The sequence below is a fragment of the Nocardia sp. NPDC059228 genome (genome assembly GCF_042754245.1).
Taxonomy (GTDB): Bacteria; Actinomycetota; Actinomycetes; order Mycobacteriales; family Mycobacteriaceae; genus Nocardia.
This window is the reverse complement of sequence record NZ_JBHZAL010000001.1, coordinates 112,999-342,186: the sequence shown is the minus strand read 5'-3', so window position 1 is coordinate 342,186 and position 229,188 is coordinate 112,999. Positions and strand designations below refer to the sequence as shown.

Here is a 229,188-nt window from a genome sequence, read left to right as displayed (position 1 = left end):
GTCTACGCGCTCTGGTCGGGCCGCCGGTCCCGCTGACCGTCCGGGTCAGGATCGGGACTCCGCCGACACGCGGGCGACGACACGGAGATTGCCCAGTTCGTTACCCGAGCATGCATGTGATCTTCGTCACATAACAAGAAGGTCACAGAGCGATGACAGACCCCTATCGGCGGGGACTCGCCGTGACCACCTGCACAGAAGCCATCCGGAACCGCTTGCGCCGGTTAGTGACCCGGACAGACACGTCGGTTACCAAATGGTGATTTTTGGCGGCGGTCGTCGTAGTGTCTTCCTCGCCGGGTCAGCCCGGCGCCACCGGCCCGCCGCACCGAACTTCGCCCCGCGGGTACCGGACCCCCAACTGGAGAAAAGGGGCGAAGACGAGGAACAGCGCACATCCAGTGCGCCGGGCCGGACGACCTCTCAGTTCGACCCCGGTAGTCGGCCTCGCAGGCGCGTACGAGAGGAAAGACCCGAAAATGAGTGGACGCCATCGCAAGCCGACCAACACTGGCCGCACTGTCGCCAAGGTTGCCCTGACGGGCATCGCTCTCGGCGGCGCCGGAGTGGCCATGGCGGGTAACGCCAGCGCGGCACCCGACTCCGACTGGGATCGCCTCGCACAGTGCGAAGCCGGCGGTAACTGGGGCATCAACACCGGCAACGGTTTCCAGGGTGGGCTGCAGTTCTCGCCCGGCACCTGGAACGCAGCGGGCGGCGGCGAATACGCCCCCACCGCCAACCAGGCCACCCGCGAGCAGCAGATCGCGGTCGCCGAGAAGGTGCTCGCCACGCAGGGCTGGGGCGCCTGGCCCACCTGCTCCTCGAGCCTCGGCCTGACCAGTGGATCCACGCCGCGGACCGCTCCCGCGCCCGCGACCTCGGACACCCCGCAGTGGAACCCGCAGCAGGCGGGCCCCGGCGCTGGCAGCGACGGCACCCAGGAAGTCTTCCAGGCCGTGGACCGCGCCATCGCGGTCGCCCAGTCGCAGGGCGTCCAGATCCCGCAGCCCGCACTGGATTTCCTCAATGCCACCAAGGCCAACGGCACCAAGCTGGACCCCAGCATCGTGAACTTCTTCGAGGCGAACAAGGGCCTGCTGCCGCAGTAGCACCCGTTCCCTCTTCGGAATGCCCCGCATCAATGCCGATGCGGGGCATTCGCGATTTCCGGGGTTGCCGGCGGAACGCCGTGGCGGGGGCAAACTTCGGGGTGCCGGAGGGGGCGGTCCCGATGGCCGCATGCCAGAATGAGCGCGTGGTGAACAAATCGAACAAACCCTATGTCGACAATGGCTGGCCGGAGATGGCCAATGGCGATCACGCGGTCACCGAACTCTCCTCGACCCGCTCCGGTGGCCTGTCCCCGTACGGTGAGGACACCGAGTTCCCGCTGCCGGCCGATCAGCTGCCCTACGTGCACCCGCACACCATCGTCAACCGCTGATCCGACGTACGACCGACAACCATGCGGTTAACGGCGCTCGTTCCCGGGCGGCCGCCGCGCATACGACCCCAGGCCCGCGGGGCGGGCACCGTGCCAGCAGCCCCACCTACCGCCTGGTCGCCGCGGCGGCCGCTGAACCGCGTCCGCACCGTGCCCGATGAACCGCGCCCGGCCCGACATGCCGGCTGCCCGATGGATCGGGTGAAGTGACCGACCTCCCCACCTCAGCCACGACCGCCGACGCGGCCGCCCGTCCCGCCGAGTCCGCGAAATCCGCCGCCCGCGCGGATATGACTCTGGCTGAATGGCTTTCCAAGCGCAGCGACGCGGATCTCGTGACGCTGCTGCAGTTGCGGCCCGATCTGGCTGTCCCCCTGCCCGGTTCGATGGCCGTGCTGGCCGCGCGGACCGAACAGCGCGCCTCGGTGCTGCGCGCGGGCGACGAGCTGGACACCCTCGATTTCGCCGTCATCGAAACCCTGGTGGTGCAAGGGGCCGGAGACGGCGGCCGCGCCGTGCCGCTGCCCGCCAAGACCCTGCGCAAGCTGCTGTCGGACCGGGTTCCGGCGGCCACCGTCAATGCCGCGCTGCAGAAGCTGCGCGCCCGCGCCCTGGTCTGGGGCCCGGATACCGCTCTGCGCGTGACACCCGCCGCCCAGGAGGCGCTGCCGTGGCCGCTGGGTAGCACCACCGAACTGCCGGACGCGCTCACCGAACCCGAGATCACCGCGGCTCTGGCCGCGTCCACCCCGCAGGAGCGGGCCCTGCTGGAGAAGCTGGCCGGCACCGGACCGCGCGGGCGCACCCGCGATGCCGCGCCCGGCACCCCCTCCGAGCGCCCGGTGCAGCGACTGCTGGCGCACCGGCTGCTGAACTGGATCGACGAGGAGACCGTGGAGCTGCCGGTCTCGGTCGGGCAGGTGCTGCGCAACGAGCCGGTCAGTGATCCGCATGCGCTGGTGCCGCCGCACCCGGATTCGACCAAGCACGCCCCCGCCGACATCAATGCGGTGGCCGCGGGCGAGGTGGGAGAACTGCTGCGGCACAGCGCGGCCGTGCTGGAGGCGCTGGGCGGGTCGCCCGCCCCGGTGCTGCGCTCCGGCGGTCTCGGCATCCGCGAGCTGCGCCGCGTCGCCAAGCAGACCGGCATCGACGAGAACCGGGTCGGCCTGCTGGCCGAGGTGCTCACCGCGGCCCGGCTGATCGACAAGGGCACTCCCGAGCCCGCGCCCGACGGCGACGGCGCCGAAGACTACTGGGCGCCCACCACCACCGCCGACGCCTGGCTCGCGGTGGTGCCGCCGCGGCGCTGGACGGTGCTGGCACAGGCCTGGCTGGACCTGGACCGGTTCCCGTGGATGATCGGCCTGCGCGACGCCAATGACAAGCCCCTGGCCGCGCTGTCGACGGAGCTGCGGTATGTGCACGCCGTCCGCGACCGGCACGCCGTGCTCGGCGCGCTGGCCGAATTCCCGCCCGGCACCGAGGTCTCCGCCGCCGACCTGGGCCGGATCCTGGCCTGGCGGCAACCGCGCCGGCGACGGCACTACCGGCTGGAGGCGGTGGCGAACACGCTGGCCGAGGCCGAGGCGCTCGGGCTGGTGGCGCGCGGGGCCCTCAGCTCGGCGGGCTGGGCCCTGCTGCACGGCAGTCCGGAGGACGCCGAATCGGAGATGGCGATCGCGCTGCCGGAGCCGGTGGACCACGTCCTGGTGCAGGCGGATCTGACGGTCATCGCGCCCGGTCCGCTCACCCCGGAACTCCAGGACCGGGTCGCCATGGTCGCCGATGTCGAATCCGCGGGCGCCGCAACGGTTTACCGCATCAGCGACACCTCGGTGCGCCGGGCGCTGGACGCGGGCGCGACGGCCGCGGAACTGCACAATCTGTTCACCACGCGCTCCCGCACCCCGGTCCCCCAGTCGCTGACCTATCTCATCGACGATGTGGCCCGCCGCCACGGGCGCCTGCGCGCGGGCATGGCGCAGAGCTTCGTGCGCAGTGAGGACCCGACGCTGCTCGCGGAGGTGCTGGCCGCACCCGTGGCCGGCGAACTCGCGCTGCGTGCCGTGGCCCCGACCGTCGCCATCTCGCAGGCGCCGCTGGCCGAGGTGCTGGAGCGGCTGCGCGCCGCCGGTTTCAGCCCGGCGGGCGAGGATTCGTCCGGCGCCATCGTCGACCTGCGACCCCGCGGGGCCCGTCTGTCCGCGCGGGGCCGGCAGCGCCCGAACTGGCGGCCCAACCCGCCGAGCACCGAACAGCTCGAATCCCTGGTCGCCGAACTCCGCGCGGGCGAACGCGCCGCCAATGTCCGCCCCGGCCAGGCGGTGCGCTCCGACGGCACCCGCACCAGCACCGCCGCCACCCTCAATCTGCTGCAGCTGGCCGCCCGCACCCGCCGCCCCGTCCACATCGGTTACGTGGACGCCCAGGGCGTCGCCACCCAGCGCGTGGTCGAACCCCTCAAGGTCGGCGGCGGCCAGCTCGATGCCCTGGATCCGGTCACCGGCGCGGTCCGCCACTTCACGCTGCACCGCATCGCGTCGGTCGCCCTGGTCGAATAGCGGCCTCGGTCGCCCTGGAACAGGAAAAACCCGGTACCCGAACGACATTCGTCATGTCGTCCGCGTACCGGGCCGCAGGTCCCGAGCGCCGGGCTACCCCTTCGGGTTACCTAGGCAGAACGTGGTCTTCGGGTCGTGAATGATGCGGAAGCTGGTGGCGGTGTTGGCGTCACAGGCGAATTCGTCGTCCTGGCCTTCGATCCGCTTGAGCACCTTGAAGGACGCCTCGGGAGCCGTGCACGCCACGTACTTGTAGCCGGTGGACGGGCTCTCGTTGTAGCAGGCGCCCTCCTTGAAGTTCGGGCTCAGGCACAGGAACGCGGTGGTGCCGCCATTGAGGGTCTCCTCGTAGGAGGTCTCCTCTTCCTTGCAGTCGGTCTTCTTGTCGTAGACCGCCGCGACCTTGTACACCGCCTTCTGGTCGGAGCAGTCGACCGGCGCCGTCTTCGAGTCGGTGGCCGAGCCTTCGATGACGTTGATGCAGTCACCCACCTTGGACTTGGCGGTGTCGGACTTACTGGCGTCCTTCAGCATCGAACAGCCGGAAACGGCCAGTACGGCCACGGCCACCGCCACGAGGGCGAGTACGAGGCGCACCAGCGTCCTCGTTCCTGCGAACTTCACTAGCGAAAACCTTTCTCACCGAACAATTCACGGCTGTGAACGCGGTGAGAATACCTGTGTGCGGCCCGCACGCGCATCCGACATGGGGGTTATATCAGAATCGCATGATTTTCTCAGTGCAGCATGGACAGCCCGCGCATGCCCAGCCACGAGAGGTTCACGAGGATGGTCGGGAGGGCACTGAGCAATTGCAGGCTGAAGGCGTTCACGGTCTATACCTCTCGATCGGATCAAACTGGGCGCAGGTCCAACGTTGTCCCTGCGCCCTGTGTCGCTCCCCACCCTCGACTCGTTACACAAGCGCATCAACGGGTTTCGCGCATCAGCGTGCCGAACCGGTCCCCGATCCGGTGCCCACCGAGCCACTGGCCGAACCACTGTCGGCCGAGCCGCTCGCGGAACCGCTGTCGGCCGAGCCGCTCGCCGAACCACTGTCCGCCGAACCCGTCCCGATCGGACCACTGGGCACGGTCGCACCCTTCGACCCCGGCCGGTTGACATAGACGGTCACCGGCGTCGACGCGTCGGCCTCCACCGTCACCACCCGGGCACCCGCCGCGGAGGTGACATGGCCGCCGTCGACCCGTACCGCGTACCCGTCCGGATAGTGCAGATCCGACACATAGATCTCGGTCGGTCCACTCGCCGGGCGCGGGGTGTACCGGTAGGCGAAGTCGCCGGTGGCGGGATCGAAGATCATCCGCCCCGGCGTGCCGGCGGTGGCCTGCGGATAGGTCCGCACCAACTGCTTACCGACATCCCCGAGGAACGGGTCCGGCTTCGGCCCGCCCGCGCCGAACCGCGAGGTGTAGGTCCAGTACTGCCAGCTGACGAAGCGCTCGTCGGCGCGGCCGAGGGTATTGCTCAGCACGGACGCGTCGCCGTCACCGAATTCGGTGACCAGGGTGGGCAACTGGGTGCGGGCGGTGAAGGCGTCGATATTGCTCCAGGTCTTGGCCTGCTGCACCGGGCACAGACCGCGCAGGAAGGCGGGCAGCCCCGAATAGATGGCGAGCTGACTCGGGATGCAGTAGTCGTGTGGCGCGAAGGCGATGTCGGGCGCGCTGATCGGCGGATTCTTCCCCAGATTCGTGGGCATGGTCTCGTTCCAGGTGACATTGGGTTCCCACAGCACCATGAGGTCGCCGTTACGGCCACGCACGGCATCGGTCAGCTTCTGCATGGCCGCCTGGTATTTGGCGTCGAAGCCCGGACAGCCGTTCGGGAAACAGGACAGGAAGGCCGAACCCGGCCACGGCTCGTTCAGCAATTCGATGCCGAGCGCGCCCGGGTGTCCGCTCACCCGCGCCGCGAGCGCCCCGAGCGCGTCACCCAGGTAGTCGAGCACTCCGTAGGTGTTGTTCCAGACCTCGTCCCAGCCGGAGTTCATGCTGGGCATCAGATAGTAGAACGGGAAGCCGACATTGGGCTCCAGGCCGCTGGGCCGCGCGTGGATGGCCCATTCGGGAAAGCCGTTGCCGCCCCAGATGCTCGAGAGTCCGTCCTGGTGGTTGTCGAGCAGAGTGTGAATCCCATACTGCGCCAACGTGTCCACTACGCCGGCGACGCGATCGAGGTAGGCGGTGTCGACCACGCCCTTGGTCGGCATGAGCGCGTCGAAGGAGACGCCGAGGCGCACGGTGTTGAAGCCGTGCCGCGCGAGCAGCGCCGCATCGTCGGCGGTGACGGTGAGGCCGTCGCCGGGTTCGAGGAAGGGCGGCTCCTTGTCGACATTGTTGACGCCGTGCAGCAGGACGACGCGGCCGCTGTCGTCGACGAACCGCACGCCGTCGGTGTGGAGCCGCGCGAGCGCGGAGCCCGCGGGCGCGGCCTGGGCGACGGCGGCGGGCGCGATCAGCGCACCCGCCAGTGCCGCGGTGAGCAGTCCGCGGATCCAGCGCCCGGCGCGCCCGATCCGGGCCGTGGTGGTCCTGTGTCTCGGCATCGCTGTTCAGTTCTTTCAGGTCAATCGTCCAAATGGACATTCGTCCAAGTTTGGAGTGATCGTAGCCACCGAAACTCGGGTCTTGACCGTTTTCGCGAGATAGATCGGCCGCTTCCCGGCCGGTCAGGTGCGCCATGAGCGAAAAGGACGCAGGTCACGTGGCATTGTCGGTGACTTCCTGGAGAATGGACCAGGCCCATTCGGGCTCGGACAAAGCCAGGAGGTGTCGTGACCGACGGTCCACTCATCGTGCAGAGCGACAAGACGCTGCTGCTGGAGGTCGACCACGAGTCGGCCGATGCGGCGCGGCAGGCCATCGCGCCGTTCGCGGAACTGGAGCGCGCGCCCGAGCATGTCCACACCTATCGGGTGACACCGCTCGCGCTGTGGAACGCCCGCGCGGCCGGGCACGACGCCGAGCAGGTGGTGGACGCGCTGGTCAGCCACAGCCGGTACGCGGTGCCGCAGCCGCTGCTGGTGGACATCGTCGACACCATGGCCCGCTACGGGCGGCTGCAGCTGGTCAAGCATCCCGCGCACGGGCTGGTACTGGTCAGCCTGGATCGCGCGGTGCTGGAAGAAGTGCTGCGGCACAAGAAGATTCAGCCCATGCTGGGCGCGCGCCTCGACGACGACACGGTGGTCGTGCATCCGTCCGAGCGCGGGCGCATCAAGCAGATGCTGCTCAAGATCGGCTGGCCCGCCGAGGATCTCGCCGGATACGTGGACGGCGAGGCCCACGAGATCAACCTGGACTACGAGTCCAGCGCCTGGCATCTGCGCGACTACCAGGAGATGGCCGCGGACTCCTTCTGGGCGGGCGGGTCCGGCGTGGTCGTGCTGCCCTGTGGCGCGGGCAAGACCATGGTGGGCGCGGCGGCCATGGCCAAGGCCAAGGCGACCACGCTGATCCTGGTCACCAATACCGTGGCCGGGCGGCAGTGGCGGCGCGAGCTGCTGGCCCGCACCTCACTGACCGAGGACGAGATCGGCGAATACTCCGGTGAGCGCAAGGAGATCCGCCCGGTCACCATTGCCACGTACCAGGTCATCACCCGCAAGACCAAGGGCGAATACCGGCACCTCGAGCTCTTCGACAGCCGGGACTGGGGCCTGGTCATCTACGACGAGGTGCATCTGCTGCCCGCCCCCGTCTTCCGCATGACCGCGGACCTGCAGTCGCGCCGCCGGCTCGGGCTGACCGCCACCCTGGTCCGCGAGGACGGCCGCGAGGGCGATGTGTTCTCGCTGATCGGCCCCAAGCGCTACGACGCGCCGTGGAAGGACATCGAGTCGCAGGGCTGGATCGCGCCCGCGGACTGCATCGAGGTGCGGGTCACCCTGACCGACGCCGAGCGCATGGCCTACGCGACCGCCGAGCCGGAGGAGCGCTACCGGCTGTGCTCCACCGCGCGCACGAAACTGCCTGTGGTGGAATCGATTCTGGCCCGGCACCAGGATGCGCCGAGCCTGGTGATCGGGGCTTACCTGGATCAGCTGGACGAGCTGGGCGAGCATCTGAACGCCCCGGTCATCCAGGGTTCCACCCGCACCAGGGAGCGCGAGGAGCTCTTCGACGCCTTCCGCCGCGGCGAGATCCCGGTGCTCGTGGTGTCGAAGGTGGCCAATTTCTCCATCGACCTACCGGAAGCCTCGGTGGCGGTGCAGGTTTCGGGCACGTTCGGGTCGCGGCAGGAGGAGGCGCAGCGGCTCGGGCGGCTGTTGCGCCCCAAACACGATGGCGGCCAGGCTCACTTCTATTCCGTGGTCGCACGTGACACGCTGGACGCCGAGTATGCCGCGCACCGGCAGCGTTTCCTGGCGGAGCAGGGGTATGCCTATCGCATCACCGATGCGGACGACCTGCTGGGGCCGACGATAGGATAAGTGGAGGAAGAGCCTCCATAAGGCGGGAGGGACGCACGTGCGGCGCTTCGAATTCGCGGTGGATCGCGACCATGCCCGGGCGGTCAACGAGGTCGTCGCGTACCTGCGGCGGCTTCGCATCTGGGCGTACAGCGCGGCCATCGGGCTGGGACTGGGCACGGCATTCCTGATCTGGGTGAACCACCCCTGGTCCTGGCTGCTGGCGGTGGCGTTCCTGCTCGCCGCGGTGACCGCGCTGTTCATCGGGTACTGGACGCCGCATCGGGGCCGGGTGGACAAGCTGTACGCCGCCGGCGATCTGGTGCCCGCCGTGGTGTCGGAGACCCACGGGAACGGGGCCACCCTGCTGGCCCTGGTCGATCTGGCCAAGCCGAATACCGCGGGGCCGCGCTACGCGCTGGTGACCCGCACGGTCCGCTCGCTACCCGGGCATCGGGCCCGCGCCGGGGAGCGCGTGCCCGCGGTGACCGTGCGGGTGGATCGCGCGCCCGGCCCGGTCGGGGATCTGTGGCAGTCGGTGAGCGCCATGCCGATCGCCTGGGGCACCCGGGATCTGAACATCATCGAGCGCGCACGCGGGGCCATCAACGAGGTGGAGTGGAAACTGCTCACCGACAATCTGGACCTGGCCACCAAGGTGCGCGGCGCGGACGCCAAGCGCCTGCTGCTGGACCCGCAGCAGCTGCCGGAAGAACTGCGCGGCTGAACAATCCGGGCGCGACAGGCAACAATAAGGGCGACAGGCGCGGCCGCCGAAAATAGAATGATCGGATGATTCCCGCCGCGAATATGCTGGCGTTTCTCGTCGCATCCATTGTCATTGTCATAATCCCCGGTCCCGGTGTGCTTTTCGTGATCGGCCGGGCGCTGACCTACGGGCGGCGCGCGGCGCTGCTGTCGGTGCTGGGCCATTCGGCCGGCGTCATGGTGATCCTGGGCCTGGTGGCCGCCGGGCTCGGCGCCATTCTCGCCGCCTCTGCCATCGCGCTCTCGATCGTGAAGCTGGCCGGCGCGCTGTACCTGATCTACCTGGGCATCCAGGCCGTCCGGGAACGGCGTTCGCTGCGCGAGGCCTTCGAGGCGAAGGTCGAGCCCATGGAGAACGGCCGGGTGCTGCGCCAGGCGGTGCTGGTCGGGCTGACCAATCCGAAGGCCATCATCTTCTTCTCCGCGGTGCTGCCGCAGTTCGTGGCGCCGCGGGCGGGCGCGGTCCCGGTGCAGATGCTGATCCTGGGCGGGCTGTTCCTGGTGGTCGCGCTGATCTCGGACTCGGTCTACGCCCTGCTGGCGGGTACCGCGCGGAACTGGTTCGCCCGGTCACCCAAGCGGCTGGAGGTGGTCGGCGGCGCGGGCGGCGTGATGATCATCGGACTGGGCGCGAGCGTCGCCGTGTCGGGCAGCGCCAACTGAGGGGTGCGCCGATTAGCATCGGGCTGGTCGGCGGTCGATCACGGAAAGGGGTCGGTGCAGCGCATGAGGCGGAACTGGCGGTACCTGGCGGTGGGGGCGGTACTGCTGGCGGGCGCGAATGCGGCTCCCGCGCAGGCGGATTCGGGTGACCCGCTCGCCGGCTCGCCCGGGCTGGGCGATCCCTACTATCCGATGGACGGCAATGGCGGCTATCACGCCGGCCATTACGACGTCACCATCTCCTACGATCCGCCGTCCCATCAGCTGACCGGGTCGACCCGGATCGACGCGGTGGCCACGCAGGCGCTGCGCACGTTCAACCTGGATTACAGCGGGCCGGAGATCTCCAAGGTGACGGTCAACGGGCTGCCGGCCTGGTTCGACCGCACCGATGAGCACGAACTGGTCGTCACGCCGCTGATCCCGCTGCTGCCCGGCCTGCCGTTCACCGCGCAGGTGCAGTATGCGGGCGCGGCCACCGGCACCGATGGCGACGGGTGGTGGTTCTCGCCCAGTGGCGGGGCTTTCGTTGCGGGCGAACCGCATTCGGCGAGCGCCTGGTACCCGCTCAACGACACGCCCTTGGACAAGGCGACTTTCACGCTGCACGCCACCGTGCCGCAGGAGTGGGAGGTGATGTCCAACGGCGACAAGGTGTCCGACACCGTGCAGGGCGCGGACCGCACCGTCTCCTGGGAGATGCGCCAGCCGGTGGTCGGCTACCTGACCACCATCGCCATCGACCGGTTCCAGTTCCTGGAACAGCGGCGCGCCAATGGAACTCCGCTGCTCAGCGCGTTCGCGCCGGACGCGTCGAAGGCCAGGGAGGTGGAGTCGCGGCTGCCGGAGATCCTGGACTTCCAGGAACAGCTGTACGGGCCGTACCCGTTCGACACCGGTGGCGGCATCTACGTCGACACCGATCTGCAGTTCTCGCTGGAGACCCAGACCCGGCCCATCTACGCGCCCTGGACCGATCTGGACACCGTGGTGCACGAGATCACCCACCAGTGGTGGGGCGACTCCGTGTCGGTGAAGCAGTGGTCGGACGTCTGCCTGAACGAGTGCTTCGCCAGCTACACCGCCGACTACCTGTGGCCGGAACGCAAGGACGGCAAGGACGTCGACGCCGAGTACCGGGAGACCATCGCGAAATACCATGACGATCCGAAGTTCTGGGAGATCCCGCTCCAGAACCCCGGCAAGGGTAGCGAATTCACCTCGGTCTACTACCGCGGCCCGCTGTTCCTGCACGCGCTGCGCCGCACCATGGGTGATGACGCCTTCTTCCCGGCGGTCCGCGACTTCGTCATCGGACACGAGTACGGGAATGCCTCCATGCCCGAGTTCCGCGCGTTCATGCAGACCCGCACACCCCGCGATCTGAAGGGCTTCTTCACCGCCTGGCTCGACCGCACCGACCGTCCCGCCGACGAGTTCCTCTACCCCGGCAGCCTGCGCGCGTGAAACGTTGCCCGCCGCGAAATGCGCGGCGGGCCACCGCAGCGGCGACCGTGATCCGGTCAGGCCGGAAGCGGGCGGGTACGGTCCGACAGCACCAGCGCGGCCATGGCGCCGAGCACCGAGCCGGTGACGAACCGCTGGGCCCGCAGCCAGAGCGGCCGCCGCGCCAGGAAGGTCGCGATGGCGCCCGCGCTGAGCACGATCAATCCGTTCACGGTGATGGCGATGCTGATCTGCACCGCGCCCAGGCAGAGGCTCTGCAGCCATACCCGCCCGTGCGCGGGCACCACGAACTGCGGAATGAGCGCCATGTACAGGATGGCGATCTTCGGATTCAGCAGATTGGTGACGAGCCCCATGGTGAACAGCCGCCGCGTCGGATCCGCGGGCAGCTCGGTCGGCGTGAACAGCGAAACCCCGCCGGGCCGGAACGTCTTCCACGCCAGATGGAGCAGGTACACCGCGCCCGCCACCTTCAGCGTCAGATACAGCGCCGGCACCGTGGCGAACACCGCGGTGATCCCCGCGGTCGCGGCCGCCAGATACACCCCGAACCCGACCGCTACCCCCGCCAGCGACACCAGCCCGGCCCGCCGCCCCTGCGACACGGTCCGCGACACCAGATACATCATGTTCGGCCCCGGCGTGAGCACCAGCCCCAGCGCCGCCACGGCCACCCCCAGCACCGCACTCGTCTCGATCACCCGGCCAATTCTCCGAGCCCTACCCACCCGCTGTCGCGGTCCACTCGCCACCATCTGGACCCCGAACCCAGAGCCATCACGCACAGCCGGATCGGCGGCGTCAGTTGCCGACTGTGAGGACGGCTTTCCGAAGTCCCGCGCTAGCGGACGATGTCGGCGGTGTGGCCCGCGCGCAGGCGGCGGACACCCTCGGCGATGGTCTCTTCCTTCTTGCAGAAGGTGAAGCGCACCAGGTGGTTCCAGGCGGCCTTGTCGTCAGCGAAGACGCTCACCGGCACCGCGGCCACGCCGAGGCGTTCGGGCAGCTCCTTGCAGAAGGCGTAGGCGTCGCTCGCGCCCAGCGGCGTGATGTCGGCGCACACGAAATAGGTGCCGTCACTGCGCTTCACCCCGAACCCGGCGTCGGCGAGCGCGGCCGAGAGCCGAAGTCGCTTCTCCGACAGCGTGTCCCGCAGCGCGGCCACCCACTGCTGCTCAGTGTTCAGCGCGTGCGCGACCGCGGGCTGGAACGGCCCGCCGCCGACGAAGGTGAGGAACTGCTTGGCGGCGAGCACCGCGTCCAGCAGCGGCGCGGGCGCGCAGGCCCAGCCGATCTTCCAGCCGGTGACGCTGAATGTCTTGGCGGCGCTGGAGATCACGATGGTGCGCTCGAACATGCCGGGCAGGGTGGACAGGCTGATGTGCTCGTGCCCGTCGTAGTAGAGATGCTCGTACGCCTCGTCCGACATGACGTACAGGTCGTGTTCGATGGCGATGTCCGCGATGGCGGTGAGGTCGGCGCGCGAGAGCACGGTCCCGGTGGGGTTGTGCGGCGAATTCAGCAGCAGCAGACGGGTTTTCGGGGTGATGGCGGCGCGCAGGCTGTCCAGGTCGAGGGCGAAGCCGTCGCCGTCGGGCACCAGCCGCGCGGTGCGGCGCCGCGCCCCGGCCAGCGCGATGTCGGCGGCGTAGGAGTCGTAGTAGGGCTCGATGAGCACCACGTCCTCGCCGGGTTCGACCAGTCCGAGCACGGTGGCCGCGATGGCCTCGGTGGCGCCGACGGTGACCAGCACCTGGGTGTCCGGGTCGTAGTGGGTGCCGTAGCGGCGGGCGCGGTCGGCGGCGATGGCCTGCCGCAGGACCGGCACGCCGCGGCCGGGCGGGTACTGGTTGAACCCGTCGGCGATGGCCTGCCGCGCCACCTCGAGCATGCCCGCGGGGCCGTCGCTGTCCGGGAAACCCTGACCGAGGTTGACCGCGCCGTGGCGCACGGCGAGCTCGGTCATCTCGGCGAAGATCGTCGACGCGAAGGGCTGCAGTCGGGCGACGGTGGGAATGCGCGGCATGTCCGGAGCCTAATCCATCGGCGAAAACGGCCCGCGACGGTGAGCTACCTCACAGCGACGGCCCGCGGTTCACTGCGGCAGCCGGATGCCCGTCAGTTTGGCGGGGTTCACCACGTCGTAGACGCCCCACACCCGGCCCTCGCGCACGGTGAAGGCGTACACGCGCTGCGGGTTCCCGGCGGACCCGTTCTCGGCCGGGATCGCGTGCGCGAGGATTCCCCACTGCCCGTTGACCAGCACCGGTTCGAGCTGCCGGGCGGGTCCGATGTGCTCGGCGTCGAAGAGCCCGAATCGGCGCCACAGGCCCAGCCAGAGGCGGACGTTCTTGTCCACGCCCGCAACCACATTGATGGCGGTGGACACGGCGCCGCCGCCGTCGCCCACGGTACGCACGTCCGGGTGCAGCGCGGCCACGATGGCGGCGACGTCGCCGCTGCCCAGCGCGGCGAGCAGTCGCCGCACCGTGGCATTGTGCTCGTCGTCGGTGACCGGGGCGGGCGCGGCCGCCACCGCCTTGCGGGCCCGGGTGGCCAGCTGTCGCGCGGAGTCCACGGAAATGCCCAGGATGTCGGCGATTTCGCTGAACGGCACCGAGAAGGCGTCGTGCAGAACGAATGCCACGCGCTGCGGCGGGGTCAGCGTGTCCAGCACCACGAGGGCGGCGAAGCGGAATTCCTGTTTGCGCACCACGGCCGCCAGCGGGTCCGGGGTGCTGGAGGGCGTCACCGCGCTGACCACCGGCTCCGGGAGCCATTGCCCCACATACTTTTCCCGCCGGACCGCGGCGCTGCGCAGCCGGTCCAGGCAGATGCGGCCGACCACCGTGGTGAGCCAGGCGCGCAGATCCTCGATCTCGGATTGGCGGGCCACCGCGAGCCGCAGCCAACTCTCCTGCACCGCGTCCTCGGCGTCGCTGACGCTGCCGGTGAGCCGGTAGGCCACCGAGAGCAGATGCGGCCGATGCGTTTCGAACAAGTCGGCAAGGAGAGCGGCAACCATCGGATCGATCCTACGGCCGGGCTCCGACAACCTCGTCACCGCCCCGGTGGCCAGAACCCGCTGTGCCCGCGCACGTTTCCGTGACAGCATGACCGCATGGACGCGGAATTCCTCTCCGACGGCGTGGTCCGGCTGTCGCCGCCCGCAGTTTCCGACATCGACGCCATCACGGCGCTGTGTCAGGAACCGTCCATCGGCGCCTGGACCACCATGCCGGTCCCCTATCACCGCGCCGACGCCGAGAAGTTCATCTACGACATCGTCGGCCCGGGCTGGGCCACCCGCAGCCCCACCTGGGCGCTGCGCCGCGCCACGGACGGGCCGGTGGTCGGCATGATCGGCCTGACCGTGCCCAATCGCCGCCGGGACGAGGACACCGCCGAGATCGGTTTCTGGCTCACCCCCGCCGCCCGCGGCGAGGGCCTGATGACCCGCGCCGCGCTCCTGGTCACCGCGGTGGGACTGGATCCCGCCGGGCTGGCCTTCGAGCGGCTGGAGTGGCGCGCCTTCGTCGGCAATCACGCCTCCGCGGCGGTGGCCCGCCGCGCCGGCTACCACTATGAGGGGCTGCTGCGCGGCGGCTCGCTCCAGCGCGGCGTCCGCCGCGACACCTGGGTGGCGGGCCGCCTGCGCGACGACCCCGCGACGCCCAGCCCACACTGGCCCGAGGGTGTCTGACACACCCGGAAGTAGGTTCGGCACACCCGGAAACAGGTTCGGCGCACACCCGCCGGACTGGGTGTGCGCCGAACATAGTGTGCACGCCGGACTCGTTTCGTGCGAGGTGAACTCGCGACGAGCGGGTGCTGGTCAGATGGCCGGGCCGGCTAGCCGCGGGCCTCGCGGCGGCGGGTGACGGCGTCGGCGAGCCGATCGAGCTGGGCCGCGGTGGTGTCCCAGTCGATGCACGCGTCGGTGATGGACTGCCCGTAGGTGAGCGCCTCCGGGTGGCCGAGGGTGAGGTCCTGGCGGCCCGCCACGATGAAGGACTCCATCATGAGACCGACCACGGTGTCCTCGCCCGCCGCGATCCGCTCGGCGAGATCGGTGACGACGTCGATCTGCTTGTTGTGGTCCTTGTTGGAGTTGCCGTGCGAGGCGTCCACGACCAGCCGCTGCGGCAGCGACGACTTCTCCAGGCGCAGCAGGGCTTCCGCGCAGGAGGCGGCGTCGAAGTTGGGGCCGTTGCTGCCGCCGCGCAGGATGACGTGGCAGTCCGGGTTGCCCGCGGTGCGGATGAGCGCGGAACGCCCGTCCAGGTCGGTGCCGGGGAAGACGTGCGAGGCGGCCGCGGCGCGCACGCCGTCCACCGCGACCTGCACGTCGCCGTCGGTGCCGTTCTTGATGCCGACCGGCATGGACAGCGCCGAGGACAGCTGCCGGTGCACCTGGCTGGCCGCGGTCCGCGCGCCGATCGCGCCGTAGGCGACCAGGTCCGCGATGTACTGCGGGGTGATCGGGTCCAGGAACTCGCACGCCACCGGCAGCCCCAGCGCGGTGATGTCGACCAGCAGGCGACGGCCCAGGTCCAGGCCGGTGTTGATGTCGAAGCTGCCGTCCAGGTGCGGGTCGTTGATGAGACCCTTCCAGCCCAGCGTGGTGCGCGGCTTCTCGAAGTAGACGCGCATCACCACGTGCAGCCGGTCGTCCAGCTCGGCGGCCTTGGCGGCGAGCCGGCGGGCGTAGTCCATGGCGGCGTCGGGGTCGTGCACCGAGCACGGGCCGACGATCACCATCAGGCGGTCGTCGGAGCCGTTGAGCACGTCGACGGTGGCCTTGCGGCCGGCGCGCACGGTGTCGGCGAGGGTGTCGTCGATCGGGTGGGCGGCACGGATCTCACGGGGCGACCGCAGCGGGCTCACGCTGAGCGTGCGCTGATCGTCCAGATCGGCATGCCGTTTGTCGAGATCGGCGGTGGTGGTCATGGGTGGGTTTCCTGTCCCAGGCCGACCCACGGAGAGTTCTTCGAAACCCCTTCGAGCCGGTCTGTTTTCGTCCGGCTCGGGGTGGAGGATGTCAGCGCAGGTTCACGCCGCGCGACCCACCCGGGGCCGGCTGGCTAAACCAGAAATACACACGCTGCATGCACCGGACTGTACCAGAGATCCCGAATCGTGCCTGTGGCGTGGAACACTATCGATGGGACACGCATCTCGCATACTGGGACGAACCAGGTCAGCGCAGGATGTAGTGCAGGATCACATCGTGCACGTGGCGGGTCTTCTCGTCGCCCCGGAACTCCACCTCGTAGGTGTGGTGCCCGGTGCTGATGGCGATGTGCCCGGAGGAGAAGAACTGTCCCGCGAACGACTTGTTGGTCAGGATGCTGACGCTCGAGATCCGCGCGTACGGGATGCTCGTGATGGCGATCTTCTTCCCGACGAACGAGTTGTCCTGGATGACGACCCGCCGGTCGGTGATCCCCAGGAATCCGGTGCCCACCCCGATGGCGTCGTACACGGCCAGGATCTGTTCACCCGGCAGCAGTCCCTGCTGGATCTTGTCGAGCTGATCCCGCCGGTCGAATGGAATGCTCATCGGTTCTCCGGCCTCCGGGTCAGCGGCGAACGAACGGATAGGTGACCTTGGTCAGTTGCTCGGACAGCTCCCACAGCCGCCGCGCCATCACCTCGTCCTTGGAGGCCGCGGTGGAGGTGCTGGGCCCGGGGTAGCCGCGCATGCCGCGCAGCCCGGTCGGGCCGTAGAAGCCACCCGGCTCGACCTCCGAGGTGGCGGCGAACAGCGTTGGCAGCGAGCCCATTTCGGCGCTCTGCGCGAACAGCCGGTTGCCGATGGACATGAGCGTGTCGTACAGGGATTCGGTGTGCCCCTGCAGCTCGGTGGCGGCGTAGCCGGGATGTGCGGCCACCGACACCTTGGTGGATCCGGCGGCCGTCAGGCGGCGCTGCAGTTCCCGCGCGAACATGAGATTGGCCAGCTTGGACTGCCCGTAGGCGGCCCAGCGCTGATAGGAGCGCCGCTCCCAGTTGAGATCCTCGAGGTCGATGCGGCCGATGGCGTGCATGCCGCTGGAGAGCGTGACCACCCGGTCGCGAATCTTGTCCAGCAGCAGCCCGGTCAGCGCGAAATGACCGAGATGGTTTGTGCCGATCTGCATTTCGAAGCCATCGGTGGTGCGCTTGAACGGCACCGCCATCACGCCCGCATTGTTGATCAGCACGTCGGCGCCGTCGACGGAGTCGGCGAACTCGTGGATCGAGGTCAGGTCCGCCAGATCCAGCCGGCGCACCTGGGCATTGGGGCCGATCTCGTCGGCGACGGCCCGCGCCTTGACCTCATTGCGGCACGCCATGATCACGCGCGCCCCGGCGCCGGCGAGCGCACGCGCGGTGACCGCGCCCAGCCCGCTGTTGGCGCCGGTCACGATGACCGTCCGGCCCGCCTGATCGGGGATGTCGGAGATGTCCCAACCACTCACGGGGTCGAGTCTAGGGGCGCGGCGGCGTGCTCGTCTGATCTCGGCGCGAACCGCTCCGGATTCGGAATTTGCCGACGCCTGCCGAGGGTGCTCCGGCGCGTCGTGCCCGTCCCGCCGTCGACCCCCGCGACCTGCCCGGGCGGTAGCGTCCGCGACCATGGACACCCTGCTGCTCCCGGGTTTGCTGGGCGTTCTGGTGCTGATCTGACGTTCTGGTGCTGATCTGACATTGTGACCGCCACGGACATCGAGACCACCCTCACCGAGAGGGATCGGGCTTTTCAGGACAGGGCGAGGACCTCGTCGTCGGACATCGCGGCCACCTCCAGGTAGAGGCGGGCCACCTCGTCCAGCCGGCCGGCCGCGCCGGCCCGCTCCTCACGATCCAGCAGGCGGCGGGCCAGTCCCGCGACCGTGCGGGCCGCGAAGAAGTCGGCGACCACGGTGTCCGGGGAATCCAGCCAATCCCGCACGCGCGCGACGACCGCGGTCGCCAGCACCGAATCGCCGCCGAGGGCGAAGAAGTCGTCGGTCACGCCGACCCGCTCGCGCCCCAGCACCGTAGCGACGATGTCGGCCACGGCGCGCTCGATACCGGTTCGGGGAGCGACGAATTCGCCGTCCCGATCACCTTCGGCCAGCAGGGTCGCGATGGCCTTGCGGTCCGGTTTGCCGTTCGAGGTGAAGGGCAGCTCGGCCAGCAGTTCGACCCGGGACGGAATCATGTAGGCGGGCAGCAGGTCCGCGGCGGCCGCCAGCAGGGCCGGGACCTCGAGGGTGACGCCCTCGCCCGCCACCACGATCGCCGCGAGTTTCGGTGCGGCCGTGCCGATCACCGCCGCGATGGCGTGCCGCACGCCCGGCAGGGCGCGCAGGGCGCTCTCCACCTCGCCGAGTTCCACGCGATACCCGCGGATCTTGATCTGATGGTCGGCGCGGCCCAGGAACTCCAGGCAGCCGTCCGGCAGGTACCGCGCCAGATCACCGGTGCGGTACCAGTTCAGGCCCTCGTGGGTGACGAACCGGTCGGCGGTCCGCTCGGCGTCACCACGGTATCCGGCGGCCACGCCCGCCCCGCCGATCCACAGCTCGCCGGTGACCCAGTCCGGGCAGTCGTGCCCCGAGGGCCCGACCACCCGGCAGCGCACATTGCGGAGCGGAGTGCCGTACGGGACGGCCGACCATTCCTGCGGCACTTCGGCATTCACCACTTCACAGATGGTGGAGTGGATGGCGGTCTCGGTGGCCCCGCCCAATCCGGCGAACCGGCAGTCCGGGGCCACTGCGGCCAGCCGTCCGGGCAGCGCCACATCCACCCAGTCGCCGCCGAGAATGACCATGCGCACACTGTCCACCGGCTTCCCAGCGGCCGCCTCGAGCAGCATGTCCAGCAGGCTGGGGACGCAGTTGACCACCGAAACCCGATGCCGCCGAATCATTTCGGCCCACCGCCCCGGCTCGCCGCGCTGTCCCTCATCCAGCGCGACGACCGCACCCCCGGCACTGAGCAGGCCGAAGATGTCGTAGACGGACAGGTCGAACTCCAGCGCCGACAGGGCGAGCGCCCGATCGTCAGCGCCGATCCCGAACCGCTCATTGAGGTCGTCGATGGTGTTCATCGCCGCCCGATGCGGCACCTCCACGCCCTTCGGCTGTCCCGTCGACCCCGACGTGAACAGCACATACGCGATGGCCTCGGTATCCGGAATCACGGCCTCGGCCAACGGTTCCGGATACCACCGCGCCTCGGTCAGCGCCAGCGTCGGCACCCCGGTGACCTCCGCCCCGGCCGTCACCGCCGCCACCACGGCGCCGATCCGCACGATCTCGTCCCGGCGCGCCGCGGGCTGATCGAATCCCATCGGCACATACACGCCGCCGGCCGCGAGCACACCCGCGCTGGCCAGGATCTGACCGGGCCCCTTCGGCAACTGCACCGCGACCGCATCACCCGGCCGCACCCCTGCCGCACGCAACGCACCCGCCACCGCGAGTGCCTGCCCGGCCAGCTCGCCATAGGTCAGCACCCGTACTGCGGAGGCGGACGTATCCACGAGGTCGTCCTCCCAGATGACCGCGGGCGCATCCGGATTCGCGGCGGCGAACTCGAACAGCCCACCGTGCAGCGCCCGCCCGCTCACCGGACCATCGGTGGCATTCACCCGGGTGCGAACCACCGCCTGCTCCACCGGAATTCGCACCGCCGCCTCGGCATCCCAGCCCGCGTCGCGGACCTCTACGTCCGGCTCGTCACTGCCCGCCAGGCGCAGGACGGCGTCGATGTAGCGGGTGAACATGGTCTCGACCATGGCGGGCGGGAAGGCGTCGGCGCGGACGTCCCAGTTCAGCAGGAGGCCGCCGCGGACCTCGGTGACCTGAGCATCGAGCAGCACCTGCGGGCCCTGGGAGATGATCCAGACCGGCTCGCCGAAAGTAGCGGTGACCTGGTCGGCGAAGAGTTCGCCGAGATTGATGGCGCTGGTGTAGACGATCGGGGCCAGCACCGGTTCGCCGCGCAGCCGGCCCAGGTCGCGCAGCACCTCGAGGCCGGTGTAGCCGGAATGCGCTCCGGCGGCATGCAATTCACGCTGCAGGGCGCGGGCCCGGTCGGTGACGGTAGCCGGCTCGGTCACATCGACCTCCAGCAACACCGAGGAGGTGAAGTCGCCCACCACCCCGTCCACCTGCGGATGCACCGGTTCCCGATGGAACAGCGGCAGATTCAGCAGGAACCGCCGCTGCGCCGACCACCCGCCGATGGTCTCGGCGAACACCGACGCCAACGCCATCGCGGGGGTGATCCCCCGCGCATGCGCCGCCGCGAACATCCGCGCCTTGGCCTCCGGCGACAGCCACCGATGCAGCCGCACGGTGCGCGCCCGCTCCTGGACCTCGGAGGCGCCCGGCAGTTCCGGCGCGCCCGGCAGATCCGCGAGCCGCTGCTGCCACCACTCACGATCGGCGGCGTGTTCCGGTGCGGGACCGGCATGTTCGGCCAGGTACTGCCGGAACGTGTAGTGCTGCGGCGGCAGCTGCTCGCCGTGATAGAGGCGCGCCAGGTCGGCCACCAGGATCCGGTAGCTCATGGCGTCGGCCGCGAGCATGTCCACATCCAGGTGCAGCCGGGTGCGCCCGTCCGGCAGCAGGGTCAGCGCTATATCGACGACCTGGCCGTCCTCCACCGCCATCAGCTGATGAGTCCGGCGCTCCCGCAACGCCTCCAGCGTCCGCTCCACGGATTCGGGGTCGGCCGCGCGCAGATCGGTGACACTCCAGACATCCCGGCCCGGCCGCTCCAGCGTCTGCTGGGTCCCATCGGGCAGGAACCGCGTCCGCAACATCGGATGCCGCCGCACCAGCGCCTCGACCGCCGCCCGGAGCCGCTCCGGATCCACCCCGGCCCCGTCGAATTCGACATAGAGATGTGCCGCGACCGCCCCGAGTTCCTGGCCCTCGCCCCGCCCGACCCAGTACGCGTGCTGCATCGGCGCCAGCCCGAACGGACTTCCGTCATCCGCCTGCTCGCTCGCGGCCGCAAGCACATCGTCCGCCGGGTCATTCGATTCCGCCCCGCCGAGGAGGCGGTGCCAGGCGGCGACCGTGGGTTCGGCGGCGAGTTGGGCGAAGTTGACGGCCAGGCCGCGTTTGCGCCAGGAACCCGCGAGTTTCATGGTGCGGATGGAGTCGAGGCCGAGCTCGATGAGGTCGGCGTGGTCGGGGACGGCGGCCGGATCGAGGCCGAGGTGGCCGGCGACGGCGGTGCGGATCTCGTCCCGGGCGATGCTCGCCGCTGACCCCTGGGGTGACTCCATTTCCGCTGGTACTCCTTGCTCGAGGGGAGGGGATGGCCGCTGCCGATCCGGAATTCGGCTGTCGTTCGACAGCAGCGTAACCCATTGAGATAGGGTTGCCTAACCTATGCAAGGCCACCCTTACTAGTCAGAGGTCAGAGCTGTGACATCGAGCGCATCCGCGGAGACATCGACCGCAAAACCCGCCACGGACCACCGCGACGGCTTCGTCCCGTTCCCCGACGACCTGGCCGAGCAGTACCGGCGGGCCGGATATTGGGCGGGCCGGCCGCTGGGCGAACTCCTGCGCGACGCGGCCCGGCAGTGGCCCGGCCGACCGGCGCTGCTGGGCGGCACCGAGATCTCCTACGCGGCGCTCGATCTGGCGGCCGACCGGATGGCGCACGGCTTCCTCGCCCTGGGCATCCGGCCGGGCGACCGGGTCGTGCTGCAGCTGCCCAATGTCCCCGAGTTCGTTCCGGTGCTGTTCGGCCTGCTGCGCGCCGGGATCATTCCCGCGCTCACCCTGCCCGCCCACCGGCGCGCCGAGATCGAGCATCTGACAAGGCTCTCCGGCGCGGTCGCCTACGTGACGGCGGACCGGCTCGCCGACTTCGACTACCGCACCCTCGCCGCCGAGGTGAGCGCGCACGTCCCGGCCCTGCGGCACGTCCTGGTGCTCGGCGACCCGGGCCCGTTCACCGACCTGAATTCCATTCCCGCCGACGGCGATTCGCTGCCCGAGGTCGACGCCTCCGATATCGCGCTCATGCTGGTCTCCGGCGGCACCACCGGCCTGCCCAAGCTCATCGCCCGCACCCACGACGACTACGCCTACAACGCGAAGGCCAGCGCCGAGGTCTGCGAGCTCGGCCCGGACGACGTCTATCTCGCGACCCTCCCGATCGCCCACAACTTCCCGCTGGCCTGCCCCGGCGTGCTCGGCACGGTGGCCACCGGCGGCGCCATGGCCTTCGTGACCGACCCCAGCCCGGAGAGCGCCTTCGCCGCCATCGAACGCCACCGCGTCACCGTCACCGCGGTGGTACCGCCGCTTGCCCAGCTCTGGTGCGCGGCAGTGGAGTGGGAGGACGCCGACCTGTCCTCGCTGCGCCTGCTCCAGGTCGGCGGCGCGAAGCTGGCCGAGGTGAACGCCCGCGATGTCGTCCCCGCCCTGGGCGTGCGGCTGCAACAGGTGTTCGGCATGGCGGAGGGCCTGCTCAACTACACCCGCGCCGAGGACTCCGACGAACTGGTCTGCACCACCCAGGGCCGTCCCCTCTCCCCCGCCGACGAGGTCCGCGTGGTGGACGAGCAGGGCAACGACGTCGAAGACGGCCAGGAGGGCGAGCTGCTCACCCGCGGCCCCTACACCCTGCGCGGCTACTACCGTGCCCCCGAACACAATTCGCGCGCCTTCACCCCGGACGGCTACTACCGCAGCGGCGATCTGGTGCGCCGCCTGCCCAGCGGCCACCTGATCGTGTCGGGCCGCATCAAGGACGTCATCAATCGCGGCGGCGAGAACATCTCCTGTGACGAGCTCGAGGAACACCTGCTCGCCTATCCGGGCGTCCGGCACGCGGCCGCCGTGGGCCTGCCCGATCCGGCGCTCGGCGAGAAGGTCTGCGTGGTCCTGGTGACCGCGGGCGACCTGCCGTCACCGGCCGCCGTCAAGGCCTTCCTGACCGAGCGCGGCCTGGCCACCTACAAGCTCCCGGATGTATTGCGGCAGGCCGACGTCCTGCCCGTCACCGCGGTGGGCAAAATCGACAAGAAGGCCCTCGCCGCGCGCTACTGAGCCACACGCCCTAGGGTTCAGCCATGGGTGGGTGGAACACATCGGACATTCCTGACCAGACCGGTCGCATCGTGATCGTCACCGGCGCGACCAGCGGCCTGGGCGAGGCCACCACGCGGGCCCTGGCCGCCGCCGGCGCCCAGGTGATCATGGCCTGCCGCAATGAGATCAAGGCGCAGGCCGTGGCCCGGACCATGCCCGGGACCGTGCAGATCCGCCAGCTCGATCTGGCCGACCTGGCCTCGGTGCGCGCGTTCGCCGCGAGCGTCGAGCGCGCCGATGTCCTCATCAACAACGCCGGGGTGATGGCGGTGCCGAAACAGCGCACCACCGACGGCTTCGAATTGCAGATCGGCACCAACTATCTGGGCCACTTCGCGCTGACCGGCCTACTGCTGGGCCGGATTTCGGAGCGGGTCGTGAACACCTCCAGCATCACCCACTTCATCGGCCGTATCGATCTGGAGGACCTGAACTGGGAGCGGCGCGCCTACTCCCGCTTCGGCGCGTACGCGCAGTCCAAGCTGGCACTGCTGCTGTTCACCTACGAGCTGCAGCGGCGCCTGACGCTCACCGGCTCGCCCACGCTGTCGGTGGCCGCGCACCCGGGCTATGCCGCCACCGAGATCAGCTCGGAGACCCAGAACCTGCTGGAGCAGATCGTCGGGCTCGGCAATCGGCTGGTGGCGCAGAGCGCCGAGATGGGCGCTCTCCCAACGCTGTACGCCGCCACCGCCGCGGTCGAACCGGGTGGCTACTACGGGCCGGACCGGTTCAACTGGCGCGGTCACCCCGCCAAGGTCGGCTCCAATGCCGCCTCCCACGACGAGAAGACCGCCCGGGAGCTCTGGGAGCTGTCCGAGCGGTTGACCGGGGTCGAGTTCGGCGTCTGACGCTCAGGCGCGCACCACGTACGGCGCGACGCTGCCGAGTTTCTCGCAGGTCTCCTCGAATTCGCGTTCCGGCCGGGACTGCCCGACCACGCCCGCGCCCGCACGCAGCCACGCGCCCGCGCCGGTCTGATAGACCGCGCGCAGCACCAGCGTCGCCTCCAGCGCGCCGTCGGGCGAAACCGTCACCACCGCACCGGAATACAGGCCACGTGGATCGTGGTCGAGGCGGAACACCGCATCGACGCCCGCGGCCTTGGGAATCCCGGAGGCGGTGACCGACGGGAACAGCATCTCCAGCGCGTCCCACGGGCTGCGGCCGGCCGCCAGCCGCCCGCGCACCGTGGAGGCCAGGTGCTGCACGCTGCCGCGCTCACGCACGGCCATGAAGTCCGAGACCGCGGTGGTGTCCGGCTCCGCCACGGCCGCGATCTCGGCGAACGAGGTCTGCACCGAAATGGCGTGCTCGACAATCTCCTTCGGATCCCGCACCAGGTCGGCGCGGGCGGCCAGATCGACCTCGTCGCCGCGCCCGAAGGCCCGGGTCCCGGCCAGCGGCTCGGTGGTGACCACCCGGTCCCCGTCCACGGCCGCGACCAGTTCCGGGCTGAAGCCCGCGGCCTCCAGCCCGCCCAGCCGCAGCAGGAACGAGCGCGCCGGGGTGTTGTGCACGCGGCCCAGCCGGTAGGTGTCCGGAATGTTCACCGCGAAGGGCAGTTCCACCTTGCGCGACAGAATCACCTTCTGGTACTTGCCGTCCCGGATCTCGGCGACGCCGGTGGCCACCCGGTCCCGGTAGCCCGTGGGATCCACCGTGACGTCGATGGGGTGCGCGACCGGCAGCGGCGTGTCCTGCGCGGCCGCGATCAGCGCGTGGATGTCGCCGGTCTCGGACGGCGTCGCACCCGACACCCGTACCCCCGAGCTGTCGATGCGCACCTCGATGCGCGGAATCATCAGGTGCGCCAGCGTCGCTCGCGGGTGCACGTGCGCGGTCGCGCCCAGCGACCAGGCGCAGAACTCGAATCCGATCCACCCGAGCGCATTCCGGCCGTCCAGCGGCAGTGCGGCCAGCGCGCCGTCGACAGCCTGCGCCGGATTCCCCGTCCACGGCCCGGCGGTGGTGCGCCCGTCCCAGCTCACCCGCAGTTCGTTCGCGTCCAGCTCGACGCCGCCCAGCGGGTCGGCCGCGAACACCCATTCGCCGGGCCGCTCGTACACCACGTATTCGCCGAAGCGATCCGCCGCCGCCAGCGCGGTGACCGCCGCGACCGGATCGGTGACGTGTTCGCCCCACCGCTGCTCCCCCTCGAGCCGTACCCGTTCGTCAGCGACCGACACCAGACCTCCAAGGTTATGCTTACCTAACTTGAAGAGTGAGGTTAGCATTGCCTTTCCCAGAGTGGGGAAGGGTCGATCGCGACCTGCGTCACGGCGCCCCGCGCCGCCCCGAAACCCACGCTCCGACCGGGGAATTGCCCGACCTACCGACCGACGCCGCACGTTTGGGCTTCAATGGATCGCAGCGGCTCATGCGGAGGTAACCAGAATGCTCGATCATGACAGCCGGCTCCCCGAAGCCGCGCTCACCGCTCCGCAGTCCGTGGTCGCCCTGGTCGACGCCGCCTCCCCGGTGGAGCGCGCCCTCGTCGGACACTGGCTGGCCGAGGGCGGCATCACCCAGGAGTTCGGCACCGCCGCCCCCGTCACCCAGCTCGACCTCGACCCCGCCGCCGTCACCGCCCGGCTGGTCGGGCGCAGCGACGATCCGCTGGTGGTGCCGGTCCGGGTGCTGTGGCTGCCGCCCGAGCGAGACGGCGTGCGCCGCACCACCTTCAGCGATCTGCTCACCCTGACCAACCCGCGCAAACCCAACCGGCTCATGCAGCGGCGGCTGCTCAGCAAGGCCCCCGACCGGCATCTGGTGCTGACCGGGCAGCCCGCCCGGCTCAGCGAGCTGCGCGCCAACAATCCCGGATCCGCCGGTGCGCCCGACGCTTTCGGGCGGGCCATCGTGCGCGCCGGCATCGTCGCCCTGGAACGCGCCGAACGCGCCGTCATCGGCGACCGGTACAAGGTGCCGCGGCTGGTGGTCGAGGAAATCCTGGACTCGCCCGAATTCCTGCGGCGGCTCGACGCCATCGCCGAGGAGACCGGTGTGCCCCCGCGCGAGGTGTACCGGCGGGCCGAGAAGGGCCTGCGCGAACTCGTCGCGGCACAGAGCCGGCTGGTGTCGGACCTGTTCACCCAGGCCATGCGGCCCGTGCACGCCTCCACCTGGAAGGTCGACGCCGACGAGTCCGGGCTGGACCGGCTGCGCTCGCTCAACCGGCGCTACCCGCTGGTCTTCCTGCCCTCGCACCGGTCCTACGTGGACGCCTTCGTGCTCGGGGACATCCTGGCGCGCAACGACTTTCCGCCCAACCACGTGGTCGGCGGAGCCAACCTCAAGTTCTGGCCGATCGGGCCCATCGCGCGACGCACCGGAACCGTGTTCATCCGCCGCAGTTTCGGCGACGACGAGGTGTACAAGGCGGTCGTCGAGGAGTACATCGCCTACCTGCTCACCAAACGCTTCAATCTGGAGTGGTACTTCGAGGGCGGGCGCACCCGCACCGGCAAACTCCGGCCGCCCCGCTACGGACTGCTGAATTACCTCGCGGCCGCGCTGCGTTCGAAACGCATCGACGACGTCATGCTGGTGCCGGTATCCATCACCTACGAACGGCTCAACGAGATCGGGGCCATCGCCCTCGAACAGACCGGCGGCCGTAAACAACCCGAGGGCCTGACCTGGCTGGCCCGCTACGTGCGCAACCAGCAGCACTCGGCCGGGCGCGTGTACGTGCGCTTCGGGACCCCGCTCTCGGCCCGCGACCGGCTGGCCGTGAACGGCGATCCGCTGACGGTCCACCCGAATCCGCCCTCCGAGCGGACCCTCGAACTCGAGCACCTGGCCGTGCAGCGGCTGGCCTTCGAGGTCGCCGTCGGCATCAACGACGTCACCCCGATCACCGTCAACGCCCTCACCACCCTGGTGCTGCTGGGCGTGCACGAGCGCGCCCTCACCCGCGGCGAACTGCGCGCCGCCATCGCGCCCGTGCTCGGCTACATCCAGCGCCGGAACCTGCCCAGCGGCGAACTCGACGCGCTGCGCGACGATCACGGGCTGGCCGTGGTGCTCGAACAGCTGACCGTCGCCACCGTGGTCACCGTCTACCGCGGCGGGCTGGAACCGGTGTACGCCATCAATGCCGGGGCACACTTGGAGGCCGCGTTCTATCGCAACAGCGCCGTGCACTGGTTCGTCAACCGCGCCATCCTCGAACTGTCCATCCTCACCGCCGTCGAGGCGCCCGATGGCGATCAGCTCCGGGTCGGCTGGGAGGCCGCCTTCCGGCTGCGCGACCTGCTCAAGTTCGAGTTCTTCTTCCCGGAGCGGGCCGAATTCACCAGCCAGCTCACCGCCGAAATGCTGCTGGTGGACCACGACTGGCATCAGCGCACCGCCGCGGGCACCGTCGGCTCCGACATCCTGGCCCGGCTGGCCGAATCCGGGTTCATGATGGCGCACCGGGTGCTGCGCTCCTTCTTCGACGCGCAACTGGTGGTGGCCGAACGGCTGGCCGCCCGCGACCCGGTCGCCGAGGTCGACAAGAAGGCCCTCATCGACGAATGCCTGCAGGTCGGCAAGCAGATGCTGCTGCAGCAGCGGCTGCACAGCCCCGAATCGGTGTCCTCCGAATTGTTCGGCAGCGCGATCAAACTCGCCGACAACCACGGCCTGCTCACCCCCTCCGACGATCCCGCCGACCTGGCCGCCCGCCGCAGCAGCTTCGCCGCCGAACTGCGCGCCATCGGCCAGCGCATCTCCCGGGCCGCCACCCTCGACCCGTCCAACCGCCTGGAAGCGCTATGACACACCGGGTCCGGGGGATCGGCGCGGGCCGGCCCGCACTGCCGCTCCGGCCCGGCGTCGGCGTCACCCAGCGCCCGGTCGGCGCACAGGATCTCGGCGCGGCCCTCGAAGCCGTGCGCACCGGACCGCAAGGACCACGCGTCGCAGCGATTTTCGACTTCGGCGGCACCGTCGTCCACGGGTTCAACCCGCCGCCGCTGCCCCGGCGACTGCTGCGGCGCAGCAGCACCCAGGGCGCGCTCACCGCCACCCTGCTCGGCAGTATTCGCGGGGCGCGCAGCGAGGGCGAGTACGAGCGCTTCCTGCAATCGGTGATGTACAGCTGGGCCGGGACAGCCGAGGACGAGCTGGCCCGGCTCGGGCGACAGGCGTTCGCGCGCAGCGTGTACGGGCACATCTACCCGGAGGCCTGGCGGCTGGTGCGCGAACACGAGGCGGCCGGGCACACGCTGGTGCTGATCAGCTCGGTCACCTGCTACCAGGTGCGGCCGGTGGCCGAGGAACTCGGCGTCCCGCACGTGCTGTGCACCGCCATGGCCGTCCAGGACGGCGTGCTCACCGGGCACGTTGAGGGAAAGCCGCTGTGGCGCAACGGCAAAGCCGACGCCGTGCGCCGCTTCGCCATCACCCACGATATCGACCTCACCCAGAGCTGGGCCTACGCCGACAGCGCCGCCGACCTGCCGCTGCTGCAGACCGCCGGGCACCCGGTGGCGGTGAACCCGGATCCGCGCGTCGTGCTGGAGGCGGCCGAAAAGGATTGGCCGGTGCTGCATTTCCGGCCCCGGCAAGCGCCCGGGGCCACCGACTACGCCCGCACCCTGGCCGGATTCACCGGTCTGCTGGGCGGGGCCCTGTTCGGCGTGGCCGCCAAGGCGCACACGAAACAGCGCCGCCAGATGGCGGATTCGATGATGACCTACGCCGCGGACACCACCCTGCGCGGCACCGGAGTGAAGCTCCGCGTGGTGGGTGCCGGGAACGCCCGCGCCCCGCGCCCGGCCGTGTTCATCTTCAACCACCAGAGCCAGTTCGACATCGTGGTGCTGGCCGAGGTACTGGGCACCGGATTCACCGGCATCGCCAAGCGGGAGATCACCAAGAACCCGATCTTCGGTCCCCTCATGCGCTTCGTCGAGGTGACCTTCATCGACCGCGCCGACACCGCGGCCGCCAAGGCCGCGCTGCAACCCGTCGTCGACACCCTGCGCGGCGGACTGTCGGTCGTGATCGCGCCCGAGGGCACCCGATCCCTGACCCCGCGCATCGGGCCGTTCAAGAAGGGCGCGTTCCACATTGCCCGGCAGGCGGGCGTGCCGGTGATTCCGGTGGTGATCCGGAATGCCGGCGAAATAGCGTGGCGCAATTCGGCCGTGGTGCGCAAAGGCGTCGTGGACGTCGCCGTCCTACCGCCGATCGATGTCAGCGGCTGGGATCCGGCCGATATGGACGCCGAGGTGGAGCAGGTCCGGCAGCTGTTCGTGGACACGCTGCTCCACTGGCCCGAAAGCCGCCCCGGCAGTTAGTCAGACAGCGCGACCGAACAGCAGCTTCCACGGCATGGCCGCGGACTCCAGCTGCACCTTCAGGCTCATCTTGGACGCGCCCTTGGTGCGCTCCTCGAAACGGATCGGCACCTCGGCGATCGAAATGCCCTTCTTGACCGTCCGGTAGTTCATCTCGACCTGGAACGAATAGCCGTTGGACTTGATCGAGGCCACGTCGATGGCGCGCAGCGTGTCCGCCTTCCACGCCTTGAAACCGGCGGTCGCGTCCTTCACGCCCAGGCGCAGAATCATATTCACGTAGAAGTTGGCCCAGGCCGACAGCGCCTTGCGATACCACTTCCACTCCGCCGCGGTGGAACCCCCGGGAACATAACGGGATCCGAGCACCACACCGGCATCGGTGGACTCCAGCTTGTCCAGCATGGCCGGGATGACCTCGGCCGGGTGCGACAGGTCGGCGTCCATCTGAATGACCACGTCGGCGCCCTCGTCGAGCGCCCGGGTGATGCCGGCGATGTATGCCCGGCCCAGACCGTCCTTCTCGGTGCGGTGCAGCACGCCCACCACGTTCGGCAGGTCGGCGGCCAGCTTGTCGGCCACCTCACCCGTACCGTCGGGCGAATTGTCGTCCACCACCAGCACATGCAGGTCGGCCACCGGTAGCGCGGTCAGCCGCTCCACCGCCACCGGCAGGTTCTCCCGCTCGTTGTAGGTCGGCACCACCACGGTGACCTTCAAGGTTTACCCTCCCGCTCGGTCGTTTTCTGGCTACGAAACCGTACCTGGTCAACCTGAGTGCCTCGTGAGCGCACCGAACAGCGCGTCACCCCCGTCACTCCGGCGTCAGTCGTCCTCTTGGTCCGCGCGCCGATTTCGCTCCCGCACAATATCCAACGCCCGCTCCGCTGTCGCCTTATCCGGATAGGGCCCGATCCGATCGCCGACCCAGCAGGTCTTCCCCTGCTCCGCCTTCTGATGGGAGATGCAGTAATACCACTGGTTATCCTCAGCCATGAGGTCCAGCATTCCACCAAGATCAGACCCACAGGTCGAAAAACACGCGGACAACCCGGGAACGCGGAAAGACCCCGTCCGAGGGACGGGGTCTTCCAGATCCGGTGGCCAAGGCCGGGATCGAACCGGCGACCTTCCGCTTTTCAGGCGGACGCTCGTACCAACTGAGCTACCTGGCCGTAGGCACCCGATTCGAATGCCACGCTGTACCACTTCTTGCCATGCAAGGAGTCTTGCGACCCTGACGGGACTCGAACCCGCGACCTCCGCCGTGACAGGGCGGCGCGCTAACCAACTGCGCCACAGGGCCTTGCTCTTGCTCCGACAACGATGTTGCCATCGTTGTACCCCCTACGGGATTCGAACCCGCGCTACCGCCTTGAAAGGGCGGCGTCCTAGGCCGCTAGACGAAGGGGGCCCGCCGGATCTCTCCGGACCGTTTGCTCAACGGCTTCCGTTGGGAGCGGAGATAGCTTATGACAGGCTCCGCATGATTCCCAAATCAGCTGGTCAGAGTCCCAAGTTGAGATCTTCGAGCCGGGCGGACACCCGCCAGCCGGTGCGGCGGAACTCCTCGGTCCACTCCGGCGTCGCGGTGGCTTCCACGATCACCTCGAGCGCCTCGGCGAACCGGGCCCGCAGATCCACCGGGCCCGCCAGCACATCGGAGATATAGCGCTGGCCCGCCAGCGCCGCCGCCAAGGTGCGGGTGAACCGGTCCGGATCCGAATCCGGGCGCAGTTGTTTGTGCTCGGTCGCTTTCACCGCGAGCTGCCGGATGGCGCGCCCGAGAATGCGGCCGCCGCCGGCCTGGATGTCGCGGTAGAACTCCGGCTCGATGATGAGCCGGAACTCCGCCTGGATGATGATGTCGTTCTCCAGCCGCAGCGCGATCTCGTCGATCATGCCGTGCAGCACATCCAGCGGACCGAGATCGGTTCTGGCGAGCCACCTTTCGGTCGATGCCCGATAGCGGTCGACCGCCGCCTCGAGCACCGCACGAGCCAGGTCCTCCTTGGAGTCGAAGTGAAAGTACATGGCCCCCTTGGTCGCCCGGGAACCTTCCAATATGCGGTTGAGCGAAGCAGCGGCATAGCCGCTCTTCCCGAACTCAACGGCGGCGGACCTGATGATCGCCGCGCGTGTCCGGCGGGCCCGCTCTTGCTGCCGTGCCATGCTCGAAACGCCTCCGAAGCTAGCTAACCGTCGCCGACCGCCGCGCGGCCTCGACGCAAAGTTACGTGTCTTTCAAATACTTCAAAACGGGCTTCGCCCGGAATTACCAAACTTTCGGTACGAAAAAGCGCGAGAAACTTGAAACACACCAACAGGTATAGGTTTTTCCCGCCTGGGTGCACCACAGCGGGTGCGCGCCCGGGCGTTCACGTCGTCCTGGTCCGCCTCCCCGCAGCTTCATCGTATTGGAGCCGCGATCGGCCAGACCGGTCGCGACACGTTCGGGCACATCAACGATAAGCCGAATCCCGTGCCGCCGGGGCAATCCCGGTCCCTCGGGAATTCACCAGTCGGTCACCGTACCCGGAAAGCGCACCCAGCGTGAGGTGTACCGGAAAGTCAGTTAGCCAGCACACCCCCTATCGAATGCCGCAATTCCCCAGCAATCGTAAGGATGATTGGTTCGAATCGACGAATTCGCCCATATCCCACCGATGTTCGGCCGGCCGATCGCCGCCGCGCGCGCTGTCCACACCGACACCGCATCGCCGCCGAGCCGCCGCCCCCACACCCGCGCCGACTCCGACCGGTTTCCACCCCCCGCGCCAAATAGCTTGCCACACATCACCATTGGATGATATTCACACTCCAGCGCAACGAAACAAACTGAGTGGCAAGGCGATTGCCGGACCCCTCGGCACCGGCAATCAGCGCCCGCTTACCGGGCCGTCCGGAACCCATCGGGCCATGGACACGGCGAAACCACACCGCCACCCCACCCCGCCCACACTCCGCGCCGACCCCGGCCCACCCCCGGGTCCACCTTCTCGCGGTGCCGCACCGACCGGTCCGCACCCTCACAGGGCCACATCGTCCCCCCAACCGACCGCCCCGGCTCCCCGAGCCCCGCCGATCGGCACGGCCCGTCACCCCAACGGCACACCGCGTCATTCCCCACCCGGACGCCACCAGTCCCCGCGGTTCCCCGCCGCGCGCCCGCACCGCACCGGCCCGGCCCCCGACGGCGCATCGTGACCTGCGCAAATATCGTCTGCCAGAGCGCAATCGGATACTCGTTTAACACTTATGGGGTCGGCCCATTAAACTGACGTCCCGCACGCCCCTATAGCTCAGTTGGTAGAGCTACGGACTTTTAATCCGCAGGTCCCAGGTTCGAGCCCTGGTGGGGGCACCCCATGGGAGGGGCCCGGAACGATACCTCCGGGCCCTTCGCATATCCGCGAATCTGTAGCAATCCGCCCCGACTTCACCTACCGTGGCCGGAGCAGAGCCTTTCCCGGGAACCATCAGCACAGGCGGAGTTCATGACTTCCTTCGATGACCTGCTCTCCAATGTCCCGGTCGCCCAGATCGCCGAGCGGCTCGGCGTCGACGAGGCGACCGCGAAGACGGCGATCGATGCGGCCGTCCCCGTCCTACTCGGCGGCTTCCAGACACAGGCCGGCAACCCCGAGGTCGGACTGAATCTGGAGCACGAAGTCGCCGGCCAGCCGCACGGCCTGCTCGACGGCGGTGTCGACATGAGCCAGGTGGACATCGCCAACGGCAGCCAGATCGTCGATCAGACCTTCGGCGCCGAGAAGAACACGGTGATCAGCGCTCTCGGTAATGTCGGCGGCAACAGCATCAGCCAGGACCTGATGAGCAAGCTGCTCCCCATGCTCGCGCCGATCGTGCTGGCCTACCTCGGCAAGAAGGCCCTGGGCGGGGGCGACGGCGCGGCCGGCCGGTCCGGCGGCGGGATCGGCGATCTGCTCGGCAGTCTGCTCAGCGGCGCCACCGGTGGAAACAGTGGCGGCGGTCTGGGCGACATACTCGGCAAGGCGGTCGGCCAGAACGCGGGCAGTGTGCTCGGCAACGTGCTGGGCGGGCTACTGGGTAAGAAGTAATCGGGCATCTCGACCGGATGCGGGGGCTAACGAACCACAGCCCATGGCGATACACCCGTCGCTGTGGGCCGCTTGTCATATGACATCTCTCACCTACGCCGCAATGGCGCACATGTGAGTTTCACATCACCCTACGGTCACGTAAGGTATGGGCGCGGCGGCAGGCCGGCGAGGGTACGACAGCACGACGCACGACACGAAGGGCACACGTATGGCAAAGGATCTGACTCAACTCGAGCTGCTGACGGAGTTGGAGCCGGTTGCCGAGGAGAACGTCAATCGCCACCTCTCCCTGGCCAAGGAATGGCACCCGCACGACTACGTGCCGTGGGACGAAGGTCGAAACTTCGCCGCCATGGGTGGTGTCGACTGGGATCCGGAACAGTCGAAACTGAGTGAGGTCGCCAAGGCGGCCATGATCACCAACCTGCTCACCGAGGACAATCTGCCCTCGTACCACCGTGAGATCGCCGAGAACTTCTCGCAGGACGGGGCCTGGGGCACGTGGGTCGGCCGCTGGACCGCCGAGGAGAACCGGCACGGCATCGTCATGCGCGACTACCTGGTCGTGACCCGCGGTGTCGACCCGGTCGCCCTCGAGCAGGCCCGCATGATCCACATGACCAACGGGTTCGCCTCGCCCACCGAAGAACTCGAGCAGCTGTCGAACAACGCCGGATTCCTCTACTCGGTCGCGTACGTGACCTTCCAGGAGCTGGCCACCCGCGTCTCGCACCGCAACACCGGCCGCGTCTGCGACGACCCGATCGCCGACCGCATGCTGCAGCGCATCGCCGCCGACGAGAACCTGCACATGATCTTCTACCGCAACATGTGCGGTGCTGCCCTCGACCTGTCGCCCGACCAGACCCTCGAGGCCATCACCCTCATCCTGGAGAACTTCCAGATGCCCGGCGCCGGTATGCCCAACTTCCGCCGCAATGGCGTGCTGATGGCCAAGCACGGCATCTACGACCTGCGCCAGCACCTCGAAGAGGTGGTGAACCCGGTGCTCAAGAAGTGGCGGATCTTCGAGCGCGACGACTTCACCGCGCGCGGCGAGGAGATCCGGGAGCGCCTGGGCACCTTCCTCGAGAAGCTGGGCAAGGACGTCGTGAAGTTCGAGGAGCAGCGCGACCGCATGCTGGCGCGTGAGGCCGCCAAGCGCGAGAAGGAGCTGGCCGCCACCGGCAGCTAGCGACTGCGGCTGCGAATAAGCCATGGCCCCTCCGGATTTCGATCCGGAGGGGCCGTTTCGCGTCCTGCCCGCGACTCACAGCAAGCTCACCGGGATTCCGCAGCCGATCCGGGCCCGCGGGCCCGATCATGACTGCATGAGCCTCGACACCCGGGTCCGCACGGCGAATGTGGTGCTGCTGCACGGGCAACCGGGCGATCGGTCCGACTGGGACGCGGTGACCGCCCGGCTGCCCGGATCGCTCACCGCGCTGGCCTTGGACCGCCCCGGATACGGTGACAATCCGGAACCGGCTGGGTCCATCGAGGACAATGCCCGCTGGCTGCTCGACCGGCTGGACCACGAGGGCATCGACAGTGCCGTCCTGGCCGGACATTCGTACGGCGGGGCGGTCGCGCTGGCGGCCGCGACGCTCGCGCCACGCCGGGTGCGCGGACTGGTACTGGTCTCCAGTGTGGGGCCGGGGTGCCTGACCGCCTGGGACGAACTGCTGGCCGCGCCGTACGCCGGCACCGCACTGGCATTGACCGCATGGTCGGTACTGCCGTGGCTGGCGCGCAAGGGCCTCGACCACAGACCCGCCGGGACCGCCGCCGGGACCGCGCTCGCGCTGCTCGCCGGAGTGCACCACCGGCACGGTCCGGTGTGGCGCAGTTTCCTGACCGAGCAGCGCGAAATGTTCGACACGCTGGACCGGTGGACGGCGCGGCTCGCGGACATCCGCGTGCCGGCCTTGATCCTCGCCGACCCCGCCGATAAAGTCGTGCCGATCTCCACCTCCCACGCACTGCGCGAGCAGTTGCCCTGTGCCCGAATGGATCTGATCAGTGGGGGTGGCCACCATCTGCCACGACGGCTGCCCGGCGCCGTGGCCGCCCGGATAGGCGACTTTGCCGACTCGTTGGACTGAACCGATGCGCGGCACCCTGCTGGCCGTGCGGGAACGCGCGCTCACCCAGTTCCACACCGAGCGCCGCCATCCCGCCCCCAGCCCGATCCAGCCCGGACGGCCGCTGTGGCGGCAGGTCGCGGGCGAGGTGCGCTGGTCGTTCACCCCGCCCGCGCTGTGGCTCGAGGGCGTCGGCGCGAATGTGGTGCTGTCGGGGCTGTTTCTGCTGATCTCGCCGCTCACCCTGCACAAGCACGGCTGGGTGGTGCTGGTCGGCGTCTACTTCGCGACCTTCGTGCTCGCCGACGTCACCACCACGAATGTGCTCGGCGTGGACGCCGACCGGACCCGGCTGAGCCTGGCCGCCGGGGTGCCGGTGCAGCGCATCCTGGTGGTCAAGAACCTCGCGCTGCTGATCATCGTGGGACTGCCGACGCTGCTGGCCACGGCCGTGCTCACCGCCAAGACCAGCGCGCATCCGATGCAGCGGGCCGGGGTTTCGGTGACCGACGTGGCGCTGCCGATCCTGGCCTGGCTCGGGGTGGGCAATACCGTGTCGGCGCTGCTCGCGGTGCCGCCCCGCGCGCTGGGGCAGCGCTGGGCGGCGCGCCGGGACAGGCGCAGCACGCTGCCCTGGCTGACCCACCTGGTCCTGCCGTACGGGCTCTACTACTTCGTCGCGCCGATCGACGGCGAGCAACGCGCCATCCTCGGCTACCACCTGGGCCGCTCGATGCCGGGCGAACTGCGCAGTGCGATCCACCTCGGGGTCGGGCTCGCGGTGTGGCTGGCCGGCACGGTGCTCGCGGTCGCCGTGGTGCGCCGCCGCGGCCTGCGCATGTGGTGACCCATGTGACCGGGGGCACTGCGGGCGGTACGCGGCTCTGGCCGCGAGCACGCGGATGAGAGACTGGACGATGTGACTGCCTCGCTCGAAGCCCCCAAGACCGAGCTGCGGATCGGGCCCTACCCGCTCGATCCGCCGGTCGTGCTGGCCCCGATGGCGGGCATCACCAATGTCGCCTTCCGCACCCTGTGCCGCGAATTCGGAAGCGCCACTTCGCTGTACGTGTGCGAGATGATCACCGCCCGCGCCATCGTGGAGCGCAACGAGAAGACGCTGAACATGATGGCCTTCGGGCCGGACGAGTCGCCGCGGTCCATGCAGCTCTACGGCGTCGACCCCAAGACCCTCGGCGAGGCGGTGCGCATCGTCGTCGGCGAAGGCTGGGCCGACCACATCGACATGAACCTGGGCTGCCCGGTGCGCAAGGTCACCCGCCTCGGCGGCGGGTCGGCGCTGCCCTACAAGCGGCGGCTGTTCCGCGAGATCGTGCGCGAAATGGTCGCGGCCGCAGGCGATGTGCCGGTCACCTTCAAGTTCCGGATCGGCATCGACGACGAGCACCACACCTACCTCGACACCGGCCGCATCGCCGAATCCGAAGGCGCCGCGGCGGTTTCGCTGCACGCCCGCACGGCAGCGCAGCTGTACTCCGGGCAGGCGGACTGGTCCGCCATCGCCCGGCTCAAGGAGACCGTGACCAGCATCCCGGTGCTGGGCAATGGCGATATCTTCACCGCCGACGACGCCCTGCGCATGATGGCCGAGACCGGCTGCGACGGCGTGGTCGTGGGCCGCGGCTGTCTGGGCCGGCCCTGGCTGTTCGCGGAGCTGAGCGCCGCCCTGCGCGGCGAGCCCATTCCGGAGGGCCCCACCCTGGGCAAGGTCGGCGAGATCCTCTACCGGCACGCCGCGCTGCTCGTCGAGCACGACGGCGAGGACAAGGCCATGCGCGATATCCGCAAGCACATGGCCTGGTACCTGATGGGCTTCCCGGTAGGGTCGGCGCTGCGCCGGCAGTTCGCCACCGTGACCAGCCTGGCGCAGATCGCGGATCTGGTCGGGCAGCTGGAGCCGGACGTACCGTTCCCGGCCGACGCGCTCGGCCCGCGCGGACGCCAGGGTTCCCCGCAGACCAAGGTGGCCCTCCCCGACGGCTGGCTCGACGATCCCGAGGACGCGACCGTGCCCACCGCGGCCGACGTCATGCACAGCGGCGGCTGAGTCGTGCATCGCGGCGGCTGCGTCATCGACAACGCCGGCTGATCGCTCCCCGTCTCGAGTTCGATCCGATCACCGCCCGGCGCAGCTCCCGGGCGTTGTGGCGACGCCCTGGCACACTTTGCGAAGCGTGCCCAACCGGGTGTGCGACATACCCGACAAACCGGAAAAACCGTCCCCGCCTGCGGTGGACATACGTTCGAGTGGTCCGTCGTGGCGAAATCGTTATCATGGCCCTCGGCATCAGAAGCAAAGTGAGGTTCGTTGGTGGGTGACGATCGGTACGGGCGTACGCCACGACCCGGAGGTCGCGCCCCCTGGGAGCGCTACCCCGCGGACGGGGACGATCCGGCGCGCACCGGCCGCCGCTCCCGGCACAACGACGACGCCGAACCCGCTGCCGCCGCATCCATTTCGGTCCAGGACCTGGTCGAGCGCGTGGACAGCGAACGCCAGACCCGCCGCCGGCGCCGCGCCGAAACGGAAACCCCGAACGAACCCGCGGCCGAGGCGAGCCGCGAAACCCCCGGGCCGAACGGCTCGGCGCCCATGCCGCCGCAACCGGCAGCACCACCGGCTCCCGTGCCCGCCACCGGATCACAGCCGGCGGCCTCGACCGGCGCGCAGCCCGCGGCGAACAGCGGGTCCCAGCGCACCGTGCGCGACACCAGCCACCTCCGCCGGGTCGCGAACGCACCCGGCAATCGCGGCGCGCGCCCGGCCGACCCGACCGCGGATCCGGTCACCGTGGAACTACCCCCGGTCACCGATACCGCGCCGCCCCCGGCCGCAACCGGCGCGGCCGCCCGCACCCGGGCGCTGCTCGCGCGAAAGGTCAAGTCGCCCGCCGACTATCCGACCACCGCGCTCCCGGCGGCCGTGGGACCCGCACCGGCCAAATGGATTTCGAGCACGCGACGCCGCCGCAACCGGCGGCTGCGGCTGGCCGGCCGCGCCACGCTCGCCGTCGTCGCCGTCATCGCGCTCATCGTGACCGGCACCGGCTGGAGCTACCTGCGCGCCAAGGACAACAATTTCCAGCAGGTTTCCGCACTCGACGACAACTCACCCGACGTGGTCGACGCCGACGGCCAGACCGGTGACGAGAACTTCCTCATCGTCGGCACCGACACCCGCGCGGGCGCCAACGGCGGCCTCGGCGCGGGCAGCGTGGACGACGCCGAGGGCGCGCGCTCCGACACCGTCATGCTGGTCAACATCCCGGCCAACCGGTCCCGCGTGGTCGCCGTCTCCTTCCCCCGCGACCTGGACGTCTCCCGCCCGGTCTGCGAGGGCTGGGACAACGACAAGGCCGCCTACAGCAGCGAGAAGTTCCCCGCCGCCGACGGCGACAAGCTCAACGCCACCTACGCCCTCGGCGGGCCCAAGTGCCTGACCAAGGTGATCACCAAACTGTCCGGCCTGAAGATCAACCACTTCGTCGGCATCGACTTCTCCGGCTTCGAATCCATGGTCAACGTGGTCGGCGGCGTCGAGGTGTGCACCACCAAGCCGCTGGTCGACGAGATCCTCGGCACCGTGCTCACCACGCCGGGCAGGCAGGTCGTGAACGGTTCCACCGCACTGGACTACGTGCGCGCCCGGCACGTGTACGGCGAGGAGCGCAGCGACTACGACCGCATCAACCGGCAGCAGCGGTTCCTGTCCTCGCTGCTGCGCAGTGCGCTGTCGAGCAAGGTGCTCTTCGATCCGGGCAAGCTCAACGGCTTCATCGATGCCTTCGCCAAGCACTCCTTCATGGACAACGTCAGCACCAAAGACCTGCTGACACTGGGCCGTTCGATGCAGAAGATGCAGGCCGGGGCCATCACCTTCCTGACCGTCCCCACCGCGGGCACCACCTCCTACGGCAACGAGATCCCGCGCGAATCGGATATCAAGGCCATCTTCCGCGCCGTCATCGACGACCAGCCGCTGCCCGGCGAGAAGAAGACCGACCCCCCGCCCAGTGCCGGCGCCGCGCCCGTCGCCAAGCCCAAGCTGGCTGCGGTGGATCCGAGCACCTTCTCGGTGCAGGTGTCCAACGGCTCCGGCCAGGCGGGCATCGCGAGCACCACGGCGACCAAGCTGGCCGCGCAGGGCTTCCAGATCTACAGCACCGGCAACTATGCCGACGGCACCTCGCCCCGGACCAAGGTCCGCTACTCCAGCGGCCACGAGGCCGAGGCCGGGACGGTGGCCAGCGCCATTCCGGGCGCCATCCTGGAACCGGCGGGCGGGCTGGGCAGCATTGTCGAAGTGGTCGCCGGTTCCGATTTCACCGGCACCGTGAAGGCGCCCACCGCCTTCGGGCAGCCGCTGCCCGACACGCCGACCGACTCCGGCGGACCCAGTGCGGCTCCGGTCACACTTCCGTCCGATCTCGAGCACGTCAACGCCGCCGACGACCTGTGTAAGTGACCGCGCGTCCCACTGGCCGGAACTGCGGCATCGGCGCTGGAGCCGACCGGCACCGACGGTTAACCCGCAGTTGGTGACTTGGTCAGCGGTCCGCACTAATGTCTTGAATCATGCGTGTCATCTACAACGAACAAATGGCCGAGCTCGCCGATCTGCTCGGCGGCATGGCCGGGCTCGCCGGATCGGCGATGGAGCGGGCCACCCAGTCCCTGCTCACCGCCGATCTCGAGCTCGCGGAGCAGGTGATCACCGAATACGACCGCATCGCCGAGATGATCCAGCTGGCCGAGGAGAAGGCCTTCGCGCTGCTGGCCCTGCAGGCCCCCGTCGCCGGCGATCTGCGGCAGGTGGTCAGCGCGATTCAGATCGTCGCCGATGTGAACCGGATGGGCGTGCTGGCGCTGCACGTGGCCAAGATGACCCGGCGGCGCTTCCCGGCGCACGCCGTGCCGGAGGCCGTCAACAGCTATTTCGCGGAGATGGGCCGGGTCGCGGTCAAGATGGGCGCCACCGCCAAGGAGGTGCTGGAGTCCCGCGATCCCGAGCGGGCCGCCAAGCTCACCGACGACGACGAGGCGATGGACGACCTGCGCAAGCACCTGTTCACGCTGATCATGGACCGCGACTGGCAGTTCGGCGTGGCGGCGGCCGTGGACGTGGCGCTGCTGGGCCGCTACTACGAGCGCTTCGCCGACCACGCCGTCGAGATCGGGCGGCGCGTGGTGTTCCTGGTCACCGGTGTGCTGCCGCCCGACCCGGATTCCGAGAAGGAAAGCATCTAGGACGACGAGCGAGGGAGTTCCGGGGCGCACCCCGGAACTCCCTCGATTCGGTGCGGGTCAGTCCTCGCCGGACTCGCGCCAGCCCATCAGGATCGATCGACCCCGTTCGGGGCGCCAGGGGAGCGTCGCGGCCACGATGACCGCGCACACCACCAGGGTGCCGACCGCGACATAGGACGCGGCCTCGGCGCCCTGCATGGCCGCGACCTTCATGGCGTGGATCAGCTCCGCCTTCGCCTGCGCCAGTAGCGGATTCACCGGCGCCTTCACGATCCCGATGATGCTGATGGGCGTATTGCCCGCCAGTTCCTTCTGCTGGGCGTTCATGATCTGCGCGGGAATCGCGTCGATCCGGCCGCCGATCTTCCCGGCGTAGATCGAGGTCATGATCGAGCCCAGCAGGGCCACCCCGAGCGCGCCGCCCACCTCACGCGTGGTGTCGTTGACCGCCGAGCCCGCCCCCGCCTCCTCGATCGGCACCGCGCCCATGATGGATTCGGTCGCCGGCCCCTGCACCACCGCGAAGCCCAGGCCCATCAGGATCATGGACACCACAACCGGTCCCAGATAAGGGGTTTCGACGGTGGTCCGGCCCGCGATGTACATGGCCACCGCCAGGATCAGCAGCCCGGACACCAGCATGGCCGTGGTGCCCACCCGCTGCGCCAGCATGGTCGCGAGGGGTGCGCCGAAGCCCACCGCCACCGCGAAAGGCAGTGAGTGGATGCCGAATTCGAGCGGCGAGAGCTCCTTCACGCCCTGGAAGTACTGGGTGATCAGGAACAGGAAGCCGAACGCCGAGAAGTAGGACACCGTGATGGCCAGCGACGGCAGTGCGAAGCGGCGATTGCGGAACAGCCGCATGTTCAGCACCGGCGCGGGCACCCGCAGCTCCCAGCCCACGAACGCGGCCAGCAGGGCGATCGAAAGCAGGTAGCCCGCAAGGCTTTCGGTCGCGAACCAGCCGTGCTTGGGGGCCTCGATGATGGACCACACCAGCGCGGTCACCCCGGCCAGGGACAGCAGGATGCCGATGCGGTCGAGCCGATCCACCTGGTCGGCACGGGATTCCGGCACGGTGGCCAGCACCGCCCCGATGCCCACCAGCGCCACGGGGACGTTGATCCAGAACACCGAGTGCCAGGAGAAGTACTCGAGCAGCCAGCCGCCGACGGTCGGGCCGATGGCGACGGCGATGCCGGCCATGGCCGTCCACAGCGCGATGGCGGCGGCGCGTTCGCGGGCCGCGGTGAAGATATTGGTGATGAGCGCCAGCGTGGCCGGGAAGACCACGGCCGCGAACACGCCCATGCCGGCGCGGGCCGCGATGACCTGTCCGAGGCCGGAGGAGAGTGCGCCGGCGGCGGACATGACCGCGACGCCGCTCAGTCCGATGATCATGAACAGCCGTCGCCCGAACCGGTCGCCGAGGTGTCCCATGGCGAGCAGCAGACCGGAGAAGGCCAGGGTGAACGCGTCCACGATCCATTGCAGGCCGCTCATGTCGGCCTGCAGCTGCACGGCCATGGACGGCAGGGCCACATTGACCAGCGTGTTGTCCAGGACCACCAGCAATTCCGCGAGACAGATGGCGATCAGGGCCGCCACTTTGGCCCGCTGCGGCAGTTCCGCCGCGGCCTGTCCGGATCCCGGGCTCGCCGTTGAGACGGTCATCCGACACCTCCTTACTAAACCAATCGGTTTACCAACGAGGCCAGATTAACTGTTACCGACAGTTGCACACAATGGCACGCTCAGGAGATATGACCTACGCCACGTTCCGGCCTGAGCCACGACCAAAAAGAAGAAGCGGCCCAGCCTGCGAGAGCCGGACCGCTTCCTGACGCCGAATGGTTCGTGACAACTGATTTCATGCCGACCGGGGTAACTCCCCGGGTACCCCCGAAATTGGTTCGGCTACCAACCGGCGGCACGCGTACACGATCGCCCACGGCTCTCAGCCGTGCTGAAGGCACGGAGAGGCGGGCGAGTCTGTTCTTACCCGAAGCGACCCGAGATGTAGTCCTCGGTCTGCTTCTGCGACGGGTTGGAGAAGATCTTCTCCGTCTCGTCGATCTCGATGAGCTTGCCCGGCTTGCCCTGCGCCTCCAGATTGAAGAAGGCGGTCTGGTCACTCACACGCGCGGCCTGCTGCATGTTGTGGGTGACGATGACGATGGTGAACTCCTTCTTCAGCTCGGTGATCAGATCCTCGATCGCGAGCGTGGAGATGGGGTCCAGCGCCGAACACGGCTCGTCCATGAGCAGCACGTCCGGCGACACCGCGATGGCGCGGGCGATGCACAGACGCTGCTGCTGACCACCGGATAGACCGCCGCCCGGCTTGTCCAGGCGGTCCTTGACCTCGTTCCAGAGGTTCGCACCGCGCAGCGACTGCTCGGCCACCTCGTCCAGCTGGGACTTGTTGCGAATGCCCTGCAGCTTCAGGCCCGCCACCACATTGTCGCGAATCGACATGGTGGGGAACGGGTTCGGCCGCTGGAACACCATGCCGATGGTGCGGCGCACGCCGACCGGATCGACCTGGGCGCCGTAGATGTCCTCGCCGTCGAGCAGCACCGCGCCCTCGACGCGGGCCTCCGGGGTCACCTCGTGCATGCGGTTGAGCGCGCGCAGCACGGTCGACTTGCCACAACCGGACGGACCGATGAACGCGGTCACGCTGCGCGGCAGCACCGTCAGCCCGACATTGGCGACCGCATGGAACTTGCCGTAGTAGATATTGAGGTCTTTGACGTCAATTCGCTTGGCCATCAGTCTTTCCTTCTATCGGTTCCGCGTCAGCAGCTTGTTGACCGCCGCGGCGGCGAGGTACAGCAGCGCGATGATCAGGATCAGGGTCAGCGCCGCACCCCATATGCGCTCGCGGCCGGCGGGCTCCGGATTCGACAGCTCCTGGTACATCAGCAGCGGAAGCGAGGCCATATTGCCGTTGAAGACATCGAAGTTGATGGCCTTCGAGTAACCCACCAGCACCAGCACCGGCGCGGTCTCACCCATGACGCGGGCGACGGCCAGCAGCATGCCCGAGATCATGCCCGGCGCGGCGGTCGGAATCACGATCCGCACAATGGTTTTCCACTTCGGAATGCCGAGAGCGTAAGAGGCTTCCCGCAATTCGTCCGGAACCAGCTTGAGCATCTCCTCGGTGCTGCGCACCACCACCGGCAGCATGAGCAGCACCAGGGCCAGCGACACCGCGAAGGCGCTCTGCGGGTTGCCGAAGGTGGCGATCCACAGCGCGAAGATGAACAGCGCGGCCACGATCGAGGGCACACCGGCCAGGATGTCCACCATGAAGGTGGTGGTCTTGGCCAGCCAGCCCCGGCCGTACTCGACCAGGAAGACGGCGGCCATGATGCCGAGCGGCACCGCGATGATCGCGGCGATGCCCGACTGCACGATGGTGCCGTAGATGGCGTGGTAGACACCGCCGGCGTGCTGATCGGGCAGCACACCGTTCTGCGACTTGGTCCACCAGTCGATATTGGCGACGGCCTTCGCGCCCTTCTGGATCACCACATACAGCACCCAGAGCAGCGGCACCAGGGCCAGGCCGAAGCACAGCCAGACCAGGCCGGTGGCGACATTGTTCTTGAGCCGGCGGGCGACGCTGACATGCCGGAAGGTCGGCGCCTTGATCGGCTTGTCGAGTGTGGTGGTCATCCGTTGACCTTCCCGCCGGCCGCCAGCCGAGCCAGTGCGTTGACGACGAACGTCAGAGCGAACAACACGAAACCGGCGGCGATGTAGGCGCCGGTCGGCAGCTTCGAGCTGAATTCCGAAGCGGCCGAGGCGATCTTGGAGGCGAAGGTGTAGCCGCCGTCGAACAGCGACCAGTGGCCGGCCTTGGTCGAGGTGCGCAGCACGATCAGGACCGCGATGGTCTCACCGAGCGCGCGGCCCAGGCCGAGCATGGAACCGGCGATCACGCCCGAGCGGCCGAACGGCAGCACGGTCAGGCGCACCACTTCCCACTTGGTGGCGCCCAGCGCCTGCGCGGCCTCGATCTGCGAGCGCGGGGTGAGGCCGAAGACCTCACGGCTGACGGAGGTGATGATCGGCAGGATCATCACCGCCAGCACCACACCGGCGGTGAAGATGGTGCCGCCACCGGCGATGCTGACATTGCCGTCGGAGAACAGGAACAACCAGCTCAGATTCCTGTTCAGGAAGTCCTGGAAGGGCCCCAGCTTGGGGGCCACGACCAGGAGACCCCAGAGACCGAACACGATCGACGGCACGGCCGCCAGCAGATCCACGATGATCGAGAACGGCCGCGCGAGCGCCTTCGGCGAATACTGCGTCAGGAACAGCGCGATGCCCACACCGATCGGCACGGCGATCGCCAGCGCGAACACCGAGCTCAGCACTGTGACCATGAACAGGTCCTTGATGCCGAAGCGCAGGTTGCTCTCGTCCTTGACGTTGAACTCGGTGGTGGTGAAGAAGTTCGCCTTGTTCGCCATGATCGAAGGCCACGCCCGGATCAGCAGGAACAGTGCGATCAGGGCGATGGCGGCGACGATGATCCCGCCGGCGGCCGTGGCCGCCGAGCGGAACGCGAACTCCGCGCCGAACTTCGTGGGTGCGCCGCGCCCCGCGGCCGGTTTGGTGCTGGGTTCGGTCGGCATCAGCGCAGTATCCCCCGGCAGTTGGGCACGGTCATCCCTCGGGTCCGTCGAAACGGACAGACCCGAGGATGCAGCTTCGTCGTGCACGGTCATCGTGGTTTTTCGATCAGGCGATCACTGAATGGCGTTGATCGCGGTCGTCAGCTTGGTCTTGAACGCGTCCGGCAGCGGCACGTAGCCGGCGTCGGCGAGACCGGTCTGGCCGTTGCCGACCGCCGAGGTCAGGAACGCCTTGACGGCCTTGGAGGTGTCGGCGTCGCTGTACTTCGAGCAGACGATCTCGTAGGTGGCCAGCATGATCGGGTACGCGCCCGCGGTGGTGGGTTTGTAGATCGAGCTGTTGTCCAGCTTCAGGTCGTTGCCCTCACCGGCGACCTTGGCCGCGTCGACGGCCTTGCCCGCGGACTCGGTGGTCAGCTCGACCGGCTTCGGGTCGTTGGAGGTGGCGGTGGTCAGCACGCGCACGGTGGACAGCTTCTGCGCCTTGGCGAAGGACCACTCGGTGTAGGTGATGGTGAACTTGGTGTTCGCGACCGCGCCCGAGGTGCCGTCCGAACCCTTGGCGCCCTCACCGACGCCACCGTTGAAGGCCTTGCCCGCGCCCTTGGTGTAGCCACCGGCGGCGGTCAGGTACTTCTGGAAGTTGTCGGTGGTGCCCGACTCGTCGGAGCGGAAGATCACGCCGATCTTGTCCGACGGCAGCTTGTCGGCCTTGTTGGTGTTCAGGGCCTTGATCTGCGGGTCGTTCCAGGTGGTGATGTCACCGGAGAAGATCTTGGCGAGGGTCGGCGGGTCCAGGACCAGGTCGTCCATGCCGGGGATGTTGTAGGCGACGGCGATCGGGCCGAAGACGGCCGGCAGGTTCCAGGCCGGGCTGCCGCAGCGGGCGGCGGCCTTGTCGGTCTCGCCCTTCTCGGCGGACAGCGGCGAGTCCGAACCGGCGAAATCGGTCTGGTTGCCGATGAATTCGTTCACGCCGGCGCCGGAGCCCGAGCCGGTGTAGTCCAGCTTGGCGCCGCTGCAGTTCGCCTGGTAGGCGGCGACGAAGCGGTCCATCGCGTTCTTCTGGGCGGTCGAGCCGCTGGCCTTCAGCGACGACTTGCCGCCACACGCGACGTCGATCTTGGCGGCGCCGTTGGTGGTGCTGTTGTTGTCACTGCCACACGCGGACAGAGTCAGGGCACCGGCCGCGGCCAACACACCGAGCAGGGCGCTGCTGCGCTTGAGATTCACCTATTCCTCCGGGAATCACGATTGCACGTCCAACCCCTCAACGGTCGGACGGGCGCGATCTGGCGGCTGTTCGCTGCGAACTAGCGCACCGGGCAGCGGTCTGCGGCCCACTTGCAACGTAAGGGCACCTGGTTGACAGTTGGACCAGCACAGGTGAACGAGAGATGAACAACCCACCCTCTTTGCGGCACACCGGATGTGACATTAGCCGCACTGTTGCCGAACGGATTTCAGGTCGCGCTCGAGTAGGCGACGTCGATGTGGAATCGGGTGAAACCGAGCCGGGTGTAGGTGTGGACGGCCGCGGTGTTGTCGCCCTCGGTGTAGAGCAGCACCGCGCCGAGACCGCGGTCCCGCAGATAGTGCAGACCCGCCAGGGTCAGCAGCCGGCCGAGGCCGCGCCCCTGCGCATCCGGGTCGATGCCGACCACGTAGACCTCACCGATCGGCGGGGTCTCGTCGGAATGCACCTTGGTCCAGTGGAATCCGAGAACACGGTCCGGCCGCGCCGGATCCACGGCGATGAACAGGCCCTTGGGATCGAACCAGGATTCGGCGCGGCGGGCGTCGATATCGCGCTCGGTCCAGCCGCCCTGTTCGGGATGCCAGGAGAAGGCGGCGCTGTTCACACGCAGCAGTTCGGCATCGTCGGAAGGCCCTGTGTAGGTGCGCAGTTCGAGTCCGCCGGGCACCGTCAATTCTGGTAGCTCCGAATTAGCCAACTCTCTTCGCATTTGCCACAATTCACGCGAAACGGACAAGCCCAACCGGGCCGCCACCGCCCGCGCGGGCGGCAGGTCACCGTGCGCCCAGACCCGCGCACCCGGCCCGCCCGCGGCCAGTGCGGCGGACACCAGACCTGCGCCGATCCCGTTCCCGCGGGCCGCCGGATCCACGGCGACCTCCGCCATGGCGGGATGCTCGTCATGGGCCGGAACCAGATTCGCGTACCCGGCGACCGCGCCATCGCGGATGTCCACCAGATGTCGTGCGGGCGAATCATTTCCGAGCGAGAGCACCGCTTGTTCGGATACCGGTGCCACACCGTCGGCGGCGGTGGCGCGCTCCAGGACCGCCCGCACCTGCGCGGCGGTCTCGGCGGGCAGGCGGTCGGTCCAGGAGGTCATCAGAGAGCGCCGTTCGCCGTGGTCAATTCGGAGTCGTCGGTACCGTCGGAGTCCGGGAAGGTGACCGCGTCGCCCTTGCCGGCCGTGCGCGCCGGGCGCACCGCCTTGTAGCCGACATTGCGGACCGTGCCGATCAGCGACTCGTATTCACTGCCCAGCTTGGCGCGCAGGCGCCGCACATGCACGTCCACGGTGCGGGTGCCGCCGAAGAAGTCGTAGCCCCAGACCTCCTGCAGCAGCTGGGCACGGGTGAACACCCGGCCGGCATGCTGCGCCAGGTACTTGAGGAGTTCGAACTCCTTGTAGGTCAGATCGAGCGGGCGGCCGCGCAGCCGGGCGGTGTAGGTGCCCTCGTCGATCACCAACTCGCCGAGGGTGATCTTGCCGGTGTTCTCCGGGCTGGCGACCCCGCCGTTGCGGGCCACCAGCAGACGCAGCCGGGCGTCGAGTTCGGCGGGCCCGGTGCCGGGGAGCAGGATGTCGTCGAGTCCCCAGTCCGCGTTCACCGCGACCAGACCGCCCTCGGTCAGCACGGCCACCACCGGCACCGACGATCCGGTGCTGCCCAGCAAACGGCACAGTCCGCGCGCGGCGGCCAGATCGGTGCGGGCATCGACCAGCGCCACGTCAGCGGAACCCGCCTCGAGCAGCGATGCCACCTCGGTCGGCGCGGGTCGCACGTGGTGCGGCAGCAACGCCAGCGACGGCAACACCGACTCGGGGTTGGGGTCGGAGGTCAGCAGGAGCAGCTCCATGGGGGCCCTCCATCCCATCTGGCATGTGTGTGGCTACCGCACTGTCCGCCACTACCTCATGCAGGTCATCACAGGTAATCGCTGCCTACATTAGCGTGTCTCGGCCGACACCCTCGTATTCCGCCCGGCCGTCGCAACCGTTCGGTCCGGTCCGGTTCCGATTCACCTGTCATTCACCGGGCCGCGACCGGCCCGAGTCGGACGTCGGCGGGTGGTAACGACACTCCTCCCTACTAGGGTGCAGTTATGCGTTTCCGGAGGCTGCTCATCGGACTGCTCTGCCTGGCAGGGCTGGCCGTCCTACTCGATTTCGGGGTAGCGGCGTATTCCGAGTACCAGGTCTCGCGATTGCTGCGGACCGGTTCGGACCTGAGCGCCGATCCGGAGATCACCATCCACGAGTCGCTGCGGCACCCGTTCGTCGCCCAGGCGCTGGACGGCCAGTACGGAAACATCGATGTCCGCGCCCGCGCCATGCGCCCGGACATTCCCGGCCGGATCACGGTCGAGGCCAATCTGACCGGCGTGCATCTGTCGATGCGCAATCTCGTCGACGGCAATGTGGGCCAGGTTCCGGTGGACGAGGTGCAGGCCCGCATGCGCATCGAGCCGACCGAGCTGGGCCGGCTGTTCAAGATTCCGGACCTGCAGGTCTTCGGCCCGCCCACCGACAAGTCGGACGGCTCCGGTGGTTCCGGCAGTGTCCCCACGACCAATGGGGGAACCATCATCCTGGAGGGCACCGTGCCGGTCGGCCCCGACGCCGACACCGTCGCGGTCACCGATCCGCGCGGCGACGGCGGCGAGAAGGTGACGAAGAAGAAGGTGCACGTGCTGGCCGATCTGCGGCTGGTGGGCGACGAGGTGCGGATCACCGCCACCGCCATCGCGGGCCGGGATCTGCAGGCCGACACCGATTCGGTGCTGCCCGACCAGGACCGGATCGTCATCCCCGAGCAGGACCGGCCCGCGGTGCTGGCCCGCTTCACCCGTACCCTCGACACCAAGAACATGCCGTTCGGCATCGTCCCGACCCGGGTCCAGGCCAGCGGCGGGCAGATCGTGGTGGAGGGCGACGGCCGCAATGCGATCGTCGACCTGGACAGGTTGCAGAAACAATGATCGCGATCGAAATCCTGGTGGTCATGCTGGTCCTGGCGACCGGCGTGGGAATCCTGGTGCGCCGCAACGAGGGTCGCGTGCGCGCCGCGGCCGCGGCGAATCCGCCTGAGCCCGAATCGAATCGGGCCGCACTGCTGGCCGCGGCCGGCGTGATCCCGGGACGGCCCACCGTGCTGCACTTCTCGGCCGACTGGTGCGGCCCGTGCGCGGCGGTGCGCCGGGTGGTCGCCTCGGTGGTCGGCGAGCTGGAGTCGGCCGAGCTGCCGCCGCTGGATCTCGAGGTCGACATCGACGCGTATCCGGAGCTGGCACGCGAGCTGAACGTGCTCTCGCTGCCCACCACTTTCGGATTGGATTCTCGAGGATTGGAACGCTTCCGTATCTCCGGCGTTCCGAAAGCGGCGGATCTGCGCACGTCATTGGCCCCTTTAACGGTCGCCGGCTCCGCTGAGTGATCAGCATTACGGACCCCGGGTCCAATTTCCCCCGAAAATTGGGTAAACTCCCTCTCGTGCAATCCAACCGCGAGCTGATGCTCACCCGACGCCGCACGGTAGACCTGTGCCGGCTCGGTGGTTGTTGCTGCCTGTGCCGCTAGCCGGTCGGCCTTTCGTATTCCTCTGTCGCCGACCGGATTTGTCCCGCTGTCGAGAGATCGTTTCGATCCTCCGGCGATCTGGCCAATACATCTTCAGCGCAGGAGTACTCCCATGTCGAACCCTCATCCGAGCACATCACCCGCAGGGCAGGTGGATGTTCGCGGCCCCCGCTTCGCCGCCTGGATCACCACCGCGGTGCTCGCCCTCGTTCTGATCCTCGCCGCCGTCTCGGTTCCCGCCGCCGCCGTGCTGCTGGCGCTGCAGGCCATCGTGTTCGGCCTGGGTGCGGCCTACGGTCCGCGCCGGAGCCCGTACGGCCGGGTCTACGCCGCCGTGGTCGCCCCGCGCGTCGGTGCGCCGACCGAGCTGGAACCCGTTGCGCCGCTGCGGTTCGCGCAGCTGGTCGGCCTGGCCTTCGCGGTGCTGGGCGTGCTGGGCTTCGCGGCCGGCAGCCCCGTGGCGGGCGCGATCTTCACCGGATTCGCGCTGTTCGCGGCCTTCCTCAACGCGGCCTTCGGAATCTGCCTGGGCTGCAAGATCTATCCGCTGGTCGGGCGGTTCCGCTCGGCCCCGGGCAGCACCGTCCCGACCTCGACCAGCTCCGTGAACTCCTCCGTCTGACCCCCGACCGTCCATCCCTCAACCACACGAACGCAACGCCTGTACCGGCACCGCATCGAAAGGAACAACATGGCTCGCTCCGATGTCCTGGTCTCCGCAGACTGGGTCGAAGAGAACCTCAACACCCCGGGCGTGGTCCTCGTCGAGGTCGACGAAGACACCTCGGCCTACGACCTGGGACACATCGAGGGCGCCGTGCGTCTCGACTGGAAGAAGGACCTGCAGGACCAGGTTCGCCGCGACTTCGTGAACCAGGAGCAGTTCTCTGCCCTGCTGTCCGAGCGTGGCATCGCCAACGACGACACCGTGGTGCTGTACGGCGGCAACAACAACTGGTTCGCGGCCTACGCCTACTGGTACTTCAAGCTGTACGGCCACCAGGACGTCAAGCTGCTCGACGGCGGTCGCAAGAAGTGGGAGCTGGACGGCCGTGAGCTGACCAAGGAGATCAAGGACCGCGCTGCCACCGAGTACAAGGCCGCCGCGCAGGACCTGTCCATCCGCGCCTTCCGCGACGAGGTCATCGAGGCCATCGGCGTCAAGAACCTGGTCGACGTGCGCTCCCCCGACGAGTTCTCGGGCAAGATCCTGGCTCCCGCGCACCTGCCGCAGGAGCAGTCGCAGCGTCCGGGCCACATCCCGACCGCCATCAACGTGCCGTGGTCCAAGGCCGCGAACGAGGACGGCACCTTCAAGAGCGACGCCGAGCTGGCGGAGATCTACAAGGAGGCCGGGCTGGACGGCGACAAGCTGACCATCGCCTACTGCCGCATCGGTGAGCGCTCCTCGCACACCTGGTTCGTGCTGCAGGAGCTGCTGGGCCACCAGAACGTCAAGAACTACGACGGGTCCTGGACCGAGTACGGGTCCCTCGTCGGTGCACCGATCGAGTTGGGAGCGTAATTACCTATGTGTGCAGCACCTACCCAGGGCCAGGCCCTGCCCGCCAATGTCGACGTCGAGAAGGAGACGGTCATCACGGGCCGCGTCCTGACCGCTGACGGCCAGACCGTCGGTGGCGCGTTCGTCCGCCTGCTGGACGGCAACGGCGACTTCACCGCCGAGGTCGTGGCCTCGGGCACCGGCGACTTCCGCTTCTTCGCGGCGCCGGGCACGTGGACCCTGCGCGCGCTGTCCGCGTCCGGCAACGGCACCGTCGAGGTGTCGCCGGAGGGCGCCGGCATCCACAACGTGGACGTCAGCGTCGCCAAGTAGGCGAAACATCAAGAACGGCCCCGGGATTCGTGATCCCGGGGCCGTTCTCGTGCGTGCCGGAGTTTTTCCCGGGGTCGTTTTCACGTGATCCCGGCGGTGCGATTAGACTCCCAGACGTGGTGCTTACCTTCGAGATTCTGCTGGTTCTCGTCTCCGTGCTGATCGCCTGGTTCGGTCTGTACGTCCTCTACCGCCTGTTCACCGAGTCGTGACAGATCCGGCCCACGAGAACATCGAAAACGGAGTGGCCAACGGTTCGTCGTCGTCGACGCCGATCGTTCGCGACGACGAGGGCGCGAAGCCCGCTGATGCTGCCGCCTCCCGGCGCAGCGGCGACCAGGCGGTCGCGGACGCGGCCGAGCGTGCCAAGTCGACCGGGTCGCTGAACGTTCCGACGCTCCCCGATCTGCCGTTGCCCGTCGATACCGCGAACCTGCGGCTGGGCCCGGATCTGAGTTCCTCCATGCTCGCGCTGCTGCCGCTGGTCGGCGTCTGGCGCGGTGAGGGCGAGGGCAATGATTTCGAGACCGGCGACTACCGCTTCGGTCAGCAGATCGTCGTCTCGCACGACGGCGGCGACTACCTGACCTGGGAAGCGCGCTCCTGGAAGCTGGACGCCCAGGGCGAGTACGCGGGCCCGGATCTGCGGGAGAGCGGTTTCTGGCGGGTCGGCATCGACGGTGACGACGAGGTGCTGGAGCTGCTGCTCACCCACTCCACCGGCATTGTCGAGCTGTTCTACGGCCAGGCGCTCACCCAGTCCTCCTGGGAGCTGGCCACCGACGTGGTGATCCGCAGCCAGTCCGGCATCGTGGTGGGCGGCGCGAAGCGGCTCTACGGCATTGTCGAGGGCGGCGACCTGGGCTACGTCGAGGAGCGCATCGCCGCCGACGGCGCACTGGAGCCGCGGCTCTCGGCGCGCTTGCAGCGGTACATCGGCTAGCGGTCGATTCTCGAAGCGACAACTGATTTCGCAGCGATGGGGGTACCTCCTGAGGTACCCCCAAACTTGTTTCGGCACCCGACGCAGGCACGGAATGCCGACCGGGACGGCTCTCAGCCGCCCGCTGAAGTCGCGGGGAGGAGGAACAGTACGGCCCCCGAGTTGTACCCACGGATGCAACGTTCACGTGGGTCCGGTCGGACGGACCGTAACTCGGGGGCCGGGTGACTGCCTTGGATTCGCGAGGGCTCGCGCGATCGGAATCCGATTGCAGCGGTAGCGCCTAGCTGGCAGCCACCTCACGCGTCCTAGAAATCATTCTCGAACCACCTCCTTCCTGTGTACCGACGAAATTAGTCGGATGGGACAGTGGCGGCAACGTATTTTCTCGGATTGCGAAATCGCAGGTCAGGCCGGCGTTGTGGGAATAGATCGAGCGATGGCTACGGTTCCGCCCGGCTCGACGCGAACGATGGTGTCCGCCTTCGTGTCCGGCGGCAGCTGGTGGGTGACGACGACCACGGTGCGGTCGCGCTCCACCAGGCCGCTGGACTCGTCGAGCAGGCGGCGCAGCAGCTCGGCGCCGGCTTCGGCCTCCAGGTGCTCGGTGGGCTCGTCGAGCAGCAGTACGCGGGCCGGGGCGAGCAGGGCGCGGGCCAGCAGCAGGCGCCGGCGCTGACCGCCCGAGACCGCGGCCGCGCCGCCGACCAGATCGGTCTCGACACCGTCGGGGAGGGAGTCCAGCCAGTCGCCGGCTCCGACCGCGCGCAGGGCGGATTCGGCCTCGCCCGGGGTGAGGTCGCCGCGGGCCACGCGCAGGTTCTCCAGCACCGTGGTGCCGAACAGGTGCGCGTCCTCGGCGAAGAAGGTGACGCCCGGGCGCGGCGTCTCGAAGAGCCCGGCCCAGGACATCAGCAGCGTGGTCTTGCCCACGCCGCTGGGGCCGACCACGGCGATCCGGCGGCCCGGCGGCAGCGCGGGGAGATGCGGTGCGGGCGCCTCGGATTCGCCGTGCTCGAGCCGATCCAGGCGGTGCAGGGCGGCGCGGCCGGTGGTGAGGGCCTGCGCGGCGGCCGGGAGCACCGCCACGGCCTCGAAGGCGGACAGCGGCACCAGGACCAGCACTGTGAACGCCATCGGAGTGATGCCGCCCGGCGGCACGGTCTGGAAGCCCGCGGTCGGGATCGGAGAACCGCTGCCGTACAGCACGATTCCGATGAGCAGCGCGCCCAGCACGCTCGCCCCGATGGACAGCGGCAGCACCGCCGCGGCCCACGCGCTGCGCGCCGCCGCCCGATCCTCCGCCGCGACCGCCCGCTGCCCCGCCGCGGCGGCCGCGCCCACCGCCTCGGAAAGCCGGCCCGCCACCCGCAATTCGGGCGCGTGGTCCAGCACGGTCAGCGCCTCGGCGGTGAACTCGGTGCGATCGGTCCGCACCGCGAGCTCCGCCTCCCGGGCCGCGCGCGCCGACAGCCACGGCGCGATGATGCCCGAAACGGCCAGCGCCACCGCCAGAATCACCGCCGCGAGCACCGAGATACTCGCCAGCAGTCCGACGGCCAGCAGCGACAGGATCAGCGCCACCGCGATCGGGACGAACGCGCGCACCACCACGGCCCCGAGATCGTCGATATCGCTGATGACCCGGCCGAGCAGCTCACCGCGCCGCAGATTCGTCGGATCCCCCTGCCGGGCTTCGTCTTCCGCGTCCGCCGGTCCGGTGGCATCGCCGTCCACCGACCCGGTTCGCCGCAACCGCCAGATGTCCGCACCCGCCAGCGTCCGATAGGTCGTGGTCCGCGCTGTGCTCATGGACCGCAGCGCCACATCGTGAGTGGCCAGCCGCTCCAGATACCGGCACAGCCCGCGCGAAATACCCAGCGCCCGAACGGTCACCACCGCAATGCTCAGATCCAGCACCGGCGGCATCTGCCACGCCCGCGCAATCAGCCACGCCGCCAACGCCGCCAGCCCGAGCCCGCTCCCGAGCGCCAGCACCCCCCACCCCACCGACAGCGCCATCCGTCCCCGCGACAGCTCGAGCAGCTCCCGAATCCGCCGAAAATCGGCCAGTACCGCCCTCATCGCGTCGACACCTCCATCGAGCTCACCACGCCCGCGCTCCCGGTCGCGCCGCTCCCGGCTCGGCCGAGTGCGCCCCCGCCCGCTCGACGGGGACTGGGATCCGCCCGCGGACCCGATAACGACACGGCGGCAGCGGTTTCCGGCGCGGGTCCGCCGGCGCCCGGATCCGGAGCGCGGGCTGACCCTTCGATCCCTGTTCCGGCGGATGCGCCGGAAGACCCTGGCGAGGCGTTGCCGCCGAGCTCGGCAGCCGAGTTCGTCGCCGCCTGTGATTGCCGCTGAGCGGCGGCCGTCGTATCCGACTGTGGTTCATGCTCGGACCGCACCGTGGTTGTGGCCCGGACTTCGACCACGTGGTCCGCGATGGCGAGAACGGAGGGGCGGTGGGCGACCACGACGACGGTGGCTCCGGCGCGAGCGCGGGCGGTCAGGGCCGCGAGAACCGTGGTCTCGGAGGCGTCGTCGAGGTGGGCGGTGGGTTCGTCCAGGAGCAGGATCGAGCGTGGAGCGGCGAGGGTGCGGGTGAGGGCGAGGCGCTGGCGCTGGCCCAGGGAGAGGCCGATGCCGCCGGCGCCGAGCACGGTGTCCCAGCGGGACGGGAGGGTGGCCAGGACGGCATCGAAACCGGTTGCGGCGCAGGCGGCGTCGACCTGGTCGGGGCCGGACGGGGGGCCCAGGAGTTCGAGGTTGGCGCGGAGGGTGCCGGGGACGAGGACAGGGCGCTGGGGCAGCCAGGCGATGTGAGACCACCACTGGTCGGGGTCCAGGTCGGAGACGGGTATGCCGTCGACGAGAACGCTTCCGGCGTCCGGGGTGAGCAGGCCCAGGACGGCTTGCAGCGCGGTCGATTTGCCGCACCCGTTCGGGCCGGTCAGGACGGTGACCGTGCCCGGTCGGAGGGCCGCGGACAGCCCCTCGGGCGCGTATCCGTCGCGGGACCGCACGGCGAGTTCGCGGATGTCGATGTGGCCGTGCACGTTCCGTTGCTCGGTTCCGGCCGGCACGGGCGTCGGCGCCGCGGATGCCGCATCGGTGTTCGCGTCGGCGGTGCGCGCGGTGTCCGGCTCGAGGATGGCGAAAGCCTTGTCGGCGGCGGCCATTCCGTCCTGGGCGGCGTGGAAACGTTCGCCGACGGCGCGCAGCGGAAGGTAGACCTCGGGGGCGAGGATGAGGGCCAGCAGGCCCGCGTACAGGCCCATGTGGCCGAACACCAGGCGCATGCCGATGGAGACCGCGACCAGGGCCACACACAGGGTGGCGAGCATTTCCAGGACCATCGAGGACAGGAACGCCAGGCGCAGCGCCGACATGGTCCGGCGGTGCAGCACATCGCCGAGCTCGCGGACCCGGCCCGCCATGCCGCGCGGCGAATCGCCGTCTCCCCCACCGCTGTCCGCGCGTCCCGTCTCGCGGCCGAGCGCGCGCAGGGTCGGCATGCCCGCGAAGAGGTCGAGGAGCTGGTCGGAGAGCCGGGTGGTGGCGGCCAGGGTGCCGGCGGATTTCCCCTGGGTGAGCAGGCCGATGAGGATCATGAAGATCGGGATCAGCGGCAGGGTGACGAAGATGATCAGGCCCGAGACCCAGTCGTGCATCGCGATCACGGCCAGCACCACCGGTGGGACGAGCAGCGCCAGCAGCAGGGCGGGCAGGTAGCCCGCGAGGTAGGCGCGCAGCCCGCTCAATCCGGAGCCGACCACGACCGCGAGTTCGGTGCGGCGGCGCTCCAATTCCCGCGGCGGGAGCTGGGCCCCGGCTGCCAGTGCGGCGGTCTCGAGTTCGGCGACCACCTGCGCCCCGGCCCGGTGCGCGAGCCGTGACTGCCACCAGGTGGCGGCCGCCCGGCACCCGATCGCGACCGCGAAAATCACCAGTTCGGCGGTCCAGGAGCCGATACGGCGCTGGTCCGGTTCGGTGATGACCCCCGCGAGCACCCGCGCCAGCGCGAGCGCCGCGACCACGATGCACCCCGTGGTGACCAGCGACAGCGCCACGCTCAGCCCGAGATACCTGCGGGCGGAGCGCGCGTGCCGCCACAGTCGCGGGTCCACCGGTCGTGCCATGGTCGATCTCCTCTGCGAACGGGCGCGCCGGGCCTGTGGACATCACGTCCGGCGCGCCCGCTCCGTTCAGCTCTTCGCGGGTTCCATGGGCAGCCCGATCGAGGCCGGGATCTGCTCCACGGTGAGCCGCTTGCGGAACACCCAGTACGTCCAAGCCTGGTAGATCAGCACGATCGGGACCAGGGCCACCGCGACCCAGCTCATCACCACCAGCGTGTAGTGGGTCGAGGACGCCGCCACGGTGCCGCCGCGGCCGTCGACGGTGAGGCTGTACGCGTCATTGATGGTGGACGGCAGCACATTCGGGAACAGCGACCCGAACAGCAGCACGGTGGCCGCCGCGATGGTGACCGCGGTGCCGGTGAAGGCCCAGCCGTCCCGGCCCCGGAGGGCCGCGAGACCCGCCATCACCAGCCCGGCCACGGCCAGCGCCAGCGGAATCCAGGTCCAGCCCTTGCCGTGGGCGAGCTGGGTCCAGATGCCGAAGCACGCCACCACCACCGCGGTGGGCGCGAAGATCAGCCGGATGATGCGATGGGCGTCGTCGCGCACCTCGCTGCCGGTCTTCAGGGCGATGAACACCGCGCCGTGCAGCAGGAACAGCAGCAGCGTGGCCAGCCCGCCGAGAATGCCGTACGGGTTGAGCAGGTCGAGCAGCGTGCCCTGGATGTGCCTGTGCTCGTTGAGCTGCACGCCGCGCACGATGTTCGCGAAGGCCAGACCCCAGGCCAGCGCGGGAATCCACGACCCGAGCGCGATGCCCACGTCACACCAGGTGCGCCAGCGCGGATCGTTGATCTTGCCGCGCCACTCGATGGCGCAGGCCCGCGTGATCAGCCCGACCAGGATGAGCAGCAGCGCCAGGTAGAACCCGGAGAACAGGCTGGCGTACCACTCCGGGAAGGCGGCGAACATGGCGCCGCCGCCGGTGAGCAGCCACACCTCGTTGCCGTCCCACACCGGGCCGATGGTGTTGAGCACGGTCCGTTTCTTCTGCTCGTCGCCGCGACCGATGATCGGCATCAGCATGCCGACGCCGAAGTCGAAGCCCTCCAGCACGAAATAGCCGGTGAACAGCACCGCGATCAGGAGAAACCAGAATTCTGGGAGACTCATCCTCGGCTCCTAGTAGGCGAAGGAAAGCTTCTCGACGGGCTCCCCGGTCATCTTCGGGGTGCCCGCACCGGTGGACGCCTTCTCGGGTCCGGCTTTCACGTAGCGGCGCATCAGGTAGAACCACGCGATGGCCAGCAGTCCGTAGAGCGCCGTGAAGACGATCAGCGAGGTGAGCACCGTGCCCGCCGATATCCCGGAGACGCCCTGCTGCACCGTCATCCGGATGTGCTGGTCGCCGGTCGGGTTGGGTGCGACCACCCAGGGCTGACGGCCCATCTCGGTGAACACCCAGCCGGAGATATTGCCCAGGTAGGGGGTTGCGATGGCGAGCAGCGAAAGCCACTTGTACCAGGTCTGATCCGGTACCCGGCCGCGGCGGGTGACCCAGAATCCGGCCAGCGCCAACAGGATCGGGCCGGCCATGAAGCCGATCATGGCGCGGAAGGACCAGTAGGTCACGAACAGGTTGGGCCGGTAGTCGCCGACGCCGTATTTCTGGTTGTACTCGACCTGCAGGTCCTTGACGCCCTCGAGGGTGACGCCGGTGAAGTCGCCGCTGGCCAGCCACGGCAGCACGTAGGGCACCTCGATGAGGTGGTCGACGCTGTCGCAGTTGTTGTGGGTGCCGACCGTCAGGACCGAGAAGTCGGGGTCGGTCTCGGTGTGGCACAGCGATTCGGCCGAGGCCATCTTCATGGGCTGCTGCTTGAACATGAGCTTGCCCTGGATGTCACCGGTGAAGATGAGGGCGACCGAGGCGACCAGGATCACGTACAGGCCCAGGCGCGCGCTCGGCCGCCACATGGTGCGGGCCTCCTCGATCGGCGCGTCGCTGCTCTCGGCCTTGCCCTTGCGCGCATTGCGCACCATCCACCATCCGGCGATGCCCGCGACGAAAGTGCCTGCGGTGAGGAAGGATCCGGCCACCACGTGCGGGAAGGCGGCGACGGTGGTGTTGTTGGTCAGCACCTCCCAGATGCTGTGCAGTTCGGCACGGCCGGTCTCCGGGTTGTACTTCGCGCCGACCGGGTGCTGCATGAACGAGTTGGCCGCGATGATGAAGTACGCGGAGGCGTTGGTGCCGATGGCGACCAGCCAGATGCAGGCCAGGTGCACTTTCTGCGGCAGCCGGGTCCAGCCGAAGATCCACAGGCCCAGGAAGGTCGATTCCATGAAGAAGGCGACCAGCGCCTCCATGGCCAGCGGGGCGCCGAACACGTCGCCGACGAAGCGGGAGTATTCGCTCCAGCCCATGCCGAACTGGAATTCCTGCACGATGCCGGTGGCGACGCCGAGGGCGAAGTTGATCAGGAACAGCTTGCCGAAAAACTTTGTGAGCCTGAGCCAATGCTCCTTACCGGTGATCACCCAGGCGGTCTGCATGCCCGCGACGAGCGGAGCGAGGCCGATGGTGAGCGGCACCAGGATGAAGTGATAGACGGTGGTAATTCCAAATTGCCAGCGCGCCAGATCTACGACGCTCATCCGACCTCCCTGCCGATCTACGACATGACGTAGTACAAGACATTACGCCCATGGGAGCTCAGATCAACGTATGCCTCACCACAGCGTGCCAGATATTTGCCGGAATGTGACGGACACGCCGCGGCGAATCCCACCGATCACCGCCGGAACCTGGTGACCGTCAGGGAAACCCGGGCCGATCACCAGTCGGCGAGGCTCCCGGGCAGTGCGATGCCGCGATTGACCATCTCGACGATCTCGTCCGCGTTCTCCGGCGCCGACATGCGCAGTCCGTCCAGGGAATTGACCCGCGCCGCCAGGGTGATCGAGGACAGCATCCAGATCGCGTCGGCGGTGATCAGGTCGGCGGTGAACAGCGGCTCGTACAGGCACTCCCAGCCCGCCTTCTCCGCCTGCGCGAACAATGCGCGCTGGGTGGTGCCGGGCAGCACGCCATTGCGCGCGGGCGGGGTGATGAGCTTGTTGTCGCGCTGCACAACGACTGTCGAGCGCGGACCCTCCAGCACCCGATGCTCGGTACTGGTGAAGATGACGTCGTCGGCGCCCATCCGCTGGGCGAACCGCAGCGCGGACATATTGGTGGCGTAGGAAAGGCTTTTCGCACCCAGCAGCAGCCACGGCGCGTTCTGCGCCAGGTCGATGGAGATGCCCTTCGAGAGGGTGATCACCGAAACACCCTCGGTGCGAGCCTTTTCCACGCGGTCCGGGACCGGCACCACGAAAACGTAACCGGTGGTTGCCGGTTCGGCGCCGGCCAGGTCCCCGCCCTTGTTCGCCATTCGTTCGCCGGCGGCTCCGTGATCGCTGTCACGCCCCCGGGTGAGCACCATGCGCAGCGTCCCCTCACGCTCGCTCCCCCACTGCTCGGTGGCCAGCTCCACCGCGAACCGCCACGCCTCCAGATCCGGCGCGGGCAAATCGAGCGCCTCCGCCGAGCGGCGTAGCCGGGCCAGATGCAACTCCAGCGCACAGGGCACGCCCCCGCGCACCAGCACCGTCTCGAAGATGCCGTCCCCCCGCAGCACCCCGATGTCGTCCGCATACAACAACGGCGCGTCCGGATCCCGGATCGCGCCGTCGAGTGTCACCAAAACCCGTTCCACCATGGACTCGACCCTATGACAGATGACGGACCCCGGCGGCCATACCGCGCCACCCGGCCGGTCAACCCGCCAGCCGCCACGCCGTAAACCTCTGCCCGCGACCCATTGGCGACAATCGCCGAGGCCGCGGCACACAGCCCGGTGGCACCATCACGCCACCCGGCCCGGCGGCGACAACAGGCCCGCACGCTGCGGCTATTCCCAGCGCCCCGGCAAGGGTTGCGTAGAGCCCGGCGAGGCCCGCGGGCGGGTTGGCATAGGGTATGTGTGTGTCCTCCTTGGTTGCACCCAGTCCGATTCTGCAGGTTCCAGGGGCTGTCGCGGGGCTGCCGGAGTCACCGGATGCCGCGGTCGCGTGGCATTACGGCGATCCCTTCGGCGAGCAGCGTGCGGCGGTACAGAGGGTCGCGGTGGTCGATCGCTCCCACCGATTCGTGCTGTCGATCACGGGCAAGGAACGGCTGAGCTGGCTGCACACCATCTCCAGTCAGGCGGTCGCCGATCTGGGCGACGGGGAATCCGCCGAGAATCTGGACCTGGATCTGAACGGCCGAGTGCTCAACCACTTCGTGCTCACCGACCTGGACGGCACGGTGTGGATCGACACCGAGGGCGCGCGCGGCCCCGAGCTGCTGAGCTTCCTGCAGAAGATGGTGTTCTGGGCCGACGCGAAACCTGTCGACGCGAACGACCGTGCGGTGCTGAGCCTGCTGGGCCCGGGTGTGGCCGAGCTCACCGAAACCCTCGGCGTCCCAGCCCTTCCCGGCACCTATCGCGCGGTGCCCCTGCCCGGCGGCGGTTTCCTGCGCCGCATGCCCTGGCCCACCGCCGACTCCTTCGACCTGATCGTCCCGCGCGACCAGCTGGTCACCTGGTGGACGCGGCTGCGCGACGCGGGTGCGGCGGCCGCGGGCCTGTGGGCGTTCGAGGCGCTGCGGGTGGCCGCGCTGCGCCCGCGCCTGGGTGTCGACACCGACGACCGCACCATCCCGCACGAAGTGAACTGGATCGGCGGCCCCGCCGAACACGGTGCGGTGCATCTGAACAAGGGCTGCTACCGCGGCCAGGAGACGGTGGCCCGGGTGCACAACCTCGGCAAGCCGCCCCGGCACCTGGTGCTGCTGCACCTGGACGGTTCCGCGGATTCCCGCCCCGCGACCGGCGACCCGGTGACCGCGGGCGGCCGGGCCGTCGGCGTCCTGGGCACCGTGATCGACCACTACGAACTCGGCCCGATCGCCCTCGCCCTGATCAAACGCACCATCCCGGCCGACACCGCGCTGGTGGCGGGCCCGTGTGCGGCGGCCATCGACCCGGATTCGATACCCGCCCACGACGAGCCGCAGGCCGGCCGGCTCGCCGTCGAGAAGCTGCGCGGCCGGTGAACGCCGTCGTTCCGGCCGGCCGGGTGCTGGCCGTCTGCGTCGTGCACGCCGAGCTGGAGGTGCCCGCCCGGTCCTCCAAGGTGGGTCGCACCGCCATCGACAAACGCCCGGTGCCGCACCGGGTTCCGGTCCGGGCGCTGGGGCTGGACGGCGACCACGTGTGCGACACCAAACATCACGGCGGCGTGGACCAGGCCGTCTACGCCTATGCCGAGGAGGACGCACGGCGCTGGGCCACCGAGCTCGGCCGGGACCTCGGCGCGGGCTGGTTCGGCGAGAACCTGCGCCTGACCGGCCTGCCCGTGAGCGACGCGGTCATCGGCGAACGCTGGGCCATCGGCGATACCCTGCTCGAGGTGTCCGCCCCGCGCGTCCCGTGCTCCACCTTCCAGTGGCACTCCGGCGAACCGCAGTGGGTGAAACGCTTCACCGCACAGGCGAATACGGGCGCCTATCTGCGCGTGCTCACCGAGGGCACGATCGGCGCGGGCGACGAGGTGCGGGTGGTGTACGTACCCGAGCACCGGATCACCGTCCGCGACCTGTTCACGGGCGCCGACCCGGCCCGCCTGGACCTGCTGGCCGAGGCGGAACCCACCATCTCCGGCGACGTCCGCATGCAGATCGATCGTCACCGCCGCCGTCACGCCGGGGCGGCCGCCCGATGACACCGACTTCCGACCCGATGACACCGACTTCCGAGGGGAGCCCCGCCATGAGCGTCGATCTGGTCGAGGTGGTGCGGTCCGGGTTCCGGGAGTGCGTGCACCGCGGCTCGGCGGTGGTGCTGCGCCCGGACGGCGAGCCGCTGGTCGCCGTCGGCGCGGTGCACGGCCCGATCTTCCCGCGCTCCACCAACAAGCCGATGCAGGCACTCACCCTGCTGCGCAACGGTTTCGAACCGGCGGACGACGCCGAGCTGGCCATCGCCACCGCCTCGCACTTCGGCGAGGCCGATCATGTGGCGCTCGTCCAGCGTCTGCTGGACCGCTTCGGCTTCACCGAGGACGATCTCGAGTGCCCGCCCGATCTGCCGTTCGAGGAGCACGCCCGGGCCCAGGCGCTGGCCGGGCGCGACCGCGCCGAGGCGTCCCGCCGCGTCTACATGAACTGCTCCGGCAAACATGCCGCCATGCTCGCGACCTGCCGGATCAACGACTGGCCCACCCGCGGCTATCTCGAGGTCGGGCACCCGCTGCAGCGGGCCGTCCTGGAGACGGTCGCCGAGCTGACCGGTGAACCGGAGACCGATCTGGGCATCGACGGCTGCGGCCTGCCGATCGTGCCGGTGTCGCTGGTGAATCTGGCGCGCGCCTACGCGACCTTCGCCACCGCGCCCGAGGACAGCCCGGAACGCCGTGTCGCGGACGCGATTCGCACGCATCCGCGAGTGATTTCCGGCACGGACGGTCCCGATTTCCGGGTGATGACCGCGACCCCCGGCCTGGTGTGCAAGATCGGCGCGGACGGGGTGCACGCCGGCGCGCTGCCGGATGGTTCGGCCTTCGCCTACAAGATCGATGACGGCGCCGATCGCGCGCGACTTCCCCTGACGCTGGCCATTCTCCAGCGTATGGGGGTGCCGTGGACCGGCGAGCATGCTGAGCTGGCGGCCCCCGCGGTGCTCGGCGGCGGAACCCGGGTGGGCATCGTCCGAGCGATTCCCGGGGTGCTGTAGCCCCCGGTCGGCAACCTTTTCGCACGGGCCCGGAGAGCGCCCGGCCCGGCCCCGGGACGTTTATCCCCCACTCCTGGAAGCGCGACCGCCGGACACACGCTAAAGTGTTCGTCAGGAAGAGTATTAATTCGAACGGGGCCGCCAAACCCACCCCAGGCCGCCCCGCAGTGACGCGAGGGGGTCAGCCATGGGCCGTGGCCGGGCTAAGGCAAAGCAGACCAAGGTTGCACGGGAGCTCAAGTACAGCTCGCCGTCGACCGACTTCACGAGCCTTCAGCGCGAGCTGTCGGGGAGTGCCTCCGACGCACAGCGGAGTGGTGTGCTTTCCGACGAGCATGACGCGAGCGAATCGCGGTCGAGCTGGGAAGAAGAAGACAGCTACGACGACTGGCGTCGCTGACTCGGATATTTCGACGTACTGCAGGGGGAAGCCGATGGGCTTCCCCCTTTAGCACGTCGTTTTGAGCCGAGAAGCACGTCGCGCTGAGGGTTTGCCAGCAGCACCAACGGCTCCCCCGCCTCTCCGCGCCCTTGGCGCATGGCTGGGGAGCCGTCGCTGATTCCGCACGCGTGCCGCCGGTTGTGTGCCGACCCGATTCTCGATGTACCCGGCGAGTTGCCCTCGCCGGAACGAAATCAGTTGTCGCGTTGGGAGACGGGCGATTTGGCTCGCCCCGGATATGGCGAAGGCCCCGGCCACTCTCCAGAGTGGCCGGGGCCTTCGCTCGTCGCTGTCCGGCGCTCAGAAGCGCGGGTGGTCTCCCACCAGGACGGCGCGGGCGGCGTCGGCGTCCTTGGCCTTCTTCACCGTGCCGAGGGTCCAGCAATCGATGTGGCGGGCGGTGAGGACGGCGAGGGCGCGGTCCGCGTCCTCGGGGGCGACGACGGCGACCATGCCGACGCCCATGTTGAAGGTCTTCTCCATCTCGGCCCGCTCGACGCGGCCGCGCTGGGCGATCATCTTGAAGACCGGGGCCGGGTTCCAGGTGCCGCGATCCAGCTCGGCGACCAGGCCGGCGGGGAGCACGCGGGCCAGATTGGCAGCCAGGCCGCCACCCGTCACGTGGCAGAAGGTGCGGACGTCGGTCTCGGCGATCAGGGCCAGGCAGTCCTTGGCGTAGATCTTGGTCGGCTCGAGCAGTTCCTCGCCGAGGGTGCGGCCGAATTCCTCCACGTGCCCGGTGAGGGACATGCGGTCGATGTCGAGCAGCACCTTGCGGGCCAGCGAGTAGCCGTTGGAGTGCAGGCCGGAGGAGCCCATGCCGATCACCACGTCGCCGGGGCGGACGCGGTCCGGGCCGAGCACGGCGTCGGCCTCGACCACGCCGACGCCGGTGGCCGACAGGTCGTAGTCGTCGACACCCATCAGACCCGGGTGCTCGGCGGTCTCGCCGCCCAGCAGGGCGCAGCCGGCGATGACGCAGCCCTCGGCGATGCCGGAGACGATCTGCGCGACGCGTTCCGGGACCACCTTGCCGACGGCGATGTAGTCCTGCAGGAACAGCGGTTCGGCTCCGCAGACCACCAGGTCGTCGACGACCATGGCGACCAGGTCCAGGCCGACGGTGTCGTGCTTGTCGAGGGCCTGGGCGACCGCGATCTTGGTGCCGACGCCGTCGGTGGAGGCGGCGAGCAGGGGCTCCTTGTAGCCGCCCTTCAGTGCGAACAGTCCTGCGAAGCCGCCGAGTCCGCCCTGCACTTCGGGGCGGCTGGCCTTCTTGGCCAGGGGAGCGAACAGCTCGACTGCACGGTCACCGGCTTCGATGTCGACGCCGGCCGCCGCGTACGAGGCACCGGCACCGCTGGGGATCTGTTCAGTCATTGTCGGAGAGAGCTCCAAGCCGAATCGATGGATAGATGCCTGCTCACGCTAGCTCACGCGGCTCCCCGAGAACTCAGCGGGCTCGCCCGCCTCCCCGAGAATTCAGCGGATGGCATAGAGCCGCCGGACTCCGGCACCTGTGCCGGCGGCGGGGTGCCACATCTATTTTGGATGTACCCGGTGAGTTACCCCAAGCGCTACGAAATCTGTTGTCACGTTTCGTAACGATGCCGACGCCGTTGCTCCACCGGGTCGGGGACCGGGACGGCGGCGACCAGTCGGCGGGTGTACTCCTCGCGCGGGTTGCGCAGGATGTCGTCGTTGCTGCCCTGTTCGATGACGGTCCCGCTGCGCAGCACCACGATCCGGTCGGCCAGCTGATCCACCACGGCGAGGTCGTGGCTGATGAACAGGCAGGCCCAGCCGAACTCGCGCTGGAGGCCCGCGAACAGTTCGAGCACCCGGGCCTGCACCGAGACGTCCAGGGCGCTGGTGGGTTCGTCGGCGACCAGCAGGTCGGGATTGAGTACCAGGGCCCGGGCCAGGCTGACCCGCTGGCGCTGGCCGCCGGAAAGTTCGTGCGGGTAGCGCTTTTCCACCCCGGCCGGGAGTTGCACGTCGTCGAGGAGGCGGCGGACGCGGTCACGGGCGGCCGCGCCCTTGGCCTGTTTGTGCACCAGCAGGGGTTCGGCCACGCAGTCGCCGATGGTGAGGCGCGGGTTGAGGGAGGTGGCGGGGTCCTGGAAGACGAAGCCGAAGCGGCGGCGGATGGGCCGCAGCCGGCGTTCGGAGAGGCCCGCGATATCGGTGCCGAGTACCCGGACGCTGCCCGCGGTGGGCCGCTGCAGACCGGCCACGCAGCGGCCGATGGTGGACTTGCCGGAGCCGGATTCGCCTACCAGGCCGAGGGTTTCGCCGCGGCGCAGGGTGAGGCCGACCTCGTTCACGGCCCGGAAGGACGGGCGGCCGAGCGGGGCCGGGAACTCCACCACCAGGCCGGAGACCTCCAGCACGGTGGCGGCGTCGGCCGGGATAGGTTCGCGGACAATCGTTCTCGCAAGTGCCGCCCCGGCCACGGGCGCGGAGTCGGGTCGGGCCTCTACCCCAGCGGCCGGTGCACTGTCACCGGGATGCTCCGCGGCTTCCCAGTTATCGGGCAGCACATGTAGTTTCGGCACCGCGGCCAGGAGGGCACGGGTGTATTCGTGCTCGGGTTCGGCGAAGAGCTTTTCCACCGGCGCCTCTTCGACGATGCGCCCCTCACGCATCACCACGACGCGGTCGGCGAGGTCCGCCACGACGCCCATATTGTGGGTGATGAGCACGATGGCCGCGCCGATGCGGTCGCGCAGATCCCGGAGTAGTGCCAGGATTTCGGCCTGCACGGTGACGTCGAGGGCGGTGGTGGGTTCGTCGGCGATGATCACCCTGGGTTCGCAGGCGATGGCGATGGCGATCACCACGCGCTGTTTCTGGCCGCCGGAGAGCTGATGCGGGTAGTAGTCCACTCTCGCCTCGGGGTCGGGCAGCCCGACGGCGCGCAGCAGTTCGATGGCTTTGGCGCGGGCCGGTTTCCGCTTCATGCCCGAGTGCGCCCGCAATGCCTCGCCGATCTGGAAGCCGACGGTGAACAGTGGGTCCAGAGCGGCGCCGGGCTCCTGGAAGATCATGGAGACGGCTCCGCCGCGCACCGCGGTGAGTTCCTTCTCGCTCATCCTGGTGATCGCTTTCGCACCCAGCAGGACGTGCCCGCGGACGTCGGCGGTCGGCGGGAGCAGTCCCATGGCGGTGCGCGAGCTGACCGATTTGCCGGAGCCGGATTCGCCGACCACGGCCAGCACCTCGCCCGGATACACCTGGTAGGACACGTTTTTCACGGCGGTGACGGCCCCGGCGTCGGTGGCGAAGGTGACGGTGAGGGAGTCGAAGGACAGGACGGGTTCAGGCATCGGCCGCCTCCTGCGCGGGTTCGGATTCGGTGGCCGCGGGCTCGGTCTCGGTGGCGGTCTCGGTGGCGGCGCGGCGGGTGCGCAGCAGCGGGTTGAGCACCTCGTTGAGGCTCTCGCCGACCAAGGTCATGCCGAGCACCACGATCACGATGGCGGCGCCGGGGAAGACGCCGGTCCACCAGATGCCGTTGGAGACGTCGGCCAGCGCCTTGTTGAGGTCGTAGCCCCATTCCGCGGCCTGGGTGGGTTCGATGCCGAAGCCGAGGAAGCCCAGCCCGGCCAGCGTGAGGATGGCCTCCGCGCCATTGAGGGTGACGAGTACCGGCAGCGACTGGGTGACGTTGGCGAGGATGTGCCGGAACAGGATTCGCAGCGTGGACGCGCCGGTGACGCGCGCCGCGTCCACGTACGGTTCCTGTTTCACCGAGATGGTGGCGTTGCGCACCACCCGGAAGTACTGCGGCACGAAGATGACGGTGATGGCGATGGCCGCCGACAGGATGCCGCCGAAGCTGCTGGACTGCCCGCCGGACACCACGATCGACACCACGATGGCCAGCAGCAGCGACGGGAACGCGTACATGGCGTCCATGAACAGCACCAGCACGCGGTCCACCCAGCGCCCGAGGTAGCCGGACACCAGGCCGAGCGGCACGCCGACGATGAGCGACAGCACCAGCGACACCGCGATCACCGACAGCGCGGTGCGCGCCCCGAAGAGGACGCGGGAGAGCACGTCCTCCCCGCGCACCGAGGTGCCGAACCAGTGTGCGGCCGACGGCGCCTGCTGCCGCGCGAAGTCGACGCCGCCGGAGGCGTTCTGCGCGAATCCGTAGGGCGCCAGCAGGGGCGCGAAGACGGCCACCAGGATGAACCCCGCGACCAGGGCGAGCCCGAGCAGCAGCGTGGCCCGCTGCAGCCCGGAGGTCATGCGCACCAGGGCCGTTCCGGGGATCCGCAGCCGGGAGCGGGTCGGCGGGACCGGCGCTCGCACGCCGGTTTCGATGACGGTCATCAGAACCTCACCCTCGGGTCGATCAGCGCCACGATCAGGTCCACCAGGAAGCTCATGACGGCCACCACGATGGCGATGAACGCGACGATGCCCTGCACCGCCACGAAGTCGCGCGCCTGCAGGTAGGTGGCGAGCTGGTAGCCCAATCCCTTCCATTCGAAGGTGGTTTCGGTGAGCACCGCGCCGCCGAGCAGCATGGCGATCTGCATGCCCATGACGGTGACCACCGGGATGAGGGCATTGCGGAAGGCGTGCCGTCCGGTGACGACGCGGTCGGACAGGCCGCGGGCCCGGGCGGCCTCCACGTAGCCCGAGCGCAGGGTCTGGATCACATTGATCCGCACCAGTCGCAGGAACACGCCCGCGGTGAGCAGGCCCAGCGCGATCGCCGGCAGCACAGCGTGTTTCAGCACGTCGACGATGTTCCCGGTGTCGCCGTAGAGGATCGCGTCGACGATCATGATGTTGGTTTTCGGCGACACGTGCTGCAGCTGCAGCTCCACGGTCGTGCCGGCCCGCCCGGCCACGGGCAGCCAGCCCAGTTTGACCGCGAAGATCAGCTTCAGTAGCAGCCCCACGAAGAACACCGGGGCCGCGTACACCAGGATCGCGAACAATCGCAGGCTCACGTCGGCGGCCGAATCCCGTTTGGTGGCGGCGTATCTGCCCAGTGGCACACCCAACGCGAAGGCCACGAGGAGCGCCCAGAACACCAGTTCCAGCGTGGCCGCACCGTAGGTGACGATGACGTCGCTGATGGCCCGATTGTCCTGGGAGCGGCCGAAATCCCCGCGCAGCAGGCCGGACAGGTAGTCGCGGTACTGGGTGAGGATGGGGCGGGTGAGTCCGGCGGCCTCCTTGCGCCGCTGCAACTCCTCGGGGGTGAGCCGCCCGCCCTGCGCGGCGGTGATGGGATCGCCGATCACCCGCATCAGGAAGAAGACCAGGGTCACCAGGATCCAGGTGGTGGGGATGATGAGCAGGGCTCGCACCCCGAGGTACCGTGCCAGCGCGCCGTAGCGGGTGTCGCCGCGGCGGGCCGGGAAGAACCTGCGGTGCGTTCGTGTACCCGCCGGGCGGGCCGGGATCGCCGGCCCGCCCTCGGGTTCGGTGGTCGTCACCATCCGACTACTTGCTCAGTACGCCGAAGCGGAACTTGGACGACGGGTCCAGGGTGTTCTCCACGCCCTGGATGTTCTTGCCCGCCACCGCGATCTGGTTGCCGGTGAGCAGCGGCACGATGGGCAGGAAGTCGGCCATCAGGTCGTGCTGCACGGTGGCGAGCGCGGCGGTCCGCTTGGCCGGATCCGGTTCGGTCAGTTCGGCGTTCAGCTCCGCGGTGATCTTCGGATCGCCGAAGTGGTTGCGCAGGAAGTTGTCCTCGGTGAAGAAGGGGCGCAGGTAGTCGTCGGCGTCCGGGTAGTCCGGGAACCAGCCGAACTGGAACACCGGGTAGCCGTCGGTGGAGCGGGCCTTCTGGTAGGCGACCCATTCGGTGGACTGCAGATTCACCTTGAACAGCCCGGTGGCCTCGAGCTGGCTCTTGACGGCGGCGTACTCCTCGGAGCTGACGGTCCCGTAGTGCTCGGTGGTGTACTGCAGGTTCAGTTCGACCGGCGTGGCCACGCCCGCGTCGGCGAGGAACTTGGCGGCCGCGTCCTTGTTCGGCAGTGCGCCGTAGATGTCCTTCAGGGCCTCGGTGCCGCCCGGAACACCCTTGGGCACCGGCGAATACAGCGGGGCCCAGGTGCCCTTGAAGACGCTGTTGGCCAGCGCCTCGCGGTCGACGGCGACGGCGACGGCCTTGCGCACGGCCAGCTTCTGGGCGGGATTGCCGCCGGGCTGGGTGTTGAGGTTGAACACGATGTAGCGGGTGTCGCCGCCGGGCGACTGGTGCACGGTCACCTTGTCGCTGGTCTTCAGCGAGTCCAGGTCGGTCGGGGTGAGGGTGTGCCAGGCGACGTCGATATTGCCCTGCTGCACATCGAGTTTCAGGTTGGCCGCCTCGGCGTAGTACTTCACCGTGACGGCGTCGGTCTTGGGTTTGCCGAACAGCCCGTTGTAGTCCGGGTTGGACTTGTACTCGACCAGCTTGTTCTTGTCGTAGCTGGTGATGGTGTAGGGACCGGAGAACGGCTTGGCCTTCACGATGTCCTCGTCGGCGAGCACCTTGTCGGCCGGGAAGACCTTCTCGTCCACGATGGCCGCCGCCTGGGTGGGCAGGATGGCCGGGAAGGTCTGGTCGTTGCCCTTCTTGAGGGTGAAGGCGACGGTCTTGTCGTCGGGGGCATCGGTGTGATCGAGGTTGTCCAGCAGCGCCTTCGGGCCCTGCGGGTCGTCGATCTTCACCATGCGGTCGAAGGAGAACTTCACGCTCTGCGCGGTGAGGGGATCACCGTTGGCGAATTTCAATCCGGGTTTGAGCGTGCAGGTGTAGACGGTCGGCGAGGTGAACTCGCACTTGTCGGCGGCGTCGGGTTTCGGCACCGCCTCGCCCGCCGGGAAATTCATCAGGAACTGGTAGACCTGGGTTTCCGCCAGCAGTGAGCCGTTGTCGTAGGCCCGGGCCGGATCCAGTGAGGTGACCTTGTCGGTGGTGCCGACCAGGATTCCCGCTCCCCCACCACTGTCCGATGTCTTTCCCGAACCGCAGCCGGCGACCGCCAGCACCGCTAGTCCCGCAAAACCTACTGCCGCAACTCTTCTCGCGCGCATACTGCCCTGCTCTCGAAGCGCAGCGCAGCGGCCGGGTCACGGTCCCGCCGCGCCGCGGTGGACATCCTTTGGCTGGGCACAGTATCGACCGGTTATAACCGGCGTGTTGCGTTTCGGAACAATCGGTACACAAATCGAGCCATCCGCCCCGAGACGCCCATGTCGCAACTGCGCCACCGAATTTCCCTGTTCGGAGCGGGAAAAGCACGGTGCCCGTCCGCGATTACGCGAACGGGCACCGTGAGTGCTTGTGCTTATGGGCGACTCAGCGCCGAGGCATTGACATTGTCCGCCAGCAGCTCGGTCTCGGTCGCGCCGGACAGCATGCCCTCGAGCACGTTCTTGCCGATGGCGTTCTCCGCCGGCAGCGCGATCGGGTAGTCGCCGTCGAAGCAGGCGCAGCACAGCCGCGAGCGCGGCTGCTCGGTGGCGGCGACCATGCCCTCCAGCGAGATGTAGCCGAGACTGTCCGCGCCGATGGAGCGGCGCACGCCCTCCACCATGTCGTCGAGGCTCTCGCCCTCGATGCCGTCGGGGCCCGCGCCATTGGCGATCAGCTCCGCGCGCGAGGCGAAGTCGATGCCGTAGAAGCAGGGCCACTTGACCGGCGGGGAGGCGATGCGCACGTGGATCTCCAACGCGCCCGCCTCGCGGAGCATGCGGATCAGGGCCCGCTGGGTGTTGCCACGCACGATGGAGTCGTCCACCACGATGAGCCGCTTACCGCGGATCACCTCGCGTAGTGGATTGAGCTTCAACCGGATGCCGAGCTGTCGGATGGTCTGGCTGGGCTGAATGAAGGTGCGGCCCACGTAGGCGTTCTTCATCAGGCCCTGGCCGTAGGGCACACCGGAACCCTGTGCGTAGCCGACGGCGGCCGGGGTGCCGGACTCCGGCACCGGGATGACCAGGTCGGCCTCGATCGGGTGCTCGGCGGCCAGGCGGCGGCCGATCTCCACCCGGGTGGCGTGCACCGAACGGCCGGAGATGGTGGAGTCGGGCCGGGCCAGGTAGACGAATTCGAAGACGCAGCCCTTGGGCGTCGGATTGGCGAAGCGCAGCGAGCGGACGCCGTCGGCGTCGATGGCGAGCAGCTCGCCCGGCTCGATCTCGCGCACGAAGGACGCGCCGACGATGTCGAGGGCGGCGGTCTCACTGGCAACGACCCAGCCACGGTCCAGCCGGCCCAGGCACAGCGGCCGGACCCCGTGCGGGTCGCGGGCGGCGTAGAGGGTGTGCTCGTCCATGAAGGTCAGACAGAAGGCGCCCTGCAGGGTCGGCAGCAACTCCATGGCGGCCTGCTCGATGCTCTTGTCGGCGGCCGCGTGCGCCAGCAGCGCGGTCATCACATCGGAGTCGGAGGTGGCGGCCACGGTGCCCGCCAGCCGGCCGGTGACCAGTCCGAGTTCCCGTGCCCGCGTACTCAATTCGGCGGTGTTGACCAGATTTCCATTGTGGCCCAGCGCGATTCCGGTACCGACCGCGGTGGTGCGGAAGATGGGCTGCGCGTTCTCCCAGGTGGTGGAACCCGTGGTGGAGTAGCGGCAGTGGCCGACCGCCACGTGGCCGGGCATGGCGGCCAGGGTCTGTTCGTCGAAGACCTGGCTGACCAGGCCGAGATCCTTGAAGACCAGCACCTGCGAGCCGTCGGCGACGGCAATGCCCGCCGCCTCCTGACCGCGGTGCTGCAATGCGTAAAGTCCGTAATACGTGAGCTTTGCCACATCTTCGCCCGGTGCCCAGACACCGAAAACACCGCACTCTTCGCGCGGTTCGTTCTCGTCCTGGTCGGAGGTGGTGGCGGCGGAGGGGAGAGTCACCGTTTGCTCCCTGTTCGGCGGGCTGGGGGCGTTCGCCATTCTACGGGTAACCCCAAGGCAACCCACCGTTGGGATAACCGGGATGGCAGGCGGTTTCCTGTTAGCGTTCGACCGTGGCGAGCACCGAAAGCACCGGCAGTACGGAAACCGCTCCACGACCCAGGCATCTGAGCCCGTTCAGGTGGGTGTTTCCGATTGTGGTGGTCACCCTGCTCGCCTCGCTGCTGGGCGTCATGTACCTCGATTACGTGGTCGATCCGGAGAAGAATCTGCACGACTTTCCGATCGCCCTGGTGAATCAGGATGTCGGCGACGATATCGGCGGCAAGCACGTCAACTTCGGCGATCAGATCTCCGACGGTCTACAGCAGGCAGTGCCGTCGGACCAGATCGATCTGCGGGTGCTCGGCATCAACGAGGCGCAGCTGCAGATGCAGTCCGCTCGGGTGTACGGCACGATCATCATTCCGTCCGACTTCTCCAAGCGGCTCGGCATTCTGGGTGTCGGCAGTGTGGTGCCCGGCGACATCACCAAGCCGATCATCACGCTGCAGACCAATCCGCGGGCCGGCGCGTTCGCCACCGCCGTGGTGCAGAAATTCGGTGAGCGAGCTCTCACCCAGGTGAACGCTCAGGTCGGGCAGCAGCTGACCGACCAGGTGAAGGCGCAGCTGACGCCGGCCCCGGGCGCACCCCCGACGGAACTCACCGCGGCCACCCGGCTGGTGCTGGCGCAACCCCTGAATATCGTCGTCGACCAATTCTGGCCGCTGCCCGGCGGTTCCGGCGAAGGCCTGACCGCGTTCTTCTACAGCCTGCTGCTCCTGCTGGTCGGCATGGTCGGGGCGATGATCATCCATCAGCTCATCGATTCGGCCCTCGGGTTCCTGCCGACCGAGTGGGGACCGTGGTACGTGCACTATCCGCGCGCATCGATCTCGCGGGTGAAGACGCTGCTCATCAAATGGTCGGCGGTGGTGGTGATGGCGCTGGCGGTCTCGGGCGCACTGATGGGCATCGCGGCCGCGCTCGGTATGCCGATCGACAGACCGCTGCTGCTGTTCATCTTCGGCACCCTGGTGATCGTGGCGGTCGGCGTCACCTGCACCTCGATGCTGGCCGCGGTCGGCACCGCGGGCCTGATCATCAACCTGATCATCTTCATCATCCTGGGCCTGCCCTCCTCCGGCGGCACCATTCCGATCGAGGCGACACCCAAGTACTTCGGCTGGCTGGCCAAGTTCGAGCCCATGCACCAGGTCTTCCTGGGCACCCGCTCGATCCTGTACTTCTACGGCAATGGCCGGGCCGGGCTCACCCGCGGCGTGTGGATGGCGGTGCTCGGCCTGATCATCGGCGTCGTCGGCGGACTGTTCATCACCCGCGTCTACGATCGAAAGGGCTTGGAGCGCAAACCCGTCGAGACCCCGGGCACCGGCGGCGGCAAGCACGCCAAGCCCGCCGGCGCCTAGCGCCGCGGCGTCAGACCGGCACCACCGGCAGCCACCTCGCGACCTCGCCCGCCCGGCTGCCGGAGGCGGACAGTGCACCGGATTCGCGCGCCGCGTCGAAGCCGAGCAGCCCGGTGGCCAGCAGCAGCCAGGTGCGGGAGTCGGTTTCGACCACATTCGGCGGCGTCCCCCGGGTGTGTCTGGGGCCCTCGATGCACTGCACCGCCACGAACGGCGGTACTCGCACCTCCACCGAATGCCCGGGCGCATCCGCCGCCAATGCCCGCGCGGTCCCGCGCACGGCGGCCGCGAGCTCGGTGCGCGAGGGCGGCACCGTGGTCTCGTCGCGCAGCCACTCCCGCACCGCCGCTACCGCCGCCCGCACCTCCGCCGGATCCACCGCACCTCGTCGCGCCATGCCGCCGAGGCTACTGCGGCGCCCCGGCGTCCCGCTTTCGCGGGCTGAGGCTCACCCGGGCAAGGCGACGGGCGATCCGCGGGGCCAGGGCTCCGCCCGCATTGAGGGCCAGGTGCAGCAGGGCCGGGGCGGTGGCGCTGCCGGTGTGGCGGCGCAGCCCGTCGAAGAGCAGCCCCGCGGCGGTGGTGAGGGCCACCGTTGCCCGGACGGGATCGGCTGCGGCGCGGGCAGGTTGGATGTGAGACAGACCGAAGACGAACGCGCCCAGCGCGTTTCCCGGACGCCCGGCGGCCCGATCCAGCAGCGGCGTCAGCGTCGAGCGGTAGACGAGCTCTTCGGTGAGGACGGTGCCGCCGGGGATGTGCAGGGCAGTCCATTCGACGGTGGAGACGCCCGGGCCGCGATCGGCGAGTCCGGCGAGGTGACGGCGGGTGGGCGGCAGGGCCAGGGCGACAGCGTAACCGGAGAGCACCATCCCCGCCGCCGCCGCGCCGGTGCGCAGCCCATGCGGTGACAACCAGTTCGGCGTGCCTCGGAAGAACAGGGTGTACGCGGCGGCGAAGGCTGTGCTGACGGCGGTGCGGCCGCGCACGTCCAGGTCCAGTGCGGGCAGTATGCGGTTGCTCCACAGCAGCGGGAGCGCTACCGCGGCAAGTGGTTTCGGGCGCAGCAGGGCGCGGGCCGTGGCGAGCACGGCTATTTCACCGCCCGCTCGTACGCCTCCGCGAGTTCGATCTGGGTGCGGATGCGTTCGCCGAGGTCCTGGTCCCAGTCGGGTGGGGCGGCGATGGCGGCCCAGCCGTCCAGCACCAGGGAACCGTAGTTGTGGCCGTGACCGTCGCTCACGCCCTGGGCATTGGTGAGGTCGGCGACGACCTGCCAGAAGGTGACCAGAGGCCACCAGCGCATCTGCGGCGAGACATCCGCGCCGGGCGGCTCCGAGAGCCAATCCGGTTGGGAGAAGATGAGATCCGAGGACCACCAGACGATGGGGTCGGAGGGGTGCTGGAGATAGGCGATGCGCGGCTTGCGCCAGTCCGCCGAGGGTTTGCCCAGATCGGCTGCGGTGGCGGCGAATCGGACCACCAGGCCGTCGGCGTAGATGGGTTCCACCTCGCGGGTGCCCGGATCGCGGCGCTGAACGAACTGCTGCCACAGGCGATTCGAGTTGGGCGGGCCCACCCACAGCGCGCCGTCCACCTTGGAGCGCAGGTCGGCCAGGCCGTCGAAGGCGGATTCGGAGCCCTGCGAGCCGAGGCTCTCCCCGTACACCAGCAGCTTGGGCCGATGCTCGGGCGGCCGCTGCGACCAGCGCTGGTAGACCGCGTCGAATATCTTCCGCCCGTTGGTCGCGACCTTCTGCCGGTCCGCCAGGAACGACAGCACGCTCGGCAGATACGAGTACTGCGAGGCCACGATGGCGGTGTCGCCGCCCCACATGTACTCGATGGCGGCCGCGGCCTCCCCGTTCACCCAGCCGGTGCCGGTGGTGGTGGCCAGCACCAGGACCTTGCGGTCGAAGGCCCCGGTGCGCTCGAGTTCGGCGACCGCCAGGTCCTCCTCGGTGCTGTCCTTGCCCGCCGACTGCAGCCCGACGTACACCCGGATCGGTTCGCGCGCGGGCTTTCCCGTGACGGCGCTGATCAGCATGGGGTCGGGTCCGTGCGAGACGAACCAGCGGCCCTCCGATCCCAGCGTCTCCCACTTGGCCAGCGAGGCCGGACTGCCCGAACGCTCGGGTTGGGCCGGCTGCACCGCGTATTCGGTCACCTTGTCGTTGCGGACACTGAACGCCGAGTTGGCGACCGCGAAGAAGGCGCGGGTGGCGACGCCGTTGAACAGCGTCACGATGAGTACGGTGAGCAGCAGCGCGCCGGTCGCGGGCGCGAGCGCGGGCGGCACCCGCACCCAGTGGCTGAGCAGCCGCGCCAGGAACCGCACGATCTCGCGCAGCGTGCGGTAGGCCGCCACCACCAGCGCGCCGACCGCGAAACTCAGCCCGCCCGTACGCAGATACGCGGCCCGGGTGGTGCCCTCCATGCCCATGAGGGTGGTGATCTCGCGCTGCCAGTCGGCGGACAGCACCAGCATGTAGCCCGCCACCAGAATGCAGACGACCACCACGACGACCTTGATCACGTAGCGCGCCCACTCGGGCGGAGTCGCGATCTTGATCCGCGGCCGGATCCACTTGCGGAACAACCACTGCAGCACACAGCCCACGCCGTAACCGATGGCGGCATTGAGGCCGGAGATCAAGCCCTGGAACAGCCAGTCGCGCGGCACCAGCGACGGCGTCACCGACCACGCGAAGAAGATGGTCGCCACCACCAGTCCGGTGTGGTTGAGGTCGATGGCGTCCTCGACCTTCCGCGCGGCCACCGTGCCACGCCGATACACCATCGCGCCACGTGTGCGCAGCCGGTTCAGGGCGTCGGCGGAGTCCAGCACCCGTCAAGTATGGACGCAACCGGCCGGAATCCGGGGACCGCAGCATGTGAGAGGGACCATCCCACCGGCGTGTCGCCCGCGGCCTCTACTCGGTGCACTCGAGTAGATGTACTCGGTCGATTCGGCGGCGGGGCCGCCAGACTCACCAACCATGAGCACTCCGAGCGCACACACCAAGAGCACCACGGCGTTTCTGGCTCAGGCCACGATCGCCTTCGGGATCAGCTTCTGCGCCTTGATCATCGGCATCGTCTATCTCCCGCTGGACATCTGGCAGCGCGGATTCCTGCTGATGGCAATGCTGTTCCTGGTGAGCAGCAGTTTCACCCTCGCGAAAGTGATTCGCGATCAACACGAATCCTCGAAGGTGCATCACCGCATCGACGAGGCCCGGATGGAGAAGCTGATGGCCGAGCACGACCCGTTCAAGATCAATTGAGCTTGTCCCGCACCGCAGGCATGGCGAGAGCCCGCCGGATCGAGGGGGAACCGGCGGGCTCTCGGAATGTCCACGGCCCTCGGGCCGGGTCGGTTCAGTGGTCGGAGGTACCGAACAGCGCGGGGAGAGTGCCCTCGTGGGCGGCGCGCAGATCGTCGAGCTTCACACTGAACTGGCCCTGGACCTCCACCGAGTCCGAGCCGTCGTCGACCACGCCGATGCGGGCCCACGGCAGGCCGCGGGCGTCGCACATCTTGGTGAAGCGGGTCTCCTCCGAGCGCGGCACGGCCACCAGGACCCGGCCCGCGGACTCGGAGAAGAGGGTCACGAACGGGTCGGCGCCCTCGGGAATGATGATGCGGCAGGCGGTTTCACCGGCCAGCGCGGCCTCCACCACGGTCTGGATCAGGCCGCCCTCGGAGACATCGTGGGCGGCGGAGACCATGCCGTCGCGGGACCCCGAGACCAGGATCTCGGAGATCAGCTGCTCGCGGGCCAGGTCGACCTGGGGCGGCAGACCGCCGAGGTGGTCGTGCTCGACCTGCGCCCAGATGGAGCCGTCCAGCTCGTCGCGGGTCTCGCCGAGCAGGATGAGGGTCTCGCCCGGCTCGGTGCCCAGGCCGGTCGGGATGCGGCGGTGCACGTCGTCGATGACGCCGAGCACGCCCACCACCGGGGTCGGCAGGATGGCGGTCTGGCCGGTCTGGTTGTAGAAGGACACATTGCCGCCGGTGACCGGAATGCCCAGGGCCGCACAGCCGTCCGCGAGGCCGCGCACGGCCTGCTGGAACTGCCACATGACACCCGGGTCCTCCGGGGAGCCGAAGTTGAGGCAGTTGGTGACGGCCTTGGGGGTGGCGCCGGTGACGGCGACATTGCGGAAGGCCTCGGCCAGCGCCAGCTGCGCGCCGGCGTACGGGTCCAGCTTGGTGTAGCGGCCCGAGGCGTCGGTGGCCAGCGCGATGCCGCGACCGGTCTCCTCGTCGATGCGAATGACACCGGCGTCGGCGTGCTCGGCCAGCACGGTATTGCCGCGCACGTAGCGGTCGTACTGCTCGGTGATCCACTTGCGCGAGCACAGCTGCGGGCTGGCCAGCATCTTCAGCAGGGTGGCGCGCAGCTCGTCACCGGTCTTGGGCCGGTTCAGGCGCGCGACCGTATCCGCGTTCAGCGCATCCTGATCCGCGGGACGCTCGACCGGGCGCTCGTAGACCGGGCCCTGGTGGGCGACGGTGCGCGGCGGCACATCCACCACGGTCTCGCCGTGCCAGGTGATGATCAGGCGCTCGCCGTCGGTGACCTCACCGATGACGGTGGCGGTGACGTCCCACTTCTTGCAGACGGCCATGAAGGCGTTCACATTCTCGGGGGTGACGACCGCGCACATGCGCTCCTGCGACTCGCTCGAAAGGATCTCGGCGGGAGTCATATTGGCGGCGCGCAGCGGCACCTGGTCCAGTTCGATGTGCATGCCGCCGTCACCGGCCGCCGCGAGTTCCGAGGTGGCACAGGACAGTCCGGCGCCGCCGAGGTCCTGGATGCCGACCACCAGTCCGGCGTGGTACAGCTCGAGGCAGCACTCGATGAGGACCTTCTCGGCGAACGGGTCGCCGACCTGGACGCTCGGGAGCTTCTTACGGCCGGAACCGGATTCGTCGCCGGAGAAGGTGTCCGAGGCCAGCACGGACACGCCGCCGATGCCGTCCAGACCGGTCCGCGCGCCGAACAGGATGATCTTGTTGCCCTGGCCGGAGGCGAAGGCCAGGTGCAGGTCCTCGACCCGCATGACGCCCGCGCACAGCGCGTTCACCAGCGGATTGCCCTGGTAGGACGAGTCGAACACGGTCTCGCCGCCCACATTCGGCAGGCCCAGCGAGTTGCCGTAGCCGCCGACGCCGCGCACCACGCCGTCGACCACGCGCCGGGTGTCCGGGTGATCGGCCGCACCGAAGCGCAGCTGGTCCATCACCGCGATCGGGCGGGCGCCCATGGCCATGATGTCGCGCACGATGCCGCCGACGCCGGTGGCCGCGCCCTGGTAGGGCTCCACATACGAGGGGTGGTTGTGCGACTCGACCTTGAAGGTCACCGCCCAACCGCCGCCGATGTCCACCACACCCGCGTTCTCGCCGATGCCCGCGAGCATCGACTTCTTCATCTCTTCGGTGGTGGTCTCACCGAAGTAGCGCAGGTGCACCTTGGAAGACTTGTAGGAGCAGTGCTCCGACCACATCACCGAGTACATGGCGAGCTCGGCGTCGGTGGGACGCCGGCCCAGGATCTCCTTGATCCGGGCGTACTCGTCTTCCTTGAGGCCGAGTTCCTTGTAGGGCTGCGGGTGGTCCGAGGTGGCCGCGGCGTTGCTGACGGTATCGACGTGGCTGGTCACGGGAATACCAGAGTCCTTTCGGCCGGGCAGGTCGGAAGCGAAAGCCGGCGTTGCTGGATGTCGGCGAGATACGATCGCGAGTCTAATTGCCTGCATTCCAGCCCTTTACCCCGCCCGCCAGTGTGGCAGCGGCCACTGTCTTCGTAATGCCGGGGCGACAACTGATTTGTCGCCGACCGGGGCAACTCCCCGGGTACGCCCACAATGGTTTCGGCTCCCAACCGCCGGCACGCACGCAGGTCAGATAGCGGCACGCGAGCCGGGCGCCGAAGGCCCGGGGAGGCGGGGGAGTGACCGTTGCCCGCTACTCTGTCCGGGTGAACGATCGATCCGGGGTCGCGGATCCGACCGAGAAGCCCGTGACCACGCCCGGAGGGCTGACAGGGCGGCAGGGGCAACTGCTGGCGATCGCGGTCGCGCTGTTCGCGATATCCGCGGTGATCAGTTTCGTGACTCTGTGGCACGGGTTCATCGACCTGCAGGTGTATCGGAACGGCGCGCGGGCCTGGCTCGACGGCAAGGATCTGTACGGACCGATGCCGGCGGTGTACGGGATCGGGTTGCCGTTCACCTATCCCCCGCTCGCCGCGCTGTTCTTCGCGCCGCTGGCCATCATGCCGCTGGCCGTCGCGGAGTGGGCGGTGCTCGCGGTCTCCATCGCCTCGCTGGGTGTGACGCTGTGGGTGGTGCTGGACCGGATCCGGCCGAGCCTGGCGTGGCAGACCCGGCTGGCCGTCGTCATCGGCGCGGTCGGGTTGCTGCAGCTGCTGGAGCCGATCCGCGAGACCTACGGGTTCGGTCAGATCAACCTGGTACTGATGGCCGCGGTGACGCTGGATTGCCTGGTGCGCAAGCCCTTCTGGCCGCGCGGCATGCTGATCGGCATCGCGGTGTCGGTGAAGCTGACCCCGGGCGGCTATCTCCTCTACTTCCTGCTGCGCAAGGACTGGAAGGGCGCGATCACCCTGGTGCTGTCCGCCATCGGCGCGATTGCGGTGGGATTCGTGCTGTTCCCGAAGGATTCGCCGCAGTACTGGTTCCACACCCTGTCCGACACCGGCCGCATCGGCCCGCCCTGGTACGCGGGCAACCAGTCGATCAAGGGCTTCGTGTTCCGGCTCGGCTACTCGACCTCGATCTCGACGCTGATCTGGCTGGTGCTGTCGGTGGCCGCGGTGGCGCTGGCCGCCCTGTGGATGAAGCGCCTGCTCGACGCCGGCGCGACGGTCGCGGCCCTGATGGTGAATGCCGCTGCGGTGCTACTGGTTTCCCCGGTCTCCTGGTCGCACCACTGGGTGTGGATCGCGCCCGCGCTGATCGTGGCCGCCGATGCCGTCGCCCGCGGCCGCCGCAACCGGTGGTTCCTCGGCGCGGCCGGCCTGGCGGCGGTCATGTTCGCCATCGGGCCGATGTGGCTGCTCCCCCACAACCACGACCGCGAACTCACCTGGAACTGGTGGCAGCAGATCGTCGGCAACAGCTACGTCATCGTCACCTTCGCCGTCTTCGTCGTGGCGGCGCTGAGCTATCGCCCGACCCCGGACCCGGAAAAGGCCGCGCTGCTCACGGCGTAGGGGTCAAGAAGGCCGCGAGGGCCGCCGCGTAGGCGGGAACGTCTGCGGCGCCCATCATTTCGCGCGCCGAGTGCATGGCCAGCTGGGCCGCGCCGACATCCACGGTGGACATGCCGGTGCGGGCCGCGGTCATCGGCCCGATGGTGGAGCCGCAGGGCAGATCCGCCCGGTGCACGTAGCGCTGCAACGGGACGTTCGCCTGCGCGCAGGCCAGGGCGAAGGCGCCCGCGCCGGTGGCGTCGGTGGCGTAGCGCAGGTTCTGATTGACCTTGAGCACCGGCCCGCCGTTCACCTCGATGCGGTGCGAGGGCTCGTGCCGGTCCGGATAGTTGGGGTGTGTCGCGTGCGCCATGTCGCCGGAGGCGCACACCGAATCGGCCAGGGCCGCCAGGTATTCCGCGCGTCCGCCGCCGCGGGCGAGCACGATGCGCTCCAGCACCGTGGGCAGCAGCCCGGATTGGGCGCCGCGGTCGGACTGGCTGCCGACCTCCTCGTGGTCGAACATGGCCAGCACCGGCGTCGCCGCGCCGGGTTCGGCGACGGCGGCCAGGAAGGCCCGCAGCCCGGCGTAGCAGGTGCCCTGATTGTCCAGCCGGGGCGCGCTGATCAGATCCAGGTCGCGCCCGATCAGCCTGGAGGGCACCAGATCATGGGTCATCAGCTCCCAGCCCAGCACCGCGCCCGGGTCGATGCCGGAGCGTTCGGCGACGAACGCCAGGAACGAGCGTGGCTCGCCGCCGATCCCCCACACCGCGTTCACGTGCCGTTGCGGATCCAACTGCACGCCGCGCCGGTCGTCGGAGAGGTGGATGGCCAGCTGCGGCACGCGCAGAATCGGCTCGTCGATGCGAATCAGCCGCTCCCGCACCGCATTTCCGTCACGTACCGACAATCGCCCGGAGATGCCGAGATCGCGGTCCAGCCACGAGTTCAGCCAGGCGCCGCCGTAGGGCTCCAACCCGGCCATCTGCCAGCCCGCCACGGCGGTGTCCGGATGCTGCTTGACCCGCAGATTGGGGCTGTCGGTGTGGGCGCCGACCACCCGGAAGGGGCCGGCCTGCCCGGAGCCGGGGGCCGCGTCCGGGCCGCCGTCGGCCCAGGCCACCAGGGAACCGGCGCGCACCACGTAGTAGCGGCCCGCGCCACCCGCGGGCCAGGGCGCCGATTCGGACAGCCGGGTGAAGCCGTGCTCGTCGAGTTCGGCTGCGACAGTTCGGCAGACGTGGAACGGCGACGGGGAGGCATCGATGAATGCGCACAGGCCTGCGGCGGTCGCGGTGGTCTCGGCAACTGGCATGGGCTCGAGCTTATCCGCCTCCCCGAGACTTCAGCGGGCAGCTGAGAGCCGTTGACGGTTTGGCATTCCGTGCCTGCGTCGAGTGCCAAACCGATCTTGGGGGTACTCGGGGGTTACCACGATCCTTGCGAGATCAGTTGTCCCGTTCGGACTGCGCCAGGCGTCGGCTACCCGGGCAGCGGCGCTTCGGCGACGCGGCCCAGCAACCGCACCAGCTCCAGATAGTCGTCACTTCCGAGACTGCGGCGCATTTCGGCCTCGGCGCGCGCCTCCTCGGCGCGCACCTCCTCGACCAATTCCTCACCGCGGCGGCTCAGTCCGATCAGGATGCGCCGGCGGTCGTCGGCCGCCGCGACCCGGAAGATGAGCCCGCGCTCGGCGAGCTGGTCGGCGTGCCGGGTGGCCGAGGACGGCGGTAGCTGTGCCCGCGACGCCAGCTCACTCATGGTGATGCCGATATCAGCGGACAGATTGGTGAGCATGCACCACTGGTCGGCGGTGAGCCGCCTGGCACACAATGCGGCGTCCAGGTGACGAAGCCAACTCCGCTCGGCCGCTCGGAGGGCTCCATGCAAGGTGGAAAATCCACCTAGAATTGTCGCCATATTTCCCGCCCGTCAGAAAACCGCTTGAACGAGGGGAAGGGTAGCCCATGTCCCCGTTCGGCGGGAATCCCGAGAACGCCATCGAGATCATCAACATAGTTCCGCAGCAGGGACCCGGCGGTATCTTCGCGCCATCCTGTGAGGCGGCTATTTCTCTCGCGTTGGAAGAAATCAACTCCGGTTCCGGAATTCTGGGACGGGAATTGCGCGTCACCCACATTGACGGCGGGCGCGAACCCCACCTGGTGGCCGGAGAGGTGACGGCACTGCTGGCCACCGGCATGGTGCACGCGGTCACCGGCTGGCACACCTCGGCGGTGCGCCGCGCGGTGGAGCGGGTGACGGCCGGGCGGGTGCCGTACCTGTTCGCCACCGATCACGAGGGCGTGGAGTCGGTTCCGGACGGGCTGTTCATGATCGGGGCGGATCCCGGGCACCAGATCGTGCCCGCGCTGGACTGGCTGCGGCGCTCCTTCGAGGCCCGGCGCTGGGCGATCATCGGCAACGACTACGTGTGGCCGCGGCGCACCGCGCAGGCCGTGCGCGCGGCACTGCAGGATCCGGAGCTGATTCCGCTGGAGCTGTTCGTGCCCATGCGCACCCGGGATTTCGGCCGGTTCCTCGACGATCCCCGGCTCGACCTGGCCGACGGGATCATCGTGCTGCTGGTGGGCGCCGATGTCGCCCGCTTCAACCTGCAGTTCTCCCGGACCGGGCGGTCCGATCAGCAGGTGCGGGTGAGCCCGGCCGTGGACGAGAACGTGCTGCTGGCCGCGGGCGGCGGCGCGAACCACAATCTGTTCGTGCCGTCGGGCTTCTTCGTGAACGGACCGCGCGATCGGGAGCGGCTGGACCGCTATCACCGGCTGCACGGCTGGTTCGCGCCCACGCTCACCAATTTCAGCAACACCAGCTATGAGGCCATCCACACTCTGCGCGGCATGGCCGAGCTGGCCGGATCGCTCGAGGTGCGGCGCATCCAGGCCGCGGTGGCGGACCGGCGGGTCGTCGAAACCCCGTGGGGCGAAGTCGGTTTCGAGGGGATACAAGCAGTCCGCCCGACCTGGCTGGCCAGGGCGGGCGGAGTCGACTTCGAGATTCTGGACGGGATCTAGTCCCGCCGCATGTGGGGCTACGCCTTGACGAGGCTGTCCAGCACCGAGAGGAACAGGCCCAGGCCGTCGTCGCTGGGTCCGGTGAGCGGCTCGGTGGCGTGCTCGGGGTGCGGCATCAGGCCGACGACCCGGCGATTGGCCGAGGTGATGCCGGCGATGTCGCGCTGCGAGCCGTTGGGGTTGCCGCCCGCGTAGCGGAACACCACGCGGCCCTCGCCCTCCAGCTGGTCGAGCACGGCGGTGGACGCCTGGTAGCGGCCCTCGGCGTTCTTGACCGGGATGAGGATCTGGGCGCCCGGCTCGTAGCGGGTGGTCCAGGCGGTATCGGTCTGCTCGACGGTCAGCCACTGGTCGCGGCAGACGAAGTGCAGGCCCTCGTTGCGGGTCAGCGCACCCGGCAGCAGGCCCGCCTCACAGAGGATCTGGAAGCCGTTGCAGATGCCCAGGATCGGCATGCCCTGCTCGGCGGCCTTGATGACCTCGCCCATGACCGGGGCCATGGAGGCGATGGCGCCGGCGCGCAGGTAGTCGCCGTAGGAGAAGCCGCCGGGGACGACGACCGCGTCGACCTGCTTGAGGTCGGCATCGGCGTGCCACAGCGAAACGGGCTCGGAACCGGCCAGTTTCACCGCCCGGGCGGCGTCGACGTCGTCGAGCGTGCCCGGGAAGGTGATGACACCGATGCGGGCGCTCACAGCCGGACGACCTTCCAGTCCTCGATCACGACATTGGCCAGCAGCGATTCGGCGATCTGCTCCAGGTCGGCGTCGGTGACATTGTCATCGACATCGAGTTCGAATCGCTTGCCCTGCCGCACATCCGAGATGCCGGGGTGCCCGAGACGCCCCAGAGCGCCGACAATGGCTTGTCCCTGCGGATCCAGGATCTCGGCCTTCGGCATCACCTCGACCACGACACGTGCCACGCGTTGCTCCTCAGCTGGTGGGGCGGCGCCCGGCATGCATGCCTGCCGGGCGGGGGGTATCGCTGATCAGCGTAGTTGGCGGGGGCGGCGGACATACCGCCGGGTCGTGCCGTCCGTGGTCCACACCACACCCCCGCGGGCTACCGTTGAATCATGCACATAGCCCATTTCGGACATTCCTGCATTCTCGTGGAGCTCAACGGCAGCAAGATCCTGTTCGATCCGGGCAATTTCTCGCACGGATTCGAAGGTCTCACCGGATTGGATGCCATTGCGGTGACGCATCAGCATCCCGATCACATCTGCCCGCACCGGATCGATGCGCTGATCGAGGCGAATCCGCAGGCCAGGCTGCTGTCCGATCCGCAGACCGCGCTGCTGCGGGGCGAGCCGTGGGAGCCGGTGCATGCCGGAAATATTCTCGAAGTCGGTGATGTCCAAATTACCGGCGGCGGTGGCCGGCACGCGGTCATCCATCCGGAGATCCCCGTTATCGACAACACCGTCTTCCAACTCGGTACTCCGGACGATCCCGCACAACTCGTCCATCCCGGTGATTCACTCTGGGTTCCGCCGACTCCGGTCGGCGTTCTCGCCATTCCCGCGGTCGCCCCGTGGATGCGCATCAGTGAGGCCGTGGATTACCTGCGTGCGGTAAATCCGCGGGTCGCGTTCCCCATCCACTACGGCATCATCGCCCCCGAAGCACAGGGCATCTATTTCGGTCGGCTGAATGAAATGAGTCCGGCCAATACCGAATTCAAGATCATCGAACCCGAGGATCACGCGGAATTCTGATGTCGCACCGCCGGGCGGGAGCGGCCACCGCCCGGCGGCGCGAGCTGTGTAACCCACTGCGGCCGAGGCGGATTCGTGGCGAATCCGCCTCGCCCCGGGTCAGCGGTAGGAGGCCAGGAACAGCGCCTCGGCCAGGGCCATGTGCTCGATCTCCGTCGGATCGACGCTCTCATTGGGCGCGTGGATCAGGCACTTCGGTTCCTCCACGCCCATGAGCATGATCTCCGCCTGCGGATAGGTGTCGGCGAAGACATTGCACAGCGGGATCGACCCGCCCTGTCCCTCGGTGGTGGCGGGACGCCCGTAGGCCGCCTGCATGGCCGCGGACATGGCCCGCCGCGCCGGGCCGTCCGTGCTGCCGACGAACGGCGAGCCGGTGGCCTCGGTCTCGACCGTCACCTTCGCGTGCCACGGCGCGTGCGACTTCAGGTGCGCGGTCAGGGCTTTCAGCGCGTCCTCCGGATTGGTGCCCGGCGGAATGCGCAGGTTGAGGCGGGCCCGGGTCCTGGGCTGGATGGCCGCCGAGGAGCCGACCACGGGCGGGACGTCCATACCGAGCACCGTGAGCGCCGGACGGACCCAGAGCATATCGGCGACCTCGCCAGTGCCCAGCAGATGGACGCCGTCGAGAACGCCCGCGTCGGAACGGAATCGGCCCACCGGATACTCATGACCCTGCCAGACCTGGTCATTGCGCAGCCCGTCGATGGTGGTGTTGCCGTCGACGTCGCGCAGGGTGCCGAGCAGGTGGATCATGGCGGCCAGCGCATCGGGCGCGGGACCGCCGAACATGCCGGAATGCAAGGGGCCGGAGAGGGTTTCGACGGTGACGACCACATTCACAGTGCCGCGCAGGGTCTGGGTGAAGGTGGGCACGCCGACCGCGAAATTGCCGCAGTCGCCGATGATCAGAGTGTCGGCGCGCAGCAGGTCGGCATTGCCGGGCACGAACTCCTCCAGTCCGCCGGTGCCCTGCTCCTCGGAGCCCTCCGAGACCAGTACCAGCCCGACCGGATACTCGTCGCCGTACACCTTGCGCAGCGCCCGCAGCGCGGTCAGATGCATGACGATATTGCCCTTGCAGTCGGCCGCACCGCGCCCGTACCAGCGGCCATCCTTTTCGGTGAGCTGCCAGACCGGCGTCTGCCACGCGGCGTCGTCGAGCGGCGGCTGCACGTCGTAGTGGCAGTAGAGCATGACGGTCGGCGCGCCCTGCGGCCCCCGGCTCCGGGCCACGACGGCATTGCTGCCGTCCGGGGTCTCGTGCAGTCCCACCTCGGCGAGCCCCTCCGCCTCGAACGCATCCGCCACCCACTGCGCGGCCTTCTCGCACTCCTCGATCGGGAACTGCCGGGCGTCGTACACCGATTTGAACGAGACGAGCTGCGCGAGATCGCTTTTCGCACGCGGCATGAGTTCCTTGACGGCCGCGCGCAACGCGGCCACCTTCGAATCCTCCTGCACCCCTGCGGTCGTGGTCATCACATCCTCCTGATCACTTGGCGGTATCGGATTTCACGGTCTCACCCTTCTTCAGGTGACCGATTGTTTCCAGGGTGCGCAGGTTTCCGAAGCTAGATATCGGATACGAGAGGGCGCGATTGCGGTCGACGGTGTCGGTCAGCAGCTGATCGGCTACCGCACCCGCCCCGAGGTGCGGCTGCGTGGCGGACATCGCCTGCGCTATGACATGCTGATAGTCCATAGTGCTGAATAGTAACCGTTCAGCAACTTTCTCTTGATTACGAAACGGTAGCTGGCCGAACCAGTTTCGATCATGGCCGGCTGGCTACCATGATCTCGGCAAACCCATGCCGAATCTCGATCGGAGGCCATATGACCGGCACCACGGAACCCGACGACGTCTACGCGATGCCCGGCATCAGACGCGCGGCTCCGCACCGCGGCTTCCCGGAGCACGAGATCTTCCCGCAGGTCGCCTACCAGATCGTCCACGACGAACTGATGCTCGACGGCGTCTCCCGGATGAACCTGGCCACCTTCTGCACCACCTGGGTCGACGACCAGGCCCGACGGCTGATGAACGAATGCCTCGACAAGAACATCGTCGACAAGGACGAGTACCCGCAGACCGCCGAACTCGAGCAGCGCGGCGTGCACATGCTCGCCGACCTGTGGAACTCCCCCGATCCGCGGGGCACGCTGGGCACCTCCACCACCGGGTCCAGCGAGGCCGCCATGCTGGGCGGCCTGGCCGCCAAATTCCGCTGGCGCAAGCGCGGTGGCACCGGCACCCCCAACTTCGTGTGCGGCCCGGTCCAGGTGTGCTGGGAGAAGTTCGCGCGCTACTTCGACGTGGAGATCCGCCAGATCCCGCTGCGCGGCGAGCGCTACACCATGCATCCCGACGACATCGCGGCCTACTGCGACGAGAACACCATCATGGTGGTGCCCACCTTCGGCCAGACCTTCACCGGCCTGTTCGAGGATGTCGAGGGCATCAGCAAGGCGCTCGACGCGCTGCAGGCCACAACCGGACTCGACATTCCCATCCACGTCGACGCGGCCAGCGGCGGCTTCCTCGCCCCGTTCTGCGCACCCGAAATCTGTTGGGATTTCCGGCTTCCGCGGGTCAAGTCCATCAACGCCTCCGGCCACAAGACCGGTCTCGCACCGCTGGGCGCGGGCTGGGCCATCTGGCGGACCAAGGAGGATCTGCCCGAAGAGCTCATCTTCAATGTCGACTATCTCGGCGGCAACATGCCCACCTTCAACCTGAACTTCTCCCGGCCCGGCGGGCAGGCCGTCACCCAGTACTACGAGTTCATCCGGCTGGGCCGCACCGGTTACCGCAATGTGCAGACCGCCATCTACACCGCAAGCCAGCACCTGGCCAAGGGCATTGCCGAGGCCGGGCCGTTCGAGCTCATCCACGATGCCGACCCGCGCCGCGGCATCACCGCCGTCTCGTGGAAACTGGCCGGCGGCGCCGACTACAACCTCTACGACCTGTCCGATCGGCTGCGCACCCGCGGCTGGCTCATCGCCGCCTACCCGCTGCCCGCCGACCGCGGGGACGAGATCATCATGCGCGCGGTGCTGCGCCACGGCTTCACCATCGACATGGCCGACCTGCTGCTCGCCGACCTGCACCGCAGCCTGCAGGTGCTCGGCAAGCATCCGATGACGACCTCGCTCACCCGCGAGGAGGCGGGCGGCTTCCCGCACAACGCGCGCGCGGTCGTCCCCACCCCCAAGGCGAAACCGGTGCGGTCCAAGGCCGAGGGCAAGGCCACGATCAACGGCAAGAAGACCGCCGAGACCCCGGCCGAAACCAAGCCCGCCAAAACCAAGCCCGCCAAAACCAAGCCCGCCAAAACCAAGCACGCCAAGTCCAAGGCCGGCAAGAAGTGAGCGCGGCCGAGAGTCCGGCCGCCACCGGATAACCACGGCGGCAAGCGAATACCGCGAAGCGGCGGCGGGAATCCCGCCACCGCTTCATGTTCCGGACTCGGAGCCTAAGCGCCGGCCAGGCCCACGGTGTCGAGGAGCCAGGCGAGCTCGAAGGCCGCCTCCTTCCACTTCTCGTAGCGGCCGCTCACTCCGCCGTGGCCCGCGCTCATCTCCGTCTTCAGCAGCAGCTGCGCATCGCCGGTCTTGGTGGCGCGGAGTTTGGCCACCCACTTGGCCGGCTCCACGTACAGCACGCGGGTGTCGTTGAGCCCGGTGATGGCCAGGATCGCCGGATAGTCCTTCGCCTCGACGTTCTCGTAGGGCGCGTAGGACTTCATATACTCGTAGACTTCCTTGTCCGCCAGGGGATTACCCCACTCGTCCCACTCGGTGACGGTCAGCGGCAGCGACTCGTCCAGGATGGACGTCAGCGGGTCCACGAAGGGCACATTGGTCAGGATGCCCGCGAACAGCTCGGGCGCGAGGTTCGCCACCGCCCCCATCAGCAGCCCGCCCGCGCTGCCGCCCTCGGCGAGCATGCGGTCCGGCGCGGTGACACCGGAATCCACCAGATGCCGTGCGCAGGCGACGAAGTCGGTGAAGGTGTTCTTCTTCTCGAGCTTCTTGCCCTCCTCGTACCAGCGCCGGCCCATCTCGCCGCCACCGCGGACATGCGCGACCGCGTAGACCATGCCACGATCCAGCAGCGACAACCGCCCCACCGAGAAGTACGGATCCATCGGCGCCTCGTAGGAGCCATAGCCGTAGAGCAGCAACGGCTTCGGACCGGCCGGGAGATCCTTGCGCATGACCACCGAGATCGGCACCCGGGTACCGTCCGCGGCCACCGCCCAATCCCGGTGCTGCACATAGTCGTCGGGGTTGTAGTCGCCGAGCACCACCTGCTCCTTGCGCAGCAGCAGCTCGTCGGTGTCGGGCACGTAGTCGAAGATCCTCATCGGGGTGATGTAGGAGGTGACCCCGACCCGCAGCATCGGCTGCTCCCACTCCGGGTTGGCGCCGAACCCGGAGTCGAACAGCTCGAGACCGAAATCGATCTCCTGCAGTTCGCCGTACCCGGTGTCGGTCAGCGGCCAGACCGCGGCCCGCTGCATCGCGTCGCGCCGATAGCTGACCGCCAGCTTGTCGGAGAAGGACTCCAGGCCGTTGAGGCGGACATCGTCGCGGTGCGGAATCAGGATGGTCTGGTTGGTCGGATCGTGCAGCGGCGCCTCGGCGAGCACGAAGTTCTCGGCCTTGACCCCGTCGACCACGTCGTTGTGCAGGATGAGCAGTTTGTCCTCGCCGCCCACCACCGCATGATCGACCGAGTACTCGACGCCCTCGCGCCGGGGCATGATGAGCCGGAATTCGCCCTCGGGGTTGTCGGCCTCCAGGATCCAGTTCTCGGTGGTGATCTTGGATTCGACGTAGAGCAGCAGGTACTTCTCCGAATTGGTCGCCGTCACGCCCACCGAGTAGTGGGCATCCGGCTCATGGAGAACCTGGACATCGGCCGACATCGGCGTGCCCAGCTTGTGCCGCCACACGGTGTCGGACCGCCACGCGTCGTCGTAGGTCGAGTAGAAGACGTACGCGCCGTCGAGCGACCAGGTCGCGCCCTGGGTGACGCCGGTGATCTCGTCGGACAGCAGCTCACCGGTGGTCAGGTTCTTGAAGCGCAGGACATAGCGCTCGTCACCGGAGGTGTCCTCCGAGTAGGCCAGCATGTCACCGGCGTGGCTGATGGAGAACGCGCCGAGCGCGAAGTAGTCGTGGCCCTCGGCCAGCTCATTGGAGTCCAGCAGGACCACCTCGCCGGGCATGGTGGCCGACGCCTCCAGCTTGGGCGGGGTCCAGTCGTCCGGACCGGCGATCGGGCAGCGGCAGTGCACGCCGTGCTGTTTGCCCTCGAAGGTGCGCGAGTAGTACCAGAACTCGCCCATCCGGGTCGGGAGCGACAGATCGGTCTCCTGGATCCGCGACTTGATCTCCTCGAAGATCTTTTCCCGCAGCGGGCCCAGCTTCGCGGTCTGCGCGTCGGTATAGGCGTTCTCCGCCTCCAGATACGCGATGACCTCGGGATCCGTCTTCTCCCGCAGCCACTCGTACTCGTCGATGAAGACATCCCCGTGGTGCACGCGCTCCATCGGAGCCCGCTTGGCGATCGGCGCCACCACCGCGCCGTCTACTGAGATCGCGCTACCACTGTCCAAAGCCATGGGCACCACGTTAGTAGCGATCCCCCACCGCGGGCCCTCGACCCGGCGGTACCGGGCGTGGTGCGGCTCCCGCGCCGGTCGAGCGCGGGAGTCGCACGGTAGCCGTCACCGTATCCGTCGCTGCCGCGCCCCGTTGGCGTGCTGATGCTGCTCGTAGAGGTAGAAGACGGCGGCCTTGCGACGAGCGCATTGGTCGGTCGGGCAACTCCGGTGGATCCGAAGAATGCTGTGGGCCAATTCCGCTGTGAAGCGCTCCGGAACCACCGCACAGCTGTCGGAGACCGGGGCGGCTCGTTGCGGGGACCATGGCGTGCGCACCACATACCTCCTTCCACTGACAGAAGATGGAATATCCGATCCGAAGCACTCACAAACCCTGGCATCATGAGTGCGATCTACATCACCGACCAGTACTGCTGGTGCGCACAGGGGAGGCCGACAGTGGAAGCGAAGAACCGCGTCATCGAGGCCGATGCGGTGTGGCGGCGCGGAGACGACACCGCCGACGGCGTCGAGATCGCCTTTCTGGCCAGTGGAAACATCGGATTACGGGACTCCCGCAATCCGGACGGGCCAGTACTGATCTTCACCCCCGGCGAATGGGAAGCCTTCGTGGCCGGGGCCAAGGACGGCGAATTCAACCGGCCCGGAGCCTGATTCGGGCGTGCCCGGCTCGAAACGAGCCGGGCACAACACTGTTCAGGCCCCTATCGCCGCGCCGATGGTCGACCACGACTCGTGCAGGGTGTCCTGCCAGTACGACCACGAGTGCGTGCCCACCGGCGAGTGCTCCACCCGCGCCGGAATGTTCATGGCACGCAGCCGCTGCTCGAAGGCGGTGACACAGGCGTCCACCCCGAATTCGATGGGGCCGCCGAAGAAGATGTTCTCCGGCAGCTGCGGCTTGATCTCCAGCTCGTGCGGGCCGGGCAGGCCGGTACCGGTGGACAGGAAGATGGTCTTGCCACGCAGCGCCTCGGCCAGCACCGCCGGATTGTGCTCCGCCCAGGCCGGACCGCCCGGCGCGCCCCACATATTGAGCGGGTTGCCACCGCGATTGGCCACCGAGAACATCATGGCGCCCTGCGCGATCGTGGTGTCCGGGCAGGCGCTGTAGCCCGCCACCGCCCGGTACAGCTCCGGATGCCGCACCGCCAGCACGAAGGCCGCGATGCCGCCCATCGACAGACCACCGATGGCGTTCACCCCGCTACCGGCGAAGTATCCGTCGATGATGGGCGGAAGCTCCTGTGTCAGAAAGGTTTCCCACCTGTAGCGGCCGAAGCGCGGGTCGTCGGACACCCAGTCGGTGTAGTAGCTGGCCTGGCCGCCCATGGGCAGCACCACGTTCACGTCCTTGCCCTGGAAGAAGGGTTCGGCGTCGGTGGCATTGGTCCAGGTGCTCTGCGTCGCACCGGGATCCAGGCCGTCGAGGAGGTAGTAGGTGGGGCGGTCGCCGCCGCCGGCCGGATGCAGCACCTGCACCTGGATGGTGCGGCCCATGGCCGCGGAGTCGATGAAGATCGCCGAGCGGGTGGCGCTCAGCTGGTCGACGCGGACGACCTGGCCCGCGTGCGCGATTGTCGGCGGGGCGGCCACCGGATAAAGCAAACCTGCAGCGATCGCCAAAACAGCTGCGGCAACGACTCTTCGACGCATGTCCCCACCTTCATCAGCCCACCACAATCACCATCAAACGTAACTCGAGTGGCTATTGCGACGCGCGGGAATGAGGTTATGGCGTGTCGTTGGCTAACCACGCGGTCCGGATATGGTAATGCGAATCGGCTATCAGTCGGCGGCAATTCGGGACAATGCGCCCCTAATGGATCCCGCCAGGTAATCCAGGTCCGCGCGCGCCGGACTGGTCGGCCGCGCCCGCAGCCCGAACCCGTCGCCCGGAGTGCGGGGAATCACGTGCAGATGCACGTGGAAAACCTCCTGGCCCGCCGTGACCCCGTCGGCCAGGAAGAAATTCACTCCGTCGCAGTGCACCTCGGACTCCCGCAGGCCCGCCGCGATGCGCTGCCCCACCTGAAACAGCTTGCCGCCCAACGCCGGATCCAGCTCCGCCAGGCTCCGGACAGGCGTCTTCGGAATCACCAGCACATGCCCGGGCGTCACCGGCCGAATATCCATGAACGCCAGGCAATCCTCGTCCTCGTACACCTTGGACGACGGTGCCCGCCCGGCAACGATGTCGGAGAAGATCGTGTAAGGGTTCATGCCCGCAGAGCCTAGAGCCCCCTACCCCACGCCCGCCCGACACGGCCCAGTGGCCGGGCGAGCGTCGCCGCAATACTTCGCCTGCAACTCGTTCGCCCCCGGCTCCGTTCCGGAGCCGGGGGCGAGATTCGAGAGTCGTTGTATCCCTAGAGGATCGGTGACGGCGTGTAGCGGGCGGCCTCCGGATTCGCGTCGACCAGCTTCTGGACCTGCGCGATCACATCGGCGGTCTGCGCCTCGGCCGCGCCGATGAAGGCGGAACGGTCCGCCAGGGCCGCATCCAGGGCGGCCCGGTCCAGCGGCATGCGGTCATCGGCGGCCAGGCGGTCCAGCAGATCGGGTTCGCGGCCCTGCTCACGCATGGCCAGCGCCACCGCGACCGCGTGCTCCTTGATGACCTCGTGGGCGGTCTCGCGGCCCACGCCCGCGCGCACCGCCGCCATCAGGATGCGGGTGGTGGCCAGGAACGGCAGGTAGCGGTTGAGCTCACGGTCGACCACAGCCGGGTACGCGCCGAATTCGGCCAGCACGGTCAGGAAGGTCTCCATCATGCCGTCGATGGCGAAGAAGGCGTCCGGCAGCGCGACCCGGCGCACCACCGAGCAGAACACGTCGCCCTCGTTCCACTGCGCGCCCGCCAGCTCGGCCGCCATCGAGCCGTAGCCGCGCAGCACCACCTGCAGGCCGTTGACGCGCTCACACGAGCGGGTGTTCATCTTGTGCGGCATGGCCGAGGAGCCCACCTGGCCGGGCTGGAAGCCCTCGGTGACCAGCTCGTGGCCCGCCATCAGGCGAATGGTGTGCGCGAACGAGGACGGGCCCGCGCCCACCTGCACCAGCGCGGAGAGCACATCGTGGTCCAGCGAACGCGGGTAGATCTGGCCCACGCTGGTGAACACGTTCGCGAAACCCAGGTGGCCGGCCACCTTCTGCTCCAGCTGCGCCAGCTTGGCCGCGTCGCCGCCGAGCAGATCCAGCATGTCCTGCGCGGTGCCCATCGGACCCTTGATGCCGCGCAACGGGTATCGGTCGATCAGCTCCCGCAGCCGGGTCAGCGCGATGAGCAATTCGTCTGCGGCAGAAGCGAATCGCTTGCCGAGGGTGGTGGCCTGCGCCGCCACATTGTGCGAGCGGCCCGCCATCACCAGCGTCCGATACTGGGCGGCCCGCTCCGCCAGCCGGGCCGCGATGGCCACGCCGTGGCCGTACACGTGCTCGAGCGACAGCCGGATCTGCAGCTGCTCCACGTTCTCGGTGAGATCCCGCGAGGTCATGCCCTTGTGCACGTGCTCGTGCCCCGCGAGCGCGTTGAACTCCTCGATCCGGGCCTTCACGTCGTGCCGGGTGACCCGCTCGCGTTCCGCGATCGACCGCAGATCCACCCGATCGATGACCCGCTCGTAGTCCTCGACGACCCCTGCCGGAACATCCACCCCCAACTCGGCCTGTGCCCGCAACACCTCCAGCCACAACCGCCGCTCGAGCACGATCTTGTTCTCGGGCGACCACAGATGAACCAGCTCGGGGCTGGCGTAGCGGGTGGCAAGGACGTTCGGCACAAGACTCACGTTGTCCCAGTTTACCGGTGGGTTTCCCACCGGTTTGCCCCGCCATCACCGCGGCGGAAATTCGCTCCGGCCGGAGCTTCCCGAGAGTTCCCGGGAGTCGGGCCGAGTTATGCCGGTGGGGCGACGATGTCGATGATCTCGAGCAGCGCGCCCCGCGCCATGCGCCGGGGCTGCGGGTCGAGTTCACCGAGCGCGGTCACCACCGCCCCATCGACGACCGCCACCAGGCGGCGGGTCTGTTCGGTGCGCACCACGCGGTCGGAGCGGCGCAGCACGTCGGTCAGCAGCTCGTCCAGCTGGGCGCGTAGTCGCAGCTGGACCTCTCGTAGTTCCGGGTGCCGGGCGGACGCGACCGAGCGCTCGTAGCGGGCGATCAGCTGGCCCCGCGCGTCCAGGTCCTGAATCTCCGGGCCCACCAACAGGTCCAGCACCAATTCCACGGTGGCCTCCGCCCCGCGCCGGCGGTGCGTGACCTCGCCGACGCGGCGGCGCATGGCCTCCAGTTCGGCATTGCCGGAGAACTCGACCGCGCGCGCGATCAGATCCTCGAGCGATTCGAAGTAGTAGGTGGTCGACGCGAGCGGCAGCTCCGCCCGGGTTGCCACCGAGCGGTGCCGGACCGCTTCGAAGCCACCTTCGAGCAGGAGCTCGGCGGCGGCACAAACCAGCGCTTGGCGACGCCGTTCGCCTTTCGGAGTCGTCGCAGTGGTCACGGTGCAATCGTGCCAGTCATCACCGGCGCTGTGTTCATTTTGCCCACTGCGCTCAATCTCCTTGGCAGATCAGGCCAAATACCGTTCCAACCGGTCCAGTGCCGCTTCGATGTCGGCGCCGGCTCCGGCGAACGAGAAGCGAACCGTGTGGTGGCCGTTGCGGGTGTCGAAGTCGATGCCGGGCGCCAGCGCCACACCGGTGGCGTCGAGCACCTCGGTGCACCAGCGCATCGAATCATCGGTCAGGTGAGCGATATCCGCGTAGGCATAGAACGCGCCGTCGGCGGGGGCGAGGTCGGTGATGCCGAGCTTGGGCAGCCCCGACAGCAGCAGCTGGCGATTCGCCGCATAGCGCCGCACATGACCGTCCAGTTCGGCTTTGGCCTCCGCGCCGAACGCGTGCACCGCCGCGAACTGAGAAATAGCCGGGGGGCACACGGTCATATTGGACGCCAGTCGCTGCAGCGCCGGGCGCAGCGATTCCGGCACCAGCATCCAGCCCAGCCGCCAACCGGTCATGGAGAAGTACTTGGACACCGAGCCGATGACCACCGACTCCCGGGAGGTCTCCCAGGCCGAGGAGGTCGGCTCGGTGCCGGCGTAGACGATGCCGTGGTAGATCTCGTCGGAGATGAGCAGCGTCCCGTGCTCGTCGCACCAGCGGGCCAGCGCCGCCAGCTCCTCCGGCGCGATCATGGTCCCGGTCGGATTGGCCGGGCTCGCCACGATCAGCCCCGCGGGCGGCTCCGGCAGCGCCTCCAGCATGGCCACCGTCGGCTGGAATCGGGTCTCCGGCCCGCAGTCCAGTTCGACCACGTCGCAGCCCAGCGCGGTCAGCGTGTTCCGGTAGGCCGGATAGCCCGGCCGGGCCACCACCACGGTGTCGCCGGGATCGAAGGCCGCCAGGAAGATGAGGGTGAACGCGCCGGAGGAACCGGTGGTCACCACGACATCGTCCGCGTCCACGCGCACCCCGTAGGTGCTGCGATGATGCTCCGCGATGGCCTCCCGCAGCGCCAGCGTCCCGAATGTCTCGGTATAGCCCAGCAATTCGGAATCCATGGCCGCCTTGGTGGCGCGCAAAACCGCCGCCGGAGCGGGCGTGGACGGCTGCCCCGCGGCCAGCACCAGCACATCTCCGTGTGTCCGGGCCCGTTCAGCTGCTGCTTTCCAGACGTCCATCACGTAAAAAGGTGGAATGGTCGACCGGCGAGATTCGATACGCACTCGACAGACGGTAGAGCACCGACTCCCCCGCCTGTCCGGGAACTGCCACCCGAATGCCTGAGGAGGCGGCTGTGCAGGGGGGACCAGCAACCACCGGAACCACCCCGGAGGCCGACCCGAACCCACCCGAATCCGCACCACCGCGGACAGCCGGCGCGACGGACAGCTATACGCCGGGTGTGCGGTCGCAGCTGGCATTCCAGGACGAGCCGTCGCGGGGTCAGGAGGCGCTGGAACGGGTCCGGCGGTCGGTCGTCCGGTTCGCGGGGCAGGCGATCGCCTGGCTGCGGTGGTACGCGCCGATCGCGCGAGCCCGTGCGATCGAGCTGTGGGGCCGGCGGCCGCGCTCGTGGGCCGAGACCGTCGAGCTGGTGCGGCGGCGCCGGGCCGCAGCGCGGCGGCAGTGGCCGGTGGTGCGCGCGTGGGGCATTCGGCACCGGGTGCTGATCGGCGGTGTGGTCGCGGTGCTGGTGTTCGCGAGCGCGGACGGCGCGCTGGGCCTGCTGCCCACCGACGCCGAGGTGGGTCCCGGTGTGGCGCTGCGGGTTCCGGTGCAGTATCCGCTGCAGGTGCAGGCCGCCCCGGAGACGTCGAAGCGGTATCTGGACGCCATCAGCAACGGTGAGCATCTGCGCGAGCAGGCGGTGGTCTCGGCGGCCGCGGCGGCCACGCTGGAGCGGGCCAAGGCGGAGGCCGCGGCGGCCGTCGCCGGGCAGCCGCAGCCGTGGATGACGCCGTCACCGGACAGTTCGCTGCCGCCCGGCTTCGTGATCCCCGGCGCCGGCGGGTTCGCGCTGCCCGCGAAGGGCGTGTTCACCTCCGGATTCGGGTCGCGCTGGGGCACCTTCCACGCGGGCATCGACATCGCCGCGCCGCTCGGCTCACCGATCTACGCGGTGGCGGCGGGCACCGTCATCGACGCGGGCCCGGCCCAGGGCTTCGGGCTGTGGGTGCGCATCCGCCACGACGACGGCACCATCTCCGTCTACGGGCACATGTACGACTTCTCGGTGTCGGTCGGCGAGCGCGTCCCGGCGGGCCTGCAGATCGCGCGCATCGGCAACCGCGGCGACTCGACAGGACCGCACCTGCACTTCGAGATCATCATCAACGGCCAGCACGTCGACCCACAGCCCTGGCTCGCCCAGCACGGCATCATCGTCTGACCCGCCTCCGCTCCCCCGCCTCCGCTCCCCCGCCTCCCCGGAACTTCAGCGCACCGCTCGGAGCCGTTGACCGCTGGCGACGCGTGCCGGCGGTTCAGGGCCGAAACAATTTCGGGGGTACCCGGCGAGTTACCCCGATCGGCGCGAAATCAGTTGTCGCGCTGGCATTCGAAGTTCAGGCGCGGATTCGGACTTCTGGTCGTCGGGCTTCAGGCGGAGGCCGGGACGGTGATGCGGCCCTCGGTGGCGGCCAGGGCGATGTCGGTACGGAAGTGGCCGCCCGGCAGCTTGATTCCGGCGAGGCGTTCGTAGGCGTTCTTGCGGGCCTCGGCGAGATCCGCGCCCTGGCCGACGATGGCGAGCACGCGGCCGCCCGCGGAGACCAGCGCGCCGTCCTCACGCTGCGCGGTGCCGGCGTGCAGCACCTCGGATTCGGTTCCGGTGCCGGTGGATTCGGCTCCGGTGATGACGTCGCCGCTGCGCGGGCGGGCCGGGTAGTTCTCGGCGGCCAGCACCACGGTGACAGCGGCGCCGTCCTTCCAGCGCGGCGCGGGCACCTGGTCCAGGGTGCCGGTCGCGGTGGCGTACAGCAGCTCGCCCAGCGGGCTGTCCAGCATGGCCAGCACGGCCTGGGTCTCGGGATCGCCGAAGCGGCAGTTGAATTCGACCACGGCCGGCCCGGCCTGCCCGACGGCGAGACCGGCGTACAGCAGGCCGCTGAACGGCACGCCGCGGCGAACCATCTCGGCCGCAACGGGTTTCACCACATCGTCGACAATGGCCTGCAGCGTCTGCTCCGGCAGCCACGGCAGCGGCGTGTACGCGCCCATGCCGCCGGTGTTCGGCCCGGTGTCGCCGTCGCCGACCCGCTTGTGGTCCTGGGCGGGGAGCAGCGGCACCACGGTCTCGCCGTCGACCAGGCAGAACAGCGACACCTCGGGGCCGTCGAGGAACGACTCCAGCAGCACCGGGTGGCCCTGCTCGAGCAGCTCGGCGCCGTGCTCACGGGCCACCGACCGGTCCGGGGTCACCACGACGCCCTTGCCGGCGGCCAGGCCGTCGTCCTTGACCACCCAGGTCGGCCCGAAACGATCCAGCGCCGCATCCAATTCACCCGGATGGTCGACGATCTCGCTGTGCGCGGTGCGCACCCCGGCCGCGTTCATGACGTCCTTGGCGAAGGCCTTCGAGCCCTCGATCCGCGCGGCCGCGGCGGACGGGCCGAATGCCGGGATCCCGGCGGCCCGCACCGCGTCGGCCACGCCGAGCACCAGCGGCACCTCGGGTCCGACCACGACCAGATCGACGCCCAGCTCCTGGGCGAGCTCGGTCACCTCCGCCCCGGAGGTGGCGTCCACCGCACGCACCTCGGCGTGCTGGGCGATGCCGGCATTGCCGGGCGCCGCATACACGGCGGACACCGCCGGGTCCTTGCGCAGCGCCAGGACGAGGGCATGTTCACGGGCTCCGGAACCGATGACGAGTACGCGCACGGCAGACAGCTTAAAGGGCTGGGCAGACGCAACCGGTAGCGGTCTGTTGTGCGTTCGCGCGGGGGTGTCCTTCCCCGCGTAAGGTCCGGGGCATGGCTTCTGTTTTCTCCGCAATCATCGACGGTCAGCTGCCGGGCCGGTTCGTCTGGGAGGACGACGAATTCGTCGGCTTCCTCACGATCGCCCCGGTGACGCAGGGGCACACGCTTGTCGTGCCGCGCAAGGAGATCGACCAGTGGCAGGACGTCGATCCGGGCACCTTCGCGCGCCTGACCGCGGTCGCCCAGAAGATCGGCCAGGCCGTGCGGGCCGCCTGGGACGCCCCGCGGGCGGGCCTGCTCATCGCGGGTCTCGAGGTGCCGCACCTGCACATGCACGTCTTCCCGGCCTTCCACCTGGGTGACTTCGACATCAGCGGGGCGGACCCGGAACCCAGCAAGGAATCCCTCGACGAGGCGCAGGCCATGATCAAGCAGGCCCTGCGCGACCTCGGCTACGGCGCGAACGTCCCCGCGTAGTGAACCCGGGTGCCCACGTCCCGCGCGGGCACCCCGCTCAGCGCGGTTCGCGCGGCAGCCGGACGGTGAACGTGGTGCCCTCCCCCGGCTCGCTGGTCACCGACACCTTGCCGCCGTGCGCGTCGACCAGCGCATGCACGATCGACAGTCCCAGTCCCGTACCGCCGCTGTCCCGGCTGCGGGACGCATCGGTGCGATAGAAACGTTCGAAGACCCGCTCGGCCTGTTCGGCATCCAGTCCCGGCCCGGTGTCGGCGACCTCGATGAGCACCTCGTCGGCGGCCGGGGTGAGCCGCACCGTCACCTCCGCCTCGGGCGGGGTGTGCACCAGCGCGTTGTTGATCAGGTTGGCCAGCACCTGCCGCAGTCGCGGCTCGTCGCCGAGCATCTCCAGAGTGCCGGGCCCGGGCCGGATTTCGAGGTCGATCTTGCGTTCCGGACCCTCCGGGTGCTGGGCCGCCGCCAGGGCGCGCGCACTGTGCACGGCATCGCTGGCCATCATGAGCAGGTCCATCGGCCGCCGTTCGATCGGTCGCTGCGCGTCCAGCCGGGCCAGCATGAGCAGGTCCTCGACCAGCAGCCCCATCCGCTTGGACTCGCGTTCGATGCGGTCCATCAGCATGTCCGGATCGGTGATCGCGCCCTGCCGGTACAGCTCGGAGAAGCCCTTGATGGTGGTGAGCGGGGTGCGCAGTTCGTGGCTGGCGTCGGCGACGAAGCGCCGCATCTTGGCCTCGGAGCGCCGCGCCGCCTCCTCGGAGGCCTCGGTGGCGGCGAAGGCCTGCTGGATCTGGGTCAGCATGGTGTTCAGCGACTGTGAGAGGTGGTCGACCTCGGTGTCGGTGCCGCGCACCGGAACTCGCTGATGCAGGTCACCGCCCGCAATGGCGGCCGCGGTGCGCTCGACCTCCCGCAGCGGCCGCAGACTGCGCCGGATCACGATGCGTGCCACCGCCGCCAGCGCCGCCAGCACCAGTGCGCCGATCACCAGTTGCAGCACGATCAGCTTGTCCAGCAGCGAGTTCGTCTCGTCCATGCGCAGCGCGATGGTGCTGGTGCCGTACTCGTTGACGGTCCGCAGCACCCGCCACTCCTCGGTGGACGCGCCCACCGAGCCGACGGTCTCCGGCCGATTACCCAGGTCCGCGGGCACTTCGGGCTGCTGCACGCCCGCCGACAGGCTCAGCGTGATCTGGCCCGTCGCATCCTGCACCTGCACCCAGTACAGGTGCGGCGGCCGTTCCCGCCCGCGCACGGTGGGCAGCGGTTCCGGGCGTTGCGCGCCGGGCGCGGCCCAGCTGTGAGCGGCGTCGTAGAGCTGCCGGTCGATGCGTTCGACCAGCACATTGCGCATCAGCGAGGTGACCGCGATACCCGAGACCAGCAGCCCGAATCCGACCAGGGACACCAGCGCGAGCACCAGGGTGGTGCGCAGCGGCACCGCGGCGAGCCGGTCGGCGAGCTTGCCCCGGAGACTGCGAGCCGTGCCTTTGCCATCGACCGGGGCAGCGTTCACGCGTTGGCCGTCTTACCGCGAGGCTCCCGCATGACGTAGCCGACCCCGCGCAGGGTGTGGATGAGCCGGTCCGGTCCGGTGTCGACCTTCTTGCGCAGGTAGGACACATAGGTTTCGACCACGCCGACCTCGCCGCCGAAGTCGTAGCGCCACACGTGGTCCAGGATCCGCGGCTTGCTCAGCACCGTGCCGGCATTGACCAGGAAGTACCGCAGCAGCGTGAACTCGGTGGGCGACAGGGCGACCGGTTCGCCGGCCTTCCATACCTCGTGGGTGTCGTCGTCGAGTTCGATATCGGCGAACCGCAGCCGCGACGTCTTGGTCTCCGGCGCCGAGCGCCCGGACCGCCGCAGAATCACCCGCAACCGCGCGACCACCTCTTCGAGGCTGAACGGCTTGGTGACGTAGTCGTCGGCCCCGAGCGTCAGTCCGGTGATCTTGTCGTCCACGTCGTCGCGCGCGGTCAGGAACAGCACCGGTGCGTCGATCCCGTCGGCCCGGAGCCGCCGCAACAGCCCGAATCCGTCCATCCCGGGCATCATCACATCGATGATCAGTGCATCCGGCCGGAAGGTCTTGGCCTTGTCCAGCCCCTCGGTGCCGCTCGCGGCACTCGCGACCTCGAACCCTTGATATCGCAGGCTCACCGACAGTAGCTCGACGATCATGGGCTCGTCGTCAACGACGAGCACCCTCGCCTCGGGTTCGCGCGGCTGAACGGGCACACCTGTCATAAGGCCATATTCTGCGCTTCCCCCGCGAAGAACCTGACCCTTCCCTGGGAGTTTCCTGCGAGGAGTGAAGGCGCGGCCGATGGGTGCGCCCGCGTGAGCGAGCGAAGGTGAGGTGTTGCTGATCTACCCCCTTCGTAGATCAGCAACATCGACAGCGGTGCGGGTCAGCCCTGTTCGCGTTCGATTTCGTCGAGCAGCGTTGCGAGCGACTCACTTAGTCAAAGGCTAAGTGCGCGTATAGATTCGGGTCGACCGGATTTGCGACGAACCTTTTCCGGGATTGCGACAACGCTGACGAGGGACGCAGGTGTCTGAGCTGGAATTGTCAAGCGACACCACCTCCGAGGTGCCGAAGGACGACAGACCGGCGTACTGGCGCGAGCAGGTTTCCATCAATCAGGGCGGAGCACGGGTCGACTTCAGCGATTGGCCGAACTTCGATGGCGCGCTGCGGGTTCAGCGCCTGGCGGGCTACAGGTTGGGCGACTTCCAGAATGTGCAGTTCGAATCCACCGAGATTTCCTACGAACGCACGCCGGCCGAGGTCGAGGCGGACGGCGACCGCAGCGCCCGATTGCTGATCCCGCGCAGCGGAACCGTCGGCATCGAGCAACACGGCACGCGAGTGCTGCTGCGGCCGGGCCAGATGGGCGTCGTCGATTGGGGCCGGCGCATGGTGCTCTCCCACGGCGACCATGTGCGGAGCTGGATTCTGAACGTTCCCGCCGACATACTGCGCTTGTCTCCCGATGGGCCGCCGCATCTGGCATTGGACGCCCACGACCCGCTGCTCGGGTCCGTGCTCGCACTCACCGAACAGCTCGACCGCCACGGCGACACGATGACGGCGGCCCAATTCTTGAAGATCAGCACGCACTGGACCGGGCTGCTGGCTGCTGCTCTGGACGAACGCTGGGCCCCGGAGAACACGAAACTGGCCGCGATATCCCGAGATGCGCGCCTGCATATCCGCAGATGCTCCGATGATCCGCGGGTCACGGTGGAAACCGTCGCAGAAGATCTCGGCATCACGCGCCGCCAGCTCGAACGCGCCATGCGACTGGCGGGCACTACTCCCCATAGCTACCTGCTCACCGCCCGTCTCGAACGGGCGGTGGCACGCCTCTCCGATCCACGGAATCAACGCCGAACCATCGCCGATATCGCCTACGACAGCGGTTTTTCGGCTCTGTCGGTCTTCAACAAGGCCTGCCGGGACAGATACCACGCTTCTCCTGGCCAGCTACGGCAACGAAGCGTCTAGCCAGAGCCACACCATCTACGACTTCACATCGTCGGTCCCCACCTGGGACCAATCGGTGTGATTGGTCTCACACCGCAGATGCGGCGCCGCGATGCGGTCATGCAACGACGGCAGCGGAGTTCAGCGCTATCCACGGGTTGTTCTCACTCAAAAGAAGCAGGCCCCGACCTGCTTTCGCAGGTCAGAGCCTCTTTGAGCCCCCTGTCAGGATTGAACTGACGACCTTCGCTTTACAAGAGCGGTGCTCTACCACTGAGCTAAGGAGGCGGAAAGCGGTGCCATCATAACCGGGGCGGCCGGCTGCGCGGAAAAGCCGGCGTCCCAGTCGGAACGATGCTGCGTGGAAGACCGGAGCGCAGCCGGGCGACGCTCGTGGCATCGACCGGCCGCGTTCGGAAGCCGTTCGCGCAGTATCGGACTAACCGCAGGGTGTCAGGACTGAGCCGCCTGACGAGCCGCGTCGTCCGCCGCCATGGCGTCACGCAGGCTCTTCGGACGCATATCCGTCCAGTTCTTCTCGACGTACTCGACGCACGCGGCGCGGCTGTCCTCGCCGAAAACGACTCGCCAACCCGCCGGAACCTCGGCGAAGGCGGGCCACAGGGAGTGCTGTTCCTCATCGTTGACCAGGACGAAGAACCGGCCGTCTTCGTCATCGAAGGGATTGGTGCTCATTTCACCTCACTGGATACTGGCGCTGTGTACGGGAACGTAGACGGATCGTCCAGTCACCGCAGTGATGGAACGAGCCCCCGACGTTGATTCGACCCTAGCAAGGCAGGCGTTACCGCTGGGCGGTTACCTGCACTTCGTTCAGGCCGCGAAGAATTCGAGCAGGATCTTGTTGACGGCATCTGGTTGTTCCAGGTAGCCGAAGTGTCCGGCGTCGGGAACCTCCTGGTAACGGGCTCCCGGAATGATATCGGCGACTTCGCGGGAAAGGTAGGGCGGGATCATCCGATCGTCCGCGAAGCCCATGGACAGGCAGGGCACGGTGATGGCCCGATAGGCCTGGGTGCGGTCGAAGTCGTGGTCCATGCGCCGCTGGGCGCGCACGCCCGGCGCGGCCGGGCCGCCGGTGAATTCGAACAGGTCGAGCCAGTCGCGAGCGGCGTGCGGGTCGGCCATGGTGGCCGGCGAGAGGTTCATGATGGCGGTCATGGCGGCCTCGTATTTGGCGGGCAGCCGCAAGCCGGAGGCGTCCAGTTCGTGCTCGCCGAACGAGAGCGTCTTCTGGAACTGGTCGAGCCGGGCGTGTCCGGCCATGAAGATGGCCTTGCGGACCAGGTCGGGCCGGGCCAGCGCGAGTTCCTGCGCGACCCGTGCGCCCATGGACTGACCGACCACGAGGACCGGTCCCTCGTCGAGGAATTCGATGAGGGCGGCGGTATCGCGCACCAGGTCCTCGATGGTGATCCCGGCGGGCGATTCGAAGGACGGTGCGATGCCGCGGTTGTCGAAGGTGCAGACCCGGAATCCGGCGGCGACCAGCGCGGGCACCTGGTGCAGTTCCCACACCCGGCCGCCGCTGCCGGTGCCCATGATCATGACGACCAGCGGCGCGGACCCCTTGACGTCGGTGCCCTTGGACCGGTCTCCCTTGACCTGGTAGTTCAGCGAGATTCCGTTCACCGTCGCCAACGGCATACTTCCGACCCCTTCGCCACGTTTCCGATTTCCACGTTCCGTAGACCGTATAGGCATCGGGGCCCGGAACGTTTCGCCCGGTGCCACCGACCGTGCGGTCTGGTCGGCAGGTCTCGTGACCACGACCATTGCGGTTAGGGCTCGCAATGTACGCAGCGCACGGTCCCGACTTTCCTGGCAGATACGATGGACTCCTCGCACCGAGCAGACTTCCCCGAGAGGACATGAGATGGCCGCGAAGACCGGCGCAAACGACATCGCGGACGACGATCTGGAACCGCTCGCCGACGAAACCGCTCGACAGGCCCAGCGCGTGGTGGCCGCCTACGCCACCGATGCCGACGAGTGCCGCATGCTGCTGTCCATGCTGGGCATCGGTCCGACGCGAGGCGAATGACCCGTGCACCCGGATAGCTCCGGCTCCGGTTTCGTCGTCGTCGCCAACCGGCTTCCGGTCGACCTGGAGCGACTACCCGATGGAACCACTCGCTGGAAGCGCAGCCCCGGCGGCCTGGTGACCGCGCTGGAACCGGTACTGCGCAACAACAAGGGCGCCTGGGTCGGCTGGGCCGGCGTCCCGGATGTGGATCTGGATCCGATCGTCGAGGACGGTCTGGAACTGCATCCGGTGCCACTGTCGGGCGACGAGGTCGCCGATTACTACGAGGGCTTCTCCAACGCGACGCTGTGGCCGCTGTATCACGACGTGATCGTGCGGCCGGTCTACGACCGCCAGTGGTGGCAGGCGTACGTCCAGGTGAACCGCCGTTTCGCCGAGTACACCGCCAAGGTGGCCGCCGAGGGCGCGACGGTGTGGGTGCAGGACTACCAGTTGCAGCTGGTGCCGAAGATGCTGCGCATGCTGCGGCCCGATCTGACCATCGGCTTCTTCCTGCACATTCCGTTCCCACCGGTGGAACTGTTCATGCAGATGCCGTGGCGCACCGAGATCGTCGAGGGCCTGCTGGGCGCCGACCTGATCGGATTCCATCTGCCGGGCGGCGCGCAGAACTTCCTGTATCTGGCCAGAAGGCTGGCCGGCCAGCCCACGTCGCGCGGCAATGTGGGCGTGCGCTCGAAACTCGGTGTGGTGCAGGTCGGTTTCCGCACCGTGCGGGTGGGCGCGTTCCCGATCTCCATCACCTCCACCGAGCTGGACGAGTATTCGCGCCGCCGCGGAGTGCGGGAGCGGGCCGCGAAAATCCGTGCGGAGCTGGGCAATCCGAAGACGATCCTGTTGGGTGTGGACCGCCTGGACTACACCAAGGGCATCGACATCCGGCTGGCCGCGCTGGAGGAGTTGCTGCACGACGGCCGGATCGATCCGGCGGACACGGTGATGGTGCAGCTGGCCACGCCGAGCCGGGAGCGGGTCGAGTCCTACAAGCAGATGCGTGGCGATATCGAGCGCCAGGTGGGCCGGATCAACGGCGAGTTCTCCCGGGTGGGTTATCCGGTGGTGCACTACCTGCACCGCCCGATCCCGCGCGACGAGCTGATCGCGTTCTTCGTGGCCGCCGATGTCATGGTGGTGACGCCGCTGCGCGATGGCATGAACCTGGTCGCCAAGGAGTACGTGGCGTGTCAGGGCAGCCTCAACGGTGCGCTGGTACTGAGCGAATTCACCGGTGCGGCAGCGGAATTGCGGCAGGCCTACCTGTGCAATCCGCACGATCTCGACAGTGTCAAGGACGCCCTGATCGGCGCGATCGACGACGACCGCGACACCCGTCGCCGCCGGATGCGCTCGATGCGGCGCCAGGTCCTCACCCATGACGTCGACCGGTGGGCGCGCGCCTTCCTCGACGCCCTGGCCACCGATCGCGTCGCCGGCAGCGCCCTGCTGACCGACGACGACGTGGATCCGGACCTGAGCCGCTGACCCGGTCGTAAGGTGAACGCCCCCTGAGGATTTCAGGGGGCGTTCGGCGTATCGGGCCTAGTCCGCCTCGCCGTCGAGTTGGTCGAACCGGTAGGTCACTCCGGTGAGCCGTTCGGATTCGGTCCACAGCTGGGCCGCCAGCTCGGGATCGCGGGTGCGTTCCCCCGCCGCGTTCGGCACCGGGTAGCCCTTGGTCGAGCCGGTGGGGCCGTAGAAGTCACCGCCGCGCACGCCGGGGTCGGTGGCGGCGCGCAGGCTCGGCAGCGCACCCATCTCGACGGTCTGCATGACGATCCGGAACACCCAGCGCAGCGAGGGCCGGGACAGGAAGGCGACTGCGGGACCGAAGTTCTGGGCGAAGTCGGATTCGGCGGCGCCCGGGTGGGCCAGCACCGAGATCAGCCGGCTGCCGGTGCCGTTGAGCTGCCGCTGCAGTTCGAATGCGAAGCTGGCGTTGGCCTGCTTGGACTGCGCGTAGGCGGGGTAGGCCTTGTAGGCGCGCCGCTCGTAGGCGAGGTCGTCGAGGTCGAGCCAGGTGCCCTTCTGCGCGGGGACCCCGCTGGTCACTGTGACGACGCGGGCCTGCGGCGCCGCGTGCAGCAGATCGAGCAGGAGCCCGGTGAATGCGAACGGGCCCAGATGGTTTGTGCCGAAGGTGGTTTCGAACCCGTCCTCGGTGACGGTCCGCTCTCGGCTGAGCGTGCCCGCATTGTTCACCAGCAGGTCGATCTGCCCGAAGTCGTCATGCAGCCGTGCCGCGGCCCGGTGGACCGATTTCAGCGACGTCAGATCCAGTTCCACGAGCGGCAGGTCGGCGTCCGGCACGGTCCGGCGGATGGTTTCCGCCGCGGCAGCGGCCTTGTCGGCATTGCGGCATGCCAGGACCACCCGGGCGCCGTGTTCGGCGAGCCGCAGCGCGGTCTCCAACCCCAGCCCGGCACTGGCCCCCGTCACAATGGCGGTGCGCCCCTGCAGATTCGGGATGTCGGCGGCGGTCCACGGCGCCTTCTTGTTCTCCACGTGCTGCATCCTGACCGGTCGGGTTTCGCTCAACTCTGTGACCTTAACCCGGTCACCGGTGGGCCGCAGCCGCGCCGGGCCGCAGCCCCTACGCGAAGGTGAGCCGCGCGATCAGATGGCGGTGGTTCCGGACCAGCGGCAGCCTGCGCTGCAGGCCGAGCATCACCGGTGCACACCAGCCGCGTCCAGGCACCATCGGAAGCTCCTGGTAGCCGGAGACGCCCGGGATCCGCTGCGGCAGCGCCCGGGTCTGGGCGGCGGTCAGGCCGAAGGGCATGGGCGGCAATACATAGTCCGATCCGCGGGCCAGCTTGGTCCCGTTCAGCGTGCGCTCGGTCAGGCCGGGCGGCAGGACGTCGAAGATGACGCTCGCGCCCGGAAACCGCTGTGCCATATCGCCGATCAGCGCGTAGACCTCGTCCGGCTGCAGGTACATGAACAGGCCCTCGGCCGTGATGAGCACGTCCCCGGCGCCGACCAGGTCGAACCAGGACCGGTCCAGCGCCGACCCGGCGATCGTGCGGACCCGTGTCTCCGCCGGCAGCAGCTGCTCACGCAGGGCGATCATCTCCGGCAGGTCCACCGAGATCCAGTTCAGGTCCGGCGTGCCGAGCCGCCAGTAGGTCGTCTGTAGTCCCTCGCCGAGGGCGACCACGGTGCCGCCGGGCGAGTTCCGGTGGAAGCGTTCGATTTCCGCGTCGATGGTGCGGGCGCGCAGCACCTGGGTCTGGGCGGGCCTGCCGAAGCTCCGGTAATCGAAGTAGATCGACCGGCACAGCTCCTCGGCACGGAAATCGCGGAAGTCCGAATCGGTCCGGGCGGATTCGGACGCCCGGCTCCACAGTGTCCACAGCGCGGTCACCGGAACACCCTGCAGCGCCGCCGCATTCGCCTCGCTCACAGTTCGCGCAATCGGACCAGCGGTATCCGGCGTTCGGTCCGGGACTGATAGTCGCGGTAGAACTCGCGGTCGGTCGTCAAGGCGTCCCAAACCTCCTGGTACTCGGGATCTTCGAGGATCTGGGGACGCGCCCGGAGGTCAGCCGCGCGCAGCTTCACCCGCACCTCGGCATTGGCCGCGGTATCGGTGAGGTTCCAGTACCAGGCCGGATGCTGCGGCGCCCCGATGAAGGAGGCGACGACGATGCGGTGTCCCGCCGCGTCGACCCAGAACGGCAGCGCCACCTTGTGGGTCTTCCCGCTCCGCCGTCCGACGGTCTGCAGCAGCAGATGCTCCATGCCCGAGCTGATCCAGACCTCCTCGGCATCGGTGTATTCCATGCCCATCACGTGCTTGCGCCCGAGCTCCACCAGCTCGGCCTGCTCGGGTTCGCTGAACGGATTGTTGCGCTGGTCGGTCAGGCCCACATCAAACCTCCGTTGACATCGAGAATCGCCCCGTTGACGTAGGAGGCGTCGTCGGAGGCGAGGAAGACGGCCGCCTGCGCGGCCTCCTCGACCCGCCCGGCCCGGCCCAGGGCGAACCGCTTGCGGTAGGCGGCCCAGACCCGGTCGTTGTCGGCCAGCCGGCCGCCCATGCCGGCGTCGAGAATGCCGGGCGAGAGGGCGTTGACCCGGATTCCGTACTGCCCCAGTTCGATTGCGCTGGTGCGGGTGAACATTTCGATGGCGGCCTTGGTGGCGCTGTAGCCGGCCGCTCCGACCGCTATCCGGCTCGCCATGGACGAGGACATATTGATGATCACGCCGCCGCGTTCCCGCAGGTGCGGCACGGCCGCACGGGTGCACAGGAAGGTGCCGGTCAGGTTGGTGGCGACCATGGCGTCCCAGTCGTGCGGGGCGAGCTGTTCGATCCGCCCGTCCCGGCTCACCCCGGCATTGGCCACCACCACGTCCAGCCCGGACAGCGATTCCGCGGCCGCGGCCATCAGCTGCTCGACGGCCGCCGGATCGGCGACATCGGCCGGATGGAACAGGCAGCGGTCCGGATATTCCTCCTTGAGGAGCTGGTAGTCCCCGGCCGTGCGCGCCGAGCACATGACCGACGCGCCTTCCGCGAGAAACGCTTTCGCGATCGCGAAGCCGAGCCCCCGGGTGCCGCCGGTGACGACGGCGGCCTTTCCTTCGAGCCGCATCAGGAGTCCTCCGATTTCGTTCGGGTCAATACCACGTCAGCACCGCCGCTCCGGCGCTCATGCCGCCGCCGACGCCGGCCAGCAGAATGCGTTCACCGCGTTGCAGCGGGCGTTCGAGATGGGTGCTGTGCAGGGTGATGGGAATGGAGGCCGCGCCGGTGTTCCCGTAGCGGGGAGCGGTCAGCGGCACCCGGGCGGGATCCATGCCGAGTTCCCGGATACAGGTCTCCAGCAGCCGGGTGTTGGCCTGGTGCAGGATGATCCGGTCCATGTCGGCGAGCGTGAAGCCGGATTCCGCCAGCGCCTCCGCGATGAGTTTGGGCAGCATGGTCAGCACGTAGTCGCGGACCGCGCGGCCCTCCATCCGGAACAGCCGCTCCCCTGCGGGAACCTCTACGAGAGAACGTAATTCACCATTGGTGACCAGACGGCTCGCGTGCAGCCCGTAGCCCGGCGGCACCGGTCCGACCAGGGTCGCGCCCGCACCGTCACCGAACAGGCTCACGGTCTTGCGGTCGGCGCGGTTCATGATCCGGGAGTAGATGTCGGCCCCGACCACCAGCGCCTGGTCCGCCCGTTCCCCCTCGCGTTCCAGCAGTCCGGCGGCGACGGTCAGGGCGAAGAGGTAGCCGACGCACACCGAGTTCAGGTCGAAGGCGGGTATGCCGCTGAGCCCCAATTTGTGTTGCAGCGCAGCGGCTGTCGCGGGCTGCGGCTGATCCCCGGTCGACGTGGCGACGATGACGCTGCCGATCCGCGGCCACGTCTCCCGCGACCCGAGCAGATCGAGGGCGGCCCGGTGGGCCAGATCGGAGGTGGCCGTGTCCGGGCCGGCGTAGCGGCGGGTGTCGATGCCGGTGCGTTCACCCACCCACTCCGGTGTGGTGTTCGCCCAGGCCGCGATGGTGGCATTGCCGATCTCGGCGGGCGGGACGTAGGCGCCGGTGCGCAGGATTCCGACCGCCATCACAGGCACACCGGTAGTTCGGCCAGCTGCCAGACCGCCGACCCGCTGTGCCAGCGCACCTGCTCGGGTGCGACCGCGAGCCGGGCGCCGGGGTAGTCCCGCAGTAGCGTGCCGATGCCGACCTCGAGTTCCATGCGGGCGATCTGGGAGCCCAGGCAGTAGCGGGTGCCGTAACCGAAGGCCAGGTGGGGCTTGGCCGATCGTGCCGGGTCGATGCGTTCGGGATCGGTGTAGACGGCCGGGTCCAGATTGGCGGCGCCGATGGCCGGGACGACGTAGTCGCCGGGCACCAGGTCCACCCCGCCGAGCCGGATGGGCTCGCGGACCCGCCAGGGCAGTCCCTCACCACCGGCCAGGGCGATGGTGCGCAGCAGCTCGTCGACCGCACCCGGGATCCGGTCCGGATGCGCCCGCAGCTCGGAACACAGGTCCGGGCTGAGCAGCAGGCGCAGCACGAGCTTGCTCAGCATGTGGGCCGAGGATTCATAACCACCCACGATGAGGGCGAAGACGACGGTCACCAGCTCCCATTTCGCCAGATCGTCGCCGTGGCGGACCAGATCGGAGACGAAATCCCCGGTGGGCGCGGCCTTCCGGTCGGCGATGAGCCGCAGCACGTATTTGCCGAGATCCTGCAGCGCGGCGTCGGCGCCGCGTGCGCCGGCGTCGGCCACGGAGGCGTCGGTGAGCAGCGCACTCACCCAGTCGGCCACCTCGGGTTGCTCGGCTTCGGGAATGCCGACCAGCTCACCGAGCACATTCAGCGAAAACGGTTTGGCGACAGCGGATACGTAGTCGGTGGCCGCCGACCGCTCGAGCTCGGCCAGCCGCCGGGTCATGAGGGTCTCGGCGGTGGCGCGCAGCGCGGTCATCCGCCCAGCGGTCAGTTCCCGCCCGATGACGCGGCGCAGTTTGGTGTGGATACTGTCGTCGAGACTGCCGATGCCGCCCTGCAGCAGCAGTCCGGCGGTGAGCCGCGGCGCGGTGTCCTGGGACATTCCGGTGCGGCTGAACGCCTTCTGCGAATAGACGGTTCGCACATCCTCGTAGCCGGTGACCAGCCAGGCCGCATCGCCGTACGGGTACTGCACCCGCGCGATGCCGCCGGATCCGCGGACCTCGTCCATGACCGGGTCCAGGCCCAGTGATCTCGTTGTCTCCGACGGGTATCTGTGTACGGGACACCGCAGCATATCCATAGAACCCCTCCCATCGGCGGATCGCACGACTGTGCTTCTCCGCCAATCCGTTTCACGGCCGACTGTTTCCGATTGCCGCGCGACCATGCGCAGATCTATTGCGTCTCAGTGACTTTCAACGTCCATGAACCCACCCCATCGACTCCTTCGCACTGTAACTTGTTCTAGAACTCGATGCAGGGCTTCGGTCGGCAAATCCGCTGTGACCAAACGCATATGGACTCGCGGCGAACCTTTGACTAGAGCACGTTTCATTTCTGGGGAGTGCAATGGAATTCATCGGGAGTACACCCGATCCCGTCACCAGCCCGTTCGCCGTGGTCGAAGGCCGGCCCACGTACCGGTTGCGGCGCTACTTTCCGGAGCAACCGGCGGCGGGCCCGGCCGCCCTGCTGGTACCGCCGCTCATGATGACCGCCGAGGTCTTCGACCTGGACACCGAGACCGGGGCGGTGACGCTGCTGCATCGGGCCGGAATCGATCCGTGGGTCCTCGACTTCGGCTCTCCGGCAACGGAAGAGAACGGCTGGGAACGGACCCTGGACGATCACGTCCTGGCGGTGGCCGCCGCCGTCGACACCATGCGTGACCACACCGGCGACGCGGTGCACCTGGTCGGCTACTGCCAGGGCGGCATGTTCGGCTACCTGGCCGCGGCACACCGGCGCGGTGAGGGGATCGCGAGCATGGTCGGGATCGGCAGCATGGTGGACTGGACGGCCGCCGGGCTCCCGTTCGGCCCGCGCATCGCGAACTTCCTCGCCGAAACGGTGCGCGAGGGCAGCAATATCACCGACTCCATCCTGAAGACCTGGTGGGATCTGGTCGATCCGGTGAACGCGGTGCGCAATCGCGTGCACACCCTGCGCCACCGCTCCGCACCGCGCCTGTCCCCCGCCGAGGAACGCCGCCGCCGGTTCATGGCGGGCGAGGGCCGCATCGGCTACCCGGGTCCGGCGGCCTCGGATCTGCTGCGGCAGTTCGCGATCGGGAACCGCCTGCACTCCGGCGGGTTCGTGGTCGGCGAGCGGGTGCACAGCCTGGGCGAGCTGACCTGCCCGATTCTCGGGATCGTCGGGTCGAAGGATCAGCTCGCGCCCGCCGCCTCGGTGCGCGGAATCCGGCACGCGGCGCGCAGTGCGCCCGTGTACGAGGTCGGTGTCGATGCCGGGCACTACAAGATGGTCGCGGGCGGTGTCGCGGTACGGACGACCTGGCCGGCCATCGCTGACTGGCTGCACTGGCACGGTGGCGACGGGCCGCGCCCCGAGCAGATCGTCGACATGCCCGAGGTCACATCGCCGCCGCCCCGGCCGCGGAGCCGGGCCCAGCGGGCGCTGTTCGCCCCGCCCCGGCCCGCGCGCCCCGGAAAGCTGCTGCCGGGCACCAGGATTTCGCCGGGATCGGCCTGGGGTACGCGCACCTCCTCGCGCGACTGCCTGCTCTATGCGGGCCGGATGCGCACCGAGGCCGCGGTGAACGCCCGTATCGACACGGTGGCGCGGGCCCTCATCGCGGTGGGTGTGGAACCCGCCGATCGGGTGGGCGTGGTGTTGGGGATGCGACCGGGTGCCCTGATCGCGACGGCGGCCCTGTCGCGGCTCGGCGCGGTGGCGGTGCTGCTTCCCGCGGACGAGAATCTGGCCGCGGCCGTAGCGGCCACCGGCATCAGCACCGTCATCGCCGGCCAGTCGGACATCGACCGCGTCGGAGAGCACGACCATCGACTACTGGTGGTCGGCGATGACGGCGTGCGCGCCGGCCGGAAAGCTGTGGCGGACAAGTACACCGATCTGGACGCCATCGACCTCCGGACCGTGCGCCTACCCGATTGGTACACCCCGAATCCCGGGACCGCCGACGACCTCGCCTTCCTCGCGGTCGACTTCGCGACCCCCACGCCGACGGTCGACCAGATCACCAATCGTCAGTGGGCCCTCAGCGCGTACGGCATGGTGCCCGCCATCGGCATCGACTACCGCGACACGCTGTATTGCGTTGGTGCACTGTCGGATCCGCAGGTATTCGCCGCGACGGGCGCGGCGCTGGTGAGCGGGGCCCGAATCGCGCTGGCCCGCTCGGGGACTCCCCGCCAGATCGAGAACGAGACCCGGCGCTACGGTGCGAGCATCATCGCACGAACCGGCACTCCGGCTGTGCGACAGTGACATCGGCGGCAAACGGACCGGCGTGATCACGGAGTTCCGGGATCACGCCGGTCTCCCCCGCTAGAGGGCGGCTGCCATCGCCGCACCCAGTGCGCGCAGGTGGTCGGTCGCGCCGCCGAGGGCGAACTCGTTGTGCTTGGCGGCGGTGAAGTACTGGTTCACGATGTGGTCGCGGTCGATACCGACACCACCGTGCACGTGCACCACGGTGTGTGCGACGCGGTGACCCGCCTCGGCGGCCCAGAACTTGGCGGTGTGCACCTCGGCCCCGGCGGGCAGGCCCTCGGCCAGCCGCCACGCCGCCTGCGTCACCGCCAGCCGGACGCCCTGGACGTCGATGTAGGCGTCGGCCAGGCGCTGGGCCACGGCCTGGAAGCTGCCGATCTTGCGATTGAACTGCTCGCGCTCCCGGGCGTACGCCGCCACCAGCTCCAGCCCCTGTTCGAGGGTGCCCAGCTGCTGCGCGGCCAGCCCCAGCCAGGCCCGGTCCAGCAGCCGGTTCAGGATCTCGGCTCCGCCCGCCACCGTGCCCACCGGTTCCGCCGGTGCGGAATCGAATTCGACCGCGTATTCGGGACTACGATCGGTGGTGATCTGCTCGGTGACCGTGACGCCGGCCGCCGACGGATCGACCAGGAACAGGGCGACCGTCCCGGATACGCTGGCGGGCACCAGGATACGATCGGCCTGGCGCGCGAACGGCACGGTGGTCTTGGCGCCGTTCAGCGTCCAGCCCGCATCCTCGGCCGCCGTGGTGACCGGTGCGGTGGGCTCCCAGTTCCGGGCTTCGCTGAGGGCCACGGTCAGGATGATCTCGCCGGTGGCCGCCCGCGCGGCGAGGTCCCGCTGGTTCGCGGTACCGAATTCGGCGAGGGCGGCCGCGCTCAGCACGATGGACCACAGGTAGGGCACGGGGGCCAGGGCCTTGCCCAGCTCGTGCAGGACGGCGGTCTGTTCCAGGACGCCGAAGTCGCTGCCGCCCACGGACTCCGGCAGCGCGGCGGCCAGCACGCCGGTCTCGGCGAGTGCGTTCCATAGCTGCCGGTCGAAACGCACCGTGCGGTCACCGGCGGCGTCGAGCTGCTTGTCGAGTTCGCGCAGCCGGTCCGGGGTGACCAGCTTCGCGCACACCTCACCGGTCAGGCGGGCGAGATCCCGCTGGGCCTCGGTCGGAGTGAAATCCATGATGATTACCGGCCTTTCGGGCATGGTCAGCGGGTGGCGGGCGGCAGGCGCAGGGCGAACATGGCGATGATGTCGCGCTGGATCTCATTGGTGCCGCCGCCGAAGGTCATGATGAGGCCGGCGCGATGCAGCCGTTCGAGCACGCCGAACAGCTCCACGCCCGCCGAGTCCTGGCAGAGGTGCGCGTTGGGGCCGAGCACCTCCATGAGCAGCCGGTAGGCCTCGGTGGCGAACTCGGTGCCGTACACCTTCAGGCCGGAGGCGTCCCACGGGCGCGGCGCTGCGTCACCGCCGGCGTCGGCGCGCGAGGCGATCTCCAGGTTCAGCAGCTTCATGTACTCGACCTTGGCGTGCACCCGCGCCAGGTTCAGCTGCACCCATTCGTGGTCGATGACACGAATACCATTGGCCGCCTTGGTGTTCTTCGCCCATTCGATGGTTTCGCGGAGCGCCATCGTCAGGTGCCCGGCCCCGCTCAGCGCGACGCGCTCATGGTTGAGCTGGTTGGTGATCAGCCCCCAGCCGCCGTTCTCCGGGCCCACCATCGCCGACTGCCCGACTCGGACGTCCTGGTAGTAGGTGGCGCTGGTGTCGGGCCCGGCCATAGTGTGCACCGGCGTCCACGAGAAGCCCTCGGCGGTGGTCGGCACGATGAACATCGACATGCCGCTGTGCTTCTCGGCATCCGGGTCGGTGCGCGCCGCCAGCCAGACGTAGTCGGCGTAGCTGATCAGGGAGGTCCACATCTTCTGGCCGTTGATCACCCAGTCGTCGCCGTCGCGGACCGCGGAGGTGCGCAGCGAGGCCAGGTCGGTGCCCGCGCCGGGCTCGGAATAGCCGATGGAGAAGTGCAATTCACCGGCGGCGATCCGGGGCAGGAAGAACTGCTTCTGCTCGTCGGTGCCGTAGTACATGATGGTCGGCGCGACCGTATTGATGGTCAGGAACGGCACCGGGACGGTGGCCACGGCGGCCTCGTCGGTGAAGATCAGCTGATCCATGACCGAGCCGCCCCGGCCGCCGTACTCCTGCGGCCAGCCCAGCGCGAGCCACCCGTCGCGGCCCATCTCCGCGATGACCTCACGGTAGACGTCGCCCTCGCCGTATTCGCCGGTCGGCGCGGCCAGCGCGGTGCGCCGCTCGTCGGTCATCAGGCGGGCGAAGTAGTCCCGCAGCTCGGCACGTAGTTCCTCTTGTTGCGGCGTGTACGCAATCCGCATGACGGTTCCTCCCCGGGGTTCACTGTGGGTGCGGCGCCGAGAATGCCTCGGCCGCGAAGGCGGCCGGATCCACCGCCCGGCGCACATTCGAGATGGTGGTGGCGACGGAGACGCCCAGCGGGCCGGTCCGGTCGTAGAGGGTGGCCGCGGCGATCGCGACGCCGTCGCCGGTGACCTGGTCCTGCGCCTGCAATCCCACCTCCGGCCCCACGGGCAGGCGCGAGAGTGCCAGGGTCACATCGCAATTGATGTAGCCGATGCCCGCGGTACCCCAGTTGCACACCATATTGGTGGTGTCGGCGACATAGGCGGCCAGCTGGAACGGCGAATTGGGCTCGCCCTCGACCAGCGGCGCCATGTCGTGCCACATGCATTTGCGCTCGCTGTTCTGGCCGGTGAGGAAGTCGCCGGTCCAGTCGAGCGCACCCGACTTGAACCGCAGCGGGTGCCACTCGGCGCTCGGCTCGGGTACCGGCAACTGCCGCACCGGCTGCCAGACCTCTCCCGGCGCCGATGCTCCGGCGGCCAGATACATGAGCGTCGCGCGCACCCGCACCTGGTCCTGCTGCACGGCCGAGACGTCGACCACCCGCACGCGGCGGCCGTCGCGGACCACCTCGCTGCGCAGTTCGATCGGTTCGGCGAGGACGGGCCGGAACAGATCCACGGTGAACCGCCCGGGCAGGAATGCGCCGCCGGGACTGTGTGTTTCGGCCTCGCGCGCGAGGAGTCCGGACACCGCGGTCCCGCTCACCTGGTTCGGCGCCCACGGGCTGACCGCGATCTCGGTCGGGGCGTAGCGACCGCCGACCATGTCGAAGAATGCCACCACTGTGCATTACCCCCAAAGAGTCTCGAATTATGGTGAGTAGAACCGTGTTTCAGCTCCGTGCAGGAGGGGCCGCACCGAGGAATGCCGGGACGCAGGGTCCGCGGTTCCATGCGGGCCGGGGGATGTCGCCGCCCGGCGGGAACGCGGCGGTGGTCTCCGGCGCGGGTCCGACGATCGCGTGCGCATTGGTGCCGATCGCACCGAACGAACTCACCCCGGCGAGCGGGCCGGACTCCGCGAGCGCCCAGTCGGTGCTGTGGCCCGAGATCCGAACGTCGGTGCCCTCCAGGTCGATTCGCGGATTCAAGGTCTGGAAGTGGGCCAGCGGCGGCACAGTGCGCTCACGAATACACAGCAGCGCCTTGACGAGCCCGACCACACCGGCGGCGGCCTCCAGGTGACCGACATTGGTCTTCGCCGCACCCACGTGCAGCGGTCTGCCGCCATTGCGGGAGCCCAGCGCGGCGACAATGGCACTGACCTCGATGGGATCGCCGAGTGAGGTGCCGGTGCCGTGCGCTTCGACCAACCCGATCTCCTCGGGCTTGCACCCGGCGTCGGCCAGGGCCGCCTCGATCACGCGGCGCTGGGCGACCGCGTTGGGTGCGGTGAAACCGGAGGAGCGGCCGTCCTGGTTGACGGCGGTGCCGTGGATGACCCCGAGCACCCGGTCATTGTCGCGTTCCGCGTCGGCCAGGCGCTTCAGCACGAGCATGGCGCAGCCTTCGCCTCGCACATAGCCGTTGGCACGGGCGTCGAAGGTCTTGCACAACCCGTCTGGTGCGAGGGCTCCGGTCTGCTGGATAACCGCGGTGGACCCGGGGGCCAGCATCAGGCTCACCCCGCCCGCCAGCGCGATCTCGGACTCGCCGCGCCGCAGAGCGGCGACCGCGTGATGGACGGCGACCAGCGAAGAAGAGCACGCGCTGTCGAAAGCTGTTGCGGCACCGGTGAATCCGAAGTGGTAGGCGATACGTCCCGCCGCGAAGGCGTTGCCGATGCCCAGCGCCCAGTGTGGATCGACCTGCGGCGGCTCCCAGGCGGCGTAGTCCTGGCGGCCGGCGATGCCCACGAAGGTGCCCACCGACTCCGGCAGCTCCCGGTCGGGCCGCAGTCCGGCGTGCGCCAGCGCTTCCCAGGTCACCTCCAGCAGTATGCGGTGCTGCGGGTCCATCGCCTGGGCCGCGCGCGGGCTGAGCCCGAAGAAGTCGGGATCGAAGTCGAGGGCGTCGTCGATGAAACTGCCTCGCGTGGGCAGGAAGTCCCATTCGTCCTCGAAGGGCCAGCGCCGATGCGCGGGCATCTCGGTGATCAGGCTGCGCCCTTCCCGCAGTGCCGCCCAGTAGCGGTCGAGATCGGTGATGCCGCCGGCCAGCCGCAGGCCCACGCCGACGACTGCGATGGGCCCGCCGGGGCTCTGCCCCGCCGATTGCTCGCGCAGCTGCTTGATGGTCCGGGTGGCACGGCGCAGGGCCGCGGTCAGTGCCTCGCTCGAATTCGGATTGTCCATGGGAATGCCTCCTGAGGGGTCAGCCGGTGGTCACGCCGGCCGTGGACAGCGAGGTGGCGAGCCGTTCGCCGATCGCGCCCGCCAGGGTCTCGGCGGTGCCGTAGGTCCACAGCAGCGTGGGTGAAAGCCGCAGCGCGAATGCGGATTCCAGCCGGTTCCGCATTTCCAGGCTCATGAGCGAGTCGAGTCCGAGCGCCTTGAAGGGTGTCCGGGCGTCGAGGTCGGCCGGTTGCATGCGGAGCACGCGCGCGGCCACCTCGGTGATCTTGTCCCGCACCAGCACGTGCCGGTCCGCGGGAGCCGAATCCGCCAGCGCGGTGTGGAATTCACCGGCGGCCCGCCCCGCCGACTCGACGGCGGCGCGCTGCCGCAGCAGTTGCCAGCTGGGCTGGGCGGCGGCATCGGGGTACGCGTCGAACCACTGCCGTTGATCGAAGGTCATGTAGCCCACGACAGTGCGTTCCTCGGTGAGGAACGCGGCCATGGCGGTCCACGCCTCATCGGTGGGGTAGCTGCTGATGCCGTGTTCGGTGAGCCGGACGTGGCGATTGTGTTCTGCCGCGGCGAGACCGACCTCCGCGAAGTATCCCCACTCGATGCTCAGTCCGGGCCGCCCCGCATACCGGCGGGCCGCGGCCAGCGCGTCGAGATAGGCATTGGCCGCCGCGTACGCGCACTGCCCGGGGTTGCCGATCAGCGCGGCGGCCGAGGAGAACAGCACGAACAGATCCAGGGGGTCATCGGCGGTGAGCGCGTCCAGGTGCCGGGCGCCGTCGATCTTCGGCCGCAGCACCCGCTCCATCCGGTCCGCGTCGACACCGAGGATGGTGGCGTCGTCGAGGACGCCCGCGGCGTGGAAGACCCCGCGCAGCGGCGGCAGCTCCGCCCGGATCGAATCCAGCACGGCGGCGAGGGCTTCCGCGTCCGCGACATCGGCCCGATAGCTGCGCACCGACGCCGTGTCCATGGTGTCCGGCGCACTGCGGCCGACCAGTGCCACCGCGCCGGCACCGTTCGCGAGCAGATGGTCGGCCAGGCTGCGCCCCAGGGCGCCGTGGCCACCGGTGACGAGATAGGTGCCGTTCGCGCGGAAACGCCCCTCCGGCAACGGCTCCGGCACGATGTCGGTCACCGTGTCCGGGCTCGCGAGCACCAGCTTGCCGATGTACTCATCCCGGGTCAGGTCCCGCAGCACGGTGGCGGCATCGGCGAAGTCGTGCACCGTGACGGGTCCCGGAACGATCCGGCCCGTGCCGATCTGCTCCCACGTCTCGGCCAGCGCGGCGGCGAAGCGCTCGGGACGGCGTGCCATCAATCCGGTGAGATCGACGGCCGCGAAGCTGATTCCCTTCGCGAACGGCCGCAGGCCGACCCGGCGATCGGCGTGAATGTCCCGCTTGCCGACCTCGATGAACCGGCCGTCCTCGGCGAGCACGTCGATGCCGAGATCGATCGCGCGGCCGGAGAGCGAGTTGAGCACCACGTCGACGCCGTGCCCGCCGGTCACCGCCCGCACCTCGTCCGCCCAGCCCAGCGTCCGGGAATCGAAGACGTGCTCGAGCCCGTGTGCGCGGCGCAGGTATTCCCGCCGCTCCGCGCTGCCCGCGGTGGCGATGATCCGCGCCCCGAGACCACGGGCGACGCCGATGGCGACCAGTCCCAGTCCGCCTGCGGCGGAGTGGATCAGCACGGTCTCCCCCGGTGCGAGCCGGGCCAGTGTGACGAGCGCGTACCAGGCCGTGGTGGACACCATGGGCAGGGCCGCCGCGATGGTGGCGGGCAGGGCATCCGGTATCGGTTGCGTGTGATCGGCGCGCACCGTCAGATGCGAGGCCAGCGCACCGAATCCACAGCCCACCACGCGATCGCCCACAGCGCGTCCGGTCACCTCGGGGCCGACCGCGCGAACCACGCCCGCGCATTCGAGGCCGAGCGGGTCGTGGCCCGCCGAGTCGTCGGGATAGGCGCCCGCCGCCTTCAGGGCATCGATGAAATCGAGTGCGGCCGCTTCGATTTCGATCAGCACCTCTCCCGGCCCGGGTGGCCGGGTTTCCAGGGGCCGGTAACACAGACCCTGCCAAGAGCGGCCGGGAGTCACCGCGAGCCGGAAGGGCTGTGCCGTGGTTCGCCAGGGCCGCCCTGCCGCAGTGCTTTCCGCTTGCTCGCCCTGTTCGATGCGTCCGGCGTAGCGCCGCCGGGGGCGCAGAGCGAGCTGGTCCTCACCGGTGCGGGCCAGGAGTTCGGCGGCGCAGTCGTCGAACAGCTCCCCGCGCTCGGTGTCGGGCGGCGCGGCGAGATCGATGATCTCGGCGGACAATTCAGGGTGCTCGCGACGCAGGACCCGGACGAATCCCCAGTACAGCGCGCCGCCCGGATCAGGACGCTCACCGTTCCCGACCGCCTGGGCGGCCGTGGTCACCACGACCAGACGCGGTGTCGCCGAAGTCGATCGGACACACGAGCCGACGAGTTCGGCGAGCTCGAGCAGGCCCCGGCGCTGTGCGTCCAGGCCGTCCCGGGCCGTGGGCGCGGCGAAGACCACCGTGCTGGCCCGATCGGCGGCGGCGCCGACCTCGGCGTCCCTCCGCTGCAGAGCCTCCGTCAGCTCGCCGACTGTTCCGGCGGACCCCGTGATGGCGAATGAGTCCGGGGCGCTGGTCGTTTCGCCGCGCGCGAGCGCGTGCCAGGTGAAGGCGAGCTCCCGATCGTAGGACCTGGCGTCGGCACGGTCGTCGTCGATCGAGAGGAGCTCGAGGCCCAGGATGCGGGCCAGTGGCGCGCGCTGCTCGTCGTAGAGATGGATGTCGGCCGTGGTGTCCGAGCGCCGGATGGCATACGCCCAGGCGGCGTCGACATGTCCGGCCGGTTCGGCGTCCAGGATCAGTTCTTCGATACCGCCGGGCAGGATCGTGTTCTCGCCGTCGAACAGGGCCAGTCCGGCCTGCATGGCGCAGTCCACGAGCGTGGCGTGCAGCTCACCGGGGTGCGACATCGCCCGGGCGTGTTCGCTCAGAGCGATCCTGGCCAGTGTGAACAAGGTCGTGCCGTCCCGCCAGCGCCGGAGTTCCCGCACGCCTTGAAAGTCCGGGCCGAGCTCCACCCCGCGGCGGGCGCAGGCCGCGTAGAAGTCGGCGACCGGGATCGGCTCGCCGATTGTCGGCTCACCGGGACCGAAGGGGAACGGCAGCGGCGCGGCCGCGGACTCGAGCGTGTGCAGGGCACAGCCCCGCGCGTGTACCGTCCAGCTGTGCGTGCCGACGTTCAGCGCCGCGATCTCGAAGCTGATCCCGGCCGGGACGTCCTCACGCAGGGTGACCTCGACCCGGACCGGAGCGTCACCGACGGTGAGCATTTCGACGAACCGCAATCCCGACAGGCCCGCCGGGCCGGTGCCCAGGTGGGTGCGAGTGACCGCCATGGCCAGCACCGCCAGCATGGCCCCCGGCACCACCACCGCGTCGCCGACCACGTGATCGGCCAGCCACGGCAGCGTTTCCAGATCGATCGGCACGGTCGCCTGCCAGGCCCCCGGCTCGAGCCGGCTGGGGTACACCGGAGCTCGCGGCGTGCCGGCTGCCGTGTCACTCGGAGCACCCGGACCGGCGTCCGGCAGCCAATGCGATTGCGGCCGCAGCGGATACGGTGGCAGCGCGATCGCCGGCGCGGCGGCCGTCGCGAAGGGCCGCAGTCCGGCGACGAAGGCGCGGGCGCGGCTGCGGCGCAGCTCGCTGCGGGGGTCGCAGTCCCGGTAGAACGACGGCAGTACCATCGGCGGGTGGGTGCGCTCGGCGGCCAGCTGATCCACGGCGGGCAGCAGCACCGGGTGCGGGCTGATCTCGATCACGTGCGTGACACCGTCGTCGAACACCGCGGTCATCGCCTCGGCGAAAAATACCGGGCTGCACAGGTTTTCCACCCAATAGTCGCCGACGAGATCGGTGGCGGTCACGGCCTTCAGCCGGACCGTCGACATCATCTCCACGGCATCCGGCAGCGCCGCCGTGCCATCCAGCGGTGACTCCGTGCCGCCCGGCAGCGATACGACACCGGCGAGCGCGGCCTGCAGCGGTACCCGCACCCCGGCCATCTGCGGGCTGTGCGAGGCGTAGTCGACATTCACCATCCGGCAGAACACGCCGTCGGCCGCCAGGATCTCATCGAGCGCCTCGATGGCGTCGGTATCGCCGGAGAGCACGCACGAGGTCGGCCCGTTGTGCACGGCCAGCGCCACCAGATCCTCGAATCCGGCGATGGCAGCGGGAACCTCGGCCACGGGCAGCTCGACGGCCAGCATGCGGCCGGTGCCCGCGACCGAGCGCAGCAGCGCGCTGCGCCGGGACACGATGAGCGCAGCGTCATCGAGGCTGAGCAGCCCCGCAACGGTGGCCGCCGCGATTTCGCCCTGGCTGTGGCCGATGACGACATCGGGCACGATGCCCGCGCGCCGCCACCCGGCCGCGATACCCAGCGACAGCGCCCACAGCACCGGCTGCACCTGATCGACGTGGTCGAGCCAGCCCGGTCCGGCGGCGCCGGACAGCACCGCGGCCGGATCCCAGTCGACATACGGCCGCAGTGCCGCGGCGCATGCGTCGATCGTCTCGGTGAAGGCCGGATCCTGTCCGTAGAGTGCGGCACTCAGCCCGTGCCATTGGCTGCCCTGGCCGGGGAAGACGAAGGCGGTGCGGCCGACCTCGTGAGCCCGGCCGGTCAGCACGGACGGGAGCTCAGCGGCCGGGTCATCGGCGTGGTGGCGCAGGGCCGCCGCCACTTCCGGTGGCGATGCGCCCAAAACCGCGCTCCGCAGCGGCAGGGCCGGTGCCCGCCCGGCCAGCGCCGCGGTGATCGCGTCCAGCCGGTCGGGTTCGGCGTCGACCAGATCCGCGATATCGCGGCAACGCTGCTGCAGCGCGGCGCTGGTGTGCGCGGACACCGGCACGAAACCCATTGGCTCGGATTCGGTTTCGCGCGCAACCTCGCTGATCACCCGCGCGGCCGATGCCGCGCCACGCAGCACCACATGCGCATTGGTGCCGCCCCACCCGAACGAGTTCACGCCGATGTGGACATCGTCGTGTGCCGGAAGCACCGTGCGCTCCCGCACTATTCGCAGGTTCAGATCGTCGAAGGCGATATCCGGATTCGGCACCTCGGAGTGCAGACTCGGTGGCACCGTGCCGTGTTCGAGACACAGCACGGCCTTGACCAGTCCCGCGATGCCCGCGGCCGCCTCCAGGTGACCGATATTGGTCTTGACCGACCCGATCAGCAGCGGTCCGCTGCCGGCGCTGCGCGCGGTTCCCAGGATCTCCCCGAGCGCCTCCGCTTCGATGGGATCGCCGCGCCGCGTTCCGGTTCCGTGCGCCTCCACATAGGCGAGCCGATCGATGTCCAGGTCATGGTCCAGGTACACGCGCCGCAGCAGGTCGCGCTGGCCCGCGCCACTGGGCGTCACCAGACTCTCGCCGCCACCGTCGTTGTTCACGACGGACGCCACGATGACGGCCCGCACCCGGTCGCCGTCCCGCACCGCGTCCCGCAGCGGTTTGAGGTAGAGCGCGGCCACGCCCTCACCGCGGACGAATCCGTCCGCGCCGGCGCTGAAGGCCGCGCACCGCCCGTTCTCGGACAGCCCGCCGAAGTGGGTGAGCCCAATCGAGACGTCCGGTGCGAGCATCAGATTCACGCCGCCGACCAGCGCCGCGTCGATGTCTCCCGAGCGGATCGCCCGGACCGCCAGGTCGAGACCGACGAGCGCGGACGAGCACCCGGTCTCGACGGTCATGCTGGGCCCGGTCAGGCCCAGGGCGTAGGAGACCCGCGAGGCGATCACATCCAGGGCATTGCCGACCGAACTGTGCTGGCTCGCCCCGACACCTCGCTGCCTGCGCAGGATCTCATAGTCGTGCCAGGAGGCCCCGACATAGACCCCGGTGCGCGTGCCGCGCAGCGCTTGCGGTGGTACGCGGCCGTCTTCCAGAGCGCGCCAGGCCATTTCGAGCATGAGACGCTGCTGTGGGTCGATGTCGGCGGCCTCACGCGGGGAGACGCCGAAGAACGCCGCGTCGAAACCGTCGACACCATCGACGAATCCGCCGACGGCCTGGATCCGCTTCTCGCGGTCCAGCGGTGCGCTCGCGTCCCAGCGCTGCGCGGGTACCGGGCGAATGGCGTCGCCACCCGCGTCGAGCAGCTCCCACAGTGCGTCGATGTCCGCGGCGCCGGGAAAGCGGCCCGCCATGCCGATGATGGCGACGGGCTCGCCGGAAGCGATGGTCATGCGGGTGTCCTCATCGACTGGGCGTCGATCACGCCGGTCAGGCGGGCCAGGAGCGCGTCGGGTATCGGACCGCCCTCGTAGATCTCGGACAGGCGCTCGAGCAGCAGCTCGACCTCGGCGACGATCGGGGCGGCGAGTTCAGCGGCTCGCGGGGTGACCTGGTCCAGCACGTGCTTGGCCAGCAGCCTGACCGTCGGGTGCTGATAGATCACCGCATTGCCCAGCTTCACCCCGGTCATCGCCCGCAGCCGGGCCCCGAGTTCGATGGAGCTGAGCGAGTCAAGGCCCATCTCGGCGAACGGCCGATCCGGTTGCACCGCATCGGGTGTGGCGTAACCGAGCACGATGGACACCGGCGCTTTGAGCAGGTCGGTCATCGCCTGGTGCCGCTCCGCGGGGCCGAGCCCCGCCATGCGCGCGGCCAGTTCCGTCGAATCACCCGCCTGCTGGGCGGCCTGCGGCCGGGCGGGCGCCAGCGCCCGGAACAGCGGGGCGGGGTCGCCGGTCGGCTCGGCCGCGGTCAGCCGCGTCAGGTCGAGCCCGATCGGCAGCACGTACGGCTGTCCGGTACCCAGGGCGGCGTCGAAGAGCTCCATGGCCGCGGCGGTCGGCATCGGGGTCAGACCCATGCGGCCGAGCCGCGCCCGGCCCTTGTCGTCGAGCCCACCGGTATTGGAGGTGTCCTCGGCCCACCAGCCCCACGCCATGGCGGTGGCGGGCAGCCCGCGGCGATGCCGGTACCGGGCGAGGCTGTCGAGGAAGACATTGGCCGCCGTGTAGTTGGCCTGGCCGGCCCAGCCGAAAGCGCCCGCGGACGACGAGAACAGCACGAACATCGACAGATCGAGATGCTGGGTGAGCTCGTGCAGGTGCCAGGCGCCATTGGCCTTGGCGGGCAGCACGGCGTCGAGCTGTGCCTCGGTGAGGGCGGCGAAGGTCGCGTCGGCCAGCGTGGCCGCCAGATGGACGACCGCTCCGACCGGATGCGCGGCCGGGACGCCGTCGATCGCCTCGGCCAGCGCGTCGCGGTCGCCCGCGTCGCAGACCGCGACCGTCACCTCGGCGCCCTGCGCACCCAATTCCGCTGTCAGTTCGGCGATTCCGTCGGCATTGCCGCCGCTGCGACTGGTGAGCAGCAGGTGCCGGGCGCCGTAGGCGGAGACCAGGTGCCGGGCGATGATGCCGCCGATCTTGCCGGTGCCACCGGTGATCAGCACGGTGCGGTCGGGATCGAAGGCGGACGGACCGGATCCGGTGAACCCGGGATCTGGGGTGGCCACCGGGTCGACGCCGGAGCGCAGTCGCCGGGCGAGGAATTCGCCGCGCCGCAGCGCCAGTTCGGGCTCGTCGAGGCGCAGCACCGTCGCTATCTGATCCAGGCTGACGCCGGCCTCGTCGAGATCGACCTGCACGATGCGGTGCGGATGCTCCCACTGCGCCGTACGCACCAGCGCCCACACGCTCGCGCCCACCAGATCCGAGACGTCCTCGTCGGCCTCGGCCGCCTGCACGCCGCGGGTGAGGATGAGCAGCTTGGTGTCGGCGAATCGTGGTGCGGCCAGCCAGGTTTGGAGCTGACGCAGCATCAGCGCGAGTTCGCCGCGCAGGGCCCGGGCCTGATTCGTCCCCGGTTCGACGACGGCGGCGGAGGCCACCCGCGACCACACCACGACCGACGGCGTCTCGGCTCCGGAATCCACTGCGGTGTAGAGAGCTTCGAGATCGGTATAGCGAGCCGGACCGGCCTCGCCGCGCACTCCGAGCGGCGTCTTTCCGACGATGGCCCACTCGCCCTGACGGGTGGCGTAACGCCCCCGCCACGCCTGCACAGTCAGCCAGTCGACGCTGTAGAGCGCATTCTGCCGCGCAGATCCGCCGGCGGCGCGCTCGGTCGGTGCGACGACACCCATTCCCACGGTGCCCTCGGCGATGATCCGGCCGGTGCCGTCGCCGAGCGCCCAGCGGAAACGGTCCGTCCCCGCTGAGGTCAGCCGCACCCGGAGCGTCTTCGCGCCCACCGCATGCAGTTCCACGTCTTCCCACACCACGGGGAGCCGGATCCCGTCCGCCTGCAAGGGCGTAGCGGCCGCGAAGACCGGTTGCAGGGCAGCGTCCAATAGTGCCGGATGCAGTCCGTAGTTGTCCGCGTCGGCCACGGAATCGGGCAGGGCGACCTCGGCGAATATTTCGTCGCCCCGGTGCCAGATACGCCGCACGCCTTGGAAAGCCGGGCCGTACCGGTACCCGAGCGCGGTGAGGGTCTCATATACCGGACCGGGCTCCAACCCTGGCGTCGCGCCGACCGGGGGCCAGACGGTCAGCCCGTGGGTATCGGTATCCGCGGTCCTGGCGCCGGAAGTGAGCACGCCGTCCGCGTGCCGGGTCCAATGGCGCTGCCCGAGTGGGGCATCCGCGTCCTCCGGGCTCGAGAAGACGGCCACCGTGCGCTGACCGGATTCCCCCAGTTCGCCCACCACGACCTGCAGGTCCACTGCGCCCGCGGTGGGCAGTGTGACCGGTTCGTGCATGGTCAGCTTCCGGACACGCGGGACGCCGAGCCGGCCGCCCACGTGAAAAGCCAGCTCCACCAGCGCCGCAGCGGGCAGCGCCGCGGTGCCGCGGAGGGCGTGATCGGCGATCCAGCCCCGGGTCGCCCGGGAGATGCGGGTGACGAATTGGAAGCGGTCCGCGCCGGGAACCTCGGCCACCGCGCCGAGCAGCGGATGCCCGGCCGCGGCCAGACCGAGGTCGCCGGGCTCCTCGCCGCCCGTCTCCGCCACGCCGGCCGTCGAGAACGTCCGGTGTTGGAAGGCATAGGTGGGCAACTGAATCGGTCGTGCGGAGCCGACCGGGTAGATGGTCGACCACTGTGGCGACACCCCTCCGACATGGGCCTCGGACACGGAGGCCAGCAGGCGCCGGATACCGGCGTCGTCGCGCCGGAGCGAGCCGGTGACGAGACAGGAATCGGCTGCGGCGCCGAGGGATTCGTGCATGGCGGCGGTCAGCACCGGGTTCGCGCTCATCTCGAGGAAGGCGTTGTATCCGGACTCGGCCGCGGCCTGGAAGCCTGCCTCGAAACTCACTGCCGCGCGCAGGTTGCGGAACCAGTAGTCCGGGCCCAGCTGTTCGCCGCCCAGCACCCCGCCGGTGACGGTGGAGAAGAAGGTGATGCCGGTGGCCCGCGCGGTGATCGGTGCCACGGCGGCGTCGAGCCGCTCCCGCAGGACATCGACATGAGCGGTGTGCCCGGCGCAGTCGGCAGGAATCCGCCGCGCCCGCACGGCCGCCCGCTCACAGACCTCGAGCATGCGGGCCACGCCGTCCACCCCGCCCGCCACGACGGTGGCGGTCGGGGAGTTGACGGCGGCGACGTGCAGATCGTCGATGCCCGCCATGAGTTCGCGCACCCGCGCCACCGGGGCATTGACCGACGCCATTCCGCCGGTGCCGTCCAATTCGCGCAGCAGTCTGCTGCGCAGTGCCACGATCCGGGCGGCGTCGGACAGCGACAACGCGCCCGCGACATGCGCGGCCGCCACCTCGCCCTGCGAGTGACCGAGCACCGCGGCGGGCTCGATACCGAACGAACGCCACAGTGCCGCAAGCGAAACCATCGTCGCGAACAGGGCGGGCTGCACGACGTCGACGTGCTCGAGCGACGGCGCGCCCTCGGCCTCGGTGAGTACATCGGTCAGCGACCAGTCGACGAACTCCGACAGCGCCGCCTCGCACGCGGCGATCTCGGCGGCGAAAACCGGGGACTCGGCCAGCAACTGGGCCGCCATGCCCTGGTACTGCTGGCCCTGCCCGGGGAAGACGAAGACCACCCGGCGATCGGCGGCCAGCCCGCGAATCGGCCCGACCGGCTTACCCTCCGCGACGGCCGCCAGCCCGGCCAGCAGGTCGATACGGTTGCGGCCCAATACCGCCGCGCGATGGTCGAACACGGTGCGGGTCGTGCTCAGGGCGTGACCGACCTCGCGGGCAGTGAATTCCGGATGCGCCCGGACATGGTCGGCCAGGCGCGCGGCCTGCTCGGCCAGCGCCTCCGGAGTCCGGGCGGAAAACGGCCACACGGTCAGGGGCACCCGCCGGGTGGGATCGACCGGCGTGAGCGGGGGTCCGGGCGGGGCCTGCTCGAGGATGACATGGGCATTGGTGCCGCTTCCACCGAATACCGACACCGCGGCCCGGCGCGGGCGGTCGTGTTCCGGCCACGGGACGGCCGGGGCGGCGGCGGTGGGTGGCATGAGCCCGTGCCGGATAGCCTGAATCATCGTGAGGACGCCCGCGAGTCCTGCTGCCGCAGACCCGGTTTCGGGCCCCGCGACGACATCGATGTCGGCGGCCGCGAGTTCAGCATTGGCCAGGGCGGCCCGGATCGAACCCTCCTGCGCACCGGGCCCGGCGGCACCATCGTGCTTGACCGCGGAGCCGCGCAGCACGGCGAGCACCTGGTAACCACGGCGGTGGGCCTCGGACAGTCGCGCCAGGACCAGGACCGCCACACCCTCGTGCGGCCCGTCGGCCCCGCCGATCAGGGCGAGCGAACAGTCGCCGGCCGCGATCGCCCGCGCCGCGAGATGCACGGCGACCAGTGCGGCCGAGCCCGCCGTGTCGATGCTCAGCGCGGGGCCACGGAAGCCCAGGATGGTAGCGACGCGGGCGTAGTCGCCGCCAGGGGCGCCGAGGTAGACGCCGGTGTCGCTGTCCCGCAGCGTTGCCGGGTCGATCCCGGCGTACTCCAGTGCCTGCCAGCCTGTTTCGAGCGCCAGCCGCAGGCGCGGGTCCATGGCTTCGGCGTCGGGCAGGCTGATGCCGAAGAACTCCGGATCGAATCCATCCGGTTCGCCGACGACGACCCCCGCGGCGGCATCTCTTGTTTCGATCAGACTGCGCCACAACGATTCCGGCGAATCGATGCCACCGGGCAGTCGGCACGCCATTCCGACCACGGCGATCGAGTCTTCGGCAAGAACATGATCTGTCACGACGGCCCCCCGTTGACCAGCACCGCCATGTTTCCGGGCGGCTGCTCGTTGTCACACATCAACTGATGCATCTTTCCGATGTCGGCGAACGCGCCGACCTGCGACAGACACGGATCGATATCGCCGGTCGACACCAGCTCGGTGATGGCTCGGCACTGCTGCAGGTTCGCGAAATGCGATCCCTGCAAACGTTTCTGGCGCATCCACAGGTATCTCAGGTCGATATCCGCGTTGTATCCGGTGGTCCCGCCGCAGATGACGACCATGCCGGCGTTGTCGCACAGGTAGATCGACGTCGGGATGGTGTCCTGCCCCGAATGCTCGAGAACTATCCGCGGCGCGCGCTTCGCACCGAGCGCTTCCCAATACCTGGCACCGAAGCGCCGCACTTCCGCGAACCAGGCCGCCATCGCGGCCTCGTCGCCGATGTCGGGAAGCCTTCCCCAATGGGAGAATTCGCGCCGGTCGACCGCACCGACGGCCCCCAGTTTCGCGCAGTACTTCGCACGCTCCGCGTTGGAGACGACCGCGACCGGCCGCCCGCCGTAGGCCCGGGCGATCTGGATGGCCATGGAACCCAGCCCGCCCGCGCCGCCCCAGATCAGCACCGGATCGCCGGGCCGCACCACATTCGGATGCCATCCCAGCAACTGGCGATACGCGGTCGCGCCCGTCAATATGAAGGCCGCGGCTTCGGCCCAGGACAACCGCGCCGGTTTGGGATGGCACTGATAGTCCTGCACCACCGTGAATTGGGCGAAGGAACCGAAATTCTCCTCGTATCCCCAGACACTTTGACTCGACGATGTCATCGGGTCCGCGCCCATCCGGATATCGTGTGCCGATTCATCCCAGAGGCACGAGGACAGGACGACCGAATCACCGACGGCGACATGGTCCACCCGATCGCCGACCGCCCAGACGATTCCGGAGCCTTCCGAACCGCCGATGTGGAAGTCCTCGGCCGCACCGCGCTTCCGCCGTGCCGCGATCACATCGAGCGGTTTACCCCGGGCCGCCCAGACATTGTTGAAATTGATCCCGGCGGCCATGACGTAGACGAGCACTTCGTTCGGCCCGATCCCCGGGACGTCGACGACTTCCTCGCGAAACGCGTCGATCGGTTCGCCGTAGCGATCGGGGCGGATGACCGAGGCCAGCATCTTCCGCGGGACGTACCCGACCGGTGGCAGCTCGCCGAGCTCGTACAGCGACTTCTTCACCGGTCACCTCAGCGCTTCCGCGGCCTCATCCAGTTCGCCGGGCGTGAGTATCAATGTCATCGCCAGCGGCTCCACCACGAGACTCTGCGGCAGCCCCGGCCCGAGTCCGACCACCGCGGTGGTGCCGATCCGCTCGACCTCCGTCATCAGCGGTTTGACGCCCACCGGCCGGACATGGTTGTACAGGAAGAAGTCTCGAACCTCGTCGGCCGTGGTCACCGCGCCGGCGACGTGCGGCGAGAACAGGGTGATCTTGGGATCCCGGAAGGTCATCCCAGCGATGTGCGGCGCCATGAAGTCGGTCGCATACTGTGCGAGCGGACTGTGGAAGGCGCCGGGATACTCGTCCAGCATCTGCATCCGGCGCGGGTGCTGGGCCACCAGCTCCTCGAGCGCGTCGACATACCCCGACAGCACGATGACGTGCACATCCCCGCCGTAGGCAGCGTCGTAGTCCGCGGCCAGGTACACCCCGGGCCGCCGCTCGCCGTAGTAGTCCTCGGGGTCGTCGCCGAATCGCAAGGCGGCCACGGCCATTCCCTGCGCCCGGGTGCCGGCCGGCTGCGGCGGGACCAGCCGGTGATAGTGCAGCATCTCGAAGAGCTCACGCCGATCGACAGCGCCCGCCAGGCAGGCACTGAGCAGTCCGCCCAGACTGATCCCGCCGACCGCGTCCGGATGGACGCCGCGCGCCGCCAGCGCATCGTGCAGCCCCAGGACCAGCGCCGCCTGACGCAATCCATCGAAGGCGTGCAGCAATTCGCGTTCGGTGTGCCGGCCGCCCTCCAGCAGTTCCGGGACGGAAACGCCGGTCCACTCGGCGGTCTCCTCGTACGAGCGGCGAATTTCCGGGTACCGGTCATAGAATTCCCGGACCGAGGAATCGGTCAGTGGGATATGTCCCCCGAGCAGATAAGAAGTAGTCACACCGCGGACCCTTTCCAGTCGACGAAGGGTCGCGAAATCCCCCCTTTGCCAACCGTAGAAATTCGGTTGCGTAACAGTTCCCGCCTATGCGCGCGAGCCTCTCGAAGGAAGCAGCATCGAAAAGAACACGAAAGAAATATCTTTCGTGATTCCTACCGTGAAACCCCCGATACCCCCATTGCGCATCAGCGCTGTGCCGCGCCCCGCCCGTGTGGGACGCACTTCCAAATCTAGAACCGGTTCCAGAAGGTGTCAAGGCGAAGAATTCCGAAAGTTGCTGTCACTCAACGCACTTCGAGAAGTCGCCTGCACATGCTGCCAAAAAACGCGCAGCCCCGGGCAATGCCCGGGGCTGCGCGCCTTGGGGTGGCTCGAGCGGAGACTCGGTATCCGCTCGAGTCCGGAGACTCAGATCGGTTTGATGTCGGAGACGAGCCAATGATCGCTCTGTTTGGTGAGTTCCACCTGCAGTCGATCGCTCATGAGCGTGTCCTGCGGCGAATCCTGGCTGGAGAAGCGCTGATTCGCGACAACGAGGAGGGTCGCATGATCACGGGATGTCGCAATCACGCCGGTGGCCTGAACCGTGGTCTGGACGGAGAGCTTCTTCTCCTTGGCCGCGGGGATGGCCTGGTCCTGGATCACCTTCATATAGGAGTCCCGGTAACTGCTGGTCAGTTTGTCGGCGGCCTTCGGCAGTTCCTTCTCTGCGGAATTGAAGTCGTAGGAGAACAATTCCTCGACGGTGTCCTGCGCAACCGCGACGGCGGAGGTGCGGTTCTGCTCGGCCTGGCGGTCGGACCAGAAGCGATAACCGGTCAGCGAGGCGACCACGGCGGCCGCGACGAACAGGACCGCGGCGGTGGCGACGAGTAGGTAGCGCTTGTCGAATTTCACGGCACGAACTCCACGGACGAGGCGGACACGGTATCGCCGGTCCGGGTCAGGTACACACGGACGCGGTAGTCCCGCTGCATCGGACCGTTGGTGGCGGTATTGGACACCGTCTGCTGCGCCAGCAGCAATACGCTGGCCGAATCGGCGTCGTCGCTTTCGATCGCGGCGGCGATGACCTTGCCCGAGGACTGGACCTTCAGCTGTTCGAAGATCTTCTTGTACGTGTCCTTGTTCTGCGCGTACTCGTCCTTGAGACTGCCGCCCGCGACCGACAGCAGCCGGTCGATGTCCTGGCCGGCGGTCGCGTCATTGACCGTCGCCATATTGATGTAGGCCTGCTTGGCGACCTGGATGTATTCGGCGCGCCGCTGGTTCAGGGCGTCCGCCCGGTGCTGGTGATAGAAGAAGACACCGCCCGAGCCGATCAGAACCAGCGTGGAGATCAGCGCGACCACCGCGGCGATGGTGCCCATGCGCCCGAGCGCACCGGTCATCCGCCGCACCCTCGACTTGGCCTTGTCCTCGCCGTCCGACTCGGAATCCGTGTCCGCGACCTCGTCCTTGTCCAGATCGACGACCGTGATGACGACGGGGGTTTCGGCCGAATTGTCTTCGACCGCAGATTCGTCCGCGACCTGCGCGGCGGCGGCGTCCGAATCCTCCGGGGCCGGTACCGCATTCGCGTCACCGTCGACCGCGCCGGACTCGGAATCGACGACCGTAGCGGCCGAGCTCGGCTCGACGACCGCGGCGGACGTCGGCTCCTGGCTCACGGCCCCGGTGGTCGGCACCTGGACTTCGATGCCCGTGCTCTCACCCTCGACCGGCGGGCCCGCCTGTCTGACGACACGCCGCCGAGCGCGGTTTCGATTTGCTGTGTTTTCGCTCATCGCGCTGGCTCCTGAAGCAAGTCCTGCCAACTCGACGGCACCTTGGTGGAACCATCTGCGTTGACGCCCCCCTGACGGTACACGTGCCCATCAGGTCCGACGAATGTGCCGCTCTCGGGATCCGAATGCCCGATGAATGGAGCCTTCTGGTTACCGAGCAGCTTATCGGTGGGGTTGCCGTTGGTGTCCACGGGCCGGGGCGGTCCGATGGGCGGGTTGTCGCCTTCCGGCACATAGCCTTCGGGGTCGCGGCACAGCTCGGGAGTCGGCGCGCGCTTGCCCGGCACCTCCGCACACGGGGTGTTGCGGATACCGCGGACGGTCTCCTTCGCGTTCTGCGCCACCTTGCAGTACAGGTTGTCGGGCGTGTCCATCGGGCTGAGGTCGGCCGGCGAGCGTCGCTGGTCGGCCGGCAGGAAACCGGTGGTACAACCCGGCGGGTCGTTCAGGCCGAGCATGAAGTCGACCATGGCACCGTACTGCACTGGTCCGCGGATCGAGGTGAGCAGCGCCGCCAGCAACGGCGGGTAGATCACCAGGATCTGTTCGAGCCCAGCGTGATACGTGACACCGACCTGGCCGACGCTGATCAGATTGGCGAGCATGATCGGCAGCGTCGGCTTCAGATCCTGGAAGGTCTTGTTCACCCGATCGATCGTGGACGGCGTGTGCTGCAGGACCGCCCGCAGCGACGGATCGTGCTCGCGCAGTTGATCGGTGACCGTGGCCAGATCCTTGGTCCAGCCGCGAATCGAGTCCTCGGACTGATTCTGGGTATCGAGCAGCGGGCCGAGCTTGTCCAGCAGATCTTTGGTCGGCTCGGTGTTGTCCTTGGCCTCCTGCACGAGCAGCGAGGCGGAGTCCAGGAACCGCTGCAGATCCGGGCCGGCGCCGTTGAACGCCACGAACGCGGAGTTGATGACCTCGGCCAGTTTGGTGTCGGCGACCGTGGACAGCAGCCGGTCCGCCTGATCGAGCATGTCGCCGACGTCCTGCGGCAGCTTGGTGCGCTCCACCGGAATCACCGAACCGTCGTGCAGATTCCCGCCTTTCGGCGCATCCGCGGGCACCAGGTCGACGTACTGCTCACCGATCGCCGAGACGCTCTTGACGTAGGCCTCGACATCGCTCGGGATCTTGAAATCACTGTCGATCGACAGCTTGGCGTCGACCCCGGCGGGAGTGAGCTTGACCTCCTCCACCTTGCCGACATTGGTGCCCCGGTAGGCCACATTCGCGGACTGATAGAGACCGCCGGTCGCCGCCAATTGCACTGTGACGCCGTACCGTCCGATGCCGAACATGGCGGGCAGCTTCACATAGTCGCCGCCCATGACCGTCAGCCCGATCACGGTCAGCACGGTGAAGATCGCCAGTTGGACCTTGACGAATTTCGTGAGCTTCATCGGCCGCCCCCCTGGTGCGTATCAGGCACGGTGAGTCCGGGAATCGCGGGCAGACCCGGAATCGGAGGCAGCCCGGCGATGGTCGGCGTCGGCGCCGCGGACTCGGCCGGCGGCTTGAGCGGATCGGACAGCGGATCGCCCTTGCCCATCGCCGACGGCGGAATCCCGTATCCGAGGGTGGCCTGGGCGCCGCCCAGCGAACCGCCCAGCGGCGTACCGGTGAGGAAGTTCGAATCCAGGCGGGAGCCGGTGAGATCCACCGTCATCCACAGGTTCATGTAGTCGCCCTTGATGACCTTGTCGATGTTCTTGATCGGGAACGGGAAGGTCAGCAGCCACTGCAGCGAATCGGCCAGTTTCCCACCGGTATCGGCCAGGGACTTGAGCGCCGGCTCGAGATTGGCGAGGTCGGCCTTCAGGTTGCCGCCGCCCTGATCGATGATCCGCTGCACCGTATCGCTCAGATCACCCAGGGAGGTAATGGCTTTGGTGATGTTCTCGCGGCGGTCGGCGAGCACGGTCAGCGCCGGGTGGATGGTCGTGATGGCGGCCGTGACGTCATCCTTCTGCTGCGACAGCACACCGGCGAACCGGTCCAGCCCGCTCATGGCGGCGATGATGTCGCCGGTCTGCTGATCGAGTGTGGAGGTCAGCTGGTTCAGCTGCGGCAGCAGATCGCGAATCGCGTCGGTGCGGCCCTTGAAGGTGGCGTCCAGCTCCCGGGTGATGGTCTCCACCTGGGAGATACCACCGCCATTGAGCACCACCGACAATGACGAAAGCGTCTGCTCGGTCGTCGGGTACGCGCCCGCCCGTTCCAGCGGGATCAGGTCGCCGTTCTTCAGCTCACCCTGTGCCGGAATATCTTTCGGCGCGGCGAGCTCCAAGTGATTGCTGCCCAGCAGACTGGTCTGCCCGATGCGCGCGACGGCGTTGGCGGGCAGCACGACATCCTTGGCCAGACCGACTGTGACCAGCGCGTGCCAGCCCTCCACCTGGATGCCGGTGACGGTGCCGACTGTCACGTCGTTCACCTTCACCGGTGAATTGCGGGTCAGCATAGTGACATTCGGCATCTCGATGCGGACCTGCCAAGAGCCTTCCCCGGTGCCGATCGCACCGGGCATCGGGACCGAGTTGAGCCCGTCCCATTCACAGCCGCTCACGCCGAGCAGGGCGACCAGGCCGATCGCCATGCCCGCGACGCGAATTCGCCGGCGGCTCATCATCGCCCACCTCCAGGAACGAGCAGGTCGGACAGGGACTGCGGGGACGGCGCGGACACCGGTCCCGCCGCGGGGGCCTGATTCGCCAGCTCGGGCGTGCTGTAGACGAGCTGCTGCGGGAAGGCGTTCTGCTGGGTCAGCGGATTCACCAGCAGCGGTGGGTAATTCATCATGAGCGAGTTGAGGACCGGTCCCAGGTACTGCTTGCACAGAGCGGCGCTCTTGTCGGAATCGTTGGCTCCGACGGCCTCGACCGCGCCACAGAGGAAGGCGATCGGGTTGGCGAAGTTCGGGAACGACAGCGAACCGGTCAGCGTGCCCTGGGCGGGCTTGTAGAGCTGATAGAAGTTGCCCAGCGCCGTGGGGCCGGAGTGCATGATCCGTTCCAGCTCCGGTTTCTTGTCGGCCAGGATCTGGGTCGCGTCGGCCAGCCGCTGCACACCCTCGGTGAGGGCACCGCTGCGTTCGTCCAGGAACCGCTTCACATCCGTGATGGCGGTATCGAGGTTGTCGAGCCCGGCGCCCAGATCGGTGGACACATTCGCGAGCACCGACGACACCGAGGCCAAGCGACCGCCGAACTGCACGATCTGATCATTGGACTTGGACAGCACGTCGACGAACTGCTGCAGATTGCGAATGGTCCCGAAGAGATCGGTCCGGCCGTCGGAGAGCGTGGTCAACGTGCTGGACAGCTCCCGCAGGGTGTCTCGGAAGGCCTGCGCATTGCCGTCGCCGAGATTGGCCGCGGCGGTGTCGATGGCGCGGCCGAACGAGCCCTGCTTGTCCTCGCCGATCGGGCCCAGTGCCTTGGACAGCTTGGTCAGCTCCGCCTTGATGTCATCCCATTCCACCGGAATCGCGGTGTGCTCCACCGGAATCGAGGCGCCGTCGCTCATCTTCGCCCCACCGGTGTAGGCGGGCGCGAGCTGGATGAAACGCGCCGAAACCAGCGACGGGGAGATGATGACGGCCTTGGCGTCGGCGGGCAGATCGATGCCGCGGTCGACGGTGAGCTTCACCGTCACCCGATCCTTGCCGGGCTCGATCGAATCGATCTTGCCGACCCGCACGCCCAGCACCCGCACCTCGTCACCGGCATACAGGCCGGTGGTCGATGGGAAGTACGCGGTGATGTGCTTCTTGCCGATATCGGAGACCAGACCGTAGACCAGCCAGCCCGCGACCACCACCACGAGCGCCGCGGCGACCAGGCGTGCCCAGCGGGGCACCCTGCGAATTGCGTTCATCGCACCGGCTCCTGTCCCGCGGGCTGAATCGACGGCGGCGGATTCAGATAGTTGTTGAGGGCGTCGGGCAGATGCTGCGGCCAGACCATCGCGTCGACCAGCACCTGCAGCATCGGCGAATCGATATTGGACAGGTAGGCCTGGAAGTACGGCCCGCTGCCGACCTGCTCGCCCAGCGCGGCCTCGAAGGGACCGAGCTCGTCGAGCGCCTTGCTCAGGTTGTCCTTGTTGTCGGTGAGCAGCTTCAGGACCGAATTTAGCTTGTCCAGAGTCGGTTTCAGCTGGGCCTCGTTGTCGTTCACGAAACCGGACAGCTGCTTGGCCAACCCGTTGATGTACACGATGAGCTGACTCAACGCGGCCCGGCGCGCATCGAGCTCACCGAGCAGCGAATTGCCGTCCAGGAGTAGCGCATTGATCTGCGTCGCACGATCGCCCAGCACCTTCGTGACGTTCTGGGCATGCGAGAGCAGGTCGGTGAGCGCCTTGTCCCGCTTGTTCAGACTGCGCGAGAGCTGGGTGACACCGTCCAGCGCCGACCGCAGCGGACCGGGGGTGTCGGTGAACGCCTCCGACAACGTGTCCAGGGTCTTGTTGACCTGATCGGTGTCGAGACCCTTGACCGTGGTGGCCAGATCGCCGAGCGCGTCATTGAGCGAGTACGGCGAGGTGGTGCGGTCCAGCGGAATCACATCGTCGCGGTGCAGCGCGCCGTCCCCGGCAGGGAGCACCTCGAGGGACTTGCGACCCAGCAGAGTGTTGGTCTTGATGGCGGCGGAGGTCCGGCCGCCCAGCACGATCGACTCGTCCAGGGTGAAACGCACCTTCACCTTGGCGCCGTCGAGCTTCACATCCTCGACGCGGCCGGAGCGGACGCCGGCCACCTGCACAGGATCACCGGGAAGCAGTCCGCCGGCGTCCGCGAAGAAGGCGCTGAACTCGGCGCCGGACCGCACGAACGGTAGCCGGTCGAACTGGAGCGCGGACAGGCAGACGGTCACGGCCAGCACGATGCCGATCACGCCGACATTGATCAGCGGGGAGCGTTGTTCACTCATTGGGCGGAGCACCTCCCGGTGTGCTGCGCACCCACGAAGTTGATCTGCTGCGTCTTGCCGTCGGGTCCATCGACGAGGAAGTTCGCACCACAGACGAACATGTTCAGGAACGAACCGTACGAACCGATGCGGATCAGTTTCTTGTAGGTCTCGGGCAGCAGATTCAGCACGTACTGCACATCGTCCTTCTTGTCGTCCAGGTTCCCCGACAGACGACCGAGCTGTTCGACGTTCGCCTTCAGATCGGGGCGCACCTGCTGCAACAGCGAGGTGAGATCACCAGTGGCGCCGGCCAATCGGGGAAGAGCATCGCCGATCGGATCCTTGTCCGCGGCCAGACCGCTGACGAGGCGCTGCAATTCATTGAGCGTCGTCGCGAACTCCGCATTGTGATCGTCGATGGTGGCCAGCACCGTCTTCAGGTTCTCGATCACGCTGCCGATCAACGCATCCCGGTCCGCGAGGGTCTTGCTGAAGGAGCCGGAGCTGTTCAGCAGCGCGACGAGGGTTCCGCCCTGACCCTGGAAGACCTGCAGCAGCGCACCGGTCAGATCGTTGACCTGCTCCGGGTTCAATCCCCGCAGCAGCGGCTTGAAGCCGCCCAGCAGCATGTCGAGATCGAGCGCGGGCTTGGTCTGCTCGACGTGGATCGTCGCGCCCTTGCCCAGCGGCTGCGCATTGCCCGGTCCGTCCATCAGCTCCAAATAGCGGTCGCCGACCAGATTCTCGTAGCGCACCGCGGCCTGGGTGCTGGCGTAGATCCGGTACTGGTGGTCGATATCGAAATCGACGTGGGCCAGCCGATCCTTGCCCACGTACACCCGCGAGACCGAACCCACCGGCACACCGGCGATCCGCACTTTCGAACCCGGCAGCATCCCAGACGAACTCGTGAAGATCGCGTGATAGCCGGTCGAACGGGAGAAGCGCATCTGGCTGAAGATGATCCCGAGCGCGGCGAGGACCAGCACCATGACCAGCGTGAATATCGCCAGTTTCACCGTGGTGGCGTGCGGTTTGATCCTCATGGGTTGGGCACCCCCGGCAATCCGGCGAACAGCATCTGGAACACCTTGGGGCCGTTGAGGTGCGTCGACGTCGACGGTGTCCACACCTCGCCCTCGGTGATATCGGTGACGAGATAGTTGGCATGGCTACCCGGCACGCGGTCGAGAATGTTCTCGCAGTGCGGGCCACCGGTGGCGTTCACCTTCGGCAGATCCTTCGGGTACTCGTACGGCGTGCCGCCGCCCATGAAGCTGGCGTTCAGCGCCACCCACGGGTTGTCACCACCGAAGATGCGGTTACCGACCGGGAGCGCATCGGCCGAGCCGACCACCAGGCAGTACAGCGCCGGGTTGTACTCGTTGAGCAGTTCGGCGGTGGGCCGCAACAGTTCCAGTGCGGTGACCAGCGGCTTCTCATTGTCTTTCAGCACGCCGCCGGTATCGTCGGCCAGCCCGACGAGGTTCAGCAGCACCCGGTCGAAATTGGCCTTCTCATCGACGATGGTGCGGGAGGTTACGCCCGCGTTCCCGGTGGTGCGCAACAGATCCGGCGCGGTGTCGGCGTACAGGTTGGTCACGCCGACCGACGTCTGCAGATCGCGCTTCAGATCCGGCAGGCTCGGGTTGATGCTCTTCAGGTACTCGTCGCTGTTGACCAGCAACTGCCCGATCTTGTCGCCGCGTCCGTCCAGGGCCTGGCCCAGTGCGGTCAGCGTCGCGTTCAGCTTCTCGGGCTGGACCTTGGCGAGCACGTCGTTGAGATGCTGGAAGAGCGTATTGAATTCGACCGTCACCGAACTCGCCGCCACGACCGATCCCGGCGCGAGCGAGTCGGCCGACGGGTTCTGCGGTTCGAGGAAGTTGATGTACTTCGCGCCGAAGACCGTGGTCGAGTTGATGTCGACACCGGCGTTGGCCGGCACCATCTTCAGCTTGTCCGGATCGATGGCCAGCTCGATCTTGGCGCCGTCGGTGGTGTCGACGATGTCGCTTACGCGGCCGATCTCGACCCCGCGGATCTTGACCTTGGCGTCCTTGTCCATGACCAGACCCGCGCGCGACGAAGCCACGGTCACTTTGACCGTGTCCTCGAATCCGCCCGCGAAGCTCACCAGACAGATCACCACCACCGCGACCACACCGAGCACCAGCCCGGCGCCGGCCAGGCGAATCACCCACCCCTGTTCGAGGTATCGCTTGGGCTTCGGTTTTTCGACGAACTGCGAGCCGATCGGGCTCGTCGGACCGCCCTGTTGTTGCACCATGTCCCGCCCTACCCGGAGAGATGGAAATTGCCGGAGGTGCCGTAGATGGCCAGCGAGATCAGCAGCGTCACCATGACGACCGCGATCAGCGAGGCCCGCACCGCATTACCTACCGCCACGCCGACGCCGACCGGGCCACCTGCGGCGTTGTAGCCGTAATAGGTGTGGATCAGCATGACCGCCATGGCCATGAAGATCGCCTGGGCGAAGGACCAGAGGATGTCGCTCGGGATCAGGAAGGTATCGAAGTAGTGGTCGTACACACCGGCCGACTGCCCGTAGATCACCACGGTCGCGAAGCGCGAGGCGATGAAGGAGGCGATCACCGCCAGCGAGTACAGCGGGATGATGGCGATGATGCCCGCCAGCATCCGGGTGCCCACGAGGAAGGGGACCGGCCGGATGGCCATCACCTCGAGAGCGTCGATCTCTTCGGAGACGCGCATGGCGCCCAATTGTGCTGTGGTCCCGGCGCCGAGCGTCGCCGCCAGGCCGATACCCGAAATGACCGGGGCCGCAATGCGAACATTGATGAACGCGGAGAAGAAGCCGGTCAGGGCCTCGACGCCGATGTTGCCGAGCGAGCTGTAGCCCTGCACGGCGATGGTGCCACCGGCCGCCAGCGTCAGGAACCCGACGATCACGACGGTGCCGCCGATGACCGCCAAAGCGCCTGTGCCCATCGAGATCTCGGCGATCAGGCGGATGGTCTCGGTGCGGTAGTGCACCAGCGCCTTGGGCACCGAGGCGATCGACTGCGCGTAGAACACCGCGTGCTTGCCGACCGAGTCGAGGGACTCGGAGAAACGCCGAAAACGCTTGGTCACCTTCGGAAAACGAGACTGGATCACGAACGCCATCTGATCACCGCGCCGTGAACTTGATGCCAACGGCGGTTACCACGACGTTGATGACGAACAGCGCCATGAAGGCGAAGACGACGGTCTGATTGACGGCGTCACCGACACTCTTGGGACCGCCCTTCACGTTCAGGCCCAGATAACAGGCGACCAGTCCGGCGACGAGTCCGAACAACGTTGCCTTCACCTCGGAGATGACGAGCTCGGGCAGATGGGTCAGCAGGGTGAGGCCGTTGACGAAAGCGCCCGGGTTCACGCCCTGCAGGAAGACGGAGAAGAGGAAGCCGCCCAGGATGCCGATGGTCGACACCAGGCCGTTGAGCAGGAAGGCCACGAACATCGAGGCCAGCACACGCGGAACCACCAGGCGCTGGATCGGATCGATGCCGAGCACCTTCATGGCGTCGATCTCTTCGCGAATGGTGCGCGCGCCCAGGTCCGCGCAAATGGCCGTCGCGCCTGCGCCGGCCACGATGAGCACCGTGACCATCGGGCCGACCTGGGTGATCGTGCCGAAGGCGGCACCCGCACCGGAAAGGTCGGCGGCGCCGATCTCACGCAGCAGGATGTTGAGGGTGAAGCTCACCAGGACGGTGAACGGAATGGCGACCAATAGGGTCGGGATGATGGATACCCGGGCTACGAACCAGGACTGATCGATGAATTCCCGTCGCTGGAACGGGGGCCGTACCGCGGCGCGAGCGACCGCACCGGCGAGTTCGAAGAACCCTCCGACCGCCCGCAGCGGTACGGCAAGGACTTCATTCATTCCCGCTATTCCTCCTGCCCCTGCCTAGCTATAGCAACCGAGATCTGAATGTGATCTCGGTCCCGCTCGAAGATTAGAACACGTTCTCATACGGTTCGGGAAGGTTTCGACGGTTTTGAACAGGTCATCTTTCTGAACTGGCGTCCAGTTTTGAGAACAGGTTCACGTCAGCCTAACCATCACAGGTATGCCGCATTGTGAGGCGACACACATAGTTGTCCCTTTTCTTACCAACGATCGATCTCGTGATCAACCGCAGACGCCGGGGGCCGGGCCGTGTCTTCAGGAACCCACGACCCCCGGACGGGACACCGAGGCCGGTCTCAGCCCAGATCCTTCAGCGAGGAGGCGGAAAACGTAGCGTCCGAACCGCGTTCGGAGAAATAGCCGCCCAGGGTCGCGGCCAGGCCCTCGCGGGTCCACTCGCCTTCGGCGTCGAAGCGCTGCTCCACCACCGGAGCCGCCATCAGGGCCACCATCGGGCCGTAGACGACGAACAGCTGACCGCTGATCGCCTCGGCCGCCGGCGAGGCCAGGTAGGCCACCAGCCGCGCGACGTGATCGGGCGAGAGCGGGTCCGGACCCTGGTCGGGAGCCGCGGAGAAGACCTTCTCGGTCATGGCCGTCCGCGCCCGCGGCGCGATGGCGTTGGCGCGCACGCCGACCGACTCCAGCGCCCGCGCGGCCGACAGGGTCAGCGCGGTGATGCCGGCCTTGGCCGCACCGTAATTCGCCTGCCCGGCCGGGCCGAGCAGACCGGCCTCCGAGGAGGTGTTGATGATGCGCCCATAAACGGGAGCACCCGTCTCCTTGTACTTGCCACGCCAGAAGGCGGCCGCATTACGGGTCAAAAGGAAATGCCCGCGCAGATGGACCGCGACGACCGCGTCGAAATCCTCGTCGGACATGTTGAACAACATCTTGTCCCGGGTGATCCCGGCATTGTTCACCACGATGTCCAGCCCGCCGAAGGTCTCCTCGGCGGTGCGGATCAATGCGTCGGCCGTCGCGCGCTCGGCGATACTGCCGCCCACGAACTCCGCCTTGACGCCCAGCGCCCGGATGTCGGCGAGGGTTGCGCTCACCGCGTCGTTCTCGGCAAGGTCGTTGACGATGACCGACGCGCCGGCCCGGGCCAGCTCGAGGGCTTCGGCCCGGCCCAGCCCGGCGCCCGCGCCGGTGACGATGGCAACCCGGCCCGAAAGACTTACATCAGAATCGCTCACCGGGCCGACTCTAGAACGTGTTCCACCCGACGGGCAAGCGTGCGCTCAGACCAGCTTCAATGCCGCCTTGGGGCACTGGGCCACGGCGGACTCGATATCGCGACGGTTGGCCTCGGTGACCTCGGCCTCGTTGACGTGCAGGTTGTCGTCGTCATCGAGATCGAAGACGTCAGGGGCGATTCCGACACAGATTCCGTTGGCTTCGCACTGATCGAAATCGACGATCACCTTCATAGTTCTCTCCTTAACCACAGGTTCTTCCCGAGCCTAACAAGCGGACCCGTGGTCAGAACAGCAAAGTAGCCCTAACCGGAACGAATACTGGAACATGTTTCACTTGCGTGCGATGATCGGCTGAACCGAGAAACGAAGGCTAGAGGTACAGCTATGCGTATCGCCTACACGCCGCAACAGGAACAGCTGCGTGCCGAGCTGCGTGACTATTTCACCCGCCTCATCACTCCCGAACGGCGGCAAGCGCTTTCGGCGCAGACCGGAGAGTACGGCGAGGGCAATGTCTACCGCGAGGTGGTCGAGGAGATGGGCCGCGACGGCTGGCTCGCCCTCGGCTGGCCCAAGGAGTACGGCGGCCAGGACCGCTCCACCATGGATCAGCTGATCTTCACCGACGAGGCCGCCATCGCCGGCGCCCCGGTGCCGTTCCTGACCATCAACTCGGTGGCACCGACGATCATGCACTACGGCACCGAGGAGCAGAAGAAGTTCTTCCTGCCCAAGATCGCCGCCGGCCAGCTGCACTTCGCCATCGGCTACTCCGAGCCGGGCGCCGGCACCGACCTGGCCTCGCTGCGCACCTCCGCGGTCCGCGACGGCGACGACTGGATCATCAACGGCCAGAAGATGTGGACCTCCCTCATCGCCTACGCCGACTACGTGTGGCTCGCCGCGCGCACCGACCCGAACGCCAAGAAGCACAAGGGCATCTCGATGTTCATCATGCCGACCACGGCAGAGGGCTTCTCCTGGACGCCGGTGCACACCATGGCCGGGCCCGACACCAGCGCCACCTACTACCAGGACGTGCGGGTCAAGCACTCCGACATGGTGGGCCCGGAGAACGGCGGCTGGGCGCTGGTCACCAACCAGCTCAACCACGAGCGCGTCGCGCTGACCTCGTCCGCGCCGCTGGCCCTGGCCGTCGCACAGGTGACCGAGTGGGCGCGCAACACCAAGACCGCCAATGGCGCCCGGGTCATCGACCAGGAATGGGTGCAGATCAGCCTGGCCCGCATCCACGCCAAGGTCGAGTATCTGAAGCTGACCAACTGGGAGATCGCCTCGCGCGCCGACGCCGGCGGCGATGCCGCCCCGCGCCCGTGGGACGCCTCCGCCACCAAGGTGTACGGCACCGAGCTGGCCACCGAGTCCTACCGCGCGCTGATGGAGATCCTCGGCCCGCAGGCCTACCTGCGCCAGGACTCGGCGGGCTCGCAGCTGCGGGGTCGCCTGGAGCGCATGCACCGCGCCTGCCTGATCCTCACCTTCGGCGGCGGCACCAACGAGGTGCAGCGCGACATCATCGCCATGACCGCCCTCAAGCAGCCCGCCGCCGCGCGCTAATCGAAACCGAGGTAAACCATCATGGATTTCACCCTCACCGAGGCGCAGCAGGATCTCGCCCGCCTCACCGCCGAGGTCACCGGCAAGCTGGTCACCGCCGACCGGCTGCGTGAGCTCGACCGCAACACCGACGCGTCGGGCAACCCGACCGTGCGCTTCGACGAGTCGCTGTGGAGCTCGCTCGCCGAGACCGGCGTGCTGGCCGCGGCCCTGCCGGAGACGGTGGGCGGCAGCGACTTCGGCGTGCTGGAGCAGACCGCCATCCTGCGCGAGATCGGCAAGTCCGTCGCGCCCGTGCCGTACCTGTGGTCGATCGTGCTCGGCGCCGGCGCGCTCGCGCAGTTCGGCTCCGGGTCCCAGCGCGAGCTGGCCGCCCAGGCCGCGCGCGGCGAGGTCATCCTCACCGCCGCGCTGAGCGAGGAGCGCAACTGGGAGCTCACCAGCCCGGTCACCACCGCGATGGCGGGCGACGGCTGGCAGCTGACCGGTCTGAAGACCACGGTCCCCTTCGCCCGCCAGGCCGCGCGAATCCTGGTGTCCGCCAGCGTCGACGGCTCCCCCGCCGTCTTCCTGGTCGACCCGTCGCACGCCTCCGTGCGCGTCGAGGACCAGATCGTCACCGACCGCTCCCCCGAGGCCGAGGTCGAATTCGCCGGCACCCCCGCCGAACTGGTCGGCACCGTCGACCAGGGCGCCGAGATCCTGACCTGGCTGCTGGAGCGCGCCTGGCTCGGCCTGGCCGCCACCCAGCTCGGCGTGGTCGAGAAGGGCCTGGAACTCGTCGCCGACTACGCCCGCGAGCGCGAGCAGTTCAATCGCAAGATCGGCAGCTTCCAGGCCGTGGCCCAGCGCCTGGCCGACGCCTACATCGACGTCCAAGGCGTGCGCCTGGCCGTACAGCAGGCGGCCTGGCGGCTCGCCGAGGGCCTGCCCGCCGCGGCCGAGGTCCACACCGCCAAATTCTGGGCCGCCGAAGCGGGCCACCGCGTCGCACACACCGTGGTCCACGTACACGGCGGCGTCGGCATCGACCGCGACCACATCGTGAACCAGTACTTCACCGCCGCCAAGCACAACGAGTTCGCCCTCGGCGGCGCCACCGACCACCTGCGCGCACTCGGGTCGCTGCTGACCGACGCTGCGCAGTAACAACTCTCGGAGACTCGGTACCAACTCCCGGAGACTCGGCCGAACCCTGCACTGCGGCCGACGGCGAGGCGGTGGCTCCCATACCGGCCACCACCTCGCCGTTTTTCTTTGTCCGGGAACGATTTACGGCACCAGCGGACCGGCGAGCACCCGCTCCCCCGCCGATCGGTTGTCCCGCCAGGTCAGCGCCGCGTCCTCGGCGGGCTTGCGCTGCCACAGCGCCAGCAGCAGATCCGAAGCGGTGCCGGAGATTTCGGCGACCGGGGTACCCGGGCCGTAGGTCCAGCTCGCACCGGTATCGGTGGCGCGGACCCTGATCGCCACCTCGGGCTCGCTCGCCAGCCCACGCTGAATCATGCGCGGCGCGAACAGTTCGAAGACCTCCGCGATGCCGTCGGCGGCCTGCGCCGGATCGAATTCCTCCGCGATGCCGAGCGCGTTCTTGCCGTCCCACACGTGCATGAGGGTCTCATGGGCGCGGCGGCGCTGCCAGAACCCGACCGTGCGCGGCAGCAGCTTGGTGAAGGTCCAGGCCGGGGTCTCCGGGGCGACCGCCACCGCCTCGAGCAGGGCCTGCACGGTCTCGTCGTACCAGGCCCGCAGCTCGACGGGATCCTTCGGAGCGGGTGCGCCCTGATAGTCGCCGCGGCCCTCCCGGATACCGGTGACCACCCACAGATTGCCCTGGCCGACATGGTCGACCAGGTCGTAGAAGGTCCAATCCCCGCAGCTGGGAACTGGTGCGGCCAGATCGACCCCCGGCGTGATCAGCTCTCCGAGCTCGCTCAATTTGTCGCGCAAAATGGCCACGAAATCCATGCGGCCCACGCTAACCAGCGAAAACCCGGCCTGCCAGCCATATGCGGACGGTCGAACGCGAAATCCGGCCGAACATCAGGATTCGAATCCACGGACGGAGGAGATGCGCTCACCCACCGGATCGTGATGATCCGTCGACGGCTCCAGTTCGTACAGCAGGGCCTCGCCGCGCGCGTCGTGGCGGATGGCGCGGCCCAGTTCGGCCGCGGCCCGGTAGTGGGCCGGGGTGCGCAGGACGTGGCGGATCGCGCGGGCGATGCGCTGCGGGGTCGCGGTGCGCGGCACCGTGATTCCGGCATGGTGGGCGCGGACGCGCGCGGCATTGTCGGCATTGTCGCGGCCGTGCGGCAGGACCACGACCGGGAGGTCGGCGGCGAAGGACTTCATCAGGGTGCCGTGGCCGCCGTGGGTGACGACCAGGCTGGCATGCCGCATGATTTCCCGGTGCCCGGCGGCGCGCAGGACCGTCACGTTCGGCGGGGCGCGCAGCTCGTCCGGGTCGACGGCGGGGCCGGTGGTGATGACGCCGCGCACCGGGAGCTGGCCCAGGGCGTCGGAAATGCGCTGCAGGCAATCGGTTTGGCGTTGAAAGGTGGTGGACAGCGCGACCAGGACCAGCGGGTCGCCGCCGTCGGTCTGCGTCCATGTGGCGCCCTCGACCCAATCCGGCTCGTCGAGGATCGGGCCGACCCAGCGCACCCTGTCGGGCCCCTGCCCCGGGAAGTCGAACGCCGCACTGGACAGCACCAGCTGCCGGCGCGCCAGCTGCGCCTGATCCTGATAGTGGGCCAGCCGCTCCAGCCCGAAATCCGCGCGCAGGATATTGAGCTTCGGGAGCAGTTCCTCGTCCCAGCGCCGCTGCACCAGCGAGCCCACCACCCGGTCGCGCAACCTGCCCAGTGGCCCGTGCGCCTTGCCGAAGCCGGAACCCGGCGGCGGGCCACCCTCCACCGGCAGCGGGTAGATGCCGGGAATGAGCACCGAGAAGGGCACCTCACAGGCCTGCGCCGCGACCATGGCCCCGAAGGCGAAGAAGGAGGCCAGCACCAGATCGGGTCGCTCGGCATCGATTTCGTCGGCGGTGTCACGGGCGAATCCGGCCCCCGCGCGCGGGCGCAGCCGCGCGCCCGTGGCCGTCACCGGGCCGGTGAGCGATTCCTCCGCCAGCACGGTCACCCGATGGCCACGCCGCACCAGACGCCGCACCACACCCAGCTCCGGTGGAACCGTTCCGCCGCTCCCGGTGAGGGCGACCAGGTAGCTGTGAGTCATCGGGCACCTCCCCCAGTCACTCTTGCACGACCGATGAGTTTTCCGCACCCGCTTCGTCCCCATCAGTACATCGAATGAGAGGGATCGACCCGCCATGCCGAGCAAGATGATCTTCATCAATCTGCCCGTCGCCGACCTGGACCGGTCCAAGCGCTTCTACGAGGCCGTGGGCTGGAAGGTGAACCAGGACTTCACCGACGGCAATGCCGCCTGCATCGTGGTCGACGACAACATCTGCGTCATGCTGCTGACCCGCGACTTCTTCACCACCTTCGGCACCCGCCCCCTCGGCGACACCCGCGGCACCGTCAACGGCATCTACGCCCTGGCCCTGTCCAGCCCCCACGAAGTGGACAGCCTCGTCGAAGCGGCCCTCCAGGCCGGCGGCACCGAAGAACTCAACCCCGACCGCCGCGCCCAGGAAGCCCAGGTGGGCATGTACAGCCGCACCTTCCTCGACCTCGACGGCCACCAGTGGGAGCCCTTCCACATGACCTACCCCGCCTGACCGCCGATCGGCAGCTTCCTGCCATCCGATGAAGTGTCGGTTCACCCGGGTGCCAACCAGGGTGAACCCATGGCTTTCAACGTTGCAGACCTGTTCGAGCACGCCGTCGACGCGGTTCCGGACCGGATCGCCCTGATCTGCGCCGACCGGCAATTCACCTATCGCGAACTGGACGAGCGGGCCAACCGGCTCGCGCACCACCTGGCCGCCTGCGGCATCGGCGCGGGCGATCACGTCGGCGTGTACGCACGCAATTCGGCCGAGGCCCTGGAAACGATGCTCGCGACCTACAAACTGCGGGCGGTGTCGGTGTGCGTCAACTACCGCTATGTGGCCGACGAGGTGCGCTACATCGTCGAGAACGCGGATCTGAAGGCCCTTGTCCACCAGGCGCAGTACGGTGCCATCGTCGCCGAGGTCCAGGCTGCGGTGCCGTCCATGACCGAGGTGCTCGCAATCGGACCCGACTACGACGCGGCGCTGGCCGCGCAGTCGCCGGACCGCGATTTCGGTCCCCGCAGCGGCGAGGACCTGTACATCCTCTACACCGGCGGCACCACCGGCATGCCCAAGGGCGTCATGTGGCGGCACGAGGACGTCTGGCGGGCGCTCGGCGGCGGCATCAATCATGTGACCGGCGAGTATGTCTCGGACGAATGGGAATTGGCCGCCTCCGCGAAATCCGCGCCGACCGGAATCGTCATGGCCCCGCTCTCGCCCCTCATCCACGGCGCCGCGCAGTGGGCGGCATTCATCGCCCTGAACTCCGGTGGCACCGTGGTCTTCGTGCCACAGTTCGATGCGCACGAGGTGTGGCGGGTAGTCGAGCGGCACAGGGTCAATGTGCTCACCGTGGTCGGTGATGCCATGGCCAAACCGCTGCTGGAGGCGTATCACGAAGGGCACTACGAGGTTTCGTCCCTGTGGGCGTTCAGCAGCCACGCCGCGCTGTTCTCACACTCGCTCAAACAGCAGTACCTCGACACCTTCCCGAACCTCTTCATCACCGACGTGATCGGCTCCTCGGAGAGTGGCAGCACCGGATTGTCCGTGGTCACCAAGGATTCCGACCACACGCAGGGCCCGCGGATGAAGTTCGGTGCGCAGGCCGTCCTGCTCGACGACGACGGCAACCTGGTCGAACCCCGGCCGGGCGCGGTGGGCCGGATGGCGCGGACCGGGCACGTGCCGCTCGGGTATTACAAGGATCCCGAGAAGACGCGGTCGATCTTCGCCGAGGTGGACGGCAAACGCTATGTGGCGCCGGGCGATTACGCGCGCTACGAGGCCGACGGCACCGTCACCCTGCTCGGGCGCGGCTCGGAGTGCATCAACACCGGCGGCGAGAAGGTGTTCCCGGAAGAGGTCGAGACCGCTCTCAAATCCCATCCGGAGGTCTTCGACGCCCTGGTGATCGGCATTCCGCACGATCGCTTCGGACAGGCCGTGGCAGCGGTGGTGCAGCCGCGGCCGGGAGCCGCGCTCGCGCTCGGTGAGCTCGACGCGCACCTGCGCACCAGGATCGCGGGATACAAAGCGCCCCGGGGGTATTGGCTGGTCGACGAGGTCATGCGGCAGCCCAGCGGCAAGGCGAATTATCCCGCCGCCAAGCGGTATGCGGCAGAGCACGCCGAAGGGATGCGCAGTCCCCGCTGACCGGGTGTGCGGTCAGCTGCTCAACAGCCCGAGGTCACGCACCCGTACCCCGAGCTGGAATCGGGTGCTGACCTCGAAGCGGGCCATCAGCTGCGCGACATAGCGGCGGTAGGTGCGCAAGGACACCCCCAGCGCCCGCGCCGCCGTCTCGTCCTTCGCTCCGGCGTATAGCTGCTCGACCACCGCGAGTGCCACCGCGTCCAGCCCGCGCTCCCCCAGATCCAGATGATCACGGAGCTGACGCGCGGAATGCCAGGTGCGGACGGCGAATTGGTGCACCACGCCCAGCAGCGCCGGTTCGGCCACCAGCAGGCCGCGCGGTTGCTGCCCGGGCGCGGCCGACCACAGCGCCGCCCGCTCGCGATCGACGATCAGCACATTGCAGAAGTCGGTGTCGGTGACCCGGATCCGCGAGCCGACCGCGAACTGCCGTAGCACCGACTGCCGTCCGCGCGCGCCCACATAGGCGGCCGACAACAGCAGTCGGACCTGCTTGCCGGCGGCGTGCAGCTGCCGGAAAACCGTATCCTCCGAACCGTATTCGGTCTCCGGGCGGACGGGGCGGGCGATGGCCATGACGGCCTCGTGACGCACCCCCACCAGCATGCGGCGCAGATTCTCCGCCCACAGCTCGTCCGCGTGCAGCTCTACCGTCATCACGCACCTCTCGTGAGCACCTGTGGGAGAGCATATTTCGATTCCCGGTCGGCGGGTTCAGCGAACACACCGCCGTGGTCCGCGACCCGGGCACCGGCGAGGTATCAGTGTTCCGGATGGACTGCATGCGCTGGGTGTCACCCAAAACGGGTGAGTCGCCGATCTTGACCGGTGGTGGCGCCGACCGTGAGGGTAGGGGAACCGGCTAGTTCGTGCGGAGCCTCCGATCAACGGCGATCAGCGACGGCCACCGATGTCCTCCGTCTTTCGACGGAGGTTGCGCGCCAAGCCGGTCCGCGGGCCGGAGTCCACCGCCGTCCGAGATGTGGACGGAGGGTGACCGGCCCGCGGAACACCACCGGAGCGCGGCGACGGCCGTGACGAGCCCGCCCTAGTTCGAGCCCAGCTCCATGGGCAGGCCGAACAGCGGGAAGAGCTTCTCGGTGTCGAGGAAGAAGGTGAGACCGGAGATGCGGTCACCGTCGAGTTCGAGAGTGGTGATGGACCACGGGATCCAGCGGCCGGGCTCGTCACTCGGCTTGTAGTGGCCGAAGGCGGGTAGCCCGTTGGCGCCGGCCAGCGGGACCAGGCGGGAGTCGCGGCACGCGTGGCCGGTGCCGAGCATGAAGGCGGCCACGTTCTCGGGACCGGAGATCCACAGCGAGAACGGCGGCATGGACAGGGCCACATCGGCTTTCAGCAGGTCGGTGAGCGCGTCCATGTCGTAGGCCTCGAAGGCCTTGACGAAATCGTCGACGAGTTTGCGCTGCTGCTCGTTGCTCTCGTCGAAGGGGTCCGACACCGTGGCCGTCTCCTGCACCTTCGACATGGTGGCGCGGGCCCGCTGCAGGGCGCTGTTCACCGAGGCCGGGGAGACATTGAGCATGTCGGCGGTCTCGCCCGCCGAGAAGCGCAGCACCTCGCGCATGATCAGGATGGCGCGCTGACTGGCAGGCAGATGCTGGACCGCCGCCACGAAGGCCAGGCGCAGCGTGTCTTTCGCGCTGGCGGCCTCGGCCGGATCGGCGCCGAAGGCGAGGGCGTTCGGAATCGGTTCCACCCACACGTAATCCGGCTCCGGCGGGGGCAGCTGCGAATCGGGGGTCGAGGGACCATTGAGATCCATGGGTCTGGCGCGGCGCTGCGGACCGTCCAGCATGTCCAGACAGACATTGGTGGTGATCTTGTACAGCCAGGACCGCAGACTGGACCGGCCCTCGAAGGAGTCGTAGGACTTCCACGCCCGCGTGAAGGTCTCCTGCACCGCGTCCTCGGCTTCGAACGAGGACCCGAGCATTCGATACGCGTAGGCGCACAGCTCCCGCCGATGCCCCTCGAAAGACCGCAGTACATCGTCGGAAACGGTGCCGCCCACCTTCTCGCTCATGCCAGACAGCGTCGCACAGCCCACCGACAAGAAACACCCGTGAAAAGGCTGGTGCCCGTCTGCGATCGCAGACGGGCACCGGCACACACCACGAGCTGAGCCGCGTTACTTGGTGTTCGAGGCCTGGGCGTGGTGGTCGGCCTCGCGGGCCTCGGTCTGCGCCTTGGCCCACTTGTAGTCCGGCTTGCCCGCGGGCGAGCGTTTGATCTCGTCCACGAACCACAGGCTGCGCGGCATCTTGTAGGACGAGATCTCCTTGACCAGGGTCGGGCGCAGCTCCTCCAGCGTCGGGCGGGCATCGCCGCGGCACTGCACGACCGCGACCACCCGCTGGCCCCACCGTTCATCCGGCACGCCGACCACGAGCGCGTCGAAGATCTCGGGGTGCGCCTTGAGCGCGCCCTCGACCTCTTCGGGGTAGATCTTCTCGCCACCGGAGTTGATCGACACCGAGCCGCGGCCCAGCATGGTGACGGTGCCGTCCTCCTCCACGCGGGCGAAGTCGCCGGGGATGGAGTAGCGAACGCCGTTGAACACCTTGAAGGTTTCGGCGGTCTTGACCGGGTCGTTGTAGTAGCCGAGCGGGATGTTGCCGGTCCGCGCCAGCATGCCGACCTGGCCGGAGCCGGGCGCGACCTCGTTGCCCTCCTCGTCGATCACCTTGGTGGAGCCGTCGATCTTCACCCGCGGGCCGCCCGTGTGCGTGGTGCCCTTGGCCGCCACGGCCAGACCGCCGAAGCCGGTCTCCGAGGAGCCGATGGAGTCGGTGATGAGCGCGTTCGGGAAGTTTTCGATGAACTGGTCCTTCAGCGCGGGCGAGAACAGCGCCGCGCTGCTGGCCAGCACCCACAGGCTCGAATGCTGGTACGCCTCACCGGTTTCCGCATTGCCCTCGGCCAGCGCGTCCAGCATCGGGCGGGCCATGGCGTCGCCGGTAATGAAGATCATGTTGACGCCGTGCCGCTGAATCGCCTGCCACACACCGTGTCCGCTGAACTCCGGCAGCATGACGGCCTTGCCGCCGTCGAACAGGCTGTGCAGGGTCGCGGTGAACGCGCCGCCGTGGATCAGCGGCGGAATCGGGTAGCGCACCATCGGCGAGTTGCCGCTCGCGCCGCCCTTGGACTGCTCCCACTCGTCCTGGATGAATTCACCGGTGTAGAAGTTGATGCCGCCGCCGAGGACGCGCCACCAGTCCTCCTGCCGCCACATGACGCCCTTGGGCATACCGGTGGTGCCGCCGGTGTAGATCATCATGATGTCGTCGGAGGAACGCTCGCCGAAATCGCGCTCGCCGCGCGAGCCGGCCAGCGCCGCTTCGTATTCCACCGCGGTCGGGGGCAGCGGCAGGTCGGTGCCGTCCTCGACGGTGACGACCGCCTTGATCTTCGGCACGTTCGGCAGCACATTGGCCACCTTGTCGCTGTACCGCCGCTCGTGAATGAGCGCGACCATATCCGAGTTCTCGAAGATGTACTGCAACTCGTTCTCGACGTAGCGGTAGTTCACGTTGATCATGACTGCCCGCGCCTTGAAGATGGCCACCATGGCCTCCACGGCCTCAATGGTGTTGCGCGAGTACACGCCGACCTTGTCACCCGGCTGCACACCCTGATCCTGCAGGTAGTGCGCCAGCCGGTTGGCTCGGTCCTCGAGTTCGGCGTAGGTCACCGAACGAGCGTCGTCAACCAGCGCGACACGTTCCGGCATGAGGTCGATGGTGTGCTCGACAAGGTCCGCAATGTTGTAGCTCACTGCTTCAAAATAGAACGTGTTCTTGTGTGTGACAAGCCACAGATTCGGCTTTGGTCCAGTGACCGGATGTGCCCCCCGTCACACCCTACGGCGACTTACGCTGAATTGGAACAGATGCGAAAGGGCGCGACCCACTCACCGGTGCGCGCCCTTTCCAACCGGCCGCGAAGCGCTTCTTCGAGGCCGGATTTCTGAAACTAGTTCTACGACCGAATCAGTGCCCCTGCGACCAACTCAGTGCCCCTGCGACCAACTCAGTGTCACTGCGACCAACTCAGCGCCCCTGCGAGCGACTCAGTGCCCCTGCGACTCGATCAGCGGGCGCAGTGCCTCGAACTGCGCCACGTCGCGGACACCCACGAGCATCATCGTGACGCCGGCCTGCTCCCACACCTTCAGCTGCTCACGCACCTGCGCCTCGTTGCCGATGATGGTGGTGTCGAGAATCAGCTCGTCGGGCACGACCGCCGCGGCCTCCTCCTTGCGGCCGGTGCGGAACAGCCGGGTGATCTCGTCCACCTGCTCGCCATAGCCCATGCGCCGGTACACCTCGGCGTGGAAGTTGAGTTCCTCGGCGCCCATGCCGCCGATGTAGAGCGCCATGAATGGGCGCAGCCGATCCAGTTCGGCCTTGGGGTCGTCGGTCAGGATCACCTGCGCGGTGGCGGCGATCTCGAAGTCCTCGCGCGAGCGCCGCGCGCCCGGGCGCGAGAAGCCCTCGTCGAGCCACTCGTTGTACATGTCGGCCAGCCGCGGCGTGTAGTAGATGGCCAGCCAGCCGTCCGCGATCTCCGCGGTCAGCGCGACGTTCTTGGGGCCCTCCGCGCCGAGCCAGATCGGCAGGTCGGCACGCAGCGGGTGGGTGATGGGCTTGAGCGGCTTGCCGAATCCCGTTGCGCCCGATCCGGAGTAGGGCAGCGGGTAGTGCGGGCCCGCACTGGTCACCTTGCCCTCGCGGGCCAGCACCTGCCGCACGATCGAGACGTACTCACGGGTGCGGGCCAGCGGCTTGGCGAACGGCTGCCCGTACCAGCCCTCCACCACCTGCGGACCGGAGACGCCGAGCCCGAGGACGTGCCGGCCGCCGCTGAGGTGGTCGAGGGTCAGCGCGGCCATGGCGGTGGCGGTCGGGGTGCGCGCCGACATCTGCACGACGGAGGTGCCCAGCCGGACCCGGCTGGTGTCCGAGCCGTACCACGCCAGGGGCGTGAAGGCGTCCGATCCCCAGGACTCCGCGGTGAAGATGGCGTCGAAGCCGGTCTGCTCCGCGGCCAGCACCAGTTCCCGGTGATTGGCGGGCGGCTGTGCGCCCCAATATCCCAGTTGCAAACCAAAGCGCATTTCCATGTCCTTCCTAGAACATCCGGGGCCGGTCGTCAGGGCCGCAGCCCGTACTCTTGCCACCGTCACTAGAACCTGTTCTACTCGATCTCGTGACTCTGGGGAACACCGAAATACTGTCCGCACCGCTGCGGATGCAATTCGACTACACCCGCTCCACCGGTCCGATCATCGGTCGCTTCCTGACGGAACTGCGATCCGGCAAGGTCGTCGGGGTGCGGGGTTCCGATGGGCGCGTGATCGTGCCGCCCGCGGAATTCGATCCGGCCACCGGCGAGGCGCTGTCGGAGTTCGTCGGCGTGTCCGACGTCGGCACCGTCCAGACCTGGTCGTGGGTGGCCGAGCCGCTGCCCGGCCAGCCCTTCGACCGGCCCTTCGCCTACGCGCTGATCAAGCTGGACGGCGCGGACACCGCCATCCTGCACGCGGTGGATGTGGCCTCCCCGGCCGACATCGCCACCGGGATGCGGGTGCGGGCGCGCTGGGCCGCCGAGCGCACCGGCGACATCCACGACATCGCGGCCTTCGAACCGGGTGAGACCTCCACGGCCCCGGCCGATTCCGCGAGTGACCTCGAACCGGTGACCGGCATCGTGACCCCGGTCGACTTCTCCATCAAGCACACCGCCGCCCCGCAGGAGGCCGTCTTCCTGAAGGCGCTCATGGAGGGCCGCCTGCTGGGCGCCCGCGCCCGGATGGACGGCAAGGTGTACTTCCCGCCGCGCGGCGCCGACCCGCGCGACGGCTCGCCGACCGACGACTACGTCGAGGTGTCCGACAAGGGCATCGTGACCACCTTCTGCATCGTGAACGTGCCGTTCATGGGCCAGCGCCTCAAGCCCCCGTACGTGGCGGCCTACGTGCTGCTCGACGGCGCCGACATCCCCTTCCTGCACCTGGTGCTCGGCGTCGAGGCGAGCGAGGTCCGGATGGGTATGCGGGTGGAGGCGGTGTGGAAGCCGCGCGAGGAGTGGGGCCTGTCCATGGCCAATATCGACCACTTCCGGCCCACCGGCGAACCCGACGCCGACTACGACAGCTTCGCGCACCACCTGTAGAGAGGCGCTGAACCACCTTGAACCACAAGGCAACTGACATCGCGGTCGTGGGCTTCGCGCACGCGCCGCACGTGCCGGAGACCTTCGGCACCACCAATGGCGTCGAGATGCTCGCGCCCTGCTTCCAGGAGCTCTACGCCAAGCTCGGCATCGGGGTCTCCGACATCGGCTTCTGGTGCTCCGGTTCCTCGGATTACCTTGCCGGACGCGCCTTCTCGTTCATCTCGGCCATCGACTCCATCGGCGCGGTGCCGCCGATCAACGAGTCGCACGTGGAGATGGACGCGGCCTGGGCGCTGTACGAGGCGTGGGTGAAACTGCGCTCCGGACAGGCCGAGACGGCCCTGGTGTACGGCTTCGGCAAGGCCTCGGCCGGTACCCTGCGCCAGATCCTCACCCTGCAGACCGACCCGTACCTGGTCGCGCCGCTGTGGCCGGACTCGGTGTCCATCGCCGGCCTGCAGGCCCGCGCGGGCCTGGACGCGGGCCACTGGACCGAGTCGGACATGGCCGCGGTGGCCGCGCGCAGCACCGGATCCGACGCCGAGAAGCTGCTGGCCGCACCGAAGGTCGCCGATCCTTTCCGCGCCCATGACATCGCGCCCATCACCGACGGCGCGGCCGCCATCGTGCTGGCCGTGGGCGATCGCGCCCGCGAGCTGTGCGAGCGTCCGGCCTGGCTGACCGGAATGGCCCACTACATCGACACGCCGGTGCTGGGTGCGCGCGACCTGACGGTCTCGGCCTCGGCCAAGAAGGCGGCCGACGCCGTCACCGGCGGCGACGCGAGCGGCTTCGACATCGCCGAGCTGCACGCGCAGTTCAGCCACGAGGAGCTGATCCTGAAGCAGGCCATCGGCCTGAACGGCGCCACCCGGATCAATCCGTCCGGCGGTCCGCTGTCGGGCAATCCGATGTTCGCCGCGGGCCTGGAGCGCATCGGCTTCGCCGCCACCGAAATCATCAACGGCACCGCGAATCGCGCACTGGCCCACGCCAGTTCGGGCCCCGCGCTGCAGCAGAACCTGGTTGCCACCCTGGAGGCACGATGACTTTCCCCGCCGCGGTGCTCGGCACCGGACAGACCCATCACGTGACCAAACGGTCGGATGTATCCATGGGGGGCATGGTCCGCGAGGCCATCGACCGCGCCCTGGTGGACTCCGGCCTGACCATGGCCGATATCGACGCCGTGGTGGTCGGCAAGGCCCCCGACTTCTTCGAGGGCTCCATGATGCCGGAGCTGTTCCTCGCGGATGCCCTGGGCGCCACCGGAAAACCGCTGCTCCGGGTGCACACCGCCGGTTCGGTGGGCGGCTCGACCGCGATCGTCGCGGCCAACCAGGTGCAGGCCGGCGTGTACGGCAAGGTGCTGGCCATCGCATGGGAGAAGCAGTCGGAGTCCAACGCCATGTGGGCGCTGTCGAATCCGGTGCCGTTCACCATGCCGGTCGGCGCGGGCGCGGGCGGCTACTTCGCCCCGCACGTGCGCGCCTACATCCGCCGCTCCAATGCTCCGCTGCACGTGGGCGCCATGGTCGCGGTGAAGGACCGCCGCAACGGCGCGCGCAATCCGTTCGCGCACCTGCACCAGCCCGACATCACCCTGGAATCGGTGATGTCCTCCCAAATGCTGTGGGACCCCATTCGTTTCGACGAGACCTGCCCGTCCTCGGACGGCGCCTGCGCCATCGTGATCGGTGACGAGGCGTCCGGCAAGGCCGTGGAGGCGCAGGGCAAGAAGGTGGCCTGGGTGCACGGCACCGCCATGCGCACCGAGCCGCTCGCCTACGCCGGCCGCGACCAGGTCAACCCCAAGGCCGGTCAGGAAGCCGCCAAGGCGCTGTGGAAGCAGGCCGGGATCACCAACCCGCTCGAGGAGATCGACGCGGCCGAGATCTATGTCCCCTTCTCGTGGTTCGAGCCCATGTGGCTGGAGAACCTGGGCTTCATGCCCGAGGGCGAGGGCTGGAAGCTCACGGACGCCGGGGAGACCGCCATCGGCGGGAAGCTGCCGGTCAACCCCTCCGGGGGCGTGCTCTCCTCCAACCCGATCGGCGCCTCCGGCATGATCCGCTTCGCCGAGGCCGCCAAGCAGGTCATGGGCCGGGCCGGCGACTACCAGGTGGAGAACGCCCGCAAGGCCTACGGCCACGCGTACGGCGGTGGCTCGCAGTACTTCTCGATGTGGGTCGTCGGGAGTGAGCAGCCGTGACCACCACGACCGAACACCCGGCCCGGGTAGCGGGCACGGCGTCGCAGGCCGCGGTGCGGGCGAAGAACAAGGAGGCCTGGGTGGCGCTGTTCGCCGCCGACGGGATCGTGGAGGACCCCATCGGGCCGTCCTTCTTCGATCCCGAGGGCGTCGGGCATCGCGGCGCGGAGGCCATCGCGGCCTTCTGGGACACGGCGATTGCCCCCACCGAGTCCATCGAGTTCCTCTTCGACGACTCCTTCGCCTGCGGTCGTGAGGTGGCCTACACGGGCCGCATCCGCACCACCATGGGCGGTCATATCGTCGACGCGGAAGGGGTCTTCACCTACAAGGTCGACGAGGACGGGAAAATTCTTGCCCTGCGCGCCTTTTGGGAGACCGAGCGCGCCATGTCGACGATGAAGAAGGCCTAGGCCCTCGGTCCGGCATACGAAAGACGAAGCGGGCGACTGGATTCAACCAGTCGCCCGCTTCTTTTTTCTCCGCCCCGAGGAGTGAGAGGGGGAACGGGGCGGATCAAATCATCTGCGGCTCAGTGCTTCACGGGGCAGGTCTTGTAGTCGACCTGGAATTCCTTGATGCCGTTGAGCCAGCCGGACTGCAGCCGTCGCGGATCCCCGAGCTTGGAGATGTCGGGCATGTGGTCGGCGATGGCATTGAAGATGATCTCGATCTCGAGCCGGGCCAGGTTCGCGCCGATGCAGAAGTGCGCGCCGGTGCCTCCGAAGGACAGGTGCGGGTTCGGATCACGCAGGATATTGAAGGTGTACGGATCCTCGAACACCTCCTCGTCGAAGTTGGCCGAGCGGTAGGACAGCACGACCCGCTGACCCTTCTTGATCTGCACGCCACTGACTTCAACGTCCTCGAGCGCGGTGCGCTGGAACGAGCTGACCGGGGTGGCCCAGCGGATGATCTCGTCGGCGGCGGTCTTGGGCCGCTCCTTCTTGAAGAGCTCCCACTGGTCCGGGTTCTCCATGAACGCGATCATGCCGTGCGTGGTGGCATTGCGGGTGGTCTCGTTGCCCGCGACGGCCAGCATCATCACGAAGAAGCCGAATTCCTCCGGCAGCAGCGCCTCGCCGTCCATGTCGGCATTGATGAGCTGGGTGACGATGTCGTCGGCCGGGCAGGCCCGGCGGGCCTCGGCCATTTGGTACGAGTAGCCGAGGATCTCGGTGGAGGCGGTCACCGGGTCGGCGTCGCTGTCCGGATCGTCGTAGCTGGTCATGTCGTTGGACCACTTGAACAACTTCATGCGGTCTTCCTGCGGCACGCCGATCAGTTCGGCGATGGCCTGCAGCGGCAGCTCGGCGGCCACCTGCTCCACGAAGTCACCGGTGCCGGAGTCGGCGGCGGCCTTCACGATGGCCTCGGCCCGGGCGGTCAGCTCGGCCCGCAGGCCGTTGATGACCCGCGGGGTGAAACCCTTGGAGATGATCTTGCGGAGCTTGGTGTGCTCCGGGGCGTCCTTGTTCAGCAGGACGAAGCGCTGCAGATCGATCTGCTCGCGCGTGATGTCGTCCTGGAACCGAGGGATGGCGGTGTTCTCATAGGTGGAGAACACGTCGTCGCGCCGCGAGACGGTCTTGACGTCGGCGTGCTTGCTGAGCACCCAGAAGCCGTCGTCGGTGAAGCCACCGACCTCCGGCGACTTGGGGTTCCACCAGATGGGGGCGGTGCGGCGCAGTTCGGCGAGTTCTTCGACCGGGACCCGGTGCGCCCACATTTCCGGGTCGGTGACATCGAATCCATCCGGCACATCGGGCCGGGCTGCAGTGTCGACCACCAGCAGTCTCCTTTGACCAACTGAAACACGTTCTACCGCTATTGAAGCACAGGAGGTAAAACAAGAGAAGGGACTAGGTATTGGTCCGGAACAGGCTTACGTTACTGGTTGTGAACTCGTTGCAGTTCTAATCCGGAAGGAAAGACATGGGTACTCCCGTCATCGTCGAGGCCGCCCGCACGCCCATCGGCAAGCGCAATGGCTGGCTGGCCGGCCTGCACGCCGCCGAGCTGCTGGGCGCGGCACAGCAGGGCGTGCTCGAGCGCGCGGAACTGAATCCAGCGCTGGTCGAACAGGTCATCGGCGGCTGCGTCATGCAGGTCGGCGAGCAGGGCAACAACGTCACCCGCACCGCCTGGCTGCACGCCGGGCTGCCGTGGCAGACCGGCGCGGTCACCATCGACAACCAGTGCGGTTCGGCGCAGCAGGCCGCGGGCCTGGTGGCCGGGCTCATCTCCACCGGCGCCATCGAGGTCGGCATGGCCTGCGGCATCGAGTCCATGAGCCATGTTCCGTTGGGCGCCAACGTCGGAACGCATGCCGGCCCGCGCCGGCCCGCGTCCTGGAATATCGATATGCCCAACCAGTTCGAGGCCGCCGAGCGAATCGCCAAGCGGCGCGGCATCACTCGCGACGATGTCGAGGAGCTGGGTGAGCGCTCACAGCGACTGGCCGCGCAGGCGTGGGCGGAGGGCCGTTTCGACCGCGAGGTGCTGACCATCAAGAACGCGCCGCAGGTCGACAAGGAGGGCAACCTCACCGGCGAGTTCGCCGACATCAGCCGCGACCAGGGTCTGCGCGAGACCACCCGCGAGGGCCTGGCGAAGCTGAAGCCGGTGCTGGAGGGCGGAATTCACACCGCCGGCACCTCCTCGCAGATCTCCGACGGCGCGGCCGCGGTGCTGCTCATGGACGAAAAGGCCGCGCAGCGTGAGGGATTGCGCCCGCGCGCCCGCATCGTGGCGCAGTGCCTGGTGGGCGGCGAGCCCGAATTCCACCTGGATGGTCCGGTGCAGGCGTGCGAGCGACTGCTCGAGCGCAGCGGCATGAGCATCTCCGACATCGACTTGTTCGAGATCAACGAGGCTTTCGCGTCCGTGGTGCTGTCGTGGGCCTCGGTGCACAAGCCGGATTTCGATCGCGTCAACGTCAATGGCGGCGCCATCGCGCTCGGCCACCCGGTCGGCAGCACCGGATCCCGCTTGATCACAACGGCTTTGCACGAGCTGGAGCGCTCGGACAAGACCACCGCCATGGTCCTGATGTGCTGTGGCGGCGCCCTCGCGACGGGCACGATCATCGAACGGATCTAGTCCCTCAATGATTTTCGGCCAGGTTGAACGTTCATCCTGCTGGCCGCAAAACGTGGCGTACGCCACACGCTCAGCGGCAGTGACAGGAAGATGAGACGTCAGCTATCTTATGGCTACCCTTGGCCCGTCCGGGAAGAGCCTCGCGACGGGCCAGAACCGGGGCTCTTAAGCGCTCGGCAAGAACCGTAGGGTTAGCCCGCAAACGCCCAAGCCACAGCGGGTCAAGCGGATGACCGCCTAGAAGCTTCAAGGAAATCGCGAATCAGGCGTAGGTTTTCAGTTACTGAGCCGCTAATATCAATGATACGTATCCGAGATAACGACTGTTAGTACAGCGAAGGGAATTGGGCGGCTCACAATGGCTGATTTCGCGGCGCGGCTGAACAAGCTGTTCGAAACCGTGCATCCCCCGGGGCGTAAGCCGCACACGAACGCAGAGGTGGCGGCCGCCTTGACGGCATCCGGCCATCCGATCTCGAAACCGTATCTGTCGCAGTTGCGGTCGGGACAGCGCACGAACCCGTCGGATGAGACGGTGGCAGCGTTGGCAAAGTTCTTCAAGGTCAAGCCGGACTACTTCTTCAACGACATCTACGCGGCGAAGATCGATCACGATCTCGAGCTGCTGTCCCAGCTGCAGGGCTACGGACTCCGTCGTCTGTCGAGTAGGGCGTTCGACCTGTCCGAAGAATCTCAGAACCTCCTCACCTCCATGGCGGAGAAGTTGCGGGCAAGCGAAGGACTGCCCGAAATCCCTCCGGACGGCACGGAATAGGCACTGCCACAGAGCAACACAGTGCGGCTAGCTCGGAGGCCGCACTGTGTTGGTTTGTTACAGGGCTTGCTCCGGACTGGACATGAACGGGTCACCGGCACTGCTTGCAGGGCAGTGCCGGTGACCCGCCGGACCATTCGGTTCGAGTGAAGGATGTTGCACCGGTCTCAGCGTGCTGAGTCCATGTGGCGTAGACCCCTGCGCTGGTGCAGTATGCACAAACCTGGCATAACGCCAACTGGACGAGTCCGGTCGGTCTAATGAGTTGTTTTGTGCACTATGTCGTTTTGTGCACTGTGGATGTTTCGGCCCCCAATGCATCATCTGCGACAAGCAAGAGTGACAACATCTACTGACAAGCAAAGTCCCGTACTGCGCACGACGGGTTCGATGAGACGAAACCTCGGATACGAAGTCTCATCATGCAGGGCCCGCCGGAATGCCACGCCCTTGGCAATCGCGCGCGGTACGGGACTTGCGCATTTGCGACAAGATCGCAATTGAGTCGGTGATCTCCGCGTGATCAAGTTCGGAGTCCACCGAGGGGTAATGCGCAGATCCGGCCGAATAGTAATGGAAAAGTAATGACTACCGTTGCGCAGAGCCCTGAATCGTGCTCGGCGACGCGGCCGTCATCGCGTCGTAGGCGCGGGCGATGGCCTGCACCCAGCCACGCGGACTGACCCCCGCCGGCGGCGAGATCCAGCGACCGTCGATCACCACCTCGCCGAACGGATTCCGCGACCACTCGGCCACCCGCTGCGCGCGCTCGGCCGCCGAGACCGGTGGCGCCCCCGCCGCGGCCAGCTCCACTCCGCCACCGGACTGCAGATAGAGCGCGTCCATGATCTGCGCGACCTGATCGGAAGCTTTGAGCTGCGTGCCCGATCCGGTCTGCTCATGCGCCACCACCTCCGGGAAGCGCGCGATCAACACGCGGTGCAGGGTGTGAATCTGCTTGAGCAGCACCCGGGCTCGCCACCACAGCTCGATCACGATCCACACCGCGCCGATGGCGATGAGCATGGCCGCGATCTGCCACATCGGCCAGAACCAGCCCTCGTCGCCGGGCTTCGGCAGCGGCTCGTCGCGCATCTCGCGGCGAATCGACATCGCCGCCAGCACGCCGACCACCGCGGTACCGCTGGTGTAGAGCGCGATGCCGCGGCCCAGCGTGGTCCAATCCAGGTTGCGCACACCGGTAATCACGATGAACACACACTCCAGCAGCACGATCACCCAGCCGAGGGTCAGCGACCAGAGCAGCGTGAGCATCATCGCGACCGCGCCGCCGGTGTAGATCATCATGCCGATCTGTCGCAGATTGCGACGCGACACCACCGGCCACGCCGCGGCCGCCACCACCGAGGTGGCGGTCGCGAACATGATCCACGCCGCGGTGACCACCCGGTCGCCCAGCCACTGGCCGTGCACGCCACCCGGCGCCAAATGGTCAACGGCCAGAGCGATTTCCGGCACGCCGACGGTCACCGCCAGCGCCACCGCGGCCACCGCGATCACGATCGCGACCCGCGCGGTGGTCGCCGGTTTCACCAGCACGCGCCCGACGCGTGCACCCGAGGCCATCCACACCAGCATGGCCGTCACCCAGAAGGTCATGCCACATCCCCTGACTCGGTCATCCCAACGCCTCATCGAATCGAAGGACCGAGACGCCCGCGCCCCGGCTGTTGAAAACGCGCAGGCGAGTCATGAGCATGCTCGCGAAAGTCTCCGCCTCCCACTCGCATTGCTCGTCGTCGCCCAGATCGATGGCCTTCTGATGCGCGCGCTGGCTGAGCATGTAGGCGATGAGATCGTCGCTGGCCTCCAGCACCACCTCGGTCGCCGCCTCGCCCGGATGGTCGAAGACGATGTGCCCCAGCTCGTGCGCCAGGGTGTGCTCACGACTGGGCAGCGACTGCGCCAGCACGATCACATCCCGGTCCGGATAACTGCGGCGCTGGCCGCACACGCCCGGACCCAGTTGGGCACTGGCGATCTCGATGATCCGCCGCCGCTCCGCCGAGATGGCGAGCACCACCTCGTCCAGGTCGGTGGCGTCGAAATCGGCGGCCACCGCGCACACCGCGTCCACCGCGGCGGCCACCCGGCGGTAGGACCCGATGCTATGAGCCTTGCTCCTGGTCATCGCGGTCCCCTCATACCCTCGGTCCGAAGAAAGCAGCGCGCGCGGCATCGACGCGCGCCTGGGCCGCGGACGCGCTCTGGAAGCTCACCGCGCCCGAGCCGGTGCCCCCCAGCGCCATGGCGATCAGCCCGCCGAGCACCGACAGTGGCTTCCACGGCGGCAGCGGGGTGGTGTTCGAGGTCGGCTTCACATCCGGATTCGGCTGGGCCGGAACGGGAACGGGAACGGGAGCGGGCGCCGGCGCGGGGGGCGGCGGGGGCGGTGGCGCGGCAGGTGCGACCTCCGGCTCGGGCAACGCGGCCGCCGGCGCCACGACGGCGGGCAACTGCGGCACGGCCGGGGGCTGCGGAATCTCCAGCGGCACCGGCGGCACCGCAGGTGCGACGGGCGGCGGGATCAGCAACAGCAGCAGTGGAGAGGCGCAGACCGCGGCGGAACCGAGCCCCGCCGAACCGAGCCCCGCCGAACCCACCACGGCCGATCCGAGATCGGCCGAACCCGCGGCGGAACCCGCCCCGGCCGAACCGACACCCGAGCCCGTCGCGGTGAGTGCACCGCCCGCGGAACCCACACCGGCGGAACCGACCGCGGCCGAACCGGTGCACAACGCGGCCAGCCCGGCCGAACCCGTTGCGGCCGAGCCCACCGCGGCCGAACCGGTTGCCACCGAACCCGTGCCGAGCAGCACACTCAGCAGTGCGGAACCGGTGCCCACGCCCGCCGAGCCGACGCCCGCCGAACCCAGGCCGAGCACGCCCGCGGTCCCGAGACCGGCGGAACCGACTGCGGCGGAACCGGTTCCGAGCGCGGCCGAACCGGTGGCCGCCCCGGCCGAGCCGGTACCGCCGACGGCCGAACCCAATCCCGCACCGGCGGAACCCGTTACGGCGGACCCGGCGCCCAGGGCCGCGGAGCCGGTACCGCCCAGCACGGTGCCCAGTCCGGCCGAACCGACCGCGGCCGAGCCGACACCGGCGGAACCGACACCGGCCGAGCCGGTTCCGAGCGCGAGCAGCATGGACAGCAGATCCTGCGGCCCGGCCACCGGGGTGACGGGCTGCGGACGAGTGGCACCGATTGCCTGAGGCTGCGTGATGGCGGGCGCCTGCGGCTGCGAACCGACTGGCGCGGGCAGGGTCGGATCCTGGCCCGCGGGTACGGGATCGAGCGGGATGCCCCCGGGCTGCGCATCGGCAACCGCGGGCGCGAGCAGCGCCGAACCGGTGACAGCTGCGATCACTGCCACCAGGCGCATTGCACGATCGACGATCATGCGACAGCCATCCCCTCATCAGATACCGCGCGCTTGGCTTGCTCCGCACCAGGGGTACGGAATCCCGATCCGCACCAGGCAGATCGGGACAGGTCTCGAGCTCACACTGTCGCCCCGATTGCCGGACCGTTGCGGAACGCGGCCATCGTACCGGTCACGACGGCAATCCGCGCAAGTCCCCGATTGCATTAGGGGGGCTCACAAACCGTACGCCTGCGCGACACCCCATGTACCCAATATCACCAGCGGCCCAGGCCAATTGGCCTGGACCAGGCGTTTCGGGCCAGACCTCACCGTCGAAACTGAACAACTGTGAGGTCTGAAACCCCGTACGAAAGCTGATAAATCAGGCAAAAGGCAGCTAACTCGCGGGTGCCCCGACGACCCGACATGGATTCCGCACAAAGGCGCCCCACCGTTGCGTCATGAGTCGATAAACGCGCGAAGCCGCCCCCGGGCGAGAGGTTCCGGGGACGGCTCGGCGCGCGCCGGATGGGCGCGCGCAAGGATCCGAGGGTTGGCCGGATCCGGGTGCGCGGTCGGGCTGTGGTGGCCGCGCACGTTCGGGGACGCGTCAGGCGGTGGTGGTGACGCGGTAGGTGTTGAGGCTGTCGATGCGCTCGATGGCCTCGGTGATGATGCGGTCGATGAGGTCCTGCACCGTGGGCAGGTCGTCGATGATGCCCGCGACCTGGCCGGAGGCGAGCACGCCCGCGTGGGTGTTGCCCTCCACCAGACCGGCTTTCAGCAGCATCGGGGTGTTGGCGGCCATGATGACCTGGGACCAGGTGAGGCCCTTCTGCTTCCGCATGCCGATGCCGTCCTTGATCATGGTCGACCACTTCATGCCGGTCATGCTCTTGAACTTGACGGCGTTCGAGACGGCGGCGGTGAGTCCGCGCAGGCCGCTGGAATGCTCCAGCTTGTCCACCAGTTCGGTGTTCAGCACGCGGTGCGGCATGCCGTCGACCTTCTTGGAGACGACGGTGTCCTGCAGTCCGCGCTTGAGGTACTCCTGCTTGACCGAGTCCGGGACGCTCGAGTCCTGGGTGAGCAGGAAGCGGGTGCCCATGGCGACACCGGCCGCGCCGTAGGACAGCGCGGCGGCCAGACCGCGGCCGTCGAAGAAACCACCGCCGGCGACCACCGGGATGTCGACCGCGTCGAGCACGGACGGCAGCAGCAGCGTGGTCGCGACGGAACCGGTGTGGCCACCGCCCTCACCGCCCTGCACGATCACCGCGTCCGCGCCCCAGGAGGCGACCTTGACCGCGTGCTTGGCCGCGCCGATGGACGGCATGACGACCACGCCGTTGTCCTTGAGCTTGGCGATGAGCTCCTTCTTGGGAGCCAGCGCGAAGGAGGCCACCTTCACGCCGTCGCGGATCATCATGTCGATGCGGTCGGGCGCGTCGGACAGGTCGGCGCGGATGTTCACGCCGAAGGGCTTGTCGGTCTTGGCCTTCGTCTTGGCGATGGCCACCTCGAGTTCGTCGAGGGTCATGGTCGCCGAGGCGAGGATGCCGAGACCGCCCGCGTTGGCGGTGGCCGCGACCAGGCCCGGACCGGCGACCCAGCCCATGCCGGTCTGCACGATCGGGTGCTCGATGCCGACCAGTTCGGTCAGCGGCGTCTTCAGCCGTTGCGCGGTCATGCCGTCACTTCCTTCTCACGGAAGCCCTTGGGGTCCAGCACGGTCCGGATGATGGTGAGCTCTTCCTCGGTGGGCAAACGGGTCTCGCCCGCCTCGGCCAGCCCGGCGATCTCGAAGGAGGTGTTCTCCGCGACCTCGCCGGCGGTCACACCCGGGTGCAGCGACAGCGCACGCAGGGTGTGGTCCGGGCCGTTGAAGTCGAACACGCCCAGGTTCGAGACCACCCGGTGCAGGTGGTGGAAGCGGTAGGCCGGGTTCTCGGAATCGACCTTGTCGTAACCGATTCCGGACACGATGTCGACCTGGTCGACGAACACCCGCTTGTTGTGCTTGGGCACGAAGTAGCTGGTGGCGTGGTTGATGGTGTTGCCCGGCGCGCCGCGCACACCGAACATCTGCCGGGTCGGCTGCTGCAGCGGACCGAACGCGGACAGGTTCTGGTTGCCGTACCTGTCGATCTGATTGGCGCCCATGACCACATGGCGGCGACCGGAATTCACCACATCGAAGACCTTCGAGAACGGAATCCAGCCCTCGATGGGCGCCTTGCCGCCGATCGGCGGGATCTCGGCGAAGAACAGCGCCTCACCGTCGGACAGCAGCAGGTCCGGCTCGAAGGTGAGCCGCGCCAGCCGCGCGCCGATGGTGGTGACGGTGGACATGGGCGAGGCCATGATCTCGCCCGCGCCCCGGAAGATCTCGGCGGCGGCGACGACGCAGATCTCGGCCCGAGTGATCGTGGTGGTGTCTGTCATTACTTCTGCTCCTCGGCGAAAGCCTTGACGGCGGCCTGGTATTCGGCCTCGGACACGTCCAGGTAGCGAGCCTTGAACTCGGCCCACGACTCGGGCGTCTTGGCGGCCTCGACATAGTGGCGCTGGAACTTCTCGTCGCGGCCGTAGCTGCCGGAGAAGGTGAAGTGCGCGCCGCCGGGGGCCTCGACCACCCCGTCGACCATCATGCGGTTGAGGATGAGGGCCTGCGTCGGAACGGCTTTCACCAGTTCCTCGGTCTCGACGAGACGGTCCACCGACAGGTAGCGCTTCTCGGCGGAGAGCAGGTACAGGTCGTCCATGTACGGATCGACGCCGGTGTAGGCGGCATTGCCGTGCTTGTCACCCAGGTCCAGGTGCACGAAGGCGGCGTCCAGGTTCAGAGCGGGCATGGCGACGAGGGTTTCGCGGCGGCCGTCGGCATCGACGTACGGGGACTGGACGGTCTCGAGCTCGCCCTCCCAGAAATCGATGACGGCAGAACCCAATCCGGCACGGATCGGCAGGAACGGCAGGCGGGCCGCGGCGGCCTGCAGACCGCACTTGACCATGCCCTCGTCCATCTCGCGCACGGTGATCGCGCCCTCGGTGCGGGCCTTGGCGAACCACGGGTCATAGAACGGCGCGGAGTCCAGGGACACGAAGCCGTAGTAGGCCTTGCGCACCTTGCCCGCCGAGCACAGCAGGCCCAGATCCGGGCCGCCGTAGGTGACGACGGTCAGATCGGTGATGTCCGAACGCAGCAGGGCGCGCACGAACGCCATCGGCTTGCGCCGGGAACCCCAGCCGCCGATGCCGATGGTCATGCCGCTGCGGAGCTCGCCGACGACCTCGTCGAGGCTCATTCGCTTGTCGCGCATAGTGTTTCGCCCCTTCTACTTTGCTTTTTTCTGAGCGGCCAGGTCGTCGTCGAAGCGCGCCCGGATCTCGTCGGCCACGCCCGCGAGATTCAGCTCCATGGTGAAGCCCTGCTCGAAGCGGTAGGAGCGGTGCACGTCCTGCACATCGATGCCGTTGAGCGCCTTCTTGGCGGCCCGGATGACGCGGCCGTCCTTGTTGGCGATGTTCTTGGCGACCTCCATGGCGGCGGCGTCGAGTTCGGCGCGCGGCACCACCTTGAAGACCGAGCCGTAGTGGTGCAGCTGCTGCGCGGTGAGGGTGCCCGCGGTGTAGAACATGGTCCGCATCAGGTGCTGGGGGACCAGTCGCGCCAAGTGGGTGGCCGCACCGAGCGCGCCGCGGTCGACCTCGGGGAGGCCGAAGGTCGCGTCGTCGGAGGCGACGATGACGTCGGAGTTGCCGACCAGGCCGATGCCGCCGCCGAGGCAGAAGCCGTTCACGGCGGTGACGACCGGAACCTCGCAGTCGTAGATCGCGGCGAAGGCGGCGAAGCAGCCGTGGTTGGCGCGAATCAGGGCGGTGTGCCCGGTGTCCGCGTTCATCTCCTTGATATCCACGCCCGCGTTGAAGCCGCGGCCCTCGGCGCGCAGCACGACGACCCGGGTCTCCGGGTTGCGGCCGGCCTGGGTGACGGCGTCGGCCAGGGCGAACCAGCCGTCGGAAGGCAGCGCGTTGACCGGCGGGTAGTCGACAGTGACGACTTCGACGCCCTCGGTTTCGGTGTGACGGTTGATCCCCATCGAATGTCCCATCGTTGGCAAAACAAGCAAGTGCTTGGTAGGTTATCACGGTGGGAATCGAAGTAAACCTGTCCGGCTCGGTCGTCTTGGTCACCGGCGGCGTGCGCGGCGTCGGCGCCGGCATCAGCCGGGTCTTCCTGGACGCGGGCGCGACCGTGGTGGCCTGCGCGCGACGGCCCGGCGACACCCCCGTCGAGAGCAATGGCCGCGGCATCGACTTCCTGCCGTGCGATGTGCGCGACCCGGACTCGGTGCGCGGGCTGATCGAGGCCATCGTCGCGAAGTACGGGCGGCTCGACACCGTGGTGAACAATGCCGGTGGCGCGCCCTTCGCCCTGGCCGCCGACGCCAGCGCCAACTTCCACGCCAAGATCGTGCAGCTGAATCTGCTGGCGCCGCTGCTGGTTTCGCAGGTGGCCAACGAGGTCATGCAGAAGCAGGAGACGGGCGGATCGATCGTGATGATCTCCAGCGTCTCCGGGCATCGGCCCTCCCCGGGCACCGCGGCCTACGGTGCGGCCAAAGCCGGTGTGGACAGCCTGGTTTCGTCGCTCGCCGTGGAGTGGGCTCCGAAGGTGCGGATGAACTCCGTCATCTGCGGCCTGGTCAACACCGAGTCCTCGCACCTGCACTACGGCGACGAGGAGGGCATCGCCTCGGTGAGCCGAACGGTTCCCATGCAGCGCATGGCGACGCCCGAGGACATCGGTCGCACCGCCGCGTTCCTGGCCTCGCCCCTGGCCGCGTACGTCACCGGCAGCGCGCTGCTGGTGCACGGCGGCGGCGAGAAGCCCGCCTTCCTCGAAGCATCCACCGCAGACGTCCCCGCCGTCTCGGGCCACTAGACCGATCGAACACGAAGAGGTAATCGATATGACCGACAACAAGATCTGCGACGGCCGCGTCGTCATCGTGACCGGCGCCGGTCGTGGCATCGGCCGTGCTCACGCCCTCGCCTTCGCCGCCGCCGGCGCGAAGGTGGTCGTGAACGACCTCGGCGCCGAGCTCGACGGCGCACCCAGCCCGGACTCCCCGGCCGCGCAGGTCGTCGAGGAGATCAAGGCCCTCGGCGGCGAGGCCATCGTGAACGGCGACGACATCTCCGACTGGGAGGGCGCGCGCCGGCTGATCCAGACCGCCGTCGACACCTTCGGCCGCCTGGACGTGCTGGTCAACAATGCCGGCATCGTGCGCGACCGGATGCTGGTCAACCTCGGCGAGGACGAGTGGGACGCGGTCATCAAGGTGCACCTCAAGGGCCACTTCGCGCCCATGCGGCACGCCGCCGAGTACTGGCGCAACGAGGCCAAGGCCGGGCGCACCCCCGAGGCCCGCATCATCAACACCAGCTCCGGCGCGGGCCTGCTCGGCTCGGTCGGCCAGGGCAACTACTCCGCCGCCAAGTCCGGCATCGCGGGCCTGACCCTCACCGCGTCGGCCGAATTCGCGCGCTATGGCGTCACCGTCAACGCCATCGCCCCGGCGGCCCGCACCCGCATGACCGAGACGGTCTTCGCCGACATGATGGCCGCCCCCGAGGACGGCTTCGACGCCATGGCCCCGGAAAACGTCTCGCCGCTGGTGGTCTGGCTGGGCAGCGCCGATTCCGCCGGTGTCACCGGCCGCATGTTCGAGGTCGAGGGCGGCAAGGTGACCGTCGCCGACGGCTGGCGCCACGGCGTCTCCATCGACCGCGGCGCCCGCTGGGAGCCGGCCGAGCTGGGCCCGGTCGTGCGCGACCTGCTGTCCAAGGCCACCACCCCGGAGCCGGTCTACGGCGCGTAATCTCCCCCGCCTCTCCGGGCCTTCAGCGGACGGCAGAGAGCCCCTACCGTTGGCATTCCGTGCCGGCGGTAGGGTGCCCCGACAGTTCCGGATGTACCCGGCGAGTAACCCGATCTCGCGAAATCGGTTGTCCCGTATCCGATTACCGATCTGCTCCGACCCTGCGCTGTGCCCGCTACTTCTTGCGAATGCCGGAGACCAGGGCGAAGAGTGCGTCCAGGATCGGGGTCGGGGTGAGGGAGGTGGCCACCACCTGGATCTTTCCGGCGAGGCCCGGAATGTAGCGGGCCCTGGGGCGCTTCGCGGTGAGAGCCTTTTCCACCTCGTTGACGACCGAGTCGACGGGGGCGGCGATCTTCGGGACCTGCTGGGACATCTTGCGCAGGCCCGCGAGGTGGGCGCTGTAGAGCTCGCGCTGGGCATCGGTGAGGTGGGCGGTGGTGGTGTCGACCATGTCGGTCGCGCCGAACCAGAGGTCGGTGGCGATCGGGCCCGGCTCGATCAGGGACGTGTGGATTCCCCACGGGCGCAGCTCCACCCTGAGGGCGTCGACCAGGCCCTCGAGGGCGAACTTGGAGGAGTTGTAGGCGCCGGTCCCGGGGGTGGAGATGCGGCCGGACAGCGAGGAGATGAAGACCACGCGGCCCCGGGTGGCGCGCAGGCGCGGGAGAACGGCCTGGGTGACCGCGACCGCACCGAAGACATTGACCTCGAACTGGTTTCGGAGGGTGTCCAGATCGAGGAGCTCGACCGGGCCGTCGGCGACGATGCCCGCATTGTTGACCACGGCCGTCAGGTCCGCGGGCAGCACCTCGTCGAGGGCGGCGATGTGGTCCGGATTCGTGACATCGAGGACGACCGGAGTGATGCGGGAATCCGCCGCGGCCAGCGCCTCACCATCGGAGAGCTTGCGGACGCCGGCGTAGACCTGCCAGTTCTGCTGCGCCAGACGCAGGCAGACGGCCTTGCCGATGCCGCGCGCCGCGCCGGTAACCAACACAGAGTTCATGGAGGTCAGCCTAATTCGGGCCGGCCGAAAGCGGCGTCCGGGCATTGCGGATGCCGTCCGGGGACGGGGGTGCCACCATGTGGCGATGGGGAATGTCCTGATCGTCGGAGACCTGCACGGGAACACCGCGCATGCGCTGGCATTGATACGGGTCGCGGCGCGGAATGACTGCGAGCGGGTGTTCGCGGTGGGGGACTTCGGGGCGTGGGAGCACATGCACTCGGGACGGCGGTACTTCGACGTGGTGAACAGGGCGGCCAAGCGCGCCGGGGTCACCGTGTACTTCCTGGACGGGAATCACGACAAGAGCTCGCTGCTGCACGAGCTCTACGACGAGCATCCGGACCACGAGGGATTCCTGGTGTGCCGCAAGCACCTCAGGTACGCCCCACGCGGGCACCGCTGGACCTGGGAGGGCACCAGCTTCGCCGCCTTCGGCGGGGCCCGCTCCACCGACAAGGGCTGGCGGCTGGCCCGGGAGGCCCGCAAGGCCGAGCAGATCGCCAAGCGGCGCGGCTACGGCTCCTCGAAACGGCCCGAGACCGCGGGCATGCTGTGGTTTCCGGAGGAGGAGATGACCGACGCCGAGCTGACCGGCCTGCTCGATGCCGACAACTCACCGGTGGACGTGCTGCTCACCCACGACAAACCGCGGGCCTCGCAGCCGAAGTGGAATCGCAAGGACAAGGACGAGTGCTATCCCAACCAGGACCGCATCCAGCGGGTGGTGCGGACGCTGCGGCCCAGCGTGCTGTTCCACGGCCACCTGCACGTCCGCTACACCGACACCATCGCCGCCGGTGACGGGCAGTGGACCCGGATCGAAGGGCTGGCCTGCGACCCGGAAGCCGCGCGGTACCTCGAGTATTCGTCCGAACACTCCTGGTACGTACTGCGGCTGCCCTACGCCGGAGAGCAGGCGGACGGACCGGCCGCGGCCGAACCCCGTTCGCTACCTGCCTGATTCGTCGTAGGAGGAGGTGCCCTCGTCGAGCAGCGGCTCCTCCCCCTTGAAGTGCGCGGGCGCGAAGACGCGCAGCACGTGGTAGCCGGTGATGACGACCAGGGTGCCCAGGGCGATGCCACTCAGGGTGAAGTTGCTGGTGAACTTCATGCTCACATTGCCGATGCCGATGATCAGGCCCGCGGCGGCGGGCACCAGGTTCAGCGGATTGCGGAGATCGACCCGGGCATTGGTCCAGATCTGCGCGCCCAGCAGGCCGATCATGCCGTACAGGATGACGGTGATCCCGCCCAGCACCCCGCCCGGAATGGCCGCGACGATGGCCCCGAACTTGGGGCACAGACCGAACAGCAGCGCGAAGAACGCGGCGGCCCAGTAGGCGGCCGTGGAGTACACCCGGGTGGCGGCCATGACGCCGATGTTCTCCGAGTAGGTGGTGTTGGGCGGGCCGCCGACCGCGGTGGACAGCATGGAGGCCGCGCCGTCGGCGGCGATGGCGGTGCCGAGCCTGTCGTCCAGGTTGGCGCCGGTCATCTCGCCGACCGCCTTCACGTGCCCGGCGTTCTCGGCGACCAGCGCGATCACCACCGGCAGCGCCACCAGCACCGCCGACCACTGGAAGGACGGGGCGTGGAAGCTGGGCAGGCCGAGCCAATCCGCCTTGGCCACACCGGACAGATCCAGCCGCCAGTGATCGGTGACCTTGCCGCTGCCGTCGGCGGAATGGATCTGCCCGAACACCCGGTCCAGCACCCACGAGAGCCCGTACCCGAACACCAGGCCCAGGAAGATCGCGATGCGTGCGAAGAATCCGCGCAGGCCCACCACGGCCAGCCCGGTGAACAGCATGACCAGCAGCGCGGTCCACTGATCCTGCGGCCAGTAGGTCGAGGCGGTGACCGGGGCCAGGTTGAAGCCGATGAGCATGACCACCGCGCCGGTCACCACCGGTGGCATGGCGGCGTGAATGATGCGCGCCCCGAACCGCTGTACGGCCAGGCCGATCAGGAAGAGCGCGGCGCCCACCACCAGGCAGGCGCCGGTAACCGTCGCGCTACTGCCGCCCTGTGCCCGGATCACCGCGGCCACACCCACGAACGACAGCGAGCAGCCCAGATAGCTGGGTACCCGGCCGCGCGTCGCGAGCAGGAACAGCACGGTCGCGACGCCCGACATCATGACGGCGAGGTTGGGATCGAGCCCCATCAGCACGGGCGCAACGAAACTCGCGCCGAACATGGCCACCACGTGTTGCGCGCCCAGCCCGAAGGTGCGCGGCCACGACAGCCGCTCGTCCGGCCGCACCACCGCCCCCGGCGCGGGCGAGCGCCCGTCGCCGTGCACCTTCCAGCGGACACCCAGATCCATGAACCGCCCGCTTTCTCCCTGACGCCCGAAACAAGTCCGCGGCCATCCTAATCCGAGCAAATCCCCAGCTCGCGGCGCGCTCCCCACCGGGCCCGTAGAGCCCGGCCGGTGCGGTACGAGCCCACCGGGCCGGTCCGGTGGGCCGTCTTCACACCGCTGGGCAATGTCCCGCAACCCCTCCCGGCGCGCGGGGACGCCGACCGGTTCAGGGCAGGCCGTATCGGTGCCGGACGGCGGCGGGCAGGGCGTACGGGTTCGGGGCATCCACTTGCGACGCGGCCGAATTATCCTGCGGTGCGGCAGTTTTCGACGACTCCGGGGCCGGTCGCATCAACAGACGCCAAGCGGTCGCCACCGCGGGATCGGCGGTGAGTTCACCTCGCAGGCGATCGGCGCATTCGAGCGCGTGCGCAAGCGCCTGTTGGTGGGCATGCGAAATCGCCTGTGCCATCCGCGAATCCGGTAGCTCCAGGGCGGTGATGCGGCCGTCCGGTGCGACCACGATCCGCACTCCGTCCACGTCGGCGCGAGCCCGCACCCCGTCGACGGCGTCCTGTACCCGCCGGGCCTTGCGGGCTATCTCCTCGAACCGGCCCTCCACCGATCTCGACATGCACGCAGTGTAGGAATCCCGGCCGAAATGCCGTGGCATCCCGGTAACTTCGCGCACCCTGCGGAGTCAGGGCTGGACGCGGATCTGCTGCATCATGTCGTGGTCGGCATGGTCGAGGTTGTGGCAGTGCCACACATAGCCGTGGATCTCCGGGGTGTCCGCCATCCCGCCCGCCATGCCGGCACCGGTGGGCGCCATGGCCTCCGCGCCGGGCGGCACCGGGACCACCGCATCGGGATCGAAGCCGAGCTCCTCGACCGATGGCCACCTCACCAGGATCCGGGTGATGGTGTCGGTCGGGCACTCGATGGTGTCCTTCCACCCGGCCTCCCAGAGCGGCGGCCCCTGCTGGGGCCCGATGGCGAACCCGTCGGCCGAGGGCGCCCAGCGGGTACCGAACGCCGGCGGGTAGTTGGCGAGGAAGTAGGCCGAGGTGAGCATGGGCTGGCGGCCGATCACCCGCATCCGGGCCAGGTGCAGGTGGATGGGGTGATCGAACGGGGTGGTGTTGACGATGTTCCACTGTTCCACCGCCCCGGCCCGCGCGGTATCTATGTCCGCGCTCAGGAAGGGCAGATTGTTCAGCGACATCATGGTCGGGAAGACCGCCGCGGCCCGGGAATCGTCATTGAGGCCGAGTAGCGTCACCGTGCGCACCGAGCCCGGCCGGTGGGTGGGTTCCAGTGGGTCCGGCAGGCCGGGGCCGCCCCGGAGCAGTCGCGGGATGTCGTGGGCCGGACCGTCGCCCGCGCCGGCGAAGCGCATGATGGGACGCAGCTCGGGGGCCATGAACACGGCATTGCCGAAATCGTTTTCGGCGGTATTGATCAGGTCGACGGTCTCGTCGTCCCCGAGGCTACTGAAATCGACGAGCAGGTCCACCCGTTCACCGGGGCTCACCCGGATCGACGGTGTCGGCACCGGCCGGTCCAGCAGGCCCAGATCCCCGCCGATCGCGAAGAACGGCATGCCGTTGGAGAACTCGAAGATGTAGGGCCGCGAGTTGGAGCCGTTGAGCAGCCGGAACCGGTAGACGGTGCGCCGCACCTCGAGCCGCGGCCACACCACCCCGTTCACGCAGCACACGTCCCCCAGCTGCCCGGATTGGTTGTAGCCCTGGGGAATATAGGTGGCCACCATGGGTTGCAGGCTGCCGTCGGCATTGAAGGTCCGGTCCTGCACGATGAGCGGGATCTCGAACTCGCCGCTGGGCAGGCCGATCGGGTTGTCGTCGCCCCCGGTGTCGAATTCGTCCCGCAGGTAATACATTCCGGCCAGCCCGGCCTGGATGTTCAACCTGGTGATCCCCATGGCGTGGTCGTGGTACCAGAGGGTGGCGGCCTCCTGGCGGTTGCCGTACGCGAAGCTGGGGCCGCCGCCATTGCGCCAGCCGATGAGCGGATGTCCGTCGGAGTCGGGGGAATTCGCGCCGCCGTGCAGGTGCACGGTGAAGCGCGGATCGGTGCGATCCAGCTCGGTGACGCCGTGCATGGTCAGGTCCACATGCTGGGCCAGCACATGGGTGCCCAGCTCATTGCGAAAGCCGATACGCGCCACCTGATCCCGATGCGCCTCCAGGCTCGGCCCGAGCACCGGCTGCCCGAAGCCCCAGCTGCGGGTCTCCGGCAGTTCCCGGTGATAGCGATGGGTTCCCGAGATGGCCGCCAATTCCCCTGCCGCCCGCCGTGTTTCGGGAATGGGCAGGTCGTCGACGAACGGCTGTAGCGCGGGCGAATGGTAGTTGAACGGCGTGAACGTCGGCGGGGGCAGCGGGGGCAGCGGCACGGGCGGCGGGGGCAGGGGAACCGGATCGGCGGCCGCAGCAGCCATGTAGCCCATGCCCGCTAAACCGAAGGCCCCCAGCAGGAAACCCCTTCTCGGCAGGTACTCCTCCATCACGGTCCCCACCCCGGACAACTACGCCTTCAACCGGTCTGCCGTTCGACGATAGCGGACATTGCCGGGCCCCGGACGCGAAAGCGGCGCGGCTCCGCCTCTCCGCGCCGCGAAAATCGGTGTGCCGCTTCCGAAACGCCTTATCTGGATCAGCCCAGGCGCTCGATGATGGTGACGTTGGCGGTGCCGCCGCCCTCACAGATGGTGAGCAGACCGTAGCGGCCGTTCACCCGCTCCAGCTCGTTGAGCAGGGAGGCGAACAGCTTGGCGCCGGTCGCGCCCAGCGGGTGGCCCAGCGCGATGGCACCGCCGTTGACATTGACCTTGTCGGGGTTGGCGCCGGTCTCCTTGATCCAGGCCAGCACCACCGAGGCGAAGGCCTCGTTGATCTCGATGACGTCCATGTCGTCGATGGTCAGACCGGTCTTCTCCAGGGCCCACCTGGTGGCCGGGATGGGCGCGGTCAGCATGTAGATCGGGTCCGCGCCGCGCGCGCTCACGTGGTGAATGCGCGCCCGCGGGGTGAGCCCGTACTCCTGGACCGCCCAGTCCGAGGCCAGCAGGGTGGCGCTGGAGCCGTCGGAGATCTGACTGGCCAGGGCCGCGGTGATGCGGCTGCCCTCGGCGAGCGGCTGCAGCCCGGCCATCTTCTCCAGGGTGGTCTCGCGCGGGCACTCGTCGATCCAGAAGTCGCCCACCGGCACGATCTCGCGATCGAACTTGCCGTCCACGATGGCCTTGCGGGCGCGCTCGTTGCTGCGCAGCGCCCACTCCTCCATGTCGCGGCGGGAGATGTCCCACTTCTCGGCGATCATGGTGGCCGAATTGAACTGCGACACTTCACCGGTGCCGTAGCGGTGATCCCAGCCCTGCGCGCCGACGAACGGCGAGTCGAAGCCGTAGGCCTGCCCGGCCAGCATGGCCGCGGAGATCGGGATGGCGCTCATGTTCTGCACGCCGCCGGCCACGATCACCTCGGCGGTGCCGGACATGATGGCCTGGGCGCCGAAGGTGATGGCCTGCTGCGAGGAACCGCACTGCCGGTCCACCGTCACGCCCGGCACCGACTCGGGGTAGCCCGCGGCCAGCCACGAGGTGCGCGCGATGTTTCCGGCCTGCGGGCCGATGGTGTCGCAGCAGCCGAACACCACGTCGTCCACCGCGGCCGGGTCCAGGTTGGTGCGCTCGATGAGCCCCTTGATGGCGGCGGCGCCCAGATCGGCCGGATGCACGGCGGCCAGTGAGCCGCCCCGCTTGCCGACCGGCGTGCGCACGGCGTCGATCACATACGCCTCACGCATCGGCGAATACTGACGGCGGGACGGTGCTGACATGGGAACTCCTACTGACTGCTGCTGGTGAAGTTGTAGCTCTGGAGAGTTGGTCATGTGCGCTTTTCGGGGCTGGTGAGCCCGTCGAGCACGATGGTCAGGTACTGCTTGGCGAGGTTGTCGACGGTGATCCGGCCGCCGGGCTGGTACCAGCGCACCGATACCCAGACGGTGTCGCGCAGGAACCGGTAGGCCAGCTCGATGTCCATCTCGGGCCGGAAGCTGCCGTCGGCGACGCCGTTGGTCAGCACCTGGTGCCAGAGCTCACGGAACTCGCTGTTGTATTTCGCGATGTAGTCGAATCGCGGTGTCCCGCTGAGTCGTTTGGCCTCGGCCTGGTAGATGGCGACGGCCGCGTGGAACCGGTCGAAGGATTCGTAGGAAGCGATGACCAGGGCTTCCAGCGTGTCGCGGGCGGGGAGGCCGGCCGCCACGATTTCGCGGTAGCGACCGAAGAGGTCGTCGAGGAACCCGCGCAGGATTTCGTCCACCATGGCTTCTTTGGAATCGAAGTGGTGGTACAGACTCCCGGATAGAATCCCCGCCGCGTCGGCAATGTCGCGAACCGTGGTGGCGCGCAGGCCCCGTTCCGCGAACAGATTCGCGGCCAGGCCGAGCAGCTCGGTGCGACGTGCCGATTTGGAGGGGTCAGGTTGGGTCACCCCGTCAATATACAACCAAGCATTTGCTTGGTCCACCTGCCTCCCGTTCAGCGCATCGAGTACCGCAGCGGCGACGAGACCGACAGGTCGGCCAGCAGGCGATCGCAGATGACCACGGGTGACACCCCCGCCCGCGCCATCCGCGCCACCAGCGCCAACCGCCGTTCGGGACTGTCCCACTCGACGGTCAGCGGCTCCCGGCCCGGCCCGGCGTCCACGGTGGCCATGACCCGCGGCGGTATGCCGTCGCGACCGGGTTCCTCGATGAGCTTGAGGACCATCCCCCGCTGCCAGGCCCGATAGGTCTCCATATCGGCGCCCACCACCAATTTGTCTGTGGCAGCGCATAATCCCTGTGCGATACCGTCGGTGAAGGCGGCATGGTCGTAGCGCAGGCGGCGGCAGTTGCGTACCACCTCCAGCAGATCGGCCCGGACCTCGCAGAGCAGAGCCGTCCTTTTCCGGCGGCGCCGATCCGCCTCGCTGTCCGAAAACCCGATCCGGGACAGGCCGATGCGGCGGGCGCGCTCACGATCACGAACCATGTCCCGGCGCAACGCGCCGCGCGGGTCGCGTGTCACGTCGGTTTCGTCCACGGCGTGTTGTTCCAGGATCTGCGCCGCCCGCATGGCGGTGGCGCACTCGGAGTCGTGATCCAGTAATTCCGCACCCAAAGTCAGTGCGGCCAGAACGACATTGTCGAGCCTTCGGCGCGCTAGAACGACCTCACGCACCAGCTCGAGTTCCAATTCCTCGTGGGCCTGTGCTGGGGCTGCTTGTTGTCGGCGATCCGGACCCATGGGTCGTGCCCTTCGACTAGCGGTACCGGCCTAAACCAGGATTGCACAACCGCACCCCCGACGCGCCAGCCATTTTCGGCCGCCGATAAAACGCGCACTGCCGCGCCCCGGAAGGGGACACGGCAGTCAGAAAAGCTGCGACCACACGGCACAGCATTTCGCGTCGGCCGAACGCACTAATTCGGCCGCGCCGGCGCGCAATTCGAATTACGCGCGCTGGCTGGAAATGGAGACCACCTCGCCGGTCAGGTAGGTGGTGTAGTCGCTGGCGAGCATGGCGATGGTGGCGGCCACCTCCCACGGCTCGGCGGCGCGGCCGAAGGCCTCGCCCGCGGCCAGGCGGTCGAGCAGGTCGGCCGAGGTGACCTTGTCCAGGAAGGCGTGGCGGGCGATGGAGGGTGCCACCGCGTTGATACGCACGCCGAACTCGGCGGCCTCGACCGCGCTGCAGCGGGTCAGCGCCATGACGCCGGCCTTGGCGGCGGCGTAGTGGGCCTGGCCGTGCTGGGCGCGCCAGCCCAGAACCGAGGCATTGTTGACGATGACGCCGCCGTGGCCGGCCTCGCGGAAGTACTTGAGCATCGCCCGAGTTGCACGGAAAGTCCCGTTCAGCGTGATGTCGAGGACCTTGTCCCACTGCTCGTCGGTCATGTCCACGACCGGCACCTCACCACCGAGGCCCGCATTGTTGACCATGATGTCGATCCGGCCCAGCGCCGCGACGGCACCGGCGACCAGCGCGTCCACCTGCTCGGTCGAGCTGACGTCACAGGGCACGGAAGCGATTCGGCGGTCCGGGAATTCGGCCTGCAGCGCCTGCTCGGTCTCCTTCAGGCGACGCTCGTGCCAGTCGGAGATCACCACGTCCGCGCCCTCGGAGAGCAGGCGGCGCGCGGTGGCCGAACCGATGCCGGTGCCCGCGGCGGCGGTCACCACCGCGATCTTGCCCGCGAGCAGGTTGTGGCCGGGGGTGATTTCGGGGGCGGTGGACAGGTCACTCACGGTCGAGCCTCTCGGGGAAGTCCGAGCACGCGCTCGGAGATGATATTGCGCTGCACTTCGTTCGAACCGCCGTAGATGGTGTCCGCACGGGTGAAGAGGAACATGCGCTGCCAGGCATTGAGGTCATCGCCCGGGCCGTCGGCGATCAGGCCGGGCGCGCCGAGCACGTCCATGGCCAGTTCGCCCAGGCCACGATGCCAATTGGCCCACAGCAGCTTGGTCACCGAGGCCTGCCCGGCGGCGGTGCGGGCATCCACGGAGGCTCCGTCGTGGCCGGACTCCAGGGTGCGCAGCACGTGCGCGCGCAGCACCCGCAGGCCGACCCACGCCTTGTCGAAACGGTCTGCGAGGACCGGGTTCTCGAGCGCCCCGTTCTCCCGGGCCACGGCCTCGAGGTCGGCGAGTTCGCGCGCGTAGCGGATCTGCTGGCCGACGGTGGAGATGCCGCGCTCGAAGGTGAGCGTGCCCATGGCGACCTTCCAGCCGTCGCCGGGCTGCCCGACCACCAGATCGGCGGCGGTGCGGGCATTGTCGAAGAAGACCTCGTTGAATTCCGCGGTCCCGGTGAGCTGGATGATGGGCCGCACCTCGACGCCCGGCTGCTTCATGGGGACGAGCAGGTAGGACAGGCCGTGGTGGCGGGTCGAGCCCTTCTCGGTGCGGGCGACCACGAAGCACCAGTCGGACAGGTGCGCCAGCGAGGTCCAGATCTTCTGGCCGTTGATCACCCATTCGTCGCCCTCGAGCTGGGCGGAGGTGGTGACGGCGGCCAGGTCCGAGCCCGCGCCCGGCTCCGAATAGCCCTGGCACCACAGCTCGGTGACATTGCGGATGCCCGGCAGGAAGCGTTTCTTCTGCGCCTCGGTGCCGAAGGCGATGACCGTGGGTCCGAGCAGTTCCTCGCCGAGGTGCGAAACCCGGCTCGGGGCATCGGCTTTGGCGTATTCCTCGTGGAAGATGACCTGCTGGCGCAGGGTGGCGTCGCGGCCGCCCCACTCCTTGGGCCAGCCCAGGCAGGTCAGGCCGGCGGCGGCGAGGGCACGATCCCATTCGAGCCGCTCCTCGAAGGCCTCGTGCTCGCGCCCGGGACCACCCAGACCGCGCAGCTCGCGGAACTGGCCGTTCAGGTTCTCGGCCAGCCATTCGCGCACCTCAGCACGGAATTCGGCGTCCTCGGGGGGCTCAATCCCGCTGGCCGGTTCGGGGGTCTGGATCATGCTCACGTCGGTAGAGTAACCTACCAAGCACTTGCTTTGTTAGACCCATTCCCGGACAGCGAGGAAGCCCTGTGACATCTCCTCCGCAGACCACACCGCTCGCCCTGCACGCGGCCGCGCACGTCTACGGTGACGCGCCCGCTGTCGGCGACGGTGCCGTGCGACTGAGCTGGTCGCAACTGCTGGACTCGGTGCGTGAGACCGCGCGTGCGCTGATGGCGCGCGGCATTGAGCGCGGCGACCGCATCGGCATCTGGGCGCCCAACACGCATCACTGGGTGACCGCGGTGCTGGCGAGCCACTATGTGGGTGCGGCGATCGTTCCGCTCAATACCCGGTACGTGGCCGCCGAGGCGGCGGATGTGCTGTCGAGGGTGCATGCCAAGGCGCTGTTCATCACGGGTGAATTCCTGGGGCGCGACCGGCTGACCGAACTGCGGACCGCCGCACCGGAACTGGGCATCGAGACCACCATCGTGATCCCCGTCGAGGGCGAGGCCCCCGTCGAGGACGCCATCGTCTGGTCGGAACTGGGCAAGGTGGCCGAGGCGGTGAGCCTCGAGCAGGTCATCGCCCGCGCGGAATCGGTATCGCCGAACGATCTTTCGGACATCCTGTTCACCTCCGGCACCACCGGGCGCAGCAAGGGCGTGCTCATCGCGCACCATCAGGTGCTGAACAGCGCCCGGGCCTGGGCCGACTGCGCGACGCTGAACAACACCGACCGCTATCTGATCGTGCCGCCGTTCTTCCACAGCTTCGGATACAAGGCGGGCATCATCACCAGCCTGGTCACCGGGGCGACCATGATTCCGCAGGCCGTGTTCGACGTGCGGGAGACCATGCGGCTCATCCAGGGCGAGCGCATCACCGTGCTGACCGGTCCGCCGACCATCCACCAGACCATCCTCGACCACCCGGAGCGCGACGGGGCGGACCTGTCCAGCCTGCGCGTCGCGGTCACCGGCGCGGCCACCGTGCCGGTCGTGCTCATCGAAAGAATGCGCAGCGAGCTCGATTTCGAGGTGGTGCTGACCGCGTACGGGCAGACCGAATCCGGCGGGTTCGGCACCATGTGCCGGCCCGAGGACTCCAGCGAGACCATCGCCAATACCTGCGGGCGCACCATCGACGGCTTCGAGATGAAGCTCGCCGACAACGGCGAACTGCTGCTGCGCAGCGACCAGGTGATGCGCGGCTACCTCGACGATCCGCAGGCCACGGCCGCGACCATCGACGCCGACGGCTGGCTGCACACCGGTGACGTCGCCGTCATCGACGACCGCGGCTACATGAAGGTCACCGACCGGCTCAAGGACATGTACATCTCCGGCGGCTTCAATGTGTATCCCGCCGAGGTGGAACAGACCATGGCCCGGCTCGAGGGTGTCGCCGAGACCGCGGTCATCGGCGTGCCGGACGAGCGCATGGGCGAGGTCGGCAAGGTGTTCGTGGTGCGCCGGTCCGGCTCGGAGCTGACCGCCGACGACGTGCGGGCCTACGCCAAGGCGCAGCTGGCCAACTTCAAGGTGCCCAAGTACGTGGAATTCCGCGCCGAGCTGCCCTACAACGCCGCGGGGAAGGTTCTCAAGCGGCAATTACGTGAGGAGACCGCGTGAGCGAGTCACGCCCGGAGGCGCCGCTCCTCCACTCAGCGCTTGCGGAGCGTAACCACGCAGGGCGCTCGATCACGCGTAAAGGAGACAGTGTGAGCCAGGAACTGGGTGCCATCCCGGACGAGGGCGAGGTCGTCCTCTACGAGAAGCGGGGGCCGATCGCGGTCGTCACGCTGAACCGGCCGGACTACCGCAATGCGCAGAACTCGGTCATGACCTACGCACTCGACGCCGCCTTCGTGCGGGCCGTCGAGGATCCGGAGGTCAAGGTGATCGTGCTGGGCGGCGCCGGAAAGCATTTCAGCGCGGGCCACGACATCGGCACGCCGGGCCGCGACCACCACATCAAGTACGAGAACAAGGCCGCGCTGTGGTGGGACCACACCGATCGCCCGGGCGGCGATCAGCGCTTCGCCCGTGAGTCCGAGGTCTACCTGGGCATGTGCCGCCGCTGGCGGGAGATCCCCAAGCCGACCATCGCCATGGTGCAGGGCGCGTGCATCGCCGGTGCGCTCATGCTGGCCTGGTCCTGCGACATGATCGTGGCCTCCGAGGACGCGTTCTTCTCGGATCCGGTTGTCCGCATGGGCATTCCGGGCGTCGAGTACTTCGCGCACCCGTGGGTGCTGGGGCCGCGCCGCGCCAAGGAGATCCTGTTCACCGGCGAACGCTTCACCGCCGCACAGGCTTACGAGTGGGGCATGGTCAATCGTGTCGTCCCGCGCTCGGATCTGGAGACCGAGACCTTCGCGCTGGCCGACAAGATCGCGGAGATGCCGCAGTTCGGGCTGGCGCTGACCAAGAAGGCCGTCAACCAGTGTGAGGACCTCATGGGCATGCGGGCCGGCATGGACTCGGTGTTCGGGCTGCACCACTTCGCGCACGCCCACAATGCCGAGGTCGGCGCGGACTCGCTGGGCGGGATGAACGCCAAGTCCATGAAGGCCGCCGCGACCGACGCCGCCGCCGGCCGCGAAACAGAATCCGCCAACAACGACGGGGCGAAATAAGTGGATCTCGAATTCGACGCCAAGACAGAGGAGTTCCGCGCCGAGGTGCGCGAGTTCCTGGCGGCCAATGTGCCCGCCACTCCCCTGCCCTCCATGGACACCAAGGAGGGCTTCGAGGCGCACCGCGCGTGGGAGGCCAAGCTCGCCGAGGCCCGCCTGTCGTGTGTGGCCTGGCCCGCCGAGTACGGCGGCCGCGACGCCTCGCTGACCGAGTGGGTCATCTTCGAGGAGGAGTACTACGCCGCGGGCGCGCCGGGCCGCGTCTCGCAGAACGGCATCTTCCTGCTCGCGCCGACCCTGTTCGAGCACGGCTCGCCGGAGCAGCTGGCCCGCATCCTGCCGAGAATGGCGCGCGCCGACGACATCTGGGCGCAGGCGTGGTCCGAGCCGGAGGCCGGCTCCGACCTGGCGGGCATCCGCTCCACCGCCAAGCGCACCGAGGGCGGCTGGCTGCTCAACGGCCAGAAGACCTGGAGTTCGCGAGCCTCGTTCGCGGACTGGGGTTTCGGCCTGTTCCGCAGCGACCCGGAGGCCGAGCGCCACCGCGGCCTGACCTACCTGATGTTCCCGCTCACCGCGGAAGGCATTACGGTGCGGCCGATTCCGCAGCTGGACGGCGAACCGGGCTTCGCGGAGATCTTCCTGGACAACGTGTTCGTGCCGGATGCGGACGTGATCGGCGAGCCGAACAACGGCTGGAAGGTCGCCATGGCCACCTCCAGCAACGAGCGCGGCCTGTCGCTGCGTTCGCCGGGCCGATTCAATGCCACCGCCAACAAGCTCATCGAGCTGTGGCGGGGCACAACAGGTTCCGGAACAGGCGCGGCCGCCGAGTCCGACACCGCCCTCGCCGACCGCGTGGTCGACGCCTGGGTGGGCGCGGAGGCGTACCGCCTCAACACCTGGGCCACCGTGACCCGGCTGGCCGAGGGCGGTCAGCTCGGCGCGGAATCCTCGGTGAACAAGGTGTTCTGGTCGGATCTGGACATCGCCATGCACGAGACCGCGCTCGATCTGCACGGCGCGGCCGCGGAACAGGAATCCGCCTGGACCGACGGCTACCTGTTCTCGCTGGCGGGCCCGATCTACGCCGGTACCAACGAGATCCAGCGCAATATCATCGCCGAACGCCTGCTCGGCCTGCCGCGATAGCCACCCGGAGGACGACGACATGCGATTCGCATTGACCGCAGAACAGAACGATTTCGCCGCCAGCCTGCGCAAGATGGGCGAGGCCGCCAAGACTCCCGGCGTCGTCCGGGCGTGGGGCGCAGGCGATTCCGCCGCCGGGCGCGCACTCATCGGCCAGCTGGCCGAGGCGGGCGCGCTGGGCCTGACCGTCACCGAGGAGAACGGCGGCTTCGGCGCGGGCCCCGTCGAGATGATCGTGGCCTTCACCGAGATCGGCCGGGCCGCGGTGCCGGGCCCGCTGGTGGAGACCGCCGCCGCGATTCCCGCACTGCTGCAGGCGCTTCCGGACTCGGCGCTCGCCGCCGAGCGGCTGCCCGAGCTGGCCGAGGGCGCGAAGCTGGGCACCCTCGCGGTGACGGCGACGGCCGGCGCGAATGCGGGCCGGGCCGAGGGTGCGGCCACCGCGCTGGATGCCGACATCGCCGATCTGGTGCTGATCGCCGAGGGCGACCGCATCGCGCTGGCCACCGCCGGAGCGCTGGTGAAGTCGGTGGACGCCGCCCGCCGCCTGTTCACCGTGACCGCCGGCGAGACCCTGGCCGAGGGCGAAGGCGTCGGCGCCGCCATCGATCTCGCCTTCGACACCGCCGCCCTGGCCGCCGCCGCGCAGCTGCTCGGCGCGGGCCGGGCGCTGCTGGACACCAGCGTCGAGTACGTCAAGCAGCGGCAGCAGTTCGGCACCCCGATCGGGCGCTACCAGGCCATCAAGCACCACGTGGCCAATGCCCACATCGGGCTGGACATGGCGCAGCCGCTGCTCTACCGGGCGGCCCTGACCCTGGAGTCCGGCGCGGACCCGCAGACCCGCGGCCGCGACATCTCCGCGGCCAAGCTGGCCTGCGGCGAGGCCGCCTACCAGGCCGCCCGCATCGCGCTGCAGGTGCACGGCGCCATCGGCTACACCGCCGAATGCGATCTGTCACTGTGGCTGACCAAGGTCACCGCGCTGCGCTCGGCCTGGGGCACCCCGGCCGAACACCGCGCCCGCATCGCCGCCGCTCTCCGCGCCGGAAACGTCGCATGAGCACCCCGGCGGCCGGGGCGCCGACCACACCCGGCCGCCGGGCGACACACTCGAATCACTTCTACGACATGGGAGCGAAGGCATGAGCCTCACCGCCGAACAGCAGGAACTCGCGACCACCGTGCGCGCGGTGCTGGCCAAGCACGGGGACAGCGCGGCCATGCGGCGCGGGCTGGAGAGCGAGCGCGGCTACGACGAGCAGCTGTGGAAGCTGTTGTGCGAGCAGGTCGGTGTCGCCGCGCTGGCGATTCCGGAGGAGTTCGGCGGCGTCGGGGTCGGTCTGGTCGAGTCCCTGCTGGTGGTCGAGGAGCTCGGGCGCACGCTGTCCGCGCCGCCCATGCTCGGCTCGGCCGTGCTGGGTGTACAGGCGCTGCTGCTGGCCGGGAACGCCGAGGCCAATGAGCGGCTGCTGCCGGAGGTCGCCGAGGGTGTCCGCACGCTGGCGCTGTGCTGGGCCGGGCCGCGCGGCTGGGACTCGTTCGGGGTCACCGCCGAGGGCGAAAAGCTCTCGGGCTCCGCGCATTACGTGCTGGACGGCGTGCACGCCGACACCCTGCTGGTGCTGACCGCCGCGGGCCTGTTCGAGGTGGACGGCACGGCCGCGGGCGTCACCCGCACCGCGGTCGTCACCCAGGATCCGACCCGCAAGCTGGCGCGCATCGATTTCGACTCGGTCGAGGCCCGTCCGCTGGGCGAGCCGAATGTCGCCCGGCTGCGTGAAATCGCCTGGGCGGCAGTGGTTGCCGAGCAGCTCGGCGCGGCCGAGCAGTGCCTCGACATGACCGTCGAGTACTCCAAGTCCCGTGTGCAGTTCGGTCGCCCGATCGGCAGCTTCCAAGCGCTCAAGCACCGCATGGCCGACATGTACGTGCTGGTCGAGTCGACCCGCTCCATCGCGTACCTGGCCATCGCGGGCCTGGCCGCGGGCGCGGTCGAGGCCGTCGACGTGCAGTCCGCCCGCCTGCATGCCATCGACACCTTCAACTCGGTGGTGTCCGAGACCGTCCAGATGCACGGCGGTATCGCCATCACCTGGGAGCACGACGCGCACCTGTTCTTCAAGCGCGCCCACGCCGACGCCCAGCTCTTCGGCACTCCCGCCCGTCCGCTGGCCCGTCCGGCCTAGCGGCGAATCCTTTCCGGAAACGGCCCGTGCGCAGTTCGCTGCGCACGGGCCGTTTGCGTTGTGCCGTATCTCACGCGACCAAATATCGTTAGCCCATGTAACTACATAGTTAGCTTATGCAACAATCGACGGGTGCAGCTGAGACAGGCAACCGAGCTCACCCCGGAGGACACCGGGGACAGGCTGGTCGACATCGTCGTCGCCACCTCACGGCTCAACCGCCTGGCCGGAGTACTCGGCGGCATCGATCTTCCGCACGCCGTCATGCGGGCCCTCGGGACCCTCGACGAGTACGGCCCCCTGCGGATCAGCGAGTTCGCTCGCCTCGACCGATGCTCGCAACCGGCAGCAACGGCGCTGATCGGACGGCTGACCGACGCCGGTCTCGCCACGCGGACCAAGGATCCCGACGACTCCAGAGCCGTGGTCGTCGAACTCACGCCCGCGGGACGAGACCGGCTGGCCGACGCCCGGGACCACCTCGGAAACTCCCTCGCCGCACGCCTTCCCGACCTCGATCCGGCCCTGCTCACCCGGCTGAGCCGGGACCTGAACGACCTCGCCGAGGCCTTCAAGGCCGCCGGAGCCTGAATCCGGCCCCTCGCAACTCGACCGAAAGCAGCTGCGACTCATCATCATTCGTAGACGAGGACTCTCCAGTGACCACCAGCCCGATCACCCGGCCCGCCTTCCCCGCGGCCCTCGGCGCCGACAACGCCATCCTGTCGAAAACCAGCGCCGCCACCTCGAAACCCAACCAGCCCAAATCGGTGTGGGCCGTCGCCTTCGCCTCGGTCATCGCCTTCATGGGCATCGGGCTGGTGGATCCGATCCTGAAACCGATCGGCGAGCAGTTGCACGCCTCGCCGTCCCAGGTGACACTGCTGTTCACCAGCTACATGCTGGTCACGGGCGTGGCCATGCTCATCACCGGCGTCATCTCCAGCCGCTTCGGGGCCAAGAAGACCCTACTGGCCGGCCTGGCCATCATCGTCGTATTCGCCGCTCTCGCAGGCAGTTCCAGCACGGTCGGGCAGATCGTGGGCTTCCGCGCCGGCTGGGGTCTGGGCAATGCGCTGTTCATCGCCACCGCGCTGGCCACCATCGTGGGCGCGGCCACCGGCGGCGTCGCCCGCGCCATCATCCTCTACGAGGCGGCGCTGGGCATCGGCATCGCGTCGGGTCCGCTGGTGGGCGGGTTCCTCGGCCACTTCACCTGGCGCGCACCGTTCTTCGGCGTCTCGGTCCTGATGGCGGTCGCGTTCGTCGCCCTGGTGGTGCTGCTGCCGGAGTCGCCGAAGCCAGCGAAGCCGACCTCGATCGTCGCGCCGTTCAAGGCCCTCACCTACCCGGGCCTGCTGCTGGTGAGCGTGACCGCGCTGCTCTACAACTACGGCTTCTTCACCCTGCTCGCGTACACCCCGTTCCCGCTGAACATGGGCACCTATTCGATCGGGTTCATCTTCTTCGGCTGGGGTCTGCTGCTCGCCCTGTCCTCGGTGGTCTTCGCCCCGAAACTGCAGCGCGCCTTCGGAACCGTGCCCATGATGGCGCTCGCGCTCGCCCTGTTCGCGGCGGATCTCGCGGTCATGGCCGTATTCACCGACCACAAGCCGGTCCTCATCGCCGGCACCGTCCTGGCGGGCCTGTTCCTCGGCGTCAACAACACCCTGATCACCGAGGCCGTCATGGAGGCCGCCCCCGTCGAGCGCTCCACCGCCTCGGCCGCCTACAGCTTCGTCCGCTTCGCCGGCGGCGCGGCCGCCCCCTACCTGGCAGGCAAGCTCGGCGAACACCAGGCGTCCCTCCCCTTCTGGGTCGGCGCCGCCTGCACCGCCGCCGCGGTCGCAGTCCTGTGCTCCGGCCGAAAGCTCCTGTCCCACATGGACGATCACGCCCCCGCCGCCCACACCCCGGCCGAAGCCCAGGCCATCGCCCTCGGCGACGACTGATTCGCCCAGCGTTCGCGGACCGCACCCACTGGATGCGGTCCGCGTTCCGTTTCACCCCGTACGATCCCGCTCATGAACCAACCCATGCCGCCGCAGCAGCCCTACCAGCAGTACCCCCAGCAGGGCCCCGGGCAGCAGTACCCGCAACAGGGTCAGGCCCCCTACCCCCAGCAGGGCCAGCCGCAACCGCAGCAGCAGCCGGGCCCCCAGTTCCCCATCCTGGTCTCCACCATGAACGACGTACCCGGCCAGGAGATCGTCAAGGTGATCGGCGAGGTCGCGGGCCTGACCGTCCGCAGCCGCGGCCTGGGCGCCAACTTCGCAGCCGGCTTCCGCGCCCTGGGCGGCGGCGAAATCCACGAATACACCCAGCTGCTGTACCAGTCACGGCACGAGGCCATCATGCGAATGTGCCAACATGCCATGGCCTATGGCGCGAACGCGGTGATCGCCATGCGCTTCGACTGCAACGAGATCGCCAACACCATGAGCGAGGTCGCCGCCTATGGCACCGCGGTCGTGGTGAAGCCCGTCGGGCAGTAGCCGGGCGCTCCGCTCCCGCCGGTCAGTGGTGGAGGATCTCTACGTCGCGGACCGGCTTCTTGCGGCCGAATTTGGCGCGCAGGGGGTAGATCGCCATGACTGCCAGGAGGCTGATGGTGGAGGCGATGAGCTGGTTGCGCTGGTCGGGGTTGCGGGCCATGGCTACGAAGACGGCGAAGAGGGCGATGATGACGGCCCAGCTGATGTAGGGGTAGCCCCACATGCGGTAGGTGAGGGCGGAGGGGTCCTCGCGGCGGAGGCGAGCGCGAAGTCGCAACTGGGAGAACATGATCGCCACGTAGACGAAGGCCAGGACGACGCCGATCGAGTTCACCAGGAAGGTGAAGACCTGGTCGGGTGAGACGTAGGAGGCGATGACCGCGCCCCAGGCGGCGACGGTGCCGAGCAGGACGGCCCGGGCGGGGACGCCGCGCTTGTTCAGCTTCACCAGGGAGGCGGGGGCGTCGCCGTCGCGGGTGAGGACGTAGAGCATGCGGGAGGAGACGTAGATGGCCGAGTTCAGCACCGACAGCACCGCGGTCAGGATGACGACCTGCATGATGGTGCCGGCGGCCGGAATCCCGATGTGCTCGAGCGCGCTCACGAACGGGCTCGTCAGTACCTTGGCGTCGTTCCACGGCAGGATGGTCACCACCAGGAAGATCGAGGCCACGTAGAACAGGCCGACCCGCCACAGCACATTGTTGGTGGCGCGGGCCACGGCCGGGCCGGGCTCCTTGGATTCCGCGGCCGCCACCGTCACGATCTCGGTGCCGCCGAACGCGAACATCACCACCACGATGGCGGAGAAGACGCCGCCGATCCCGTTGGGCGCGAAGCCGCCGTGCCGGGTCAGGTTGGCGAAGCCCGCGTCCGAGCCCGGCCACAGCCCGAACACCCAGGCCAGTCCGATGGCCAGGAAGGCCACGATCGCCACCACCTTGATGGAGGCGAACCAGAACTCGAACTCGCCGAACGACTTCACCGACACCAGGTTGACCACGGTCATGACGATCAGCAGTCCAGCGGACAGGACCCACTGGTCGAGGTCGATCCAGTTGCCGAGAATGGCCGCGCCGGCCACCGCCTCGGCCCCGACCAGGATCACGTAGAGGTACCAGTACAGCCAGCCGACGGTGAAGCCGGCGAACGGTCCCATGGCCATCCGCGCGTACTCGCCCATGGATCCGGCGACCGGGCGGGCCACCACCATTTCGCCGAGCGCCCGCAGGACGCACAGCACGACGAGTCCGGCGCCCGCGTAGGACAGGATGGCGGCGGGCCCGGCGGTCTGGATGACCGAGCCACTGCCCACGAACAGGCCCGCGCCGATCGCGCCGCCGATGGCGATCATCGTCATGTGCCGGCGCCGGAGTCCGGTACGCAGTCCCTGCTGCTCCCCGCCCGCTTCCGCCGGCTGGGCACCACCGGTTCCCGGCTTCAGGGCACTGCCGGGCTCCGGCTTCAGGGCACTGCCGGGCTCCGGCTCCTGGACACTGCCGGTTTCCGACATCTGACCGCCACCTTCTTGTGTTGCTCGAGTGTTGCCCGAACACCATATCGGCCCTGGTCAGGCAGGGAAAATCGCCGGTCGGGTCACGGTTTCCCGGGCTGCCGCCGGTACGCGAATCCTGCTCCCCGACAGCGGTTTACCCACCGGCGTACCGTCAAGAGGTATGACCGAGACACAGCGTGGCCGGGTACGCGTCGAACCGAGCGCCAAGCGGGTACGCGCCTACCTGGGCGGTCACCTGGCCGCCGATACCGTCAACCCGACGCTGGTATGGGAGGGACCCCACTACCCCACCTACTATCTGCCGGTCGCCGACCTGCGGGTGAAGTTGGAGCCCAATGGCAAGACCCGCCACTCCCCCAGCCGCGGGGACGGCACCGAATTCGATGTGATCGCCGACGACGTCACCGCGGCGGGCGCGGCCGTCCGGCACCTGGACTCCCCGATTCCGGAACTGCGCGACCTGGTGAAACTGGACTTCCAGGCCATGGACGAGTGGTTCGAGGAGGACGAGCCCATCTACGTCCACCCCCGCGACCCGTACACCCGGGTGGACATCCTCGCCAGCTCCCGCCACATCCGGGTCGAACTGGACGGCGAGACCCTGGCCGATTCGCACTCCCCGCGCATCCTGTTCGAGACCGGGCTGCCCGCCCGCTACTACCTGCCGCTCACCGATATCCGCATGGACCTGCTGCGACCGTCGGCGACCAGGACGTCGTGCCCGTACAAGGGCCACGCCGAGTACTGGAACGTCCAGCTGGGCGAGACCAGCCACCCGGACCTGGTGTGGATCTACCGCACCCCGCTGCCGGAGAGCCAGAAGATCGCCGGGCTGGCCTCGTTCTACAACGAGAAGGTCGACATCTGGGTGGACGGCGAGATGGTGCCGCGCCCCAAGACGCCGTTCAGCTGAAACCCTCAGTCCCCCAGGATCTCCGACACCAGCCGGGGCAGCGCCGCCCCGATCGGGTCGCGCACGATCTCGGCGGCGTAGTCGTCGTAGGGGGTCGGCTCGTTGTTCACGATGACCAGGTCGGCCCCCGCGTCCACCGCCACCGCGCACATGGACGCGGCGGGCTCGACCTGGAGTGAACTGCCCACGGCCAGAAAGATTTCGGCGTTCTCGGCGATCTGCACCGCCGCGCGAATGGCGGCGGTGTCGAGCTGCTGGCCGAACATGACGGTGGCCGCCTTCAGGATGCCGCCGCAGTCCGGGCACGCTGGATCCGGCTCGCCCGCGGCCACCCGTTCCAGGGTGGCGGCCATGGAATCGGTGAAATCGCAGTCGATGCAGACGACTTCGAACATATTGCCGTGGATCTCCACCACGCTGTCCGACCCGGCCCGCTGGTGCAGCCGGTCGATGTTCTGGGTGATGATGCCGACCTCCCGTCCCGAGGCGGCCAGCCGCACCAGGGCCTGATGTGCCGCATTGGGTGTCGCCCGCCAGGCCGGATTGTCCCGCCGCGCCAGCCAGGCCCGGGTGCGCAGCTCCGGATCCGCCACATAGTTCTGATACGTCGACAGCAGCTCCGCGATCGGATCCTCGGTCCAAACCCCGCGCGGCCCACGGAAATCCGGTATTCCGGAGTCGGTCGAAATCCCCGCGCCGGTCAAGACGCCGATCGGTCCCCTGCGTGCACGCCAGTCCGTCACACTGCTCAGCCTATGCCGACCCCACCCGGCCCGCCGCCTACCACCGCCTGCCGCGCGACGAGCCGGGCCCGCGCTCAGACCGCCAGAACAGCGGGTTCATCGTCGACGCGGCGGTACTGGCCGGGAGCCGAGCCGTACTGGCGTTTGAAGGCCTTGGCGAAGGCGAATTCGCTCTGATAGCCGACCTTCCTCGCCACGCCGGCCAGCGGGGTGTCGGTCTCGCGCAGCAGCCGCGCCGCGGTGAGCATGCGCCAGCGGGTCAGATAGGACAGCGGCGGCTCGCCGACCGTGGCGAGGAAGCGGCGAGCGAGGGTGGCGCGACTGACCCCGGCGACGGCGCTCAGTTCCGGGACCGTCCAACTCCGTTCCGGCGCAGCGTGAATCGCGCGCAGCGCATCGGATACGGCCGGGTCGCCGAAGGCGCCGGCCCAGCCGGTCGGCGCGGTGGACTGTTCGTCGAACCAGGCGCGCAGCATGAACAGCAACAGGGTGTCGAGCAACGCGGGGATGGCGGCATCGGTGCCGGGTCGCGGTTCGGCGATCTCGGCGGCGAGCAGATCGACCGCGGACCGCAGGGCCGGGTGGCGGCCGGGACGGGCGGGAAGGTGGATGAATTCCGGCAGGTCGTCGAGCAGCGGGTGGCTGCGGTGCCGCCCGAGCTCGTACGCACCGCACACCAGCGTCGTCCGCGCGCCCGGACCCGCGATCTCGCGCGGCTCGCCCGGCACGGCGACCTCGGTGATCGGCGTCCCCAGCCCGTCGACCAGATCATGGTTCTCGCCGCGCGGCATGAACAGCACATCGCCGGCCCCCAGCGCGACCGGCTCCCCGCCGGGCGGCAGCACCCAGCACGAACCCTGTAGCACCACATGGAATCCCGCGCCGGGCACCTTGGGATAGCGACGGCCCCACGGCGCGTGCCGGATGAAGAGTCCCGAGGCCGGGTTGCCGGTGCGGATGGCGGCGACGGTCTCGCTGAGGATGTCCACCTCGCCACCATACCGCTCACTCGGTGAGCGTTTTGAGCATCTGATTGAGTAATTCAGCCATTCATATGCTCACTGCACGTGAATAACTTCATTCACATGACGACACAAGAAGCCACGCAGACCCCCACCATCGCCGTATACGGCGCGAATGGCCACACCGGCGGCTACATCCTGGCCGAGCTGGATCGCCGCGGCCTGACCCCGATCCTGGTGGGCCGCAATGCCGATCGGCTACGCGCCGCTGCCGACGCGGCCGGGCTGCCGCAAGCCGAGATCCGGGTCGCGGCGGTGGACGATCACGCCGCCCTGGTCGCGGCGTTCACCGGCGCGGATGTGGTGATCAGCAGCCTGCCCGGCTACGTGGACCTCGGCGAGCCCATCCTGGCCGCCGCCCTCGACGCGGGCACGCACTATGTCGACATCTCGGGCGAGCAACTGTTCCTCCGCCGGGTCCTCGACGAGTACGGCCCGCGCGCCGAGCGTGCCGGGGTGACGGTCCTCTCCTCGGTGACCGACAGCAATCTCCCCGCCGACCTGCTCGCGGATCTGCTCGCCGCGCGTCTCGCCGGACCGGTCGGCTTCGTGATCAGCCACCACAGCCGCAGCGGCGGGGACGGCTCCCGCGGCAGCGCGAAAACCGTACTGGCCAGCCTGGATTGGTTCCGCGCGGGCGGCTGGCACTATGCCGACGGCGAGTTCCGCACCGGCCCGGCGGATCCGGCGCCCATGCTGTACCCCGGCGACACCGAGCCGACCGCGGTGGCCAAGTTCGCCTTCCCCGCGGTGCTCACCATCCCGCGTCACACCGATGCCACGTCGGTCACCGGCGCCGTCGACAGCGTGTTCCGGGCCAACATCACCGGCCTGACGGCCGAGCTGGTGGCCGGCCTGCCGGAAAAGCCCAGTGCCGCTTCGGATCTGCGCTACGACATGATCGTGGACGCCACCGCCAGGGACGGCCGGACACGGCGCGGCGTGGTCAGCGGGGTCGATTCCTACCGGGATTCGGGCCTGATGGCGGTCGAAGCGGCCGTGCGGCTCGCCGGCGGCGCCGCGAAGCCGGGTGCGCTCACGCCCTCGGAGGCCTTCGACGCCACGGACTTCCTGGATTCGCTCGCGACCCATGGCATCACCTGGACGATCACCGGGGCATGAGACGGCCGTCGATGACGCCCGGCCGAACGCGCTCGCAGTACAGGGAATTCGGTCGAGCCCCGCAATACAGTGGGGACCATGAGTGACGACCGTCCGAAGCTGGCCGCTGAACTGGATATGGTGCCGCATCCCGAGGGCGGCTGGTATCGGGAAACGTGGCGCAGCGGAGTGGAATTCGAGCCGGCAGGCTACCCGGGCCCGCGCGCGACCGGCACGGCCATCTATTTCCTGCTGCTACCCGGCGAGAAGTCCGCGCCGCACACCGTGACATCGGACGAGATCTGGTTCTGGCATCGGGGTGGTCCCCTGCTGCTGAACATCGGGGGTGAGGAGATCGTCCTCGGACCCGATGTCGAGCAGGGGCAACGCCCCCAGGCGGTGGTTCCCGGCGGAATCAGCCAGGCCGCCCGTCCGGCGGGTGACGACTACGTGCTGGTGAGTTGTGTCGTCTCCCCCGGATTCGATTTCGCCGACTTCCGGCTCGACTGAGCCGCGAACCTGCTCTGCGATTCGCGTGCCCGCCGCGCTGTGCGCGGCGGGCACGAAGCAAGGAAATCGGTGGTCCGGCGACTCTCAGTCGTCGATCCCGAGCAGACCCTCCGCGACCGCATGGTCGATGGTCTTCTCCAGGTTCGGGCAGGAGTCCGGTTTACCGGTGGTCGGCCCGGACTCGGCCAGCTTGCGGAAGACCGGGCAGTGCGCGGCCGGATCGACCGTCCACTGCACCGTCTTCTGATTGTGACTGTGCTTGCGCACCAGCACCTCGGTGCCGCAGGTCTGGCACGCGATCGGTGTCAGCCCCGACTCCATGTAGCGCTCTTTGTCGAGAACCGTCTGGGCGCGCACCTGTGCTCGCTGTTCCGGACGGTCCGCGAAATCGGGTGCCTTCGCCCAGCTGGTCATCAGACGTTCGCCTCCTGCGCGGCGGCCTCGTCGGCCTCCCGCTTCTTCCGCAGGTTCTCCTCGACCTCGAGACCCCAGGCCTCGTTGGCCTTGGAGGTGTCGATCTCGAATTCGAAGCGCTGCACCGACTTCGGGTCGATGTCGGCGACATCGACGTAGAACTGGTCGTACCAGCGGCGCAGCTGGTAGACCGGCCCGTCCTCCTCGGTCAGCAGCGGGTTGTCGATCTTGGACTTGTGCTTCCAGATCTCGACGTCCTGCAGGAAGCCCTCGCTGACGCCCTCGGTCATCTTGGCCGCGAACATCTGCGCCTGCTCTTCGGGCAGCCCCTTCGGCTTCTCCAGCGAGACGCCCCACTGCAGCATGAAGGAGTTCTGCGTGACCGGGTAGTGGCAGTTGATGAGGACCGTCTTGACCTCGAAGCCGCTGTAGATATTGAGCAGCGGGTTGATCATGTACGACGGCCCGAAGTACGACGCCTCGGACTTGAGCAGCACGTCGATGCCGGCCTTGGCCGCGTTGCCGATGTCCGGCCGGGCCTTGGTCTCCAGGTACTGGGTGGCGACGTGACCCTCGAGCACGTTCTTGAAGAACGTGGGGAAGGCGTAGTGGATATAGAAGAAGTGCGCCATATCCACGATGTTGTCGATGATCTCGCGGCAGTTGGAGCCCTCGATCAGCAGCGAGTGCCAGGTCCAGTCGGTCCAGCCCTCGTTGAGCGTCTCCGAGGAGCTGCCGTCGGCATTGGTGTAGGGACCCTCGATGTACGGGATGGTCACCTCGTCCGGCGGCGGGTTGCCCTCGTGGTCGTGCCAGACGAACAGCTGGCCGTTGCGCTCGAGCGTGATCCACGCGCGGGTGCGGGCCAGCGGGGGCACGCGTCGCGCGTAGGGGATGCCGGTGCACTTGCCGTCGCCGCCCCAGCGCCAGTCGTGGAACGGGCACGCGATGGAGTCGCCCTTGACCTCACCCATGGAGAGGTCGCCGCCCAGGTGACGACAGTAGGAGTCCAGTACCTTCAGTTCGTTCTGGCTGTTCATGAAAACGACCAGCTTGGTACCGAATACGTTGACCGCATGCGGCTTGCCGTCACGGAAGTCCTTGGCAAGGCCGAGGCAGTGCCAACCCCGGGCGTAGCGGGTGGGCGTCGAGCCCACGTCGATCTCGCGGACCTTCCCGCGGGGCCCTTGGGCGCTTGTCGCCATCGTTGATCCTCCTATGGATGTACTAGAACACGTTACAAAATCGGCTGACAGTTGGCCAGCGATAGGTCCCACTACCTGGATAGGGGCGCTCTGAGCTGCGCTTGTACTACGTTCTCGACAGGAATAAGAACGTGTTCTACTCTCAGGGACAAACGAAGACCGCTTCCCGTAACACCAGGCAGGAGCAACTGGCGAGATGACGCAAGAAGTAGTTGAGCGGGTCGAGGCGCTGCTGCCGACCCTGCGTGAGCGCGCCCAGGAGACCGAGGATCTGCGCCGCCTTCCCGACCAGACCGTCAAGGATCTGCAGGCGACCGGCTTCTTCAAGCTCGTGCAGCCCAAGCAGTGGGGCGGCTACGCCTGCAACCCGGTGATCTTCTACGACACCGTCCGCAAGATCGCCAGCGCGTGCGGCTCCACCGGCTGGTGCGCCGGCATCCTCGGCATCCACAATTGGCACCTGGCGCTGTTCGACCAGCGCGCACAGGAAGAGGTGTGGGGCAACGACACCGAGGTCCGGATCTCCTCCTCCTACGCCCCGATGGGCGCGGGCGTGGTGACCGAGGACGGCGAGGGCTACATCGTCAATGGTTCGTGGGCCTGGTCCTCCGGCTCCGACCACGCCGACTGGGTGTTCGTCGGCGGACCGGTCATCAAGAACGGCAAGCCGGTCGACTTCGGCTCGTTCCTGATCCCCCGGAGCGAGTACAAGATCAACGACGTGTGGCACGTGGTCGGCCTGCGCGGTACCGGCTCCAACACCGTCGTGGTCGAGAATGTGTACGTCCCCCGGCACCGCTTCCTCAGCATGCGAACCATGGGCGAACTGAAATCGCCTGGCCTGGAGCAGAATACCGACCCGCTGTACAAGATGCCGTGGGGCAGCATCCACCCCGCGACCATCACCGCGCCGATCATCGGCATGGGCTACGGCGCCTATGAGGCCCACGTGGAGCACCAGGGCAAGCGCGTCCGAGCCGCCTTCGCGGGCGAGAACACCAAGGACGACCCGTTCGCAAAGGTCCGGATCGCCGAGGCCGCCAGCGACATCGACGCCGCCTGGCGTCAGCTGTCGGGCAATATCGCCGACGAGTACGCGTGCATCGTGGCGGGCAAGGACGTTCCGTTCGAGATGCGCGCCGCCGCGCGCCGTGACCAGGTGCGCGCCACCGGCCGCGTGATCGCGTCCGTCGACCGCTTGTTCGAGGCCGCCGGCGCCACCGCGCTCGTGGAAGGCACTCCGCTGCAGCGCTTCTGGCGTGACGCCCACGCCGGCCGCGTGCACGCCTCGCAGGATCCGGAGCGCGCCTACGTCATGTACGGCACCCACGCCTTCGGTCTCCCGGTCACCGACGGAATGGTGTAATCCCCATGACCGCAGTGGGAGAAATCACCTACGAGTCCACCTCGCGCTTCGCGCAGGTGCGGCCGGACCTGAAGCTGCACTACCACGAGGCCGGGGTCGGCAACGGACCCACCATCGTGCTGCTGCACGGCGGCGGCCCGGGCGCGTCCTCGTGGTCCAACTTCGCCAAGAACATTCCGGTGCTGGCCAAGGACTTTCACGTCCTCGCGGTCGACCAGCCGGGCTTCGGCCGATCCGACAAGCCGACCGAGCACCCGCAGTACTTCGTGCACTCGGCCTCGGCGCTGAAGGACCTGCTCGACACCCTCGGCATCACCGAACGCGTACACCTGCTGGGCAATTCGCTCGGCGGCGGCGCGGCCACCCGCTTCGCGCTGGACTACCCGGACCGCGCCGGCAAGCTGGTGCTGATGGGCCCGGGCGGCCTGTCCACCAACCTGTTCGCGCCGGACCCCACCGAGGGCGTGAAGCTGCTGTCCAAGTTCAACTTCGAACCCACGAAGGAGAACCTGGAGGCGTTCCTGCGGATCATGGTCTTCGACCAGAAGCTGATCACGCCGGAACTCGTCGAGGAGCGCTTCGCCTCGGCCTCGCAGCCGGAGTCGCTGGCCGCCACCCGCGCGATGGGCAAGTCCTTCGCCGGAGCGGATTTCGCCAAGGGCATGATCTGGCGCGACGCGTTCAAGCTGCGGCAGCCGGTGCTCATGATCTGGGGCCGTGAGGATCGGGTCAACCCGATCGACGGCGCCCTGGTCGCCTTGAAGATGGTGCCGCGCGTGCAGTTGCATGTCTTCGGCGGTTGTGGACACTGGGCACAGCTGGAGAAGTTCGACGAATTCAACCGCCTGGCAACCGACTTCCTGCTCGGCGTCAAGGAGAAGTGAGCATGAGTATCAAGGCGCTCGGCTACATGCGCATCGAGGCCACCGATATGGCGGCCTGGCGCGAGTACGGCCTCAAGGTGCTCGGCATGATGGAGGGCGACGGGCTCAACCCCGACGCGCTCTACCTGCGCATGGACGATTTCGCCGCACGGCTGGTGATCGTCCCCGGCGAGCAGGACCGGCTGCTGGTCTCGGGCTGGGAGGTCACCGACGCCCGCGGGCTGCAGCAGCTGCGCGAGACCCTGTCCAAGGCCGGGGTCACCTTCACCGAGGGCACCAAGGAGGAGCTCGGCGAGCGCCGGGTCGAGGGCATGATCCGATTCCAGGATCCGGCCGGCAACACCCTCGAGGCGTTCTACGGCGCGCAGTACCTGGGCCGCCGCTTCGTGAGCCCCTACGGCCACAAGTTCGTCACCGCCGAGCAGGGCCTGGGCCACGTGGTCCTCACCTGCACGGACGACGCTGCGGCGCAGGCGTTCTACCAGGACGTGCTGGGCTTCCGGCTGCGCGACTCCATGCGGCTGCCTCCGCAGCTGGTGGGCCGTCCCGCCGACGGCGACCCGGCCTGGCTGCGCTTCTACGGCTGCAACCCGCGCCACCACGCGCTGGCGTTCCTGCCGCTGCCGAACCCGACGGGCATTGTGCACCTCATGGTCGAGGTGGAGAACTCCGACGACGTCGGCCTCTGCCTGGACCGCGCCAACCGTAAGAAGGTGAAGATGTCGGCCACCCTCGGGCGGCACATCAACGACAAGATGCTCTCGTTCTACATGAAGACGCCGGGCGGGTTCGACATCGAATTCGGCTGTGAGGGACTGGAAGTCGACGACCACTCGTGGATCGCGCGGGAATCCACCGCGGTCAGCCTGTGGGGCCACGACTTCAGCGTCGGATTCAAGTAGCGAGACGAACAGGGGCGGCCAATGACCACCGACGCCAATCCCGTCATCGACGGGCGTCAGTTCCGGAACGTGCTGGGGCAGTTCTGCACCGGCATCACCGTCATCACCACCTTCGACGGCGTCGACGGCGCGCGGGCCCCCATCGGCTTCGCGTGCCAGTCGTTCGCCGCCCTGTCCCTCGATCCGCCGCTGGTGCTCTTCTGCCCCACCAAGGAGTCCCGCTCCTGGGCGGCGATCGAACGCAACGGCAGCTTCGCCGTGAACATGCTCGCCGAGGAGCAACAGCCGGTGTGCGCCCGCTTCGGCTCCCGCGAACCCGACAAGTTCGCCGGAATCGACTGGCACACCTCGGAACTGGACCTCCCGGTGCTGGACGGCGCGTTGGCCACGATCCAGTGCACTGTGGACAACGTGCTCGACGGCGGCGATCACTACATCGTGATCGGCCGGGTCCAGGCCCTGTCGGAGTCCACCGACTCCGGCAGGCCGCTGCTCTTCTACCGGGGCCAGTACACGGCCATCGAACCGGAGAAGACGACGCCCGCGCCTTGGCGCGCGGACCTCGAACACTTCCTCACGACCACCACCCTGGACACCTGGTTGTGAGTCGGGTTCCTCCAGAACCCTGGCGATAGAAAAGTGCCCCTGTGGAATTCATCCACAGGGGCACTTTGCATCTGTGAGTGTTGTGGATGGATCACGCAGCAGCGCGAGCCTGCCGACGGTATTGGCCAGGGGCAAGGCCATATTCACGCTTGAATGCCTTCCCGAACGCGAACTCCGAACTGTATCCCGCTCGGGCGGCGACCTTTTCGATGGCCAGCTCGTCATCGCGCAGCAGGCGGGCCGCAGTGGTGAGCCGCCAGCGGGTCAGGTACGCCAGCGGCGGTTCGCCGACCCTGGCATTGAACTTGCGGGCGAACGCGGCGCGGGACAGGCCCGCGTGATCGGCGAGGGACTGCACGGTCCAGGGCGCGGCTGGATCGCCGTGCATGGCTTCCAGCGCCGGGGCGACGGCCGGATCACGCAGCGCCGCAGCCCATCCCACCGCCTCGGATTGCGGCTGCTCCTCGATCCAGGCGCGCAGGATGTACAGCAGCAGCGAGTCGATCAGCGCCGGCACGATGCCGTGCGATCCGATGCGCGGATTGTCGAGCTCCGCGCCGAGCAGCTGGATCGCGGCATTCAACTCCGGGTGCCGGCCGTGGCGGGCGGGCAGATGGATCACCTCCGGCAGCTGCCGCAGCAACGGATGCGGCCGCTGCCCGTCGAGGTGATAGTTGCCGCAGAGCAGACTGGTGGCCGGGCCGTCCCCGCCGATCTGCAACGCGCCCACGGGCGGACGCTGGGTGTACTGCTCGGGCCGGGGAATCTCCGGAGTGGTGTCCGGGTGGTCGGCGAGAATATGCCCCGCCCCGTCCCGGACGAAGACCACATCGCCGGGCCCGAGCGCGATCGGCCGGGTACTGCTGTCCGAGGGATAGAACCAGCAGGTCCCGTGCAGCACCACATGGAATCCCGCACCCGCCGTCGGCGGCAGCCGCAGCGCCCACGGCACCCGCCCATCCGTCCGCACCGAGTTCGGCGCACCGGTCCGCATCGAAGCCAGGGCCTCACTCAGCACATCCACGACCGATCTCCTTCACCTCGAATCCGCGCCCTGCAACCCGGATCCCGCCCCGATTATTCACCCCGCCCCTCACTCGACGGTCAGCACCACTTTGCCAACGGTCTGCCCCGACGCCACGATCTCGTGCGCCTTCCCCGCCTCCTCCAGCGGCAGCTTCTCGGCAATGGTCGGCCGCAGCTTCCCCGCGTCGACCAGCTCCGCGATCTGCTCGAGCGCCCAGTAGTCGGGTTCCACCGAAACACCCGCGAACCGGCGCCCGGCTTCCTTCACGGCCCGCTCCAGCTCCGGATCCATATGCTCGAGAATCGTCACCAGCACCCCACCCGGCTTCAACACCTGAAGCGACCGCGCACCGTCAGCGACAGAGTCGAAGACACTATCGACATCCTTCACGACCGCGGTGAAATCGGTTGTCCGGTAATCGATCACCTCATCCCCGCCGAGACTTTTCACATAGTCGTGCTTCCCGGCACTCGCCAGCGCGATCACATACGCACCCCGCGCCTTCGCAATCTGCACCGCCAGATGCCCGACCCCACCGGCCGCCCGGTGGATCAGCACCCGATCCCCCTCCTTGACACCCGCCTTGTCCACCAGGCCCTGCCACGCGGTCAGCGCCGCCAGCGGCAGCGCCGCAGCCTCAACATGGCTCAGCGACTTCGGCTTCCGAGCCACCTGCCGCGAGGGCGTAGCCACATACTCCGCGTAACCCGTTGCGGCCCTGGGAAAGAACGGCATCCCATAAACCTCTTCCCCGATCTCATACCGCGCCCCCGGCCCAGCAGCCTCCACCACCCCGGAAATATCCCACCCAACCCCGAACGGCGGCTCCCCCAGCAACGGGAACGCCCCCGACCGAACCGCCACATCAACAGGATTGACCGCACTGGCCTTCACCCTGACGAGCACCTCCCCCGACAACAACTCCGGCTTCTCGACCTCCACAACCTCCAAAACCTCAGGCCCACCAAAGCTCTTCTGAATCACCGCACGCATCGCCTTCATCTCCCTGACGCTGTCACTCGGCTCGTTCCTCGAACCGCACATCGACAACGTTAGGCAGGGCTAGAAAGACTTTGAATGCCACAGAGTCTTAGATTTTTATCCCTACGTATCCATACAGAGACGTACGTGACCTCAAAGGCGGTGTTCAAATACTCAGCGTCGGCAGTTCCGCTTATCCTCCAACACACCAAGATCGATCGCGCCGCCCGCGACCGCCTTCTGCAGCCGCGCCAGCGCGGCCGATCGCCGTCGCACGTCATACATCCGTCGCACCCAAGCCCACAGTGACCGCACGCTGAACCACCCCTCGGCCGAGGCATCGGTACTGAACAAGACTGGGCCGCAACCGGAGTCGGTTGCGGCCCAGCGACTGGGTGGGGTCAGGCGTTGGCGGCCGACTTCTCCTTTTCGCGCTGGAGTTCCAGGGCGATGTCGATGAGCTGGTCTTCCTGGCCGCCCACCAGCTTGCGCCGGCCGGCGCGGACGAGCATTTCGGCGGCGGAGACGCCGTAGCGTTCAGCCTGACGCTCGGCGTGGCGCAGGAACGACGAGTAGACGCCGGCGTAGCCCATCATCAGGGCCTGGCGGTCGAGGAGGCATTCGGTCGGCATGGCCGGGCGGACGACGTCCTCGGCGGCATCGGTGACGGCGAAGAAGTCGACGCCGGTCTTGATGCCGAGCTTGTCACAGACGCCGATGAAGGCCTCGACGGGGAGGTTGCCCGCGCCCGCGCCGAAACGGCGTGCGCTGCCGTCGATCTGGGTGGCGCCGGCGCGTACGGCGTAGACCGAGTTGGCGACGGCCAGGCCCAGGTTCTCGTGGCCGTGGAAGCCGACCTGCGCGTCATTGCCCAGCTCGGCGACCAGGGCGGAGACGCGGTCGGTGACCTGCTCCAGCACCAGCGCACCGGCGGAGTCGACGACGTACACGCACTGGCAGCCCGCGTCGGCCATGATGCGGGCCTGCTTGGCGAGGTTCTCCGGGGTGGTGGAGTGCGCCATCATCAGGAAGCCGACGGTCTCGAGACCGAGGTCGCGGGCCATGTTGAAGTGCTGGATCGAGACGTCGGCCTCGGTGCAGTGGGTGGCGATGCGGCAGATGCTCGCGCCATTGTCCTGCGAGATCTTGATGTCTTCCTTGACGCCGACGCCCGGCAGCATCAGGAAGGCGATCTTGGCCTGCTTGGCGGTCTCCGCGGCGGCCTTGATCAGTTCCTGCTCAGGGGTTTTCGAGAACCCGTAGTTGAACGAGGAACCGCCCAGGCCGTCACCGTGGGTGACTTCGAGGACCGGCACGCCGGCGGCGTCGAGCGCACCGACGATGTCCCGCACTTCCTGCACGGTGAACTGGTGCCGCTTGTGGTGCGAGCCGTCACGCAGGCTGGTGTCCGTGACCCGGATGTCCAGATCCGCCGAGAACGGCTTCGCCACCGCGAGCGGTGAATTGGATTCAGCGTTCGAATTGCTCACTGTCGGAACTCCTTACACCCGAGCCGAGATGATCTGGTCAGCCAGCACGTTGCCCACCTGGGTGGCGGCGGCCGTCATGATGTCGAGGTTGCCCGAGTACGGCGGCAGGAAGTCGCCCGCGCCCTCGACCTCGACGAAGATCGAAACCTTCGCCATGCCACCGGAAACCAGCGACGGCTCGTCGAACTGCGGCTCGTTGAGCAGCCGGTAGCCGGGCACGTACTCCTGGATGGACTTCTCCATCCGGTGCACCGACTCGGTGATCGCGTCGCGGTCGGCGTCCTCGGGGATGGCGCAGAAGATGGTGTCGCGCATGATCATCGGCGGCTCGGCCGGGTTCAGGATGATGATCGCCTTGCCGCGCTTCGCCCCGCCGATGGTCTCGACACCGGCGGAGGTGGTCTTGGTGAACTCGTCGATGTTCGCGCGCGTGCCGGGACCGGCGGACACCGAGGACACCGACGCCACGATCTCGGCGTACTCGACCGGAACCACGCGGGACACGGCGTGCACCATCGGAATCGTCGCCTGCCCACCGCAGGTGATCATGTTGACGTTCATCTCGTCACGCAGCGAGTCGAGGTTGACCGGCGGAATCACGGCCGGGCCGACGGCGGCGGGGGTGAGGTCGATGGCACGGATGCCGGCCTCGGCGTACTTGGGCGCGTAGGCCCGGTGCACGTACGCGGAGGTGGCCTCGAACAGCAGGTCCGGCTTCTCCGGCAGCGCCAGCAGCCAGTCCGCGCCCTCGGCGGAGGTCTCCAGGCCCAGGCCGCGGGCGCGCTTGAGGCCCTCGGACTCCGGGTCGATGCCGATCATCCAGCGCGGCTCGATCTTCTCCGAACGCAGCAGCTTGTACAGCAGATCGGTGCTGATATTGCCGGACCCGACGATCGCGGCGGTGACTTTGCTTGCAGTCACGGCTTTCTCCTACTCGGTGAGGTCAGTGTCTGTGCGACGCGGCCTGATCGGCTCAGGTCTACGCGAAACCCAGATGGACGGAACCGAGTCCGGCGAACTCGGCGATGAACTCGTCGCCCGGACGGGCGTCGATGGCGCGGGTGCAGGAGCCGGGCAGCACGATGTCGCCGGCCTTGAGGCGCACCCCGAAGGAGGCGACCTTGCGCGCCAGCCACGCCACCGCGATGGTCGGGTCACCCAGCACGGCGTCCGAGCGGCCCTCGGCGATGACCTCGCCATTGCGGGTCAGCACGGCGTCGATGTTCTTGATATCCAGCTGGTCCGGCGAGACCCGCTGCTTGCCCAGCACGTATCCGGCGGAGGACGCATTGTCGGCGATGGTGTCGCAGAGCGCGATCTTCCAGTCCTTGATGCGAGTGTCGATGAGCTCGATGGAGGGCGCGTAGGCGACAGTGGCCTTGCGCACATCCTCCTCGGTGCAGTCCTCGCCGGGCAGGTCGGCGCCCAGGATGAAGCCGACCTCGACCTCGACGCGCGGGTACAGGTACTTGGAGGTGTCGACCGGAACGTCTTCGAAGACTTCCATCTCCGCGAGCAGGTGCCCGTAGTCGGGTTCGTCCACGCCCATCATCTGCTGCATGGCCTTGGAGGACAGGCCCACCTTGTGGCCCACGACCCTGGCGCCGCCGTCGAAGCGCTGCCGCATATTGATGAGCTGGATCTCGTAGGCATCGACCACGTCGATCTCGGGATGCCGCACGGCCAGCGGATCGATCGGAACCCGGGTCCGCTCGGCCGCCGCGAGCTCGTCGGCCAGTTCCTTACGTAGCGCGTCGGTCAGCACGCTGTGTTCCTTCCATCGGGGGTACCGGCCGGTGGCCATCCAGTAACGAGACTAGAAACTGAAACGAGTTTTTGTGAATAACGTCGCTTCAGCAGTCCCATCTGCCAGACCAACATAGACCAAACCAGGATCGATTCTATAACGTGTTCTACATGACTGATCGGGATTACGACGTGGTGGTGGTCGGCAGCGGTGCCGCCGGTATGTCCGCCGCCCTCACCGCTGCGCACCACGGTCTGCGCACGGTGCTCATCGAAAAGGCCGCTCATTACGGCGGTTCTACCGCGCGATCGGGCGGTGGCGTCTGGATTCCCGGAAACAAGGTGCTGAAGGCCGCGGGCCGTGGGAACGACCTCGACGAGGCGCGCACCTACCTGTACAGCATCATCGGCGACGTGGTGCCCAAGGAGAAGATCGACACCTACATCGATCGCGGCGCCGAAGCCTTCGACTACGTGCTCGACCACTCCGCCCTGAAGATGACCTGGGTGCCCGGCTACTCCGACTACTACCCGGAGGCACCGGGCGGCAAGGCGGACGGCCGCAGCTGCGAGCCCAAGCCGTTCAACCTCAAAGTCCTGGGCGAGGAGCGCTTCAAGCTGGAGCCGGCCTACAGCAAGGCGCCGCTGAACGTCGTCGTCATGCAGGCGGACTACAAGAAGCTCAACCTGATTCGCCGCCACCCGGTCGGCATCGCGCGCGTGCTGCGCGTCGGCACCCGCTGGGCGTGGGGCAAGGTCACCGGCAAGGCGCTGGTCGGCATGGGCCAGGCCATCATCGCCGGCCTGCGCAAGGGTCTGCTGGACGCGAATGTGCCGGTGCTGCTGAACACCCCGCTCACCGGACTGGTCATCGACAACGGCGTGGTCACCGGCGTCGACGCCGAGGAGAACGGGCAGGCCGTCCGGTTCAACGCCAAGTACGGCGTCATCCTGGCCAGCGGCGGTTTCGAGCACAACGCCGACATGCGGCACAAGTACCAGCGCGAGCCCATCACCACCGAGTGGACCACGGGCGCGGCCGCCAATACCGGCGACGGCATCCGGGCCGGCATCGCGGCGGGCGCGGACATCGACTTCATGGACGACGCCTGGTGGGGTCCGACCACCTTCCGCGGTGAGGGAAAGCCCTGGTTCTGCCTCGCCGAGCGAAATCTGCCCGGCAGCATCATGATCAATACGCAAGGTCAGCGATTCGGTAATGAGTCCGCTCCTTACGTCGAGGCTGTGCACACCATGTACGGCGGCGAATACGGGCAGGGTGAGGGTCCGGGCGAGAACGTGCCGTGCTGGCTGGTGTTCGATCAGCGCTACCGGTCCCGGTACATCTTCGCCGGATTGCAGCCTGGCCAGCGGATTCCGTCCCGGTGGATGGAAAACGACCTGATCGTCGTCGCGCCCACGGTGGCCGAACTGGCCGAGAAGATCGGCGTCCCGGCCGACAAGCTGGCCGCCACCATCGAGCGCTTCAACGGCTTCGCCGCGACCGGCAAGGACCTCGACTACAACCGCGGCGACAGCGCCTACGACCGCTACTACGGCGACCAGACCATCAAGCCGAACCCGTGCCTGAACAAGCTCGAGGTCGGCCCGTTCTACGCGGTGAAGATGGTCCCCGGCGACCTCGGCACCAAGGGCGGTCTGGTCACCGACAACGACGCCCGCGTGCTGCGCGAGGACGGGACCGTCATCGAGGGCCTGTACGCCGCCGGCAACACCTCGTCCCCGGTGATGGGCCACACCTACGCCGGGCCCGGCGCGACCATCGGCCCCGCCATCACCTTCGGCTACCTGGCCGCCCTGGACATCGCCGCCAAGGCGAAGAACGGCGCGCCGCTGGCCGAGAAAGCATCCTGAACCGTCCCAACCCGGTTCAGGATCGGGTTGGGCGCGAGTCGGGTCACGTCGAGTCCGCGCCCAACCCACCCCGCATGCCCCGCCGTACCGCTCTATCCCGGCGGGGCGCGGACAACTGAACAGCCCGTGCCCGCCGCCGCGAACGCTCTTTCCCGCGGCGGGCCGGGAACCAGACTTTCGAGCGCGACCCGGTCAGCGGGGCGGCGGCTTGCGGGGAGGCGAGCCGCGCCGGACCATCGGACGCGAGTGACGAGGAGAACCTTTCATGCCCATCGATTTGAGTGTCGCGCTCGGCGCGCAGATTCCCGCGCGCGAATTCAGCTGGTCCGCCAGTGATGTGCAGACCTACAACCTGGCGCTCGGCGCGGGCAACCGCTGGACCGACGCCGCCGAGCTGCGCTACGTCGACGATCGCGAGCCGCAGGTGCTGCCGTCCTTCGCGACCGTCGCGCCGTCCTTCCACGAGACCGAGCCGCCGAAGGTGAAGTTCGACGGCATCGACATCGATCTGGCGAAGGTCGTGCACGGCAGCCAGGAGATCATCGTGCACCGCCCGATCCCGGCCTCCGGCAAGGGCAGCATCTCCGGCCGCATCAGCGAGATCTGGGACAAGGGCTCCAATGCCGTCATCTGGCGTGAGGACACCGCCGTCGGCTCCGACGGCGAACCCCTGTGGACGTCGCGTTCCTCCATCTTCGCCAAGGGCGAGGGCGGCTTCGGCGGCGACCGCGGCCCCAGCGCGAAGACCGAACTTCCGGACCGGGCACCGGATTTCGAGGTCCTGACCCCCACCCTGCCGCAGCAGGCGCTGCTCTACCGCATGTGCGGCGACCGCAACCCGCTGCACTCGGACCCCGAATTCGCCCGCAATGCCGGCTTCCCCAACCCGATCCTGCACGGCCTGTGCACCTACGGCCTGGTCCTGAAGACCGCGACCGACACCGTCCTGGCCTCGGATGCGTCCCGCGTCAAGGGTTTCCGCGCCCGCTTCGCCGGCGTCATGTACCCCGGTGAGACCCTGCGCTCCCGAATCTGGCAGCAGGACGGGGAACTCGTCATCGCGGTCACCGTCGTCGAGCGCGACGACGCCCCCGTCCTCGCGGACGTGGTCCTCACCCACTCGTAACCCGAACAGAGCTTCGAGATCAGGGAGCTCTCACCGCGGGAAATCGGACAGATTTCCCCGGTGGGAGCTCCCTGATCTTGTTGAGCAGTCGGCGCGGAGGCCGAGACCCGGTGGGTGACACGACAATTCGGCCATAAGCCGCATACCGGATATGGAGATGGCCGCAAATCTGCAGCGCGACAGCGGGATCGGCGACAGCCGAGTTGCTCAAAGCGGCCGAAATTCGATTGAACCTGACCCAAGACGCGCTGGAGGCGTAACGTCTTCAGGCATACGGTGAATATCTAGCTAACCAACTGAATATCTAGCTGACTACTACCGAAAGACATGGAGAAGGTGAACAAATGGCCGCCTGGCAAGTGTTCACGGCCACCCTCGCAACGCTCGTGATCATGGCTGTCACCATCATGAGCCTGCACCACCCCCATCACGATCCGGACCGACTCTCCGTAGAACGCATCCGCGATCGAATCAACAAGGAACGCAGCGCATCAGCGCTGGCAACTCCCGACACCTCCACCTGGTCGCACCTCGCTCCGAATCACCCGCTGGGCGTCCAGGAAGCCCATCGCACCATGCAGCAGCACCGCCGCTGCCCGGTTGCGGAGTGCGCGCGCAAGGCCGCGGCATTCCGGGCGCTCATCGACGCCGGCCGCATCAAGCCGACCCGCATGCCCCCCGCCCTCCAGTAGTCGCCGCGGCGACCGCCCCGCTCAGAGTCCGGACAGGTATCCGGGCGGGACGGCGGCCACCAGCCAGACCCCATTGGTGCTGACCCGGAATTCGTGCCCGTCGCGGTTCATCGCGCCGGCAGCCACGGTCAGTACCACGGGTCTGCCACGTCGTGCCCCGACCTTGACGGCGGTCTCCATATCCGCCGACAGGTGAACGTCGTGGCGGCGCATGGGCTTCAGCCCCTCGGCGCGAATTCCGGGCAGGGCCGCGGCAACGGTGCCGTGGTAGAGAACCGCGGGCGGCACGGTCGCCCGATACTCCAGGTCAACGTCGACACTGTGCCCCTGACTCGCGCGGATCCGGGTCCCCGTCGCATCGAATTCGAAGCGGCGCTTGTTGTTCCGCGCCACCACCTCGTCCAGTTCGGGACGCGAGAGCGCCCGCCCGTGCCGGCCCAGCGCCGACAGCAGCGTGGCGACGTCCACCCACCCGGCCGGATCCAGCTCGATGCCGATGGCCTCGGGGGCGTGCCGTAGATGCCTCGACAACCGTTTCGAGGTCTTGATCATCTGTTGTTCGTTCATGGCGCGAGTGAACCAGTCCCACAGCCGGATTCGAAGCGATTTTCGGCTCAGCCGCCGGGCGTGTTCTCGGCTCGGCCGACGGTCCGGTCGTCCGTCAGTCCGCGAACCAGCAAGGCGTACAACGCGATCACGGTGAACGGCGCCAGGATCGGCACCCAGGTGAGTCCGGTGGGCAGCACGGTCGCGGCCCCCGCCGCCACCGTGAACACCAGTGCGCCCGCCACCGACGGAATCGTCGTCGGCACCACGCCCACCGGAGCCGACACGGTCGCCGTGTTCAGCAGGTAGGTGGTCGCGACCAGCCCGATGCCGCCCGCCACCAGCGCCCCGGTCCCGACCCAGGCCAGCGCCGCCATGGCCGCGAGCACGGCCAGCACCGCGCACACCCGCCAGCGCCAGCCGGCCACCGCCAGGATGATCACCGGTATCGCGGCCCACGGCAGCACGATGGCCACCGCGCCCGCCAGCAGCAGCCCGGACAGCACGGCGAGGAACTTGGTCATCGGCGAACCCTCACGGTGCGGCGGTGTTCGGGCAGCAGGCGCATGACCTGATCGAGGCGGGTGTCCTCGGGCCAGGGCACGATGTCGACGCCGACGGTGCCCATATCGCGGTACATGGAGGTGCGTTCCAGCTGCCACATGCGCGCGAGGGTGGAGTCCAGGCCGTCGCCGAACGGCGTTCCGCGCAGCACGTCGACCACCACCACGACGTGGCCGCGCTTGCGCAGATCGATGAGGGCCAAGGCGAATTGGGTGTCGAGCAGCGTGGAGAAGGCGACGATGACCGCCCCGATGGGCACCGCGGCGTGCGGCGCCAGCGTGCCCTCGGTGAGGATGTGCTCGTCGCCGACATCCAGCACGGCGTCCACGATGCGATAGAACTGGCGGCGGCCGATATCCGGTCGCAGCCAGCGTGGGGTGCGGCCCAGGCACACGACGGCCGTGCGGTCGCCCGCCTGCAACGTGGACTGGGCCACCTGCGCGGCGCCGCGCACCGACAGCTCCAGCGAGTCCGACGCGGGCCCGGGCGCCTGCATCGACGTGTCCACCAGCACAACCACATCCGCGGCCCGGTTGGTGAAGCGCTCGGTCACGAACAGCTGCCCGCGCCGCGCACTCACCGGCCAGTTCACGGTGCGCAGCTGATCCCCCGGCGTGTACGCGCGGATATCCGCGTACTCCACGCCCGGCCCGGCCCGCCGGGTGAGATGGGTGCCCATCCGTTCGGGAAGTTCGGTGCGCGGCAGGCGCATCCGCTGCGGATCGGTGATGGGATAGACGTACACCTCCCCGGCGCGCAATCGCACCGAGGCCACCGCCAGCCCGGCCGGGCTCAGCGCGGTCACCCGCATCGGCACCGGATATCGGCCCCAGCGCGGGGCCGACAGCGCCAGCCGCAGCCCGGCGGGCGCGGGGCCGGAGTCCACCGTCTCCTCGACGTGGATCTCCATGCTCTGCAAGGGTTCCGGATGCAGCCGCAGCAGTGCGTGCCCGCGTTCCACGAACGCCGCGGCGGTCAGCACCACCTCTTCGGTCTCGAAGCAGCGCAGCACCCCCGCCCCGTCCACCTGGATGAAGGTGCGGGACTGCTGCAGCGGCGCGGTGGCCAGCACCCCGAGCATGGGCGCGGCGAACACCACCAGCTGCCACTTGCCCAGTACCAGCGCCAGCACCAGGGCGGGCACGGACACCGCGGCGAGCATGAACACCAACGGTGCGGGCCGCCAGCGCAATTCGGCCTCGACCGCCGTACTCGTGTCGCGATGCTTCATACGCGCCTCAGGCCTGGGTGGCGCGTGGGACCGGCAGGCGGCGCAGCAGTTCGGAGATCACGTCCTCGCCGCGGATGCGGCGGACCCACATCTCGGGCCGCAACGTGATGCGATGGGCCATGGCCGGCACGGCGAGCGCCTTCACGTCCTCGGGGACCACGTAGTCGCGGCCGTGCAGCAGGGCCCGGGCGCGGGCCATCTGCACCAGGTCGAGCTCGGCGCGGGGGCTCGCGCCGACCTCCACCTGCGGATGCCCGCGGGTGGCCGAGGCGAGGGAGACGACGTAGCCCACCACATCCGGGTGCACCGTCACGAATTCCACCGACTGCCGCATCTCCAGCAGGCCGTCGGCATCCACCACCTGCCCGATCTGGGCGGGTTGCGAGCCGCGTTCCAGGCGGCGGCGGATCATGTTCATCTCGTCGGTCTCCGACAGGTAGCCCAGCCGCAGCTGCATGGCGAAGCGGTCGAGCTGGGCCTCGGGCAGCGGGTAGGTGCCCTCGTACTCGATCGGATTGTCGGTGGCGAAGACGACGAAAGGCTGTGGCAACGGGAAGGTTTCGCCGTCGATGGAGACCTGCCCCTCGGCCATGGCCTCCAGCAGGGCGGCCTGGGTCTTGGGCGGGGTGCGGTTGACCTCGTCGGCCAGCAGCATATTGGTGAAGACCGGGCCGCGCCGGAAACTGAAACGGCCCGAATGCATGTCGTAGATCGTCGACCCGATGAGGTCGGCGGGCAACAGATCCGGGGTGAACTGCACGCGGGTGAAGTTCAGCCCGAGCGCGGTCGCGAAGGAGCGCGCGATGAGAGTCTTGCCCAGTCCGGGCAGGTCCTCGATCAGGATGTGGCCCCCGGACAGCACCGCGACCATGATCAGCTGCAGTTCGTCCCGTTTGCCGACCACGACCCGGGATACTTCACGCAGCACCGCGTCGGTGCGCTTGATGGTCACGTCCATCGGTGATGTCATCGCATGTCTCGCATCTCATCTCACATGTTCTGCAGTCGGCGCAGGATTTCGTCCAGGGCCTCCCGGCCGGGAGCCCGATTGACCTGATCGCGCGGTGCCGAGTTCGCCGGGTCCACCCAGCGCCACAGCTCGGGCCCGAACTGCAGCTGTCCCGCCACTTCCAGCGCACGCCGGTTCTTGGCCATCCGATGCCCGCTGGTCAGTTCGAATTCCTTGGCCAGCAGCGGCCGCAGGTGCCGATCCCAGTCGGCGCGCGAGCCCTCGGAGCGGTCGGCCAGCATCTGAGCGCGCGCCTGCCAGCGGCGCAGCATCTCGACGGGGCCGTTGTCGATGTCGTTGTCGTCCGGTTCGGGCGGGGCGAGCCGGCGCGAGCGCTCCACCAGCGACCACAGCAGCAGTCCCAGCGCCGCGGCCACCGGAACGGCGGTGAGAGCGACCAGATGCTCGCGCTGATCGCCGAGAGCGAGCAGCTCGAACAGCAGGGCCAGCGCCACCGCGGCCACCACGATCGCGCTCCGATTCATGGCCGGACCGCCGTTCGATCCGTCGGGATCCGCACTGCCACAACGTCTTTCATGCCGCCTGCCCCTGTAGATCGGCCAGCACGATGCGGAGCAGCTGCTCGGCGCGCATCCGCTGCCACTCCAGCATGGAGTGCGGGCTGAACCGCGCCTCCTCGAACAGGGCCACCAGCTCCCGCGCCGACGCGTCGCGCAGGAAGCCGCGGTCGAAGGCTCGCGCCAGCACCTCGGACGGGGTGTCGGAGGCCAGCGGGGCGACCTCCCGCGCCTGCGCCAGACCGCGTTCCATGGCGACGTAGCAGGCGATGATGGCGGTGCGCGGGTCCTGGCCCGGCGCGATCATGGCCGCCAGGCCCATCTCGGCGACCTTGGCCAGTGAGACCGCCTCGGTGGCCGTGGGCGGTGGCAGGGGCGTGCGCTCCAGCGAGGGCCGGCGGTTGGAGCCCACCGCCACCACGACCAGGCCGGTCATGGCGATCAGCACCAGCACGCCGGCGGTGATGCCGACCAGCAGCAGCGCGGTGCCGGTGAGGGTGGGCTCGGGGACCGCCTCCTCCGGCGGTGCCGCGGTCTCCTGTGGCTGCGGGGCGGTCCCGGTGGCGGACACGCTCGGCGGGGTCCCCACCTGGGTCTGCCGCGCCGGCGTCACCAGGTACACCGACAGCACCGCGGTCACGATCAGCGCGATGGCCGCGATCCCGACCAGCAGCAGGAGCCCGAGCCGCCGCAGGCCCGGCACGCGCACCGCGGACTCGCGGTCGGGTTCGGGCATGGCGAGCGGGAGGCGATGCTGGCTGTTGATCACACCCGCCACCAGAATCACCATCGAGACCAGCAGCAGCACCGGCATCAAGGCCAGTGACACCGCCGACGACGGATGTGGCGCCGCGGGTCCTCCGGTTCCCGGAATGTACCCGCGCAGTGCGACGACAGCCAGCATCACGAGCCCGATCAATGCGATCGCGCGTGCTGCCACCGTCCCCACCCCAGTCACGAATACTCCTAACCAGAGTCCAGCGGAATCAGGCACATAGTTACATGCCGAGCGGTCCGTCAGGACCAAAATCGTGAAGCTGGAATCACATACCCGCCGCGCATAAATCCCCCACCTGCGCGGCATCCCGCGCCAGACCCGAAAACCCAGGTCATCCGGGTCGAGGCCGAGCCTGCCGCCGCAACCCCACTTATCACCATCCGTGCACGATCCGGGCAACCCGGCGCGCGGATCAAGATCGCGCGGCACTGCCAGAGGCCGGCCGGTCCCGCGAGGCAGGCGGGCCGCTCGGCACTTCTTCGGCACATTCGAGGCCGGGAGGACACCAGGCAGCCCCCCGGCGGCGCAGCAGCCCGGCGACGCGGGGAGGCCGCGTCGCCGGGCACGGGGTCGAGGGTCTGCGACCGTAGCGATCAGGCGGTGCGGCGGACGCGGGCGCGCAAGCGGGTCAGCGGCGAGGGCTGAGCCAGAGCGCGGGCCGGTTCGGCGACCGGCTCCCGCACAGCCGGTGCCGGATAGGCGGCGCCGGCGGGCGCGCCGACCCGGCCGGCCACGGTGCGCGGCTCGACCAGGCGGCCGAGGGCGCGGAAGTCCCAGCCCGCCGCCAGCCAGGGCTCGGGGTCGAGGGTATTGCGGGCGTCGATGATGACCCGGCCGCGGGCGACCGTGCGCAGGAAGCCCGGATCCAGTTCCCCGAATTCACGCCACTCGGTCAGGTGCAGGACCACATCCGCCTCGTGCAGGGCGGCCGCCGGGGTGGCGGCGAACACCAGCTCCGGGGCGACGGCGCGCGCCGGACCCGTTGCGGCGGGGTCGAATACGGTCACCTCGACCCCCGCCGCGTGCAGCTGCTGCGCGACATCGAGGGCGGGTGAATCGCGGACGTCGTCGGAGAGCGGCTTGAACGCCGCACCCAGCACACCGACCCGGCCGCGCGAGCGGTGACCGCCCAGCAGCTCCAAGGTCTCCCGCACCACGCGCTCGCGGCGGCGCAGGTTGACCGCGTCGATGTCGCGCAGGAAGTCGACCGACTCCCCCGCACCGAGTTCGGTGGCGCGGGCGATCAGGGCGCGTACGTCCTTCGGCAGGCAGCCGCCGCCGTAGCCGAGGCCCGCGCCCAGGAACTTGCGGCCGATCCGGTCGTCATGGCCCAGCGCATCGGCCAGCAGGGTCACGTCCGCGCCGGTGAGGTCGCACAGCTCGGCCATGGCATTGATGAACGAGATCTTGGTCGCCAGAAAGGCATTCGCGGAGACCTTGATCAGCTCGGCGGTCGGCAGGTTGGTGATCACCACCGGCGAGCCCGCGGCGATGGGCGTGGCGTACACCTGCCGCAGCGCCCATTCCGCGTCCGGCGTGGTGACACCGAAGACCAACCGGTTCGGGTGCAGCGTGTCGTAGACCGCGTGCCCCTCGCGCAGGAACTCCGGGTTCCACGCCAGATCGACCGAAATCCCTTCCGGCGCAAGTTCGGCGATGCGGGCGGTGAGCGCCTCGGCGGTGCCCACCGGCACGGTGGACTTGCCGACGATCAGGCAATTGCGGGTCAGGTGCGGCACCAGCCCGTCCAGCGCGCCGTAGAGCTGCGACAGGTCGGCGGCCCCGTTCACCCCGGGCGGCGTTCCGACACAGAGGAAGTGGACGTCGGCGAACTCGGCGGCCTCGACCAGCGAGGTGCCGAAACGCAGCCGCCTGCCCGCCACGTGCCCGGCCAGCAGTTCCGGCAGCCCGGGTTCGTGGAAGGGCACGCGCCCGGCGGACAGCGCCGCGGCCTTGGCCGGGTTGTTGTCCACCCCGAGCACGTCGAAGCCGAGTTCGGCCATGCCCGCGGCATGGGTGGCGCCCAGGTATCCGGTGCCGATAACGGAGATGCGGAGCATCAGGATGCCTCCTTGGTGGCCGGGAACTCGCCCCGCGTGGAATCGGACCGCAGAGTCGAATCCGCCTGCAGGCGTTCCGCGATCACCTCGCGGTAGTGACGGATGAGCAGATCGTTGACGGCCGTCCAGGACCGGTCGCGCACACTGCGCACCGCGGTCTGCGCGGTCTGCTCGCGCAGTCGCGGGTCCTCGACCAGGCGGCGCACCAGTTCGGTCATCGCCTCGGCGTCGCCGGGTGGATAGAGGAAACCCGCGCCGGGCGTGACCACGTCGATCGGGCCGCCCGACTTGGGCGCGACCACCGGCACACCGGAGGCCAGCGCCTCCTGCGCTGCCTGGCAATAGGTTTCGTGGCGGCCGGTGTGCACGAACACATCCAGCGACGCGTAGGCCGCCGCGAGTTCCTCACCGTGCAGCACGCCGAGGAACTCCGCGTCCGGCAACAGCTTCCGAAGCCGCTTCTCCTCGGGGCCGCCGCCCACCACGACCAGCCGGACGCCCGGCAGCGGCCGCAGTGCGGCGAGCAGCTCGAGCTCCTTCTCCGGCGCGAGGCGCCCGATATAGCCGACCAGCGCTTCGCCATTGGGGGCCAGGCGCTTTCGCAGTTCCGCCGACCGCCGGAACGGGCCGAACTGCTGCAGGTCGACCCCGCGCGGCCAGCGGCCCAGTCCCGGAATGCCCATCAGCTCCAGCTGGCGCAGGCTGGCGGTGGAGGGCGCGAGGGTGCGGTCCACCCGCAGGTGGATGCGCCGGGTCAGCGCGGTCATGGCGCGGACGCCGCCGGGCAGGTCGTAGCGCAGCGCGAAACCCACCAGATCGGTCTGATAGATGGCGACGGTCGGAATCCCGAGCTCGTTCGCGACCTTGGCCGCCTGATAGCCGAGCGTCGCCGGCGAGGCGATATGCACGACATCGGGCCGGAATTCGCGCATGATCTTGCGCAGCCGGCGGCGGGTCTCCAGCCCGATCCGGAAATCCCGGTAGAAGGGCAGCCGGGCCCCGCGCACCACGTGCACGCGGAACCCGGCGTACTTGCCGGGGCCGGTCGGGGCCACCAGCGTGGCCTCATGACCCTTGGCGGCCAGGTGATCCAGCACCCGGCGCACGGAGTTGGTGACGCCGTTGACCTGGGGAAGAAAGGACTCGGCGACGACCAGCACCCGCAGGCGGGCGCTTTTCCGGATATGGGGACTACTCGGTATGCTCGGGTTCCGCGGCGCGGAATCCCTTGCCTGCTCGCGGATTCGCATCGTTCCCCTCCGGTTCGGTGCTGCTCCTGACGCCACGGTAGGAAGCGGCCCGCAACGCCAGACCCCCTCCGCGTTGACGGCACGTGAACCGTGCACGTCGATCAAGTCGGCCAGTTCACCGGAGCTTCGCCGAACGGCTATCGAGACTCGAGGTTTGCCGGTTCGCGCAGCTCCGCGAGCCGGCTCAGGGTGCGGTAGAGATCGGGGACGCGCTCGATCGCCACCCTCACCCCATTGCCGGCACCGCCCAGCTCCGCCAGCGGCACGTCGGCGAAGATCGACAGTTCCAGGTCGGCGTCGTAGAGCACGTCGACCAGATTCACGAAGCGCATCACCCAGTCCGGCGGGACCGTGCCCATGGGCGGCACCGCGCACACCACCCAGCGGCGGACCTCACGGGTGAGCTCCAGGAAATCGGCCGCCGACACCGGGATACCGCACAGCTCCGCGAAATCGACGGTGAGCTCCCCGTTTTCCAGCGCGCGGGCGTGCAGCCGCCGATGCGCGACGGGCAGATCGACCGCGCCGATCGCCGGGCAAGCCCCGACCACGTAGTGCCCGGCGGCGAAGCCGGTGCGCCGGCCCCCGAGCATGCGGTAGTCCTGCGGCCCGTCCACCGCCACCACGTCCAGGTGCTCGAGGATCCGCTCGATGGTCGGCACGAACATGCCGTGCATGAGGGGGTTGGGCAGCAGGTCCTGCGGCGGATAGTTCGAAGTCACCACGAGGGTGATGCGCCGGGCGAACAGCGTGTCCAGCAGTCGTGTCACGAGCCGGGCATCGCCCGAGTCGTGCACATGGAATTCGTCGAAGCAGATCAGATCCGCGTCGCCGAGCAGCGCGTCCACCGAGGCGTCGATATTCCCGTACTCGTGGATTCCGGCATTCAACTGCGCGAAGAATGCGTGAAAGTGGTAGCGCCGCTTGCGATTCGATGGCACGGATGCGAAGAAACGGTTCATGAGCATGGTCTTGCCGCGCCCCGGACCGCCGTACAGGTACAGCCCGCGCGGCCGCCGCCACCTCCGGCCCACCCGCGCGGCAATCGCGGCCAGTTGCTCGGCGGCCTGACGTTGATCGGCATCGAGCACGATCTCCGGCGCTTCCATGACACCTCCCTGCATCCTCTACTTCCGTAGAGCTTCCTCTATAGTTGTAGAGGATCACGGAGCCGCAGAGGAGCAAAGGTGACCACCTCCACACCCGACCGGCGCACCCTCATCGTGGACAGCGCCATCGATCTCATTGCCACCCAAGGACTCCGGGCGCTCACCCACCGCGCCCTGGACACCGCGCTGGAACTCCCCGCAGGATCGACGTCCTACTACTTCCGCACCAAACGAGCCCTGCTGGAGGGCATCGTGGACCGCATCACCACCCGCTCCCGCACCGACTTCGCGGCCGGGCAAGCGGACCTGGCGGTGCCGACGGGAGTACCCGGAACCCTCGCGCACAGCGCCCTGGACCGGCTCGCGGCAGGCATCGCGGGTTGGCTGGATCGCCTACTCGCGCAACGCCGCAACCATCTGATCGCCCGGCACGCCCTCATCATCGAACTGCTCGGCGATGCCGACATGCACGACAAACTCGCGAGCTCGCTCTTCTCGCACCGGCATGCCACCACCCTGTTCGAAACCCTCGGCGCATCCGACCCGGCCACTGCCGCAGCCGATTTCATCGCCGTCCTCGAGGGCCTGGTCTTCGACCGCTTCGCCGGCGCTCGCACCGGTCTCGCGCCGGGCACCGCGAAAAGCGTGAATCAGCTGGCCGCCGTATTGTCCGCCCAGTTCAGGGCCATCAGCTAGCGCGGTAGCGGATATCCCAGATGCGCATATTCGGCCACGGCGGCTGCTTGACCAGGGCCAAGGTGCCGAGGGTCGCGGCGATCAGGCCGGTGAGGACACCGAGGGTCGCGATCCGGGAGTCGTCCTCGGCCGCCTCCCACTTGACCTCACCGTTGCGGATGACGAATATGCCGACCGGCCTCGACCCGCGCCAGCCACTCACGGCCGCGACCGTAATGATCGTGGTCCCATCGGAGGTCTCGTACGGTTCCCCGTACACCGGCGTGCTCCCCATCGCCGGCAGCTCGTTCAGCCGTTCTCGCAAGGTCATCGCGATCCCTTTCCCCACAGATGAATTGCGCCCCAATCTACGCCGCCACCGGTAACAACCACCGAACCTTACGCGGGCGCGAATACGGTCGGTCTGTCCTGTTTCCGCGCGCTCGGCTCGCGGATCAGCCGCACCGTTTGGCCTCGGAGGTGCTCTCGTTCAGCAATGAGTCCAGTGCCCGCGCGGTATCGGTGCCCGGCGCCGGGGTGTAAGCGATGAGGGCCCGTACCCCAGGATCGGCCGGAATCTCGAGCAGTTCGTAATCCAGGTACAGGTCGCCGACGAGGGGGTGGTGAACGACGTAGCGGCCGTACTGAAAGTCGCTGACCTCGTGCGTGTCCCAGTACTCCCGGAACTCGGGACTGCGTTCGTTCATGTGGCGCAACATGGCCCGCAGTTCCGGGTCGTCGGGCCGATGGCCGGCCTGCAGCCGCATATCCGCGGCGATGTGGCCCGCGACCAGCGCCACATCGGCCATGATGGCCCGGATGTGCGGGTCGAAGAAGACCAGATGCATCCACGTGCGTTCGGATTCGGGCAGTTCCGCGAAATCGATGCCGAATACCGCCACCGCGGCGGCGTTCCACCCCAGGATGTCGGTCCGATGCCCGACGATATACGCGGGTGCGCGGGTCATGGAATCGAGCAATTGCTGCAGCCCGGGGCGCAGCGGTTCGCCCGCCCGGGAGAGCGAACGCGGTGGGCGTGCCAGATTGCGCAGGTGCCGTCGCTCGTCCTCGCTCAGCAGCAGCGCGGTGGCGATGGCGTCGACGATCCCCTCCGAAACCGCCTCGGCCCGCCCCTGTTCCAGCCGCACGTAGTACTCGACACTCACCCCGGCCAGATGCGCGACCTCCTCGCGCCGCAACCCGGGCACCCGCCGCCGCCCCCACACCGGCAAGCCGATGTCCTCGGGCCGCAATCGCGCCCGGCGCGACCGAAGAAACTCGCCCATTTCAGACTTGTCGGACACCAGGCCGATTCTATGGATACCAAGCGGTTCCATGTGAAAGGCCCGGACGATCTCGACGATCATCCGGGCCTTCGCGACTCGCTCAATTGGGCCTTCGCGACTCGCTCAATTGGCGGTGAGCACCAGACCCGAGGTCGGTACGCCGGTACCGGCGGTGACCACGATGTTCTCCAGGCCCTGGACCTGATTCACGGAGGTGCCGCGGATCTGGCGGACGCCCTCGGCGATGCCGTTCATACCGTGGATGTAAGCCTCGCCGAGCTGGCCGCCGTGGGTGTTCAGCGGCAGGCGGCCGCCGATCTCGATGGCGCCGTCGGCGATGAAGTCCCTGGCCTCGCCGCGGCCGCAGAAGCCGAGCTCCTCCAGCTGCATGAGAACGAAGGGGGTGAAGTGGTCGTAGAGGATGCCGGCCTGCATGTCCTCCGGCCGCAGCCCGCTCTGCGCCCACAGCTGGTCGCCGACCAGGCCCATTTCCGGCAGCCCGGTCATGGCGTCGCGGTAGTAGCTGGTCATGACGTACTGATCCGCACCGGAACCCTGTGCGGCACCGGCGATCAGCGCGGGCTTGTTGGGCAGATCCCTGGCCCGCTCGGCACTGGTGACCACGATGGCCACGCCGCCGTCGGTCTCCTGGCAGCAGTCCAGCAGGTGCAGCGGCTCCGCGATCCAGCGCGAGGCCTGGTGCTCCTCCAGGGTGATGGGCTTGCCGTAGAAGTGCGCCGCCGGATTCACGGCCGCGTGCTTGCGATCGGCGACGGCCACCCGGCCGAAATCCTCACTGCGCGCGCCGTATACGTGCATGTAGCGGCGCGCCACCATGGCCACCTGCGCGGCCGGCGTGCCCAGGCCGTGGGTGTAGGAGAACGCGTTGTCCACGCCGGAGGAACTCGGGTTGCCGGTCGCGAGATGAGTCGCGAACTGCCCGAAGCGGTTTCCGGAGCGCTCATTGAAAGCCCGGTAGGCCACCACGACATCCGCGACACCGGTCGCGACCGCCATGGCCGCCTGCTGCACGGTCGCGGCCGCCGCGCCACCGCCGAAGGGGATGTTGCTGAAGAACTTCAGCGACGGGATACCGGCGGCGCGCGCCACGGCGGCCTGGGTATTGGTGTCCATGGTGAAGGTCGTCAGACCGTCCACATCGGCGGGCGTGAGTCCCGCGTCGGCCAGGGCGGCGGTGACGGCCTCGGCGGCCAGGCGCAGTTCGCTGCGGCCGGAGTCCTTGGAGAAGTCGGTCGCGCCGATGCCGACGATGGCGGCGCTACGGCTCAGCCCGCTCACTGTGCCTCCTGCAGGGAGATGACGGCTTTCGCCGTGATGTGGTCGCCGAGCGAGTCCTTGCCGACCACGTCGATGGTGATGTCCGCGCCGTCCACGGCCGCCACGGTGCCGCTCAGGGTGAGGGTGTCACCCGCGTACAGCGGCACACCCAGCCGTAGCGCGATCGACCTGACGATGGCGCGCGGCCCCGCCCAGTCCGTCACGAAGCGCTGCACCAGGCCGGTGTCGGTGAGGATGTTGACGAAGATGTCCTTGGACCCGCGCTCGACCGCCTTGTCGCGGTCGTGGTGCACGTCCTGGAAGTCCCGGGTGGCCAGCGCCGTCGAGACGATGAACGTGGTGTCGGCGTGAATCACCAACTCCGGCAACACGGTTCCGACCTGCACGGCCGAGAGCTCGACGGTGGTCATTTCACGGCCTCCCAGTACGGCACGGTGTTGTCGTCGTCGAGCTTCAGGAAGCCCACCTCGACCGGCAGGCCGACCTCGACCTCGCCCGGCTCGATGCCGCGCAGCTCGCCGAGCATGCGCACGCCCTCCTCCAGCTCGACCAGGGCGATCACGTACGGCAGCTGCCGTCCCGGCACCTTGGGCGCGTGGTGCACCACGAAGCTGAAGACGGTGCCGCGACCGGAGGCGACCACATAGTCGGTCTGCTCCGAGTGGTCCTTCCACAGCGCCGGAACCGGCGGGTGCTGCAGCGAGCCGTCGGGCCGCTGCTGGATCCGCAGCTCCCCGAGTTTGATTCCGTCCCAGAAGAACTCGGTGTCCTTGGACACGGTCGGCCGCACGCGCTTGGCCAGATCTTCCGCGGACACCTCGCCGGATTCCTCGGGAGCGGCCGTCTTTCCGGTGCCGGGCGCGAACTTCAGCATCCGGAACTTCATCTCGGTGACCAGCTCGTCACCCACGTACCAGTTGGTGAGGTAGGTGGTGAACCAGCCCTCACCGAGCCCGGTCCGCTTGGGGCCCACGATGTCGCCGATGCTGGACCGCACCGTCACCTGCTCGCCGAGCCGCAGGTAGCGGTGGTAGACCTGCTCGCAGTTGGTGGCGACCACCGAGGTGAAGCCGGCCGCGTCGAACAGGTCGTTGGTGCGGGTCATCGGGTCGTCGTCGGCGCGGACGCCGCCCAGTCCCAGCATGGTCCACACCTGCGCCATGGCGGGCGGGGCCACGATGCCGGGATGCCCGGCCGCCTTGGCGGCGGCCTCGTCCACGTAGATCGGGTTGGCGTCGCCGAGGGCCTCGACCCAGTTGTTGATCATGGGCTGGTTGATCGGATCGCGCCCCGCGCGCGCCGCGGACTCACCGTCCGCCTTGATCTTCTCCAGGCCCTCGCGGATCTCGTCGGCCGTGAAACTCTTCGTCACGCTCTCTCCTCTGCGATCTAGCGCGGAACCCGCGGCAGGCGCAGGCCCATCTGAGCGATCAGCTCGCGCATGATCTCGTTGACGCCGCCGCCGAAGGTCACCACCAGGTTCTGCTTGGTCCGCTTGTCCAGCCAGACCAGCAGTTCCGCGGTGGCCGGGTCGGCGGGATCGCCGAAGCGGCCCACGATCTCCTCGGCCAGGCGGCCCGCCTGCTGCAGCGCCTCGGTGGAGAACACCTTGGTCGCCGAGGCGTCGGCGATGACATCGCGCTGGTCGGCGTCGGGGCGTTCCATATTGGAGGCCACCTGCCAGTTCAGCAGCTCGTTCAGCCGCGTCATGGCGTGCAGGCGGCCCAGCGAGCGCCGCACGTCGGCCTCGCCGAGCACGCCCTGGGCCTGCGCCCAGTCGTGCACCCGGTGGTAGAGCTGCTCGATCTTGCCGGACGGTCCGAGGCTCACCCGCTCGTGATTGAGCTGGGTGGTGATCAGCTTCCAGCCGCCGTTCTCCTCGCCGACCATCATGTTCGCGGGGACGCGGACATTGTCGAAGTAGGTGGCGTTGGTGTGGTGCGCGCCGTCGGCGGTGATGATCGGCGTCCACGAGTAGCCCGGATCCCTGGTGTCCACGATCAGGATCGTGATGCCCTTGTGCCGGGACTCCGCGGAACCGGTGCGGCAGGCCAGCCAGACGTAGTCGGCCTCGTGCGCACCGGTGGTGAAGATCTTCTGCCCGTTGACGATCCAGTCGCCGTTGGCGTCGCGCACCGCGGAGGTGCGCAGCGCGGCCAGGTCGGTGCCGGCGTCCGGTTCGGAGTAGCCGATGGCGAAATGCACGTCGCCGGTGAGGATTCCGGGCAGGAACTTCTGCTTCTGCTCCTCGGTGCCGAACGACTGCAGCGCCGGGCCGACGGTCAGCAGCGTGACCAGCGGCACCGGCACGTCGGCGCGGACCGCCTCGTTGTAGAAGATCTGCTGTTCCAGCGGCCCGAAGCCCTGCCCGCCGTACTCCTTGGGCCAGCCGACGCCGAGCTTGCCGTCGCGGCCCATGCGCTTGACCACCGCGCGGTAGGCGTCACCGTGCCGGTTCACCAGCATCTCGGCCTCCTCTTCGGGAGTCACGAGACCGGTGAAGTACGTGCGCAGTTCGTCGCGCAGCTTGCGCTGCTCCGCGGTCAGTTCGATGAACATCTGGCTCCCAAACGGTCCAGCCGGAACGATTCGCCGCCGAGCCAGCGGGCGATGTCCTTGGCCTGTGAGTAGTAGCGGTGCAGCGGATGGGTGATATCCACCCCGAG

General features: G+C 68.6%; 201 protein-coding genes, 5 tRNA genes and 1 pseudogene (2 of these 207 cut by a window edge). 76 read left to right on the top strand and 131 right to left on the bottom strand.

Annotation, left to right across the window (positions count from 1 at the left end; translation table 11 throughout):
* From ACFXKA_RS01580 to ACFXKA_RS01565, 4 genes are all read left to right on the top strand, one after another.
* Positions 1-36: the 3' portion of a hypothetical protein gene (locus ACFXKA_RS01580; RefSeq protein WP_354830880.1), read on the top strand. It extends 195 nt beyond the left edge of the window; the window shows 36 of its 231 coding nt (coding positions 196-231); its start codon lies off the left edge, out of view; it ends in the stop codon at positions 34-36.
* 443 nt (positions 37-479) lie between these two features.
* Complete coding sequence (locus ACFXKA_RS01575) at positions 480-1,112, top strand: transglycosylase family protein (protein ID WP_354830883.1); 633 nt, start codon at positions 480-482, stop codon at positions 1,110-1,112.
* Between the two features lie 146 nt (positions 1,113-1,258).
* Positions 1,259-1,447 (top strand): hypothetical protein, encoded by a 189-nt coding sequence (locus ACFXKA_RS01570; RefSeq protein ID WP_120743826.1) that lies wholly within the window; start codon positions 1,259-1,261, stop codon positions 1,445-1,447.
* Between the two features lie 290 nt (positions 1,448-1,737).
* On the top strand, positions 1,738-4,011 hold the full coding sequence (locus tag ACFXKA_RS01565; RefSeq protein WP_379425873.1) for a helicase-associated domain-containing protein: 2,274 nt from the start codon (positions 1,738-1,740) through the stop codon (positions 4,009-4,011).
* 93 nt (positions 4,012-4,104) lie between these two features.
* Here the strand turns inward: ACFXKA_RS01565 and ACFXKA_RS01560 are convergent, their stop codons facing one another.
* Positions 4,105-4,635 carry a hypothetical protein gene (locus tag ACFXKA_RS01560; RefSeq protein ID WP_354830886.1) on the bottom strand — a complete coding sequence of 177 codons (531 nt, stop codon included), beginning with the start codon at positions 4,633-4,635 and terminating at the stop codon, positions 4,105-4,107.
* Between the two features lie 322 nt (positions 4,636-4,957).
* A complete protein-coding gene (locus ACFXKA_RS01555; RefSeq protein ID WP_379425367.1) occupies positions 4,958-6,580 on the bottom strand; it encodes a cellulase family glycosylhydrolase in 1,623 nt (540 codons plus the stop codon).
* A gap of 228 nt (positions 6,581-6,808) precedes the next feature.
* Here ACFXKA_RS01555 and ACFXKA_RS01550 point away from each other — a divergent pair, with 228 nt between their 5' ends.
* The 4 genes from ACFXKA_RS01550 (at position 6,809) to ACFXKA_RS01535 (ending at position 11,344) form a co-directional block, all read left to right on the top strand.
* The gene (locus tag ACFXKA_RS01550) at positions 6,809-8,467 is read left to right on the top strand and encodes a DNA repair helicase XPB (RefSeq protein WP_354830892.1); all 1,659 of its coding nucleotides are present in this window, start codon (positions 6,809-6,811) and stop codon (positions 8,465-8,467) included.
* A gap of 37 nt (positions 8,468-8,504) precedes the next feature.
* On the top strand, positions 8,505-9,173 hold the full coding sequence (locus tag ACFXKA_RS01545) for a DUF3239 domain-containing protein (RefSeq protein ID WP_354830895.1): 669 nt from the start codon (positions 8,505-8,507) through the stop codon (positions 9,171-9,173).
* 65 nt (positions 9,174-9,238) lie between these two features.
* The gene (locus ACFXKA_RS01540) at positions 9,239-9,877 is read left to right on the top strand and encodes a LysE family translocator (RefSeq protein WP_379425364.1); all 639 of its coding nucleotides are present in this window, start codon (positions 9,239-9,241) and stop codon (positions 9,875-9,877) included.
* A 63-nt stretch (positions 9,878-9,940) separates the two neighbouring features.
* Positions 9,941-11,344 (top strand): M1 family metallopeptidase, encoded by a 1,404-nt coding sequence (locus ACFXKA_RS01535; RefSeq protein ID WP_379425363.1) that lies wholly within the window; start codon positions 9,941-9,943, stop codon positions 11,342-11,344.
* Positions 11,345-11,400: 56 nt separating this feature from the next.
* On the opposite strand, the gene ACFXKA_RS01530 is transcribed toward ACFXKA_RS01535, so the two are convergent.
* The 3 genes from ACFXKA_RS01530 to sigJ form a co-directional block, all read right to left on the bottom strand.
* Entirely contained in the window at positions 11,401-12,045 is a 645-nt protein-coding gene (locus tag ACFXKA_RS01530) for a LysE family translocator (RefSeq protein WP_354830903.1), read from the bottom strand.
* Positions 12,046-12,185: 140 nt separating this feature from the next.
* Positions 12,186-13,370, bottom strand: coding sequence for a pyridoxal phosphate-dependent aminotransferase (locus ACFXKA_RS01525; RefSeq protein ID WP_379425361.1), 1,185 nt, complete (start codon positions 13,368-13,370; stop codon positions 12,186-12,188).
* Between the two features lie 69 nt (positions 13,371-13,439).
* Positions 13,440-14,369 (bottom strand): RNA polymerase sigma factor SigJ, encoded by a 930-nt coding sequence (gene sigJ, locus ACFXKA_RS01520; protein ID WP_379425359.1) that lies wholly within the window; start codon positions 14,367-14,369, stop codon positions 13,440-13,442.
* A gap of 96 nt (positions 14,370-14,465) precedes the next feature.
* On the opposite strand from sigJ, the gene ACFXKA_RS01515 reads away from it, so the two are divergent.
* On the top strand, positions 14,466-15,047 hold the full coding sequence (locus ACFXKA_RS01515) for a GNAT family N-acetyltransferase (RefSeq protein ID WP_354830911.1): 582 nt from the start codon (positions 14,466-14,468) through the stop codon (positions 15,045-15,047).
* A gap of 149 nt (positions 15,048-15,196) precedes the next feature.
* Here the strand turns inward: ACFXKA_RS01515 and ACFXKA_RS01510 are convergent, their stop codons facing one another.
* The 4 genes from ACFXKA_RS01510 to ACFXKA_RS01495 all read right to left on the bottom strand — a co-directional run bounded on the left by ACFXKA_RS01510 (position 15,197) and on the right by ACFXKA_RS01495 (position 21,620).
* A complete protein-coding gene (locus tag ACFXKA_RS01510; protein WP_354830915.1) occupies positions 15,197-16,294 on the bottom strand; it encodes a 3-deoxy-7-phosphoheptulonate synthase in 1,098 nt (365 codons plus the stop codon).
* Positions 16,295-16,544: 250 nt separating this feature from the next.
* Positions 16,545-16,907 carry a PH domain-containing protein gene (locus ACFXKA_RS01505; RefSeq protein WP_354830917.1) on the bottom strand — a complete coding sequence of 121 codons (363 nt, stop codon included), beginning with the start codon at positions 16,905-16,907 and terminating at the stop codon, positions 16,545-16,547.
* Positions 16,908-16,926: 19 nt separating this feature from the next.
* Positions 16,927-17,808, bottom strand: coding sequence for an oxidoreductase (locus tag ACFXKA_RS01500; protein ID WP_354830919.1), 882 nt, complete (start codon positions 17,806-17,808; stop codon positions 16,927-16,929).
* A 281-nt stretch (positions 17,809-18,089) separates the two neighbouring features.
* Positions 18,090-21,620 (bottom strand): amino acid adenylation domain-containing protein, encoded by a 3,531-nt coding sequence (locus ACFXKA_RS01495; RefSeq protein WP_379425357.1) that lies wholly within the window; start codon positions 21,618-21,620, stop codon positions 18,090-18,092.
* 142 nt (positions 21,621-21,762) lie between these two features.
* Between ACFXKA_RS01495 and ACFXKA_RS01490 the strand changes: the two genes are divergently transcribed.
* Positions 21,763-23,400: a (2,3-dihydroxybenzoyl)adenylate synthase gene (locus tag ACFXKA_RS01490; RefSeq protein WP_379425355.1), complete on the top strand. Its 1,638-nt coding sequence runs from the start codon at positions 21,763-21,765 to the stop codon at positions 23,398-23,400.
* A gap of 23 nt (positions 23,401-23,423) precedes the next feature.
* On the top strand, positions 23,424-24,293 hold the full coding sequence (locus tag ACFXKA_RS01485) for an oxidoreductase (RefSeq protein ID WP_379425354.1): 870 nt from the start codon (positions 23,424-23,426) through the stop codon (positions 24,291-24,293).
* A 3-nt stretch (positions 24,294-24,296) separates the two neighbouring features.
* Here ACFXKA_RS01485 and ACFXKA_RS01480 read toward each other — a convergent pair whose 3' ends face one another.
* The gene (locus ACFXKA_RS01480; protein ID WP_379425353.1) at positions 24,297-25,679 is read right to left on the bottom strand and encodes a salicylate synthase; all 1,383 of its coding nucleotides are present in this window, start codon (positions 25,677-25,679) and stop codon (positions 24,297-24,299) included.
* Between the two features lie 160 nt (positions 25,680-25,839).
* On the opposite strand from ACFXKA_RS01480, the gene ACFXKA_RS01475 reads away from it, so the two are divergent.
* Both ACFXKA_RS01475 and ACFXKA_RS01470 read left to right on the top strand, forming a co-directional pair.
* Positions 25,840-28,209 carry a glycerol-3-phosphate 1-O-acyltransferase gene (locus ACFXKA_RS01475; protein ID WP_354830932.1) on the top strand — a complete coding sequence of 790 codons (2,370 nt, stop codon included), beginning with the start codon at positions 25,840-25,842 and terminating at the stop codon, positions 28,207-28,209.
* Positions 28,206-29,735 (top strand): HAD-IB family hydrolase, encoded by a 1,530-nt coding sequence (locus ACFXKA_RS01470; RefSeq protein WP_379425352.1) that lies wholly within the window; start codon positions 28,206-28,208, stop codon positions 29,733-29,735. The genes ACFXKA_RS01475 and ACFXKA_RS01470 overlap by 4 nt, the downstream gene beginning before the upstream one ends.
* Here ACFXKA_RS01470 and ACFXKA_RS01465 read toward each other — a convergent pair whose 3' ends face one another.
* The 6 genes from ACFXKA_RS01465 to ACFXKA_RS01440 form a co-directional block, all read right to left on the bottom strand.
* Positions 29,736-30,437 (bottom strand): polyprenol monophosphomannose synthase, encoded by a 702-nt coding sequence (locus tag ACFXKA_RS01465; protein WP_354831630.1) that lies wholly within the window; start codon positions 30,435-30,437, stop codon positions 29,736-29,738. It lies immediately after the preceding gene.
* Positions 30,438-30,560: 123 nt separating this feature from the next.
* Positions 30,561-30,743, bottom strand: coding sequence for a hypothetical protein (locus tag ACFXKA_RS01460; RefSeq protein ID WP_379425351.1), 183 nt, complete (start codon positions 30,741-30,743; stop codon positions 30,561-30,563).
* A gap of 93 nt (positions 30,744-30,836) precedes the next feature.
* Positions 30,837-30,910, bottom strand: a tRNA-Phe gene (locus tag ACFXKA_RS01455).
* A 57-nt stretch (positions 30,911-30,967) separates the two neighbouring features.
* A tRNA-Asp gene (locus tag ACFXKA_RS01450) sits at positions 30,968-31,041 on the bottom strand.
* A 35-nt stretch (positions 31,042-31,076) separates the two neighbouring features.
* Positions 31,077-31,149, bottom strand: a tRNA-Glu gene (locus tag ACFXKA_RS01445).
* Between the two features lie 92 nt (positions 31,150-31,241).
* Positions 31,242-31,907: a TetR/AcrR family transcriptional regulator gene (locus ACFXKA_RS01440; RefSeq protein ID WP_354830940.1), complete on the bottom strand. Its 666-nt coding sequence runs from the start codon at positions 31,905-31,907 to the stop codon at positions 31,242-31,244.
* Positions 31,908-33,026: 1,119 nt separating this feature from the next.
* Here ACFXKA_RS01440 and ACFXKA_RS01435 point away from each other — a divergent pair.
* From ACFXKA_RS01435 to phoU, 8 genes are all read left to right on the top strand, one after another.
* Positions 33,027-33,099: transfer RNA gene (locus ACFXKA_RS01435), tRNA-Lys, on the top strand.
* A 133-nt stretch (positions 33,100-33,232) separates the two neighbouring features.
* On the top strand, positions 33,233-33,817 hold the full coding sequence (locus ACFXKA_RS01430) for a DUF937 domain-containing protein (RefSeq protein ID WP_379425349.1): 585 nt from the start codon (positions 33,233-33,235) through the stop codon (positions 33,815-33,817).
* A gap of 211 nt (positions 33,818-34,028) precedes the next feature.
* Positions 34,029-35,015, top strand: coding sequence for an acyl-ACP desaturase (locus ACFXKA_RS01425; RefSeq protein ID WP_354830944.1), 987 nt, complete (start codon positions 34,029-34,031; stop codon positions 35,013-35,015).
* A 136-nt stretch (positions 35,016-35,151) separates the two neighbouring features.
* Entirely contained in the window at positions 35,152-35,925 is a 774-nt protein-coding gene (locus ACFXKA_RS01420) for an alpha/beta fold hydrolase (protein ID WP_379425347.1), read from the top strand.
* 4 nt (positions 35,926-35,929) lie between these two features.
* A complete protein-coding gene (locus tag ACFXKA_RS01415) occupies positions 35,930-36,751 on the top strand; it encodes a hypothetical protein (protein WP_379425346.1) in 822 nt (273 codons plus the stop codon).
* A gap of 72 nt (positions 36,752-36,823) precedes the next feature.
* Positions 36,824-37,972: a tRNA dihydrouridine synthase DusB gene (gene dusB / locus ACFXKA_RS01410; protein ID WP_354830952.1), complete on the top strand. Its 1,149-nt coding sequence runs from the start codon at positions 36,824-36,826 to the stop codon at positions 37,970-37,972.
* A 264-nt stretch (positions 37,973-38,236) separates the two neighbouring features.
* Positions 38,237-40,390 (top strand): LCP family protein, encoded by a 2,154-nt coding sequence (locus ACFXKA_RS01405; protein ID WP_379425345.1) that lies wholly within the window; start codon positions 38,237-38,239, stop codon positions 40,388-40,390.
* 110 nt (positions 40,391-40,500) lie between these two features.
* Entirely contained in the window at positions 40,501-41,172 is a 672-nt protein-coding gene (gene phoU, locus ACFXKA_RS01400; RefSeq protein ID WP_354830957.1) for a phosphate signaling complex protein PhoU, read from the top strand.
* A 57-nt stretch (positions 41,173-41,229) separates the two neighbouring features.
* Here phoU and ACFXKA_RS01395 read toward each other — a convergent pair whose 3' ends face one another.
* The 7 genes from ACFXKA_RS01395 to ACFXKA_RS01365 all read right to left on the bottom strand — a co-directional run bounded on the left by ACFXKA_RS01395 (position 41,230) and on the right by ACFXKA_RS01365 (position 48,942).
* Complete coding sequence (locus ACFXKA_RS01395) at positions 41,230-42,846, bottom strand: MFS transporter (protein WP_379425343.1); 1,617 nt, start codon at positions 42,844-42,846, stop codon at positions 41,230-41,232.
* Between the two features lie 324 nt (positions 42,847-43,170).
* Positions 43,171-43,947 carry a phosphate ABC transporter ATP-binding protein PstB gene (gene pstB / locus ACFXKA_RS01390; RefSeq protein WP_040854892.1) on the bottom strand — a complete coding sequence of 259 codons (777 nt, stop codon included), beginning with the start codon at positions 43,945-43,947 and terminating at the stop codon, positions 43,171-43,173.
* A gap of 12 nt (positions 43,948-43,959) precedes the next feature.
* Positions 43,960-44,859, bottom strand: coding sequence for a phosphate ABC transporter permease PstA (gene pstA, locus ACFXKA_RS01385; RefSeq protein WP_354830962.1), 900 nt, complete (start codon positions 44,857-44,859; stop codon positions 43,960-43,962).
* Positions 44,856-45,827, bottom strand: a complete 972-nt coding sequence (gene pstC, locus ACFXKA_RS01380; protein ID WP_379425341.1) for a phosphate ABC transporter permease subunit PstC — start codon at positions 45,825-45,827, stop codon at positions 44,856-44,858. Before pstC ends, pstA begins: the two co-directional genes overlap by 4 nt.
* 114 nt (positions 45,828-45,941) lie before the next feature.
* A complete protein-coding gene (gene pstS, locus ACFXKA_RS01375; protein ID WP_379425339.1) occupies positions 45,942-47,060 on the bottom strand; it encodes a phosphate ABC transporter substrate-binding protein PstS in 1,119 nt (372 codons plus the stop codon).
* 230 nt (positions 47,061-47,290) lie between these two features.
* Complete coding sequence (mshD, locus tag ACFXKA_RS01370; protein ID WP_379425337.1) at positions 47,291-48,187, bottom strand: mycothiol synthase; 897 nt, start codon at positions 48,185-48,187, stop codon at positions 47,291-47,293.
* Positions 48,187-48,942 (bottom strand): response regulator transcription factor, encoded by a 756-nt coding sequence (locus ACFXKA_RS01365; protein ID WP_040854884.1) that lies wholly within the window; start codon positions 48,940-48,942, stop codon positions 48,187-48,189. Before ACFXKA_RS01365 ends, mshD begins: the two co-directional genes overlap by 1 nt.
* A 246-nt stretch (positions 48,943-49,188) precedes the next feature.
* Between ACFXKA_RS01365 and ACFXKA_RS01360 the strand changes: the two genes are divergently transcribed.
* The 6 genes from ACFXKA_RS01360 to ACFXKA_RS01335 all read left to right on the top strand — a co-directional run bounded on the left by ACFXKA_RS01360 (position 49,189) and on the right by ACFXKA_RS01335 (position 53,442).
* Positions 49,189-50,064: a DUF2993 domain-containing protein gene (locus ACFXKA_RS01360; protein WP_379425335.1), complete on the top strand. Its 876-nt coding sequence runs from the start codon at positions 49,189-49,191 to the stop codon at positions 50,062-50,064.
* Positions 50,061-50,519, top strand: coding sequence for a thioredoxin family protein (locus ACFXKA_RS01355; RefSeq protein ID WP_354830975.1), 459 nt, complete (start codon positions 50,061-50,063; stop codon positions 50,517-50,519). Before ACFXKA_RS01360 ends, ACFXKA_RS01355 begins: the two co-directional genes overlap by 4 nt.
* A gap of 255 nt (positions 50,520-50,774) precedes the next feature.
* Positions 50,775-51,284, top strand: a complete 510-nt coding sequence (locus ACFXKA_RS01350; RefSeq protein ID WP_379425333.1) for a DUF4395 domain-containing protein — start codon at positions 50,775-50,777, stop codon at positions 51,282-51,284.
* Positions 51,285-51,353: 69 nt separating this feature from the next.
* Complete coding sequence (locus ACFXKA_RS01345; protein ID WP_354830980.1) at positions 51,354-52,187, top strand: sulfurtransferase; 834 nt, start codon at positions 51,354-51,356, stop codon at positions 52,185-52,187.
* A 6-nt stretch (positions 52,188-52,193) separates the two neighbouring features.
* Positions 52,194-52,499 (top strand): DUF1416 domain-containing protein, encoded by a 306-nt coding sequence (locus ACFXKA_RS01340; protein WP_354830981.1) that lies wholly within the window; start codon positions 52,194-52,196, stop codon positions 52,497-52,499.
* Positions 52,500-52,773: 274 nt separating this feature from the next.
* Positions 52,774-53,442, top strand: a complete 669-nt coding sequence (locus tag ACFXKA_RS01335) for an FABP family protein (protein ID WP_354831633.1) — start codon at positions 52,774-52,776, stop codon at positions 53,440-53,442.
* A gap of 408 nt (positions 53,443-53,850) precedes the next feature.
* Here ACFXKA_RS01335 and ACFXKA_RS01330 read toward each other — a convergent pair whose 3' ends face one another.
* The 5 genes and pseudogenes from ACFXKA_RS01330 to ACFXKA_RS01310 all read right to left on the bottom strand — a co-directional run bounded on the left by ACFXKA_RS01330 (position 53,851) and on the right by ACFXKA_RS01310 (position 61,294).
* Positions 53,851-55,527 (bottom strand): ATP-binding cassette domain-containing protein, encoded by a 1,677-nt coding sequence (locus ACFXKA_RS01330; RefSeq protein ID WP_379425331.1) that lies wholly within the window; start codon positions 55,525-55,527, stop codon positions 53,851-53,853.
* Positions 55,528-55,862: 335 nt separating this feature from the next.
* Positions 55,863-57,587: pseudogene (gene cydD / locus ACFXKA_RS01325) on the bottom strand (thiol reductant ABC exporter subunit CydD); the annotation flags it as partial.
* Between the two features lie 66 nt (positions 57,588-57,653).
* Positions 57,654-58,703 carry a cytochrome d ubiquinol oxidase subunit II gene (gene cydB, locus ACFXKA_RS01320; RefSeq protein WP_379425330.1) on the bottom strand — a complete coding sequence of 350 codons (1,050 nt, stop codon included), beginning with the start codon at positions 58,701-58,703 and terminating at the stop codon, positions 57,654-57,656.
* A 9-nt stretch (positions 58,704-58,712) separates the two neighbouring features.
* Complete coding sequence (locus ACFXKA_RS01315) at positions 58,713-60,188, bottom strand: cytochrome ubiquinol oxidase subunit I (RefSeq protein WP_379425329.1); 1,476 nt, start codon at positions 60,186-60,188, stop codon at positions 58,713-58,715.
* Positions 60,189-60,367: 179 nt separating this feature from the next.
* Positions 60,368-61,294 (bottom strand): aminodeoxychorismate lyase, encoded by a 927-nt coding sequence (locus ACFXKA_RS01310; protein ID WP_379425327.1) that lies wholly within the window; start codon positions 61,292-61,294, stop codon positions 60,368-60,370.
* Between the two features lie 266 nt (positions 61,295-61,560).
* On the opposite strand from ACFXKA_RS01310, the gene ACFXKA_RS01305 reads away from it, so the two are divergent.
* From ACFXKA_RS01305 to ACFXKA_RS01290, 4 genes are all read left to right on the top strand, one after another.
* Positions 61,561-62,676 carry a YgfZ/GcvT domain-containing protein gene (locus tag ACFXKA_RS01305; protein WP_379425325.1) on the top strand — a complete coding sequence of 372 codons (1,116 nt, stop codon included), beginning with the start codon at positions 61,561-61,563 and terminating at the stop codon, positions 62,674-62,676.
* Entirely contained in the window at positions 62,673-63,344 is a 672-nt protein-coding gene (locus tag ACFXKA_RS01300; RefSeq protein ID WP_379425324.1) for an MOSC domain-containing protein, read from the top strand. The genes ACFXKA_RS01305 and ACFXKA_RS01300 overlap by 4 nt, the downstream gene beginning before the upstream one ends.
* Positions 63,345-63,391: 47 nt before the next feature.
* Positions 63,392-64,354, top strand: coding sequence for an asparaginase (locus ACFXKA_RS01295; RefSeq protein WP_379425323.1), 963 nt, complete (start codon positions 63,392-63,394; stop codon positions 64,352-64,354).
* Between the two features lie 187 nt (positions 64,355-64,541).
* Entirely contained in the window at positions 64,542-64,754 is a 213-nt protein-coding gene (locus ACFXKA_RS01290) for a DUF3073 domain-containing protein (RefSeq protein WP_379425321.1), read from the top strand.
* 342 nt (positions 64,755-65,096) lie between these two features.
* Here the strand turns inward: ACFXKA_RS01290 and purM are convergent, their stop codons facing one another.
* The 6 genes from purM to purF all read right to left on the bottom strand — a co-directional run bounded on the left by purM (position 65,097) and on the right by purF (position 73,675).
* Positions 65,097-66,176, bottom strand: coding sequence for a phosphoribosylformylglycinamidine cyclo-ligase (gene purM, locus ACFXKA_RS01285; protein ID WP_354831006.1), 1,080 nt, complete (start codon positions 66,174-66,176; stop codon positions 65,097-65,099).
* A gap of 212 nt (positions 66,177-66,388) precedes the next feature.
* A complete protein-coding gene (locus tag ACFXKA_RS01280) occupies positions 66,389-68,125 on the bottom strand; it encodes an ABC transporter ATP-binding protein (RefSeq protein ID WP_379425320.1) in 1,737 nt (578 codons plus the stop codon).
* Positions 68,118-69,140, bottom strand: coding sequence for an ABC transporter permease (locus tag ACFXKA_RS01275; protein ID WP_379425319.1), 1,023 nt, complete (start codon positions 69,138-69,140; stop codon positions 68,118-68,120). Before ACFXKA_RS01275 ends, ACFXKA_RS01280 begins: the two co-directional genes overlap by 8 nt.
* The gene (locus ACFXKA_RS01270) at positions 69,140-70,264 is read right to left on the bottom strand and encodes an ABC transporter permease (RefSeq protein WP_379425318.1); all 1,125 of its coding nucleotides are present in this window, start codon (positions 70,262-70,264) and stop codon (positions 69,140-69,142) included. The genes ACFXKA_RS01275 and ACFXKA_RS01270 overlap by 1 nt, the downstream gene beginning before the upstream one ends.
* Before the next feature lie 4 nt (positions 70,265-70,268).
* Complete coding sequence (locus ACFXKA_RS01265; RefSeq protein ID WP_354831013.1) at positions 70,269-71,855, bottom strand: ABC transporter substrate-binding protein; 1,587 nt, start codon at positions 71,853-71,855, stop codon at positions 70,269-70,271.
* A 254-nt stretch (positions 71,856-72,109) separates the two neighbouring features.
* Positions 72,110-73,675, bottom strand: coding sequence for an amidophosphoribosyltransferase (purF, locus tag ACFXKA_RS01260; RefSeq protein ID WP_354831015.1), 1,566 nt, complete (start codon positions 73,673-73,675; stop codon positions 72,110-72,112).
* 113 nt (positions 73,676-73,788) lie between these two features.
* Here purF and ACFXKA_RS01255 point away from each other — a divergent pair, with 113 nt between their 5' ends.
* Complete coding sequence (locus ACFXKA_RS01255) at positions 73,789-75,147, top strand: YhgE/Pip domain-containing protein (RefSeq protein WP_379425317.1); 1,359 nt, start codon at positions 73,789-73,791, stop codon at positions 75,145-75,147.
* A gap of 10 nt (positions 75,148-75,157) precedes the next feature.
* Here ACFXKA_RS01255 and ACFXKA_RS01250 read toward each other — a convergent pair whose 3' ends face one another.
* The 3 genes from ACFXKA_RS01250 to ACFXKA_RS01240 are packed head-to-tail and all read right to left on the bottom strand — an operon-like array spanning position 75,158 to position 77,995.
* Positions 75,158-75,544 carry a sterol carrier family protein gene (locus ACFXKA_RS01250; RefSeq protein WP_354831017.1) on the bottom strand — a complete coding sequence of 129 codons (387 nt, stop codon included), beginning with the start codon at positions 75,542-75,544 and terminating at the stop codon, positions 75,158-75,160.
* 10 nt (positions 75,545-75,554) lie between these two features.
* Positions 75,555-76,238 carry a type II CAAX prenyl endopeptidase Rce1 family protein gene (locus ACFXKA_RS01245; protein WP_379425316.1) on the bottom strand — a complete coding sequence of 228 codons (684 nt, stop codon included), beginning with the start codon at positions 76,236-76,238 and terminating at the stop codon, positions 75,555-75,557.
* A gap of 2 nt (positions 76,239-76,240) precedes the next feature.
* On the bottom strand, positions 76,241-77,995 hold the full coding sequence (locus ACFXKA_RS01240; RefSeq protein ID WP_379425315.1) for an alpha/beta hydrolase: 1,755 nt from the start codon (positions 77,993-77,995) through the stop codon (positions 76,241-76,243).
* A 151-nt stretch (positions 77,996-78,146) separates the two neighbouring features.
* Between ACFXKA_RS01240 and ACFXKA_RS01235 the strand changes: the two genes are divergently transcribed.
* Complete coding sequence (locus ACFXKA_RS01235) at positions 78,147-78,434, top strand: YiaA/YiaB family inner membrane protein (protein WP_354831026.1); 288 nt, start codon at positions 78,147-78,149, stop codon at positions 78,432-78,434.
* A gap of 94 nt (positions 78,435-78,528) precedes the next feature.
* Here the strand turns inward: ACFXKA_RS01235 and purL are convergent, their stop codons facing one another.
* Positions 78,529-80,823 carry a phosphoribosylformylglycinamidine synthase subunit PurL gene (gene purL, locus ACFXKA_RS01230; protein ID WP_379425314.1) on the bottom strand — a complete coding sequence of 765 codons (2,295 nt, stop codon included), beginning with the start codon at positions 80,821-80,823 and terminating at the stop codon, positions 78,529-78,531.
* A 317-nt stretch (positions 80,824-81,140) separates the two neighbouring features.
* Here purL and ACFXKA_RS01225 point away from each other — a divergent pair, with 317 nt between their 5' ends.
* Positions 81,141-82,397 (top strand): glycosyltransferase 87 family protein, encoded by a 1,257-nt coding sequence (locus tag ACFXKA_RS01225; protein ID WP_379425312.1) that lies wholly within the window; start codon positions 81,141-81,143, stop codon positions 82,395-82,397.
* Here ACFXKA_RS01225 and ACFXKA_RS01220 read toward each other — a convergent pair.
* Positions 82,387-83,694, bottom strand: coding sequence for a M18 family aminopeptidase (locus tag ACFXKA_RS01220; RefSeq protein ID WP_379425310.1), 1,308 nt, complete (start codon positions 83,692-83,694; stop codon positions 82,387-82,389). The genes ACFXKA_RS01225 and ACFXKA_RS01220 overlap by 11 nt on opposite strands.
* Positions 83,695-83,861: 167 nt before the next feature.
* Positions 83,862-84,299, bottom strand: coding sequence for a MarR family transcriptional regulator (locus ACFXKA_RS01215; protein ID WP_354831037.1), 438 nt, complete (start codon positions 84,297-84,299; stop codon positions 83,862-83,864).
* A gap of 47 nt (positions 84,300-84,346) precedes the next feature.
* On the opposite strand from ACFXKA_RS01215, the gene ACFXKA_RS01210 reads away from it, so the two are divergent.
* A complete protein-coding gene (locus ACFXKA_RS01210) occupies positions 84,347-85,414 on the top strand; it encodes a substrate-binding domain-containing protein (protein ID WP_379425309.1) in 1,068 nt (355 codons plus the stop codon).
* Between the two features lie 17 nt (positions 85,415-85,431).
* Here the strand turns inward: ACFXKA_RS01210 and purQ are convergent, their stop codons facing one another.
* The gene (purQ, locus tag ACFXKA_RS01205; RefSeq protein ID WP_364606110.1) at positions 85,432-86,109 is read right to left on the bottom strand and encodes a phosphoribosylformylglycinamidine synthase subunit PurQ; all 678 of its coding nucleotides are present in this window, start codon (positions 86,107-86,109) and stop codon (positions 85,432-85,434) included.
* Positions 86,106-86,339, bottom strand: a complete 234-nt coding sequence (gene purS, locus ACFXKA_RS01200; protein ID WP_040803258.1) for a phosphoribosylformylglycinamidine synthase subunit PurS — start codon at positions 86,337-86,339, stop codon at positions 86,106-86,108. The genes purQ and purS overlap by 4 nt, the downstream gene beginning before the upstream one ends.
* 153 nt (positions 86,340-86,492) lie before the next feature.
* On the opposite strand from purS, the gene ACFXKA_RS01195 reads away from it, so the two are divergent.
* Positions 86,493-87,137: an MBL fold metallo-hydrolase gene (locus tag ACFXKA_RS01195; RefSeq protein WP_379425308.1), complete on the top strand. Its 645-nt coding sequence runs from the start codon at positions 86,493-86,495 to the stop codon at positions 87,135-87,137.
* Between the two features lie 99 nt (positions 87,138-87,236).
* Here the strand turns inward: ACFXKA_RS01195 and ACFXKA_RS01190 are convergent, their stop codons facing one another.
* Both ACFXKA_RS01190 and ACFXKA_RS01185 read right to left on the bottom strand, forming a co-directional pair.
* Positions 87,237-88,619, bottom strand: a complete 1,383-nt coding sequence (locus tag ACFXKA_RS01190) for a dipeptidase (RefSeq protein ID WP_379425307.1) — start codon at positions 88,617-88,619, stop codon at positions 87,237-87,239.
* 13 nt (positions 88,620-88,632) lie between these two features.
* Complete coding sequence (locus tag ACFXKA_RS01185; protein ID WP_379425306.1) at positions 88,633-88,842, bottom strand: hypothetical protein; 210 nt, start codon at positions 88,840-88,842, stop codon at positions 88,633-88,635.
* 131 nt (positions 88,843-88,973) lie between these two features.
* Between ACFXKA_RS01185 and ACFXKA_RS01180 the strand changes: the two genes are divergently transcribed.
* Complete coding sequence (locus ACFXKA_RS01180) at positions 88,974-90,512, top strand: glutamate decarboxylase (RefSeq protein ID WP_379425304.1); 1,539 nt, start codon at positions 88,974-88,976, stop codon at positions 90,510-90,512.
* A gap of 104 nt (positions 90,513-90,616) precedes the next feature.
* On the opposite strand, the gene ACFXKA_RS01175 is transcribed toward ACFXKA_RS01180, so the two are convergent.
* The gene (locus ACFXKA_RS01175; RefSeq protein WP_379425303.1) at positions 90,617-92,773 is read right to left on the bottom strand and encodes a S9 family peptidase; all 2,157 of its coding nucleotides are present in this window, start codon (positions 92,771-92,773) and stop codon (positions 90,617-90,619) included.
* A gap of 384 nt (positions 92,774-93,157) precedes the next feature.
* On the opposite strand from ACFXKA_RS01175, the gene ACFXKA_RS01170 reads away from it, so the two are divergent.
* Positions 93,158-93,430: a DUF397 domain-containing protein gene (locus ACFXKA_RS01170; protein ID WP_083868551.1), complete on the top strand. Its 273-nt coding sequence runs from the start codon at positions 93,158-93,160 to the stop codon at positions 93,428-93,430.
* Positions 93,431-93,472: 42 nt separating this feature from the next.
* Here ACFXKA_RS01170 and ACFXKA_RS01165 read toward each other — a convergent pair whose 3' ends face one another.
* The 5 genes from ACFXKA_RS01165 to ACFXKA_RS01145 form a co-directional block, all read right to left on the bottom strand.
* The gene (locus ACFXKA_RS01165; RefSeq protein WP_379425302.1) at positions 93,473-94,432 is read right to left on the bottom strand and encodes an alpha/beta hydrolase; all 960 of its coding nucleotides are present in this window, start codon (positions 94,430-94,432) and stop codon (positions 93,473-93,475) included.
* Positions 94,433-94,564: 132 nt separating this feature from the next.
* Positions 94,565-94,999 (bottom strand): HIT family protein, encoded by a 435-nt coding sequence (locus ACFXKA_RS01160; RefSeq protein WP_379398045.1) that lies wholly within the window; start codon positions 94,997-94,999, stop codon positions 94,565-94,567.
* Positions 95,000-95,145: 146 nt separating this feature from the next.
* Entirely contained in the window at positions 95,146-96,567 is a 1,422-nt protein-coding gene (purB, locus tag ACFXKA_RS01155) for an adenylosuccinate lyase (protein WP_379425300.1), read from the bottom strand.
* Positions 96,568-96,674: 107 nt separating this feature from the next.
* Positions 96,675-97,280: a TetR family transcriptional regulator gene (locus ACFXKA_RS01150; RefSeq protein ID WP_354831067.1), complete on the bottom strand. Its 606-nt coding sequence runs from the start codon at positions 97,278-97,280 to the stop codon at positions 96,675-96,677.
* 69 nt (positions 97,281-97,349) lie between these two features.
* Complete coding sequence (locus tag ACFXKA_RS01145; RefSeq protein WP_354831070.1) at positions 97,350-98,507, bottom strand: pyridoxal phosphate-dependent aminotransferase; 1,158 nt, start codon at positions 98,505-98,507, stop codon at positions 97,350-97,352.
* A gap of 71 nt (positions 98,508-98,578) precedes the next feature.
* Here ACFXKA_RS01145 and ACFXKA_RS01140 point away from each other — a divergent pair, with 71 nt between their 5' ends.
* Positions 98,579-99,673 carry a M23 family metallopeptidase gene (locus ACFXKA_RS01140; RefSeq protein ID WP_379425297.1) on the top strand — a complete coding sequence of 365 codons (1,095 nt, stop codon included), beginning with the start codon at positions 98,579-98,581 and terminating at the stop codon, positions 99,671-99,673.
* A 209-nt stretch (positions 99,674-99,882) separates the two neighbouring features.
* Here the strand turns inward: ACFXKA_RS01140 and purD are convergent, their stop codons facing one another.
* Positions 99,883-101,166, bottom strand: coding sequence for a phosphoribosylamine--glycine ligase (gene purD / locus ACFXKA_RS01135; RefSeq protein WP_379425296.1), 1,284 nt, complete (start codon positions 101,164-101,166; stop codon positions 99,883-99,885).
* Between the two features lie 92 nt (positions 101,167-101,258).
* Between purD and ACFXKA_RS01130 the strand changes: the two genes are divergently transcribed.
* Positions 101,259-101,684 (top strand): HIT family protein, encoded by a 426-nt coding sequence (locus ACFXKA_RS01130; RefSeq protein WP_354831079.1) that lies wholly within the window; start codon positions 101,259-101,261, stop codon positions 101,682-101,684.
* A 37-nt stretch (positions 101,685-101,721) separates the two neighbouring features.
* On the opposite strand, the gene ACFXKA_RS01125 is transcribed toward ACFXKA_RS01130, so the two are convergent.
* On the bottom strand, positions 101,722-103,125 hold the full coding sequence (locus ACFXKA_RS01125) for a sensor histidine kinase (RefSeq protein ID WP_379425871.1): 1,404 nt from the start codon (positions 103,123-103,125) through the stop codon (positions 101,722-101,724).
* 71 nt (positions 103,126-103,196) lie between these two features.
* Positions 103,197-103,934 (bottom strand): response regulator transcription factor, encoded by a 738-nt coding sequence (locus ACFXKA_RS01120; RefSeq protein WP_354831085.1) that lies wholly within the window; start codon positions 103,932-103,934, stop codon positions 103,197-103,199.
* 346 nt (positions 103,935-104,280) lie between these two features.
* Between ACFXKA_RS01120 and ACFXKA_RS01115 the strand changes: the two genes are divergently transcribed.
* Complete coding sequence (locus ACFXKA_RS01115) at positions 104,281-105,198, top strand: helix-turn-helix domain-containing protein (RefSeq protein ID WP_379425295.1); 918 nt, start codon at positions 104,281-104,283, stop codon at positions 105,196-105,198.
* 195 nt (positions 105,199-105,393) lie between these two features.
* On the opposite strand, the gene ACFXKA_RS01110 is transcribed toward ACFXKA_RS01115, so the two are convergent.
* The 3 genes from ACFXKA_RS01110 to ACFXKA_RS01100 all read right to left on the bottom strand — a co-directional run bounded on the left by ACFXKA_RS01110 (position 105,394) and on the right by ACFXKA_RS01100 (position 106,845).
* Positions 105,394-105,465: transfer RNA gene (locus ACFXKA_RS01110), tRNA-Thr, on the bottom strand.
* A 165-nt stretch (positions 105,466-105,630) separates the two neighbouring features.
* The gene (locus ACFXKA_RS01105) at positions 105,631-105,873 is read right to left on the bottom strand and encodes an MbtH family protein (protein ID WP_019931522.1); all 243 of its coding nucleotides are present in this window, start codon (positions 105,871-105,873) and stop codon (positions 105,631-105,633) included.
* Positions 105,874-106,011: 138 nt separating this feature from the next.
* The gene (locus ACFXKA_RS01100; protein WP_354831092.1) at positions 106,012-106,845 is read right to left on the bottom strand and encodes an alpha/beta hydrolase; all 834 of its coding nucleotides are present in this window, start codon (positions 106,843-106,845) and stop codon (positions 106,012-106,014) included.
* Positions 106,846-107,074: 229 nt separating this feature from the next.
* Here ACFXKA_RS01100 and ACFXKA_RS01095 point away from each other — a divergent pair, with 229 nt between their 5' ends.
* Positions 107,075-107,242, top strand: coding sequence for a hypothetical protein (locus ACFXKA_RS01095; protein ID WP_162958162.1), 168 nt, complete (start codon positions 107,075-107,077; stop codon positions 107,240-107,242).
* Between the two features lie 3 nt (positions 107,243-107,245).
* Positions 107,246-108,727 carry a trehalose-6-phosphate synthase gene (locus ACFXKA_RS01090; protein ID WP_364606162.1) on the top strand — a complete coding sequence of 494 codons (1,482 nt, stop codon included), beginning with the start codon at positions 107,246-107,248 and terminating at the stop codon, positions 108,725-108,727.
* 57 nt (positions 108,728-108,784) lie between these two features.
* Here the strand turns inward: ACFXKA_RS01090 and ACFXKA_RS01085 are convergent, their stop codons facing one another.
* The 6 genes from ACFXKA_RS01085 to ACFXKA_RS01060 form a co-directional block, all read right to left on the bottom strand.
* Complete coding sequence (locus ACFXKA_RS01085) at positions 108,785-109,756, bottom strand: oxidoreductase (protein ID WP_379425869.1); 972 nt, start codon at positions 109,754-109,756, stop codon at positions 108,785-108,787.
* Positions 109,757-109,835: 79 nt separating this feature from the next.
* Positions 109,836-110,648, bottom strand: coding sequence for a class I SAM-dependent methyltransferase (locus ACFXKA_RS01080; protein ID WP_379425294.1), 813 nt, complete (start codon positions 110,646-110,648; stop codon positions 109,836-109,838).
* Positions 110,645-111,115 (bottom strand): nitroreductase/quinone reductase family protein, encoded by a 471-nt coding sequence (locus ACFXKA_RS01075; protein ID WP_379425292.1) that lies wholly within the window; start codon positions 111,113-111,115, stop codon positions 110,645-110,647. The genes ACFXKA_RS01080 and ACFXKA_RS01075 overlap by 4 nt, the downstream gene beginning before the upstream one ends.
* Complete coding sequence (locus ACFXKA_RS01070; protein ID WP_354831106.1) at positions 111,106-111,843, bottom strand: SDR family NAD(P)-dependent oxidoreductase; 738 nt, start codon at positions 111,841-111,843, stop codon at positions 111,106-111,108. The genes ACFXKA_RS01075 and ACFXKA_RS01070 overlap by 10 nt, the downstream gene beginning before the upstream one ends.
* A gap of 25 nt (positions 111,844-111,868) precedes the next feature.
* Entirely contained in the window at positions 111,869-112,810 is a 942-nt protein-coding gene (locus tag ACFXKA_RS01065) for a 3-oxoacyl-ACP synthase III family protein (protein ID WP_379425290.1), read from the bottom strand.
* A complete protein-coding gene (locus ACFXKA_RS01060) occupies positions 112,810-113,937 on the bottom strand; it encodes a cytochrome P450 (protein WP_379425289.1) in 1,128 nt (375 codons plus the stop codon). The genes ACFXKA_RS01065 and ACFXKA_RS01060 overlap by 1 nt, the downstream gene beginning before the upstream one ends.
* 341 nt (positions 113,938-114,278) lie before the next feature.
* On the opposite strand from ACFXKA_RS01060, the gene ACFXKA_RS01055 reads away from it, so the two are divergent.
* Positions 114,279-116,177, top strand: a complete 1,899-nt coding sequence (locus ACFXKA_RS01055; RefSeq protein WP_379425287.1) for an alpha/beta fold hydrolase — start codon at positions 114,279-114,281, stop codon at positions 116,175-116,177.
* Positions 116,178-116,237: 60 nt separating this feature from the next.
* Here ACFXKA_RS01055 and ACFXKA_RS01050 read toward each other — a convergent pair whose 3' ends face one another.
* The 20 genes from ACFXKA_RS01050 to ACFXKA_RS00955 form a co-directional block, all read right to left on the bottom strand.
* The gene (locus ACFXKA_RS01050; RefSeq protein WP_379425285.1) at positions 116,238-117,362 is read right to left on the bottom strand and encodes an acyl-CoA dehydrogenase family protein; all 1,125 of its coding nucleotides are present in this window, start codon (positions 117,360-117,362) and stop codon (positions 116,238-116,240) included.
* 26 nt (positions 117,363-117,388) lie between these two features.
* The gene (locus ACFXKA_RS01045) at positions 117,389-118,582 is read right to left on the bottom strand and encodes an acyl-CoA dehydrogenase family protein (RefSeq protein ID WP_379425283.1); all 1,194 of its coding nucleotides are present in this window, start codon (positions 118,580-118,582) and stop codon (positions 117,389-117,391) included.
* 19 nt (positions 118,583-118,601) lie between these two features.
* A complete protein-coding gene (locus ACFXKA_RS01040) occupies positions 118,602-119,414 on the bottom strand; it encodes an acyl-CoA thioesterase domain-containing protein (protein ID WP_379425282.1) in 813 nt (270 codons plus the stop codon).
* Positions 119,415-119,463: 49 nt separating this feature from the next.
* On the bottom strand, positions 119,464-120,924 hold the full coding sequence (locus tag ACFXKA_RS01035) for a polyketide synthase (protein WP_379425281.1): 1,461 nt from the start codon (positions 120,922-120,924) through the stop codon (positions 119,464-119,466).
* Between the two features lie 19 nt (positions 120,925-120,943).
* Positions 120,944-127,204, bottom strand: coding sequence for an SDR family NAD(P)-dependent oxidoreductase (locus ACFXKA_RS01030; RefSeq protein ID WP_379425280.1), 6,261 nt, complete (start codon positions 127,202-127,204; stop codon positions 120,944-120,946).
* Positions 127,201-132,198 (bottom strand): type I polyketide synthase, encoded by a 4,998-nt coding sequence (locus ACFXKA_RS01025; RefSeq protein WP_379425278.1) that lies wholly within the window; start codon positions 132,196-132,198, stop codon positions 127,201-127,203. The genes ACFXKA_RS01030 and ACFXKA_RS01025 overlap by 4 nt, the downstream gene beginning before the upstream one ends.
* Complete coding sequence (gene ccrA, locus ACFXKA_RS01020; RefSeq protein ID WP_379425277.1) at positions 132,195-133,421, bottom strand: crotonyl-CoA carboxylase/reductase; 1,227 nt, start codon at positions 133,419-133,421, stop codon at positions 132,195-132,197. Before ccrA ends, ACFXKA_RS01025 begins: the two co-directional genes overlap by 4 nt.
* A gap of 3 nt (positions 133,422-133,424) precedes the next feature.
* Positions 133,425-134,348 carry an acyltransferase domain-containing protein gene (locus ACFXKA_RS01015; RefSeq protein ID WP_379425276.1) on the bottom strand — a complete coding sequence of 308 codons (924 nt, stop codon included), beginning with the start codon at positions 134,346-134,348 and terminating at the stop codon, positions 133,425-133,427.
* Positions 134,349-134,756: 408 nt separating this feature from the next.
* Positions 134,757-135,245 (bottom strand): h domain protein, encoded by a 489-nt coding sequence (locus ACFXKA_RS01010; RefSeq protein WP_379425274.1) that lies wholly within the window; start codon positions 135,243-135,245, stop codon positions 134,757-134,759.
* Positions 135,242-136,135: a hypothetical protein gene (locus tag ACFXKA_RS01005; protein ID WP_379425272.1), complete on the bottom strand. Its 894-nt coding sequence runs from the start codon at positions 136,133-136,135 to the stop codon at positions 135,242-135,244. Before ACFXKA_RS01005 ends, ACFXKA_RS01010 begins: the two co-directional genes overlap by 4 nt.
* The gene (locus ACFXKA_RS01000; protein WP_379425270.1) at positions 136,132-137,541 is read right to left on the bottom strand and encodes an MCE family protein; all 1,410 of its coding nucleotides are present in this window, start codon (positions 137,539-137,541) and stop codon (positions 136,132-136,134) included. Before ACFXKA_RS01000 ends, ACFXKA_RS01005 begins: the two co-directional genes overlap by 4 nt.
* The gene (locus tag ACFXKA_RS00995) at positions 137,538-138,770 is read right to left on the bottom strand and encodes an MCE family protein (RefSeq protein WP_379425268.1); all 1,233 of its coding nucleotides are present in this window, start codon (positions 138,768-138,770) and stop codon (positions 137,538-137,540) included. The genes ACFXKA_RS01000 and ACFXKA_RS00995 overlap by 4 nt, the downstream gene beginning before the upstream one ends.
* Positions 138,767-140,017, bottom strand: coding sequence for an MCE family protein (locus tag ACFXKA_RS00990; protein WP_379425267.1), 1,251 nt, complete (start codon positions 140,015-140,017; stop codon positions 138,767-138,769). Before ACFXKA_RS00990 ends, ACFXKA_RS00995 begins: the two co-directional genes overlap by 4 nt.
* Positions 140,014-141,075 carry an MCE family protein gene (locus ACFXKA_RS00985; protein ID WP_379425265.1) on the bottom strand — a complete coding sequence of 354 codons (1,062 nt, stop codon included), beginning with the start codon at positions 141,073-141,075 and terminating at the stop codon, positions 140,014-140,016. Before ACFXKA_RS00985 ends, ACFXKA_RS00990 begins: the two co-directional genes overlap by 4 nt.
* Positions 141,072-142,103, bottom strand: a complete 1,032-nt coding sequence (locus tag ACFXKA_RS00980) for an MCE family protein (RefSeq protein ID WP_379425263.1) — start codon at positions 142,101-142,103, stop codon at positions 141,072-141,074. The genes ACFXKA_RS00985 and ACFXKA_RS00980 overlap by 4 nt, the downstream gene beginning before the upstream one ends.
* Positions 142,100-143,347 (bottom strand): MCE family protein, encoded by a 1,248-nt coding sequence (locus ACFXKA_RS00975; protein ID WP_379425262.1) that lies wholly within the window; start codon positions 143,345-143,347, stop codon positions 142,100-142,102. Before ACFXKA_RS00975 ends, ACFXKA_RS00980 begins: the two co-directional genes overlap by 4 nt.
* 8 nt (positions 143,348-143,355) lie before the next feature.
* On the bottom strand, positions 143,356-144,207 hold the full coding sequence (locus ACFXKA_RS00970; RefSeq protein ID WP_379425260.1) for an MlaE family ABC transporter permease: 852 nt from the start codon (positions 144,205-144,207) through the stop codon (positions 143,356-143,358).
* A gap of 4 nt (positions 144,208-144,211) precedes the next feature.
* Complete coding sequence (locus ACFXKA_RS00965; protein WP_379425258.1) at positions 144,212-144,976, bottom strand: MlaE family ABC transporter permease; 765 nt, start codon at positions 144,974-144,976, stop codon at positions 144,212-144,214.
* A 323-nt stretch (positions 144,977-145,299) separates the two neighbouring features.
* On the bottom strand, positions 145,300-146,202 hold the full coding sequence (locus ACFXKA_RS00960) for a 3-oxoacyl-ACP reductase (protein WP_364606228.1): 903 nt from the start codon (positions 146,200-146,202) through the stop codon (positions 145,300-145,302).
* A gap of 45 nt (positions 146,203-146,247) precedes the next feature.
* Positions 146,248-146,436, bottom strand: coding sequence for a ferredoxin (locus ACFXKA_RS00955; RefSeq protein WP_040854753.1), 189 nt, complete (start codon positions 146,434-146,436; stop codon positions 146,248-146,250).
* A gap of 153 nt (positions 146,437-146,589) precedes the next feature.
* Between ACFXKA_RS00955 and ACFXKA_RS00950 the strand changes: the two genes are divergently transcribed.
* Together ACFXKA_RS00950 and ACFXKA_RS00945 are read left to right on the top strand one after the other, a co-directional pair.
* Positions 146,590-147,783, top strand: a complete 1,194-nt coding sequence (locus tag ACFXKA_RS00950) for an acyl-CoA dehydrogenase family protein (RefSeq protein ID WP_354831163.1) — start codon at positions 146,590-146,592, stop codon at positions 147,781-147,783.
* Positions 147,784-147,804: 21 nt separating this feature from the next.
* On the top strand, positions 147,805-148,932 hold the full coding sequence (locus tag ACFXKA_RS00945) for an acyl-CoA dehydrogenase family protein (RefSeq protein ID WP_379425256.1): 1,128 nt from the start codon (positions 147,805-147,807) through the stop codon (positions 148,930-148,932).
* A gap of 123 nt (positions 148,933-149,055) precedes the next feature.
* Here ACFXKA_RS00945 and ACFXKA_RS00940 read toward each other — a convergent pair whose 3' ends face one another.
* Positions 149,056-149,751 carry a maleylpyruvate isomerase family mycothiol-dependent enzyme gene (locus ACFXKA_RS00940; protein ID WP_379425254.1) on the bottom strand — a complete coding sequence of 232 codons (696 nt, stop codon included), beginning with the start codon at positions 149,749-149,751 and terminating at the stop codon, positions 149,056-149,058.
* A gap of 75 nt (positions 149,752-149,826) precedes the next feature.
* A complete protein-coding gene (locus tag ACFXKA_RS00935; protein ID WP_379425252.1) occupies positions 149,827-151,023 on the bottom strand; it encodes a glycosyltransferase in 1,197 nt (398 codons plus the stop codon).
* 94 nt (positions 151,024-151,117) lie between these two features.
* On the opposite strand from ACFXKA_RS00935, the gene ACFXKA_RS00930 reads away from it, so the two are divergent.
* On the top strand, positions 151,118-151,531 hold the full coding sequence (locus ACFXKA_RS00930) for a VOC family protein (RefSeq protein WP_379425251.1): 414 nt from the start codon (positions 151,118-151,120) through the stop codon (positions 151,529-151,531).
* Positions 151,532-151,600: 69 nt separating this feature from the next.
* Positions 151,601-153,187, top strand: coding sequence for an acyl-CoA synthetase (locus ACFXKA_RS00925; protein WP_379425249.1), 1,587 nt, complete (start codon positions 151,601-151,603; stop codon positions 153,185-153,187).
* 12 nt (positions 153,188-153,199) lie between these two features.
* Here ACFXKA_RS00925 and ACFXKA_RS00920 read toward each other — a convergent pair whose 3' ends face one another.
* The 4 genes from ACFXKA_RS00920 to ACFXKA_RS00905 form a co-directional block, all read right to left on the bottom strand.
* Positions 153,200-153,844 carry a hypothetical protein gene (locus tag ACFXKA_RS00920; RefSeq protein ID WP_354831180.1) on the bottom strand — a complete coding sequence of 215 codons (645 nt, stop codon included), beginning with the start codon at positions 153,842-153,844 and terminating at the stop codon, positions 153,200-153,202.
* Between the two features lie 391 nt (positions 153,845-154,235).
* Positions 154,236-155,231, bottom strand: coding sequence for a sigma-70 family RNA polymerase sigma factor (locus ACFXKA_RS00915; protein ID WP_379425248.1), 996 nt, complete (start codon positions 155,229-155,231; stop codon positions 154,236-154,238).
* 105 nt (positions 155,232-155,336) lie between these two features.
* Positions 155,337-156,986 (bottom strand): acyl-CoA synthetase, encoded by a 1,650-nt coding sequence (locus ACFXKA_RS00910; protein WP_379425246.1) that lies wholly within the window; start codon positions 156,984-156,986, stop codon positions 155,337-155,339.
* Between the two features lie 294 nt (positions 156,987-157,280).
* On the bottom strand, positions 157,281-158,327 hold the full coding sequence (locus ACFXKA_RS00905) for an LLM class F420-dependent oxidoreductase (RefSeq protein ID WP_379425245.1): 1,047 nt from the start codon (positions 158,325-158,327) through the stop codon (positions 157,281-157,283).
* A gap of 92 nt (positions 158,328-158,419) precedes the next feature.
* Here ACFXKA_RS00905 and ACFXKA_RS00900 point away from each other — a divergent pair, with 92 nt between their 5' ends.
* Genes ACFXKA_RS00900 through ACFXKA_RS00885 form a run of 4 tightly spaced genes read left to right on the top strand, consistent with a single transcriptional unit; the run spans position 158,420 to position 162,013 of the window.
* A complete protein-coding gene (locus tag ACFXKA_RS00900) occupies positions 158,420-159,385 on the top strand; it encodes a Zn-ribbon domain-containing OB-fold protein (RefSeq protein WP_379383139.1) in 966 nt (321 codons plus the stop codon).
* A gap of 17 nt (positions 159,386-159,402) precedes the next feature.
* On the top strand, positions 159,403-160,437 hold the full coding sequence (locus tag ACFXKA_RS00895) for a thiolase domain-containing protein (protein ID WP_379425243.1): 1,035 nt from the start codon (positions 159,403-159,405) through the stop codon (positions 160,435-160,437).
* A complete protein-coding gene (locus ACFXKA_RS00890) occupies positions 160,434-161,600 on the top strand; it encodes a thiolase domain-containing protein (protein ID WP_354831192.1) in 1,167 nt (388 codons plus the stop codon). Before ACFXKA_RS00895 ends, ACFXKA_RS00890 begins: the two co-directional genes overlap by 4 nt.
* Positions 161,597-162,013, top strand: coding sequence for a nuclear transport factor 2 family protein (locus tag ACFXKA_RS00885; protein ID WP_354831195.1), 417 nt, complete (start codon positions 161,597-161,599; stop codon positions 162,011-162,013). The genes ACFXKA_RS00890 and ACFXKA_RS00885 overlap by 4 nt, the downstream gene beginning before the upstream one ends.
* 119 nt (positions 162,014-162,132) lie before the next feature.
* On the opposite strand, the gene ACFXKA_RS00880 is transcribed toward ACFXKA_RS00885, so the two are convergent.
* Positions 162,133-163,329 carry a cytochrome P450 gene (locus ACFXKA_RS00880; protein WP_379425868.1) on the bottom strand — a complete coding sequence of 399 codons (1,197 nt, stop codon included), beginning with the start codon at positions 163,327-163,329 and terminating at the stop codon, positions 162,133-162,135.
* 206 nt (positions 163,330-163,535) lie between these two features.
* Between ACFXKA_RS00880 and ACFXKA_RS00875 the strand changes: the two genes are divergently transcribed.
* Together ACFXKA_RS00875 and ACFXKA_RS00870 are read left to right on the top strand one after the other, a co-directional pair.
* Positions 163,536-164,702 (top strand): steroid 3-ketoacyl-CoA thiolase, encoded by a 1,167-nt coding sequence (locus ACFXKA_RS00875; protein ID WP_379425241.1) that lies wholly within the window; start codon positions 163,536-163,538, stop codon positions 164,700-164,702.
* Between the two features lie 358 nt (positions 164,703-165,060).
* Complete coding sequence (locus tag ACFXKA_RS00870) at positions 165,061-165,477, top strand: helix-turn-helix domain-containing protein (RefSeq protein WP_011207048.1); 417 nt, start codon at positions 165,061-165,063, stop codon at positions 165,475-165,477.
* 588 nt (positions 165,478-166,065) lie between these two features.
* Here ACFXKA_RS00870 and ACFXKA_RS00865 read toward each other — a convergent pair.
* The 7 genes from ACFXKA_RS00865 to ACFXKA_RS00835 all read right to left on the bottom strand — a co-directional run bounded on the left by ACFXKA_RS00865 (position 166,066) and on the right by ACFXKA_RS00835 (position 172,969).
* On the bottom strand, positions 166,066-167,097 hold the full coding sequence (locus tag ACFXKA_RS00865; RefSeq protein WP_379425239.1) for a hypothetical protein: 1,032 nt from the start codon (positions 167,095-167,097) through the stop codon (positions 166,066-166,068).
* A 19-nt stretch (positions 167,098-167,116) separates the two neighbouring features.
* Positions 167,117-167,629: an ImmA/IrrE family metallo-endopeptidase gene (locus ACFXKA_RS00860; protein ID WP_379425237.1), complete on the bottom strand. Its 513-nt coding sequence runs from the start codon at positions 167,627-167,629 to the stop codon at positions 167,117-167,119.
* 10 nt (positions 167,630-167,639) lie between these two features.
* Positions 167,640-168,875: a hypothetical protein gene (locus ACFXKA_RS00855; protein WP_379425236.1), complete on the bottom strand. Its 1,236-nt coding sequence runs from the start codon at positions 168,873-168,875 to the stop codon at positions 167,640-167,642.
* Between the two features lie 601 nt (positions 168,876-169,476).
* Positions 169,477-170,556: an NAD(P)H-dependent flavin oxidoreductase gene (locus ACFXKA_RS00850; RefSeq protein WP_379425234.1), complete on the bottom strand. Its 1,080-nt coding sequence runs from the start codon at positions 170,554-170,556 to the stop codon at positions 169,477-169,479.
* Positions 170,553-171,311 (bottom strand): CoA-transferase subunit beta, encoded by a 759-nt coding sequence (locus ACFXKA_RS00845; RefSeq protein ID WP_379425233.1) that lies wholly within the window; start codon positions 171,309-171,311, stop codon positions 170,553-170,555. Before ACFXKA_RS00845 ends, ACFXKA_RS00850 begins: the two co-directional genes overlap by 4 nt.
* Entirely contained in the window at positions 171,311-172,189 is an 879-nt protein-coding gene (locus tag ACFXKA_RS00840; protein ID WP_379425231.1) for a CoA transferase subunit A, read from the bottom strand. The genes ACFXKA_RS00845 and ACFXKA_RS00840 overlap by 1 nt, the downstream gene beginning before the upstream one ends.
* A gap of 15 nt (positions 172,190-172,204) precedes the next feature.
* Positions 172,205-172,969, bottom strand: a complete 765-nt coding sequence (locus tag ACFXKA_RS00835; protein WP_354831217.1) for an enoyl-CoA hydratase family protein — start codon at positions 172,967-172,969, stop codon at positions 172,205-172,207.
* A 50-nt stretch (positions 172,970-173,019) separates the two neighbouring features.
* On the opposite strand from ACFXKA_RS00835, the gene ACFXKA_RS00830 reads away from it, so the two are divergent.
* Together ACFXKA_RS00830 and ACFXKA_RS00825 are read left to right on the top strand one after the other, a co-directional pair.
* Entirely contained in the window at positions 173,020-173,814 is a 795-nt protein-coding gene (locus tag ACFXKA_RS00830; RefSeq protein WP_379383149.1) for an SDR family oxidoreductase, read from the top strand.
* A 28-nt stretch (positions 173,815-173,842) separates the two neighbouring features.
* Positions 173,843-174,754: an SDR family oxidoreductase gene (locus ACFXKA_RS00825; RefSeq protein WP_379425229.1), complete on the top strand. Its 912-nt coding sequence runs from the start codon at positions 173,843-173,845 to the stop codon at positions 174,752-174,754.
* Positions 174,755-174,929: 175 nt separating this feature from the next.
* Here the strand turns inward: ACFXKA_RS00825 and ACFXKA_RS00820 are convergent, their stop codons facing one another.
* Complete coding sequence (locus tag ACFXKA_RS00820; protein WP_379425228.1) at positions 174,930-175,763, bottom strand: SDR family oxidoreductase; 834 nt, start codon at positions 175,761-175,763, stop codon at positions 174,930-174,932.
* An 85-nt stretch (positions 175,764-175,848) separates the two neighbouring features.
* Between ACFXKA_RS00820 and ACFXKA_RS00815 the strand changes: the two genes are divergently transcribed.
* Positions 175,849-176,727, top strand: a complete 879-nt coding sequence (locus tag ACFXKA_RS00815; RefSeq protein WP_379425226.1) for a metallophosphoesterase — start codon at positions 175,849-175,851, stop codon at positions 176,725-176,727.
* Here the strand turns inward: ACFXKA_RS00815 and ACFXKA_RS00810 are convergent.
* The 8 genes from ACFXKA_RS00810 to ACFXKA_RS00775 all read right to left on the bottom strand — a co-directional run bounded on the left by ACFXKA_RS00810 (position 176,716) and on the right by ACFXKA_RS00775 (position 185,616).
* On the bottom strand, positions 176,716-178,095 hold the full coding sequence (locus ACFXKA_RS00810) for a solute carrier family 23 protein (protein WP_354831226.1): 1,380 nt from the start codon (positions 178,093-178,095) through the stop codon (positions 176,716-176,718). The genes ACFXKA_RS00815 and ACFXKA_RS00810 overlap by 12 nt on opposite strands.
* Positions 178,096-178,300: 205 nt before the next feature.
* Positions 178,301-178,708 (bottom strand): hypothetical protein, encoded by a 408-nt coding sequence (locus ACFXKA_RS00805; RefSeq protein ID WP_379425224.1) that lies wholly within the window; start codon positions 178,706-178,708, stop codon positions 178,301-178,303.
* A gap of 66 nt (positions 178,709-178,774) precedes the next feature.
* Entirely contained in the window at positions 178,775-180,604 is a 1,830-nt protein-coding gene (locus ACFXKA_RS00800) for a multicopper oxidase family protein (RefSeq protein ID WP_379425866.1), read from the bottom strand.
* A gap of 149 nt (positions 180,605-180,753) precedes the next feature.
* Positions 180,754-181,905, bottom strand: a complete 1,152-nt coding sequence (locus ACFXKA_RS00795; RefSeq protein ID WP_379383447.1) for an acetyl-CoA C-acetyltransferase — start codon at positions 181,903-181,905, stop codon at positions 180,754-180,756.
* An 83-nt stretch (positions 181,906-181,988) separates the two neighbouring features.
* The gene (locus tag ACFXKA_RS00790) at positions 181,989-182,597 is read right to left on the bottom strand and encodes a TetR/AcrR family transcriptional regulator (RefSeq protein ID WP_354831231.1); all 609 of its coding nucleotides are present in this window, start codon (positions 182,595-182,597) and stop codon (positions 181,989-181,991) included.
* A 47-nt stretch (positions 182,598-182,644) separates the two neighbouring features.
* Positions 182,645-183,397 (bottom strand): hypothetical protein, encoded by a 753-nt coding sequence (locus ACFXKA_RS00785; RefSeq protein WP_354831234.1) that lies wholly within the window; start codon positions 183,395-183,397, stop codon positions 182,645-182,647.
* 207 nt (positions 183,398-183,604) lie between these two features.
* On the bottom strand, positions 183,605-184,399 hold the full coding sequence (locus ACFXKA_RS00780) for an SDR family oxidoreductase (protein WP_379425223.1): 795 nt from the start codon (positions 184,397-184,399) through the stop codon (positions 183,605-183,607).
* On the bottom strand, positions 184,396-185,616 hold the full coding sequence (locus ACFXKA_RS00775) for an acyl-CoA dehydrogenase family protein (protein ID WP_354831657.1): 1,221 nt from the start codon (positions 185,614-185,616) through the stop codon (positions 184,396-184,398). The genes ACFXKA_RS00780 and ACFXKA_RS00775 overlap by 4 nt, the downstream gene beginning before the upstream one ends.
* A gap of 71 nt (positions 185,617-185,687) precedes the next feature.
* On the opposite strand from ACFXKA_RS00775, the gene ACFXKA_RS00770 reads away from it, so the two are divergent.
* From ACFXKA_RS00770 to ACFXKA_RS00735, 8 genes are all read left to right on the top strand, one after another.
* Complete coding sequence (locus ACFXKA_RS00770) at positions 185,688-187,235, top strand: FadD3 family acyl-CoA ligase (protein ID WP_379425221.1); 1,548 nt, start codon at positions 185,688-185,690, stop codon at positions 187,233-187,235.
* Positions 187,236-187,324: 89 nt separating this feature from the next.
* Positions 187,325-188,242 (top strand): enoyl-CoA hydratase, encoded by a 918-nt coding sequence (locus tag ACFXKA_RS00765; protein ID WP_354831242.1) that lies wholly within the window; start codon positions 187,325-187,327, stop codon positions 188,240-188,242.
* Positions 188,243-189,394, top strand: coding sequence for an acyl-CoA dehydrogenase family protein (locus ACFXKA_RS00760; RefSeq protein WP_379425220.1), 1,152 nt, complete (start codon positions 188,243-188,245; stop codon positions 189,392-189,394). It abuts the gene before it with no gap.
* Between the two features lie 19 nt (positions 189,395-189,413).
* Positions 189,414-190,457, top strand: a complete 1,044-nt coding sequence (locus ACFXKA_RS00755; RefSeq protein WP_379425218.1) for an acyl-CoA dehydrogenase family protein — start codon at positions 189,414-189,416, stop codon at positions 190,455-190,457.
* Between the two features lie 82 nt (positions 190,458-190,539).
* On the top strand, positions 190,540-191,583 hold the full coding sequence (locus ACFXKA_RS00750; protein ID WP_379425216.1) for an acyl-CoA dehydrogenase family protein: 1,044 nt from the start codon (positions 190,540-190,542) through the stop codon (positions 191,581-191,583).
* A gap of 132 nt (positions 191,584-191,715) precedes the next feature.
* Complete coding sequence (locus tag ACFXKA_RS00745; RefSeq protein WP_379425214.1) at positions 191,716-192,174, top strand: MarR family winged helix-turn-helix transcriptional regulator; 459 nt, start codon at positions 191,716-191,718, stop codon at positions 192,172-192,174.
* A 131-nt stretch (positions 192,175-192,305) separates the two neighbouring features.
* Positions 192,306-193,535, top strand: a complete 1,230-nt coding sequence (locus ACFXKA_RS00740) for an MFS transporter (protein WP_379425864.1) — start codon at positions 192,306-192,308, stop codon at positions 193,533-193,535.
* 72 nt (positions 193,536-193,607) lie between these two features.
* Entirely contained in the window at positions 193,608-194,078 is a 471-nt protein-coding gene (locus ACFXKA_RS00735) for a heavy metal-binding domain-containing protein (protein ID WP_379425213.1), read from the top strand.
* 22 nt (positions 194,079-194,100) lie between these two features.
* On the opposite strand, the gene ACFXKA_RS00730 is transcribed toward ACFXKA_RS00735, so the two are convergent.
* Complete coding sequence (locus ACFXKA_RS00730; RefSeq protein ID WP_379425211.1) at positions 194,101-195,591, bottom strand: amino acid permease; 1,491 nt, start codon at positions 195,589-195,591, stop codon at positions 194,101-194,103.
* Between the two features lie 163 nt (positions 195,592-195,754).
* On the opposite strand from ACFXKA_RS00730, the gene ACFXKA_RS00725 reads away from it, so the two are divergent.
* Positions 195,755-196,507, top strand: a complete 753-nt coding sequence (locus ACFXKA_RS00725; protein WP_354831256.1) for a DUF427 domain-containing protein — start codon at positions 195,755-195,757, stop codon at positions 196,505-196,507.
* 5 nt (positions 196,508-196,512) lie between these two features.
* Here the strand turns inward: ACFXKA_RS00725 and ACFXKA_RS00720 are convergent, their stop codons facing one another.
* Together ACFXKA_RS00720 and ACFXKA_RS00715 are read right to left on the bottom strand one after the other, a co-directional pair.
* Positions 196,513-197,250, bottom strand: a complete 738-nt coding sequence (locus ACFXKA_RS00720) for a Sir2 family NAD-dependent protein deacetylase (RefSeq protein ID WP_354831259.1) — start codon at positions 197,248-197,250, stop codon at positions 196,513-196,515.
* Positions 197,251-197,324: 74 nt separating this feature from the next.
* A complete protein-coding gene (locus ACFXKA_RS00715) occupies positions 197,325-198,239 on the bottom strand; it encodes an AraC family transcriptional regulator (protein ID WP_379425208.1) in 915 nt (304 codons plus the stop codon).
* A gap of 96 nt (positions 198,240-198,335) precedes the next feature.
* Between ACFXKA_RS00715 and ACFXKA_RS00710 the strand changes: the two genes are divergently transcribed.
* Together ACFXKA_RS00710 and ACFXKA_RS00705 are read left to right on the top strand one after the other, a co-directional pair.
* The gene (locus tag ACFXKA_RS00710) at positions 198,336-199,394 is read left to right on the top strand and encodes a saccharopine dehydrogenase NADP-binding domain-containing protein (protein ID WP_379425207.1); all 1,059 of its coding nucleotides are present in this window, start codon (positions 198,336-198,338) and stop codon (positions 199,392-199,394) included.
* A gap of 78 nt (positions 199,395-199,472) precedes the next feature.
* Positions 199,473-199,883: a cupin domain-containing protein gene (locus ACFXKA_RS00705; protein WP_354831265.1), complete on the top strand. Its 411-nt coding sequence runs from the start codon at positions 199,473-199,475 to the stop codon at positions 199,881-199,883.
* Between the two features lie 84 nt (positions 199,884-199,967).
* Here ACFXKA_RS00705 and ACFXKA_RS00700 read toward each other — a convergent pair whose 3' ends face one another.
* Both ACFXKA_RS00700 and ACFXKA_RS00695 read right to left on the bottom strand, forming a co-directional pair.
* Positions 199,968-200,297, bottom strand: a complete 330-nt coding sequence (locus ACFXKA_RS00700) for a hypothetical protein (protein ID WP_379425205.1) — start codon at positions 200,295-200,297, stop codon at positions 199,968-199,970.
* Positions 200,297-201,502: a Rieske 2Fe-2S domain-containing protein gene (locus ACFXKA_RS00695; protein WP_354831268.1), complete on the bottom strand. Its 1,206-nt coding sequence runs from the start codon at positions 201,500-201,502 to the stop codon at positions 200,297-200,299. The genes ACFXKA_RS00700 and ACFXKA_RS00695 overlap by 1 nt, the downstream gene beginning before the upstream one ends.
* Before the next feature lie 196 nt (positions 201,503-201,698).
* Here ACFXKA_RS00695 and hsaA point away from each other — a divergent pair, with 196 nt between their 5' ends.
* The 4 genes from hsaA to hsaB are packed head-to-tail and all read left to right on the top strand — an operon-like array spanning position 201,699 to position 205,260.
* Positions 201,699-202,868: a 3-hydroxy-9,10-secoandrosta-1,3,5(10)-triene-9,17-dione monooxygenase oxygenase subunit gene (gene hsaA / locus ACFXKA_RS00690; RefSeq protein WP_379425203.1), complete on the top strand. Its 1,170-nt coding sequence runs from the start codon at positions 201,699-201,701 to the stop codon at positions 202,866-202,868.
* Between the two features lie 5 nt (positions 202,869-202,873).
* Complete coding sequence (gene hsaD, locus ACFXKA_RS00685) at positions 202,874-203,752, top strand: 4,5:9,10-diseco-3-hydroxy-5,9,17-trioxoandrosta-1(10),2-diene-4-oate hydrolase (RefSeq protein ID WP_379425201.1); 879 nt, start codon at positions 202,874-202,876, stop codon at positions 203,750-203,752.
* 2 nt (positions 203,753-203,754) lie between these two features.
* A complete protein-coding gene (hsaC, locus tag ACFXKA_RS00680; protein WP_379425200.1) occupies positions 203,755-204,654 on the top strand; it encodes an iron-dependent extradiol dioxygenase HsaC in 900 nt (299 codons plus the stop codon).
* Between the two features lie 21 nt (positions 204,655-204,675).
* Positions 204,676-205,260, top strand: a complete 585-nt coding sequence (hsaB, locus tag ACFXKA_RS00675; RefSeq protein WP_354831279.1) for a 3-hydroxy-9,10-secoandrosta-1,3,5(10)-triene-9,17-dione monooxygenase reductase subunit — start codon at positions 204,676-204,678, stop codon at positions 205,258-205,260.
* A gap of 91 nt (positions 205,261-205,351) precedes the next feature.
* Here hsaB and ACFXKA_RS00670 read toward each other — a convergent pair whose 3' ends face one another.
* The 5 genes from ACFXKA_RS00670 to ACFXKA_RS00650 all read right to left on the bottom strand — a co-directional run bounded on the left by ACFXKA_RS00670 (position 205,352) and on the right by ACFXKA_RS00650 (position 210,562).
* On the bottom strand, positions 205,352-206,284 hold the full coding sequence (locus ACFXKA_RS00670) for a cupin domain-containing protein (protein WP_379425198.1): 933 nt from the start codon (positions 206,282-206,284) through the stop codon (positions 205,352-205,354).
* 69 nt (positions 206,285-206,353) lie between these two features.
* Complete coding sequence (locus tag ACFXKA_RS00665; RefSeq protein ID WP_379425197.1) at positions 206,354-207,289, bottom strand: NADP-dependent oxidoreductase; 936 nt, start codon at positions 207,287-207,289, stop codon at positions 206,354-206,356.
* A 380-nt stretch (positions 207,290-207,669) separates the two neighbouring features.
* Positions 207,670-208,758, bottom strand: a complete 1,089-nt coding sequence (gene dmpG / locus ACFXKA_RS00660) for a 4-hydroxy-2-oxovalerate aldolase (RefSeq protein WP_379425196.1) — start codon at positions 208,756-208,758, stop codon at positions 207,670-207,672.
* Positions 208,759-208,770: 12 nt separating this feature from the next.
* Positions 208,771-209,679, bottom strand: coding sequence for an acetaldehyde dehydrogenase (acetylating) (locus tag ACFXKA_RS00655; protein ID WP_354831289.1), 909 nt, complete (start codon positions 209,677-209,679; stop codon positions 208,771-208,773).
* Positions 209,680-209,737: 58 nt separating this feature from the next.
* Positions 209,738-210,562, bottom strand: a complete 825-nt coding sequence (locus ACFXKA_RS00650) for a 2-keto-4-pentenoate hydratase (RefSeq protein WP_379425194.1) — start codon at positions 210,560-210,562, stop codon at positions 209,738-209,740.
* A 113-nt stretch (positions 210,563-210,675) separates the two neighbouring features.
* On the opposite strand from ACFXKA_RS00650, the gene kstD reads away from it, so the two are divergent.
* The 3 genes from kstD to ACFXKA_RS00635 all read left to right on the top strand — a co-directional run bounded on the left by kstD (position 210,676) and on the right by ACFXKA_RS00635 (position 214,197).
* Entirely contained in the window at positions 210,676-212,379 is a 1,704-nt protein-coding gene (kstD, locus tag ACFXKA_RS00645; protein ID WP_354831294.1) for a 3-oxosteroid 1-dehydrogenase, read from the top strand.
* A gap of 265 nt (positions 212,380-212,644) precedes the next feature.
* The gene (locus ACFXKA_RS00640) at positions 212,645-213,505 is read left to right on the top strand and encodes a MaoC/PaaZ C-terminal domain-containing protein (protein ID WP_354831297.1); all 861 of its coding nucleotides are present in this window, start codon (positions 212,645-212,647) and stop codon (positions 213,503-213,505) included.
* Positions 213,506-213,849: 344 nt separating this feature from the next.
* On the top strand, positions 213,850-214,197 hold the full coding sequence (locus ACFXKA_RS00635) for a hypothetical protein (protein ID WP_379425193.1): 348 nt from the start codon (positions 213,850-213,852) through the stop codon (positions 214,195-214,197).
* A gap of 21 nt (positions 214,198-214,218) precedes the next feature.
* On the opposite strand, the gene ACFXKA_RS00630 is transcribed toward ACFXKA_RS00635, so the two are convergent.
* The 9 genes from ACFXKA_RS00630 to zapE form a co-directional block, all read right to left on the bottom strand.
* A complete protein-coding gene (locus ACFXKA_RS00630; protein WP_379425192.1) occupies positions 214,219-214,764 on the bottom strand; it encodes an RNA 2'-phosphotransferase in 546 nt (181 codons plus the stop codon).
* 47 nt (positions 214,765-214,811) lie between these two features.
* On the bottom strand, positions 214,812-215,267 hold the full coding sequence (locus ACFXKA_RS00625) for a hypothetical protein (RefSeq protein WP_379425191.1): 456 nt from the start codon (positions 215,265-215,267) through the stop codon (positions 214,812-214,814).
* A complete protein-coding gene (locus ACFXKA_RS00620; protein WP_379425189.1) occupies positions 215,264-216,538 on the bottom strand; it encodes a DUF58 domain-containing protein in 1,275 nt (424 codons plus the stop codon). Before ACFXKA_RS00620 ends, ACFXKA_RS00625 begins: the two co-directional genes overlap by 4 nt.
* Positions 216,539-216,545: 7 nt before the next feature.
* Positions 216,546-217,508 (bottom strand): MoxR family ATPase, encoded by a 963-nt coding sequence (locus ACFXKA_RS00615; RefSeq protein WP_354831310.1) that lies wholly within the window; start codon positions 217,506-217,508, stop codon positions 216,546-216,548.
* A gap of 20 nt (positions 217,509-217,528) precedes the next feature.
* The gene (locus tag ACFXKA_RS00610; RefSeq protein WP_379425188.1) at positions 217,529-218,032 is read right to left on the bottom strand and encodes a hypothetical protein; all 504 of its coding nucleotides are present in this window, start codon (positions 218,030-218,032) and stop codon (positions 217,529-217,531) included.
* Between the two features lie 49 nt (positions 218,033-218,081).
* Positions 218,082-219,023, bottom strand: coding sequence for a DUF4129 domain-containing protein (locus tag ACFXKA_RS00605; protein WP_379425186.1), 942 nt, complete (start codon positions 219,021-219,023; stop codon positions 218,082-218,084).
* A 413-nt stretch (positions 219,024-219,436) separates the two neighbouring features.
* Positions 219,437-220,903, bottom strand: coding sequence for a UDP-glucose dehydrogenase family protein (locus tag ACFXKA_RS00600; protein ID WP_379425184.1), 1,467 nt, complete (start codon positions 220,901-220,903; stop codon positions 219,437-219,439).
* Positions 220,903-222,069, bottom strand: coding sequence for a glycosyltransferase family 4 protein (locus ACFXKA_RS00595; protein ID WP_379425862.1), 1,167 nt, complete (start codon positions 222,067-222,069; stop codon positions 220,903-220,905). Before ACFXKA_RS00595 ends, ACFXKA_RS00600 begins: the two co-directional genes overlap by 1 nt.
* A gap of 221 nt (positions 222,070-222,290) precedes the next feature.
* Entirely contained in the window at positions 222,291-223,262 is a 972-nt protein-coding gene (gene zapE, locus ACFXKA_RS00590; protein ID WP_379425183.1) for a cell division protein ZapE, read from the bottom strand.
* A 78-nt stretch (positions 223,263-223,340) separates the two neighbouring features.
* Between zapE and ACFXKA_RS00585 the strand changes: the two genes are divergently transcribed.
* Positions 223,341-223,958: a TetR/AcrR family transcriptional regulator gene (locus tag ACFXKA_RS00585; RefSeq protein WP_379425182.1), complete on the top strand. Its 618-nt coding sequence runs from the start codon at positions 223,341-223,343 to the stop codon at positions 223,956-223,958.
* Here the strand turns inward: ACFXKA_RS00585 and ACFXKA_RS00580 are convergent.
* From ACFXKA_RS00580 to ACFXKA_RS00550, 7 genes are all read right to left on the bottom strand, one after another.
* Positions 223,951-224,268, bottom strand: coding sequence for a hypothetical protein (locus tag ACFXKA_RS00580; protein ID WP_379425180.1), 318 nt, complete (start codon positions 224,266-224,268; stop codon positions 223,951-223,953). The two genes, ACFXKA_RS00585 and ACFXKA_RS00580, sit on opposite strands and share 8 nt — an antisense overlap.
* A 124-nt stretch (positions 224,269-224,392) precedes the next feature.
* Positions 224,393-225,304, bottom strand: coding sequence for a helix-turn-helix transcriptional regulator (locus ACFXKA_RS00575; protein WP_379425179.1), 912 nt, complete (start codon positions 225,302-225,304; stop codon positions 224,393-224,395).
* Positions 225,305-225,346: 42 nt separating this feature from the next.
* On the bottom strand, positions 225,347-226,522 hold the full coding sequence (locus ACFXKA_RS00570; protein WP_354831330.1) for a lipid-transfer protein: 1,176 nt from the start codon (positions 226,520-226,522) through the stop codon (positions 225,347-225,349).
* Entirely contained in the window at positions 226,519-226,932 is a 414-nt protein-coding gene (locus ACFXKA_RS00565; protein ID WP_379425177.1) for a MaoC family dehydratase, read from the bottom strand. Before ACFXKA_RS00565 ends, ACFXKA_RS00570 begins: the two co-directional genes overlap by 4 nt.
* Complete coding sequence (locus ACFXKA_RS00560; RefSeq protein ID WP_379425175.1) at positions 226,929-227,894, bottom strand: bifunctional MaoC family dehydratase N-terminal/OB-fold nucleic acid binding domain-containing protein; 966 nt, start codon at positions 227,892-227,894, stop codon at positions 226,929-226,931. Before ACFXKA_RS00560 ends, ACFXKA_RS00565 begins: the two co-directional genes overlap by 4 nt.
* A gap of 17 nt (positions 227,895-227,911) precedes the next feature.
* Positions 227,912-229,081, bottom strand: coding sequence for an acyl-CoA dehydrogenase family protein (locus ACFXKA_RS00555; RefSeq protein WP_354831337.1), 1,170 nt, complete (start codon positions 229,079-229,081; stop codon positions 227,912-227,914).
* A protein-coding gene (locus ACFXKA_RS00550) for an acyl-CoA dehydrogenase family protein (protein ID WP_379425174.1) crosses the window boundary here: on the bottom strand, positions 229,066-229,188 show its 3' portion. It continues 945 nt past the right edge of the window; 123 of the gene's 1,068 nt are visible here — the last part of the coding sequence; its start codon lies off the right edge, out of view; its stop codon occupies positions 229,066-229,068. The genes ACFXKA_RS00555 and ACFXKA_RS00550 overlap by 16 nt, the downstream gene beginning before the upstream one ends.

Bases quoted from the DNA above. Each gene is read 5' to 3' on its own strand.
- ACFXKA_RS01345 (WP_354830980.1), top strand. From the start codon at position 51,354: ATGGCTCGCTCCGATGTCCTGGTCTCCGCAGACTGGGTCGAAGAGAAC.
- ACFXKA_RS00985 (WP_379425265.1), bottom strand. From the start codon at position 141,075: ATGAGTGAACAACGCTCCCCGCTGATCAATGTCGGCGTGATCGGCATC.
- ACFXKA_RS00775 (WP_354831657.1), bottom strand. From the start codon at position 185,616: ATGATCCAGACCCCCGAACCGGCCAGCGGGATTGAGCCCCCCGAGGAC.
- mshD (WP_379425337.1), bottom strand. From the start codon at position 48,187: ATGACCTCCTGGACCGACCGCCTGCCCGCCGAGACCGCCGCGCAGGTG.
- ACFXKA_RS01340 (WP_354830981.1), top strand. From the start codon at position 52,194: ATGTGTGCAGCACCTACCCAGGGCCAGGCCCTGCCCGCCAATGTCGAC.
- ACFXKA_RS01295 (WP_379425323.1), top strand. From the start codon at position 63,392: ATGAGCGTCGATCTGGTCGAGGTGGTGCGGTCCGGGTTCCGGGAGTGC.
- ACFXKA_RS01055 (WP_379425287.1), top strand. From the start codon at position 114,279: ATGGAATTCATCGGGAGTACACCCGATCCCGTCACCAGCCCGTTCGCC.
- ACFXKA_RS01475 (WP_354830932.1), top strand. From the start codon at position 25,840: ATGCTCGATCATGACAGCCGGCTCCCCGAAGCCGCGCTCACCGCTCCG.
- ACFXKA_RS01035 (WP_379425281.1), bottom strand. From the start codon at position 120,924: ATGGACAATCCGAATTCGAGCGAGGCACTGACCGCGGCCCTGCGCCGT.
- sigJ (WP_379425359.1), bottom strand. From the start codon at position 14,369: ATGGTTGCCGCTCTCCTTGCCGACTTGTTCGAAACGCATCGGCCGCAT.
- ACFXKA_RS00600 (WP_379425184.1), bottom strand. From the start codon at position 220,903: ATGCTCCGCATCTCCGTTATCGGCACCGGATACCTGGGCGCCACCCAT.
- ACFXKA_RS01565 (WP_379425873.1), top strand. From the start codon at position 1,738: ATGACTCTGGCTGAATGGCTTTCCAAGCGCAGCGACGCGGATCTCGTG.
- pstA (WP_354830962.1), bottom strand. From the start codon at position 44,859: ATGACCACCACACTCGACAAGCCGATCAAGGCGCCGACCTTCCGGCAT.
- ACFXKA_RS01510 (WP_354830915.1), bottom strand. From the start codon at position 16,294: ATGACCACCACCGCCGATCTCGACAAACGGCATGCCGATCTGGACGAT.
- ACFXKA_RS01185 (WP_379425306.1), bottom strand. From the start codon at position 88,842: ATGGACTATCAGCATGTCATAGCGCAGGCGATGTCCGCCACGCAGCCG.
- ACFXKA_RS01355 (WP_354830975.1), top strand. From the start codon at position 50,061: ATGATCGCGATCGAAATCCTGGTGGTCATGCTGGTCCTGGCGACCGGC.
- ACFXKA_RS00850 (WP_379425234.1), bottom strand. From the start codon at position 170,556: ATGACCGCGCAACGGCTGAAGACGCCGCTGACCGAACTGGTCGGCATC.
- ACFXKA_RS00735 (WP_379425213.1), top strand. From the start codon at position 193,608: ATGAACCAACCCATGCCGCCGCAGCAGCCCTACCAGCAGTACCCCCAG.
- ACFXKA_RS00705 (WP_354831265.1), top strand. From the start codon at position 199,473: ATGAGTGACGACCGTCCGAAGCTGGCCGCTGAACTGGATATGGTGCCG.
- ACFXKA_RS01525 (WP_379425361.1), bottom strand. From the start codon at position 13,370: ATGCCGCGCATTCCCACCGTCGCCCGACTGCAGCCCTTCGCGTCGACG.
- ACFXKA_RS00890 (WP_354831192.1), top strand. From the start codon at position 160,434: ATGACTTTCCCCGCCGCGGTGCTCGGCACCGGACAGACCCATCACGTG.
- ACFXKA_RS01195 (WP_379425308.1), top strand. From the start codon at position 86,493: ATGCACATAGCCCATTTCGGACATTCCTGCATTCTCGTGGAGCTCAAC.
- ACFXKA_RS01440 (WP_354830940.1), bottom strand. From the start codon at position 31,907: ATGGCACGGCAGCAAGAGCGGGCCCGCCGGACACGCGCGGCGATCATC.
- ACFXKA_RS00810 (WP_354831226.1), bottom strand. From the start codon at position 178,095: ATGGATCTGGGTGTCCGCTGGAAGGTGCACGGCGACGGGCGCTCGCCC.
- ACFXKA_RS01330 (WP_379425331.1), bottom strand. From the start codon at position 55,527: ATGAGGGCGGTACTGGCCGATTTTCGGCGGATTCGGGAGCTGCTCGAG.
- hsaC (WP_379425200.1), top strand. From the start codon at position 203,755: ATGAGTATCAAGGCGCTCGGCTACATGCGCATCGAGGCCACCGATATG.
- ACFXKA_RS01060 (WP_379425289.1), bottom strand. From the start codon at position 113,937: ATGGACGAGGTCCGCGGATCCGGCGGCATCGCGCGGGTGCAGTACCCG.
- ACFXKA_RS00575 (WP_379425179.1), bottom strand. From the start codon at position 225,304: ATGATCGTCGAGATCGTCCGGGCCTTTCACATGGAACCGCTTGGTATC.
- ACFXKA_RS01105 (WP_019931522.1), bottom strand. From the start codon at position 105,873: ATGAGCACCAATCCCTTCGATGACGAAGACGGCCGGTTCTTCGTCCTG.
- ACFXKA_RS01215 (WP_354831037.1), bottom strand. From the start codon at position 84,299: ATGGCGACAATTCTAGGTGGATTTTCCACCTTGCATGGAGCCCTCCGA.
- ACFXKA_RS01575 (WP_354830883.1), top strand. From the start codon at position 480: ATGAGTGGACGCCATCGCAAGCCGACCAACACTGGCCGCACTGTCGCC.
- ACFXKA_RS01365 (WP_040854884.1), bottom strand. From the start codon at position 48,942: ATGGAGCTGCTCCTGCTGACCTCCGACCCCAACCCCGAGTCGGTGTTG.
- ACFXKA_RS01095 (WP_162958162.1), top strand. From the start codon at position 107,075: ATGGCCGCGAAGACCGGCGCAAACGACATCGCGGACGACGATCTGGAA.
- ACFXKA_RS01350 (WP_379425333.1), top strand. From the start codon at position 50,775: ATGTCGAACCCTCATCCGAGCACATCACCCGCAGGGCAGGTGGATGTT.
- ACFXKA_RS01220 (WP_379425310.1), bottom strand. From the start codon at position 83,694: ATGCCAGTTGCCGAGACCACCGCGACCGCCGCAGGCCTGTGCGCATTC.
- ACFXKA_RS01005 (WP_379425272.1), bottom strand. From the start codon at position 136,135: ATGAGCGAAAACACAGCAAATCGAAACCGCGCTCGGCGGCGTGTCGTC.
- ACFXKA_RS00695 (WP_354831268.1), bottom strand. From the start codon at position 201,502: ATGGCGACAAGCGCCCAAGGGCCCCGCGGGAAGGTCCGCGAGATCGAC.
- ACFXKA_RS00945 (WP_379425256.1), top strand. From the start codon at position 147,805: ATGGATTTCACCCTCACCGAGGCGCAGCAGGATCTCGCCCGCCTCACC.
- ACFXKA_RS00915 (WP_379425248.1), bottom strand. From the start codon at position 155,231: ATGAGCGAGAAGGTGGGCGGCACCGTTTCCGACGATGTACTGCGGTCT.
- ACFXKA_RS00835 (WP_354831217.1), bottom strand. From the start codon at position 172,969: ATGGGGATCAACCGTCACACCGAAACCGAGGGCGTCGAAGTCGTCACT.
- ACFXKA_RS00625 (WP_379425191.1), bottom strand. From the start codon at position 215,267: ATGACCAAGTTCCTCGCCGTGCTGTCCGGGCTGCTGCTGGCGGGCGCG.
- ACFXKA_RS00965 (WP_379425258.1), bottom strand. From the start codon at position 144,976: ATGAATGAAGTCCTTGCCGTACCGCTGCGGGCGGTCGGAGGGTTCTTC.
- ACFXKA_RS00795 (WP_379383447.1), bottom strand. From the start codon at position 181,905: ATGCGTGAGGCGTATGTGATCGACGCCGTGCGCACGCCGGTCGGCAAG.
- ACFXKA_RS01540 (WP_379425364.1), top strand. From the start codon at position 9,239: ATGATTCCCGCCGCGAATATGCTGGCGTTTCTCGTCGCATCCATTGTC.
- kstD (WP_354831294.1), top strand. From the start codon at position 210,676: ATGACTGATCGGGATTACGACGTGGTGGTGGTCGGCAGCGGTGCCGCC.
- ACFXKA_RS00620 (WP_379425189.1), bottom strand. From the start codon at position 216,538: ATGAAGCATCGCGACACGAGTACGGCGGTCGAGGCCGAATTGCGCTGG.
- ACFXKA_RS00815 (WP_379425226.1), top strand. From the start codon at position 175,849: ATGGGGAATGTCCTGATCGTCGGAGACCTGCACGGGAACACCGCGCAT.
- ACFXKA_RS01505 (WP_354830917.1), bottom strand. From the start codon at position 16,907: ATGAGCATTCCATTCGACCGGCGGGATCAGCTCGACAAGATCCAGCAG.
- ACFXKA_RS00975 (WP_379425262.1), bottom strand. From the start codon at position 143,347: ATGGTGCAACAACAGGGCGGTCCGACGAGCCCGATCGGCTCGCAGTTC.
- ACFXKA_RS01430 (WP_379425349.1), top strand. From the start codon at position 33,233: ATGACTTCCTTCGATGACCTGCTCTCCAATGTCCCGGTCGCCCAGATC.
- ACFXKA_RS01175 (WP_379425303.1), bottom strand. From the start codon at position 92,773: ATGGCTTTGGACAGTGGTAGCGCGATCTCAGTAGACGGCGCGGTGGTG.
- ACFXKA_RS01180 (WP_379425304.1), top strand. From the start codon at position 88,974: ATGACCGGCACCACGGAACCCGACGACGTCTACGCGATGCCCGGCATC.
- ACFXKA_RS00875 (WP_379425241.1), top strand. From the start codon at position 163,536: ATGGGTACTCCCGTCATCGTCGAGGCCGCCCGCACGCCCATCGGCAAG.
- ACFXKA_RS01480 (WP_379425353.1), bottom strand. From the start codon at position 25,679: ATGCTAACCTCACTCTTCAAGTTAGGTAAGCATAACCTTGGAGGTCTG.
- ACFXKA_RS00565 (WP_379425177.1), bottom strand. From the start codon at position 226,932: ATGACCACCGTCGAGCTCTCGGCCGTGCAGGTCGGAACCGTGTTGCCG.
- ACFXKA_RS00610 (WP_379425188.1), bottom strand. From the start codon at position 218,032: ATGAATCGGAGCGCGATCGTGGTGGCCGCGGTGGCGCTGGCCCTGCTG.
- ACFXKA_RS00860 (WP_379425237.1), bottom strand. From the start codon at position 167,629: ATGACCAGGAGCAAGGCTCATAGCATCGGGTCCTACCGCCGGGTGGCC.
- ACFXKA_RS01470 (WP_379425352.1), top strand. From the start codon at position 28,206: ATGACACACCGGGTCCGGGGGATCGGCGCGGGCCGGCCCGCACTGCCG.
- ACFXKA_RS01210 (WP_379425309.1), top strand. From the start codon at position 84,347: ATGTCCCCGTTCGGCGGGAATCCCGAGAACGCCATCGAGATCATCAAC.
- ACFXKA_RS00970 (WP_379425260.1), bottom strand. From the start codon at position 144,207: ATGGCGTTCGTGATCCAGTCTCGTTTTCCGAAGGTGACCAAGCGTTTT.
- ACFXKA_RS01425 (WP_354830944.1), top strand. From the start codon at position 34,029: ATGGCAAAGGATCTGACTCAACTCGAGCTGCTGACGGAGTTGGAGCCG.
- ACFXKA_RS00710 (WP_379425207.1), top strand. From the start codon at position 198,336: ATGACGACACAAGAAGCCACGCAGACCCCCACCATCGCCGTATACGGC.
- ACFXKA_RS00615 (WP_354831310.1), bottom strand. From the start codon at position 217,508: ATGACATCACCGATGGACGTGACCATCAAGCGCACCGACGCGGTGCTG.
- zapE (WP_379425183.1), bottom strand. From the start codon at position 223,262: ATGGAAGCGCCGGAGATCGTGCTCGATGCCGATCAACGTCAGGCCGCC.
- ACFXKA_RS00630 (WP_379425192.1), bottom strand. From the start codon at position 214,764: ATGAACGAACAACAGATGATCAAGACCTCGAAACGGTTGTCGAGGCAT.
- purM (WP_354831006.1), bottom strand. From the start codon at position 66,176: ATGACTGAACAGATCCCCAGCGGTGCCGGTGCCTCGTACGCGGCGGCC.
- ACFXKA_RS00840 (WP_379425231.1), bottom strand. From the start codon at position 172,189: ATGCGCGACAAGCGAATGAGCCTCGACGAGGTCGTCGGCGAGCTCCGC.
- ACFXKA_RS01030 (WP_379425280.1), bottom strand. From the start codon at position 127,204: ATGACCATCGCTTCCGGCGAGCCCGTCGCCATCATCGGCATGGCGGGC.
- ACFXKA_RS01270 (WP_379425318.1), bottom strand. From the start codon at position 70,264: ATGGTGACGACCACCGAACCCGAGGGCGGGCCGGCGATCCCGGCCCGC.
- ACFXKA_RS01395 (WP_379425343.1), bottom strand. From the start codon at position 42,846: ATGACCGTCTCAACGGCGAGCCCGGGATCCGGACAGGCCGCGGCGGAA.
- ACFXKA_RS00640 (WP_354831297.1), top strand. From the start codon at position 212,645: ATGCCCATCGATTTGAGTGTCGCGCTCGGCGCGCAGATTCCCGCGCGC.
- ACFXKA_RS01555 (WP_379425367.1), bottom strand. From the start codon at position 6,580: ATGCCGAGACACAGGACCACCACGGCCCGGATCGGGCGCGCCGGGCGC.
- ACFXKA_RS01130 (WP_354831079.1), top strand. From the start codon at position 101,259: ATGGCTTCTGTTTTCTCCGCAATCATCGACGGTCAGCTGCCGGGCCGG.
- ACFXKA_RS00580 (WP_379425180.1), bottom strand. From the start codon at position 224,268: ATGACCTTGCGAGAACGGCTGAACGAGCTGCCGGCGATGGGGAGCACG.
- ACFXKA_RS01190 (WP_379425307.1), bottom strand. From the start codon at position 88,619: ATGACCACGACCGCAGGGGTGCAGGAGGATTCGAAGGTGGCCGCGTTG.
- ACFXKA_RS01235 (WP_354831026.1), top strand. From the start codon at position 78,147: ATGAGCACTCCGAGCGCACACACCAAGAGCACCACGGCGTTTCTGGCT.
- ACFXKA_RS00940 (WP_379425254.1), bottom strand. From the start codon at position 149,751: ATGGATTTCGTGGCCATTTTGCGCGACAAATTGAGCGAGCTCGGAGAG.
- phoU (WP_354830957.1), top strand. From the start codon at position 40,501: ATGCGTGTCATCTACAACGAACAAATGGCCGAGCTCGCCGATCTGCTC.
- ACFXKA_RS01265 (WP_354831013.1), bottom strand. From the start codon at position 71,855: ATGCGCGCGAGAAGAGTTGCGGCAGTAGGTTTTGCGGGACTAGCGGTG.
- ACFXKA_RS01065 (WP_379425290.1), bottom strand. From the start codon at position 112,810: ATGGCGGTCGGAATCCTGCGCACCGGCGCCTACGTCCCGCCCGCCGAG.
- ACFXKA_RS00880 (WP_379425868.1), bottom strand. From the start codon at position 163,329: ATGTGGGCGCACCGGGTCCCGGTCGAAGAACTCGCCGAACTGCGCCGC.
- ACFXKA_RS01310 (WP_379425327.1), bottom strand. From the start codon at position 61,294: ATGGTGGAACGGGTTTTGGTGACACTCGACGGCGCGATCCGGGATCCG.
- ACFXKA_RS00800 (WP_379425866.1), bottom strand. From the start codon at position 180,604: ATGGAGGAGTACCTGCCGAGAAGGGGTTTCCTGCTGGGGGCCTTCGGT.
- ACFXKA_RS01420 (WP_379425347.1), top strand. From the start codon at position 35,152: ATGAGCCTCGACACCCGGGTCCGCACGGCGAATGTGGTGCTGCTGCAC.
- hsaA (WP_379425203.1), top strand. From the start codon at position 201,699: ATGACGCAAGAAGTAGTTGAGCGGGTCGAGGCGCTGCTGCCGACCCTG.
- ACFXKA_RS00785 (WP_354831234.1), bottom strand. From the start codon at position 183,397: ATGGGTCCGGATCGCCGACAACAAGCAGCCCCAGCACAGGCCCACGAG.
- ACFXKA_RS01120 (WP_354831085.1), bottom strand. From the start codon at position 103,934: ATGACAGGTGTGCCCGTTCAGCCGCGCGAACCCGAGGCGAGGGTGCTC.
- pstC (WP_379425341.1), bottom strand. From the start codon at position 45,827: ATGCCGACCGAACCCAGCACCAAACCGGCCGCGGGGCGCGGCGCACCC.
- ACFXKA_RS01170 (WP_083868551.1), top strand. From the start codon at position 93,158: ATGAGTGCGATCTACATCACCGACCAGTACTGCTGGTGCGCACAGGGG.
- ACFXKA_RS00555 (WP_354831337.1), bottom strand. From the start codon at position 229,081: ATGTTCATCGAACTGACCGCGGAGCAGCGCAAGCTGCGCGACGAACTG.
- ACFXKA_RS01000 (WP_379425270.1), bottom strand. From the start codon at position 137,541: ATGAAGCTCACGAAATTCGTCAAGGTCCAACTGGCGATCTTCACCGTG.
- ACFXKA_RS01165 (WP_379425302.1), bottom strand. From the start codon at position 94,432: ATGCGTCGAAGAGTCGTTGCCGCAGCTGTTTTGGCGATCGCTGCAGGT.
- ACFXKA_RS00750 (WP_379425216.1), top strand. From the start codon at position 190,540: ATGAGCCTCACCGCCGAACAGCAGGAACTCGCGACCACCGTGCGCGCG.
- ACFXKA_RS00820 (WP_379425228.1), bottom strand. From the start codon at position 175,763: ATGAACTCTGTGTTGGTTACCGGCGCGGCGCGCGGCATCGGCAAGGCC.
- ACFXKA_RS00650 (WP_379425194.1), bottom strand. From the start codon at position 210,562: ATGGCCACCGGCCGGTACCCCCGATGGAAGGAACACAGCGTGCTGACC.
- ACFXKA_RS00635 (WP_379425193.1), top strand. From the start codon at position 213,850: ATGGCCGCCTGGCAAGTGTTCACGGCCACCCTCGCAACGCTCGTGATC.
- ACFXKA_RS00845 (WP_379425233.1), bottom strand. From the start codon at position 171,311: ATGACAGACACCACCACGATCACTCGGGCCGAGATCTGCGTCGTCGCC.
- ACFXKA_RS01460 (WP_379425351.1), bottom strand. From the start codon at position 30,743: ATGCTGGACCTCATGGCTGAGGATAACCAGTGGTATTACTGCATCTCC.
- ACFXKA_RS01290 (WP_379425321.1), top strand. From the start codon at position 64,542: ATGGGCCGTGGCCGGGCTAAGGCAAAGCAGACCAAGGTTGCACGGGAG.
- ACFXKA_RS01100 (WP_354831092.1), bottom strand. From the start codon at position 106,845: ATGCCGTTGGCGACGGTGAACGGAATCTCGCTGAACTACCAGGTCAAG.
- ACFXKA_RS00950 (WP_354831163.1), top strand. From the start codon at position 146,590: ATGCGTATCGCCTACACGCCGCAACAGGAACAGCTGCGTGCCGAGCTG.
- ACFXKA_RS00805 (WP_379425224.1), bottom strand. From the start codon at position 178,708: ATGTCGAGATCGGTGGAGGGCCGGTTCGAGGAGATAGCCCGCAAGGCC.
- ACFXKA_RS00920 (WP_354831180.1), bottom strand. From the start codon at position 153,844: ATGACGGTAGAGCTGCACGCGGACGAGCTGTGGGCGGAGAATCTGCGC.
- ACFXKA_RS00905 (WP_379425245.1), bottom strand. From the start codon at position 158,327: ATGCGCTTTGGTTTGCAACTGGGATATTGGGGCGCACAGCCGCCCGCC.
- ACFXKA_RS00865 (WP_379425239.1), bottom strand. From the start codon at position 167,097: ATGACCTTCTGGGTGACGGCCATGCTGGTGTGGATGGCCTCGGGTGCA.
- ACFXKA_RS01360 (WP_379425335.1), top strand. From the start codon at position 49,189: ATGCGTTTCCGGAGGCTGCTCATCGGACTGCTCTGCCTGGCAGGGCTG.
- ACFXKA_RS00725 (WP_354831256.1), top strand. From the start codon at position 195,755: ATGACCGAGACACAGCGTGGCCGGGTACGCGTCGAACCGAGCGCCAAG.
- ACFXKA_RS01050 (WP_379425285.1), bottom strand. From the start codon at position 117,362: ATGGATTTCACTCCGACCGAGGCCCAGCGGGATCTCGCCCGCCTGACC.
- ACFXKA_RS01315 (WP_379425329.1), bottom strand. From the start codon at position 60,188: ATGAGCGTCGTAGATCTGGCGCGCTGGCAATTTGGAATTACCACCGTC.
- cydB (WP_379425330.1), bottom strand. From the start codon at position 58,703: ATGAGTCTCCCAGAATTCTGGTTTCTCCTGATCGCGGTGCTGTTCACC.
- ACFXKA_RS00825 (WP_379425229.1), top strand. From the start codon at position 173,843: ATGACCGACAACAAGATCTGCGACGGCCGCGTCGTCATCGTGACCGGC.
- ACFXKA_RS01160 (WP_379398045.1), bottom strand. From the start codon at position 94,999: ATGAACCCTTACACGATCTTCTCCGACATCGTTGCCGGGCGGGCACCG.
- ACFXKA_RS01535 (WP_379425363.1), top strand. From the start codon at position 9,941: ATGAGGCGGAACTGGCGGTACCTGGCGGTGGGGGCGGTACTGCTGGCG.
- ACFXKA_RS00665 (WP_379425197.1), bottom strand. From the start codon at position 207,289: ATGAAGGCGATGCGTGCGGTGATTCAGAAGAGCTTTGGTGGGCCTGAG.
- ACFXKA_RS00955 (WP_040854753.1), bottom strand. From the start codon at position 146,436: ATGAAGGTGATCGTCGATTTCGATCAGTGCGAAGCCAACGGAATCTGT.
- ACFXKA_RS00870 (WP_011207048.1), top strand. From the start codon at position 165,061: ATGGCTGATTTCGCGGCGCGGCTGAACAAGCTGTTCGAAACCGTGCAT.
- ACFXKA_RS00925 (WP_379425249.1), top strand. From the start codon at position 151,601: ATGGCTTTCAACGTTGCAGACCTGTTCGAGCACGCCGTCGACGCGGTT.
- ACFXKA_RS00700 (WP_379425205.1), bottom strand. From the start codon at position 200,297: ATGACCAGCTGGGCGAAGGCACCCGATTTCGCGGACCGTCCGGAACAG.
- ACFXKA_RS01280 (WP_379425320.1), bottom strand. From the start codon at position 68,125: ATGCCTGAACCCGTCCTGTCCTTCGACTCCCTCACCGTCACCTTCGCC.
- ACFXKA_RS00980 (WP_379425263.1), bottom strand. From the start codon at position 142,103: ATGAGGATCAAACCGCACGCCACCACGGTGAAACTGGCGATATTCACG.
- ACFXKA_RS01070 (WP_354831106.1), bottom strand. From the start codon at position 111,843: ATGCGGCTCGAAGGAAAGGCCGCCGTCGTCACCGGCGGCACCCGGGGG.
- ACFXKA_RS00995 (WP_379425268.1), bottom strand. From the start codon at position 138,770: ATGATGAGCCGCCGGCGAATTCGCGTCGCGGGCATGGCGATCGGCCTG.
- ACFXKA_RS00930 (WP_379425251.1), top strand. From the start codon at position 151,118: ATGCCGAGCAAGATGATCTTCATCAATCTGCCCGTCGCCGACCTGGAC.
- ACFXKA_RS01515 (WP_354830911.1), top strand. From the start codon at position 14,466: ATGGACGCGGAATTCCTCTCCGACGGCGTGGTCCGGCTGTCGCCGCCC.
- hsaB (WP_354831279.1), top strand. From the start codon at position 204,676: ATGACCACCGACGCCAATCCCGTCATCGACGGGCGTCAGTTCCGGAAC.
- ACFXKA_RS00730 (WP_379425211.1), bottom strand. From the start codon at position 195,591: ATGTCGGAAACCGGCAGTGTCCAGGAGCCGGAGCCCGGCAGTGCCCTG.
- ACFXKA_RS00990 (WP_379425267.1), bottom strand. From the start codon at position 140,017: ATGAACGCAATTCGCAGGGTGCCCCGCTGGGCACGCCTGGTCGCCGCG.
- ACFXKA_RS01085 (WP_379425869.1), bottom strand. From the start codon at position 109,756: ATGCAGCACGTGGAGAACAAGAAGGCGCCGTGGACCGCCGCCGACATC.
- ACFXKA_RS00935 (WP_379425252.1), bottom strand. From the start codon at position 151,023: ATGACTCACAGCTACCTGGTCGCCCTCACCGGGAGCGGCGGAACGGTT.
- pstB (WP_040854892.1), bottom strand. From the start codon at position 43,947: ATGGCCAAGCGAATTGACGTCAAAGACCTCAATATCTACTACGGCAAG.
- hsaD (WP_379425201.1), top strand. From the start codon at position 202,874: ATGACCGCAGTGGGAGAAATCACCTACGAGTCCACCTCGCGCTTCGCG.
- ACFXKA_RS01045 (WP_379425283.1), bottom strand. From the start codon at position 118,582: ATGCGGATTGCGTACACGCCGCAACAAGAGGAACTACGTGCCGAGCTG.
- ACFXKA_RS01485 (WP_379425354.1), top strand. From the start codon at position 23,424: ATGGGTGGGTGGAACACATCGGACATTCCTGACCAGACCGGTCGCATC.
- ACFXKA_RS00755 (WP_379425218.1), top strand. From the start codon at position 189,414: ATGCGATTCGCATTGACCGCAGAACAGAACGATTTCGCCGCCAGCCTG.
- ACFXKA_RS01495 (WP_379425357.1), bottom strand. From the start codon at position 21,620: ATGGAGTCACCCCAGGGGTCAGCGGCGAGCATCGCCCGGGACGAGATC.
- ACFXKA_RS01275 (WP_379425319.1), bottom strand. From the start codon at position 69,140: ATGACCGTCATCGAAACCGGCGTGCGAGCGCCGGTCCCGCCGACCCGC.
- ACFXKA_RS01250 (WP_354831017.1), bottom strand. From the start codon at position 75,544: ATGGCGCGACGAGGTGCGGTGGATCCGGCGGAGGTGCGGGCGGCGGTA.
- ACFXKA_RS01415 (WP_379425346.1), top strand. From the start codon at position 35,930: ATGCGCGGCACCCTGCTGGCCGTGCGGGAACGCGCGCTCACCCAGTTC.